General features: G+C 61.9%; 214 protein-coding genes, 2 tRNA genes and 1 riboswitch (1 of these 217 cut by a window edge). Of the genes, 87 read left to right on the top strand and 129 right to left on the bottom strand.

Going from position 1 to position 227,305, the window contains the following annotated elements; translation table 11 throughout:
- Together LCM24_RS01080 and LCM24_RS01075 are read left to right on the top strand one after the other, a co-directional pair.
- On the top strand, nt 1-548 hold the 3' portion of the coding sequence (locus LCM24_RS01080; protein ID WP_224802406.1) for a hypothetical protein. The gene continues 52 nt to the left of window position 1, outside the view; the window shows 548 of its 600 coding nt (coding positions 53-600); its start codon lies off the left edge, out of view; its stop codon occupies nt 546-548.
- 146 nt (nt 549-694) lie between these two features.
- Nucleotides 695-1,471: a hypothetical protein gene (locus tag LCM24_RS01075; protein WP_224802405.1), complete on the top strand. Its 777-nt coding sequence runs from the start codon at nt 695-697 to the stop codon at nt 1,469-1,471.
- Between the two features lie 3 nt (nt 1,472-1,474).
- On the opposite strand, the gene LCM24_RS01070 is transcribed toward LCM24_RS01075, so the two are convergent.
- From LCM24_RS01070 to LCM24_RS01020, 11 genes are all read right to left on the bottom strand, one after another.
- Nucleotides 1,475-2,110: a trimeric intracellular cation channel family protein gene (locus LCM24_RS01070; RefSeq protein ID WP_090478743.1), complete on the bottom strand. Its 636-nt coding sequence runs from the start codon at nt 2,108-2,110 to the stop codon at nt 1,475-1,477.
- Between the two features lie 5 nt (nt 2,111-2,115).
- The gene (locus LCM24_RS01065; protein ID WP_224802404.1) at nt 2,116-2,811 is read right to left on the bottom strand and encodes a PepSY domain-containing protein; all 696 of its coding nucleotides are present in this window, start codon (nt 2,809-2,811) and stop codon (nt 2,116-2,118) included.
- Between the two features lie 43 nt (nt 2,812-2,854).
- Entirely contained in the window at nt 2,855-4,189 is a 1,335-nt protein-coding gene (locus tag LCM24_RS01060; protein WP_224802403.1) for an amidase family protein, read from the bottom strand.
- A 159-nt stretch (nt 4,190-4,348) separates the two neighbouring features.
- Nucleotides 4,349-5,761, bottom strand: coding sequence for a dihydrolipoyl dehydrogenase (gene lpdA, locus LCM24_RS01055; RefSeq protein WP_224802402.1), 1,413 nt, complete (start codon nt 5,759-5,761; stop codon nt 4,349-4,351).
- Between the two features lie 10 nt (nt 5,762-5,771).
- Nucleotides 5,772-7,013 carry a 2-oxoglutarate dehydrogenase complex dihydrolipoyllysine-residue succinyltransferase gene (gene odhB, locus LCM24_RS01050; RefSeq protein WP_224802401.1) on the bottom strand — a complete coding sequence of 414 codons (1,242 nt, stop codon included), beginning with the start codon at nt 7,011-7,013 and terminating at the stop codon, nt 5,772-5,774.
- 28 nt (nt 7,014-7,041) lie between these two features.
- On the bottom strand, nt 7,042-9,873 hold the full coding sequence (locus tag LCM24_RS01045) for a 2-oxoglutarate dehydrogenase E1 component (protein ID WP_224802400.1): 2,832 nt from the start codon (nt 9,871-9,873) through the stop codon (nt 7,042-7,044).
- Between the two features lie 105 nt (nt 9,874-9,978).
- On the bottom strand, nt 9,979-10,869 hold the full coding sequence (gene sucD / locus LCM24_RS01040; RefSeq protein ID WP_090478726.1) for a succinate--CoA ligase subunit alpha: 891 nt from the start codon (nt 10,867-10,869) through the stop codon (nt 9,979-9,981).
- Nucleotides 10,866-11,363 (bottom strand): hypothetical protein, encoded by a 498-nt coding sequence (locus tag LCM24_RS01035; protein WP_224802399.1) that lies wholly within the window; start codon nt 11,361-11,363, stop codon nt 10,866-10,868. The genes sucD and LCM24_RS01035 overlap by 4 nt, the downstream gene beginning before the upstream one ends.
- Nucleotides 11,364-11,392: 29 nt before the next feature.
- Complete coding sequence (mdh, locus tag LCM24_RS01030) at nt 11,393-12,355, bottom strand: malate dehydrogenase (RefSeq protein ID WP_224802398.1); 963 nt, start codon at nt 12,353-12,355, stop codon at nt 11,393-11,395.
- A gap of 291 nt (nt 12,356-12,646) precedes the next feature.
- Nucleotides 12,647-12,979 (bottom strand): hypothetical protein, encoded by a 333-nt coding sequence (locus LCM24_RS01025; RefSeq protein WP_224802397.1) that lies wholly within the window; start codon nt 12,977-12,979, stop codon nt 12,647-12,649.
- 121 nt (nt 12,980-13,100) lie between these two features.
- A complete protein-coding gene (locus LCM24_RS01020) occupies nt 13,101-14,174 on the bottom strand; it encodes a cell wall hydrolase (protein WP_224802396.1) in 1,074 nt (357 codons plus the stop codon).
- A gap of 81 nt (nt 14,175-14,255) precedes the next feature.
- Nucleotides 14,256-14,447: riboswitch (cobalamin riboswitch) on the top strand.
- A gap of 57 nt (nt 14,448-14,504) precedes the next feature.
- Between LCM24_RS01020 and LCM24_RS01015 the strand changes: the two genes are divergently transcribed.
- The 5 genes from LCM24_RS01015 to LCM24_RS00995 are packed head-to-tail and all read left to right on the top strand — an operon-like array spanning nt 14,505 to nt 19,303.
- Nucleotides 14,505-16,484, top strand: a complete 1,980-nt coding sequence (locus LCM24_RS01015; RefSeq protein ID WP_224802395.1) for a TonB-dependent receptor plug domain-containing protein — start codon at nt 14,505-14,507, stop codon at nt 16,482-16,484.
- Complete coding sequence (locus LCM24_RS01010; RefSeq protein WP_224802394.1) at nt 16,481-17,293, top strand: ABC transporter substrate-binding protein; 813 nt, start codon at nt 16,481-16,483, stop codon at nt 17,291-17,293. The genes LCM24_RS01015 and LCM24_RS01010 overlap by 4 nt, the downstream gene beginning before the upstream one ends.
- Before the next feature lie 17 nt (nt 17,294-17,310).
- Nucleotides 17,311-18,243: an iron ABC transporter permease gene (locus LCM24_RS01005; RefSeq protein WP_263617918.1), complete on the top strand. Its 933-nt coding sequence runs from the start codon at nt 17,311-17,313 to the stop codon at nt 18,241-18,243.
- Nucleotides 18,240-18,968: an ABC transporter ATP-binding protein gene (locus tag LCM24_RS01000; RefSeq protein ID WP_224802392.1), complete on the top strand. Its 729-nt coding sequence runs from the start codon at nt 18,240-18,242 to the stop codon at nt 18,966-18,968. Before LCM24_RS01005 ends, LCM24_RS01000 begins: the two co-directional genes overlap by 4 nt.
- A 14-nt stretch (nt 18,969-18,982) precedes the next feature.
- A complete protein-coding gene (locus tag LCM24_RS00995; protein ID WP_224802391.1) occupies nt 18,983-19,303 on the top strand; it encodes a GCN5-related N-acetyltransferase in 321 nt (106 codons plus the stop codon).
- A 19-nt stretch (nt 19,304-19,322) separates the two neighbouring features.
- Here LCM24_RS00995 and LCM24_RS00990 read toward each other — a convergent pair whose 3' ends face one another.
- The 6 genes from LCM24_RS00990 to LCM24_RS00965 all read right to left on the bottom strand — a co-directional run bounded on the left by LCM24_RS00990 (nt 19,323) and on the right by LCM24_RS00965 (nt 26,309).
- On the bottom strand, nt 19,323-21,575 hold the full coding sequence (locus LCM24_RS00990) for a M3 family metallopeptidase (protein WP_224802390.1): 2,253 nt from the start codon (nt 21,573-21,575) through the stop codon (nt 19,323-19,325).
- Between the two features lie 145 nt (nt 21,576-21,720).
- Nucleotides 21,721-22,368 (bottom strand): hypothetical protein, encoded by a 648-nt coding sequence (locus tag LCM24_RS00985; RefSeq protein WP_224802389.1) that lies wholly within the window; start codon nt 22,366-22,368, stop codon nt 21,721-21,723.
- On the bottom strand, nt 22,365-22,904 hold the full coding sequence (gene thpR, locus LCM24_RS00980; RefSeq protein WP_224802388.1) for an RNA 2',3'-cyclic phosphodiesterase: 540 nt from the start codon (nt 22,902-22,904) through the stop codon (nt 22,365-22,367). The genes LCM24_RS00985 and thpR overlap by 4 nt, the downstream gene beginning before the upstream one ends.
- Nucleotides 22,905-22,929: 25 nt before the next feature.
- Nucleotides 22,930-24,099: a GGDEF domain-containing protein gene (locus LCM24_RS13055; protein ID WP_224802387.1), complete on the bottom strand. Its 1,170-nt coding sequence runs from the start codon at nt 24,097-24,099 to the stop codon at nt 22,930-22,932.
- Between the two features lie 126 nt (nt 24,100-24,225).
- Nucleotides 24,226-25,140 carry a lysozyme gene (locus LCM24_RS00970; RefSeq protein WP_224802386.1) on the bottom strand — a complete coding sequence of 305 codons (915 nt, stop codon included), beginning with the start codon at nt 25,138-25,140 and terminating at the stop codon, nt 24,226-24,228.
- A gap of 188 nt (nt 25,141-25,328) precedes the next feature.
- Nucleotides 25,329-26,309: a hypothetical protein gene (locus LCM24_RS00965; RefSeq protein WP_224802385.1), complete on the bottom strand. Its 981-nt coding sequence runs from the start codon at nt 26,307-26,309 to the stop codon at nt 25,329-25,331.
- A 172-nt stretch (nt 26,310-26,481) separates the two neighbouring features.
- Between LCM24_RS00965 and uvrA the strand changes: the two genes are divergently transcribed.
- The gene (uvrA, locus tag LCM24_RS00960) at nt 26,482-29,409 is read left to right on the top strand and encodes an excinuclease ABC subunit UvrA (RefSeq protein ID WP_224802384.1); all 2,928 of its coding nucleotides are present in this window, start codon (nt 26,482-26,484) and stop codon (nt 29,407-29,409) included.
- Here the strand turns inward: uvrA and LCM24_RS00955 are convergent.
- Together LCM24_RS00955 and LCM24_RS00950 are read right to left on the bottom strand one after the other, a co-directional pair.
- Nucleotides 29,369-29,785, bottom strand: a complete 417-nt coding sequence (locus LCM24_RS00955; protein ID WP_224802383.1) for a hypothetical protein — start codon at nt 29,783-29,785, stop codon at nt 29,369-29,371. The genes uvrA and LCM24_RS00955 overlap by 41 nt on opposite strands.
- A gap of 20 nt (nt 29,786-29,805) precedes the next feature.
- A complete protein-coding gene (locus LCM24_RS00950; RefSeq protein WP_224802382.1) occupies nt 29,806-30,201 on the bottom strand; it encodes a hypothetical protein in 396 nt (131 codons plus the stop codon).
- Nucleotides 30,202-30,330: 129 nt separating this feature from the next.
- Here LCM24_RS00950 and LCM24_RS00945 point away from each other — a divergent pair, with 129 nt between their 5' ends.
- Entirely contained in the window at nt 30,331-30,624 is a 294-nt protein-coding gene (locus LCM24_RS00945) for a hypothetical protein (protein WP_224802381.1), read from the top strand.
- Between the two features lie 44 nt (nt 30,625-30,668).
- Here LCM24_RS00945 and LCM24_RS00940 read toward each other — a convergent pair whose 3' ends face one another.
- Entirely contained in the window at nt 30,669-32,999 is a 2,331-nt protein-coding gene (locus LCM24_RS00940) for a P-loop ATPase, Sll1717 family (RefSeq protein ID WP_224802380.1), read from the bottom strand.
- A 287-nt stretch (nt 33,000-33,286) separates the two neighbouring features.
- Between LCM24_RS00940 and LCM24_RS00935 the strand changes: the two genes are divergently transcribed.
- Nucleotides 33,287-34,048, top strand: a complete 762-nt coding sequence (locus LCM24_RS00935; RefSeq protein ID WP_224802379.1) for a hypothetical protein — start codon at nt 33,287-33,289, stop codon at nt 34,046-34,048.
- A gap of 30 nt (nt 34,049-34,078) precedes the next feature.
- On the opposite strand, the gene LCM24_RS00930 is transcribed toward LCM24_RS00935, so the two are convergent.
- Both LCM24_RS00930 and LCM24_RS00925 read right to left on the bottom strand, forming a co-directional pair.
- Complete coding sequence (locus tag LCM24_RS00930; RefSeq protein WP_224802378.1) at nt 34,079-34,591, bottom strand: septal ring lytic transglycosylase RlpA family protein; 513 nt, start codon at nt 34,589-34,591, stop codon at nt 34,079-34,081.
- Between the two features lie 943 nt (nt 34,592-35,534).
- The gene (locus tag LCM24_RS00925) at nt 35,535-36,749 is read right to left on the bottom strand and encodes an argininosuccinate synthase (protein ID WP_224802377.1); all 1,215 of its coding nucleotides are present in this window, start codon (nt 36,747-36,749) and stop codon (nt 35,535-35,537) included.
- A gap of 156 nt (nt 36,750-36,905) precedes the next feature.
- Between LCM24_RS00925 and LCM24_RS00920 the strand changes: the two genes are divergently transcribed.
- Nucleotides 36,906-37,343 (top strand): DUF1801 domain-containing protein, encoded by a 438-nt coding sequence (locus LCM24_RS00920; protein WP_224802376.1) that lies wholly within the window; start codon nt 36,906-36,908, stop codon nt 37,341-37,343.
- Here the strand turns inward: LCM24_RS00920 and LCM24_RS00915 are convergent, their stop codons facing one another.
- From LCM24_RS00915 to rlmN, 7 genes are all read right to left on the bottom strand, one after another.
- Nucleotides 37,344-38,084 (bottom strand): molybdopterin-binding protein, encoded by a 741-nt coding sequence (locus LCM24_RS00915; RefSeq protein WP_224802375.1) that lies wholly within the window; start codon nt 38,082-38,084, stop codon nt 37,344-37,346.
- Complete coding sequence (locus LCM24_RS00910) at nt 38,074-38,745, bottom strand: cytochrome b/b6 domain-containing protein (protein WP_224802374.1); 672 nt, start codon at nt 38,743-38,745, stop codon at nt 38,074-38,076. Before LCM24_RS00910 ends, LCM24_RS00915 begins: the two co-directional genes overlap by 11 nt.
- Nucleotides 38,742-39,509, bottom strand: a complete 768-nt coding sequence (locus tag LCM24_RS00905) for an SDR family oxidoreductase (protein ID WP_224802373.1) — start codon at nt 39,507-39,509, stop codon at nt 38,742-38,744. The genes LCM24_RS00910 and LCM24_RS00905 overlap by 4 nt, the downstream gene beginning before the upstream one ends.
- Nucleotides 39,510-39,652: 143 nt before the next feature.
- Nucleotides 39,653-40,036, bottom strand: a complete 384-nt coding sequence (locus tag LCM24_RS00900; protein WP_160595107.1) for a glycine zipper 2TM domain-containing protein — start codon at nt 40,034-40,036, stop codon at nt 39,653-39,655.
- Nucleotides 40,037-40,156: 120 nt separating this feature from the next.
- The gene (locus tag LCM24_RS00895) at nt 40,157-40,804 is read right to left on the bottom strand and encodes an MOSC domain-containing protein (RefSeq protein ID WP_224802372.1); all 648 of its coding nucleotides are present in this window, start codon (nt 40,802-40,804) and stop codon (nt 40,157-40,159) included.
- A gap of 169 nt (nt 40,805-40,973) precedes the next feature.
- Complete coding sequence (locus LCM24_RS00890; RefSeq protein WP_224802371.1) at nt 40,974-41,585, bottom strand: class I SAM-dependent methyltransferase; 612 nt, start codon at nt 41,583-41,585, stop codon at nt 40,974-40,976.
- Nucleotides 41,582-42,826, bottom strand: coding sequence for a 23S rRNA (adenine(2503)-C(2))-methyltransferase RlmN (gene rlmN, locus LCM24_RS00885; RefSeq protein ID WP_224802370.1), 1,245 nt, complete (start codon nt 42,824-42,826; stop codon nt 41,582-41,584). Before rlmN ends, LCM24_RS00890 begins: the two co-directional genes overlap by 4 nt.
- 281 nt (nt 42,827-43,107) lie before the next feature.
- Between rlmN and LCM24_RS00880 the strand changes: the two genes are divergently transcribed.
- Nucleotides 43,108-43,770 carry an outer membrane protein gene (locus LCM24_RS00880; protein WP_224802369.1) on the top strand — a complete coding sequence of 221 codons (663 nt, stop codon included), beginning with the start codon at nt 43,108-43,110 and terminating at the stop codon, nt 43,768-43,770.
- A gap of 53 nt (nt 43,771-43,823) precedes the next feature.
- Here LCM24_RS00880 and LCM24_RS00875 read toward each other — a convergent pair whose 3' ends face one another.
- The 3 genes from LCM24_RS00875 to LCM24_RS00865 are packed head-to-tail and all read right to left on the bottom strand — an operon-like array spanning nt 43,824 to nt 46,748.
- Nucleotides 43,824-44,312, bottom strand: a complete 489-nt coding sequence (locus LCM24_RS00875; RefSeq protein WP_224802368.1) for an invasion associated locus B family protein — start codon at nt 44,310-44,312, stop codon at nt 43,824-43,826.
- On the bottom strand, nt 44,305-44,784 hold the full coding sequence (locus tag LCM24_RS00870; protein ID WP_160595101.1) for a GreA/GreB family elongation factor: 480 nt from the start codon (nt 44,782-44,784) through the stop codon (nt 44,305-44,307). Before LCM24_RS00870 ends, LCM24_RS00875 begins: the two co-directional genes overlap by 8 nt.
- 23 nt (nt 44,785-44,807) lie before the next feature.
- On the bottom strand, nt 44,808-46,748 hold the full coding sequence (locus LCM24_RS00865; protein ID WP_224802367.1) for a lytic transglycosylase domain-containing protein: 1,941 nt from the start codon (nt 46,746-46,748) through the stop codon (nt 44,808-44,810).
- A 105-nt stretch (nt 46,749-46,853) separates the two neighbouring features.
- On the opposite strand from LCM24_RS00865, the gene dapA reads away from it, so the two are divergent.
- Nucleotides 46,854-47,735: a 4-hydroxy-tetrahydrodipicolinate synthase gene (dapA, locus tag LCM24_RS00860; RefSeq protein WP_224802366.1), complete on the top strand. Its 882-nt coding sequence runs from the start codon at nt 46,854-46,856 to the stop codon at nt 47,733-47,735.
- Nucleotides 47,736-47,753: 18 nt separating this feature from the next.
- Here dapA and LCM24_RS13050 read toward each other — a convergent pair whose 3' ends face one another.
- Entirely contained in the window at nt 47,754-49,679 is a 1,926-nt protein-coding gene (locus LCM24_RS13050) for an alpha/beta hydrolase family protein (protein ID WP_224802365.1), read from the bottom strand.
- A 164-nt stretch (nt 49,680-49,843) separates the two neighbouring features.
- Here LCM24_RS13050 and smpB point away from each other — a divergent pair, with 164 nt between their 5' ends.
- From smpB to alaS, 11 genes are all read left to right on the top strand, one after another.
- Entirely contained in the window at nt 49,844-50,326 is a 483-nt protein-coding gene (gene smpB, locus LCM24_RS00850) for an SsrA-binding protein SmpB (protein WP_224802364.1), read from the top strand.
- Between the two features lie 124 nt (nt 50,327-50,450).
- A complete protein-coding gene (locus LCM24_RS00845; protein WP_224802363.1) occupies nt 50,451-51,035 on the top strand; it encodes a DUF2062 domain-containing protein in 585 nt (194 codons plus the stop codon).
- Nucleotides 51,032-53,515, top strand: coding sequence for a response regulator (locus tag LCM24_RS00840; RefSeq protein WP_224802362.1), 2,484 nt, complete (start codon nt 51,032-51,034; stop codon nt 53,513-53,515). Before LCM24_RS00845 ends, LCM24_RS00840 begins: the two co-directional genes overlap by 4 nt.
- 37 nt (nt 53,516-53,552) lie before the next feature.
- Nucleotides 53,553-55,076, top strand: a complete 1,524-nt coding sequence (locus tag LCM24_RS00835) for a DUF4139 domain-containing protein (protein ID WP_224802361.1) — start codon at nt 53,553-53,555, stop codon at nt 55,074-55,076.
- 13 nt (nt 55,077-55,089) lie between these two features.
- On the top strand, nt 55,090-56,715 hold the full coding sequence (locus LCM24_RS00830) for a DUF4139 domain-containing protein (RefSeq protein ID WP_224802360.1): 1,626 nt from the start codon (nt 55,090-55,092) through the stop codon (nt 56,713-56,715).
- A gap of 110 nt (nt 56,716-56,825) precedes the next feature.
- Nucleotides 56,826-57,887, top strand: coding sequence for a recombinase RecA (gene recA / locus LCM24_RS00825; protein WP_090478629.1), 1,062 nt, complete (start codon nt 56,826-56,828; stop codon nt 57,885-57,887).
- A gap of 204 nt (nt 57,888-58,091) precedes the next feature.
- Nucleotides 58,092-58,718 carry a glutathione S-transferase family protein gene (locus LCM24_RS00820; RefSeq protein ID WP_224802359.1) on the top strand — a complete coding sequence of 209 codons (627 nt, stop codon included), beginning with the start codon at nt 58,092-58,094 and terminating at the stop codon, nt 58,716-58,718.
- Nucleotides 58,719-58,814: 96 nt separating this feature from the next.
- Entirely contained in the window at nt 58,815-59,981 is a 1,167-nt protein-coding gene (locus tag LCM24_RS00815) for a nucleotide sugar dehydrogenase (protein ID WP_224802358.1), read from the top strand.
- Nucleotides 59,981-61,003, top strand: a complete 1,023-nt coding sequence (locus LCM24_RS00810) for an NAD-dependent epimerase/dehydratase family protein (RefSeq protein WP_224802357.1) — start codon at nt 59,981-59,983, stop codon at nt 61,001-61,003. The genes LCM24_RS00815 and LCM24_RS00810 overlap by 1 nt, the downstream gene beginning before the upstream one ends.
- Nucleotides 60,996-61,832 carry a class I SAM-dependent methyltransferase gene (locus LCM24_RS00805; protein WP_224802356.1) on the top strand — a complete coding sequence of 279 codons (837 nt, stop codon included), beginning with the start codon at nt 60,996-60,998 and terminating at the stop codon, nt 61,830-61,832. The genes LCM24_RS00810 and LCM24_RS00805 overlap by 8 nt, the downstream gene beginning before the upstream one ends.
- A 73-nt stretch (nt 61,833-61,905) precedes the next feature.
- Complete coding sequence (alaS, locus tag LCM24_RS00800) at nt 61,906-64,569, top strand: alanine--tRNA ligase (protein WP_224802355.1); 2,664 nt, start codon at nt 61,906-61,908, stop codon at nt 64,567-64,569.
- Nucleotides 64,570-64,610: 41 nt separating this feature from the next.
- Here alaS and LCM24_RS00795 read toward each other — a convergent pair whose 3' ends face one another.
- Both LCM24_RS00795 and LCM24_RS00790 read right to left on the bottom strand, forming a co-directional pair.
- A complete protein-coding gene (locus LCM24_RS00795) occupies nt 64,611-64,790 on the bottom strand; it encodes a hypothetical protein (RefSeq protein WP_090478612.1) in 180 nt (59 codons plus the stop codon).
- Between the two features lie 53 nt (nt 64,791-64,843).
- Nucleotides 64,844-66,604, bottom strand: a complete 1,761-nt coding sequence (locus tag LCM24_RS00790) for a cation:proton antiporter (RefSeq protein ID WP_224802354.1) — start codon at nt 66,602-66,604, stop codon at nt 64,844-64,846.
- A 124-nt stretch (nt 66,605-66,728) separates the two neighbouring features.
- On the opposite strand from LCM24_RS00790, the gene LCM24_RS00785 reads away from it, so the two are divergent.
- Nucleotides 66,729-69,140, top strand: coding sequence for a S8 family peptidase (locus LCM24_RS00785; protein WP_224802353.1), 2,412 nt, complete (start codon nt 66,729-66,731; stop codon nt 69,138-69,140).
- Nucleotides 69,141-69,143: 3 nt separating this feature from the next.
- Here the strand turns inward: LCM24_RS00785 and LCM24_RS00780 are convergent, their stop codons facing one another.
- The 3 genes from LCM24_RS00780 to LCM24_RS00770 all read right to left on the bottom strand — a co-directional run bounded on the left by LCM24_RS00780 (nt 69,144) and on the right by LCM24_RS00770 (nt 73,588).
- Nucleotides 69,144-70,799, bottom strand: a complete 1,656-nt coding sequence (locus LCM24_RS00780) for a bifunctional GNAT family N-acetyltransferase/carbon-nitrogen hydrolase family protein (protein ID WP_224802352.1) — start codon at nt 70,797-70,799, stop codon at nt 69,144-69,146.
- Nucleotides 70,800-70,904: 105 nt separating this feature from the next.
- Entirely contained in the window at nt 70,905-72,125 is a 1,221-nt protein-coding gene (locus LCM24_RS00775; RefSeq protein WP_224802351.1) for an NADP-dependent isocitrate dehydrogenase, read from the bottom strand.
- A gap of 83 nt (nt 72,126-72,208) precedes the next feature.
- Nucleotides 72,209-73,588: an exopolysaccharide biosynthesis polyprenyl glycosylphosphotransferase gene (locus tag LCM24_RS00770; RefSeq protein WP_224802350.1), complete on the bottom strand. Its 1,380-nt coding sequence runs from the start codon at nt 73,586-73,588 to the stop codon at nt 72,209-72,211.
- A gap of 369 nt (nt 73,589-73,957) precedes the next feature.
- Here LCM24_RS00770 and LCM24_RS00765 point away from each other — a divergent pair, with 369 nt between their 5' ends.
- A complete protein-coding gene (locus LCM24_RS00765; protein ID WP_224802349.1) occupies nt 73,958-75,910 on the top strand; it encodes a heparinase II/III family protein in 1,953 nt (650 codons plus the stop codon).
- 23 nt (nt 75,911-75,933) lie between these two features.
- On the opposite strand, the gene LCM24_RS00760 is transcribed toward LCM24_RS00765, so the two are convergent.
- A complete protein-coding gene (locus tag LCM24_RS00760; protein WP_224802348.1) occupies nt 75,934-76,173 on the bottom strand; it encodes a hypothetical protein in 240 nt (79 codons plus the stop codon).
- Between LCM24_RS00760 and LCM24_RS00755 the strand changes: the two genes are divergently transcribed.
- Genes LCM24_RS00755 through LCM24_RS00740 form a run of 4 tightly spaced genes read left to right on the top strand, consistent with a single transcriptional unit; the run spans nt 76,150 to nt 80,017 of the window.
- On the top strand, nt 76,150-77,019 hold the full coding sequence (locus LCM24_RS00755) for a glycosyltransferase family 4 protein (RefSeq protein WP_224802347.1): 870 nt from the start codon (nt 76,150-76,152) through the stop codon (nt 77,017-77,019). The genes LCM24_RS00760 and LCM24_RS00755 overlap by 24 nt on opposite strands.
- A gap of 60 nt (nt 77,020-77,079) precedes the next feature.
- Nucleotides 77,080-78,387: a nucleotide sugar dehydrogenase gene (locus LCM24_RS00750; protein WP_224802346.1), complete on the top strand. Its 1,308-nt coding sequence runs from the start codon at nt 77,080-77,082 to the stop codon at nt 78,385-78,387.
- The gene (locus LCM24_RS00745) at nt 78,368-79,579 is read left to right on the top strand and encodes a glycosyltransferase family 4 protein (RefSeq protein WP_224802345.1); all 1,212 of its coding nucleotides are present in this window, start codon (nt 78,368-78,370) and stop codon (nt 79,577-79,579) included. The genes LCM24_RS00750 and LCM24_RS00745 overlap by 20 nt, the downstream gene beginning before the upstream one ends.
- A 12-nt stretch (nt 79,580-79,591) precedes the next feature.
- Nucleotides 79,592-80,017 (top strand): serine O-acetyltransferase, encoded by a 426-nt coding sequence (locus LCM24_RS00740; protein WP_224802344.1) that lies wholly within the window; start codon nt 79,592-79,594, stop codon nt 80,015-80,017.
- A 57-nt stretch (nt 80,018-80,074) separates the two neighbouring features.
- Here LCM24_RS00740 and LCM24_RS00735 read toward each other — a convergent pair whose 3' ends face one another.
- The 10 genes from LCM24_RS00735 to LCM24_RS00690 all read right to left on the bottom strand — a co-directional run bounded on the left by LCM24_RS00735 (nt 80,075) and on the right by LCM24_RS00690 (nt 92,078).
- Nucleotides 80,075-81,328 (bottom strand): SGNH/GDSL hydrolase family protein, encoded by a 1,254-nt coding sequence (locus LCM24_RS00735; RefSeq protein ID WP_224802343.1) that lies wholly within the window; start codon nt 81,326-81,328, stop codon nt 80,075-80,077.
- 77 nt (nt 81,329-81,405) lie between these two features.
- Nucleotides 81,406-81,834 (bottom strand): hypothetical protein, encoded by a 429-nt coding sequence (locus LCM24_RS00730; RefSeq protein WP_224802342.1) that lies wholly within the window; start codon nt 81,832-81,834, stop codon nt 81,406-81,408.
- 80 nt (nt 81,835-81,914) lie between these two features.
- Nucleotides 81,915-82,601: a glycosyltransferase gene (locus LCM24_RS00725; RefSeq protein WP_224802341.1), complete on the bottom strand. Its 687-nt coding sequence runs from the start codon at nt 82,599-82,601 to the stop codon at nt 81,915-81,917.
- Complete coding sequence (locus tag LCM24_RS00720) at nt 82,598-84,025, bottom strand: hypothetical protein (protein WP_224802340.1); 1,428 nt, start codon at nt 84,023-84,025, stop codon at nt 82,598-82,600. The genes LCM24_RS00725 and LCM24_RS00720 overlap by 4 nt, the downstream gene beginning before the upstream one ends.
- Nucleotides 84,022-85,140: a glycosyltransferase gene (locus LCM24_RS00715; protein WP_224802339.1), complete on the bottom strand. Its 1,119-nt coding sequence runs from the start codon at nt 85,138-85,140 to the stop codon at nt 84,022-84,024. Before LCM24_RS00715 ends, LCM24_RS00720 begins: the two co-directional genes overlap by 4 nt.
- Nucleotides 85,141-85,205: 65 nt before the next feature.
- Nucleotides 85,206-86,558, bottom strand: a complete 1,353-nt coding sequence (locus LCM24_RS00710; RefSeq protein WP_224802338.1) for a polysaccharide biosynthesis C-terminal domain-containing protein — start codon at nt 86,556-86,558, stop codon at nt 85,206-85,208.
- A gap of 7 nt (nt 86,559-86,565) precedes the next feature.
- A complete protein-coding gene (locus LCM24_RS00705) occupies nt 86,566-87,774 on the bottom strand; it encodes a hypothetical protein (protein ID WP_224802337.1) in 1,209 nt (402 codons plus the stop codon).
- Nucleotides 87,774-90,032: a GumC family protein gene (locus LCM24_RS00700; RefSeq protein WP_224802336.1), complete on the bottom strand. Its 2,259-nt coding sequence runs from the start codon at nt 90,030-90,032 to the stop codon at nt 87,774-87,776. The genes LCM24_RS00705 and LCM24_RS00700 overlap by 1 nt, the downstream gene beginning before the upstream one ends.
- A 9-nt stretch (nt 90,033-90,041) precedes the next feature.
- On the bottom strand, nt 90,042-90,755 hold the full coding sequence (locus LCM24_RS00695; protein WP_224802335.1) for a polysaccharide biosynthesis/export family protein: 714 nt from the start codon (nt 90,753-90,755) through the stop codon (nt 90,042-90,044).
- A gap of 6 nt (nt 90,756-90,761) precedes the next feature.
- On the bottom strand, nt 90,762-92,078 hold the full coding sequence (locus LCM24_RS00690) for an O-antigen ligase family protein (RefSeq protein ID WP_224802334.1): 1,317 nt from the start codon (nt 92,076-92,078) through the stop codon (nt 90,762-90,764).
- 487 nt (nt 92,079-92,565) lie between these two features.
- Between LCM24_RS00690 and LCM24_RS00685 the strand changes: the two genes are divergently transcribed.
- Complete coding sequence (locus tag LCM24_RS00685) at nt 92,566-92,829, top strand: hypothetical protein (RefSeq protein WP_224802333.1); 264 nt, start codon at nt 92,566-92,568, stop codon at nt 92,827-92,829.
- 129 nt (nt 92,830-92,958) lie between these two features.
- Here LCM24_RS00685 and LCM24_RS00680 read toward each other — a convergent pair whose 3' ends face one another.
- From LCM24_RS00680 to cpdR, 4 genes are all read right to left on the bottom strand, one after another.
- Nucleotides 92,959-93,909 carry a GDP-L-fucose synthase family protein gene (locus LCM24_RS00680; protein WP_224802332.1) on the bottom strand — a complete coding sequence of 317 codons (951 nt, stop codon included), beginning with the start codon at nt 93,907-93,909 and terminating at the stop codon, nt 92,959-92,961.
- A complete protein-coding gene (gene gmd / locus LCM24_RS00675) occupies nt 93,909-94,967 on the bottom strand; it encodes a GDP-mannose 4,6-dehydratase (protein ID WP_224802331.1) in 1,059 nt (352 codons plus the stop codon). The genes LCM24_RS00680 and gmd overlap by 1 nt, the downstream gene beginning before the upstream one ends.
- A 212-nt stretch (nt 94,968-95,179) precedes the next feature.
- Nucleotides 95,180-95,254: transfer RNA gene (locus LCM24_RS00670), tRNA-Val, on the bottom strand.
- Nucleotides 95,255-95,339: 85 nt separating this feature from the next.
- Nucleotides 95,340-95,732, bottom strand: coding sequence for a cell cycle two-component system response regulator CpdR (gene cpdR, locus LCM24_RS00665; RefSeq protein ID WP_224802330.1), 393 nt, complete (start codon nt 95,730-95,732; stop codon nt 95,340-95,342).
- A gap of 112 nt (nt 95,733-95,844) precedes the next feature.
- Between cpdR and LCM24_RS00660 the strand changes: the two genes are divergently transcribed.
- Nucleotides 95,845-96,777 (top strand): N-formylglutamate amidohydrolase, encoded by a 933-nt coding sequence (locus tag LCM24_RS00660; protein WP_224802329.1) that lies wholly within the window; start codon nt 95,845-95,847, stop codon nt 96,775-96,777.
- A gap of 11 nt (nt 96,778-96,788) precedes the next feature.
- Here the strand turns inward: LCM24_RS00660 and LCM24_RS00655 are convergent, their stop codons facing one another.
- On the bottom strand, nt 96,789-97,571 hold the full coding sequence (locus tag LCM24_RS00655) for a hypothetical protein (RefSeq protein WP_224802328.1): 783 nt from the start codon (nt 97,569-97,571) through the stop codon (nt 96,789-96,791).
- Between LCM24_RS00655 and LCM24_RS00650 the strand changes: the two genes are divergently transcribed.
- Nucleotides 97,554-97,763: a hypothetical protein gene (locus LCM24_RS00650; protein WP_224802327.1), complete on the top strand. Its 210-nt coding sequence runs from the start codon at nt 97,554-97,556 to the stop codon at nt 97,761-97,763. The genes LCM24_RS00655 and LCM24_RS00650 overlap by 18 nt on opposite strands.
- 25 nt (nt 97,764-97,788) lie before the next feature.
- On the opposite strand, the gene LCM24_RS00645 is transcribed toward LCM24_RS00650, so the two are convergent.
- Together LCM24_RS00645 and LCM24_RS00640 are read right to left on the bottom strand one after the other, a co-directional pair.
- Complete coding sequence (locus tag LCM24_RS00645) at nt 97,789-98,577, bottom strand: SapC family protein (protein ID WP_224802326.1); 789 nt, start codon at nt 98,575-98,577, stop codon at nt 97,789-97,791.
- Nucleotides 98,578-98,659: 82 nt separating this feature from the next.
- Nucleotides 98,660-100,111 carry an FAD-binding oxidoreductase gene (locus LCM24_RS00640; RefSeq protein WP_224802325.1) on the bottom strand — a complete coding sequence of 484 codons (1,452 nt, stop codon included), beginning with the start codon at nt 100,109-100,111 and terminating at the stop codon, nt 98,660-98,662.
- Between the two features lie 150 nt (nt 100,112-100,261).
- On the opposite strand from LCM24_RS00640, the gene LCM24_RS00635 reads away from it, so the two are divergent.
- The 3 genes from LCM24_RS00635 to LCM24_RS00625 all read left to right on the top strand — a co-directional run bounded on the left by LCM24_RS00635 (nt 100,262) and on the right by LCM24_RS00625 (nt 103,201).
- A complete protein-coding gene (locus tag LCM24_RS00635) occupies nt 100,262-100,849 on the top strand; it encodes a hypothetical protein (RefSeq protein ID WP_224802324.1) in 588 nt (195 codons plus the stop codon).
- Between the two features lie 110 nt (nt 100,850-100,959).
- On the top strand, nt 100,960-102,330 hold the full coding sequence (locus LCM24_RS00630; RefSeq protein WP_224802323.1) for a DEAD/DEAH box helicase: 1,371 nt from the start codon (nt 100,960-100,962) through the stop codon (nt 102,328-102,330).
- A gap of 43 nt (nt 102,331-102,373) precedes the next feature.
- Nucleotides 102,374-103,201 carry a sterol desaturase family protein gene (locus tag LCM24_RS00625; protein ID WP_224802322.1) on the top strand — a complete coding sequence of 276 codons (828 nt, stop codon included), beginning with the start codon at nt 102,374-102,376 and terminating at the stop codon, nt 103,199-103,201.
- On the opposite strand, the gene LCM24_RS00620 is transcribed toward LCM24_RS00625, so the two are convergent.
- Nucleotides 103,198-105,510, bottom strand: a complete 2,313-nt coding sequence (locus LCM24_RS00620; RefSeq protein ID WP_412093784.1) for an ATP-dependent helicase — start codon at nt 105,508-105,510, stop codon at nt 103,198-103,200. The two genes, LCM24_RS00625 and LCM24_RS00620, sit on opposite strands and share 4 nt — an antisense overlap.
- A gap of 115 nt (nt 105,511-105,625) precedes the next feature.
- On the opposite strand from LCM24_RS00620, the gene LCM24_RS00615 reads away from it, so the two are divergent.
- Nucleotides 105,626-106,219 carry a hypothetical protein gene (locus tag LCM24_RS00615; protein ID WP_224802321.1) on the top strand — a complete coding sequence of 198 codons (594 nt, stop codon included), beginning with the start codon at nt 105,626-105,628 and terminating at the stop codon, nt 106,217-106,219.
- A gap of 91 nt (nt 106,220-106,310) precedes the next feature.
- Here LCM24_RS00615 and rsmD read toward each other — a convergent pair whose 3' ends face one another.
- From rsmD to LCM24_RS00600, 3 genes are read right to left on the bottom strand one after another with little or no spacing between them, the layout of a single operon-like run.
- Nucleotides 106,311-106,856 carry a 16S rRNA (guanine(966)-N(2))-methyltransferase RsmD gene (rsmD, locus tag LCM24_RS00610; protein WP_224802320.1) on the bottom strand — a complete coding sequence of 182 codons (546 nt, stop codon included), beginning with the start codon at nt 106,854-106,856 and terminating at the stop codon, nt 106,311-106,313.
- Nucleotides 106,853-107,617, bottom strand: coding sequence for a pseudouridine synthase (locus LCM24_RS00605; protein ID WP_224802319.1), 765 nt, complete (start codon nt 107,615-107,617; stop codon nt 106,853-106,855). Before LCM24_RS00605 ends, rsmD begins: the two co-directional genes overlap by 4 nt.
- Before the next feature lie 19 nt (nt 107,618-107,636).
- Nucleotides 107,637-108,800 carry an aromatic ring-hydroxylating oxygenase subunit alpha gene (locus LCM24_RS00600; RefSeq protein WP_224802318.1) on the bottom strand — a complete coding sequence of 388 codons (1,164 nt, stop codon included), beginning with the start codon at nt 108,798-108,800 and terminating at the stop codon, nt 107,637-107,639.
- 73 nt (nt 108,801-108,873) lie between these two features.
- Here LCM24_RS00600 and LCM24_RS00595 point away from each other — a divergent pair, with 73 nt between their 5' ends.
- The gene (locus LCM24_RS00595) at nt 108,874-110,628 is read left to right on the top strand and encodes an MFS transporter (protein WP_224802317.1); all 1,755 of its coding nucleotides are present in this window, start codon (nt 108,874-108,876) and stop codon (nt 110,626-110,628) included.
- Nucleotides 110,629-110,684: 56 nt separating this feature from the next.
- The gene (locus LCM24_RS00590; RefSeq protein ID WP_224802316.1) at nt 110,685-111,065 is read left to right on the top strand and encodes a PilZ domain-containing protein; all 381 of its coding nucleotides are present in this window, start codon (nt 110,685-110,687) and stop codon (nt 111,063-111,065) included.
- Here the strand turns inward: LCM24_RS00590 and LCM24_RS00585 are convergent.
- From LCM24_RS00585 to trpB, 5 genes are all read right to left on the bottom strand, one after another.
- Nucleotides 111,062-112,342, bottom strand: a complete 1,281-nt coding sequence (locus LCM24_RS00585) for a bifunctional folylpolyglutamate synthase/dihydrofolate synthase (RefSeq protein ID WP_224802315.1) — start codon at nt 112,340-112,342, stop codon at nt 111,062-111,064. The two genes, LCM24_RS00590 and LCM24_RS00585, sit on opposite strands and share 4 nt — an antisense overlap.
- An 8-nt stretch (nt 112,343-112,350) precedes the next feature.
- Nucleotides 112,351-113,199 carry an acetyl-CoA carboxylase, carboxyltransferase subunit beta gene (gene accD, locus LCM24_RS00580; RefSeq protein ID WP_224802314.1) on the bottom strand — a complete coding sequence of 283 codons (849 nt, stop codon included), beginning with the start codon at nt 113,197-113,199 and terminating at the stop codon, nt 112,351-112,353.
- Nucleotides 113,196-113,996 (bottom strand): tryptophan synthase subunit alpha, encoded by an 801-nt coding sequence (gene trpA / locus LCM24_RS00575; protein ID WP_224802313.1) that lies wholly within the window; start codon nt 113,994-113,996, stop codon nt 113,196-113,198. Before trpA ends, accD begins: the two co-directional genes overlap by 4 nt.
- Before the next feature lie 185 nt (nt 113,997-114,181).
- Nucleotides 114,182-114,319, bottom strand: a complete 138-nt coding sequence (locus LCM24_RS00570) for a hypothetical protein (RefSeq protein WP_224802312.1) — start codon at nt 114,317-114,319, stop codon at nt 114,182-114,184.
- Nucleotides 114,320-114,408: 89 nt separating this feature from the next.
- The gene (trpB, locus tag LCM24_RS00565) at nt 114,409-115,623 is read right to left on the bottom strand and encodes a tryptophan synthase subunit beta (RefSeq protein ID WP_224802311.1); all 1,215 of its coding nucleotides are present in this window, start codon (nt 115,621-115,623) and stop codon (nt 114,409-114,411) included.
- Nucleotides 115,624-115,714: 91 nt separating this feature from the next.
- On the opposite strand from trpB, the gene LCM24_RS00560 reads away from it, so the two are divergent.
- Complete coding sequence (locus LCM24_RS00560) at nt 115,715-116,038, top strand: chorismate mutase (RefSeq protein ID WP_090482919.1); 324 nt, start codon at nt 115,715-115,717, stop codon at nt 116,036-116,038.
- A gap of 15 nt (nt 116,039-116,053) precedes the next feature.
- Here the strand turns inward: LCM24_RS00560 and LCM24_RS00555 are convergent, their stop codons facing one another.
- The 10 genes from LCM24_RS00555 to LCM24_RS00510 all read right to left on the bottom strand — a co-directional run bounded on the left by LCM24_RS00555 (nt 116,054) and on the right by LCM24_RS00510 (nt 124,688).
- Nucleotides 116,054-116,278: a hypothetical protein gene (locus LCM24_RS00555; RefSeq protein WP_224802310.1), complete on the bottom strand. Its 225-nt coding sequence runs from the start codon at nt 116,276-116,278 to the stop codon at nt 116,054-116,056.
- Between the two features lie 73 nt (nt 116,279-116,351).
- Complete coding sequence (locus LCM24_RS00550; protein ID WP_224802309.1) at nt 116,352-117,083, bottom strand: RNA methyltransferase; 732 nt, start codon at nt 117,081-117,083, stop codon at nt 116,352-116,354.
- Entirely contained in the window at nt 117,070-117,540 is a 471-nt protein-coding gene (gene nrdR / locus LCM24_RS00545; RefSeq protein WP_100258923.1) for a transcriptional regulator NrdR, read from the bottom strand. Before nrdR ends, LCM24_RS00550 begins: the two co-directional genes overlap by 14 nt.
- A 1-nt stretch (nt 117,541) precedes the next feature.
- Nucleotides 117,542-117,766 (bottom strand): hypothetical protein, encoded by a 225-nt coding sequence (locus tag LCM24_RS00540; protein ID WP_090482930.1) that lies wholly within the window; start codon nt 117,764-117,766, stop codon nt 117,542-117,544.
- 11 nt (nt 117,767-117,777) lie between these two features.
- Nucleotides 117,778-119,091 (bottom strand): serine hydroxymethyltransferase, encoded by a 1,314-nt coding sequence (gene glyA / locus LCM24_RS00535; protein ID WP_318247350.1) that lies wholly within the window; start codon nt 119,089-119,091, stop codon nt 117,778-117,780.
- Between the two features lie 2 nt (nt 119,092-119,093).
- Nucleotides 119,094-119,531, bottom strand: a complete 438-nt coding sequence (gene rpiB / locus LCM24_RS00530) for a ribose 5-phosphate isomerase B (RefSeq protein ID WP_224802308.1) — start codon at nt 119,529-119,531, stop codon at nt 119,094-119,096.
- 74 nt (nt 119,532-119,605) lie between these two features.
- Nucleotides 119,606-121,612, bottom strand: coding sequence for an RNA polymerase sigma factor RpoD (rpoD, locus tag LCM24_RS00525; RefSeq protein WP_224802307.1), 2,007 nt, complete (start codon nt 121,610-121,612; stop codon nt 119,606-119,608).
- 9 nt (nt 121,613-121,621) lie between these two features.
- Complete coding sequence (dnaG, locus tag LCM24_RS00520) at nt 121,622-123,523, bottom strand: DNA primase (protein ID WP_224802306.1); 1,902 nt, start codon at nt 123,521-123,523, stop codon at nt 121,622-121,624.
- 32 nt (nt 123,524-123,555) lie between these two features.
- Nucleotides 123,556-124,239, bottom strand: a complete 684-nt coding sequence (locus LCM24_RS00515; RefSeq protein WP_224802305.1) for a hypothetical protein — start codon at nt 124,237-124,239, stop codon at nt 123,556-123,558.
- Entirely contained in the window at nt 124,236-124,688 is a 453-nt protein-coding gene (locus LCM24_RS00510; protein ID WP_224802304.1) for a GatB/YqeY domain-containing protein, read from the bottom strand. The genes LCM24_RS00515 and LCM24_RS00510 overlap by 4 nt, the downstream gene beginning before the upstream one ends.
- A 151-nt stretch (nt 124,689-124,839) precedes the next feature.
- Here LCM24_RS00510 and carA point away from each other — a divergent pair, with 151 nt between their 5' ends.
- From carA to greA, 4 genes are all read left to right on the top strand, one after another.
- Entirely contained in the window at nt 124,840-126,024 is a 1,185-nt protein-coding gene (gene carA / locus LCM24_RS00505) for a glutamine-hydrolyzing carbamoyl-phosphate synthase small subunit (RefSeq protein WP_224802303.1), read from the top strand.
- Nucleotides 126,024-126,248 carry a hypothetical protein gene (locus tag LCM24_RS00500; protein WP_221553650.1) on the top strand — a complete coding sequence of 75 codons (225 nt, stop codon included), beginning with the start codon at nt 126,024-126,026 and terminating at the stop codon, nt 126,246-126,248. Before carA ends, LCM24_RS00500 begins: the two co-directional genes overlap by 1 nt.
- Nucleotides 126,248-129,571: a carbamoyl-phosphate synthase large subunit gene (gene carB / locus LCM24_RS00495; RefSeq protein WP_224802302.1), complete on the top strand. Its 3,324-nt coding sequence runs from the start codon at nt 126,248-126,250 to the stop codon at nt 129,569-129,571. The genes LCM24_RS00500 and carB overlap by 1 nt, the downstream gene beginning before the upstream one ends.
- Nucleotides 129,572-129,683: 112 nt before the next feature.
- A complete protein-coding gene (gene greA / locus LCM24_RS00490; RefSeq protein WP_224802301.1) occupies nt 129,684-130,151 on the top strand; it encodes a transcription elongation factor GreA in 468 nt (155 codons plus the stop codon).
- Between the two features lie 12 nt (nt 130,152-130,163).
- Here greA and LCM24_RS00485 read toward each other — a convergent pair whose 3' ends face one another.
- The 6 genes from LCM24_RS00485 to LCM24_RS00460 all read right to left on the bottom strand — a co-directional run bounded on the left by LCM24_RS00485 (nt 130,164) and on the right by LCM24_RS00460 (nt 132,951).
- On the bottom strand, nt 130,164-130,640 hold the full coding sequence (locus tag LCM24_RS00485) for a GNAT family N-acetyltransferase (protein WP_224802300.1): 477 nt from the start codon (nt 130,638-130,640) through the stop codon (nt 130,164-130,166).
- Nucleotides 130,641-130,647: 7 nt separating this feature from the next.
- On the bottom strand, nt 130,648-130,878 hold the full coding sequence (locus LCM24_RS00480) for a DUF4170 domain-containing protein (protein ID WP_100258911.1): 231 nt from the start codon (nt 130,876-130,878) through the stop codon (nt 130,648-130,650).
- 107 nt (nt 130,879-130,985) lie between these two features.
- Nucleotides 130,986-131,495 carry a hypothetical protein gene (locus LCM24_RS00475; protein WP_224802299.1) on the bottom strand — a complete coding sequence of 170 codons (510 nt, stop codon included), beginning with the start codon at nt 131,493-131,495 and terminating at the stop codon, nt 130,986-130,988.
- 60 nt (nt 131,496-131,555) lie between these two features.
- Entirely contained in the window at nt 131,556-131,867 is a 312-nt protein-coding gene (locus LCM24_RS00470; RefSeq protein WP_224802298.1) for a hypothetical protein, read from the bottom strand.
- Nucleotides 131,860-132,291: a phage holin family protein gene (locus tag LCM24_RS00465; RefSeq protein ID WP_224802297.1), complete on the bottom strand. Its 432-nt coding sequence runs from the start codon at nt 132,289-132,291 to the stop codon at nt 131,860-131,862. The genes LCM24_RS00470 and LCM24_RS00465 overlap by 8 nt, the downstream gene beginning before the upstream one ends.
- A gap of 21 nt (nt 132,292-132,312) precedes the next feature.
- Nucleotides 132,313-132,951: a hypothetical protein gene (locus LCM24_RS00460; protein WP_224802296.1), complete on the bottom strand. Its 639-nt coding sequence runs from the start codon at nt 132,949-132,951 to the stop codon at nt 132,313-132,315.
- 172 nt (nt 132,952-133,123) lie between these two features.
- Between LCM24_RS00460 and eno the strand changes: the two genes are divergently transcribed.
- The 4 genes from eno to LCM24_RS00440 are packed head-to-tail and all read left to right on the top strand — an operon-like array spanning nt 133,124 to nt 136,795.
- Complete coding sequence (eno, locus tag LCM24_RS00455) at nt 133,124-134,401, top strand: phosphopyruvate hydratase (RefSeq protein ID WP_224802295.1); 1,278 nt, start codon at nt 133,124-133,126, stop codon at nt 134,399-134,401.
- Between the two features lie 44 nt (nt 134,402-134,445).
- A complete protein-coding gene (locus LCM24_RS00450) occupies nt 134,446-134,601 on the top strand; it encodes a hypothetical protein (RefSeq protein WP_224802294.1) in 156 nt (51 codons plus the stop codon).
- 44 nt (nt 134,602-134,645) lie between these two features.
- Complete coding sequence (locus LCM24_RS00445; RefSeq protein ID WP_224802293.1) at nt 134,646-135,704, top strand: aminoglycoside phosphotransferase family protein; 1,059 nt, start codon at nt 134,646-134,648, stop codon at nt 135,702-135,704.
- On the top strand, nt 135,704-136,795 hold the full coding sequence (locus LCM24_RS00440; RefSeq protein ID WP_224802292.1) for a lipocalin family protein: 1,092 nt from the start codon (nt 135,704-135,706) through the stop codon (nt 136,793-136,795). The genes LCM24_RS00445 and LCM24_RS00440 overlap by 1 nt, the downstream gene beginning before the upstream one ends.
- On the opposite strand, the gene ribH is transcribed toward LCM24_RS00440, so the two are convergent.
- From ribH to LCM24_RS00400, 8 genes are all read right to left on the bottom strand, one after another.
- Nucleotides 136,792-137,214, bottom strand: coding sequence for a 6,7-dimethyl-8-ribityllumazine synthase (gene ribH / locus LCM24_RS00435; RefSeq protein WP_224802291.1), 423 nt, complete (start codon nt 137,212-137,214; stop codon nt 136,792-136,794). The genes LCM24_RS00440 and ribH overlap by 4 nt on opposite strands.
- A 6-nt stretch (nt 137,215-137,220) precedes the next feature.
- The gene (gene ribB / locus LCM24_RS00430; protein ID WP_224802290.1) at nt 137,221-138,459 is read right to left on the bottom strand and encodes a 3,4-dihydroxy-2-butanone-4-phosphate synthase; all 1,239 of its coding nucleotides are present in this window, start codon (nt 138,457-138,459) and stop codon (nt 137,221-137,223) included.
- A 109-nt stretch (nt 138,460-138,568) separates the two neighbouring features.
- Nucleotides 138,569-138,644, bottom strand: a tRNA-Lys gene (locus LCM24_RS00425).
- Nucleotides 138,645-138,751: 107 nt separating this feature from the next.
- Nucleotides 138,752-139,870 carry a rod shape-determining protein RodA gene (rodA, locus tag LCM24_RS00420; protein ID WP_090482992.1) on the bottom strand — a complete coding sequence of 373 codons (1,119 nt, stop codon included), beginning with the start codon at nt 139,868-139,870 and terminating at the stop codon, nt 138,752-138,754.
- Complete coding sequence (mrdA, locus tag LCM24_RS00415; protein ID WP_224802289.1) at nt 139,867-142,017, bottom strand: penicillin-binding protein 2; 2,151 nt, start codon at nt 142,015-142,017, stop codon at nt 139,867-139,869. The genes rodA and mrdA overlap by 4 nt, the downstream gene beginning before the upstream one ends.
- A complete protein-coding gene (locus LCM24_RS00410; protein ID WP_224802288.1) occupies nt 142,017-142,568 on the bottom strand; it encodes a rod shape-determining protein MreD in 552 nt (183 codons plus the stop codon). Before LCM24_RS00410 ends, mrdA begins: the two co-directional genes overlap by 1 nt.
- Nucleotides 142,568-143,458 (bottom strand): rod shape-determining protein MreC, encoded by an 891-nt coding sequence (gene mreC, locus LCM24_RS00405; protein ID WP_224802287.1) that lies wholly within the window; start codon nt 143,456-143,458, stop codon nt 142,568-142,570. The genes LCM24_RS00410 and mreC overlap by 1 nt, the downstream gene beginning before the upstream one ends.
- Before the next feature lie 14 nt (nt 143,459-143,472).
- The gene (locus LCM24_RS00400; RefSeq protein ID WP_090483000.1) at nt 143,473-144,516 is read right to left on the bottom strand and encodes a rod shape-determining protein; all 1,044 of its coding nucleotides are present in this window, start codon (nt 144,514-144,516) and stop codon (nt 143,473-143,475) included.
- Nucleotides 144,517-144,711: 195 nt separating this feature from the next.
- Here LCM24_RS00400 and mutL point away from each other — a divergent pair, with 195 nt between their 5' ends.
- The gene (gene mutL, locus LCM24_RS00395; protein WP_224802286.1) at nt 144,712-146,514 is read left to right on the top strand and encodes a DNA mismatch repair endonuclease MutL; all 1,803 of its coding nucleotides are present in this window, start codon (nt 144,712-144,714) and stop codon (nt 146,512-146,514) included.
- The gene (locus LCM24_RS00390; protein ID WP_224802285.1) at nt 146,514-147,011 is read left to right on the top strand and encodes a hypothetical protein; all 498 of its coding nucleotides are present in this window, start codon (nt 146,514-146,516) and stop codon (nt 147,009-147,011) included. The genes mutL and LCM24_RS00390 overlap by 1 nt, the downstream gene beginning before the upstream one ends.
- A gap of 1 nt (nt 147,012) precedes the next feature.
- Here LCM24_RS00390 and LCM24_RS00385 read toward each other — a convergent pair whose 3' ends face one another.
- From LCM24_RS00385 to ychF, 5 genes are all read right to left on the bottom strand, one after another.
- Complete coding sequence (locus LCM24_RS00385; RefSeq protein WP_224802284.1) at nt 147,013-147,471, bottom strand: MaoC family dehydratase; 459 nt, start codon at nt 147,469-147,471, stop codon at nt 147,013-147,015.
- Between the two features lie 15 nt (nt 147,472-147,486).
- Entirely contained in the window at nt 147,487-148,227 is a 741-nt protein-coding gene (locus LCM24_RS00380; RefSeq protein ID WP_224802283.1) for a MauE/DoxX family redox-associated membrane protein, read from the bottom strand.
- Between the two features lie 36 nt (nt 148,228-148,263).
- Nucleotides 148,264-149,073: a DUF1206 domain-containing protein gene (locus tag LCM24_RS00375; protein ID WP_224802282.1), complete on the bottom strand. Its 810-nt coding sequence runs from the start codon at nt 149,071-149,073 to the stop codon at nt 148,264-148,266.
- A gap of 65 nt (nt 149,074-149,138) precedes the next feature.
- The gene (locus LCM24_RS00370; RefSeq protein ID WP_224802281.1) at nt 149,139-150,419 is read right to left on the bottom strand and encodes an ectonucleotide pyrophosphatase/phosphodiesterase; all 1,281 of its coding nucleotides are present in this window, start codon (nt 150,417-150,419) and stop codon (nt 149,139-149,141) included.
- Between the two features lie 16 nt (nt 150,420-150,435).
- Entirely contained in the window at nt 150,436-151,536 is a 1,101-nt protein-coding gene (ychF, locus tag LCM24_RS00365) for a redox-regulated ATPase YchF (RefSeq protein ID WP_224802280.1), read from the bottom strand.
- A gap of 100 nt (nt 151,537-151,636) precedes the next feature.
- On the opposite strand from ychF, the gene LCM24_RS00360 reads away from it, so the two are divergent.
- Nucleotides 151,637-153,160: a tetratricopeptide repeat protein gene (locus tag LCM24_RS00360; protein WP_224802279.1), complete on the top strand. Its 1,524-nt coding sequence runs from the start codon at nt 151,637-151,639 to the stop codon at nt 153,158-153,160.
- Between the two features lie 69 nt (nt 153,161-153,229).
- On the opposite strand, the gene LCM24_RS00355 is transcribed toward LCM24_RS00360, so the two are convergent.
- The 10 genes from LCM24_RS00355 to LCM24_RS00310 all read right to left on the bottom strand — a co-directional run bounded on the left by LCM24_RS00355 (nt 153,230) and on the right by LCM24_RS00310 (nt 160,115).
- Nucleotides 153,230-153,949 carry a cistern family PEP-CTERM protein gene (locus tag LCM24_RS00355; protein ID WP_224802278.1) on the bottom strand — a complete coding sequence of 240 codons (720 nt, stop codon included), beginning with the start codon at nt 153,947-153,949 and terminating at the stop codon, nt 153,230-153,232.
- A 128-nt stretch (nt 153,950-154,077) separates the two neighbouring features.
- Nucleotides 154,078-154,650 (bottom strand): aminoacyl-tRNA hydrolase, encoded by a 573-nt coding sequence (pth, locus tag LCM24_RS00350; protein ID WP_224802277.1) that lies wholly within the window; start codon nt 154,648-154,650, stop codon nt 154,078-154,080.
- A 45-nt stretch (nt 154,651-154,695) separates the two neighbouring features.
- Nucleotides 154,696-155,691 carry an SDR family oxidoreductase gene (locus LCM24_RS00345; protein WP_224802276.1) on the bottom strand — a complete coding sequence of 332 codons (996 nt, stop codon included), beginning with the start codon at nt 155,689-155,691 and terminating at the stop codon, nt 154,696-154,698.
- Nucleotides 155,692-155,805: 114 nt separating this feature from the next.
- Nucleotides 155,806-156,504 (bottom strand): 50S ribosomal protein L25/general stress protein Ctc, encoded by a 699-nt coding sequence (locus tag LCM24_RS00340; protein ID WP_224802275.1) that lies wholly within the window; start codon nt 156,502-156,504, stop codon nt 155,806-155,808.
- A 114-nt stretch (nt 156,505-156,618) separates the two neighbouring features.
- On the bottom strand, nt 156,619-157,500 hold the full coding sequence (locus LCM24_RS00335) for a TraB/GumN family protein (protein WP_224802274.1): 882 nt from the start codon (nt 157,498-157,500) through the stop codon (nt 156,619-156,621).
- Nucleotides 157,500-158,417 carry a TraB/GumN family protein gene (locus tag LCM24_RS00330; RefSeq protein ID WP_224802273.1) on the bottom strand — a complete coding sequence of 306 codons (918 nt, stop codon included), beginning with the start codon at nt 158,415-158,417 and terminating at the stop codon, nt 157,500-157,502. The genes LCM24_RS00335 and LCM24_RS00330 overlap by 1 nt, the downstream gene beginning before the upstream one ends.
- A 33-nt stretch (nt 158,418-158,450) precedes the next feature.
- Nucleotides 158,451-159,107, bottom strand: a complete 657-nt coding sequence (locus LCM24_RS00325) for a hypothetical protein (protein WP_224802272.1) — start codon at nt 159,105-159,107, stop codon at nt 158,451-158,453.
- The gene (locus LCM24_RS00320) at nt 159,091-159,288 is read right to left on the bottom strand and encodes a helix-turn-helix transcriptional regulator (RefSeq protein ID WP_224802271.1); all 198 of its coding nucleotides are present in this window, start codon (nt 159,286-159,288) and stop codon (nt 159,091-159,093) included. Before LCM24_RS00320 ends, LCM24_RS00325 begins: the two co-directional genes overlap by 17 nt.
- Nucleotides 159,289-159,299: 11 nt before the next feature.
- Nucleotides 159,300-159,725 (bottom strand): hypothetical protein, encoded by a 426-nt coding sequence (locus tag LCM24_RS00315; protein ID WP_224802270.1) that lies wholly within the window; start codon nt 159,723-159,725, stop codon nt 159,300-159,302.
- 69 nt (nt 159,726-159,794) lie between these two features.
- Complete coding sequence (locus LCM24_RS00310; protein WP_224802269.1) at nt 159,795-160,115, bottom strand: UrcA family protein; 321 nt, start codon at nt 160,113-160,115, stop codon at nt 159,795-159,797.
- Nucleotides 160,116-160,307: 192 nt separating this feature from the next.
- Here LCM24_RS00310 and LCM24_RS00305 point away from each other — a divergent pair, with 192 nt between their 5' ends.
- The 3 genes from LCM24_RS00305 (at nt 160,308) to ppdK (ending at nt 166,152) form a co-directional block, all read left to right on the top strand.
- A complete protein-coding gene (locus LCM24_RS00305; protein WP_224802268.1) occupies nt 160,308-161,207 on the top strand; it encodes a glycine--tRNA ligase subunit alpha in 900 nt (299 codons plus the stop codon).
- Entirely contained in the window at nt 161,204-163,369 is a 2,166-nt protein-coding gene (gene glyS / locus LCM24_RS00300; RefSeq protein ID WP_224802267.1) for a glycine--tRNA ligase subunit beta, read from the top strand. The genes LCM24_RS00305 and glyS overlap by 4 nt, the downstream gene beginning before the upstream one ends.
- A 119-nt stretch (nt 163,370-163,488) precedes the next feature.
- A complete protein-coding gene (gene ppdK, locus LCM24_RS00295) occupies nt 163,489-166,152 on the top strand; it encodes a pyruvate, phosphate dikinase (RefSeq protein ID WP_224802266.1) in 2,664 nt (887 codons plus the stop codon).
- Here the strand turns inward: ppdK and LCM24_RS00290 are convergent.
- A complete protein-coding gene (locus tag LCM24_RS00290; RefSeq protein ID WP_224802265.1) occupies nt 166,149-166,907 on the bottom strand; it encodes a methyltransferase domain-containing protein in 759 nt (252 codons plus the stop codon). The genes ppdK and LCM24_RS00290 overlap by 4 nt on opposite strands.
- A 54-nt stretch (nt 166,908-166,961) precedes the next feature.
- Between LCM24_RS00290 and LCM24_RS00285 the strand changes: the two genes are divergently transcribed.
- The 4 genes from LCM24_RS00285 to LCM24_RS00270 all read left to right on the top strand — a co-directional run bounded on the left by LCM24_RS00285 (nt 166,962) and on the right by LCM24_RS00270 (nt 170,820).
- Nucleotides 166,962-167,750, top strand: coding sequence for a ComF family protein (locus tag LCM24_RS00285; RefSeq protein WP_224802264.1), 789 nt, complete (start codon nt 166,962-166,964; stop codon nt 167,748-167,750).
- 345 nt (nt 167,751-168,095) lie between these two features.
- On the top strand, nt 168,096-168,470 hold the full coding sequence (gene hisI, locus LCM24_RS00280) for a phosphoribosyl-AMP cyclohydrolase (RefSeq protein WP_224802263.1): 375 nt from the start codon (nt 168,096-168,098) through the stop codon (nt 168,468-168,470).
- A 32-nt stretch (nt 168,471-168,502) separates the two neighbouring features.
- Nucleotides 168,503-168,958 (top strand): MerR family transcriptional regulator, encoded by a 456-nt coding sequence (locus tag LCM24_RS00275; RefSeq protein WP_100258877.1) that lies wholly within the window; start codon nt 168,503-168,505, stop codon nt 168,956-168,958.
- Between the two features lie 56 nt (nt 168,959-169,014).
- Nucleotides 169,015-170,820 carry an acyl-CoA dehydrogenase C-terminal domain-containing protein gene (locus tag LCM24_RS00270; protein WP_224802262.1) on the top strand — a complete coding sequence of 602 codons (1,806 nt, stop codon included), beginning with the start codon at nt 169,015-169,017 and terminating at the stop codon, nt 170,818-170,820.
- A 63-nt stretch (nt 170,821-170,883) separates the two neighbouring features.
- On the opposite strand, the gene LCM24_RS00265 is transcribed toward LCM24_RS00270, so the two are convergent.
- The 5 genes from LCM24_RS00265 to tyrS form a co-directional block, all read right to left on the bottom strand.
- Nucleotides 170,884-171,339: a PAS domain-containing protein gene (locus LCM24_RS00265; protein ID WP_224802261.1), complete on the bottom strand. Its 456-nt coding sequence runs from the start codon at nt 171,337-171,339 to the stop codon at nt 170,884-170,886.
- Between the two features lie 111 nt (nt 171,340-171,450).
- A complete protein-coding gene (gene cysK / locus LCM24_RS00260) occupies nt 171,451-172,368 on the bottom strand; it encodes a cysteine synthase A (protein WP_224802260.1) in 918 nt (305 codons plus the stop codon).
- Nucleotides 172,365-173,591, bottom strand: a complete 1,227-nt coding sequence (locus LCM24_RS00255; RefSeq protein WP_412093793.1) for an MFS transporter — start codon at nt 173,589-173,591, stop codon at nt 172,365-172,367. The genes cysK and LCM24_RS00255 overlap by 4 nt, the downstream gene beginning before the upstream one ends.
- Before the next feature lie 158 nt (nt 173,592-173,749).
- Nucleotides 173,750-174,088, bottom strand: a complete 339-nt coding sequence (locus LCM24_RS00250) for a PilZ domain-containing protein (protein ID WP_090483034.1) — start codon at nt 174,086-174,088, stop codon at nt 173,750-173,752.
- Nucleotides 174,089-174,183: 95 nt separating this feature from the next.
- Nucleotides 174,184-175,413, bottom strand: coding sequence for a tyrosine--tRNA ligase (tyrS, locus tag LCM24_RS00245; RefSeq protein WP_224802259.1), 1,230 nt, complete (start codon nt 175,411-175,413; stop codon nt 174,184-174,186).
- A gap of 31 nt (nt 175,414-175,444) precedes the next feature.
- On the opposite strand from tyrS, the gene LCM24_RS00240 reads away from it, so the two are divergent.
- Nucleotides 175,445-175,987 carry a DOMON-like domain-containing protein gene (locus tag LCM24_RS00240; RefSeq protein WP_224802258.1) on the top strand — a complete coding sequence of 181 codons (543 nt, stop codon included), beginning with the start codon at nt 175,445-175,447 and terminating at the stop codon, nt 175,985-175,987.
- Entirely contained in the window at nt 175,984-177,186 is a 1,203-nt protein-coding gene (locus LCM24_RS00235; protein ID WP_224802257.1) for an exo-beta-N-acetylmuramidase NamZ domain-containing protein, read from the top strand. The genes LCM24_RS00240 and LCM24_RS00235 overlap by 4 nt, the downstream gene beginning before the upstream one ends.
- A gap of 9 nt (nt 177,187-177,195) precedes the next feature.
- Here the strand turns inward: LCM24_RS00235 and LCM24_RS00230 are convergent, their stop codons facing one another.
- Nucleotides 177,196-178,377 carry a vWA domain-containing protein gene (locus LCM24_RS00230; RefSeq protein ID WP_224802256.1) on the bottom strand — a complete coding sequence of 394 codons (1,182 nt, stop codon included), beginning with the start codon at nt 178,375-178,377 and terminating at the stop codon, nt 177,196-177,198.
- 122 nt (nt 178,378-178,499) lie between these two features.
- Between LCM24_RS00230 and LCM24_RS00225 the strand changes: the two genes are divergently transcribed.
- On the top strand, nt 178,500-179,900 hold the full coding sequence (locus LCM24_RS00225; protein WP_224802255.1) for a methyl-accepting chemotaxis protein: 1,401 nt from the start codon (nt 178,500-178,502) through the stop codon (nt 179,898-179,900).
- Between the two features lie 76 nt (nt 179,901-179,976).
- Here the strand turns inward: LCM24_RS00225 and LCM24_RS00220 are convergent, their stop codons facing one another.
- The gene (locus LCM24_RS00220; RefSeq protein ID WP_090483039.1) at nt 179,977-180,843 is read right to left on the bottom strand and encodes an AAA family ATPase; all 867 of its coding nucleotides are present in this window, start codon (nt 180,841-180,843) and stop codon (nt 179,977-179,979) included.
- Between the two features lie 99 nt (nt 180,844-180,942).
- Between LCM24_RS00220 and LCM24_RS00215 the strand changes: the two genes are divergently transcribed.
- A complete protein-coding gene (locus tag LCM24_RS00215; RefSeq protein WP_224802254.1) occupies nt 180,943-182,172 on the top strand; it encodes a bifunctional alpha/beta hydrolase/OsmC family protein in 1,230 nt (409 codons plus the stop codon).
- Here the strand turns inward: LCM24_RS00215 and LCM24_RS00210 are convergent.
- From LCM24_RS00210 to LCM24_RS00200, 3 genes are all read right to left on the bottom strand, one after another.
- Nucleotides 182,169-182,546: a hypothetical protein gene (locus tag LCM24_RS00210; protein ID WP_224802253.1), complete on the bottom strand. Its 378-nt coding sequence runs from the start codon at nt 182,544-182,546 to the stop codon at nt 182,169-182,171. The two genes, LCM24_RS00215 and LCM24_RS00210, sit on opposite strands and share 4 nt — an antisense overlap.
- Nucleotides 182,539-184,515, bottom strand: coding sequence for a DNA topoisomerase IV subunit B (gene parE / locus LCM24_RS00205; protein WP_224802252.1), 1,977 nt, complete (start codon nt 184,513-184,515; stop codon nt 182,539-182,541). Before parE ends, LCM24_RS00210 begins: the two co-directional genes overlap by 8 nt.
- 62 nt (nt 184,516-184,577) lie before the next feature.
- Nucleotides 184,578-185,720, bottom strand: coding sequence for a penicillin-binding protein activator (locus LCM24_RS00200; protein ID WP_224802251.1), 1,143 nt, complete (start codon nt 185,718-185,720; stop codon nt 184,578-184,580).
- Nucleotides 185,721-185,757: 37 nt separating this feature from the next.
- On the opposite strand from LCM24_RS00200, the gene rsmI reads away from it, so the two are divergent.
- The 3 genes from rsmI to gshB are packed head-to-tail and all read left to right on the top strand — an operon-like array spanning nt 185,758 to nt 187,940.
- Nucleotides 185,758-186,615 carry a 16S rRNA (cytidine(1402)-2'-O)-methyltransferase gene (gene rsmI, locus LCM24_RS00195; protein ID WP_224802250.1) on the top strand — a complete coding sequence of 286 codons (858 nt, stop codon included), beginning with the start codon at nt 185,758-185,760 and terminating at the stop codon, nt 186,613-186,615.
- On the top strand, nt 186,612-186,962 hold the full coding sequence (locus tag LCM24_RS00190; protein WP_221565294.1) for a YraN family protein: 351 nt from the start codon (nt 186,612-186,614) through the stop codon (nt 186,960-186,962). The genes rsmI and LCM24_RS00190 overlap by 4 nt, the downstream gene beginning before the upstream one ends.
- Before the next feature lie 9 nt (nt 186,963-186,971).
- The gene (gene gshB / locus LCM24_RS00185; protein ID WP_224802249.1) at nt 186,972-187,940 is read left to right on the top strand and encodes a glutathione synthase; all 969 of its coding nucleotides are present in this window, start codon (nt 186,972-186,974) and stop codon (nt 187,938-187,940) included.
- Here gshB and LCM24_RS00180 read toward each other — a convergent pair whose 3' ends face one another.
- Both LCM24_RS00180 and hemW read right to left on the bottom strand, forming a co-directional pair.
- Entirely contained in the window at nt 187,941-188,837 is an 897-nt protein-coding gene (locus LCM24_RS00180) for a tyrosine recombinase XerC (protein ID WP_224802248.1), read from the bottom strand.
- On the bottom strand, nt 188,834-189,988 hold the full coding sequence (hemW, locus tag LCM24_RS00175) for a radical SAM family heme chaperone HemW (protein WP_224802247.1): 1,155 nt from the start codon (nt 189,986-189,988) through the stop codon (nt 188,834-188,836). The genes LCM24_RS00180 and hemW overlap by 4 nt, the downstream gene beginning before the upstream one ends.
- Before the next feature lie 47 nt (nt 189,989-190,035).
- On the opposite strand from hemW, the gene LCM24_RS00170 reads away from it, so the two are divergent.
- The gene (locus LCM24_RS00170) at nt 190,036-190,617 is read left to right on the top strand and encodes a CAP domain-containing protein (RefSeq protein ID WP_224802246.1); all 582 of its coding nucleotides are present in this window, start codon (nt 190,036-190,038) and stop codon (nt 190,615-190,617) included.
- On the opposite strand, the gene rdgB is transcribed toward LCM24_RS00170, so the two are convergent.
- Nucleotides 190,614-191,240, bottom strand: coding sequence for an RdgB/HAM1 family non-canonical purine NTP pyrophosphatase (gene rdgB / locus LCM24_RS00165; protein WP_224802245.1), 627 nt, complete (start codon nt 191,238-191,240; stop codon nt 190,614-190,616). The two genes, LCM24_RS00170 and rdgB, sit on opposite strands and share 4 nt — an antisense overlap.
- The gene (gene rph, locus LCM24_RS00160; RefSeq protein WP_090483049.1) at nt 191,237-191,953 is read right to left on the bottom strand and encodes a ribonuclease PH; all 717 of its coding nucleotides are present in this window, start codon (nt 191,951-191,953) and stop codon (nt 191,237-191,239) included. The genes rdgB and rph overlap by 4 nt, the downstream gene beginning before the upstream one ends.
- A gap of 84 nt (nt 191,954-192,037) precedes the next feature.
- Between rph and hrcA the strand changes: the two genes are divergently transcribed.
- From hrcA to LCM24_RS00145, 3 genes are read left to right on the top strand one after another with little or no spacing between them, the layout of a single operon-like run.
- A complete protein-coding gene (gene hrcA / locus LCM24_RS00155; protein WP_160594978.1) occupies nt 192,038-193,081 on the top strand; it encodes a heat-inducible transcriptional repressor HrcA in 1,044 nt (347 codons plus the stop codon).
- A gap of 12 nt (nt 193,082-193,093) precedes the next feature.
- The gene (gene grpE / locus LCM24_RS00150) at nt 193,094-193,693 is read left to right on the top strand and encodes a nucleotide exchange factor GrpE (protein ID WP_224802244.1); all 600 of its coding nucleotides are present in this window, start codon (nt 193,094-193,096) and stop codon (nt 193,691-193,693) included.
- Between the two features lie 20 nt (nt 193,694-193,713).
- Entirely contained in the window at nt 193,714-195,459 is a 1,746-nt protein-coding gene (locus LCM24_RS00145; RefSeq protein ID WP_224802243.1) for a DUF885 domain-containing protein, read from the top strand.
- A gap of 6 nt (nt 195,460-195,465) precedes the next feature.
- Here the strand turns inward: LCM24_RS00145 and LCM24_RS00140 are convergent, their stop codons facing one another.
- From LCM24_RS00140 to LCM24_RS00120, 5 genes are all read right to left on the bottom strand, one after another.
- A complete protein-coding gene (locus LCM24_RS00140; protein ID WP_224802242.1) occupies nt 195,466-196,269 on the bottom strand; it encodes a hypothetical protein in 804 nt (267 codons plus the stop codon).
- A 104-nt stretch (nt 196,270-196,373) separates the two neighbouring features.
- Nucleotides 196,374-197,540 carry an indoleamine 2,3-dioxygenase gene (locus LCM24_RS00135; protein WP_224802241.1) on the bottom strand — a complete coding sequence of 389 codons (1,167 nt, stop codon included), beginning with the start codon at nt 197,538-197,540 and terminating at the stop codon, nt 196,374-196,376.
- Between the two features lie 106 nt (nt 197,541-197,646).
- Entirely contained in the window at nt 197,647-198,132 is a 486-nt protein-coding gene (locus tag LCM24_RS00130) for a GNAT family N-acetyltransferase (RefSeq protein ID WP_224802240.1), read from the bottom strand.
- Nucleotides 198,129-198,602: a vgr related protein gene (locus LCM24_RS00125; protein ID WP_224803430.1), complete on the bottom strand. Its 474-nt coding sequence runs from the start codon at nt 198,600-198,602 to the stop codon at nt 198,129-198,131. The genes LCM24_RS00130 and LCM24_RS00125 overlap by 4 nt, the downstream gene beginning before the upstream one ends.
- Before the next feature lie 62 nt (nt 198,603-198,664).
- Nucleotides 198,665-199,147, bottom strand: coding sequence for a copper chaperone PCu(A)C (locus LCM24_RS00120; protein ID WP_224802239.1), 483 nt, complete (start codon nt 199,145-199,147; stop codon nt 198,665-198,667).
- Between the two features lie 179 nt (nt 199,148-199,326).
- Between LCM24_RS00120 and dnaK the strand changes: the two genes are divergently transcribed.
- Nucleotides 199,327-201,252 carry a molecular chaperone DnaK gene (gene dnaK, locus LCM24_RS00115; protein WP_224802238.1) on the top strand — a complete coding sequence of 642 codons (1,926 nt, stop codon included), beginning with the start codon at nt 199,327-199,329 and terminating at the stop codon, nt 201,250-201,252.
- Between the two features lie 78 nt (nt 201,253-201,330).
- A complete protein-coding gene (gene dnaJ / locus LCM24_RS00110) occupies nt 201,331-202,458 on the top strand; it encodes a molecular chaperone DnaJ (protein WP_224802237.1) in 1,128 nt (375 codons plus the stop codon).
- Here dnaJ and LCM24_RS00105 read toward each other — a convergent pair.
- Entirely contained in the window at nt 202,455-204,770 is a 2,316-nt protein-coding gene (locus LCM24_RS00105) for a patatin-like protein (protein ID WP_224802236.1), read from the bottom strand. The genes dnaJ and LCM24_RS00105 overlap by 4 nt on opposite strands.
- A gap of 72 nt (nt 204,771-204,842) precedes the next feature.
- On the opposite strand from LCM24_RS00105, the gene radA reads away from it, so the two are divergent.
- The 8 genes from radA (at nt 204,843) to rnr (ending at nt 214,436) form a co-directional block, all read left to right on the top strand.
- A complete protein-coding gene (radA, locus tag LCM24_RS00100; RefSeq protein ID WP_224802235.1) occupies nt 204,843-206,207 on the top strand; it encodes a DNA repair protein RadA in 1,365 nt (454 codons plus the stop codon).
- A 17-nt stretch (nt 206,208-206,224) separates the two neighbouring features.
- Nucleotides 206,225-206,764, top strand: a complete 540-nt coding sequence (locus LCM24_RS00095) for a CvpA family protein (protein ID WP_224802234.1) — start codon at nt 206,225-206,227, stop codon at nt 206,762-206,764.
- Nucleotides 206,761-207,189, top strand: a complete 429-nt coding sequence (locus LCM24_RS00090) for an iron-sulfur cluster assembly scaffold protein (RefSeq protein ID WP_224802233.1) — start codon at nt 206,761-206,763, stop codon at nt 207,187-207,189. Before LCM24_RS00095 ends, LCM24_RS00090 begins: the two co-directional genes overlap by 4 nt.
- A 58-nt stretch (nt 207,190-207,247) precedes the next feature.
- On the top strand, nt 207,248-208,849 hold the full coding sequence (locus LCM24_RS00085; RefSeq protein ID WP_224803429.1) for an MFS transporter: 1,602 nt from the start codon (nt 207,248-207,250) through the stop codon (nt 208,847-208,849).
- Complete coding sequence (gene alr, locus LCM24_RS00080; RefSeq protein WP_224802232.1) at nt 208,842-209,885, top strand: alanine racemase; 1,044 nt, start codon at nt 208,842-208,844, stop codon at nt 209,883-209,885. The genes LCM24_RS00085 and alr overlap by 8 nt, the downstream gene beginning before the upstream one ends.
- A 67-nt stretch (nt 209,886-209,952) precedes the next feature.
- Entirely contained in the window at nt 209,953-210,510 is a 558-nt protein-coding gene (phaR, locus tag LCM24_RS00075; RefSeq protein ID WP_221565346.1) for a polyhydroxyalkanoate synthesis repressor PhaR, read from the top strand.
- Nucleotides 210,511-210,554: 44 nt separating this feature from the next.
- Nucleotides 210,555-212,096 carry a proline--tRNA ligase gene (proS, locus tag LCM24_RS00070; protein ID WP_224802231.1) on the top strand — a complete coding sequence of 514 codons (1,542 nt, stop codon included), beginning with the start codon at nt 210,555-210,557 and terminating at the stop codon, nt 212,094-212,096.
- A 42-nt stretch (nt 212,097-212,138) separates the two neighbouring features.
- Nucleotides 212,139-214,436, top strand: coding sequence for a ribonuclease R (gene rnr / locus LCM24_RS00065; RefSeq protein ID WP_224802230.1), 2,298 nt, complete (start codon nt 212,139-212,141; stop codon nt 214,434-214,436).
- On the opposite strand, the gene LCM24_RS00060 is transcribed toward rnr, so the two are convergent.
- Nucleotides 214,433-214,885 carry a universal stress protein gene (locus LCM24_RS00060; protein ID WP_090483070.1) on the bottom strand — a complete coding sequence of 151 codons (453 nt, stop codon included), beginning with the start codon at nt 214,883-214,885 and terminating at the stop codon, nt 214,433-214,435. The two genes, rnr and LCM24_RS00060, sit on opposite strands and share 4 nt — an antisense overlap.
- Nucleotides 214,886-215,015: 130 nt before the next feature.
- Here LCM24_RS00060 and LCM24_RS00055 point away from each other — a divergent pair, with 130 nt between their 5' ends.
- The 8 genes from LCM24_RS00055 (at nt 215,016) to LCM24_RS00020 (ending at nt 222,646) form a co-directional block, all read left to right on the top strand.
- The gene (locus tag LCM24_RS00055; protein WP_224802229.1) at nt 215,016-216,308 is read left to right on the top strand and encodes a pyruvate dehydrogenase complex dihydrolipoamide acetyltransferase; all 1,293 of its coding nucleotides are present in this window, start codon (nt 215,016-215,018) and stop codon (nt 216,306-216,308) included.
- Nucleotides 216,309-216,336: 28 nt separating this feature from the next.
- A complete protein-coding gene (locus LCM24_RS00050) occupies nt 216,337-216,705 on the top strand; it encodes a hypothetical protein (RefSeq protein WP_224802228.1) in 369 nt (122 codons plus the stop codon).
- A 130-nt stretch (nt 216,706-216,835) separates the two neighbouring features.
- Nucleotides 216,836-217,279, top strand: a complete 444-nt coding sequence (locus LCM24_RS00045; RefSeq protein ID WP_224802227.1) for a hypothetical protein — start codon at nt 216,836-216,838, stop codon at nt 217,277-217,279.
- 38 nt (nt 217,280-217,317) lie between these two features.
- Nucleotides 217,318-217,659 carry an acyl-CoA thioesterase gene (locus LCM24_RS00040; protein WP_224803428.1) on the top strand — a complete coding sequence of 114 codons (342 nt, stop codon included), beginning with the start codon at nt 217,318-217,320 and terminating at the stop codon, nt 217,657-217,659.
- Between the two features lie 166 nt (nt 217,660-217,825).
- On the top strand, nt 217,826-219,238 hold the full coding sequence (lpdA, locus tag LCM24_RS00035) for a dihydrolipoyl dehydrogenase (RefSeq protein ID WP_224802226.1): 1,413 nt from the start codon (nt 217,826-217,828) through the stop codon (nt 219,236-219,238).
- A gap of 158 nt (nt 219,239-219,396) precedes the next feature.
- The gene (locus LCM24_RS00030) at nt 219,397-220,491 is read left to right on the top strand and encodes an acyltransferase family protein (protein WP_224802225.1); all 1,095 of its coding nucleotides are present in this window, start codon (nt 219,397-219,399) and stop codon (nt 220,489-220,491) included.
- A gap of 48 nt (nt 220,492-220,539) precedes the next feature.
- On the top strand, nt 220,540-222,396 hold the full coding sequence (locus tag LCM24_RS00025; protein ID WP_224802224.1) for a cation:proton antiporter: 1,857 nt from the start codon (nt 220,540-220,542) through the stop codon (nt 222,394-222,396).
- 64 nt (nt 222,397-222,460) lie between these two features.
- Nucleotides 222,461-222,646, top strand: a complete 186-nt coding sequence (locus tag LCM24_RS00020) for a hypothetical protein (RefSeq protein WP_224802223.1) — start codon at nt 222,461-222,463, stop codon at nt 222,644-222,646.
- 8 nt (nt 222,647-222,654) lie between these two features.
- Here the strand turns inward: LCM24_RS00020 and LCM24_RS00015 are convergent, their stop codons facing one another.
- The 3 genes from LCM24_RS00015 to LCM24_RS00005 all read right to left on the bottom strand — a co-directional run.
- Nucleotides 222,655-223,971 (bottom strand): HlyD family type I secretion periplasmic adaptor subunit, encoded by a 1,317-nt coding sequence (locus LCM24_RS00015; RefSeq protein ID WP_090483080.1) that lies wholly within the window; start codon nt 223,969-223,971, stop codon nt 222,655-222,657.
- On the bottom strand, nt 223,968-225,689 hold the full coding sequence (locus tag LCM24_RS00010) for a type I secretion system permease/ATPase (protein ID WP_224803427.1): 1,722 nt from the start codon (nt 225,687-225,689) through the stop codon (nt 223,968-223,970). Before LCM24_RS00010 ends, LCM24_RS00015 begins: the two co-directional genes overlap by 4 nt.
- Nucleotides 225,690-225,774: 85 nt before the next feature.
- Nucleotides 225,775-227,305, bottom strand: a 1,531-nt coding sequence (locus LCM24_RS00005) for a hypothetical protein (RefSeq protein ID WP_224802222.1), incomplete at its 5' end; no start/stop codon positions are given.

The following is a 227,305-nucleotide window of genomic DNA, read 5'->3' as shown; positions in this document are numbered from 1 at the left end:
TCGGCGCCATGGCGCTGGCCACCGCAACTCCGGCCCAGGCCCGCGACCGCGACGATGGTATCTCCGTCGGCGACGTCATCGCCGGCGCAGTCATCATCGGCGGCATTGCCGCGATTGCCAATTCGGCCAAGCGCGACCGCGATTACTACCGTGACGGCCGCTATTACCGTGACGGTCGCTATTACCGCGACGGCCGTGATTACCGCCGCGACGCTTACCGCAACCGCGGCAATCCGCGCGCCGCAGTGGAGCGCTGTGTTCGCGCCGCGAAGCAGGATGCGCGCCGCTATGGCTATCGCTACGCCCAAGTGACCGACATCCGTGATGTCGACGACACCCGCTATGGCTGGAGGGTGAAGGGCCGCATCGTTGTCGATGGCCAACGTGGCGGCCGCTGGGGCGGCTATGACCGCTACGACCGCTACGACCGCTACGATCGTGACGACCGTCGCCGCTATCGCGGTGAAGATCACGGCAAGTTCACCTGCTATATCGAGCGGGGCCGCGTGAGCCACGTCGACTTCAAGGGCATTCGCGGTCTCCGCTAATCCCCGATCAATCCACCAGCGGCCCGGACCTTGCGGTTCGGGCCGTTTTTTGTGTCCGGTTCAGCCGTGCTAAATCTGGGATATGGCACCGGTCGCATCGTCAATCCTTGCGCCAGGTGGGGGCGCGAAGGCAGAGGAAGTTTTGCATGAAGAAATTGCACACCTGGGCACTCGCGCCTGCCGTTCTCGCGACCGCTTCCATCGGGGTATCGCCCGTCGCCGCGGCATCCATCCCGCAGGTCTCGGCAACGTCGGCAAAACCGGTAGGCGTCACCAGTTACGATCCCGCCGATCAGACTTACGAAAACCATCGGCACCGCCGTTACCGTCACTATCGTCACCACCGTGGCCCGAGCCTGGGCGACGTGCTGACTGGTGTCCTGATTATCGGTGGCATCGCCGCCATCGCCAACAATACGAAGCGCAGCGATGATCGCCGTTATCGCGACCGCGACTATCGGGATTATCGCCGCGACGATGCGCGCTGGGACGATGGCCGCGGTATCGACCGCGCCGTAAGCATGTGCGTCGATGCGGTGGAGCGTGACGAACGCGTCGAGACCGTGGACCGTGCGGATCGCACCGCTCGCGGTTGGCAGATCAGCGGCACCCTTTCGGGCGGCGCAGGCTTCTCCTGCGAAATCGGCAACGACGGCCGCGTCCGGAACGTGGATTTCGGGCAGTCCGGAAATTGGCAGGGCGAAGAAGATCGCGACGATGACGGCTATGCCGCAGTCACCGAGGATAACCAGTGGGACGATGCGCGCTATGCTGCCGAGAGGCAGAAGGCCGATGGTCGGACTGCGATGGTTTCGGATACGGAAGACGCCGTCGTCGAAGGGCCGCAACCGGCCTATCCCGGCGGCCCGATCGAGGGCGAGGACGAAGACAATCGGCCCGTCTATCCCGGCGACCCGGTCTAAAGTCTAGTCCTTGCTAGCGACGCGCTCGTCGTAGGAAGGCAGTGCTAGATTGAACAGGATGGCGGCGAGGCGAAGGCCGAATCCGGCCAGCGCCGCGCCGATCCATACATACCAGTCCTCCAGCCCGACCAGCGCGCCGACCACGGTCAGGCTCGAAGACAGGGCTGCGGCGGTCACGTAAAGCTCTGGCCGCATCAGGATCGAAGGCCGTCCGGCAAGTACATCGCGGATAATGCCACCGACGCACCCGGTAATTACTCCCATCAATGCTGCAGGGACGGGCGGGACTCCGTATTGCAGCGCCTTGGCCGTGCCGAGGACGGCATAGGCGGCGAGGCCCATCCCGTCGGCGATCGACAGGAACCTTCCCTCCCACCAGCGCGTGGGCGTGAACCAGGCGAACAGGGCGATACCGAGGCAGGTAGCGGACACCCAGGGGTCGACCATCCAGAACACTGGCGCGCCGATCAGCAGGTCGCGGATCGTGCCTCCGCCGACCCCGGTGATCAGAGCGAAAAACGTCAGGGTGACCAGGGTCTGCTTTTCCTTGGCCGCGACCAGGGCCCCGGTCAGGGCGAAGATCGCCACTCCGGCGACATCCAGCCAGTCGAGCACAGGCGTGAGGATCTCCTCGTTCACCTTGCCTAGACCTTGCGGGCCTTGCGGCGGCGGAACATCAGGACGAAGCCCAGCAGCGAGGCCAGGACGCCGAGGATCGCAAACAGGATCAGGATCGGGTGGCTGGTGTCTTCGCGGGTCTGGAGGTCCATGATGTGCAGGCCCCAGACGAAATCGAAAGTGCGCCACCATCGCGTGCGGACGGCCTCGATCTCACCGGTATGCTCGCCGACATAGACGTGGGTTCCATCGGTAAGCGCGACTTGCCAGACCGGCATTTCCCGGCGGAAATCGAAGGGGACATTATGGGCATCGTACCGCGCGGTGTCGGCGACCCGGTCGCCGCCCTTGATGCGTTCGGCCACGATCATGCGTGCCTCGACTTCGGAAATCGGCCCCATTTCGGACCCGTCGGCACGAAACCTGTCGCTGGTCCCGTCCATGTAGGTGATCCGCGTTACCGTCTCGCCGCGTTCCACCTGCGTCGTAACGGAGCGGACAGGCCGGGTGCTCTCGGCAGGCAGGGTAACGTATATCTCGGTGTCGCTTGGCAGCGCCCGTTCGGTAACCGCATTGCGCAAATGGTTGCCGCGCACTTCCTCGATCGGCTTGATTACCATGACGAGGCCGGTGACGGTCCACATCAGGATCGGAACCCCAGCCAGCCAGGCCAGCCAGATGTGCCATTTGGCAAAGCGCCGCATCATTTGCTGCTGACCCACAAAATCCTCCGTCTGATCCGCCGACCGGAATGGGCCGTGCGCCTCAGGAGTGCAACACCTGCCCGATGGCTTCTGCGGCCGCGATCGTGGATAGATCGGCATAGCGCGGCCCCATCACCTGCATTCCGCAGGGCAGGTTGCCTGTCGCGCCGATCGGAAGCACGGTCGAGGGCAGGTTGGGGAAGGTCGCCAGTCCGGCCCAGCACAGCCCGGATGCACCGGGGACCGTTTCACCGTTGATCTCGATCTCTCCGTCGAAGACCCTTCCATCGCGATGCGGCACGGCAAGCACGGGGGCTGGCGGGGCGAGGACGAAATCGTAGGTTTCGAACAGCTTCGCCCAGGCCAGCTCGTTGCGATACTGAATGTCGAGGAGGTTGAACCAGTCAGTGGCGGTCGCCCTCTGACCGTTCCTGCCCGGGGCGCCGCGAGCCATCGCCACATTGAGCATGCGCATATAGTCTGCGTGCTGGGCGCGGAGATCGGGCAGCAGTTCGCTGGTCAAATCGACTGACGCCCCCGCTTGGCGAAGCGCCTCGAGGGCTGCTTCCATCGGACCGCGGACTGCGTCGTCGCTCGCGCAATCCGGGTGGTCGACAAGCGCGAGGAAACGCGTTTGCGAAATCGGTTTGCGACGCTGCTCCAGCGGCCGTTCGCTGGTGAGGCGCGTCAGCAGGTCGAGATCGGCAGCATTGCGGGCGAGGGGGCCTGCAATCGAGAGCGCGCCGTCATGCGCGCCGCGCCCTGCCATAAGAGGGTGGTCGTGCCCTTCCTTGCTTATGATGCCCCAGCTGGATTTATGCCCCCACACGCCGCAAAAATGGGCCGGTACGCGCACGGAGCCCCCGATGTCGGTTCCGAACTCGCAGGGCACCATTCCGCTGGCGACGGCTGCTGCCGATCCGCCGGACGAGCCGCCGGGAGAGCGGTCGTGGTCGTGCGGATTGTTGGTCCGCCCGTACACGGGGTTGTTCGACTGCCAGTCGGCCAGATCGGGCGGCACGTTCGTCTTGCCGAGGAAGATCGCCCCGGCCGCCTTCAGCTTGCGGACGACGGCGGAGTCACGCGTCGCGATATTGTCGCGGTGCGCTTCGTGGCCCCAGGTGGTGGGAAGGCCGGCGATGTCGAAGCTTTCCTTGATGGTCATGGGCACGCCGAACAGGGGCGTCGCGTCGGAAGCGGCCGACTTGTCCATGCCCTTCGCGGCATCGCGGGCGCGGTCGAAATCGCAAACCACCACCGCATTGATGTGTGTATCGAGATGTTCGATCCGCGCGATCGCCGCATCGACAGCCTCGAGAGGGGACAACTCCCCTGCGGCAATACTCGCAGCCGTTTCGATGGCTCCGGGCTTCTTGGTCAGTTTCGGATAGGCCATGCAATCTCCCCTCACACTCCAGACTATGTCAGGAGGGGAAAGGGGGGGCAATCGCCTTGCTGGGGGTGTCCGGCCACGAGGCACGCGCGAACCGGAAATGGAAAAGGCCACCACCCGAGCGCTCAAGGGCGCTGGAGTGGTGGCCTTCCAGTTCTTTGATCAGATGTGGATCGGCTTGCCCTGGACGCCCATCGCCGCTTCCTTGATCGCTTCGGAATGCGTCGGGTGGGCATGGCAGGTGTAGGCGATGTCTTCCGACGTCGCGCCGAATTCCATGGCCTGCGTCGCCTGGGCGATCATGGTACCGGCGACGCTGGCGATGGCCCAGACGCCGAGCACGCGGTCGGTTTCGGCTTCCGCGATGACCTTCACGAAACCTTCGGGTTCGTGGTTGGTCTTGGCGCGGCTGTTGGCCATCATCGGGAACTTGCCGACCTTGATGGCTTTCTTGTCGCCGCCCATTTTCTCGATCGCTTCGTCCTGCGTCAGGCCGACACCGGCGAACTCGGGCCAGGTGTAAACCACGCCGGGGATGAGATCGTGGTTCACGATGCCGGTCTGGCCCGCGACGTTCTCTGCACAGGCGATGCCTTCGTCTTCGGCTTTGTGCGCGAGCATGGGCCCGGGAACGACGTCGCCGATAGCCCAGACACCGTCGACCTTGGTGCGGAAGTCGTGATCGACTTCGATCTGGCCGCGCTTGTTGGTCTCGATGCCGATCGCATCGAGGCCGAGGCCATCGGTATTCGGTTTGCGGCCGATGGACACGAGCACGCAATCGGCTTCGAGCGTTTCCGCGTCACCGCCAGCAGACGGCTCCAGCGTCAGCGTAGCCTTCTTGCCCTTCACTGTGCAGCCGGTGACCTTGGTCGACAGGCGCAGTTCCATGCCCTGCTTCTTGAAGATCTTGCCCGCTTCCTTGCGGACATCGTCATCCATGCCCGGCAGAAGCTTGTCGAGATATTCGACCACGATGACTTCGGCACCGAGGCGGCGCCAGACCGAACCGAGTTCAAGGCCGATAACGCCGCCGCCGATGACGACCATCTTCTTGGGCACGGACTTGAGTTCCAGCGCGCCGGTGGAATCGACGACGATCTGCTTGTCGTTGTCGACCTCGACACCGGGCAGCGGAGTGACCGAAGAGCCCGTGGCGATGATGATGTCCTTGGCAGTGACCGTTTCGTCTCCGACCTTGACCGTGTGCGCATCCTGGAAGGTGGCATGGCCCTTCTTCCAGTCGACCTTGTTCTTCTTGAACAGGAACTCGATGCCGCCCGTCAGGCCCTTTACCGCGTCACGCCGCTGGGCGTGCATCGCGTCGAGGTTCAGCTTGGGCGAAACCTCTATACCCATTTCGGCCATTGTACCATTGCTTGCCGCATCGAAATATTCCGACGCGTGCAGCATCGCCTTTGAGGGGATGCAGCCCACATTGAGGCAGGTCCCGCCCAGCGTCTCGCGGCTTTCCGCACAAGCGGTCTTCAGGCCCAGCTGTGCTGCGCGGATCGCGGCGACATAGCCACCCGGGCCAGCGCCGATGACGAGGACGTCGTAGTCGTATTCAGCCATGATTTCTTCCTCAGAGGTCGATCAGCATCCGGGTCGGATCTTCGATCGCTTCCTTGATGATTTTCAGTGCGGTCACGGCCTCGCGGCCGTCGATCAGGCGGTGGTCGTAGGACAGCGCGATATACATCATCGGACGGATGACGATTTCGCCGTCGACGACGACCGGGCGGTCCTCGATGCGGTGAAGGCCGAGGACGGCACTCTGCGGCGGGTTGATGATCGGGGTCGACATGAGCGAACCGAAGACGCCGCCGTTGGAGATGGTGAAGGTGCCGCCCTTCATGTCTTCCATCGTCAGCGTGCCTTCCTTGGCGCGTTTGCCGAAGTCCGCAATGTCTTTCTCGATGCGGGCGAAACCCTTGTCCTGCGCGTCACGGATGACCGGGACGACGAGGCCGTTGGGCGCGGAAACGGCGACAGAGATGTCGACGTAATCGTGATAGACGATCTCGTCGCCCTCGATATAGGCGTTGACCGCAGGCACATCCTTGAGCGCAAGGCACGCGGCCTTGGCGAAGAAGCCCATGAAGCCGAGACGAATGTCGTGCTTCTTGGCGAAGAGGTCCTTGTATTTCGTACGGGCCTCGATGACCGCGGACATATCGACATCGTTGAAGGTGGTGAGCAACGCCGCATTGTCCTGCGCGCCCTTCAGGCGCTTGGCGATGGTCTGGCGCATGCGCGTCATCTTGACGCGTTCCTCGCGGCGCTCGCCCGCCGGAGCCGACGGAGTAGCGGCCTGGGCAGGCACGGCATCTGCGATCGTGCCGCCGTCCTTCTTGGCCTTGGCAGCGGCGATCACATCTTCCTTGGTCAGGCGGCCGTCCTTGCCGGTGCCCTTGATGGTGGAAGGATCGACGCCGTGCTCAAGAACCGCGCGGCGTACGGCCGGTGAAAGCGTCTGCGATGCGTCGGAAGAGGCCGCGGGAGCGCTCGCTTCGGCGCGCTCTTCCTTTCCCTCTTCCCGCTGTTCGGCAGCGCGACCGGCTTCTTCGCCCTTGGCAGCGGGGGCGCCGCCTTCTTCGATCACTGCGAGAACCGCGCCGACTTCGACGGTATCGCCAACCGCGACCTTGAATTCGGTGATCACGCCCGCGACGGGCGAGGGCGCCTCGACGGCGACCTTGTCGGTTTCGAGGCTGACGATCGGTTCGTCCACGGCGACGGCATCGCCGACGTTTTTCAGCAATTCGCCGATGGAGGCTTCGGTAACGCTCTCGCCGAGCGTGGGGACTTTGACTTCGGTGGCCATGGTCAGGTGGTTCCTTTTACGACCTCGATCAGGGGCAATTGCTGGTGGCGGCGGAATTGTCGCCGTTCAGGCCGAGCGCGATGTTGACCAGCGCTTCCTGCTGGACCTTGTGGCGGCTGGCATATCCGGTGGCGGGCGAGGCGGCGACTTCGCGTCCGGCATAGCAGGGGCGCATGCCCTTCTTGCCGGCCTTTTCCGCGGCCTCCTCGATCAGGCGATCGACGAAGAACCAGGCGCCGTTGTTCTTCGGCTCTTCCTGGCACCAGACGATGGTTTCGAGATTTTTCATCCGTTCGATCCGGACCGCCAGCGGTTCGCCGGGGAAGGGATACAGCTGCTCGATGCGCACGATGGACACATCGTCCACCCCGGCTTCGTCGCGGCGCTGCATCAGGTCATAGGCGACCTTGCCAGAACACAGGACGAGGCGCTTCACCTTCTCGTCGGGAATTTCGGTCAGGTCCGACTTGATCCGCATGAAATGCGTTTCGCCCATGAAGCCATCGGCATCGCTCTTGGCCATCGGATGGCGCAGCAGCGACTTGGGCGTCATGATGACGAGCGGCTTGCGGAACGAACGCAGCATCTGGCGGCGCAGGACATGGAAGTAGTTCGCCGGGTCGGTGATGTTGCAGACCTGGATATTGTCGTTCGCGCACAGCTGCAGGAAGCGTTCGAGACGCGCCGAGCTGTGTTCCGGTCCCTGACCTTCGTAGCCGTGCGGCAGCAACAGGACGAGGCCGTTCGCACGCAGCCATTTCACTTCACCGGCCGCGATGAACTGGTCGATCATGATCTGCGCGCCGTTGGCGAAGTCGCCGAACTGCGCTTCCCACATCACGAGGCTCTTCGGATCCGCCATGGCGAACCCGTATTCGAAGCCGAGCACGCCGTATTCGGACAGCGGGCTGTCGTAGACCTCGAACTTGCCGTGGGGCAGGGTGGTGAGCGGGATGTACTTGCGCTCGTCCTTCTGGTCGACCCAGACGGCGTGACGCTGGCTGAAGGTGCCGCGTCCCGAATCCTGGCCCGAAAGGCGGACACCGAAACCTTCGGTGACGAGGCTGCCGAAGGCGAGCGCTTCCGCAGTGGCCCAGTCGAAGCCGGTGCCGCTGTCGAACATTTCCTTCTTGGCCTTGAGCACGCGGCCCAGGGTCTTGTGGATGGTCACGTCTTCGGGGACGGTCGTCAGCGTGCGGCCGAGGCTGTCGAACAGCTTCTTTTCGATCGCGGTTTCGACATTGCGGCGTGCGCCCTCGGGATCGGCAGGCTTGTTCATGCCTGCCCAGCGACCGCCGAACCAGTCGGCCTCGTCGGGCTTGTAATCCTTGGCCGCGGCGAATTCTTCCTCGAGATGGGCGTCGAATTCGCTGCGCAGCTGGTCGGCGTAGCCCTTCTCGATGACGCCTTCTTCTTCCAGGCGCTTGGTGTAAAGCTCGCTCACCCGCGGGTGATTGCGAATGGCATCGTACATCAGCGGCTGCGTGAACTTGGGCTCGTCGCCCTCGTTGTGGCCGAAGCGGCGATAGCACCACATGTCGATCACGATATCGCGGCCGAACTTCTGGCGGTATTCGATCGCCAGCTTGCAAGCGAAGGTCACGGCTTCGGGATCGTCGCCGTTGACGTGGAGGATCGGCGCCTGGACGCCCTTGGCGACATCGCTCGGGTAGGGCGAGCTACGCGCAAATTGCGGGCTGGTGGTGAAACCGATCTGGTTGTTGATGACGAAGTGCAGGCAGCCGCCGGTGTTGTACCCGCGCACGCCGGAAAAGCCGAGGCATTCCCATACGATGCCCTGTCCCGCAAAGGCCGCGTCGCCGTGAAGCAGGACGGGCAGGACCTGTTCGTGCTTCTTGAGGTCGTCACGGATCGCCTGCTGCGCGCGGCTCTTGCCGAGGACCACCGGGTTTACCGCCTCGAGGTGCGAGGGGTTGGGGACCAGGCTCATGTGCACGTCGATATCGTCGAACGAACGGTCGGTGCTGGTGCCGAGGTGATACTTCACGTCGCCCGAACCGCCGACATCGTCGGGGTTGGAAGAGCCGCCCGAGAATTCGTGGAAGATGACCTTATAGGGCTTGCCCATGACGTTCGCGAGGACGTTGAGACGGCCGCGGTGGGCCATGCCGTAAATGATCTCGCGCACGCCGAGCTGGCCGCCGTACTTGATGACCGCTTCGAGTGCCGGAATCATGCTTTCGCCGCCATCGAGGCCGAAGCGCTTGGTGCCGACGTATTTCTTGCCGAGGAACTTCTCGTATTCCTCGCCGCGCACGACCGCTGCCAGGATGGCGCGCTTGCCTTCCTCGGTGAACTGGATCGTGTCTTCGGGCGTCTCGAACTTGTCCTGGAGGAATCGGCGTTCCTCCGTGTCCGAGATGTGCATGTATTCGAGGCCGACATTGCCGCAATAGGTTGCGCGCAGGGCGTCGTAGAGCTCTCGCACGGTCACCCAGTCGAAGCCGAAGACGCCGCCGACGAAGACTTCGCGGTCTTCCTGGCCGGTGAACCCATGCCATTCCAGCGTCAGGTCTTCCGGCACTTCGCGATGGGACAGGCCCAGCGGGTCGAGGTCGGCAGCCAGGTGGCCGCGCACGCGGTAGAGGCGCACGAGCAGCATGGCGCGGATGCTGTCATCGGCCGCCTGTTCGATAGCCTTGGGATCGGTGGCCTTGCCGGCCTTCTCTGCGGCCTGCTTGACCGCAAGGCGCATCTGGGTGGGGTCGAGCGCTGCGGTCAGATCCGCATCACTGTCGACCACTTCGGCCAGCCAGCGCGGGTTGCCCCAGCTCGGCCCCTGCTGCGGACCCTCCTGGTCGCCCATTTCGGGCAGGAAATCGTGGCTCTCGTTACCCATCGGGCTACCTTTCGCGCCGACCCTGTTGTCGGCCTATACTGCCAATGCCTCGGCGGTGCGGAAGGCTCCCGGGGAGGAGAAAACCGTTCCGCATCACTCCGCGGATCAGGCGAGTTCCTTCAGCATCGCGTCGAGCGTGGTGCCAAGCTCGCTGGGCGAGGGCGAAACGCGGATGCCCGCATCTTCCATCGCCGCGATCTTGTCGTCCGCGCCGCCCTGGCCACCCGAAACGATAGCACCGGCATGGCCCATGCGACGGCCCGGAGGCGCCGTGCGGCCTGCGATGAAGCCGACCATGGGCTTCTTGCGGCCCTTGGCAGCTTCCTGCTTGATGAATTCGGCCGCTTCTTCTTCCGCGCTGCCGCCGATTTCGCCGATCATGATGATCGACTTGGTGTCGTCGTCGTCGAGGAAGAGGTCGAGCACGTCGATGAAGTTGGTGCCGTTGACCGGATCGCCGCCGATGCCGACTGCCGTGGTCTGGCCGAGGCCGACCATGGTGGTCTGGTGGACGGCTTCGTAGGTCAGCGTGCCGGAACGCGAGACCACGCCGACGCTGCCCTTCTTGAAGATGGAGCCGGGCATGATGCCGATCTTGCATTCTTCAGGGGTCAGGACGCCGGGGCAGTTCGGGCCGATCAGGCGGCTCTTCGAGCCGGTGAGGGCGGCCTTCACCTTGACCATGTCGAGCACCGGAATGCCTTCGGTGATGGCGACGATCAGTTCCATCTCGGCGTCGATCGCCTCGAGGATGGCGTCTGCTGCGAACGGCGGCGGGACGTAGATGCACGAGGCCGTCGCGCCGGTTTCGGCCTTGGCTTCGCGCACGGTGTTGAACTGCGGCAGGCCGATGTGGTCGGTGCCGCCTTTACCGGGCGTGACGCCTGCGACCATCTTGGTGCCGTAATCGAGCGCCTGCTGGGTGTGGAAGGTGCCGGTGTTGCCGGTCATACCCTGGGTGATGACCTTGGTGTTCTTGTCGACGAGGATGCTCATTCGGCGCTCTCCTGGGCAGTAGCCTTGATTTCAAAACGGGCGATGGGTTTGTCCTTGTCGCCGGTGGGGTCGATACGCATCTTCATGCCGTCGCCCAGCGACCAAAAATAGGTCGGGCCTTCGGCATGGGTCGGCATGCCGACGAATTGCGAAACGGACTGGGCCGTGGGGCCATAATCGGCCGTATTGTCGAGCCGGGCGAAGATGACGCAGGCTTTATCCCGCAGTTCCGCCTTGCTGATGATGATGAGCGCTTCGTTGCCCTGCTTTTCATAGGCGCCGCGAACCACTTGCGCGCGGCGACCGGCGGGCTTGCGGTAAGGCTTCCAGCCGTGCTTGCTGAGATCGTCCAGTTCGATCCACGTGGGCGAGGTAATCGCCTTGCAGGCGTTGATCGCGTCGACGATTTCGGCGGCAGAGGCCGGCTTGTCCTGTGCCGCTGCGGGAGCCGCGGCGGCGAGGGCAAGGAAAGGAAGGAGGCGAAGCGTCTTCATGGTAATACGTCCCTGGCTGGAAGGTCCGCTCAGGCGAGCGAGCTGTCGAGGCCCTTGCAGGCTTCGAGCAGTTCTTCGACCGCGTCGGTCGAGACCTTGAGGTTCTTCTTCTCTTCGTCCGACAGTTCGATCTCGATCACTTCTTCGGTGCCGCCTGCGCCGATCATGGTGGGCACGCCGACATAAAGGCCGTCGAGGCCATACTTGCCTTCGACATAGCTGGCGCAGGGCAGGATGCGCTTCTGGTCGCCGAGATAGGCTTCGGCCATCGCAATCGCGCTGGTCGCGGGGGCGTAATAGGCAGAGCCGTTGCCGAGCAGGCCGACGATCTCGCCGCCGCCCTTGCGCGTGCGATCGACGATCTCGTCGATGCGGCTTTCCGACACGCCCTTGATCTTGGCGTAGTCGTTCACCGGAATGCCGTTGATCGTGGTGTAGCTGGTGACAGGGACCATGGTGTCGCCGTGGCCGCCGAGGACGAATGCATTGACGTCCTTCACCGACACGTCGAATTCCCAGGCGAGGAAGGTAGCGAAACGCGCGCTGTCGAGCACGCCGGCCATGCCGACGACCTTGTTGTGCGGCAGGCCGCTGAATTCGCGCAGCGCCCAGACCATCGCGTCGAGCGGGTTGGTGATGCAGATCACGAAAGCGTCGGGGCAGTTGTTCTTGATGCCTTCGCCTACCGACTTCATCACCTTGAGGTTGATGCCGAGCAGGTCGTCGCGGCTCATGCCGGGCTTGCGGGGCACGCCGGCGGTCACGATGACGACGTCTGCACCGGCGATATCGGTATAGTCGTTCGAACCGGTGATCTTGGCGTCGAAGCCTTCGATCGGGCCGCACTGGCTGAGGTCGAGTGCCTTACCCTGCGGCATGCCTTCGGCGATGTCGAACAGGACGATGTCGCCCATTTCCTTCTTCGCAGCGAGGTGGGCGAGGGTGCCGCCAATCATGCCGGAGCCGATGAGCGCGATCTTCTTGCGTGCCATAGGGTGAGTGCGTCCTTCAAACAGCGCGGGACGAAATTGCCTGGACCGCTATGGCGCGTGGAGTCCCGCGTGGGTACGCGCGCCCGGTGTTCGAAGGGCGACCTAGGCCCCGGAGCATAGGATTGCAACCGGCAAAAGGTCGCATGCGACAACTATCTTTGCAAATAGTTCGCAGTAGCAATAATGCCGGTTTTCGCGGGGAAGTGAAAAAGAAATGGCCGCGCGGCTTTCAGGTTCCGCGCGGCCAGTGCTTTTGCCGTCGCCCCATTCAGGTGAGGCGAAACGACAGGCTCAACCTATCAGCGGCGCATCCTGGAGGATTAGCGCGCGCTCGAACTTGTTGGCTTCCCGGGCATCCAGTGTGCGGCAGATGCCAACCCAGTGCTCGCGATCGTCGACATTGTCAGCCTCGTGCGCGACGAGTGCCAGGCGATGGGCTTCCTTTGCGGCTCCCATCCCGTGCTCGGCGAAATGCATCAATGCATCGCGCAGGCTCTCCATCGGGAAGGGCTCGCCAACCAGATAGTCATTGTCGTTGGCCGCAATCCCCGGCGACTGCTTTGCAAGTATGCGCGCAACGGGCGAGCGCGCGGCTGTGCGCGCGGCGGCAAAATGAACTGGCATGGACCCGATCCTCCTGTGCTGCCGCGGGGCTATCTACCCTCGCGGCCCGGCTTCAGGAGATGGTATAAGCGGCAGCCGCTAAACTTCGGTTCCGCGGTATGCTTGAAAAGAGGTTAAATGCCTATTCCGCTGTCTTTTTTCGCGCGCCGGGTTCCCTGATCCACCGCCCGCTGTTGCGGTATTCCGGCTTCACGTCGCCGGACTGCGGAGAGCCGACGACCGGTGCGGCAGCGCTGGCCTCGCCGACCTTGGGCTCGGGCGCGATGGTCGCCCCGATAACCGGGTCGGCCGGAGGCGGCGGAACGCTGCCCAATGCTGCTTGCGAGGGCAGGGGCGAGGCGCTCGGCGTATTTGGCAAGGCCAGCGGTTCTCCGCCCGCATAGGCTCCCGAAAATGCGGCTGCGCGGCCTGCGCTACCCTTCCAGCGATAGAAACGGTGCGCGCCGATCGAGCCGATCAGGTCGAGGCTGCTCGCCCAGTAAGGATTGACGGCATGGGTGTGATAATGCGTCGCGAGGCCCACCGGCTGGAATACGTGCCCCGATAGCGCGGCAAGGGCCACCGATTGCGCTCTGGCCCAACCGGCGCGCGACGGCTGGCGATTGAGCGATCCGTCACAGGTGAAAGTGAACTGGCAACCGGTCTTGCGCTCCGACCCCTGGAATACCACCCCGCAGATACTTGCCGGATAGGCAGGGTGCGAGACCCGGTTGAGGACCACTTGCGCGACGGCTTCCTGCCCCGCCTGGCTTTCGCTGGCGGCTTCGTAATAGACGGCCATGGAAAGACACCGCAGCGCGCGTGCCTTGTCGATCCCGCTGCCCGCGCTCTGGAATGCCCGTGCGGTGGCAGCCGCTCCGAAGCGTTCCGTAAAGCGTTCGGTATCGAGATTGCCTTCGGATAAGCGAAGCTCGGCAAGGTCGATCACCGGTTCCGGCGGCTGGTCGAGATAATAGAATGCCGAGCCCGGAAAGCTCTGGCCTGCAATCTCGAATGGCATGGGCTGGACCGGCGGCTCGCCCTGCGCGATTCCCATCGCCTTGGCAAAGCCCGGCCATGCCCCCTGCGCAGCAGCCGTGGGCAGGGCGACGGCGAGCACGACCACAGCGACCCGCCGCAACATCTGGCGGCGCGAGCGGGCCTGAGCCTCGCGCGCAGCCCTCCTGCTCGACAATGGTGCTTCCCGATGCTGCATGACGCGCTCCATACCGCAGGATCGCATAGCGGGGAAAGGTTAATAGCAAGGCACTTGCCCGCCCTGCGAACCCACCCTATTGGCGCCCTCATGGGTACGGGTTGTCCGTGAAGGCGGACCTAAGAGGGAACGGGGTGACGAAGCCCCGGCTGCCCCCGCAACTGTGACCGGGGAGCGATCCCGCCAGATGCCACTGCCCCTTGCGGGTGGGAAGGCGGCGGGAAAGCGTCGATCCGGCGAGCCAGGAGACCTGCCTGTACCAGTCGTTCGGCCACGGGCGGGGTGCACCGATGGCAAACGCGGATGGAAGCGATCCTGCTCCCTCCCGTCATGAGCGGCAGTTCGTTCATGATAGGAGGTTTCGTGTATAAATACCTGTTTCTGATTACTGTTTCCGCTCTTCCGGCTACCGCTGCCGCACAATCGGCGAGCGAGGAGGCGCTGGCGGAAATCATCGCTGCGCAAGATGCCGAGCAGGCACAGGAAGTCGATGACCAAGCGCACTACGGCACCCGCATGGAGCGCGAGGCGCCCGAACCGATCGTAATCGCTGACATGCTGGTCCCGCAGATCACGGTCACCGCCAATGGCCTTTCCACCGCCATCGAGAACACGGGCCAGGCAGTCACGATTATCGAGCGCGACGAGATCGAAAGCGTGCAGGGCGGCGACGCAACGCGCGTGCTGCAAAGGACACCCGGCCTCTCCTTCTCGCGCAATGGCGGAGTCGGCGGTTTCACCGGCGTCAACATTCGAGGGGCCAGTGCCGACCAGGTCCTGGTGCTGGTCGACGGCGTAAGGGTGGCCGATCCGGCCGCGCCGGGCGGCGGCTTCGATTTCGGCAACCAGTTGACGGGAATGGCCGGCAAGTTCGACATCCTGAGAGGATCGAACTCGACCATCTGGGGCAGCGAGGCGATCGGCGGCGTCGTGGACATCTCCACCCGCGCCGAGACCGGGATGAAAGGCACGCTGGAATATGGCGCGCGGGAGACCTTCCGGGCGAATGTCGCCACCGGGGTGAGCGGTGAAAAAGCCTATGTCGGGCTCAACGGATCGTGGTTCACGAGCGACGGTTTTTCCGCCGCCGCGAATGGCACCGAAGCCGATGGATTCGAGCAGTTCGCGATAGGCGGGGTCGGCTTCCTCGATCTGACCGACAGCCTCGAAATCTTCACCCACCTCAACTGGAGCGAAGGCAAGCTCGACATAGACGGCTTCCCGCCTCCTTCATTCGCCTTGGCCGATACCCTGGAAACGCAGGAAACGCGCCGCCACTGGGGCGACGTCGGGCTCGCCTATTACGGCAACGACCTGACACTGCGCGCAGCCTACAGCCTCTCGGACACCGAACGCGACAATCTCGGTGAGGACGGCGGTGTCACCTTCGGTAGCAAGGGCAGGTCCGAGCGTGTGCAATTGCGCGGCGAGTATCGCCTTCTGGGCGGGCTCAGCCTCGCGTTCGGCGGCGAGAAGGAATGGACCGAGTTCGAGACGAATTTCGACGCTCCTGCCGAGACGGGCATTGCCGGTTTCTACGGCCAGCTCGGCTGGGTGATGGGCCGCCTCGCAATCCACGTCGGCGGGCGGATCGACGATCATAAGCAATTCGGCACGTCGACCAGCTTTGGCGGCGATATCAGCTATGGTTTCGGCGACGACTGGCGCGTGCGGGCCAGCCTTGGCGAAGGGTTCAAGGCGCCGACGCTCTACCAACTGCTGTCCTTCTACGGGAATACCGGGCTCGAACCGGAGGAGAGCACCAGTTTCGACATCGGCATCGAGCGTGGTCGCCGCGATCTCGGCCTGTACCTTGCGCTGACGGGCTTTCGGCGCGACAGCGATAATCTGATCGGCTTTGCCTTCACTCCCGACCGGCCCTTCGGCGTCTATCAGAACACCGATCGCGCCCGCGCTCAGGGTGTAGAGGCGGAAGCGGGTTTCGATGTAACGAATTCGCTCCGCCTGTCGGGCGTATTTGCGCTGGTGGATGCGGAGGATCGCGGGAGCGGTCTCGATCTCGCGCGCAGGCCGCAACATTTCGGCACACTGTTCGCCGATTGGGAGAGCGGCTTCGGGCTGAAGTTGGGCGCCGACCTGCGCATCTCGGGCTCGTCCTTCGACAACGCGGCGAATACCGTGGAACTCGACGGGTACGAAGTGCTGGATATCAGGGCTGCGTTCGACGTGGGCGATAGCCTGGAACTGTTCGGGCGGGTCGAGAACGTGTTCGATACCGATTACCGCCTCGTATCCGGATATCGGACGGCTGGCAGAGGAGCCTTTGTCGGGCTGAGGGCGCAGATGTGAAGCGCCTTGCGCCCGCCTTGTTCCTGTTCCTGGCCTCCTGTTCGGGTGGCCGGGAGCTAGCGGGTGAGGGCGGCGAAAAGCCCACGATCGTCAGTCTCAATCCCTGCACGGACGCGATCCTTGCGGAGGTCGCCGATCCCGGGCAGCTGCTGGCAATCTCGCATTACAGCAAGGACCCGCGCGCCAGCTCCATGGAGCCGGAGGTCGCGGCGCGATATGCCTCGACGGGCGGCACGGTTGAAGAGATCCTCGCGCTTGAGCCCGACATCGTCGTCGCCTCAACTTTCATCGCCCCTGCAACGCGGGCGGCGCTTCATGATCTGGGGGTGAGGGTCGAAACCTTCGGCAGCGTTGCGAGCGTGCAGGAAAGCATCGAGCAGGTGCGCCAGCTCGCGCGCCTGACAGGCGATCCCGCGAGCGGGGAAGCCCTGGTCGCTTCGATCGAGCGCGCGCTTGCAGATGCAGGAGCTGACGGCAGGCCGGTCGAAGCCGCTCTGTGGCAACCCTCTGGCATTGTCCCGGGGGAAGGCGCGCTCATCAGCGATCTCCTGCGGCGGACGGGCTTCGCTAGCTATAGCTCTGTCAGGGGAATGGCGCAGGCGGACTATCTCGCGCTGGAACAAGTCGTCGCCGACCCTCCGGAAGTGTTGCTGGTAGCCGGTAGCGAGGCGGGGCAGCGTCACCCTGTCCTGTCCGACCTGCCGCAGATGCGCCGCGAGAGTTTTGACACGAGCCTCCTCTATTGCGGCGGGCCGACGATCATCCGTGCGGCAGAACGGCTGGCGCAAATCCGGCAGGACGTGTCGTGAACCGCGCCGTCCTCTTCATGGCCGCACTGCTGGCGATTGCCTTGCCGCTATCGCTGCTTGCCGGACGGGTGTGGATCGACCCGGCAACCACGCCCAACGCGGCCCTCATCCTGGGCGAGCTGCGCCTGCCGCGTGCGGTTCTGGCGATCGTGGTCGGCGCGGGGCTCGGCGCGGCCGGGGCGGCCATGCAGGGTTATCTGCGCAATCCGCTGGCCGATCCGGGCCTGTTTGGCATCGCGCCGGGTGCGGCGCTGGGCGCGGTCACGGCTCTTTTCTTCGGGTACACGGCGAGTGCATGGCTGTTGCCCATTTTCGCTCTAATAGGTGCGGGCGGGGCTATGGCACTTCTAGCCGTGATTGCCGGGCGCACCGGGGGCATCGCCCTGTTCACGCTAGCTGGTCTCATGGTGGCGAGCCTCGCGGGCGCGCTGACTGCTCTGGCCATTTCCATGGCTCCCAATGCCTTCGCGATGAGCGAGATCGTGCTGTGGCTGAACGGGGCGCTGACCGACCGTAGCTGGCGCGAGGTATGGCTTGCCGGTCCGATGGTCCTGCTCGGTATCGTACTGCTCATACGCGCAGGCGCAGGGCTCGATGCGCTGACCCTGGGAGAGCCGGTCGCACGCTCGCTTGGCGTCGATACCAACCGGCTGTTGTGGCTCCTGATCCTTGGCGTCGGCCTTACTGTGGGGGCGGGGGTCGCCGTTGCCGGTATCATCGGCTTCGTCGGGCTGATCGTTCCGCACCTGGTACGGCCCCTGACCGATCGGCGGCCGTCGCAGTTGATCGTGCCGAGCGCGCTGGCGGGCGCCTTGCTGGTGCTTGTCGCTGATAGCGTCGTGCGCATCCTGCCTCTGGTCACCGAGCTACGGCTGGGCATTGCATTGAGCCTGCTCGGGGCGCCGTTTTTCCTGTGGCTGCTGCTGCGGATGCGGAAGGGGCTGGCATGATGCTGGAAGCACGCGACCTCGTGCTTGCCGACAGGCTCGCCCATGTCGGCCTGAGCCTGCGGCCCGGGGAAATCACCGCGATCTGCGGTCCCAACGGGGCGGGCAAGTCGAGCCTTCTCGAAGCGCTGGCGGGACTTCTCGACGTCGATTCCGGCTCTATCAGGCTCGGCGACAGGGATTTGGCGTCCTACCAGCCGCGCGAGCGCGCACAGGCGATCGGCTATCTGCCGCAGGAGCATACCGTATCCTGGGACGTGCCGGTCCGCCGTCTTGTCGAACTGGGCCGAATGCCGCATGGCGACAAGCGCACCGAGCCAGTAGAGGCCGCGTTGCAGGCACTCGACGTAGAGCATCTGGCCGACCGGCGCGCGCAATCGTTGTCCGGCGGCGAGACAGCGCGCGTCCTGCTGGCCCGCGTGCTTGCGGGAGAGCCGCAGTGGATCCTCGCCGACGAACCGCTGGCTGCGCTCGATATCGGGCACCAGCTGGCCCTGCTCAAACACCTGCGGCGCGCCGCCGATAGCGGCATCGGCGTGGTTCTGGTGCTGCACGACCTGTCCCATGCCATGAACCATGCCGACCGCGTTATCGTGCTCGACGAAGGGACACTGGCGGCAGACGATAAACCGCACCGCGCGCTGGCCGCCGAGGTGGTAGAGCGCGTCTGGCAAACGCAGGTCGAATGGATCGAGCGCGGCGGCCGCATGGCACTCATGCCGCTGTGACCCGTTGACCGGCCATGGCTGCCGATCATCTAGTCCAGCGCTGGCTCGCCCTTACGCGCAAGGAACTGCCTGCACTTTCCGGCGCACGCGGATGGCCGGTGCATCTCGACCACTGCTTCCAGCGGATCCTGCTCGATAATGCCACGGGCGGCCCCTGGCGTGAAACCATCGCTTCGCCTGCCTATCGCAATGCGACCGATGCACAGCTAAGGCTGGCGATTGCCCTTGGCGAACAGGCCATTGCCGGGACGCAGGACATGGATCTGCTCAACGACAAGTCACTCGCATGGCGGGGCAAAAGAAAAGGCCGGACCAAACGGCCCGGCCTTTCCTGATTTGCGCTGACTGGCAGCCTTAGTTGACGGCAGAACCCGGAAGCTTGCCGTCCGACACTTCGCTGTCCGCCGCTTCATCACCGGCGACAAGGCCGCGTGCTTCGAGCATCGGGGTCACATCGGGTGCCCGCCCAGCGAAGTTCTGGAACATCTGGAAGTAATCCATCGTCCCGCCCCGGCTGAGCACGGTGGCGCGATAGTGGTCGCCGTTTTCGCGGGTCAGGCCGCCGTTTTCGATGAACCACTTGCGGCTGTCGCGATCGAGCATCTCGGTCCACAGATAGCTGTAATAGCCGGCGGAATATCCCGCGGGCGAGCTGAAGATGTGGCTGAAATAGGTGCTGCGATACCGCGGCGGCACGAGGTCGATCTCGAGGCCCAGTTCTTCGAGCGAGCGACGCTCGAATGCGTCGACCTTCTCCGGCGTGTCGATGGCGGCTGCTTCCGCAGGCGACAATGCGCTCCACTTCATGTCGAGCAGGGCGGCTTCGACGACTTCGCCGAAATCGTAGCCCTGGTTGAACTTGGCCGCGGCTTCGATCTTCTCGATCATCTCGTCGGGAATGGTTTCGCCGGTTTCGTAGTGCTTGGCGTAGTTCGACAGCACGCTCGGCCAGGTAGCCCACATTTCGTGGACCTGGCTGGGGTATTCCACGAAGTCGCGCGCCGTGGCAGTGCCCGACAGGCTTTCATACCGCTGGTCGGCGAAGAAGCCGTGCAGCGCGTGGCCGAATTCGTGGAAGGTGGTGTTCACCCAGTCGAAGCTGACCAGCTGGACTTCGCCTGCCGGTGCCTTCGGGATGTTGAGCACGTTGTAGATCACCGGCTTGGTGCCATACAAATGGCTTTGCTCCACGAAGTTGCTCATCCATGCACCGCCACGCTTGGACGGGCGCTGGAACGGGTCGAAATAGAAGATGCCCAGTTCGCTGCCGTCGCGGTCGAAGACGGTGTAGGTCGTTACGTCCGGGTGATAGACCGGCAGGTCCGTGCGCTTCTGGAAGGTAAGGCCGTAAAGCTTTTCGGCCATGTAGAACACGCCGTCCTCGAGCACCTTGTCGAGCACGAAGTATTCCATCACCGCATCTTCATCGAGGTCGAACTGTTCGGCCTTGATGCGGTTGGCATAGCGATACCAGTCCCACGGCTTCACTTCGTAGTCGCCGCCATCGGCAGCGATTGCGGCGGTCAGCAGGGCAGCTTCACGGCGCTGGGTCGCGGCGAGGGCAGGGACCATCTGCTCCATGAAATCGAGCGCGGTCTTGGGCTTTTCGGCCATGCGGTCCCACATCGCGTAGCTGGCCCAGTCGGCTTCACCGAACAGGGCGGCCTTGTCGGCGCGCAGCTTGGCGATCTTGGCGATCAGCATGCGCGTGTCGACATCGGTCGTCCCGTCGGCGCGGTGGTAGCTCGCCATGAACAGCTTTTCGCGGGCAGCGCGGTTTTCCATGCTCGGCAGCAGCGGCTGCTGCGTCGTGTTCTGCAGCGCGATGGCGTATTTGCCGTCGAAGCCCTTTTCGGTCGCCAGATCGGCAGCGGACTTGATGTCGTTGTCCGACAGACCGGCGAGCTCTTCGCGGGTGTCGAAGATGACCGGCTGGTCGCTCATCGCCGCGCGGGCGGCCTGGCTGAACTCGGTCGTCAGCGTCGACAGCTGCGAGTTGATCGCCTTGACCTGCTCGCGCTCGGCATCGCTCAGCAGCGCGCCGGCATGCACCATGGCATCGTAGGTGGTCTCGAGCAGCTTGGCGTCTTCCACCGTCATCGTCATCGCGGCGCGATTGTCATAGACGGCCTTGACGCGGGCGAAGAGTGCGGGGTCGAGCGTGATCGAGTCATAATGCTCGGTCAGCTTGGGGCTGATTTCGGTGTTGATCTCGTCGAGGCGATCGGTCGTGTTCGAACCGGTGAGGGCGAAGAAGACCGTGTTGATGCGGCCCAGCATGCTGCCGGCCTTTTCGATCGCGACGATGGTGTTTTCAAAATTGGGGGCGGCCGGGTTGTTCTTGATCGCCTCGATCTCGGCCTTGTGGATCATCATCGCCTGCTCGTAAGCGGGCAGGTAATCGTCTTCCGAAATCTTGGTGAAGTCCGGCGCGTAAAGCGGCAGGTCGCTGCGATCGGCGAAATAGCCGGTGCCAGCGGGAATATCGGGGTTGTACGCCTGGGCTTCTTGCAGGTCTGCCAAGGGGTCACCTTCTTCGGTGTTGATGGTTGCGCAGCCGCCAAGCAGGGCTGCGGCGGCGGTGGTGGCCAAAATCTGGGCCTTCATGGTCTCTCCAATAATTGGCGAAAAGCGAATGGACGGTTGTGCATCCGCAATATGGTTTCGTTTGCGACAATGGCGCATGAACAGGAATTGCAGGCGAAGTGCAAGTTTCGCGCGTCGAACCGTCGACGGTGGTCTGCAAGGGCGATCAGTCCAGCGTTTTACCCTGACCGCGTTCGGCCTGCTCCTTCGCTGCCTCTGCCGCTTCGTCCAGCGCCTGGCGGTTCACCGTGACAATCCGTGGCTTGCCCCCGGTGTCGTCGACCACCAGCCATAGCGAGCCGAGTTCGAAATACGCGCCCTGGTCCTTGTCGACCGTCATTTGCGACAGGTCGAGATCGCGCAGGACCGCGACCATGCGCTGGTCGAACACTTCGTCGAAGAGGGTGTCGATCTGGTCTTCGGTCAGCTCGCGCCGCTCGCCCTCGGCGTCGATATAAAGAAACGGCAGTCCAACCTGTTCGAGCAGGCGCGCCTTGTCGCCGCTTTGCGCGGCTTCGCGCAGGGTCTCGATGGCGGCCTCGAATTGGCTTGGACTGGTGCCGGTGGCGCAGGAAATCGCACCGCCGTTGACGGCATCGTTGGCGCGGTCGAATTCGACATCGGGATCTTCCTGCTCGGACCAAACCAGCAGGAGGCAGTTTTCGGCTGGATCGTTACGGGCTTCCTCTTCGACTACCTGCATGAGGGGCTCGCGCTGGTCGTCCGGCACCAGGATGTCGGAAGGCGCGGGGGAGCAGGCTGCCAGGGCCGTCGTCAGGCCGAGCGCGGGCAAGAAGTGGGCTTTCAGGTTCATTTGCGTGCAGGATAGCGGACAATGGGGGTGTAGATCGACCCCTCCGGATGCAATTCGCTCTCGTACAGGACGAATTCCTGCACGGTCCACGGCTCGAGCCGAAGGCGGCTGGTGGCGGACAGGAAGGCCTGGGCGGGACCGCTCGCGGAATTCAGGCGGGCGAGGCTGATGTGGGGGAGGAACTTGCGCCCTTCCGCTTCGAGGCCGACCGCCTGGCAGGCCCTTTCGACCTTGCTTTGTAGTCGGAGAAGCGCCTCGCTTTGCTCGACCCCTGCCCACAGGGCGCGGATGTGGCCTTTTCTTTCGAAAAAACCGGTACTTGTAATCACAAGATCGAATGGTTCGAAGTCGATAGAGCCCAGCTTTTCGGCAAGGTCGTCGGCTTGGTGAGTCTCGACATCCCCAACATAGCGCAGCGTCAGGTGGAGTTGGTCGTCATCCTGCCAGCGCGCCTCGTCCACACCTTGCATGAGATCGATGAGATGGTCCCGGTGTGCGGGCGGCGGACGCAATCCGACGAACAGGCGACGACTCATTGAGGCGGTCCCGTTTCGCGCGATGTCAGCGATCGACCTGCCGCACGCGATTGCGGCCTTCGGTCTTGGCATCGTACATCGCGGCATCAGCGCGTCTGAGGCTCTCATCGATAGTGCTGCCGCGAGCATGCGGACCGATGCCGATCGAGGCGCTGGTCGCGCCGCTGGGCAAGCCGATGACCTCGTGAAGCATCGCGAGGCCTTCGCGCAAATCCTCTGCAAAGACCAGCGCGTTCTGGGGATCGGGTTCGTCGAGGAATACACAGAACTCTTCGCCACCCAGGCGAGCGGCAAAATGATATCCCTCGCCATATGCGCGCAAGGCATCGCGCATGAGTTTGCTAGCCTCGATCAAAGCCTTGTCGCCCATGTCGTGGCCATAGGTGTCGTTGATCTTCTTGAAGTGATCGAGATCGACCAGAAGCAGATGCGCCGTGTCCTGCGTCTGTCCATCCACGAGCCTGTATTCGAACAGGGCGCGGCGGTTGTAGAGACCCGTGAGCGGATCGTGCTTGGCAAGAAATTCCGCCTGCGCAAGCGCGTCGGCAAGGTCTTCATTAAGGCGGCGGTTCTCCACCAGCATATCGGCGGAAACGCTGCGCTGCTGTGCGGAAGCGAAGGCGAACATCGAAACGCCGATTACCAGTCCGGTGGTACCGATCCCATAAGGTATCAGGGCTTCCCCGGCGAAGAGGTAAAGGCCGACAAACAGTGTCAGCAGGAAACCGACCATGAACGCGAAAGTCTGCTCCCGCAGTGGCGCGGTCATGGTCACGATCAGCCCGACTCCGGTGATGGTGCCCGCAGCGATTACGAGGCGCAGCGGTTCGTTCAGCGGCTGCGCAAGGGATGGAAGAAGCAGGTAGGCCCAGCTCATCCCCCCGAAGAAAAGCATGATCGACAGGATCCTCAGCGCCGGTTCGAGCGAGCGTCCGCTATCGATATGACGCCTGAGATGATTGTAGGACATGTGCGCGCCGACCAGAGCCAGGACCCGCATCATCAGCGGAAGGACGTAGGCGTCAGGCTTGGCGAGAAAAAATGCAGCCGCCGCGATGGCTACTACCCCGAGCACGTTGGCCGAAAATGCACGTTGTTCCGTGATGAGGACGGACCGTACGGTCTCGCGCCAACTTTCGCGCAGCCAATCCGCGTCCCGTTCGGGTGCGACCGTAAACCCTGCTGCCGTCTTCACGCGGCTTTCCCCTTTTTCCTCACCTTCGACCCATGGTGGGTGAGGCCTCATGAATGCCTTATGACAAAAGTGTGAAACTTACAATATTGCGCGCGAACAGGCAGTTTCTGTTACGAATAGAAAGGCCTAGGTGTCTCGCGGGTTCTCATAGCTCGCGTCCAGGAACATTTGCGCCCTGCGTTCGGACCTGAATTCCAGACCGCGTGCAACCTTGCCCGCCGCATGGGTGTAGTCGAGTTCAGCGGCGATCTGCTCGTAATCGCCGGCTTCGATCGCAGCATTGAGTCTCGGGCTTTTGCTTTCGGAGACGTTCCCCAGGCCTACATTGTAAACGAGGTCGAGCAGCGCATCGAATTCGTGCTGGTAAAGGGGAAGGTCGCCCACAAGGATACGGACGCCGCGTTCGGCGGTTTGCAAATCCCTTTCCAGAAGGGACAATACGCGTTCTTCCGATATCCGGTCGCCGACCCGCAGATTGTCTTCCGGCGTAATCAAATGGCCCACACCGACGGTGGGATAGCCCGCGACATCACGATAGACAGTGTAGCGGACACCTTCTTCTTCGATCAGCGCCTGCTTGAAGTTGTCGCTGGCCTTCATCAAAGCCGCAGGCTTGCGAACGTCCTGGTCTTCGGCGCTCATCACATAGGTTGCAGCAGACTGAGGCTTGCTGCGCGAATTCTGTGTAGGCGGTCCTGTAAAGGCTGCAAGTCCGACCGCACCAGCACCCATCATCAGCGTCGCCCGCTTGCGCGAAGACATCCTGGGTTTGACATTGAAAACTTGTTGCGCGGTCTTGCGTGCACGCTTGAGGTCACGGCGGTGACGGCGATGCTGCTTTATACGCTCGAGGAACTTGCGTGCGCGCTTCTGCTCACCCGCATGGGGCGTCGCGGTCCAGTTCTCGCTGTCGAGGGGGCGATCGAGCTCGCGCATGATCGCGCGAATGCGTTCGTCCTGGAGCGAACCGGATATGGGCGCAGGCCGCAAGCGGTCGGATGACGGTGCGACCCGATCCTTTTGCTCGACTTCCTGCTTCATTGTTGTTTCTATTCCCGTGAATTCTGTATCTGAAATCCTCCGCTCGAGGGCGGAGGGAAGGGCCGATCTTCAGCCCGTCTTACCCAATCAACGGATCGACCCGCCGATTGGGTCCACGCTTCACCGCGCCTGGCACTCGCTTGGAAGAGTGGCCCCTATTGGGTAGCCGAATGGCAAAGCGCCATCTTTCAGTTACTTACGGACAAAGGCGGTGGGGGAGGCGGTTCGGCCTCTCCGGGCGGCACTGGTGGCGGTTCAGGCGGGTTCAGGACGCTTTCCAGCGTTTGCAAGTCGAGCCTCCGCCCCTTTTGCCCCGTGCCGACGAGCAGGGTTATCTGGTCTTTCCCGGTCCTGATAACAGCGGGGCTGGCCGACAGTAGGCCCATTACGAGGCTTCGGCCGTTGTCGGTGCTGCGTGTCAGGGTCTCGCACCGGATGCTTGAGCCGTTCCTGTTCTTCAGGCGTCCGTCTTGGGTCCATTCGATGTCGATCGAGGTGCCGGGGCATTCCGACCAATCGATGCTGTTCGCACCGATCGTAACGACACCTGCATTTTCGCCGATGCCGAAACCCGAATGGCCCCATCCGTCGTAGTTGGAGGCCATCCTCGGGACCCATTTGCCGGTCACAAACTCGCGCTCCGGAATGTTGGCGAGGCGCCAGGCTTCGGGCTCGACAAGAACGAGTTCGGTCTCCCCGCTCTTCAAAACCAAGCGGGCGTCGCCAAGCCGGTTTACCGTCGGGTTCGAACCGAAGAAGCCGAAGAACCTTCCATCACGGCCTTCCCATTCCGGGGGGCACCCGATCAGTGTCTGCAGGCGCGACCCGTTGCCGGTATCGCGCAGGGTTCCATCTCTACCCAGCGAGGCCGGGTTGCCGGAGTGGTTGCAACCGATCGAGTAGGCAAGCCTATCGCTCCCCACCTGCACATAGGCGCGCCGCCAATCGATGTTTTCGCGCCAGCTCGGGGAAAACTCGTTGAACCGCTCGACCAGCCAGAAGCCTTCGATCTCGTCGAGCGAGGTCACGGCAGGGCCGATTTCGAGCGTTGGCGTCGCTGTTTCGGATGCGACGATTTCCTGTTCGGAGGGCGACGCATCGCTACACCCGGCGAGGCAAGTGACTGAAAGCAAAGCGCCGATTGGAATGAGCGGGTGCATCGTGACCATGCAAAGGAAACTCGCTAGGCGCCAATCCGGGTCCCGGCTTGTATTCGCCAAGGGCAAAACCCACATTTGCGGAACCCCCGCGCTTCTCGTCCGCTGCCCTCAATGAAGGGCTGGACCTCCCATAATCGCGGCCCCTTGACCAAAGCGAACAATTCGGGAACACGCTTCCTTCATGGCACTTACGAAAATCTCCGTACGCGGCGCGCGCGAACACAATTTGAAGGGCGTGGATATCGACCTGCCGCGCGACAGCCTGATCGTGATCACGGGCCTGTCCGGCTCGGGTAAATCGAGCCTGGCGTTCGATACGATCTACGCTGAAGGGCAGCGGCGTTACGTTGAGTCGCTGAGCGCCTATGCACGCCAGTTCCTGGAGATGATGCAGAAGCCGGACGTCGAGCACATCGACGGGCTTTCGCCTGCCATCTCGATCGAGCAGAAGACCACCAGCCGCAACCCGCGCTCGACCGTGGCGACGGTTACCGAGATATACGACTACATGCGCCTGCTGTGGGCGAGGGTGGGCGTGCCTTACTCTCCGACCACCGGCCTGCCGATCGAGGCGCAGACCGTTTCCAACATGGTCGACCGGGTGATGGAATTGCCCGAAGGCACGCGGCTCTACCTGCTCGCGCCGGTCGTACGCGGGCGCAAGGGCGAATACCGCAAAGAACTGGCCGAATGGCAGAAGGCGGGCTTCACCCGCGTGCGCGTGGATGGTGAGATGTATCCGATCGAGGAAGCGCCAGCGCTCGACAAGAAGTTCAAGCACGACATCGAAGTCGTGGTCGATCGCCTCGCGGTGAAGGAGGGGTTGGAAACGCGCCTCGCCGACAGTTTCGAGACGGCGCTCAAGCTGGCCGATGGTCTGGCCTATGTCGACCTCGCCGATGGCGTGGTGCCGGGGCGTGAGGATGAGGCTGCCAGTGGTTCGGGGGCTGGCGGCGCGATGAAGGGCGCGGGTCTACCCGCCAACCGCATCGTGTTTTCGGAGCGCTTCTCCTGCCCGGTCTCGGGCTTCACTATCGAGGAAGTCGAACCGCGCCTGTTCTCCTTCAACGCGCCCCAGGGCGCCTGCCCGACCTGTGACGGGATCGGCGAAAAGCAGCTGTTCGACCCGCAGCTGGTCGTTCCGAACGAGGCTCTGAGCCTCAAGAAAGGGGCGGTAGTGCCGTGGGCGAAGAGCAATCCGCCGAGCCCCTATTACATGCAGGTGCTCGCCAGCCTCGCGAAGGAATACGAGTTCGATCTCACCACCCCCTGGGAAGATTTCGACAAGGAAATCCGCGACATCATCCTTTACGGCACCCGCGGCCGGGCGATCCCGCTGACCTTCAAGGACGGGCGCAAGCAGTACACGGTGAAGAAGCCGTTCGAGGGTGTCATCGGCAACCTCAACCGCCGCATGCTCCAGACCGAGAGCGCGTGGATGCGCGAGGAGCTGTCGAAATTCCAGACCGCGCAGCCGTGCGAGACCTGCCACGGCAAGCGTCTAAACGAGAAGGCGCTGGCGGTGAAAATCGCGGGCACCGACATCGCCACCCCCACCAAGATGAGCGTGGCGGATGCGAAGGACTATTTCCTCAAGCTGCCCGAGGATCTCAACGACACGCAAAGCCAGATTGCCAAGGCCATCCTCAAGGAAATCAACGAGCGGCTGGGCTTTCTCGACAATGTCGGCCTCGACTACCTCAACCTCGACCGGACCAGCGGCACACTGAGCGGCGGGGAGAGCCAGCGCATCCGTCTCGCCAGCCAGATCGGCAGTGGGCTTTCGGGCGTGCTCTACGTGCTCGACGAGCCCAGCATCGGCCTCCACCAGCGCGACAACGACCGGCTGCTGGAAACGCTCAAGCGCTTGCGCGATCTCGGCAATACGGTGATCGTGGTCGAGCATGACGAGGACGCGATCCGTCAGGCAGACCACGTGGTCGACCTCGGCCCCGGCGCGGGTGTGCGCGGTGGCGAAGTCGTGGCGCAGGGCACGCTGAAGCAGGTGCTGCGGAGCAAGAAGTCGCTCACCGCGGACTATCTCACCGGTCGCCGCGAGATCAGCGTCCCGGCCACGCGCCGTAAGGGCAACGGGCACGAGCTTACCGTCCATGGCGCGCGGGCGAACAACCTCAACGACGTCACCGCCTCCATCCCCCTCGGCACCTTCACCTGCATCACGGGCGTCTCGGGCAGCGGCAAGTCGTCCTTCACCATCGACACGCTCTACGCCTCCGCCGCGCGCCAGCTGAACGGCGCACGCGTGGTCGCTGGCGCGCACGACAAGGTCACCGGCCTCGAATATTGCGACAAGGTGATCGAGATCGACCAGTCGCCCATCGGCCGCACCCCGCGCTCCAACCCGGCGACCTACACCGGCGCCTTCACCCAGATCCGCGACTGGTTCGCCGGCCTCCCCGAAGCGCAGGCGCGCGGCTACAAACCGGGGCGCTTCAGCTTCAACGTCAAGGGCGGCCGCTGCGAGGCGTGCCAGGGCGACGGCCTGATCAAGATCGAGATGCACTTCCTGCCCGACGTCTACGTCACCTGCGAGGAATGCGGCGGCAAGCGCTACAACCGCGAAACGCTGGAGGTGAAGTTCAAGGGCCACTCCATCGCCGACGTGCTCGACATGACGATCGAGGATGCGGAGGTCTTCTTCAAGGCCGTCCCCCCGATCCGCGACAAGATGCATATGCTGAACGAGGTGGGGCTGGGCTACGTCAAGGTCGGCCAGCAGGCGACCACGCTGTCGGGCGGCGAGGCGCAGCGCGTGAAACTCGCCAAGGAACTGTCGAAGCGCAGCACCGGCCAGACGCTCTACATCCTCGACGAGCCCACCACGGGCCTCCATTTCGAGGATGTGAGGAAGCTCCTCGAAGTGCTCCACCGGCTTGTGGACCAGGGCAATTCGGTGGTGGTGATCGAGCACAATCTCGACGTCATCAAGACCGCCGACCACATCCTGGACCTGGGCCCCGGCGGCGGCGTGCGCGGCGGCGAGATCGTCGCACAAGGCACGCCGGAAGACGTGGCCGAGGTGCCGGAAAGCTATACGGGCCAGTACCTCAAGCCGATGCTGGAGCGGCAGCGGGAGGCGGCGGAGTAGGCGCCGCCGGCTTCGCCTCGCCTCCATTGTCCAGGAAAGCGGCGACCACGATCAGCGCAACGCCAATAATAAAGGCGAGCATCTGCCCGCCCCAGAAGATGCTAAGCCATCCATCCTTGATCTTGGGATCGGTAAACCTCGCGTCCTCGAGCAGGATCCCTGCAAGTCGGTTGCCGGCAAACAGGCCAAGCAGGATGCTGAACACCGTGAGACCGAGCCCGGCCACGAGCACGAAGCCCCCGCCGATCTGGACACCTGCCACGTCCTGGTTGTCGAAGATGAGGATGGTGGCGCCGACTACGGCCGTCGCCAGCGTGACAAGCTGCTTAATCGCCGCATCAGCGTAATCGAACGCTTTTTCCTGTCTGTTTTGCATAGCTCCTGAGCCGCCTTTCGTCAGCAGAAGGGAGGAAAGCCGGGGCACAGCCCGGACAGGATGCGAGCCATATCCTCAGTATCGATGGACGCCCCGGCTTCGACTTCGTCGAGCATGCGCTGCATCCCGCTCTCGAACTGACGCCTGCGCGTTTCCGCGTTGCTGCGTCGGGCCCGCGTGAAGCGCGCCATCCTTTGGGTATATTTGATCTCGCGCCTGGTGAGCAGCGCGACCGCCCCCGCACTCAACGTAATGTCCGCCTTCCTGAGGCGATCGACAACGTCATCGGTTGCCTTGCGTTTGGGTAGCCTCTTCAAATGCAGGGGCTTGCGCTCGAGCTTCCTTCCGTCCCCCGAAGATGCACTTTCGTCCGACATTCGTGTTTGGTCCCACTCCTGTTGAGCGGATGAATACATGTGCGCCGCCCCGAATTGTCAACGCGCAATTGGGAAAGATCCGGGGTGAAGTGCGATCTCGACTTCGATCTGCTAAGTACAGGGTGTCACGCATTGCATTGCGCGATGTCGGGCTAGGGAGTGTGGGATATGAAATGGCTTGCCTTTATCGTCGCCGCGGTGGTCGGCTTCCTGGTCGCTTTCGGCTGGTCGAACAGCGATGAGATCGGGGCGGAAGTGGACCGCAGGCTGGACGAGGACTTCGTCGAGCAATGCGTCGCTCGCGCGCGCTTCCCGGCGGAATTCCAGTCCAAGGCCCCGCAAATCTGCGGCTGCATGAAACGCGAATTCGACCGCCGCGGCTTCAAACTGACCGACGCCTTCGGCGAGGACAATGCGGAGATGCGCACAGTCGTGCAGGGGTGTGCGCGGAATGCGATGTAGACTAATCCGAAACGCTCATGGCAAAAAGTACATTAGTCATTGCCCTAGAGACGTTGTTCAAGCGCCCGATAAATGGCCGGATTGAACAGAAATTCATTCTGCTGAGCGTTAATACGAATCTCTGCGTTCAACCTCTTCTGGTTGTAACCGACATCATAGATATAGACTGCTTCTTCACCTCGTTTAACCCCGATTAGTCCGTACCAAAGCATTAATCGAATCGCTTCTTGTGATTCATCCGGATTGAGGCCGCCCTTTAGCAAGTATTCTGCAAGTTTCTCCATCGACAATGTTTGTGGACAACCAACAAAATAGTAGAGTATTTCGGCGTCTAGACCCGAAACATCGCGCAACTCGAAGCCGAAGTCATCAAGAAGGGCGTATGAGTTCTGGCGTACAGCTTCTAGGCAATCTTCAGCGCTGACGCGATCATGTCCGCGATTGACCGCATTCCCGACTGCTAATTCAATCAATTGAATAAGAAATCGAGGTCTCATAAAGCAGTGATCGGTGAAAAATTGGAATGATGGCTTACCATCTACAGTGGCGCAAAACCGCGAACTCCAAAGCGTTTCGAAATCCAACTCTCCGCCAAGAGATGATTGGAGTCTTTTCAGAACCACTTGACGCAGTTTTTCACTATCTGTCCAGTCAATGTTTACTCGCCCCGATTTTCCGCGATCGGGGGTGTCGTCCAATAGTATCTCGAATATATCGTTACGCAAAAATACAGTGGACCGAAACTCTCGCTTCTTAGCAGATAGATCTTGAGACAACTTATTTAAAGCATCGAGTAAGTATCGAACGAGTCTGATATCGAAACTGGAAACGCCTGCAGAGGACCAGCCTTTATCGATATTGTCGAATAGCACCGTGAAAGTTGTCGCAATTTTAGAATTCCTGACGATGAAATCTCGCGCAGCCGGTATTGCTGAGCTATACATCGCCTCCGTGAGAGATTTTAGACGTTCTTCTTTGCTGTGACTCTCTCTCGAATTCATCTCCGACAAAAGAAAACGAGTTGTCGAATTCAGGCGGGTCGTAAAATCGCCTTCAAAGTCAATTTTGTGATCTCCTATAACGTCATTTGCTTCATCGATTATTCTCAATGCATCTGGGTCTGCAATTTTCCGCTGTTCAGCCTCTCGTTTGATCAGAAGCACAATTTCGGAGACGACAATGAAGTACCAGAATGCGACGATGCTGTGGCTAACAGCACCCAAATTTTCTATTTGCTCGAGTTCATCGCGTAGCTCAACGAGTTGATGGGACTCCGGTTTCAAGTCTAAGACGAGGTGATCCTTCTTCGAACGAAGGACATCTCTCACTCGGAAGAAGATCGCACTTTTTCCTGAGCCTTTGCGACCCGTAACGATCTTCACTTCTCCGCGTTGAACACGATTGAATTCGGCTGTTTCTACAAAATACTGCGAGAGCGTACGGAACTCGTTCTCGGCGGCTGCTGCGCCCATCGAAATTGCGCGGAGAGCCTGAGACTTATCTGCCTTTGGCATGTCGATCGTCTGAGCGTATTGCAGTGTTTCCTGCGCGAAATCGTGCACAATATTTTCAACCGACCTATCGTCTACGGCGCTTCTAACTTTGTCCCGAAAATCAGCAGGTGGTTCCTCAAACCCCGTCTGCAATCTTATGAGAAGAACTTTACGCCTCAAGCCTGCAGCTAAACCCGCGACGAAGGCGGCTCGCAGGTTATGCTCTTCATGTCCTACTGTATGACTTTCCAGCAAGGGGATGATCACACCTGCACTTGCTGAGACATCGGCAATAATTGTCGGCGTCGAGAAACGAGGTGTCTCTACAGGGTCAAAGCTTCGATAAAAAACCTTCGCCTTTTTTATTGAGGATACGATCGCATTCCGGAAATCAGTTTTTATTACAGTGTCGAGTAGATATAGCGGTTGTCGGAAGTCTACTTCCTTTTGATAGACGTTCAGAAGTCTATGACCAGGCCTTGATTTCAACCGGTTAGCTAACTCCCTTGAATTGGCGTATTGAAGGTAACCAAGATTATCGAAAATACCTAACTTTTGGACTTTCTTCGCGGCATCGACGATACCCTTATTCAGAAGAGGTCCAACAGCCTTCCCGTGTCCTATCGCATATCCCAACTCATAGTATACATTCGGATTAGGGTAGGTGATATCAAAGAACGCGTATGTCGCGCGACGAATTGATTTTCGCACTTGATCCGGAATGAACCCCCCGAAAACATCCATCTGTGGCCAAGCTAAAACGGTAGTCTTAGCACCCTCCATATGCGGCAACGATTTCTGAATCGTGTTGAATACTTCCGGCGGGGATGACGGGTAAGCAAAAAATGCTTGGCGATCATTCTTTGTGGAGCGGGCGTTCATTTTGGGCAATTTAGTCTGACCGTTTCGTTTTGGAAGTGCGTTCCGTGCAAATTTCTTATGAATCCCCAGATGACTAGGTTTCCTAACTGTAGTGCCTGCAATAACTAACCCAGTTCACTCGAACCCATAAGGTGAACCATGAACTTCGTTTTTTGTTTGCGCCCGCAAACGTCGGGCGGAGCGCGATCGCGCTCCTTGACTTCCTCGCATAAGCTCGGGCGGCCGGTCGGCTTTGTCTCGCCTTGCGGCTCGGTTCTTTCGCCAATCGTTGGCGTGGGAGGTGTCGCTTGACCCCCATCGTCCCGATCGAACCCGCTCCCACTCACGGTCCGCATGGGGAGGGGCGGTCGGTGTTGACGCCTTCGCTCCAGGCGGAGTTCCTCAAAAGCCTCCAGCTGTTCGGCAATGTCCGGCTCGCGTGCCGGGCGGCCTCGTGCTCGGCGCAGACGGCCTATCGCGCGCGGCGGCGGTCTTCCGGCTTTGCGCGGGCGTGGGATGCGGCTCTGCTCGCGGCGCGGGCTGCGGCAGAGGCGACGCTCGCCGATCGCGCGATCAACGGGGTGGAGGAGGCGGTCTTCTATCACGGCGAGGAGGTGGCGCGGCGCAGGCGCTATTCCGACCGCCTGCTGCTCGCGCACCTGGCGCGGCTCGACCGGCTCGAGAAAAAGCCCGAAATCGCGGCCGAGCTGGATATGCTCGACGAGCGGATCGAGGCGCTGGAGCGGGGCGAGGAACTGGCAGCGGCGCACTCGCCCGAAGAATTGGCCCAGGAGTGTGTTCCACCCGTTCCACTCTGTAGGGAATGCGGGGAGCAATCCGACACGCTGGACGAAGAGGACCTGTGCGCGTGCTGCGTCACCTGGGTCGAGCGCGTGCTGGCGATGCACGATGCGCGGCCTGCCGATGCGCCAAGCATCGAGGAACAGGCGCAGGCGCTGGGGATGGAGCCTCTCGCGCTGGAGGAGCTGCAGCTATCCGCCTACGAGGGGCGCATGCAGGAGTGGTGGCTCTTCACCGGTAAGGACGGGAAGGGCGCGTTCGTGTGGTAGTGGCGAAGGGCTGGCGCTGTGGCGCGGTGCCTACCTCACCAGTTCCAGCTCTACCGAGCCGTGACCGCGCTGGACCAGCCCGATCTGCTGGGCCGCGGCGCGGCTGAGGTCGATGGTGCGGCCATGTGCGTAGGGACCGCGGTCGTTGATGCGCACGATGACCGAAGCCCCCGTGCGCGGGTTGGTGACCTGGACCAGGCTTCCGAAGGGCAGCGTCTTGTGCGCAGCTGTCATGGCGTTCATGTCGAACCGCTCGCCATTGGCGGTGCGGCGGCCGTGGAACCGGCGGCCGTAATAGGAGGCAACCCCGCTGCCGAGCGAGGTCGTGGCAGGCTCCACCTCGATCGGGGGATCGAAGGTGTCGAGATCCACCGCCTCCGGACCCGGCGCAGGCGCATCGGGCAGGGGGGCGTACTCGGCGAAGCTCGCCTGGAAATGGGTGTCGGTTACTGGGGTAAGCTCGCGCTCTTCCGAATGACCGGCAGTGCCGGGCAGCACCAGTGCTGCAACGAAGAGTGCGCTGCGTAGCGCGCGTTTGGCCATGAATGGACCTCCCGTTCGGTTCGGGAGGATATAGGCGATGCGCCGCGCGGAGTCGTTAACGTGGACGGAAACTGCCCCGTTTTGGCCACGTTTCAACGCGCCGATACGGAGGGCCTGCGCTTTCCTACTGCATTTGGGGTGTGCCAGGTGGTGCGCATACCACAGAGCGATTCGGTGTCTTTGACGGCAGTGGCTGCCGGATCGCGAGGGAAGGGTGCCGCATAGCAAATGGGGCCGGCATTGCTGCCGACCCCACTCTCACCGATGCGTGGCCGTGTTCCTTCAACCGAAGTTCAAGGGACGCAGACTTGGCATCCGATGTTTTCCCTTCCGTTCCGTCCGAAGACTTCCCTTCCGGTTCTGTCACCGGCGCTCGCACCGGCATCCGGCTCCACCCTCCAATCAGCCCGGTCCAGTCGCGTCGCGGCCGAAGCCGTTCGCTTACTTTCCCCAGCCGACCTTCAACAGGCAGCTCCGCAGCCCGACCTTCCGTTGATGGCCGGAGCCTCGAACGGTTGCATCGCCATCCGGTCCGAAGACCTTGTTGCGACGCCTCCTTCGGCATCCGACCGGGTTGGCCCGGCTCGTAATGGAACGTTACGCGTCTTCGTCATCGACCCGCCTTGCGTCCGGCGTGAGCCTTCGGCACGAGGGTCTCGTAAGTCGCGCGGACAGGTTCCGCTACGTCTTTCCGGTTCCGAATTTCCTAAGTCTTTCAGGTCGTTAGACCGTCGAGACCGGAAGCTTTCTTCGCCGTTCCGATGACTTGAAGCTGCGCCCGATCGCCCGATTCTTCAAGCGCACAAGAGGCGAGTTATCCACTTTCCACATAATTCGCTGTGGAGGGAGGTGGATAAGTCAACCGTTCGTCGCAAAGATTCGAACCCTAGCGCCGCTAAGCGCGCAATTTTACGGCCCTACGGGCAAGCTGGCCGGTAATTCTCTACCGGTCACGCTTGGCCAGCAGGCGAAGTCGCAAGGCATTCAACTTGATGAAGCCCTCGGCATCTTTCTGATCGTAAGCGCCTGCGTCATCTTCGAATGTGACGTGGGCTTCGGAATAGAGCGACTGATCGGACTTCCGCCCGACGACCATTGCGTTGCCCTTGTAGAGCTTCAGCCTGACGGTCCCGCTGACCTTCTCCTGGCTGAGATCGATGGCCGCCTGCAGCATCTCGCGCTCGGGGCTGAACCACAGGCCGTTGTACACCAGTTCCGCATAGCGCGGCATGAGCTCGTCCTTGAGATGTGCTGCTCCCCGGTCGAGCGTGATCTGCTCGATACCGCGGTGCGCACGGGCATAGATCTCGCCGCCCGGAGTTTCGTACATCCCGCGGCTCTTCATCCCGACGAAGCGGTTTTCGACCAGGTCGAGGCGCCCGATGCCATGCTTGCGTCCCAGCTCGTTGAGGGCGGTCAGCAGGGTAGCGGGGCTCATGGCCTCGCCATTCAGCGAAACACCGTCGCCCTTCTCGAAGCCGATCTCGATGTATTCAGGCGTGTCGGGCGCGTCTTCCGGGTGATCGGTGCGCGAATAGACGTAGTCGGGTGTCTCTTCCCACGGATCTTCCAGCACCTTGCCCTCGCTGGAGGTGTGCAGGAGGTTGGCATCGGTCGAGAACGGGCTTTCCCCGCGCTTGTCCTTCGGAACGGCAATCTGGTGCTCCTCGGCCCATGCGATGAGCGCCGTGCGGCTCGTGAGGTCCCACTCGCGCCAGGGGGCGATGACCTTGATATCCGGATCGAGCGCGTAGGCGGACAATTCGAAGCGCACCTGGTCGTTGCCCTTGCCGGTCGCTCCGTGCGCGATCGCATCGGCGCCGGTTTCGTGAGCGATCTCCACGAGGCGCTTGGAAATGAGCGGCCGGGCAATCGAGGTGCCGAGGAGATAATCCCCCTCGTACCGCGCGTTGGCCCGCATCATCGCGAAGACGAAATCGCGCACGAATTCCTCGCGCAAATCCTCGATGAAGATGTGCTTGTCGGGAATGCCCATAGCTCGCGCTTTCTCGCGCGCAGGCTCGATCTCCTCGCCCTGACCGAGGTCGGCCGTGAACGTGACCACTTCCAGCCCACGCTCGACTTCGAGCCATTTGGCGATGACGGAGGTATCGAGGCCACCGGAATAGGCGAGGACGACGCGTTTGATTTCGGACATGGAGTGCACCTTGGTTAGCTTGGCCGCGCGGCTAGCAGGAGCGCGAGGCAGTAGGCAATCAAGAAGCGCTAGGCGGGCCGAAAGCGGCGGGTTCTCGCGGAAGGCCGAAGTCGCCCGAATTTTGGTTGGAAAGGTCAGGCGTGCTAATCGTCAGCTATGGCAGAAGCTAAGACGCAAATCACCGATCGCGATCCCGCGGACTTCATTGCTGCAGTCGAGCCGCAACGCAAACGCGAGGAAGCTGGCCGTCTCGACGAGCTGTTCCGCAAGGTGACAGGTGAAGCACCGAAGATGTGGGGACCATCCATCATCGGCTACGGCGAATACCGCACGACCTACGAAAGCGGGCGTGAAGTACACTGGATGCGCAGCGGCTTTAGCCCCCGCAAGGCCAAGCATTCGCTCTATCTCATGGGTGGATACTGCGACCCGGAAACCGGCAGGCGGCGCGACGAACTGCTGGCCAAACTCGGTAAGTATGCGACGGGGAAGAGCTGCCTCTACATAAACAAGCTTGCCGACGTCGACATGGATGTGCTCGAGCAATTGGTGCGCAACGACTGGGAAGGCATGGCGCGCAAATACCCCGATTGATCAGATACCGGCGTACCACTGGTAGCCGGCGCGGTCTTCCCAGTAGCCGCCTTTCCCGCCTGCAATATCATCGAGGCTCGCGACCGCTTCGATGGTAGTGAGATACTTGGCGTGCTTGTAGCCCAGCTGACGTTCGATGCGCATTCGTAGCGGGGCACCGTTGCGAATGGGGAGCGGTTCGCCGTTCAGCTCGTGCGCGACGATCGTCTGGGGGTGGTAAGCGTCGATGAGGTCGACGCTTTCGTAATAGTCCTGCCCGTTGAGGTTATCCGCGCAGCGGAACACGATGTATTTCGCCTCGGGCCTCAGCTTTGCTGCGTCGAGCAGCAGGGAAAGCTGCGGTCCGGTCCATTCGCCGATTGCGCTCCAGCCCTCGACGCAATCATGGCGCGTAACCTGCGTGCGCTGGGGCAGCTTGCGAATGTTCTCGAGACTGAGCGAGAGCGGGTGTTCGACGAGGCCGCGCACTTCCAGCCGCCAGTCCGCAAAACCTGCTTCGGCGTGGGCCGGGTAGTCACCGTTTTGCGGATCGACCGAACCGTTGCCCCGGAAGAAGGGGGAGATGGCGCTGCGCGGGAACTCGGGGGCGAGCGCTTTCCTGTCAGTCAGGAACTCGTGTGCATTCTTGTGCCACTTTTCCGCGGCGCCCAGCAGTTTCGATCCAGCGTCGCTATCGGCGAACTTGTTGCACCCGGCGACGAACCCGGCGCCGAGCACTGCGAGAAACCCCCTACGCTTCATCGATGCGTCCTCCGGTGATCATGTCCCGGATTTGCCGGTAAGGGCCTGCCAGGACGACCAGGGCCAGATGTACGATGAAGAAGCCCAAGATGGCGAAAGCGAAGATGAAGTGCAGGCTGCGTGCCGATTGCCTGCCGCCAAGGAGGTCGACCATCCATCCGAGCAGCGGCTCCAGCCCCGGACTGATCGCCATTCCGGTGAAGACCATCATCGGCAGGAATACTCCCAGCACCAGCCCGTAGGCCACCTTCTGGAGGAAATTGTACTTACCGTCCCCGTGGTCGAAATCGAGCTTCAGGTGATGGACGATGTCGCGCTTTATGTTGGACCAGCGCCATTCGCGTCTGCTGGTGGCGATGTCGCGCTTGAAATGCCTGTTGAGGAGCATCGCAGCCCACATGAAAAGCAGGCCTAGCGCAAACGGCCAGGCGACGAGGATATGCCAGTCGCGTGCAACCGCGAGGCTGTAATAGCCGGGGATCGTCATCCAGTCGGGGAAACGGGGAACTTCGAGCCAGGCCTGCTGGCGGGAAAAGCCCCAGTCGCCCCAGTAGAGCAGGCGATGGGCATTGGAGATCGTCAGTCCCGACATGAACAGGACGACCACGCAGAACAGGTTCAGCCAATGCCACAAGCGCGTAGAAAGGGCGTGACGTTTCAAGCCCCGGCTCCCTCTTCCCGGGCGAGGTAGATGACATCCCGGTCCTGCTGCAACAGGTGCTGGCCGCTGTCGATGAAGAGCGTCTGGCCGCTTGCGAGGTCGCCTTGCGCCAAGAACACGGCGGCATCGGCAATCTCGTCTGCCCCGGTGCGTCGCCGGAGCAGGTTCATCCGGTGCGATCGCTCGGCCTCCTCTTCCGTCTGATCGTGGCTCGGCAGTATCGCTCCGGGAGCGAGACCATACACCCGGTCGCCATCGCGGGTTGCGCCCATGGAAAGCATTGCGATGGTGGCGTCGAGCGCATGCTTGCTCATCGTATAGCTGAAGAAGTCGGGATTGGGGTTGCGCAACTTCTGGTCGGTGACTTGGATTACGCAGCGCCCGTCCTCTGACCTTGCCCCCTTAAGGAAGGACTGTGCCATGCGGGCGGGGGAGCGGGCATTGATCTGCATCGCCCTCTGGTTCGTGTCGGGATCGAGCCCGGTTACATCGTCAGGAGAGAAAGCGGAGGCGGAGTTTACCAGCACCCGCCAATCCTCGTGGCGCTGCGCAAGCTCTTCGATCATTTGAACCGCAGCATCGCCATCGCGCAGATCGCAGCAGACCGTCTCCGCACTTGGCAGGCTGTCAGCCAGTTCCTGAGCCGCGCCATCGGAGCTGTGGTAGTGGATGATGGCGTGCCAGCCCTTCGCAGCGAAGGCCTTCACGATGGCGGCCCCGAGCCGCTTTGCGCCACCGGTCACCAGTACGGCGGGCCGGGTCATCGGGAAAGCTCGTCGGATCGATCCATGGTGCCGGTCTGGACCAGCAATGCGTGTGCGATCAAGCCCTTTGCGCCGATGAGGTGCGGACAAGCAAAACGCCGCGAGCCAAGGGGCCCGCGGCGCTTGCTGTCATCTCAGGTCTATCAGCGGCAGCGTAGGCTGCCCCGGTCGATCTCGCGTCCGACGATTGCGCCCACGGCGCCGCCGAGGATCGCGCCCAGCGTGCGGTCGCCGCGACCGGCCAGCTCGTGGCCTGCCAAAGCGCCGACACCTGCACCGATGACGAGACCGGTCGTGCCGTTGTCACGCTTGCAGTAATAGCGGCCGTCGCGGCCACGCCACATGTAGCTGTCGCGCGTGATGCGGCGCGGCGTGACGTAGTAGCCCTGGTTGTTGTACATCCGGTCCTTGGCGCGCTTGCCGTGAGCCGGTGCCCAGCTGGGCGGGTCGGCGGCTGCCGGAGCGGCGGTTCCGAGGCCGGTCACGGCCATCGTGCCGGCGGCAAAAGCGAGTGCGATCTTCTTCATTATGCGTCCCCTAATGAGAGTGATTTGTCGCCAGTTTGCGGCGGGGATTACAACCGCGGATGAACAAACGCCTTTAACTCGAAATTAGCGATAAACCGACCGGCGGCCTGCGACGAAATGCTATGATTTCAATCTCCCACGTGCCTTCTCGCGCCACTTTGTGGTGAGCCGGTCGAGCCCGGCAATCGCGCGCAACTCGTCCTGATTCGGAGTTGCCTCAGGGTCGTAGAGAGCCGCGAACACGCGGGCGACGCTCCAGTCGGCATGGCCATCCTCGACCTTGCGCAATTCGTCGCCCGCCTCGGCCTCGCCTTCCTCGACGACACGGTAGTACCAGCCGCAATTGTGCGCGCCGAGGATGTGCGCGACCATGCCCTTGCGGCCGAAGCGATGCTCTATCTTCCAGCATGGCTGGCGAGGCTGGCTGACTTCGAGCAAGGCAGTTCCAAGGCGGAAACGATCGCCGATGAGGACCTTGTCCTCTTTCAGGCCGGCGACCATCAGGTTTTCGCCGAAAGGGGCAGGGCCAGCCAAGAGAGGATGTCCGCCCAGTACCTCGTTCCAGGCGCGATAATGGTCGGTCGGATAATGGTGCACCGCCATGTCGATCCCGCCGTGGTGCTTCGTATCGGCGACCATATCCCCTTCGATGCCGAAACTGCGGAAGGTCGCCTTTCCTTCCAGCGGGCGTTTGTCGATGGCGCTGAGTTCCGCGCCATTGAAGGGCTTGGGCAGGCCGATGCAGATGGCGTCGATGCGAATAGTCATGACAGGCCTGGAAATCCTACAGAATGGAACGGGTGGAACACGGTCCAGGTGAGTAAATTCTGCCCACCTTGCAAGTGGCGGCTTCCGGTCGTTTTACAGGGCGTCAGCACAGTCATCCGCCCCTTTCCAGCACAAGGCGCCAAAGTAGGAAAGGGTTGGCCCGTCGCGGTCAATCGTCAGCGCGCCGGACGGTCAGGGCATACCAGTCGCGCTGAATGCCGTCGGCCCCTTCGCCGCGGTAGCGCACGGCATCGAGGATGGTGAAACCCGCTTCACCGTAACGCTCCTCGAGCCATTCGGGCGAAGGGAGATTGGTCCAGCGACCCAGCGGATCGCGGCCTTCGTCCGGATGCGCCTCGTCGCCCAGCTTGTAATTGGCAAAATGCAGCCCGCCGGGACGCAGGGCGGCGTGGATCGATCGCAGGACGGGCGGAAGATCGACGCGGGGCAGGTGCAGCAGGCATGCGTGTGCCCAGATCGCATCATAGGCACTCTGCGCATCGAGTTCGGAAAACAGCAGCTTGCGTGCCGGAAGGTCGAAGCGTTCACGTGCCTTGCGGGCCATGGCCTCGGTCCCGTCGGTCGGATCGACCCCAAACCCGCGTTCGACCATGCGCGCGGCATCCCGGCCACTCCCGCAGCCGAGCTCCAGGATCTCGGCCCCGGCATCCAGCCGGTCGAGGAAAGCGTCGAGAAAGCGGCTCGGCCCTTGGCCGAATGACAGGGTGTAGCGCGGCGCGTTCGCCTCGTAATAGGCGATCGTATCCGCGTCCGCGCTCACTCCTGCGCGGCTCCGGCCTCTGCCGCTTCTCGATCACGCTGGGCGCGCGATTTCTTTTCGGCAGTGGTCTTCAGCTGGCCGCAAGCCGCATCGATGTCGCGGCCGCGCGGGGTACGGACGGGCGCGGAAATGCCGTTTTCAAAGACGATGTTCGAAAAAGCGCGCACGCGCTCGGGCGTGGAGCATTCATAGGGCGCGCCGGGCCAGGGGTTGAACGGGATCAGGTTCACCTTGGCGGGAAGGTCGTATTCCTTGATCAGGCGCACCAGTTCTCGCGCATCGTCGTCGGAATCGTTCTTGTCCTTCAGCATCACGTATTCGAAGGTGATGCGCCGGGCGTTGCTGGCACCCGGATAGGCGGCGCACGCCGCAAGCAGTTCCTCGATGCCGTACTTCTTGTTGATCGGGACGATCTCGTCGCGGACTTCCTTGGTCACTGCGTGGAGCGACACGGCGAGGTTCACGCCGATTTCCTCGCCGCAGCGTTCCATTGCCGGAACGACGCCGCTGGTCGACAGCGTAATGCGGCGCTTGGAAAGGGCCAGGCCTTCGCCATCCATCACCAGCTTCAGCGCGTCGCGGACGTTCTCGAAATTGTAGAGCGGTTCGCCCATGCCCATCATGACGATATTCGTCAGCAGGCGGCCGTCTGCGCGGTATTCGGTTTCGTCCGCTTCCTCGGCGAAATCCATCTTGCCCTTCGGCCATTCGCCCAGCGCGTCGCGCGCCAGCATGACCTGACCCACGATTTCGCCCGGCGTCAGGTTGCGCACGAGGCGCATGGTGCCGGTGTGGCAGAAGCGGCAGTTGAGCGTGCACCCCACCTGGCTCGACACGCACAGCGTTCCACGATCGGCATCGGGGATGAAGACCATTTCGAACTCGTGCCCGTCGGCCGTCTTCAGCAGCCACTTGCGGGTGCCGTCGTTCGAATGCTGGGCTTCGACCACTTCGGGACGGCCGATGACGAAACGCTCGGTCAGCCAGGGGCGCATGGTCTTGGCGATGTCCGTCATCGCTTCGAAATCGGTGACGCCGCGATGATAGAGCCAGTGGAACACCTGCTTGGAGCGCAGCTTCGCCTGCTTCGCTTCCAGCCCTGCGGTTTCGAACAGTTCGCGGATGCGCGCCTTGGGCAGGCCCATCAGATCCACGCGCCCGTCGGGACGCGGCGTGATGTCACGCGCGACGGGAACCGGGCCAACCTGCCCGGGGATGCTCATCAAAGTCGTATCGGCCATGGGAGCGGCGCATATAGGCGCGTGCGGGGTGAAAGGAAAGGGGCGTGCACAATGCGGGACCTTGCATTCGGTTTCCGGCAAATCGCCGGTTTCCCGCACCGTTCGTCGAAATTTTCGCCCGCTGCATTTGGTCGACGGCAGGATGCATTTCGTCGCTAATTTTGTTGCGCACTTGCAACACTTTCTTGTTGTGCGAGGTTAATGAAACGCAAGTGGGAAACTGCCGTTGATTGGGTCCACGCGCCGCACATGGCGCGTCGAAAACAACAATGGAGTTTACTATGAAAAAGGTCGCAACACTTCTGGTCGCCGGTTCGGCAATCGCCATGGCAGCCCCTGCCGCCGCCCAGGACAACTCGCCGTTCACCGGCCCGCGCGTCGAAGTCGTCGGCGGTTACGACGTCAGCAAGGCTGGCAGCTCGATCGATGACGATGTGAACGAAGATAACGACCAGTCGATCGAAGGCGTCGTTTATGGCGTTGGTCTCGGTTACGACTTCAATGCCGGCGGCGTGGTCCTCGGCCTTGAAGGTGAACTGACGGATTCCACGGCAGACGTCGAATTCGATAACGGCGATTTCGAAGGCTTCGGTCTCGGCGATGTGAACGCCGGCCGCGACCTCTATGTCGGCGCGCGCGTGGGTGTACTCGCACAGCCGGACCTGCTCATCTACGCCAAGGGCGGCTACACGAACGGCCGTTACAACATCAACAGCTCGTTCGACGGTGAAGAATACGCCGCGAAGCTCGACACCGATGGTTATCGCCTGGGTGCCGGCATCGAATACGCGCTGGATGCGAACACCTTCGCCAAGGTCGAATATCGCTATTCGAACTACAGCGATGCGGAACTCGACTTCGAAGGCGACATTGCCGACGTCGATGTCGGTGAAATCGACACCGACCGTCACCAGGTCATGGTCGGCTTCGGCTACCGTTTCTAATCGAACCTGAGTGAAGTGAAGGGCCGGTGGCAGCGATGCCATCGGCCCTCTCTTTATCTGAAGCGTCGACAGCCCAGGGTGGCCGCGTCGATCGCCGTTGCGGCGCCTGCAAGTTCGTAGGTGTCGGTGAAGCGGCGGCCATTGGTTGCGATTGCCGTGATGCGCATCGACGGTGCCGACCGCATGGCGGCGATGATCGCGGCGTCCATGGCTTTGTCCCGCGCCCAGGCCTTCTTCCCATCGACGGTCAGGGAATAGCTTTGCCGGCCGATGCGCAAATTGGCCTGTTTGGCGCGCAGGGGTTGCGATAGGCGCAGGTGGACCTGACCGCGTATGCTCCGTTTCGGCCAGTGTCCGACGGTCGCATAGCCGCTCGATGAGGTGCCGTCGCGTGCAGGTTCGGCTGCGGCGATTGCATAGCAACGCGGCACATTGGCGTCGCGAAAGGCGGCCCAGCCAGAAAACACGCCGAGGCTGTCCTTGGCCGCAAGCGGAGTGGCTGCGGCGATCATCACGGCAAGGGCGGCGGCAATCCTAGTCATAATCGATGGCGACGACTTCCCATTCCTTCACGCCGGATGGAAGCCTGACCGTGCGCAAATCCCCGACGCTTGCACCCCTCAATGCGCGGGCGAGGGGGCTGGACCAGCCGATCCGGCCCTTGCCTGCGTCCTGCTCGTCGTCGCCGACGAGAGTGACGGTCTTCTCGTTGTCGTCCTCGTCGGCCATCGTGACGCGCGCGCCGAAGAAGGCCTTGCTCTTGTCGGGCTGATCGGTCGGAGCGATGACCTGCGCAGCCTTCATGCGCCGGGCGAGATGGGCGAGCTCGCGGTCGATCTCGCGCATTTTCTTGCGGCCATACAGGTAATCGCCGTTCTCGCTCCGGTCGCCATTGCCCGCAGCCCAACTCACGATTTCGACGATCTCCGGGCGTTCCTTGCCCAGGAGATGGTCGTATCGCGCTTTCATTGCGGCATAGCCGGCCGGTGTAATCGGGTTGCTGCGGGTCTGCATAAGGCGGCGAGCCCTAGCGCAGATCAGCGCCCGACGTAATGGCGGATATCGCGCTCGTAGGAGGCGGACTTGTCGGGGTGGAGATTGGCGTAGGTTACCGCATTCCCGATCACGCGCATGACGTAATAGCGCGTTTCGAAATTGGCGGGGATCTGCTCGATCCAGGACACCCAGTCGACCGCGCCGGTGCGCGGGTCGCCGTTCAGGCGCAGCCACTGGTTCACCCGGCCCGGGCCCGCGTTATATGCCGCAATGGCCAGCGGATAGGCGCCGTTATAGCGGTCCATGAGCCGTGCGAAATGCGCGTCGCCGAGGCGGATGTTGTAGCTAGGATCGCCCGTCAGGCTGGCGGACATGTACTGGACGCCGATCTTGCCCGCTTCCTCGCGCGCGGTGCCGGGCATCAGCTGCATCATGCCGCGGGCCCCTGCATGGCTGACGCGTGTACGGTCGAACTCGCTTTCCTGCCGCGCGATGGCGTGGACCATGGTCCAGTTCGCGCCCGAATGCGTGGGTACGGTCGGGAAGCCCAGCCATTCGAAGTCCGCGAAGTCACGCTCTCCGGCCACCATTCCGGCAACGACCGCCATTTCCTCGAGCCCGGTGTCGCGGGCGAGTTCGGCGACGAGAGCCATTTCGGCAGGCGTATCGGCATTCTCCGCGATAGCCTCGAAGAAGGCCCGCTCGGTCTGCCATGCGCGCCGATTGCGCGCCATCTCGCGCAGGGCGAGCGTCAGCGGCTCGGCATTGAATGCGGCGCGCTGTTCAGCGGTGGGCTGTACGGGAGCGGCCTTGGCGAAATCCTTTACCGGACGACCGAGTTCGCTGAGCGCCAGCTGGCCATAGTAATACTCGGGGTGGCTCGAGGCCATTTCCCAATACCGGCGCGCTTCATCGCGATCGCCGGCCTTGGCGGCTGCTCGACCCGCCCAGTAAAAGCCCTTCGCGCGGGTCAGCTGCGTCTTGGCAGCGGCGCCATAGCGATAGAACAGCGGGGCGGCCTTGGCTCCGTCACCCATCGACCATAGCGCCTTCGTGCCGCCGAGCCACATCAGGTCGGTGTACTTGTCGCGCAGCTGGAAAGAGCCTTCGGAGATATCGGTCCCGGGCGCGAAGAGGTCGTCCACCTTGCTGGCGATGGCGACCGCCTGGGCGGTTCCGGCGCCCTGCGCGGCGCGCAGTGCCTCGGTAACAAAGTCGGCCCCGTCGAACGCCGGGCTGGAGGCAGGCGCACGCGTTGCCAGCAGGTTGATCGCCTGCGGCAGGCGGCCGTTGCTGCGGTAATAGCGCGCAAGATTGTAGACATAGCCGCTATCGTTCATCGCGCCCGAAGGCACGGTGAGGCCGATGCTCGCCGGATCGGTGCCCTGGAGCAGCGCAAGGCGCGCCTGGGCCATGTCGCGATAGGCGGGCGAGACGCGCACGATCTGACGTGCAGCAGCTTCCTGCTGGCCCTGCCACAAGAGCGCGTCCATGCGCGCATCGTGATCTTCGGGCGACAGGCGCTGGCCGAACAGGCCCTGCATATAGGCTTCTGCCGGTCCGCTCATCGAACCGCCACGCCACGCTTCACGCGCAAGGTCGAATGCCTCGGGACGGTTCATCGCCGCCAGCGCCAATGCATAACGCGCCTTGGCACCATTGGAGAGGGGAGGGTTCTTCTCGAAAAAGGCGACCAGCGATTGCGGCGAGATCGCCTCGTTATCGAGAGCGGCCTCGGCCCTGCGCTGGATCAGCGCGGCCTTGGGAAACTCGGGATAGGTCGACAGGAAGCCTGCGTATTGCGAGAAGGAGAGATCGTCTTCCTTCGTCAGATATTCCCACTGCGACAGCGCCTGCGTCATGCGGGTGGGTTGCTGTGCCACCATGCTGCGTTCGGGTACGGTGATCGTCTGGGCGATTGCGGGGCTCGCCATTGCAGTAGCGGCGAGAAATGCGAACGAAGCGAAAGTTTTATTGGCCATGCTGGACATAGTGCCCGGCCCCTCCTTATCAGGCGCTGAATGAATTGCGGCATGGGTCGCCACAAAGCGTCCCATTTTCATACCTCTAACGCAGGACTCGCGTAAATGTTCTCTGGCTCAATTCCCGCTCTTGCGACTCCTTTTCGCGACGGATCGTTCGATGAGGCTGCGTTTCGCAAGCTGGTCGACTGGCAGATCGAGAATGGCAGCAAGGGGCTGGTCCCCTGCGGCACGACCGGAGAGGCCTCCACGATCTCGAATGCGGAGCACCACCGGGTGATCGAGGTCTGCATCGAACAGGCCGCCGGACGCGTGCCCGTGATTGCCGGTTGCGGGTCGAACGACACGCGCAACGCGCTGCTCCACATGCAGTTCGCGAAGAAGGCGGGGGCAGCGGCGGGCCTATGCGTTGCGCCCTATTACAACCGGCCGAGCCAGGCCGGCCTGATCGCCCATTTCAGCTTCCTTGCAGAGAACAGCGACCTGCCGATCGTGCTCTATAATGTGCCCGGTCGAACGGTGACGGATATCGAGGACGACACGGTCTGCGAACTGGTGAACAAATATCCCGACCGCATTGTCGCCATCAAGGATGCGAGCGGCGACTTGTCGCGCGTTGCCGATCACCGCATGGGTATCGGCCGCGATTTCTGCCAGCTTTCCGGAAACGACGAACTGTGGCTGCCGCACAGCGCCGCGGGCGGATCGGGCTGCATTTCGGTGACGGCGAATGTCGCGCCTGCCCTATGTGCCGAATTCCACGAAGCGATTGCCGCTGCCGACCTGATCAAGGCGCGCGAGATCAACGATCGCCTCTTCCCGTTGCACTATGCGATGTTCTCGGACGCCAGCCCGGCACCGGTGAAATATGCTCTGAGCCGTGTGCACGACTGGTTCCCGGACGATGTGCGCCTGCCGATCTGCAAGGCCAGCGACGCCAGCCGCAAGGCCGTGGAGGAAGCGCTGGAGCACGCCGGATTGATCTGACCCGGCGTGCCCCTGGCGTCAGTCGGCAGGGTTATGTTTCTCGACGAAGCCGACTGCCGCTTTCAGCATCTGCTTGCGGGTAGAGGATAGCGACAGCCAATGGTCTTCGCCTTCGAGCGGGACCAGTTCGTAGGGTTTCTTCGCATCCTTGAGCGCATCCGCCATCCGGTGCGAGTGCACGTAAGGTACGACCGTGTCGTCGCGTCCGTGGATCAGCATGACGGGCGCGGAGGCTTTTTCCGCATTCTTCAGCGGCGAGACTTCGTCCCAGCGATCTTTGGGACCGAGTTGCAGCAGCAGGCTATTGCGCGTTGTCCGCACGCGGCCGTCGTTGCGAACGTCCTCGTTGAACATATTGCGGATATCGCTGACAGGCGCAACGGCGACTGCGCATTTGTATATGTCCTGCTGGAGCGTCACGCCGGCTAGGGCTGCGAAACCGCCATAGCTTGCACCTACGATGCAGGCGCGGTCCGGATCGACGATGCCCTTATCGGCCAACACCGCGAGGCCGTCGGAAATATCGGTCTGCATGGCACGGCCCCATTCGCCATATCCTGCCTGGCGGAATGCCTGGCTGCGATTGGTCGAGCCGCGGAAATTGGGCTGGAACACCGCGTATCCGCGCGAAGCGAAAGCCTGCGCCCACCAGTCGAAGCTCGCGCTGTCGTAGGAGTGCGGGCCGCCATGCGGGAGCATGATGACGGGCAAGTTCTTTGCCTCGCGGCCCGGCGGGAGCGTCAGGATGCCATCCATCTCGAGACCGTCCGATGCCTTGTAGTCGACCACCGAAATCGCGCCGACTTCGTCCGGGCCTATCGCTAGGCGCTCGTAAGCGAAGGCGTCGGCTCTGCCTGCGCCGAGATTGACCTTGTACCAGGTGCCGCTGTCCAGATTGCCGGACGTCCTCACCAGCACGGTGTCGAACGGGCTGGTCCAGTCCGCCATGCGCATTTGAAGATTGGGGAAGGCCGCCTTTAAGTTTTTTGCCGAGGCGCTGCGTTTCGGATCATGGAACACCGCACGCTTTTCGCCTTCGCCTTCCAGGTAGCCTGTCAGATGACCGGTGGTTCCATCGAAATAGAGACGGTCCACGTCGACATCGTCGAGAAACAGCTTGGATTCGCCGGTGGCAAGGTCGACGTCATGCCACTTGGTCAGACCTTCGTCGTCGCGCTCCCAATAGATCACGCTGGTTCCGTCGTACCCAAGTCCGACGAGGCCGGCGCGCCCCTCGCGCTGGCGTCCCTTCAGGATTGTCTTCTGGCCGTCTCCGTAGAGGCGCCAGTCGCCGCTTTCGTTATCGATCTCGAAGGTTGCGGCGACCTCACCATCGGCACCGATGAGCCAGTCGCGGTCCTCTCCCTGCTGGGCGGAAGCCGCGATTTTCCTGACCGACATGTCCTCTACGTCGACGCGGTAAAGGAAGGGACGGCCGTGGTTGAAGGAATGGCCCAACCGGGTGCCGGGCCCGGAGATTTTCTCGAGGACTACTGCTCCGAAGTACGCATACCAGCGGCCATCGACCTTGCGCTTGCCATAGTAACCGAAAATGCGGTCTACGAGTTCGCGGCGGTTGGCAAAGACGATCTCGCCGGTGGAGCCGGTTCCAACCGGCACGATGTGCGCGACAGTGAATTCGTGAAGATTTGTCGTGAAGCCAGGACCCAGCTTTTCGGTCTGGCTTGTAATAAGCAGCACGTGATCTTCGCCGACCCAATCGAGGTTCCGTAGCTTGAGCAGGCCGATATTCAGGGATCCGATAACGCTGGAATCCGGGCCGATGAAGGTCAGGATGCGGGTATCTTCCATCTTCATGACGAGAGCGATCCGATCGCCCGACGGTGACAGGGCCACCTCTTCTACGCCTGGTAATTCTCCATATTCGGAAAGCGCCACTTCTTTCGGATGCGATTGAGCCTGCGCCGGATATTGCGCGCTCACAGTAATGGCCAGTGCGCACACTAGCCTTCCAAAAATATTCACGGTTGCGAACCCCTGGAAAATAACCTCGTTATTCGGTGTATAAAGTATACCCACCTTGCGCAACCGCAGTGCCGAGCTTTCCCTTCACCTTTCGATCCCAAGCGCCTACATGCACCGCCGATATGGCACGACCCAAACCCGCTACCTTCGACAAGCAGAAAACCGTCGCCGACAACCGGCGTGTGCGGTTCGACTATCATGTCGATGAAACTTTCGAGGCCGGACTTGCGCTGCAGGGGACCGAGGTGAAGGCGCTGCGCGCGGGCGAGGCGAGCATCAAGGAAAGCTATGCCGAAGTGCGGGACGGGCAGGTCTGGCTCATCAATGCCAACATCCCGGAATATTCGCACGGCAATCGCCTGAATCATGAACCGCGCCGCCCGCGCAAGCTGCTGCTGCATGAGCGCGAGATCGAGAAGCTGTTCGGAGCGGTGGAGCGCAAGGGCATGACGCTTGTCCCGCTGTCGATCTACTTCAACTCTACCGGACGGGCGAAAGTCGAGCTGGCGCTGGCCAAGGGCAAGCAGGCGCATGACAAGCGCCAGACCATCAAGGACCGCGATTGGAAGCGCGACAAGGCCCGCCTGATGCGCGAGAAGGGATGACGCTTCACAGGACGGAAACGTCGAATGTGCTAGGCATATCTCTCGTCATGGTCTCTTCATCGCAGAAAACTGGTTCCAGCCGCTTGTGCAGTGCACGGGCCGACGCCATGTCGGATGCATGGCGATGAGCGATAAGAGGTCGAAAACCTGGGCAGCGGATCTGATCCGCAAATACATGCCCACGCGCGAAGAAATGGCGCGCAACAAGTACCTCAAGCCCATCGCGCACCGCTTCCTGACGCCCGAGCTTTGGCGCTTCACCCGCCGCAGCGTGCCGCGCGGAGTGGCGCTTGGCCTGTTTGCGGCATTTATCGTGCCGATCGGGCAGATTTTCCTCGCGGCATTCTTGGCGCTGCCGGCACGGGCGAATGTGCCGCTGTCGGCGCTCGTCACTTTCGTGACCAACCCGTTCACCCTGCCGTTCTGGCTGCTTGTCGCCAACAAGACCGGTAAGACCATGCTGAATATCGATGCCAGCCTCGGTGGCAGCGCAGGCCCGCTTGCCGAGGATGGCGGCGCGCTCGCCCGATGGCTCGAGGTCGGCGGCGTGACGGCTTTCGGTTTCCTCGTCCTTGCGCTCTTCAGTGCGGGAATGGGATATCTGATCGCCAGTTTCAGCTGGCGCTACATCGTTGCTCGCAAGCGGAGGAAGCGGTTGATCCGCGTGGAGCAGCGGCTGAGCGAGCGCCTGAAGGAGCGCGGCCAGTGAACGGGTCCGATCAGGTCGAGGCGCAGGCCCTCCCGCCGATTCCGCTGCTGTTTGGGATCGTCTTCGCCCTCGTGACATCGGTGGTGCTGGTGTGGCTGGTTGCGGGATCGTCGCTGGTGGCGCTAGCCTATGGCGGCGGCTTGCTGACGGTTCTCCTGACGCTATTGCTCGCAGCACGCCTCAAGGCGCCCGAAGAAGCCGGTCAGCTGGCGCAACCCGATTGGGCCGTGACTGCTGCAGCCATCGAGAACCGCCGCCGGGCGGTGGCGATTATCGACCGTGCCAATCGCCTGGTTTGTGCGAATGCAACTTATGAGGACTGGTTCGGCGGTCAGGTTTCCCCTCACGAAATCACCTTGTCCGAACAAGGCAGGAAACGGCTCGCCGACGCCGCCCGCCAAGCCTGGCGCGAAGGCGAGGCGCAGAGCGAAGAGCTCGAAACGCCGTCCGCCGAGCGTAAGTTCAGCCTGCATATCGAGCGCGTTGGGCGGGGCGAGGACTACCTTGTCTGGCGCTTCGGTGAACGGATCGAGGAAGACGGCCACGACACGCTCGCCGAAAGGGTCTCCGGACCGTTCGGCGCAATCCTGTCCAGCGCGGGCATCGAGCTGGCGCTGGTCGCGCCCGACGGCATCGTCCAGTCGGCGACGCCCGGCCTGGCGGAACGCGCAGCCGGCAACCCGAACGACAGCCTTGCAGGGCAGGAATTCGTCCAGCTGCTGCGATCCGACGACCGCGACCGCATCTTCTTCGCTCAGGAAGGGCAGCAGGGCACGCCGCAAACGCTGGTGCACATTCCGCTGACCCAGCCGCAGGCGGACAAGAAGAAGGCCGCCGACCAGTCGCCATCGCTCATGTTGCTGGTCGATAGCAACGTCGGTATCGGTGGCGGCTGGCAGGGTAGCGGCAAGGCTGCCGTCCCGCAGCTTGAGGCCTTGCTGTCCGCATTGCCGCTTGGACTTGCGCTGACCGACCGCGACGGGCGCTTCCTTTATGCCAACAAGGCGTTCCTGCGCGCAGTCGAGCGCGAGGAAAAGGGCTTGCCGCAATTCCCCTCCGATCTCGTGGTGCGCGAAGACAAGCCGGCCATTTCCGACACCGTCCGCCGCTTCGCAAGAGGTGCGACGTCGAGCGGGGATATGGCGGTCCGCCTGTCGGGCGACAAGGAAGAGCCGGTATCGATCGGCCTTGCCGGTGTGCGCGGCCTCGGCGATGCGGCCGTCCTCCTGTCGATCTCCGATTCCACCGAGGAAAAGCGCCTGCGCCGCCAGGTTGCGCAGGCGACCAAGATGCAGGCCGTGGGCCAGCTGGCAGGCGGTGTCGCGCACGATTTCAACAACGTGCTGACCGCGATCATCGGCTATTGCGATCTCATGCTGCTGCGCCACACGCCGGGCGACAGCGACTACGACGATATCCAGCAGATCAAGGCAAACTCCAACCGCGCGGCCAGCCTGACGCGGCAACTGCTCGCCTTCAGTCGCCAGCAGACGCTGCGCCCCGTGGTCCTCCAGCTTCCCGACGTTGTCAGCGAGGTCAGCCAGCTTCTGAAGCGCCTGATGGGCGACAAGATCGAGTTCGCCGTGCGCCACGACCGCGAGCTGGGGCCGGTCCGCGCCGACCCCCAGCAGCTGGAGCAGGTCATCATCAACCTCGCGGTGAATGCGCGCGATGCGATGCAGGCCCATGCGGCCAAGTCCGGCAAGGAAAACTGGAAAGGTCGCCTGACGCTCGCCACGCGCCGCGTGTCGGCGCGCGATGTGCGCAAGATGGGCATCGATATCATGCCCGCCGACGATTACACGGTCCTCATCGTACAGGACACGGGCGGCGGCATCCCGGGCGAACATCTCAGCAAGATTTTTGAGCCGTTCTTCACGACCAAGGAGCAGGGGAAGGGCACCGGCCTCGGCCTCTCCACTGTCTACGGTATTGTTAAGCAGTCGAATGGCTTTATCTTCGCCGACAATATCGGCGGCCCGGATGGGCGGCCGGCTGGTGCCCGCTTCACGATCTACCTGCCGGTCCACAAGGGCGAGATGCCCGCCGTGACCCGTCCGGAGGATACGGAAGAGACCAAGGCCAGCGAATGGTCGGGCGGCGGCAAGCTGCTGCTGGTGGAAGACGAGGATATGGTCCGCGCAGTCGCCGAACGTGCGCTTACCCGCGCCGGCTACCAGGTGACCACCGCACGCGATGGCGAGGAAGGCCTTGCCGCGATCGCCAATGGCAAGACCGAATTCGACCTTATCGTGTCCGACGTGGTCATGCCCGCAATGGACGGTCCGGCGATGGCGCGCGCCATTCGCAAGGTAAAACCGAAAATCCCCATCCTTTTCATGTCGGGATATGCAGAAGAACAGTTGCGCAACGATATCGACATCGACAACATGCACTTTATTCCCAAGCCGTTCAGCGTACAGCAAATAAACGGCAAGGTATCAGAGGTACTTGGAGAACAGGCCAAGACGGACGCCTAAGTAATCGGGCGCCCCTGGCTGCGGTAAGGGGACTGCAATGAAGGCGTATTCAATTTCGGCACTGGCGGGGCTGGCAATTCTCGGTGGTGCTCCGCTGCTGGCCCAGACCGCGGAACAGGCGCTGGCGGACCCCGACGCGACCGCACAGGGCGATGTTTCGGTCACCATCTACAACAACGGGCAGGCGCTGGTGCAGGATGTGCGCCAGCTATCCATCGCTGCCGGACGCAGCCGGATCGAGTTTCCCGATGTCTCCGCCCGCATCCGGCCCGAAACGCTCAGCTTCGCCGCTGCGGGTGCCGGCATCGTCGAGCAGAATTTCGACTTCGACCTGCTGACGCCGACCAAGCTGATGGAAAAGGCCATCGGCCAGACCATCACCCTTATCCGCACCAATCCGGCAACCGGCGCCGAAACGCGCGAGCGTGCAACCGTCCTCTCCACATCGGGCGGCGTCGTGGTCAAGATCGGCGACCGTATCGAAGTGCTGCGCGACGATGGGCTTCCGGTGAGAGCTATCTTCGACCGCGTGCCGACCAATTTGCGCGCACGCCCGACCTTGTCGGTGACCGTGGACAGCACCCGCGCCGGAACGCGGCCCGCATCGATCCGCTACCTCACCCCGAGCCTCGGCTGGAGCGCCGACTACGTTGCCTTGTTCGATGAGGAGAAAGGGACGGTCGACATGCAGGGCTGGGTGACGCTGACCAACCAGACCGGCACGACCTTCCACAATGCGGACACGTTGCTCGTTGCCGGATCTCCCGGTTCGAACGGCTATGATCGCGGGCGTCGTTCCCCGCCTCCGCCTCCGGGGCGCAACAGCTCGATGGTGCCGGGTACTCAAACCGCAGATCGCGAGCGTCTCGGCGATTTCTATCTCTATCCGCTCTCCGAGCGCACCACGATTGCTAACAATCAGACCAAGCAGGTCAGCTTCCTCGATGTGCAGAGCGTTCCTGCACGCAGGCGTTATCAGCGCACCGTCGACTGGCTGACCAATGACGACCGCTCGATCAACGTCGCAAGCCAGGTCCAGTTCGGCACCAGCCGCGAGCAGGGGCTGGGAGATGCCCTGCCTGCCGGGGCGGTCCGCTTCTACCAGCGCGATGCCGAAGGAAATCCGCAGTTCATCGGCGAAAACAGCATCGGCCACACGCCGATGGGCAGCGAACTGACGCTGCGCACGGGTGACGCCTTCGACGTGCTGGTCCTCGCGGAGGTTGTCGACCGCGAAAAGATCACCGCCAGCGAATACGAGAAGAGCGCCCGCTATCGCGTCATCGAGAACGGCGAAGTTACGCGCGAGATCGAGGTGGAGGAGGCCAAGACCTTCTGGCGCACCACGATGCGCTACACGATCACCAATGCAAAGCCTACGCCGGTGGAGGTCGAACTGGTCCAAGGCGGCCTCTATCGCGGCTGGTGGTCGCGCGATTACCGCGTGATCAGCGAAGACGTTACCGGGCGCAGCGTGGGCCTCGACCGGCGCGAATGGACGGTGCCCGTGGCTGCGAACAGCAAGCGCGAAGTCACCGTGACTTTCGAAACGCGCTACTGATTTCCGCACCGGCGTGATCCGTCCTCTTCTCCTCGTTGCGGCGCTCGCGGCCATTGTTCCGGCTGGCGACCTGCTGGCACGCGAAACCGTCGATGCGTCTGCGCCGAACGAGCTTGCGGTGACCGTCTATCGCGATCCGCAGCGGGGCGAGGGCGAGCGGATGGACCGCCGCTGGCCCGAAGGCTTCGCCATGATCAGCGAGGTCAGGACCGTTACTCTTCCACCGGGCGAATCGAAGATCCGCTTTACCGGTGTGGCAGAGGGCATGGTCGCGGTGAGCGCCATCGTCACCGGCCTGCCAGGCGGCACGATCGAAAAGAACCGCAACGCCGATTTGCTCAGTCCTGCAGCGCTTGTCGATCGTACGCTCGGCAATCGCGTCACGATAACGCGTACCGACCCGGCAAGCGGTGCGGCGCGTTCGGAACAGGCAATTGTCAGGACCCGTGCCGACGGGGGTCTGGTGCTGGAAACGCAGGATGGCTTCGAAGCCGTGCGATGCTCGGGCCTGCCTGAAAAACTGACCTTCGACCAGGTGCCTTCGGGCCTGTCGCCCCAGCCTGTATTCTCGATCGATACGCGTAGCGATACTGGCGGGACTTACACCGTGACGCTGTCCTACCTTGCATCGGGTTTCGACTGGGAAGCCAATTACGTCGCCCGTTTGCACGAGGCGAGGGCGGATGGCAGCTTGCGGATGGAATTGTTGTCCTGGCTCACCATCCTCAACGACAACAATCAGAGCTTTCCGGATGCCACCCTAATGGCAGTGGCCGGCACGCTCAGCGTGGAGTCCGATTTCGAGGAACTGGCGGACGAGCCCGAGGCGCGCCCGCTTCGCCTTACCTGCTATCCCTTCGGCAGCACGGCCGCCGGATCGCCGCTGCTGTATCCGCCGCCGCCACCGCCTCCTCCGCCGCCTCCTGCCATGGCCGCGATGGCCATGGACGCAGAATCGATCGTGGTGACCGGCAGCAGGATCCAGAAAGTCATGGCCGAAGCCGCCGCGCCGCTCTCCGTGATCGCGGCCGAGGAAGCACTTGGCGATTTGAAGCTCTATCGCATTCCGGAGCCTGTCACCGTCGCCGCTCAAGGACAGAAGCAGGTTGCCTTTCTCGACAAGGATGAGGTCGAGGCTCGGTTCATCTATGTCGTCGGTTGCGATTACGGCGAGGTCGATGAAGCGGACGAGGTCGAGTACTTCGATCCCGCCCGCCTGATCCTCGCGACCGCGAACGAAAAATCCAAGGGCCTGGGGCAGTCCCTGCCGATGGGCGGTATCGCCATTTACGAACCGACTTCGTTTGGCGATTTGCTGGTGGCCGAAACGCGGCTGCGGGATTTCGCGCTGTCGGAAGACATCGAACTCGACCTTCCGCAAAGCACGCAGGTTTTCGCCCAATGCGGACACGTGGATGAAGAGGACCTCGAGAAAGAACGCCGCTGGGTCCGCAAGCGTGCGCAGATTTCCAACGCCAACGATAGCGCGATCACGGTTCGCCTCGACCTGGGAACGGCAGGCTATACCAAGATTCGCGGGCTGAAGGGGACGCGGATCAAGGACGGCCGGCTGATCTACGAGACTGAAATCCCCGCCAATTCCCGCCGAATCGTGCGGTTCCGGGAGCGGGACGACTAGCTTTCCAACAAAAAATTCGTTCCACTCTTGTTCTTGTGGAACAAACGCGGTACACCCTGTTGTGTTGAAGAGTCGAAAACGGCTCTGGAAAAGCGAAAGGGGTATGTGTCATGGCGGCCAGTCTGAAGCTCGTGAAGGATAAAGAAATGTCTGCAGACCGTCAGAAGGCGCTCGATGCCGCCCTCGCACAGATCGACCGCGCGTTCGGTAAAGGCTCGGCCATGAAGCTGGGCAGCAAGGAAGCGATGAACGTGGAGTCGATTTCCACCGGATCGCTCGGCCTCGATATCGCGCTGGGAATTGGCGGCCTGCCCAAAGGCCGCGTCATCGAAGTTTACGGTCCGGAAAGCTCGGGCAAGACCACGCTGGCGCTGCACTGCATCGCCGAAGCGCAAAAGGCGGGCGGCACCGCGGCATTCGTCGATGCCGAACACGCGCTCGACCCGGTCTATGCCAAGAAGCTGGGCGTCGATATCGACGAACTGATCGTGTCGCAGCCTGACACGGGCGAACAGGCGCTGGAAATCACCGATACGCTGGTGCGTTCGAACGCGATCGACATCCTCGTGGTCGACTCCGTCGCCGCGCTGGTTCCGCGCGCTGAAATCGAAGGCGAGATGGGCGACAGCCACGTCGGCCTCCAGGCACGCCTCATGTCGCAGTCGCTGCGCAAGCTGACCGGTTCGATCAACCGCTCGAAGTGCATGGTGATCTTCATCAACCAGCTGCGCATGAAGATCGGCGTGATGTACGGTAACCCCGAAACCACGACCGGCGGTAACGCGCTCAAGTTCTATGCTTCGGTCCGCCTCGACATCCGCCGCACCGGCCAGATCAAGGACCGTGACGAAGTGGTCGGCAACTCGACCCGCGTGAAGGTCGTGAAGAACAAGGTCGCTCCGCCGTTCAAGCAGGTCGAATTCGACATCATGTACGGCGAAGGCATCTCCAAGATCGGCGAAATCCTCGATCTTGGCGTGAAGGCCGGCATCGTCGAAAAATCGGGCAGCTGGTTCAGCTACGACAGCGTCCGCATCGGCCAGGGCCGCGAGAATGCGAAGACCTTCCTGAAAGAAAATCCAGAGATGTGTGCCAAGTTGGAAGCCGCCATTCGCGGCAAAACCGACGAGGTCGCCGAGGAGATGATGACCGGTCCGGACGCGGACGACTGATCACAGACCCTCGAAGCGGGAGCGTGGGTGGCACTTCAACCCCTGCCACTTGCAAGCCGGACTGTCCCCCGGTGCTCCCGATGAAACGGAAAGCCGGTGCGCGCACTCCCTTTGGATGTTGCCGCACCGGCTTTTCCGTATCCGCTACTGGCAATACGTTTCCGGTGCGACTAGGCAGTTCCGGCTATCAATCGGGAGCCCGGAATGACCGTAATCGTCCATCACCTGAACAACAGTCGTTCGCAGCGCATCCTCTGGCTGCTGGAAGAACTGGGGGCCGATTACGAGATCCGTTCCTATCAGCGTAACGCCGAAAGCAATCTCGCACCGCCGGAACTCAAGCAGGTTCACCCCCTCGGCAAGTCCCCGGTCATCGAAGATGACGGACGCATAATCAGCGAAAGTGGCGCGATCATCGAATATCTGTGCGAACGGCACGGCGGCAAGGACTGGCTGCCCGATCGCGCCAGCGATGCCTGGATCGACCATCTCGAATGGATGCAGTTCGGGGAGAGCTCCTTTTTCGTCCCCGTCATGCTCAAGATCTATGCCGGCCGGCTCGGTGATGCCGCCGCCCCGCTGATGCCGCGGGTGGACGAGCAATTGACCGCTCACATCGCCTTTGCCGAAGAGAAGATCGGCGATGATCTCCATTTCGTCGGAAACGACTGGAGTGCCGCAGACGTAATGATGAGCTTTCCGGCGGAGATTGCGGTCATGCAGGGTTACGGCGAGAAGGCACCCAAGCTCGCCCGCTTCGTCGAAGCCATTCATGCAAGACCCGCGTGGCAGCGCGCGCGCGAGAAGGGTGGAGCCTATTTCGTTTGGTAGGTCCGGCATTGCGGTTGGCCGGTGCGCCAACCATCTATCATGCGGCGCGTCTTCGCGTGCGGACGCCCACACACAAGAGGCAAGACAGGTAATTCCATGAAGATCGCTGTTTTCGGGCTTGGATATGTCGGATTGTCCAATGCCATCATGCTGTCGCAGCATAATAGCGTCGTCGGGGTGGACGTCTCCGCAGAGCGGATTGCCATGCTCCGCGAACGCAAATCGCCCATCCAGGACGAGCTGGTCGAGGAATACCTGCTGAGAGACGATCTCGACCTCGAGTTCACAACCGCTTTCGACGCAGCGGTAGAGGGCGCGGAATTCGCGGTTGTCGCAGTGCCCACCAATTACGACCCCGAGACCAATTTCTTCGACACCTCGGCCGTCGATTCCGTCACGCAGAGGGTCCTGTCCGCAAACGCGGACGTCACCGTCGTCATCAAGTCGACGATCCCGGTCGGATATGTCGCGTCGGCGCGGGAGCGCTTCGGCAGCGATCGCATAATTTTCAGCCCCGAGTTCCTGCGCGAAGGCAAGGCGCTTTACGACAATCTCCACCCTTCGCGCATCATCGTCGGAGAACGTTCGGACAGGGCCCGGAAATTTGCCGATCTGTTGCTCGAACCGGCGCTGGATGATGACATACCGGTCCTACTGACCGATGCCGACGAGGCGGAAGCAATCAAGCTTTTCGCCAATACCTACCTCGCCATGAGGGTGGCTTTCTTCAACGAACTGGACAGCTACGCCCTGTCGCGCGGCCTCGACACGCGGCAGATTATCGAGGGCATCGGACACGATCCGCGCATCGGCTCGCACTACAACAATCCATCATTCGGATATGGCGGGTACTGCCTGCCGAAAGATACCAAGCAGCTGCTCGCGAATTACAGCGAGGTGCCGCAGAACCTGATCCGCGCGATCGTCGATGCCAACCGGACCCGTAAGGACTACCTGGCCGACCGCATCATCGCGAAAGAGCCCAAGACCGTGGGCGTGTTTCGCCTCGTGATGAAGGCAGGTTCGGACAATTTCAGGCAGTCTTCGATCCAGGGGATCATGAAGCGGATCAAGGCCAAGGGCATCGAGGTCATCGTCTACGAACCCGTCATGGAGGAGGACAGCTTCTTCGGTTCGCGGGTCGAACGCGACCTCGAGGCGTTCAAGCGTTCGTCCGATGTCATCGTGGCGAACCGTTTGACCGATGAGCTTGCCGACGTGCGCGACAAGGTCTTCACGCGCGACCTCTTCGGGGCGGATTGATGCAGGAAAACCGCACGGCGCTCGTCACCGGGGCGGCCGGTTTTATCGGGTATTTCACGTGCAAGCGCCTGTTGGCAGACGGCTTTCGGGTCATCGGCGTCGACTCGCTCAGCGATTATTACGATCCGGGCCTGAAACGGCGCCGGCAGGCCGATTTGCTCCAGAATCCGGGTTTCCGCATCGTCAACGAGCCTATCGAACAGTCCGGCCTGCTGATGGACCTTTTCGAGGCTGAAAAGCCCGATATCGTCGTGCACCTCGCCGCGCAGGCGGGTGTGCGATATTCGATCGAGAACCCGCGCTCTTACCTGGAGAGCAATCTAGTCGGGACCTTCGAACTGCTCGAAGCGGCGCGGGCGCATCCGCCAGAACATATGCTGTTGGCCTCCACGTCCTCCGCCTACGGCGCCAACACCGAAATGCCGTATCGAGAGACGATGAAGGCGGATCACCAGATGTCGTTTTATGCGGCAACGAAGAAGGCGAACGAGGCGATGGCGCATTCCTACGCGCACCTCTTCGACCTGCCGATCACGATGTTCCGCTTTTTCACGGTCTATGGCCCGTGGGGGCGGCCTGACATGGCGCTATTCAAATTTACCCGCGCCATGCTCTCGGGCGAACCGATCGATGTCTACAACCATGGCGAGATGTCGCGCGATTTCACTTACGTGGAAGATCTCGTCGAAGCTGTTCGCCGCCTGATCGATGTGCCGCCGGTGCGACCGGACGGACCTGAGGACGTGGCAGAGGGGGACAGCCTGTCACCCGTCGCGCCGTGGAGGATCGTCAATATCGGCAACTCCAAACCCGTGCAGCTGGGCGACATGATCGCGGCCATCGAGGCGGCGCTTGGCGTGACGGCCAAACGCAACCTGATGCCCATGCAACCTGGCGACGTGCCCGCGACCTGGGCGGATGCAGAGCTCCTGCGAAGTCTCACTGGCTACGTACCCTCTACCGATATCGAGGACGGGGTCGCTCGCTTCACGCAGTGGTACAGGGATTATTACGATGTCTGATGCGAGCGTGTCGGGTTCCGAATGGACCGGAAGGACAGGCAAGAGCTGGGCGCATGAATGGCAACGGACCGATCGCAGCTTCGGACCGCTGACAGAGCGGCTCGTGGCCGCGGCGACTGCCGAACCCTTCGATCATGCGCTGGACATCGGATGCGGGGCCGGGGAGATTTCGATAAGCCTCGCCCGAATGTCTCCCGGTTCGCAGGTGTCCGGTGTCGATATCAGCGAGGAATTGCTCGCGGTGGCGAGGCAGCGCGCCGCCGACCTTCCCAATGCCGACTTCGAACTGGCAGATGCCTCGCAATGGAATGCGCCGGACAGACGGCCGGACCTCGTCGTCTCGCGACATGGAGTGATGTTCTTCGATGATCCGGTCGCTGCATTTGCTCATATTTCGCGTCAGGTTTCACCCGATGCCCGCATGGTATTTTCCTGTTTTCGCGAGCGCTCCGAAAATCTCTGGGCGCAGGAATTGTCATCGATCCTCGACGTCTCGCCTGCACCTGCCGATCCGCGCACGCCCGGGCCGTTTGCCTTCGGCGAACGTGACTACGTGACGGCAATTCTTGAAGAAGCCGGTTGGGGAGCGCTTGGCTTCGACGCCATCGATTACGGTATGGTCGCGGGCGAGGGGCCGGATGCGCTCGACGATGCGACCTCCTATTTCCTGAGGATTGGTCCGGCCGCCCGGGCAATCGCGGCGATGTCGGGTGAAGAGCGGGACAGGGCGATCTCGAGATTGCGCACGATGCTCGATAGCCATCGCAAGGGCGTCCGTATCGAATTGCCCGCCAGCTGCTGGATCGTAAGCGCCACATTGGCCCGATAATCGGGGAATCTGCACACTTTCAGCGGTCTTTCGCGCTTGTCGGTTGCGCGTCGATTGCTTACTTGCGCAAGCCATGACGTCGACCAACGAAATCCGCCGCTCCTTCCTCGATTACTTCGCCTCCAACGGGCACGAGGAAGTACCGAGCGCACCCCTGGTGCCTTTCAGCGATCCCACGCTGATGTTCGTCAATGCGGGCATGGTGCCGTTCAAAAACGCTTTCACAGGCCTTGAAACGCCGCCGGCGCCGCGCGCGACAAGTTCACAGAAGTGTGTTCGCGCAGGCGGCAAACACAACGATCTCGACAATGTGGGCTACACGGCGCGCCACCATACGTTTTTCGAAATGCTCGGCAATTTCAGCTTTGGCGACTATTTCAAGGAACAGGCGATCGACCATGCGTGGACGCTGCTGACCAAGGAGTGGGGCCTTGATCCCGAAAAGCTGCTGGTCACCGTCTACCACACGGACGACGAAGCTTTCGACCTGTGGAAGAAGCGCACCGGTTTTGCCGATGACAAGATCATCCGCATCCCGACCAAGGACAATTTCTGGGCGATGGGCTCGGACGGTCCGTGTGGCCCGTGTTCGGAAATCTTTTACGACCACGGCGATCACATCTGGGGCGGCCCTCCGGGTAGCCCGGAGGAAGACGGAGACCGCTTCGTCGAAATCTGGAACCTCGTCTTCATGCAGTTCACGCAGGAAGCGGACGAGATCGTCGGCGACCTGCCCAAGCCCAGCATCGACACCGGCATGGGCATCGAACGTGTCGCAGCGGTCATGCAGGGCGTGCACGACAATTACGACACCGACACCTTCAAAGCCCTGATCGGCGCCAGCGAAGCGCTGACCGGCGTTAAGGCCGAAGGCGACCAGACCGCCAGCCACCGCGTCATCGCCGACCATTTACGCTCGACCAGCTTCCTGCTCGCCGACGGTGTGCTGCCGAGTAACGAAGGCCGCGGCTACGTCCTTCGCCGCATCATGCGCCGCGCCATGCGTCACGCGCACCTGCTGGGTGCAAGCGAACCGCTGATGCATCGCCTCGTGCCCGAACTGGTCAGCGAAATGGGCGCTGCCTATCCGGAGCTGGTGCGCGGCCAGCCGCTGATCCAGGAAGTGCTGGAGCGCGAGGAAACCCAGTTCCGCCGCACGCTCGACAAGGGTCTTAAGCTCCTCGACGAAGCCACCGGCGACATGGGCGAGGGCGGCACGCTGGACGGCGAGACCGCGTTCAAGCTCTATGACACTTATGGTTTTCCCTACGACCTTACCGAAGACGCGCTACGCAATCGCGGTATCGGCGTGGACAAGGACGGCTTCGATGCCGCCATGGCGCAGCAGAAGGCTGCCGCGCGCGCAGCGTGGAAAGGCTCGGGCGAGGCAGCCAGCGAGGAAGTCTGGTTCGACATTGCGGAACGCGAAGGGTCGACCGAGTTTACCGGTTACAGCTCCGACACGGGCGAGGCCGAAGTCGTCGCTCTGGTAAAGGACGGCAAGGAAATCGATAGCGCGTCCGAAGGCGACGACGTGATCGTGCTGACCAACCAGACGCCGTTCTACGGTGAAAGCGGCGGCCAGACCGGCGATGCCGGACGTATCTGGACGCCCGAGGGGCTGGAGATCGCCGTTTCCACGACGAACAAGCCGCTTGGGCGTTTGCATACGCACGTGGCCAAGGTCGCCAAGGGAACGATCAAGGTCGGCGATGCGGTGCATCTCGAAATCGATGCCGGACGCCGTGATCGCATTCGCGCGAACCACTCGGCGACGCACCTTGTGCACGCAGCGCTGCGCAATCGCCTTGGCGGCCACGTGACCCAGAAGGGCTCGCTGGTTTCAGACGATCGCTTCCGCTTCGACTTCTCGCATCCCAAGCCGCTTTCGGACGAGGATATCGCGGCGATCGAAGCAGAGGTGAACGAGGAAATTCGCGCCAACGAAACCGTCGGCACGCGCTTGATGACGCCCGACGATGCAGTGGCTGCGGGCGCGCTGGCGTTGTTCGGCGAGAAATACGGCGACGAAGTCCGTGTCCTGTCGATGGGCCGCAAGGGCGACGAGGGCAAAAATTACTCGGTCGAGCTGTGCGGCGGCACCCATGTCGAAGCGACGGGCGATATCGGCCTATTCAAGATCGTCAGCGAGAGCGCGGTCAGCTCCGGCGTGCGCCGTATCGAAGCGCTCACGGGCGAAGCGGCACGCCAGTGGCTGCTGTCGCGCGACGAAGCCGTGCGGGCAATTGCAGGTGCGCTGAAGACCTCCCCAGACGAAGCGGCTGCGCGTGTGTCGGCGCTGGTGGAAGAGCGCAAGCGCCTCGAAAAGGAACTCGCCGAAGCCAAGCGCGCGCTCGCGCTCGGTGGTGGTGGTTCGGGAGATGCTGCAACTGCCGACGAAGACATCGGTGGTATCACGTTCTCCGGCCAGGTGATCGAGGGCCTCAACCCCAAGGAACTGCGCCCGCTTCTCGACGAGGCGAAAAAGCGCATGGGATCGGGTGTTGCCGCGATCTGCGCCGTCAATGACGGAAAAGGCGCCTTTGCCGTTGCCGTGACGGACGACCTCACCGACCGCGTGAGTGCGGTCGACCTCGTCCGCGCCGGTGTCGAAGCGCTTGGCGGCAAGGGCGGCGGCGGCCGTCCCGACATGGCGCAGGGTGGCGGTCCCGACGGGGCCAAGGCTGACGAAGCGCTTGCCGCCGTGCGCACCGTGCTCGAACGCGAAAACGCCTGACGAACCGGAGTCCGTCAGGCGCTTTCAAATCTTGCCGTAGATCAGGCGCTGGGCGTTTTCTTCGTCACGCCGCTGGAGCCTTGCTCGATATCATAGCCCTCGGTGTCACCGGGCTTACCGCGCAACTGATCGGGGGCCTGGTCCTTCAACGGATCGGCCACGTTCTGCGGCTTGAACTTTTCGTCGTTCGGGATCGGCTTGGTCGGATCTATGTCGCTCATTTGTGTCTCCTTTGCTTAACCAACGCATCGGAAACGCAAGAGTTCACATAAAATCAGCCGTCTACCGTGCCTGAGCGTAGCTTCGGCTTGTAGGTGAGCGCGCCTTCTTCCTCAATGCGGGCGCGAAACTCGTCACGCTTCTCGTGAATGGAGGCGATGACCGGCCCCATGGCGACGCCGATATCCACCAGTACCGCTTCGGACAATTGGAGGGTGGCCTCCAGCGTTTCGGGGACGGCGTGGCTCGCTCCGGCGCGATAGAGCGCGGATGCATGCGCAATGTCCCGTGCGCGCGCCACGATCAGGAGATCGGGATAGCTGCCGCGCAATTTGGCGACCAGCCGCTGTGCCAGGATCGGCTCGTCCATGGTGAGCACAACCGCCAGCGCATCCTCGATGCCGAGGTGTTGCAGCGCATCGCCCCGAGCGGCATCGCCGAATACCGCGCGATAGCCCTTGCGCTTGGCGCTTTCGATCATGTCCGCGTCGGAATCGATCGCGATATAGGGTTTGTCGTGTTCGTCGAGCATTTGCGCGATCAACCGGCCGACGCGGCCCGCACCGATGATGATGACGCGCGGTTCGCCTTCGTCCTCTTCCGGAAGTTCGGGAGCAGGCTCGACGCGGCGGCCGACAACCCGCCCCAGGCGAGCCAGCAGCGGGGTGAAGGTGAGGCCGATGGCAGTAACGATCTGCCAGAACTGGGCCGTGCCAGGCTGAATCAGCATCGCGCTGCTGGCAGCGGCGAGGACGATAAGGGTCGTCTCGGACGGGCTGGCCATCAAGATGCCCGTTTCGGCTGCGGTACTCCTGCGCGCTCCCATGAGGCGCAGAAGCGTTCCGGTGAGCAAGGCCTTGAAGACCAGCACACCAAGGACTGCGACGGCGATGGTGCCGAGATTGTCCCAGATCGTGCGCAAGTCGATGCTCATGCCTACCGTGATCAGGAAGATACCGAGGGCAAGGCCCTTGAACGGTTCCATGATGCTTTCGACTTCGCCGTGATATTCGGTTTCGGCGATCAGCAGGCCGGCGATCAGCGCGCCGACGATCGGCGACAGGCCGACGGCGGCCGTTGCAAGGCTGGCGCCGATGACGACGAGCAGGGCGGCGGCGAGGAACAATTCCGGGCTCTTGGTGCGCGCGGCCTGTGCGAACAGGCGGGGAAGGGCGATCCTGCCCGCGATCATCATGACCGCGATGACCAGTGCGCCCTGCCACAGCGTGTCGAGTAGGCCACTCCAGCCCTCGGCCTGGGCATTAGGTGCCATTGCGCCAAGGATGAAGATGATCGGGACGATCATGATGTCTTCGAACAGCAGCATGGATAACGCTGCACGTCCGACCGGGCTGGTGCTGCCCGAAATCGGCAGGACGATGGCTGTCGAGGAAAAGGCGAGGGCAAAGCCCAGCGCCAATGCGCCGGTCCAGTACTGACCCATCATGGCAAGCACTGCGGCCAGGCACAGGCCGCCGATCATCAGTTCCATGGCGCCCAGTCCGAACACCAGCCTGCGTAGCTGCCACAGGCGGTTGAACGACAATTCGAGGCCGATTGCGAAGAGGAGCAGGATGATCCCGAATTCCGCAAACGGTTCGAGCGCCTCGGGATCGGATATGGTTATATGTTCCAGCAGCGGTCTCTCGTAGACCAGCTGCCCGAGGCCATAGGGGCCCACGAGGATGCCGATCAGGATGAACCCGATGACCGGTGTGATACGGAACCGCGTAAAGACCGGGATGACCAGACCCGCCGCACCAAGAATGACGAGCGCGTCGGAAATTGCGGGGGATGCGAGGTCGCCAGATGCCATGGGAATTCCTTATGGTCTTCGAGACACCTTGTCATCCGGCTTTGGACGCTGAATGCACGGATGGATTCAATGGTTCAGGAATCGCTAACCCAGGATAGATAAACGGGTGAGGAAAGGTCGCGCTTTGAAAAACCAGTCCATCCGTTCGAACCTGCTTCGCGCTTGCGCCGCTTTGAGCCTGGTGCCGCTTGTCTATGCCTGCGGAGGTGGGGGGAGTAGCGATCGCCCGATATCGACGCCGCGACCGGCCCCTTCGCCCACGCCGAGCCCGTCGCCGACCCCCAGCCCATCGCCGACCCCGAGCCCGACGCCGACACCTTCCAGCTTTCAAACGAGCGAATTCAGGGAATCCGACGGCCCTGAATTCCACGGTGCCATCACCGCGTGGGAAAACGGCGCGACGGGTTCCGGTTCGATCATCGCGGTTATCGATTCCGGTATCGATCTCGACAGTCCCGAGTTCGCCAATCGCATCCATCCCCAGTCGCAGGATGTTGCGGGCAACCGTTCGGTCGAGGGCGAGGACGACCACGGCACGAACGTCAGCCTCGTCGCGGCGGCCGCGCGTAACGACAGCGGTATACTCGGCATGGCTTTCGACGCAGAGATCCTGGCCCTTCGGGCTGATGCTCCGGGCAGTTGCGCCACCGATACGCCCGACGATCCGTCGCTGGGATGCAGTTTCTTCGACCGGGACATCGCCCGTGGCATCGACGTGGCGGTCGATGCGGGGGCGACCGTCGTCAATCTGAGCCTCGGAGGACAGTCACCGGGAAGGGCCGTGCTCGATGCGGTCAGACGCGCATCGGCGGCGGGCGTGGTAATTGTCGTATCCTCGGGCAATTACGGCGACGGCAGCGATCCCGATTTCGACCAGTTCCAGCCGACCCCCTTCGCGAGCGACATCAGGGCCGCAGGCGGCGACAATGTGATTATCGTGGGTTCGGTCGACGCGAACGGCCAGTTCTCCGACTTCGCCAATCCGGCAGGTGACGATTCGCAATTCTATCTCGCCGCCCGCGGCGAACGCATCTGCTGCGTCTACGAGAATGGCGAGATTTACGTCGAAGAGACCCCGCAGGGGCAGTTCGTGATCCTGTTCTCCGGCACCAGCTTTGCCGCTCCCCAGGTTGCGGGCGCTGTGGCCCTTATTCGGCAGGCTTTTCCGAACCTCACTGGCGCGGAAATCGTCTCGCTACTCCTCGAAAGCGCAAGGGATGGCGGTGCAGCCGGAACGGATGCGATTTTCGGCCGCGGTATTCTCGACGTCGCCCAAGCCTTCCGACCCGCCGGAGCGATGTCGATCCCCGGCACGTCCGCTCCCTTGGCGGGCAGCCAGCCGACCGCAATCGGGTCCCCGGCAATGGGCGATGCGCTTACTTCGCAAGGCACTTTGGCCGTTGTCGCCACGGACAAGTACGACCGCGCTTTCGCGGTCGATCTCGGTGTCGGGATGAAGGACGCAAGGCCCGACAACGACAAGCTCAGAGCAGCGCTCGCACCCGGTTCGCGGCGCCATTCGGCCCAGCAAGGGCCGCTGTCCATGGCCTTCAGTGTGACCGACAGGTTCGCGGCGCGTGGCGGCGTTGAAGAACCGCAGGAACTGCTTCTCTCCAACAGGGAGACCGACACCGCGAGACTGCTGGCCGGCAGGGTGATCGCGCGTCTTTCCCCAAAGCTCGACTTCGCATTCTCCGTGAACGAAGGGGCTCACGGCCTTTCTGCGCAATTGGCAGGGGCGGCCGAGCCGGCATTTCTGATTGCCGGATCCGGCGCCAGCGCCTCGCCCTTCCAGAGCAGGGACCAACGCGCCTTTGCCGCGGGATACGACCTTGCCCCCGGCGTCCGTGCTGTGGCGACTTTCGAGCGGGGACGCGTCGGCTTTGTAGGCGACACATTCCTCCTCGATCGTCAGCCGCAACTCTTCGACCGCCTCGGCTTCACCCGGTCCGGTATCGAATTCTCCGCCCAGGGGCTGCCGATCGACAGTTCGATATCTTTCGACTGGATGCGGGAAGACAGGACGCTGCTCGGCGGCTGGTTCGGGGGCGCCCTCGGCGGCTCCGGTTCGCAGAGCCTGAGCATGACCGCCTGGTTTGCTCGATCTTTTGCCAATCACTGGAGGCTGGCAGGCGCATGGCAAAGCGGCTGGTCGTTTGCCGACGAAGCAGGCCTCGTCGCGAATTCCAACGGATTGACGACATCGGGATGGTCAGTCGACCTCCAGAGGCAAGGTGTCCTTGGCCGCGCGGACAGCGTGGCGTTCCGCCTCTCCCAGCCGCTGCGCGTAGAGCGGGGCGGCCTCAATCTCCGGGTCCCGACGAGCTACGACTATCTGACGGAAACTGCGAGTTTTTCGAACCGGCGCCTGTCGCTCACGCCGACCGGACGGGAAATGGTCGGAGAATTGAGGTGGGCTGGACCGGTATCCTTCGGATGGGGCGGCGCATCACTGTTCTACCGACACGAGCCGGATCATATCGCCGATAGCCCGGCCGAGGTCGGGGCGGCGGCGAGTTTCAACGCCCGCTTCTAAGTCTCAGCCGCCTCCGGGACCGGTCGGACCAAGCGGTTCGCGGCGCGGTCGCGGCTTGCCGGGGTGCTTCCCATCCTCGTCCCACTCGATGCGGTAGAGATCGAAACGCCGGTCGGCGAGATTGCGCACGGTACCTTCGGCGCGGGCCCATTGCAGGTCGGCCAGGTTCACATCGCTGATGGTGAGCGTTTCGACATTCTCTGTGGATTCGGCGGCGATACCGTCGCGCGCGAAGGGAAAGTCGCAGGGCGTCAGGATGCAGCTTTGGGCATACTGGATGTCCATATTGCCGACGTTCGGCAAGTTCCCGACATTGCCCGAGAGGACGACGAAGCACTGGTTTTCGATCGCCCGCGCCTGTCCGCAATAGCGCACGCGCAGGTATCCCTGGCGGCTGTCGGTGCAGAAAGGCACGAAGATGATGCGTGCGCCTTCATCGGCGAGGCGGCGGCTGAGTTCGGGGAATTCGCTGTCGTAGCAGATCTGCACGCCGATCGGGCCGCAGTCGGTCTGGATCACCTCGACCTTGTCGCCGCCCTTGATGTTCCACCAATACCGCTCGTTGGGCGTGGGGTGGATCTTCTCCTGCGCATGGACCGAGCCGTCGCGCAGGCAGACATAGGCGACATTGTGAATGTCCCCGTCGTCCATCCGCGTGGGATGGCTGCCGGCGATGATGTTGATGTTGTAGCGCATCGCCATTTCGGAAATATCATCGCGCAGGCGAGGGGTGTATTCGGATAGGCGCTCGATTGCCTCGACGGGCGAGAGTTCCTTCTCTTCGAAACTCAGCAGCATTAGCGTGAAGAGTTCCGGAAATACGATGAAGTCTGCCTCGTAATCGCTTGCAACGTCTACGAAATATGTGACGTGGCGCATGAACTCGTCATAGTCCGCTACCTGACGCGCCTGCAGCTGGCAGGTGGCGACGCGCACGGCTTCCACCCCGCGAGGGATGCGCTTTTTGACCGGCTGATCGCGCTCAACGTAGGGATTGCGCCAGACCATCATCACGGCGTTCGCCATGCTGGCCTTGTCTTCTGGCAAATAGCCCTCGATGATCCGTTCCGGCTCGAAGCCGTTGGCGAGCTGGAAGCGCAGCACTGGGTCGTGCAGCTTTCCTTCGACGACTTTCTCGAGGTAATCCTTTGGCCCTTCGACCTTGCGGCGCAGGCGGCGGTAGTTCGGCATGCGGCCAGCAAAGACGATACCGGTCAGGTCGTTCTCTTCGGCGAGAGCGCGGCGTTCTTCGTAGAGGCGGCGTCCGATGCGCACACCGCGGACCTTGGGGTCCACGCACATCTCGTAACCGTAGAGCCAGTCGCCGGTCGGATCGTGGCGGCTGCCGTAACCGTTACCCGTAATCTCGTCCCAGTCATGGTCCTGGAAGGCGAGGGCCTCTGCAACCTGCATGGTGGCGCAATAGCCCACCACCTCGTCATCGAGCAGGGCGACGAAGCAGCCTTCCTTGAAGTTGTTGATCTGGCCGCGGATTTCGCCGTGCGTATAGGCGGGCATGTCCTCGTAGACCCGGCGCACGAGGTTCGCGATGCCGGGAATATCCTTGATCATCGCATTGCGGACGTCGAGCCGCTTCTGCCCGAATCTTTCGCTGCCCTTGCGGCGAGTGGTGCGCTTTTTTGCCGGCTGCTTGGCCATTCCTACCCCGTCTATTTCAATCGACCCCAAACGAAAACGGGGCCGGCATGACGCCGACCCCGATGATCTGGCTTATCCGGGTAACGACCCGGATGCGCTGAAGTTTCAGCCCCAGTTCGCCATTTCTGCTTCGAGGCCTTCGACGATGGCTTCGAAGAACTGTTCGGTCGTCATCCAGCTCTGTTCCGGGCCGATGAGCAGCGCGAGGTCCTTGGTCATCTTGCCGCTCTCGACGGTCTTGATGCAGACCTGTTCGAGCGTTTCGGCGAACTTCACGACGTCGGGCGTGTTGTCGAACTTGCCGCGATACATGAGGCCGCGCGTCCAGGCGAAGATGCTGGCGATCGGATTGGTCGAAGTCGCCTTGCCCTGCTGGTGCTGGCGATAGTGGCGGGTGACGGTGCCGTGGGCTGCTTCCGCTTCGACGGTCTTGCCGTCGGGCGTCATCAGGACCGAGGTCATCAGGCCGAGCGAGCCGAAGCCCTGTGCAACGATGTCCGACTGCACGTCGCCGTCGTAGTTCTTGCAGGCCCAGACGAACTTGCCGTTCCACTTGAGGGCGGCAGCGACCATGTCGTCGATCAGGCGGTGTTCGTAAGTGAGGCCGTGCTTTTCGAAGTCGGCCTTGTATTCCGCGTCGAACACTTCCTGGAACAGGTCCTTGAAGCGGCCATCGTACTTCTTGAGGATGGTGTTCTTGGTCGACAGGTACACCGGCCACTTGCGGTCGAGGCCGTAAGCGAAGCTGGCGCGCGCGAAGTCGCGGATGCTGTCGTCGAGGTTGTACATCGCCATGGCGACGCCGGGGCTCTGGAATTCGAACACGTCGAGATCGATGTTCTCGCCATTCTCGCCTTCGAAGACGAGGCGCAGCTTGCCGGCGCCCGGGATCAGCGTGTCGGTGGCGCGATACTGGTCACCGAATGCGTGACGGCCGACCACAATGGGGTCGGTCCAGCCGGGGACGAGGCGCGGAACATTGTCGATGACGATCGGCTCGCGGAAGACCACGCCGCCGAGGATGTTGCGGATCGTGCCGTTGGGCGAGCGCCACATCTTCTTGAGATCGAATTCCTCGACGCGTGCTTCGTCGGGGGTGATGGTAGCGCACTTGACGCCGACACCGTGTTCCTTGATCGCATTGGCAGCGTCGACGGTGATCTGGTCGTCGGTCTCGTCGCGCTTCTCGATCGAGAGGTCGTAATATTTCAGGTCGACGTCGAGATAGGGAAGGATCAGCCGTTCGCGGATCCACTTCCAGATGATCTTCGTCATTTCGTCGCCGTCGAGTTCGACGACCGGGTTGGCTACCTTGATCTTGGCCATGGGTTTCCTGTCAGTTCGAATAGAGTTGCGCGCGCTTTAGCAGAGGAACGGGCAAGGGCAAGGTGGTCGCCCGTTTTGCCGCGTCAGAACGCGTTGCGATGGATCATCACGAATGCTGTCCGCGCAAGGATTTGCAGGTCCAGGAGCGGATTCCAGTTCGACACATATTCCAGGTCGCTGAAGAGCCGGTTGAGGAGATCCTCTTCCTTTTCGGTCGCGCCCCTGTAGCCGCGGACTTGCGCGAGGCCGGTCATCCCGGGCTTGAGAGCGTGGCGAAGCCAGTAGCTGCGATCGATTTCCCAGAAGAGCTTCTCGCCGGCGGTCGATCCAGTGGCGTGCGGGCGCGGGCCGACAAGGCTCATCGACCCGCCGAGGACGTTGAGGAGCTGCGGCAATTCGTCGATGCTCGTCTTGCGCAGGATCGCACCTACGCGGGTAATACGGTTATCTTGGCGCGAGGCGGACACGGTGCCGTCGAGATCGGATTCCTCGATCTTCATCGTGCGGAACTTGATGATCGGGAAGAACCTGTTCCCCCTGCCGACACGATCCTGCTTGAACAGGAGCGGGCCGCCATCGTCGAGCTTGATAGCAATGGCGACGACAAGGAAAAGCGGGCTGAGCAGGATGAGGGCAATGCCTGCAATCACCAGATCCATCGCGCGTTTGACCGCTCTTTGGGGGAGAGTGAGGGGGCCCTTAGAAACCTCCAGCGAGATGAAGGCCTCTTCGATGCGGATCCGGGATACGCCGAGCTCCTGGAGGCCGTGCGAGACGACCTCTCCGTTTACGCCGGCAGCGCGCAGGACAGGCGCCCAAAGCTGACGGTGATGCACCGGGCAACTCACGATCACACGGTCCGTATTGCGAAGCAGCGCGCCGATATGATCGAGGGTGAGCGGGCCGGGATTTTCGAGATCGATGTTCATTTCGGCGGCGCTGATCCAGCGGGCACCTTCAAGCGCGATAGGGGGCCCGCCATCATCGATGATGAGAATGCTTTCCAGGTCCTTGCGCCCGGACGAACGCAGCCAGCGGGCAAACAGCACCCTGACGAGTGCCAGCGGCGGGAATACGAGCAGCATCCCGAGACCGAAGCTGACACGCGAGAAATCTTCGGCCGATTTGGTGAAGAAGATTGCTGCGGTAAGGAGCAGCGCAGAGATGATCTGCGTAGTCGCGAGCTTCGAAATTGCCTGCCAGTCCTGCGTCATAGAGCGGGTCGAATAAAGTCCCGAATACTGGCCGATAACGATGAAAAGGCATGAAAACGCCAAGGCGTTCGCAGTCGTCGTCTCGGACTGGAATTCACCGAAATACAACTGGCCGGTGAGCGCGAACATCGCGAAAATCAGGCCGATGTCGGCCAATATCAGGCATAAACGATAAAACAGCCGCCGCCGCTCCATCGAGTGGGCGAAGGGGGTGCGCCTTTCCGTGATATCGTGACTAAATTTATTCATTCTTTGTATATCTAGTTTCGTTTCAACCGCTTGGCTATCTTGTGATAGGGGTTAAACGACGATCTCGTGTCTGATCCCGTGCAGAAATTGCCGCGGGGCGCGATTCCGAAGGTGATTGATCAGCCCAATAGGGAAAGTCGCGCCGAAAGCCCATAGCTTGCGCGACGAGTTGATTGACGCATTCGATTTCCCGATCCCGCTTCCCTTGGGCAAGGGGTCGAAAAATACGATTTCACCCGATGATTTCATTGAAATCGTGTCACGAGCCTTTCGGTTTTCCGGTTTTTTTCTTATGCAGTTTGTATACAAGGCTCGGCAATCCGACGCTCCTTCTTTCCCCCCGCTTCAAGGTATGGCTCGAAAGGCCAAATGGCTGACTTAGTTTGGAAATTGCGGCGACTGGCATTGATGTCGCCCGCGGAAATCGCGCACCGGGTACATGAAAATGTGCAGGACCGGCTGGATTCGCGTTTTCGCCTCGATCCCGCAGTGCCGCAGCCTTCGCTGTCGCAATCGGGCCAATCATTGCTGGCAACGCTCGACGAACGGATCAAAGCCTCGATCTATCTGGAAGCGGCAGACGCACTCCTGAGCGGCAAAATGCGCGTTTTCGCGAAAGACGACGCACCTTTCCCGCCGATCTGGAACCGCGACCCGAAGACCGGCCGCGATGCCCCTACCAGCTTCGGGCGCGGCATCAACTATCGCCACGAAACGGTGGTTGGCGACATCAAGTATCTGTGGGAACCCAACCGGCACCAGGAGATGGTCACGCTCGCCCAGGCATGGCGGCTGTCGAATGACGAGAAATACCTGGAAGCCGTGGGTGCGCTGATCAGCAGCTGGCTGGATGAATGCCCGTTTCCTTATGGCGTCAATTGGACCAGCTCGCTTGAGCTTGCACTCAGGCTAGTGAACTGGTCGATGACCTGGGATCTCATCGGCGGGTTGTCCTCGGCGCTGTTCGCATCCGAAAAGGGGCAGGAACTGCGATCACGATGGCTTGAGACCATCTACCTCCACCAGGACTTCATTGCCCGGCATCTGTCGTACCACTCCTCGGCCAACAACCACATCCTGGGCGAGTATCTGGGGCTGTATGTGGCGGCTACGCGCTGGCCGTACTGGGAGAAATCCGCCGGCTGGAAGAAGATAGGCCGAGAAGGTTTCGAGCGAGAAGCCCTGCTGCAGACTTGCGAAGATGGCGTGAACCGTGAGCAGGCGGTCTATTACCAGCACGAAGTCATGGACATGATGCTGGTTGCCGGACTGCTGGCAAGGGCGGAGGGGAACGACTTCTCGCCGGCTTACTGGCGCCTTTTCGAGGAAATGTGCGAGTTCCTCGCAGCTGTCATGGACAAGGGCGGCAATGTCCCGATGATCGGAGATGCCGACGACGCACGCATCGCCCGGCTCGATCCCGATCACCATGCCGATCCCTACGCCCCGCTGCTTGCTGCCGGGGCGATCATCTTCGATCGCGGTGATTTCGCGTCGAAGGCACAGCAGCTCGACCCGAAAACCTTCTGGTTGATGCCCGGAGCGCAATTGCCTGCAACCGAACCGATGTCTCCGAAGACTTCCTTCAAGCAAGGTGGGTATTACGTCCTTGGGGACCGGCTCGAAGAGGCAGACGAGATCCGCATGGTCTGCGATTGCGGCCCGCTGGGGTATCTCTCCATTGCGGCACACGGCCACGCAGACGCGCTTGCCTTCACCCTTTCCGAAGGCGGGATCGAATGGATCGTCGATCCGGGCACCTTCGCTTACCATACCGAGAAGAAATGGCGTGATCACTTCCGGTCGACGCTGGCGCACAACACCGTAAGCGTCGACGGAGAAGACCAGTCCGTTATCGGCGGCAACTTCATGTGGATGCGCAAGGCGAATGCCGCTTTGACCGCATTCGACTTCGACGCGGGTGTCTTTTCGGGCAGTCACGACGGTTACACGCGCCTCGCCGATCCCGTTCGCCATCATCGCAAGATCATGCTCGACCGGGCAACACGGACCATCAGCATCGAAGACACCTTCGAATGCGAAGATGAGCACCACCTTGCTGTCAGTTTCCAACTGGCCGAGGCTTGTAAGGCGTCCGTCGAGGACGGCGCGATCATAGCAAGGCAGGGTGGGCGGGCCATCCGTATTTCGTGCGATCACCCCGATCTTCTGCCTTCGCTCCACTTCGGTGAAGAGTCGCCACCAGCGGGCTGGGTCTCGCGGCGTTTCGACGAGAAGGTCCCTGCGTATATGGCGCGTTTCTCCGGCAAAGCCGGTGCGGGCACTGTCCGCACGGAAATAGAACTCGCGAGGCCAGAATGATGTCTGCGTCCAGCAGCACCGCTTCAGCGAAGCCGATAAACGTTCTGATTACGACGCCCTTGGGTGAAGGTGGCAAGGGCGGGATCGATCGCCTGATGGATTCCCTGCGCCCGCGAGTTGACCAGGCCCGAGACGAAGGCGCCATCATCAGGTTCGCGACGACCCGAGGCGCGGGTTCGATTCTTCTTTCGCCGTTCTATCTGGCGGCTTTCGCGTTCAGATTGATTGCCCTGAAAACCGTGGGCAAAGTCGATCTGCTCCATCTCAACGTTTCGAAATCTTCCAGCTTCTGGCGCAAGTTCCTTATCTCCCGTCTGGCACTGGTCTTGCGTGTGCCATACGTAGTCCAGCTCCATTCCGGCAATTTTGCCGAATTCTATCACGAAGGTTCCGCAGTTCGCCGCAGATGTATCGAAAGCCTCTTCCAGGATGCCGGGATGGGCATCGTCCTGGGGAAATACTGGCGGACATTGGTCGGAGAGATCGCACCATCCTTGCCCGTTTCAATACTCTACAATGCGACCGCTGCCATCCCGAAGGTCGATCGGCGCGATGACATCGTAGAAATCCTGTTCCTGGGGCTCCTGGGCAAGGGGAAGGGCGTGCCGGATCTCGTCGATGCAGCCAGTCTCCTTCCCCCCGATCTTCCTTGGCGCCTTACGATTGCGGGCAATGGCGAGATCTCGGAAACGAAAGCGAAAGTGGACCAGCTTTCCCTTTCCGATCGGGTGGCGATACCCGGCTGGGTCGGCCCGGAAGAAGGATCGGCCTTACTCGGCAAGGCCGACATCGTCGTATTGCCGTCCTATGCCGAAAATCTCCCGATGTCGGTCATCGAGGGCATGGGTGCCGAAGCAGCAGTAGTGGCGACGCCTGTAGGCGCTGTGCCCGATATCATGACGGATGGCGAAAACGGCCTGCTGATCCAGCCCGGCGACGTCGACGGCCTCGCAACTGCCTTGCGGCGTCTCGTGGAGGATGAGGAACTGCGCTCTACTTTGGGTAGGAATGCACGCTCGACACACCGTGAGATGCTGGATATTAGGACCTATCTCCCTCGTCTTGTTCACTTATGGAAGGCCGCCTTGCAGGGCGTGCCGGACCGGTGACTGACGTAATTTTTCAATTCAAATGAAGACGGCAGGCCTGCCCTGCCGCAAGGAAAATCAATGAAGCTTAGTGTTTTCGGATTGGGTTATGTCGGTGTGGTCGCCGCAGGATGTCTTGCGGCCGACGGGCACGAGACTATCGGCGTCGATCCGAACCGGGAGAAGGTCGATCTCGTGAATGACGGCAACTCGCCGATCATCGAGAAAGACATCGGCGAGATGGTCGAAGCGGCTGTTCGCGAAGGAACGCTGCGCGCCACGACCGACGCGGGCGAGGCAGTCATGGCGTCCGACATGGCGCTCATTTGCGTAGGCACTCCGAGCCAGCGCAACGGATCGCTCGACCTGACCTACGTGCGCCGCGTGTGCGAGGAAATCGGCCAGGCCATAGCGAAGAAGGACGATTACTTCGTCGTCGTCATTCGCTCCACGATCCTGCCCGGCACCATGAAGGGCTTGATCGTCCCCGTTCTGGAAGAGGCATCGGGGAAGAAAGCCGGCGTCGATTTCGGCGTGTGCAACAATCCCGAATTCCTGCGTGAAGGCACGGCGGTTTACGACTATCGCAACCCGCCCAAGACCGTCATCGGCGAACTGGACGAGCGCAGCGGTGCCATGCTGGCGGAACTGTACGCCGATCTCGACGCGCCGCTCATTCGCACCTCGGTCGAAGTTGCCGAAACGGTCAAATATATCGACAACGTCTGGCACGCGACCAAGGTGGCCTTCGCAAACGAAGTCGGGGCCGTCTGCAAGTCGCTCGATATCGACAGCCACAAGGTGATGGACATCTTCTGCCTCGATACGAAGCTGAACCTGTCGAGCTATTACATGCGACCGGGCTTCGCTTTCGGCGGATCGTGCCTTCCGAAGGATGTCAGGGCGTTCAACTACCGTGCGAACTCCCTCGATCTCGACCTTCCGCTGATCGGTTCGATCATGGGCAGCAACGAACGCCATATCGACCGCGGTTTCGAACTGGTAACGCGCAATGGCAAGAAGAAGGTCGGCGTCCTCGGCTTCAGCTTCAAGGCCGGTACCGACGACTTGCGGGAAAGCCCGATCGTGGAACTGATCGAACGCCTGCTCGGCAAGGGCTACGAGCTCGACCTCTACGACCGCAACGTCAGCATCGCGGCGCTGAAGGGCGGAAATCGCGATTACATCCTCAACCACATCCCGCATATCAGCCGGTTGATGCGCGATAGCGCCGAAGAGGTGATTGGGAATTGCGACACGATCATCATCGGCAATTCCGATCCTGCATTTGCCGACCTTACCTTCCGCGACGACCAGACGATCGTCGACCTGGTCCGGATCGGCGGCGGCGCTTCCGCTGTCGAAGGCTATGAAGGCATCTGCTGGTAACGTGACCCGCCGTGTCCTGATCATCGTCGAGAACCTGCCCGTACCCTTCGACCGAAGGGTATGGCAGGAGGCCACGACCCTGCGCGATGCCGGTTACGAGGTGAGCATCATCTGTCCGGCTACCAAGGACTATCCCAAGAGGCGGGAGACCATCGACGGTATCGAAGTCTATCGCCACCCGCTTCCCCACGAAGCGGAAGGCGCGCTGGGCTATGCGCTGGAGTATGGCAGTGCGCTTTTCTGGGAATTGTACCTGGCGACGAAGATCGCGTTCACGCGCGGCTTCGATGTCATTCACGCCTGCAATCCGCCGGATCTGATCTTCATGGTGGCCGCATTCTTCAAGCCTTTCGGCAAGAAGTTCGTCTTCGACCACCACGACATCAATCCCGAATTGTACGAGGCAAAGTTCGGTCGCCGGGATTTCTTCTACAAGCTCATGTGCTGGGCAGAGCGCATGACATTCCGCATGGCGGACATGTCCATCGCCACCAACAAGAGCTATCGCAAGATCGCTATCGAACGTGGCGGAATGGACCCGAACAAGGTCCACGTAGTGCGGTCCGGACCCAAGCTCGATCGTCTCAAGATCCTGCCGCCGAAAGCGGGCCTCAAGCAGGGTCGCAAATATCTCGTCGGGTATGTCGGCGTGATGGGCAAGCAGGAAGGGATCGACCTCCTGCTCGAGACCGTGAAGCACCTCGTCTACTCGAAGGGGCGCACGGACATCCACTTCGGCCTCGTGGGCGGCGGAACGTCGCTTGAAGAGATGAAGGAAATGGCACGCGAACTCGGCGTCGCCGACTATGTAACCTTCACGGGCAGGGTGAGCGATCAGGACCTTCTCGACATGCTCAACACGGCTGACGTGTGCGTGAACCCCGACGTGGCAAACGCGATGAACGATGCCTCAACCATGAACAAGATCATGGAGTACATGGCGCTCGGCAAGCCGATCGTTCAGTTCGACCTTACCGAGGGGCGGTATTCGGCACAGGACGCCTCTCTCTATGCTCGGCACAATGATCCGGAAGACATGGCTGACAAGATCGTCGAACTGCTCGACGATCCCGCGCGGCGCCAGGAAATGGGCGAGTTCGGCCGCAACCGGGTTATCAACGAGCTCGAATGGCAATATGAAGCACCGAAGCTTCTGGCCGCTTATGAGAGCCTCTGGGCCGCGGAAAGGTAGGACTGTCTCGCCATGCAGATGATCATGCGCCTGCACCGGATTTCAGCTGCCTTCTATCGCTGGCGCCTGCCAATTGTCGGGCGTTTGGTCGAAGGCATCATCCGTGTGGTGTTCGGTGCCGTCATCCCGGGCCGCGCGAAGATTTCTCCCACCGCCTTTTTCGAACATAGCGGGGTCGGCGTCGTCCTGAACGAATTGTCGGTCATCGGCGACGGTTGCCGGATCGGCGTGCATGTCGTCTTGGGCGGAAAGGCTCCCATCAAGGGTGCGCCGCATCTTGAAGAGGGTGTGATCGTCCATTCTGGAGCGAAGCTTATCGGCCCGATCCGCATCGGTCGCGACACGGTCATAGCCGCCAACGCCGTGGTGATCGACGACCTTGCGCCGAAAGTCCTCGCGGCGGGCGTGCCCGCAGTGGTCAAGAAATCGCTTCCCTGAACACTGCGAAAAGGTGCGGCGACGGCACTCGCTGTTACCTGCCGTCGCCGCTAGAGATCATCCCATAACCCGCGCGAGACGTGGTCTTCCGATACGCAGGCTGGCCGCAGCTCCGTCTTTTCCGGCAATGCCGAAGGACAGCACGAAATCGAGGGCAACCGCGCTGCCGACAGTCATCGGCTCGGTACGCAGGACGCCTTTCCAGCCAATGTCCGGATACAGGAATTTGGAGCCATTCAGGGTGCGAACCTGAAAGCCGAGGACTCGCGAATATTCGCCCGACGCGTCGTTAACCTGCAACTGCAATTCGTTCAGGCAGCTTGCTGCGATGTCGGAGACTTCGACCTCGACAATGCCTTCCACAACTTCGCCGATCTCGAAACCCGAATAGATCTGGCGGTAGAAACGAGCCCTGGCTTCGCCATCTTGCGACGTCGTCGAAAAATCCAGGCGATAACGCTGGCGGGATTCGCCGTTCTCCAGCGTTTCCCCTTCGAAGCTTCCCGAGACGGTGCCGCCGGGGGACAGCTGCTGCAACACCCATCCTGAAGGGGCAACACCTTGGGCGCCGCCAGTGACGCTGCCGCCTCCATTTCCGAGAGAGAGTGCAGAACCGATCTTCGATCCGGTGGGATTGCTGGCTGCATCGAATGCATCGTTATCGCCGTCGTGGAGATTGGGTTGGCCTCCCAGGCGCGTGGCCAGGGCAGATGCAATCGCTCGGCCCGTCCAGAATGCGCCCCTGACAGCAGGGTGCAGGCCATCATAGGTGACTGCAGCAGGTATGATCGAACCGCTCGGTACGCCGCCCAGCGGAAGCCCGTCGCCCGTGCCATGTGCGATGAGCATGTCGGTCGCATCGGCGACGACCAAGCCTCCCGAACTGAGAGAATGCGACCGGATCAGGCGGCGCAGCTGGCTCAATTGCCGTTGTTCGGCGACCGACAGCGCTGTTCCTGCGAGAATTCCAGCAGGCAGCGGCGGGACGGCAACCGGAAGAATCCCCGATGCCAGCAAGGTCTCGTAGATCCGCTCGAGATTGCCCATCGACTGTTCTGCGGTCAGCGATCGCAGGTCGTTGACGCCTCCCATCACGACACAGGCATCCGGCCTTGCCGCGATGACATCGCCCACCCGGGCTAGCATCTGGTCGGTCCGGTTGCCGCCGATGCCGAAGTTCAGGGCGCTCGGAAAGCGCGCTGCCCCACCGGAAAGGATTTCGGCCCAGGTCTGGTAGCCATATGGGCGTTTCCACTGGGGAACGCCGTCGTTGAACTGGTAGGTTATGCTGTCGCCGAGGGATGCGATCATCGAGACTGGTCGGGCAATCCGGCTCCGCTTGAGAGCCGAGCTCGACAATGCTGCGGATTGCAGCGAGAGGGCCGCGCTCATTGTGCGAACCGATAGGTTAGCGTTCCGGCAGACAGCGTCGCGACGAGATAGAGCGAGACGTTTGCTTCGGTCTCGACCCAGACGACTTCGTTGAGGCTTCGCCACCAGCACAATTCCTCTCCGCCGAGAGTTGCCGGGGCCGTGGTTGCGCCTCCGTCGACCGAGCGATGAAGCCGCACTTCTCCTTGCCAGTCGCCGCCCAGCGTCAGGACGATTTCCCGCCCGATTTCGGGATTGAAAGGGCCGACGGTACCTGAAGTGGCGGTTTCGCCCGACAAGGGCAGGCTGCCGGATGCGCGATGCACCGTTTGTACCGGCATCGGTGTGGCAGCAGTAATCGGCTGCGGTTCTCCGTCGATTTCGCCGAGGGTAATGGCGACCGCGGGTACGAAGCCGCCGGGAACGTCAATTGGGGTCTTGGACATGGGCACTCCTGTTTTCGAGGAGAAGTCCAGTAGTTCTCTACATGTTCTGTAGGAAAGTGGATTCCTGTATCACGTCGCGACTAGCGGTTCGGCAGGCTCTTCCACGCGTGCTTGGCAACGGATTTCAGGTACTGGCCCCAGGTGCGCGGTCGAACCCATGACGCGCTCCAATGATGGATGGCATAGGTCTGGTCGGTGATGTCCGAAAACAGCAACTGCTTGACCGGCTGATCGGGATCGTACGGGTTATAGGGATAGAAATACTCGGGCGGAAAAATCGTCAGCTCGTAATCGCCCGCGTCGTAGACTTCCTGCATGATGTTGGGGATCGGCGTAAATGCCGGCTTACCGTTGGCCGCGTCCCGATCCATCCAGGCGAGGCAGTCTTTCAGAAACGCTGACTGTGGCCGAGCGGCGATCACTCCGGCGCTCATGCGGCCCGGTTTCTCATCTGCCACGAAGTCGGAATTTCCCATCAGGGGGTCGAAGCTTTTTACGACTTCCATGTCCGTGTCGAAATAGATCCCGCCGTGTTCGACGAGCACGAGAAAACGGGCATAGTCTGCCACGAAAGCCCACATGCCTTTCTCATACGCGAGACGCATATAGGCATGGTCTGCGATCGGAATATTGCTCTCGTCCCAACGCACGATTTCCAGCGAGCTGCAGTGCTCTCGCCAGCTCGATAGACAAGCCTCGGCAAGCGGGGTCAGGGGCTTACCACCAAACCAGCAATAGTGGATCTTGCGGGGAAGGGGGTCGGTCAAGTGCGCCTCGGTCTCAGGTCGGGTTGGGGCAGAGCAATAGCTGGACCGGTCACGAGACGATCCTGTCTCGTTACATGGTCGCGATGCACCTGCGCTTGCCGTTTCAGGCCGCAAATCATTCCAAAGGTCAGCGCAACGAGAAACTGGATCGTGGGACCATCGACCAGCGAACGATTATAAATCAGCAATGGAAGGAAGATGAATGCGATACTGGCGAGAAGATCGGCGCGAGCACGGATTATCTTGGATGTGGATCTTCGCGCAATCTTCATGGATTCGATGATGGCGGCCGAAAGCATTGCCACATAAATTAATAGGCCGATGATCCCTGTATCCCACAGCAATTGGGCGATGGTGGTCGAGTTTACCGCCAATGGGGCATACTTTTGGGCGATTTCTCCGTTGGCGAGGGTCGCGGACAGTCGGCTTGCACCAAGGCCATATCCGACAAGGCGTGAGGCCGAAGTGCCGCCATCTTCATACCAGATTGCAACTGAAGCGCCCCGGGAAACCTCTCCGGTTTTAATGTCGGCAAAGCGGCTGTCGAAGAAATACTCGAACGAGCGCTCGATGCGCGCGTTGCGGCCGACAGAGTCATCGCCCAGTGCGGTGTCGTAAAACCCGATGGCTCCATAGATGCCGACCCCTACGAGCAACATGAGCAGGGCGCTTTGGCCAGGTGCGCGAAAAATGAGGCGACGCAGCAGGACGGCCATTGCGAGCGGGAGGATGATGAAGAAGCCCTTCAGTTCCGCCGGAAGTACGATGAGAAAGGCGAGGCCGATCGCGACACCTGCGAGCCAGAGTGAAAGTCGTCCCTGCTGCCACCAGGAAACTGCCACCAGAACGCCCACTGCCAGAAACACCAGAAGCGTGCCGCTGTTACCGCTCGTCTCGGGGTCGCCCCCATAAGTGCCTACGATGGCGTCCCAGTTGTCGGTGCTGAGTGCCTGCTGGATGACGAACGGCACTTGCAGTAGTAGCAGCAGCACAAGGAAGCGTTCGATATTCAGGAAATTCTTCTCGCTGGAGGCCAGATAAGCGCAGGGCACCACCAGCAGCCACATCATGTAATAATTCTTGATCGCCAGAATTGCCTGAGCTTGCGGGATCACATTCAATACGGATGTGAACGTGGCCCAGGCCAGGAAGAATAACATCAGCTTGAAGTGAAGGCCGTCGGTGCTGACCCGCAGGGACTTGTTCAGGCGGGCTGCCAGGAAGAAATGCACGCCCACGACGGCGGCGAATGCCGGCGCAAGCCAGTAGACGCGCTCCTCACCAAGATAGAAGTGCCCAAGGCCCATAATGACGGTGGTGTACGCGAAGGCGAGCACGAAAAGCTGGCGCGTCGGCATGACCAAGAAGACTACGCCGCCGATCAGCGCCGTCGTTGCGAGCAGCAGAAGGATTGAAGCAGTCATGTGAAGATCTTCCGGTACACTTTCCGGCACTGGTCGGCCAGAAGTGCATATTCCCTTTGCGAAGCCAGCCAGTCAAACGACCTGCGTTGTTCCGGTTCCGAAGGCCGCCCTTGGCTGAGCGCTTCCTCGATGCCTTCCTCATAACCCTCTATCGAAAATTCGACGGGTTTGGCCAGCGGCGAGTGCGCTGCGATGAAATCGTGGTCTGGCATATGATTGATTACGGCCCGACTCCCGCAAGCGATATATTCGACGAGCTTGGTTGGAGTGGCTGTGTCTAGAAGTGGGCCATTAGGGAATGACGAGAGGCACACGTCGGCCCTGCGAACGACTTCCGCAAGCTTGAGAGGCTCGAAGCGTCCAAGAAAATGGCAGCGATGATCCACGCCGTGAAGCTCGAAAACCTTGAGAACATCGCTTTTTTCGGAGTCCGATGCGTTGCCCGCGATGGCGACGTGCAAATCTTCCCGCCGCTTCATCAATCGGGCGGCGGCTTCAAAAGGAACGTCCAGTTTTCGCTCTCTGTCGAGCGTTCCGACGTAAAGGATCAGCTTGCTGTTCGGCGGTAGAACGCTGATCGACGCTTGGCTCTGATCGGGGTTGTAGGTGGATGGATCGAAGCCCATCGGCACGGCCAGCATCCGGTCCGGATTGATGCCGAGCTCAGCCACGCGCTCTGCCATCAGGTCGCTCTGTACGAATACAAACCGCGCGCGACGCAGAGTGTAGTGCTTCAAGAGGAAGCGACCGAGATGACCGAGCGCAAGACGTGCGAGACGGCCAAAGGAGTAGCGAGGATATCGTTTCGCCAGTTCGAGATATCCGAGCTCCATCTGGAAGGACATCCAGTAGATGAAGGGCACTTTCGCCAATCTTGCGATCAAAGCATACCAAGCTGAAAACACGATCAGATCGCGGCATTGCACTCCATCGTAGCGCCCTGCCAGAATTTCCTTGGTCGCCCTGAAAAACATGGCGAAAAAGGCCGGCCAGCTCGTCGAAACTCGTACCGTACCGACGTCGTCTTCATGAACTCCGCCATGCTCGCCTGAACCACGAACACACCAGGTCACGTCGAGATCGCTTGAAAGATGTTTCCCGAACAGCACAGCCACATCGGCCCGGTGCAGGGGATATCGATCACGTGCGAAACAGATCAGGCGTGGTCGCTTAGTCGCCATCAGTGCCGAAGCCTTTTCTCGACCATGTTGGCGACAGGAATCAGGGACGCGAAAAAACTCATGTCGATGCCAAGCTTGCGCTTTGCCTGGAACCAGATTTGGGCCGATTGAAAAGCGAGCGCGGAGGAAGTTGCAGCTGCCGCACCGATCCCGCCGAAGATCGGGATGAGGGTGAGATTCAAAGCAAGATTGACCAGAACAGACAGTGTGGTCAGGCGACTGACCACTTTCTCGTGGCCTGTCATCACCAGCGCGTTGGTTGCACTTCCGATCATCAGGAGAGAGACCTGGCCGACAGAGAGGATTGCGAGAATCCAGTACGCTTCCGCGAATTCAGGGCCGAAAACGAAATCAAGAATTTGCGAACCAAACAGGCCATAGGCTGCAGCCAGCGGCAACCCGACTGCCGCCGCGACAACGCAGCCGAGAGCCGCCCTGGTCCTGAAAGCCGTCATGTCCTGTTCGACCCAGGCTGCGGCCAATCGCTCGTTGAAAATGCCCCGCATCGCGAGCGCACCGATGGCAATGAAACCTGCGACAAGGAAGGCCACCCGGTAAAGCCCCACTTGCGTGGGCGGGGCGATGGCACCGAGGATCAGGATGTCCATCTGGGCCAGAACAGTCCATTGCCCGCTGATGAGCAGAAATGCCCTCGAAGTCTTGCGCCAATCACTCGTGTCTTCAGGAACTGATGCATCGGCGGCGACCGTTTCCGCGTGAATGCGCAGGATCTGGGCAATCACGACGAGCGAAGCAAGTACATGGGCCAGCAATTGCGCTAGCATGGCACTGAAAGGGTCGAGACCGCTGGTCCAGGCCCATATCGAAATGACCACGGCGATGAATGCCAGCGGACGCAGGTAATAGCCCGCGAACAGGCCCGCGGACGTATGGCCCGTGCCCAGAAGTGCGGACTCTCCAAGATTGATGATCGCTGCGAACGGTATGAGCGCAACAGCAATCAGAAATACCGGCCAGTCCAGTGAACTCCATGTCCCTTGCGTGAAATAGACCAGCGCAAGAAGCAGTGCGATTGAAACGAAGGTCGCGACAGCCGTGGTTTTGAGGGCCCAGATCCACAGGGATTTAAGCAAGGCAGGGTCACTTTGAGAGGTCGCTCTGGCTCCCTCTTTCATCAGCAGGGTGCTCGTGCCGAATTGGGCGGGAATGACCATCAGGGCGCTGATGGCCAGAGCCCATGAATAAATGCCGAGGTCCGCTGCACCTAGCGATCGGGCCAGGATCAGACCTGTGCCGACCTGCAGGATCACCCTTACGGCATTAGCGAAAAGGCTCGAAAATACTCGCCGAGCGAGGGGCAAGCTCGCCAATCGGTGCAACCATACGATCATGACTGACTTACCTGGCCTCGTCGGCCGGCTTCAGCACGAAATTGTCCAGCCAGAATTCGGTCTGCTGGCCGCTTGATATCGAGGAGATCGAAAGAATTTGGCCGATGCAATCTTCACCCGGTGGAGAAACGTCCAACTCACGCTTTGTCGAACTGGCGCTGGCGCTCACTTCGGCGACCATCTTGGCAGTGAGCCTGCGGCCATTCGTCGCGCATTCGATCGCCACGGAATAATCCGCTCCGGGCGTCGTTGCGAACTCTTCCCATTGCAAGATGTAACCGGCGTTATCGAGGACGATTGCGCGCCGCGCCGCAAGCTTTTCGCCCGGAGAATTGTCCGTGACATGCAACGCTGTGCCGTCCAGCTGGGCCGGTGCGGTTTCGATGGCCGCCTGGATGTCGCCATTCTGTTCGAGGTTCCAGCGGAGCAGGGTCGTCGCTTCGGTGTTGCTCCCGCGTTCCTCGAATCCGCCGGCGTCAGGGCCAAGGTTCGTGGCAGATTCCTCGCCGCAACCGAGGCTTTGCCAGAGATTGGCCGAGCTGGAAATATTGCCGCTTTCGATCAACTTCTGGCTGGCCCAGCCAATGGAGCGGCAATTAAGCCGCATACCGCGTGCCCGCCCTTCGGCAAGCATACCTACACGCCTTTCCAGAGCACGGCCGGTCATTCCTCCTGCATCGATGATGTAATCGCTCAGCCAAGGCGGCGATGACGCCAGGCGAGAGGGAAAGGCGGTAAAGTCCACATCAAAGGTCTCGGCTTGTCGCACGAGGTCCGACATTCGATCGTAGGGCGTACCGAGCCTGAGGATGGCATCGATCCGCTGCGCCAGAACAAGCGCATCGCGGGTCTGGATGGCCTGCTCGAGTATGTAGCCCTGGGTTGCAAGGTCGCGCCAGCCAAGGGCACCGGCCGCGCGAAAGCTTTGCTGCGCTCCTTCGGCCTCGCCATTGTCGAAATGGATTGCCCCGAGAATCGACAGGGGCCCCTGATCCATCGGGCTTCGTGCAATTGCGCGCCGTGCCGTGGACTTCGCCTGCTCGATGTCGCCATTTTCGGCTTGGCTTACCGCTGCGACCTGCAGCCGCTTGGAACCGATCGCATATTCTTCCGGGAGAACCGAAATGCCGAATGCAGCCGCGCGTTCGTCGAAGCTCGCGACGGCGGCGCAGCTTGCTAGCACCAAGAAACCTATCAGGATGGCGCGCTTTATCATCACAGGCCGAGCTTTTGCCTCAGGCCACCCTTGCTCGACGGGGCTTCCGTTTCATAGTTGTAGTAATCCTGCTGGTAATAATACCCATAGCTTGATCCCAGGCGCCGGGAATCGATCTTCGTCAGGATACCGCCAATCAAATTCACATTGGCTTGGCGCAGGCGGCGCAGGGCCGACTTTGTACGACCACGCGAGCCGCGGTTGGATTCGACTACGAACAATACGCCGTCGGCGATCTGGCCGAGGATGAGCGCATCTGCGAGACCGAGGACCGGCGGCCCGTCGATCAGTACGAGGTCGAATTCCTCGCGCAGGGAATCAATCACTTCTCGGATACGCGTACCGCCGAGCAAGTCGGTCGGATTGGGCGGAGTGGGGCCGGCCGGGAGCAGCGAGACGTTCTCGTGCGCCGTCTTTACCACGAATTCATGCGGGGGCCGTTCGGAGACGAGGAGGTCGGTAAGGCCCTGGTCGTTGTCGACATCGAGCAGCTTGTGGATCGATGGACGACGGATATCGGCGCCAACGATAACCACCGACTTGCCTAGGCGGCCGAAAGCCTTTGCCAGCGCATAGCTGCAGGTCGTCTTGCCTTCTCCGGCTTCGGAACTGGTGACCGAAAGACAATCCGGAAGGCCATGGCTCGTGGAGTACAGCAGCGCCGTCCGGATTGAACTGAAAGCTTCCGCTACGTGGGACTTGGCGTCTTCCAGCGCTTCTTCGATCGTTTCATCGCCATCGTAGACAGGCACGGCGCCAATCGGCGAGAGACCAAGCTTGAATTCCAGGTCCTCGGTGACGCGGATCGTGTCGTCGAGCTGCTCGCGCATCAGAACAAGTCCGCCCGCAAGGATGATGCCGCCGACCAGTGAAAGGGCAAGGTTGATCAGGAGGTTCGGTGACGATGGGAAAACAGGGGGCGTGGCGTCGTCGACCATGGACACATTGTTGGTCGCGATGCCGGCTGCCGCGCTGATATCCTTGTAGCGCTGGAGCAGGCCTTCGTAGAGGACCCGGTTGGTCTCCGTCTCACGGGCAAGAATACCGTATTGGACGCCGAGATCCTGTTCGCGCTCGTTGACGTTGCGGAACTGATCGACCTGGTTCTGAATCTCGTTCTCGCGCCGCTGAGCCGACTGGTACTGCAGGAAGATCGAACGCTTGATCTGCGAGGCAAGGGCATCAACCTGCTGGTCGAGTTCGGCGACCTGTTCCCGAAGCATCACGACATTCGGATGCTCATCGAGGTGGCGGCTCTGTTCCTGGCGCAAGGCCGCCTGCGCAGCAGCGCGCTCCTTGACCAGGTCCTGCACGGCGGGGTTTGCGAGGACTTCGGGAATGCTGAGAGGAGCGACGTTGCGGACAGCCTGCCAGCGTGCCTCAGCTTCGGCGCGGTCGGTTGCAGCGTCCACCAGGGCGCTGTTCGTCAGCACGAGGCTTGATGAATTCAACGACTGGCTGCGTCCCGCGTCTGCGCCTTGGTCGCCGGGCGTGTCGGTAATTATGAGCCCGGCCGAGCGTGCGTAGCCATTGAGTGCCTCCTCGCTTGCCTCCAAGCGGGTCTTTGCCTCTGACAGCTGATCCGACAGGAATTCGCGCGCATATTCCGAGCTGTTGTATTTCCGCTGCAAATTATAGGCGATGTAATTCTCGGCGTATGCATTCGCCAGGCGAGCAGACAGTTCGCTGGAGGGACTTTCGAACGAGATGCTGACGACACGCGAATTGCGAGGGAGCGCGATCGAAAGGTTGTCCTTGATCAGCTTGATCGTCGCTTCGGTAAGCGACTTGTTATAATCCATCGCCGTCGTTTGTTCCGGCAACTCGGTGTTCATTTCCGAGAAGAATTCCTCATTGCCGATCAGGTTCAGCGAGCGGGCTACACGAAGAGCCATGGTGCGGCTGTTGAGGACATCAATCTGTGTCTGCAGGAAACGGTCCGCATCCTGGATCGCAACATCGGGCTGGACCGATTCGCTTTCACCGAGCACGCGGTCCGCCGACTGATCGATCTGGAGCTGCGCTGTGGCGACATATTTCGGCGTCATCAGCAGCGAGACGGCCAGGCCGAGAAGTAGGGCGACGACGATCGCGCCGACGATCATCAGCAGGTTACGCCTGACCATGAAAAGCAGGTCGCGCAGGTCGATATTCAGCGCGGCTTCGCTCTCTTCGGATGGATAGTCGCGAGTGGTTGCGACGTTCAGGTTATCCGACCCGTATCCAGCGGGAAGCGTAGTTGTATTTTCGTAGCTCACCGTTCGATCCTAGTTACGCGCGAGGACAGCGAAGACGTTGAAGAATGGGGCAGCCTGCAGAATGTCGCGGAAGCCACCCTTGAGCGAATCGAAGCCGACCACAACGACGTCACCGCCGAGGATTTGCGGATCAGGGTCGAGCCCGACGCGGATGCGCCGCAGGTCGAACCGTGCCCCCATCCTCTGGCCATCGACAGTACGGAAGACGACGATCTCATCGAGTTCGGCGACCTGGGTCGGACTTTTTGCCCGCGCCAGGGCCCCGATAAGCGTTGTCGGACCGGAAATCTCGTAGACGCCGGGGCTTTCCACCTGTCCCTCGACAGTTACTTGTTGCGAGCGCGCGAGGACGACTGACACGGCGACCTGGGGATCCCGCAGGAATCGCGCCCCGAGCCGCTTTTCGAGTTCTTCGGAGAGCTCGCTAGCGGTCATGCCGGCTGCAGGCACGTCCCCGATCAGAGGGAACTGCAGGCTACCACCGGCGTCTACCGTTACCTCGTCGAAACTGAGGTCGGGTTCCTGGAACACACGGATATTCAGGACATCCAGCGGGCCGACGCGATAGTCGACGACGCTCTCGGACGTTTCTACCGCCGGGAATTGTTCGTACGCTGCGGCGCCCTTGGGCAAGGGCGACGGCGTCGATGCGCAAGCCCCGAGCAGCGTCAGCGTACCTAGGGCCAGTGCAGTGCGCACAGCGGTTTTCGAATAGTGCATCATTAATCTCTACTCAGAAGCCTTCGAACGCGGAACCACACGGGTTCCATCGTCGCGCGAGTTTGACAACAGGGATATAGCGAAGGCTGCGACCATCGACAGGGTTATCGAGCGCAACGGATAGTCGACGATCGAATGCAATGCAATAATTGCAAGCAGTCCCAATGCCAAGAAACCGGCCATTTTTTGATCATGATCGCGACTGAAGAGCAGCGATTTCAGCCGGACCGCTGCGATCAGGGCAAAACCAACAAGAAGAGCTGCAGCGAGCCAACCGGCTTCGAGGAAGAATTCCATGTAATCATTGTGGACTCGGTTGGGGTAGGGCGGGTCGAGGCTGTCGAGGTTCTCGGCCCACTTCATCATGATATCTCCGGTGCCCATGCCGGACCCCCAGGGCAAAACCTGGCCAATCGCGTAGCGGGCGTCTTCCCACAGCGAATAGCGCCCCTCCTGCACCAAGCCGAAGCGCGCAATCGTGCGTTCTATCATGGGTATCTGGGACGCCAGCAGCATGACTGCGATAGCGCCCAGGGCAAGGATGCCGGACGCTACCAGGATCTGTCGACGCGAAAGTGCGGTATAGTTGAGAAGAAGGAACAGGCCTGCAGGAACGAGGAGCAGGACCGTGCCAGTTCTCGATCCCGTCAGGATCGTCGCCAGTGCCAGCAGGATGCCGAATGCAGCGAATGGTAGTGCTATCTTGGCATGACGTCGGCGTGCCTTCACATGCGAATAACCCACGGCGAGGATGCATAGGCCGATCAGGTAGAAGTCGGCAGAGGAGTTCCGGTTGGCAAGCAAGCCGGACGCATAGCCGAAATGCGTGTCGTAGATGTGACCGATCGAACCTCCACTCGCGACTTGAACGGCCGCGACCAATGCCGAACAAAGAACCGCCAGGAGGACGATCGCGCCGAACGCAAGCCGGTCGCGCAGGGTCTGCGTTCTCAGCATCCACCAGAGAATGAGCGGCGGCAGGATCGACAGGAGGGCTGCGACGGTTCTTCCCTGGTCGATGGTGAGCGGGCGCATCGAGCCTGAGGCGTCGGCGACCGCCAGCGATCCGGAAATCGTCGCCTCCACGTCCCGCATGTCGAGCAGGAACTGCGGCAGGGGGATAAGGTGGAGTATCGGCAGAGAGACGAAGATCGCTGCAACGGCAGTCATCAGAGGGTCCGACGCTACCTTTTCCTCGCGAACAAGGATTACCCAGATCGCCGCTATCGCGAGCGAAAGTAATATTGCTATCGTTTCAGAAACGAATGCCGGTCGACCTCCTCCGCCAAGTAACAGAGTCATGAATAGGAATGCGCCGATCAGCACGGGCGCGAGGTCCGAGCGGCCTCCCGTGCGCGCTTCAGGCTTCTCACTCAGCAAAGAACGCTCTCCGTCCATGGTCCTCCACGCGGATATTTACGGTTAGAAATCAAGGGTTAATGCCGAAGGTTGTCGGGCCCCCGAAGCCACCACGACTGCGGTACTATCCGAGGGATTTATGTAACCGGTCTGCAATCTATTCCCGGTAAGGTCAAGGGTATCGGGAGGCCTGTCGGGCCGCCATGCTTACATCTTTGAAAGTTCTGTGAATTTGGCCAAAATGCAACAGTCTGTGGGGGTGTTTACTTTTTTTATATGCTCTTCTTGCACTTATCGGTGATAGTTCGATAAACAGGTCCAGCGACAGTTCAGCGTGGTCATCTACCGCCCGCACTTGCCTATGGCACGTTCTGTCGCTGACTCGGTGGACTTAGGATTGGTCGAGTGGTAGGGCGGCACGAATCTGTTTGAATACTGATCAGGAGAATACTCAATGAAGAAGATCGCAATGACTGCTGCGGCCATCTCGCTGGCAATGGCAGGCTCGGCTAACGCAGCTGAGCCCGTTCGCGCCGCGAACTCGATGCCCGTCGCAGCCAAGGCTGTCGCAGCTGCTCCGGTTGCTCGCACCTCGGAAGCTTCGAAGAAGAAGTCGGAAATGGGCGGCGCAAGCGTGATCGTTGCTGTTGTCGCAGCTGCTGCTGTGATCGCTGGCATCGTTATCGCTGCTGACGACGACGGCGACAGCGACGGCTAAGCCGTTTGCTTCCGGATCCGTCCGGAACAAGAATTAAGGCCATCGCTCGAAAGAGCGGTGGCCTTTTTTGTTGCCAGGGTCCGGGGTCCTTTCGACATCTCGCGTAGTTGCAGGCTTTTCCGGCTTGCCTCAGGCGGGCCTGTCGAATTCTATCCGCGCATCTCGGTAGGTCGCCGCAAGACCTTCGGCCAAGCCGATGCTCGGTTTCCAACCCATTGCGCGTATCTTTGCGGAGTCCAGCAGCTTGCGCGGAGTCCCGTCAGGCTGGGACGGATCGAAACGCACTTCGCCCTCAAAATCGACGATCTTGGCAATGAGCTTGGCGAGTTCCGCTATGGATTTCTCTTCGCCTGACCCGATGTTGATCGGTTCTTCCGCAGAGTAGGATTTCAACAAGTGAATGCAGGCATCGGCCAGGTCATCGACGTGCAGAAACTCCCTTAGGGGCGTCCCTGAGCCAAGTACGACGAACTGGTCCTGCCCGGTCGATTTGGCTTCGTGTGCCTTGGAGAGCAGAGCCGGGATGACGTGGCCCTTTGAACGATCGTAGTTGTCGCCGGGGCCGTAAAGATTGGTCGGCATGGCGCTGATGAAGTCACAACCGTACTCGCGCCGGTAAGCCTGGCAGAGCTTTACGCCGGCAATTTTTGCGAGCGCATACCATTCATTGGTCGGCTCCAGCGCGCCCGTAAGGAGGCTGTCTTCGCTGATCGGTTGTGCGGCAAGGCGCGGGTAGATGCAGGACGAGCCCAGAAACAGCAGCTTTTCGGTCCCGGCCTTGCGCGCTGCTTCGATCGTATTCGCCGCGATCATCAGATTGTCGTAGATGAACTGCGCCGGATGGGCCGTGTTCGCGAGAATGCCGCCGACCCTGGCTGCAGCAATGATTGCAGCGTCGGGGCGATGCTCCAGGAACCAGTCTTCCACAGCTTGCTGCTCTCGCAGGTCGAGAGACCGATCGGCCGTTACTGGTTCGCATGGCTCGACGGAGAGCCGGCGCAAGAGTGCAGAGCCAACCATACCCAGATGACCGGCGACATAGATTCGCTTTCCATCGAGACTGAAGGTTCCGGTACTCATCAGGTCTCTGCAGCCGGTCCTGCCCTCATCAACTTGAGATCTGCTGCCACCATCTCTCGTGCAAGCTCTCGCGCCTCGATGCTCGCTTCCCAGCCAAGAGCCCGCTTGGCTTTGCTGGCATCGCCCTTGAGAGCTTCAACCTCGGTCGGACGGAAATAGCGCTCGTCGATCTCGACCAGTACCCGGCCATCGGACTTGGCGATCGCTTTCTCGTCCAAGCCTTCCCCGACGAATGCGATTGGTATGCCGGCGTCCTCGAATGCCCAGCGGACAAATTCGCGTACTTCTGTAGTCCTGCCGGTTGCCAGGACGTAGTCGTCCGGTTCGTCCTGCTGCAGCATGAGCCACATCGCTTCGACGAATTCGCGGGCGTGGCCCCAGTCCCGCCGCGCATTCAGGTTTCCGAGAAACAGCTTTTCCTGTTTTCCCAAAGCTATGGCAGCCGCTGCGCGGGTGATTTTCCGGGTCACGAAAGTTTCGCCGCGCAAGGGGCTTTCGTGATTGAAGGCGATCGCGTTGGAGGCGTGGATTCCGTATGCTTCGCGATAGTTCACCGTTATCCAGTACGCGTAGAGCTTGGCCACAGCATACGGGCTACGAGGCCTGAACGGGGTGTCTTCATTTTGCGGGCAGTGAGGTGCATCGCCATAGAGTTCGCTGGTCGATGCCTGGAAGAACCTGCTTTTCTGTTCCAGCCCAAGAATCCGGATCGCTTCCAGCAAGCGCAAGGCGCCGGTCGCGTCCGCATTCGCGGTGTATTCCGGAGTTTCGAAACTGACACGAACGTGGCTCTGCGCGGCCAGATTATAGATTTCGTCCGGCTGGACTTCCTGCATCAACCGGATGAGGTTTGTCGCGTCCGTCATATCTCCATAGTGGAGGAACAGGCTGCGATCGGGGGAATGAGGGTCCTCGTAGATGTCCTCGATACGCGAAGTGTTGAACGAGGATGATCTGCGCTTCACCCCGTGGACTTCATATCCCTTCGAGAGGAGAAGCCGTGCCAGATAGGCGCCGTCCTGACCGGTGATGCCGGTTATGAGAGCCCGTTTGGTCAAGACCCGATACCTCTGGTTTGCGACACCGACAGGAACCGTCCGGGATATTTCCCGGCACATCGCATTCATGGAAACCTATCGCTCTGAAGGCAACCTCCGCCGCCCAAAGAGCGCGGGATTTCCAGATGTTTCTACAGGTCTTCGGGATGGACCGATCCGCAGGCGGCGCAGGCGCCGTTATGGTTGGAATGTGCGGGTGTCGGGAGGTTCGATGGTGGGCGTACCAAGGTTCGAACTTGGGACCCCTACGATGTCAACATAGTGCTCTACCACTGAGCTATACGCCCACGCTATCGAACGTGCCGGTTTAGTCGGCAGGCGCGCCCATTAGCGGGGCAGCACTTGCCGCGCAAGGGGCAAAACGGTCCCGCTTTATAAAAGTTGTGCGCTGACCTGGCTGCCCAGAACGCGTTCCACTTCAAGAACCAGATCGCGCAGGTGGAACGGTTTCGAAAGCACCTTGGCATTCGGCTGTTCGGCACTGGCCTTGAGCGTTACCGCGGCAAAGCCGGTGATGAACATGACTTTGGTGCCGGGGCTGATCTCGTTGCACTTCTGGGCCAGCTCGATGCCGTCCATTTCAGGCATTACGATGTCCGAAAGGAGGAGGTCGTATTCCTTGCTTTCCAGCAGTGGCACTGCAGCCGTGCCCCGGTCCACCGAATCGACGACATACCCGGCGTTGTCGAGCGCACGTTCGAGATAGCTGCGCATGGCATCGTCGTCTTCTGCAAGCAGGATTCGCTGGTGGTTCGGCTCACTCATGCTGATCTTCCTAACCGAAACCGCTTAACAAATCTTGATAGGATTTGATCAGTGTCCCTCTTTGGCGCAATCGATTTTGACTTGCCTAATCCGGTGCGCCATCACTGACGCCATGACTTCACGAAAAGACCAGGGAGGCGGGGGCGCTCCTCTCCAAGATATCGGCAATGGTACCCCTTTCGAGCTTACCCTTGAGGCGTCACAGTCGATACCGATCCTCATTGCCGCCCCCCATGGCGGAAGAAGTTACTCCGAAGCGGTCGAGCAATCCTTTCGCGATCCGGCGTGCAAGACCCGTCTGGAAGACCGCTATGTCGACCTCCTTGCGGCGGAAGTCGCGCGCGCAAGCGGCGCAGCACTCCTGGTCGCCAAGGCTCCCCGTGCGGAGATCGACCTGAACCGCGCACCGGACGATGTGGACTGGGGCATGATTTCGGGCGAAGGCGAGGGCAGGACTTCCCATTCACTGGCAAATCGCCGCGCGCGCAGCGGTCTTGGGCTGGTTCCTCGCCGCCTTCCCGGGCTCGGCGAAATATGGCGGGGGCCGATAGAGAGAACGGAGCTGGATCGCCGCATCGAGACGATCCATCATCCCTATCATAGCGCGCTTGGCAGGGCGCTGGAGACGCTGCGCGATCGCTGGGGGGCGGTGTTGCTGGTGGACCTGCATTCCATGCCGCCGCTCAACCCGAAAGCCTTCGGCGGCGCGCGGCCCGAATTCGTCATCGGGGACAGGTTCGGGACGAGTTGCAGCGGAACTCTTTCGGCCGGCGCGCTGAGCTACCTTTCACTCAATGGACGGCTTGCGACGCATAACCGACCGTACTCGGGCGGCTATGTCCTCGACAGGCATGGAATGCCGAAACGAGGCCTCCATGCGATTCAGATCGAGGTGTGCCGTTCCCTCTACCTAGACCGCCACCTCGACCAGCCGAGCGCGCGATTGGGCGGCGTCGGCCGCCTCCTTGGTGGTTTGGTGAAGATGCTGGGAAGCGAAGTCGCGAATTTGGGATCGGGCGGTCAGTTTGCAGAGGCTGCCGAGTAGCGCGAGTAGCCTCAACCCTCTTCTTTAAGCATCGCGACGAAATGTATCCGCCAATCGGCCTTGCCGTCTGTGGCGACAGCTTCGATCAGTGGCAGTTCGGCCTCGATCAGGTCTACCCTTTCGTCCCACCCGTCGTGAGTTCGCTTGCGAAGAATGCCGCCGCCATGTCTGGGGCCCCATTCGCGCATGAACTCGACGGCCGCCTGAGGGTCGTACCCCGCGTTGTAGAGCAGCCAGGGCATTAACCGGTCGGCATCACGTTCGCTATTGCGCACCCGGCCACCACGACGACCGTATTTCTCGAAGTGATCGAGATGTCCGAGGAGGTTGTGCGCCATCTCATGGGCGAGTGCGGCAGCGAATTGCGGGGTCGGATACGCAAATGCGGGAAAGGAATCCCCGACCAGCACGCGCTCCCCGTCGGCAGCCGCCTTCGAGTTGCCGCTTTGCAGTTCAAACCGCGAAGCGCACAATTCGACCGGTTCGAGCTCGAATGATGTTGTCAGGCCTTGGTCGTCCGCGCGAGCAATGCGCACAAGACCTTCCGGGCCCGGTTCTGCCAGCATTCTGTTGATGCGGGCTGCCCGCTCCCAGCTCTTTTCGCCGGAGTTCGCAAGAGCCTCGACATCAATCCCCATGACCGAGGCGAGTGTATCATTCTGCCGGATCCCGACATCGTAGGCCGGCGAACCTTCAGCCACCGACTGTATCGCTACGTCACCGCGAAGCGAGAAATGGGCGCGGACCACGTCCGGTCGCCGGTAGGAAGCGGCATCGTGGATCAGGATCCCCACACCGTGGGTGCGGCGCTGGCAGAAAGGCGCATTCGCCAGGGCCAGACGGTAACCGGTCTGGAAGAGACGGTCTTCCTGTTGCTGGAAAACGTCGAGTGGGGACTTGGAAGGGGGCTGTTTCGTCTCTGCGAGGATCGAAACAGGCAAGCTCGCCGCCAAGGCGAGGGCAATGGCGTGACCGAGCGCGCATAAGCGGCCCGGCCACGCCGGATGTCGATTAGACGTTTGCAGCACCGTTCTCTGCAATCGCTTCAGGTTTCCAGCCCTGCTGGACCTGCCGCGAGAATACGACACGCATGTTGTCGAGCGAGAACAGATGAGCGTGGATCAGCATCATCAGACCGTTCTTGTTGAATTCCTCGACCTTGGCAGCCGGAAGTTCACGGACCTTGTCCTGATCGACCATCTTGAAGCCGCGATAGAGGAAAGGCTTGTCGTTGCCGTCAGCCTGGATCGAGACTTCACCGTCCATCAGCAGGTCGTTTTCGATAAGCTGGGCGATGAATGCCTGCGTACGCTGGGCAGCGCCTTCGAAGTTCTGGCAGAAATCGAGGATCTGCTTGGTCGCTTCGGCCGCTTCACCATTTTCGAAGAGCGGACGACCCTCGTCGAATTCGCCGACAGCATCGCTGGTCGGGTCGAAGCAGAGCGAAAGCTGGTCGCTATCGCGCTGCAGCTTGGCGAGCATGAAGGGATAGCGGCGGATGTAAGCCGGGATGTAGACCGGGTCGGTGACCTTGCCGTTCTCGTCGACGAAGGTGTTCACGCCTTCGTTGAGGCCCATGAGCGCCAGCGGCAGCGGGGCTTCGCCGGTCGAGAAAACGATCGGGAAATTGCGCTGGGCCTGGACGAATTCTTCCACGGTCAGCGGGATCGCGTGGGCTTTCGACAGCCAGGGGGCCGAGTCCAGCGAACGCGACTTGTAGTTCGCGTGATCCTTGCTGTTCAGCGGCATGAGATCGTTAAAGAAAAGGGGCAGTTGAGGCTGCTGCGGCGCGCTCGCCATGAAATTTCTCCGAAGTCGTTATGATATGATTGGGATGAGACGCGGATCCATGGTGAACCCGCATGCGCCCTCGATTGGGGCTTTAGGCGTTCAAATCGCCTTTCGCAAGCGGGACCAACTTGCCCGGATTGAGCAATCCCCGGGGGTCTAATGCGTCCTTGATCGCCCTCATCACCGACAGCGAAACCGGATCGCCGAGCCGGCCCAATTCGTCCCGCTTCATCTGGCCGATCCCGTGCTCTGCACTGATCGACCCATCCCATTGGGTTACAAGGTCATGGACGAAGGCGCTTATCTCCTTGCCTTGTCCTTCTGCCCATTCTCCCCTGACCGCCTGCGGAGGGGCAAGAACGTGGAAGTGGACATTCCCGTCACCCAGATGCCCGAAGGCGACGGCCCGTGTGCCCGGAAACCGCTCCTCGATGAGCGGGGACGCATGCTCCACGAATTGCGCCATCGTCGCCACGGGGACCGAGATGTCGTGCTGCATCGCCGGTCCGATCGCGCGCTCGGCTGGCGAGATCGAATCGCGGATCAGCCAGAATGCCTCCGCTTGCGTCTCATTCGCGGCAATGACCGCGTCTTCGAGGAGGCCCTGTCCCATGGCGGAGGAGAGCATGTCCTCGGCAAGCGGCTGGAGGGCGCCGACTTGTCCCGCTTCAGCGACGAGTTCGATCAAGGCATGCCATGCGTGATGCCCCGCCAGGGGATTGCGCGCATCGGGCAGGTGATCGAGGACAGCCTCCAGGCAATGCGATGGGATAACCTCGAACCCTTCGAGTTCTTCCGCCGCCATATCCTCGCAATGGAGCAATAGCTGGCGCGCTTGTGAAAGGGATTCCAGCCCGGCCCAGATGACGCATCGCCCCCCGATTTCAGGCAGCAACCGCAAGGTGGCGGCAGTCACGATCCCGAGCGTTCCCTCCGATCCGATCAGCACCTGTTTCAGATCGAAACCGCGATTGTCCTTTTTCAGCGGGGTAAGAGTGTCGAGGACCTGGCCGTCCGCCATTACGGCTTCGAGGCCGAGGACCTGGGCCCGCATCGTCCCATGGCGGAGGACCTGCGTCCCGCCGGCATTGGTCGAGATTAGGCCGCCAATGGTCGCCGATCCCTTCCCGCCAAGGGTCAGCGGGAAACGTAGGCGGTGTCGTGCTGCCTCATCATGGAGTGTCTGCAGCACTACGCCAGCTTCGCACGTAACTTGCTTTGCTTGCGCATCGATATGCCTGATTGCATTCATGCGCCTTAGCGAGAGGATGATCGAGTTCCCCGCTTCGTCCGGCGTAGCGCCCCCCGACATGCCGCTATTGCCGCCTTGTGGCACGATCGGCACTCCGTGCTCGGCGCACAGGGCCACCAGCTGGGCGACTTCGCGCGTATCGGCGGGCGATGCGAGGCCCGATGCTTTGCCGGTATAACGGCCGCGCCAATCGGTGAGCCAAGGTGTTACGAGATCGGAATCCTGTGTGAACCCGCGTGGACCAAGGAGCTCCGCGGCCTGCTCAACGAAAGATCGGGATGTCTCTGTCATTGATGCGCTCATGCCACACTGGATAGGCAAGTCACTACCTATTGCCATTGGTGACGATGTAATTAAGCCGTTATTCAAACGTCGGGGGGCAGGGCGTCCGGAACGCGCCGTAGCTCCCGCCGCGCGGACACGAGGATATTGATCGCCCCGATGCCCAGCTTGTTTTCCCTGACTGCGCCCTTGGCGTTGTTGCTCGCACCCGGTGCGGCGCAGGACGATGTCGGCGCAAAGGGAACGTGCGAAGCGCCTACATGGCAGCAAGCGCGCGACGGGACTGGCCGGGCTTCACCGCTGCCCCTGTCTGCACGCACCGACGCGTGGAATTCCATCTTCGATGCACCCAAGCCCGCCCAGGCCAACCAGGTCAGGATCGAGGGCAGGGTGATCCTGCGCATCTCGCCGGCCCGCGGCCCTGCTCGACAGAGCTTAATGGCCGAAAATGTCGAGCCGCAGCGCAGGCAACTTGTCGAACGGCCGTTCGGCAAATGTATCGATGCCAAGCGGATCGGCGGTGTGGCGGATCAGGGAAGCAGGCTGTTGCTGTTCCTTCGGGACCGCAGGACCCTGTCGGCGCAACTCGAGAAGGGCTGCAGCCCGCTCGAATTCTACCAGGGCTTCTACATGGAGCCATCCGATGACGGCCAGCTATGCGTTAACCGCGATCGCCTGATGAGTCGGTCCGGAGCCAAGTGCAAGGTTGCAAGCTTGCATCAGATGGTGCTGGAAACGGTCGAATAACCGCGCTTTTCCTTGACTGTTCAGGGTAAAACGTCAAAGGGCGCAATCGAAAGAAGCTGCATCTTGCGGCGCTTTCCTCTTTCCGCATCTCTGGGGCATCCGACACTCGCATGAATTTCGCCGATCTCGGCCTTTCACCTGACTTGCTCAAAGCCGTCTCCGACGCCGGCTATACCGAGCCGACGCCGATCCAGGCCCAGGCCATCCCGCCCGTCCTGATGATGAAGGATATCATCGGTATCGCGCAGACCGGAACCGGCAAGACGGCGAGCTTCGTCCTGCCCATGATCGATGTCATGGCCAGTGGTCGCCGCCGTGCCCTGATGCCTCGCTCGCTGATCCTCGCGCCGACACGCGAACTGGCAGCGCAGGTGGCCGAGAATTTCGAGAAATACGGCAAGAACCATGACCTCAAGCTCGCGCTGCTGATCGGCGGCGTGCAGATGGGCGACCAGGTCAAGGCCCTGAACGAGGGCGTCGACGTGCTGATTGCCACGCCGGGCCGCCTCATGGACCTGTTCGAGCGTGGGAAGATCCTGCTCAACGGCTGCGAACTGCTGGTCATCGACGAAGCCGACCGGATGCTCGACATGGGGTTCATCCCCGACATCGAATTCATCTGCGACAAGCTGCCCGAAAGCCGCCAGACGATGCTGTTCTCGGCGACGATGCCGCCGCCGATAGAAAAGCTCGCGAAGAAATTCCTCAAAAATCCCAAGCGTATCGAAGTCAGCCGTGCGGCGACGACGAACAAGGACATCACCGCCTTCAAGATCCCGGTGCAGCAGCGCCAGAAGCGCGAGACCCTGCGCTGGCTGCTTCGCCACGACCAGGTCGAAACGGCGATCATCTTCGCCAACCGCAAGACCACCGTGCGCGAGCTCAACAAGAGCTTGCAGAGCCATGGTTTTGCCAGCGGCGAAATTCACGGCGACATGGACCAGTCGAGCCGGATCAAGGAGCTGGATCGCTTCAAATCCGGCGATATCAACATCCTAGTGGCCAGTGACGTCGCAGCCCGCGGGCTCGACATCAAGGGCGTCAGCCACGTCTTCAACTTCGACACCCCCTGGCATCCGGACGATTACGTCCACCGTATCGGCCGCACCGGCCGCGCCGGAGCCAAGGGCCGCGCCTTTACCTTCGTGGCAGGCGACGATGCCGAGGCGATCGCCAATGTGGAGAAGCTGACCAAGTCGGAAATCCCGGTCTTCGGCAAGAAAGACGTCCGCGTAGAGCTGGTCGAACCGGCTGCGAAACCGGAAGCGAAGTCCAAGCGGGACGATTCCGGCGAGAAGCCAGAGTCCAAGAAGCGCGCCGAGAAACCGAAAGCCAAGTCGGACAAGCAGGACAAGAAGGCCGATCGGTCTGAAAAACCTGCCAAATCCAGAGCGCCGAAGGCAAAGCCTGAAACTGCCGCAGACGATGCCGGCGATTGGAACGGCCCGGTCCCGGGTTTCCTCGACGTTTCGGCAAGTTGACTTAACGTCTCTCTAACTACAATCTTGTAGTGATGGGGACGTGATGGAAATCTTCGAAGAACACTTCCGGTATACGGTCAGCCTGCTCTTTTTGGCGGGGCTGTTCTTCGGCTCGCTCGCGCTGATCATGAAGCGTGGCGCTATCTTCGCCGCTATGAACCGTGGGCGCAAGGAATTCACCACCAACCTTGCGTTGACCTTCATAAATCTGGTCATCCTCGCGCCGTTTCTCGCTCTTCCCTCCGGGGCGGTGCGCGATTTCATCGGCATGTCAGAAAACTTCGCGGGCTTCTGGGACAGCATACCCGGCTGGCTGACTGTAGTGATCGCCTTTCTGGTGTTCGATTTCGTGATCTACTGGCGCCACAGGTTCGAACATTCGCCGCTCTTGTGGCGCATCCATGCCACCCACCATGCCGATACCGCCCTGTCGTGGCTGTCGGTGCAAAGGAAACATCCTTTCAGTAAGCTGCTGAGCGTGTGCGTCGACCTCAGCCTGTTGCTGCTTATGGGTATCCCTGAATGGGCGATCGGGACTGCGGGCCTTGGAATTACCTTCTGGGGGTTCCTGGTGCACTGCGACGTGAACTGGACATTCGGTCCGCTGCGCCACTGGCTTATCTCGCCTGCTGCGCACCGGCTGCATCATATCCGCGACGAACGCCTGATGGGCACGAACTTTGGCAATACGCTGACCGCCTGGGACCGGATGTTCGGCACGTTTTGCGATCCGACGCCTTATGTCGGTTGTGAAACCGGTATCGAGGAAGGAACACGCGGCATTGCAGGCGAACTCGCGCGCCCGTTCGAGAAGCGGTACTGGCGTCGCAAGCCTGTGGCGGTCGAAGACGATAGCGAAGCTGTCGCCTAGTCGGAGACCGGCTTGACGAAGCTGTCGAGCACCCGCTTTTCGCCGGACGTTTCGAATTCGATGGTCAGCTTGTTGCCTTCCTGATCCATCACATATCCATAGCCGAACTTGTCGTGGAATACGCGGGCTCCGACCGCAATGTCGGTGCGTGGCTTCGCGGCGAAGCTCGCGGCACTCTTGCCCGGCTCGGCGAGCCGCTTGGGCGTGGTGTCGTAGCCCGAAGCAAGCGCGCGCTGCCAACCGGGACCGCGCGCTGAAGATCGCCCGGGACGGTTACTGGAGACATGGGCGAACGGATCCTCGTTCTCAGTCCAGTTCGCACGCCAGAGCGAAGCACCGCCGCTCATCGTCGTTTCGCTCTCGACGTAGTCGTCGGGCAATTCCTCGATGAAGCGGCTCGGTATCGAACTAGTCCACTGCCCGTAAATGCGGCGGTTGGCCGCGTGGTAGATGGTGCAACGCCGTTTCGCGCGGGTGATCGCCACGTAGGCGAGACGGCGTTCTTCCTCGAGACTGGCGAGACCGCCCTCGTCGATTGCGCGCTGGCTCGGGAAGACACCTTCCTCCCACCCGGGCAGGAAGACGTGGTCGAACTCGAGACCCTTCGCCGCGTGCATGGTCATGATGGTGATCTTCTCGCCGTCATTGGCACGGTCGTTGTCCATCACGAGCCCGACGTGCTCCAGGAAGTCCCCGAGTGTCTCGTAGTCCTCCATAGCTCGGGCAAGCTCGGTCAGGTTCTCCAACCGCCCGGCGCTTTCGGCACTACGATCCTTCTGCAGCATCTCCTCATAGCCGCTTTCCGCCACGACAATGCGCAGGAGTTCGGATGGGGTGAGCTTTTCGGATTGTTCGCGCCAGTGCACGAACTGCGAGAGCAATCCGACCAGCGTATTGCGCGCGCGGGCAGGAAGCTCGTCCGTTTCGGCGAGGTCCAGCGATGCAGCGGCCAAGGGCGCCTGTGTCCGGCGCGCATGGCGCTGCATCACCTCCAGCGTCTTTGCGCCAAGTCCGCGCTTCGGCTGGTTATAGATGCGTTCGAATGCAAGATCGTCTGCAGGCTGGGAAATGACCCTCAGATAGGCGAGCATATCGCGGATTTCGGCGCGTTCGTAGAAGCGGAAGCCGCCGACGATCCGGTAGTTCAGCCCGATCTGGATGAAGCGATCTTCGAACTCGCGCGTCTGGTATTGGGCGCGCACGAGGATGGCGATTTCGTCGAGCGGGGCGCCTTCGGATTCGAGGCGTTCGATCGCTTCGCCGACACGGCGCGCCTCTTCCGGGCCATCCCATACGCCGACGACGCGGACTTTTTCTCCGGCAGGCAGTTCGGTCCAGAGGGTCTTGCCGAGCCGTTCGCTATTGGCGTTGATGAGACCCGAAGCCGCAGCAAGGATTTGCGGGGTCGACCGGTAGTTCTGCTCCAGCTTTACAACCGCAGCGCCCGGAAAGTCCTTTTCGAATTTCAGGATGTTGGCGACCTCTGCCCCGCGCCAGGAATAGATCGACTGATCGTCATCCCCGACGACGCAGATGTTCTTGCGCTCCTGCGCCAGCAGGCGCAGCCACAGATACTGGACCTGGTTGGTGTCCTGGTATTCGTCCACGAGGATATATTTGAAGCGCTTCTGGTATTGCGCGAGCACATCGTGATGCTGGCGGAATATGTTCAGCATATGCAGCAGAAGATCGCCGAAATCGCACGCGTTGAGCGCCTTCAGACGGTCCTGGTACAATTTGTAAAATTGCGTCCCGCGCCCGTTTGCATAGGCCTCGTTCTCGACCGCATCGAGATCACCCGGATTGAGACCGCGGTTTTTCCAGCGATCGATGAGCGCGGCGAGCTGACGGGCAGGCCAGCGTTTCTCATCAAGCTCCTGATCGCGGATCAACTGCTTCAACAGGCGAAGTTGGTCGTCGGTGTCGAGAATGGTGTAGTTCGACTTCAATCCGACCAGTTCGGCATGGCGGCGCAGCATTTTCGCACCGATGGAGTGGAATGTTCCGAGCCAAGGCATCCCTTCGACCGCGTCACCGATATGACGACCGACCCGCTCGCGCATTTCGCGCGCTGCCTTGTTGGTGAAGGTGACGCACAGGATTTCCGACGGCCAGGCTCTGCGTGTGGCAATCAGGTGAGCCAGCCGGGCAGTGAGCGTGGCAGTCTTTCCCGTGCCCGCACCCGCAAGCATCAGCACCGGTCCTTCGGTGGTCAGGACGGCCTGGCGCTGCGGCTCGTTTAACATCACGGCATAGGCCGGAATGTCGCGGTTTTCCGTCAAATCTTGCGGGGAAGGGGGCGTAGTCATCTGCCAGAACAGCTAGGGAACGCGGGGCTTCAGCACAAGGGGGCTGATGACTGTTTCGGAACCTTGCGCACGGGCTTTGCGTAGTGTCGGCAATGAAGACAAAAGGAGAAGCCCCTTGAAAAGGTTGATTTTTGCCAGCGCCGCAGCGCTCGCTTTTACCGCCACGCCCGCGATGGCCGATCATCACATGGAAGGTGAAACCAAGACCTACGTCCTGACGACCGATCAGCAGTCGACCTACGATAGCTGGCCGGGCGACCGCCGCAGCATCTATGATGCATGGCCGGCAGGCGCGCAGGAATATTACTGGACCCTCGAACCGGAACAGGAAGCCGGTTGGTGGGTGCTCAATGACCAGCAGCGCGTGCGCATCTATGAAATGAACACGGAACAGCGCGCACAGGCCTGGACTGCAATCGCAGCACAGATGCAAAATGCGAACGCCACGTCGACCGCAGCGCGAACCGCATCGAGCTCGGCAACCACGGGTCCGCGTTTCGTGCGCAGCGAAGTGGTACAGACGACGCCTGCCGATGCCGGTCCGCCGGACGGTGAACTGCCGATCTGCTCCAGCGATGCCCAGGACAACTGCATCAACGCTTGGGAAGCAGGCAAGCGCGGCCCGGGTGTGAACCGTCCGCTCGAATACTGGCCCGGACGTCCGGCCAGCGAGATCGACGAACCGCTTCCGGCCACGCGTGACGACTAAGTTACGATAATTTCGTCCCTGCCGTTTTAACCGGCGGAGACGCTTGGAGGGGGCAAGGTTGCCATGGTGACCTTGCCCCTTTCCTATGCGTTCAATCGGCGAGGCGCAGGATCGTAAGCTTGGCCTTGCCGACCACGCGCTCCGCCTCGATCGTAAGCCCGCGCAGCTTTATCTCTTCGCGCTTGTGCGTTTCGAGAGCGATCCACGTGGCAGGGCCGATCCAGCCCAGCCTCAGCATCCGGTCGAGCGCGACCTGTCCCGCACCAGTGTCGTACGGCGGATCGAGCAGGATGAGGTCATGGGTCGCCTTGGCAGGGCCAAGGCTCATCACCGAACCCGCCTGCACGGTTGAACGACTGCGGGCATCGAGAGCCGCGATGTTCGCCTTGATCGCCTTTACCGCATCCGGGTCCTGTTCGACGAATAGGCAGTGTTCTGCGCCGCGCGACAGGGCTTCTATGCCGAGCGCGCCGGATCCTGCGAAAAGATCGAGGACGGAGAGACCTTCGAAGCCTCCCAGCCGGCTATTCAGCATATTGAACAGCGTTTCGCGGGTCCGGTCGGCGGTCGGGCGCGTTTCTTCGCCCTTCGGTGCGACCAGTTTGCGGCCACGCCAATCCCCGGCAATGATCCTCACTTGATGTCTCGCAGCAATTGCTTGCGGAATTGCTCGACCGCCTCGCGATTGATCTCGGCTGCCTGGCCGCGCGGGAGATCGGCCAGCTCGAACGGACCGTAGGAAATGCGCATCAGGCGGTTCACCTGCAGGCCGAGGTGCTCGAGCACACGGCGCACTTCGCGGTTCTTACCTTCGGTCAGCGTCATCTGGATCCAGCGGTTCATGCCGCTGCCCCGTTCGAGATCGGCCTCGATGCGCCCGTAGCGAATGCCGTCGATCTCGACGCCTTCGATCAGGTCGTCGAGCATGGCCTGCGTGACATCCCCGAATGCGCGCGCACGGTAGCTGCGCGGCACACCGGAAGAGGGCAGTTCCATCGCCCGTTTGAGCTCGCCGTCATTGGTGAGCAGCAGCAGGCCTTCTGTATTGAAGTCCAGCCTGCCCACAGGCATCACCCGTCCGGCCGATTTCGGCAGTGCATTGCGCAGCGCTGCATAGATTGTAGGCCTGCCCGCGGGATCGCGTTCCGCCGTGATGAGGCCCGAAGGCTTGTGGAAGGCGAACAGGCGGGTGGCTTCGGCCTTGCCGACCGGCTTGCCATCGACACTGACACCTTTCAGCGAGGTCAGTTTAACTGCTGGCGTGTCGAGCACCTTCCCTTCGAGCGAGACACGGCCGTCCGCGATCATGCGTTCGACCTCGCGACGGCTGGCGACACCAGCCCGTGCGAGTAGCTTGGCGATACGGTCGCCTTCTTCCGGAAGTCGATTGTCGGACATAACCCGCGCGGTTAGGCGCTCAGTTGGCGGCGCGCAAGGCTTCCTCGACCGTCTCGTGATAGCGGCGTATCCCGCCCTCCATCGTGCCAAGTGTCAGTTCGGGGACCGCACCGGTCTCCAGCCCCTGCTGGCCGAGCTCCGCAGCGCGGAAATCCTCGCTCGCGAAAACGCCTCCGTCCAGCAATGCCCAGCTACGCTCCCAGTGATCGCGCGCCTTGTCGGTGCTCGGATGTTCGGGGATCAGCATGAAGTCCTCGACGAGCGTGCGGTTATGCGCCTGCGGCATCATCACCATCACGTTGATATAGTCCGGACTGGGGATGACTAGGGCTCCCGGCAGCAGTTGGTATGCGAAGGTGACGACGCGCCGCATCTGGTCCATGTCTTCCAGGTCTACGCCTTCCATCTCTTCCAACCTGCCGACGGCGCTGCGAGCGAAGGGACCGATCATATCGCCGCTGGTGACCCCGTCCTTGAAGAAGGGGCCGATGGTCTGCGCATGGAGACGCGTGACGTGGTAGCTCTCGAGGAAAGCATCCATGATGAGCTTCCAGTTGCCGGCCACATCGTGGGTCTTGCGGCGGAAGAGCACGTGTTCACCCATGCCGAGCGCGTCGAAATCCTCGCCGATCTTGTCGGCATGACCGAAATCGGCGGTCGCTTCCTGCGGGCTGAACCAGATAAGACCGCCGGTCTCTTTCGATGGAAGTTCGACCAGTCCCATCTCGCCCTTGTCGAGCTCGGGGAAAGAATCGGGTCGCGGTAGCGCGAGGAGGCGTCCGTCCACCGAGTAGGTCCATGCGTGATAGGGGCAGACGAGCTTCTTAGTGCACGCCACGTCAGCGCCCTCTACCAGCCTGGTCCCACGATGGCGGCAGACGTTGATAAAGACATGGGCCTTCCCGTCGGCATCGCGGGTGATGAGCAGGGGACTGCCGGTCGCGTCATGGGGGAGGGCCATTCCGGGGTCGGGCAGGACCGCGCTGGGGCACAGGATCTGCGGGAGGCGGTCGTAAATCGCCGCCTTCTCGCGCTGCCAGTGGTCGGGATCGGTATAGACGCTTGCCGGCACGCTCGATTGGCGCAGGTTTTCCTGCTTGCGATTCTCGGCGATATCGCGCGCCAGTCGCAGCATTCCGTCGGTTGGTCGCCGACCTGTAGCCAGTGTATTCGGAACACCCATCGGACCTGTTCCTTTCTCCTTCTCTCGCGGCTAATGTCGCAAAAAACAGACCATAACAAAAGGACGCTAGGGAATGGCCGAAGCGGTTGCCGACGAAAAGAAAAAGAAAATATCGACCTGGCGTGCACTTGGCCTGGCACTCTCGAACCGGAAAAGCGGCTTTATGGCGCTGTTCGGTTTCGCCCAGGGCCTCCCGCCGGCACTGTTTCTCGGCACCCTCTATGCGTGGTTGAGCGAGGCGGAAGTCGATCTCGAAACTATGGGGGTCTTCTCGCTCGTCGGCCTGGCCTATGCCTTCCAGTTCCTGTGGTCCCCGCTGCTCGACAAGGTCGATATCCCGGGGCTGCGCAGGCTCGGCAAGCGCAAGCAATGGATCGCGCCGATGCAGTTGATCGTCGGCATTGCGCTGTTGATCATGAGCTTCCTCGATCCCAAGAGCGCGCTCGGCTGGTTCAGCCTGCTCGCCGCGATCGGGGCCTTTGCCAGCGCGACGCAGGATATCGCCATCAACGCATGGCGCATCGACGTGGCCGATGAAACGGCAACCCTCGATATCCTCTCGACCATCACGCAGATGGGCTTCCGTCTCGCTGCGCTGATCGGCGGCGCGCTTGGCCTCATCATCGCGGAACGGATCGGCTGGCCGCAGACCTATGTCATCATGGGTGCGATCATGCTGGGCATCGGGATCGCTGGGCTGTTCGCGCCCGACGCCAGCGTAGAAAAGCGCTCTGCCGCGACGGTTGCTGCCAGCGAAGACGAAGTTGCCGAGCTCTACAATGCGGGCGAAGTAACCGAGAAGGTCCGCAATCGCGCCCTCCTTGCCGTTGGCCTCCTGTGGGGTTGGGCAATCGCCACCGTCGTGGTCTTCATGGTCCGATCAATGACCGCCACTCCTGAAAACCGTCCTGACGTGACGGAATTCACGACGACATTCGGCCCCCTGATCGTGATCGCCACCGTCGTGCTCCCGGCATTCATCGCGGCCTGGATCGCCAAGCAGAAGCAAGTCGGCAGAAACGTGATCGTGTCTGCCCCTGGTGTTGGCGCAGGGCATAGCGTGAAGTTCACGGATCACCTCTACCGCGCACTCGTCCTGCCGCTGGTCGAGTTCGTGGGCCGCATGGGCTGGTCGCTGGTGCTGATCCTGGCGCTGGTACTGACCTATCGCATTTGCGACTCGATTTGGGGCGTGTTTGCTTATCCGTTCTACCTGGGCGAGCTGAATTACTCGGGCGATCAGGTTGCCTTCGCCTCCAAGTTCTTCGGCGTGTTCGCGATCATCCTGGGCCTGGCGCTTGGCGGCTGGATCATCACCCAGTTCGGGCGGATGTTCACCCTGACACTGGGCGCCGCGCTGGCTGCGGCAACGAACCTGCTTTACGCCGATCTCGCCATTGGCGGCCAGCTGATGCAGGCCGGAAGCGACGCCATCGGGTTTACTGCCCTCGTCAATTTCATCGCGGGCGTGTTCCAGATGTCCGAGATCGAAGGATTGGCGCGCCTGACCTTCACGATCTTCTGGGAAAATCTCGCAATCGGTATCGCAGGCGCGGCCTACATCGCCTGGCTCTCCAGCATCGTCGCAAAGAAATATGCGGCGGTCCAATACGCGCTTCTCGCATCGCTGACTCTGCTGGTCGGCACGCTCGGACGCGGCGCGCTTGGCCAGATGATCGAGGAGCGGGGGTATTACTTCGTATTCATCTTCACCACGCTGATCGGTGTCATCGCGGTGATCCTGTGCCTGGCCGAATGGTATCGTGAAAGCCGCGGCAAGGCCGCAGCGGGCGTAGTGGCACCGGAGCTGGGAGAGCAGGCCGCCTGACAAGTGCGCCCCAGTGGTTAGCGAATGCGCAACTATTCCGCTGTACGCGACGCATTATGACAGTTGTGCGACAATCATCGAGCGAGGAGGGACGCAGGGATTACCTGCGCCTCGAACTCGGCGTGCTCGCGCATATCGAGACTCTGGAAGGCCGCAAAAAGGTCGAGATAATCGACTTGTCGCAAGGCGGGGCGCGCGTGAAGCTTCTTGCGCCTGTCGAAAATATCAAGGACTGCGTCCTCGTCTGGCTGGGCTTCGATACCTACGCCACGATAGGGCGCCGTGATGGTGACGAGCTGGGCCTTGTATTCGATGTTCCACTGCGTCCAGCGGTCATCAAGAAAACGCGGGAGATGGCCCCGCGTATCTGGCGCAACGACAGCGTCTACCTAAGCGCCATGGCTCGGGATTTCGTCGAAGGCGGCCATAGCGTCTAATCCGGGACCTCGTTGTTGAGGCGCAACACATCTCCGGCGAGATAGAGCGATCCAGCGATAAGAACCGGTAGACCATCTGCTGCCAGACCCCGCAGCGCCTCTTTCACATCGGCAGCGCTAGTCACTCTAGTTCCGAAAGCTTCGACAGGATGCGCCTCGTGTCCGGGGACCGGAACTACCGTTACAGAGCTGAGCCTGTCTCCAAGCGGCTCGATCAGTGCGCGTGGGTCCTTGTTGTCGAGCATTCCCAAGACCAGATGCAGCTGGCCCGTCAGTGCCTTGGCGACGGCTTCACCGGCATTGGGATTGTGCCCGCCGTCCAGCCAGACCTGCCGCTTGCCGGCCAGGTCGGTCAGCGGGCCTTTCCGCAAGAGCTGCATCCGGGCAGGCCAGCTGGCTGCTTCGATGCCCTTTCGGATCGCGGTTTCGTCTACGGAAATACGGTTCTGGCTGCGCAGCATCGCGTGGGCGAGGGCGGCGTTGCGCTCCTGGTGCGGCCCGCGGATACCCGGGTGGGGGTAATCCTTCGCCGACGCGTCGATGGCGCCGTTTCCGAATGAGGTCGCCATTGTCAGCTTCGCGCCAACCTTGGCGGCGACGCTGCCGATCATGGCTTCGGCTTCAGGCGGATTGCTCCCAGCTATGACCGCGAGCGGCACGCCCATCTTCGCGATGCCTGCCTTTTCGAACGCGATGCGCTCAATCGGCTCCGATGGTACTCCCACTTCGGGGGCGAGCAGGAAGCGTTCGTGGTCAATGCCGAGGGCCGCGATACCGCAAGCTGCCAACACCTCTGGTTCCAGCACATTTGTTGCATCGAACCGTCCGCCGAGGCCAACCTCAACGATACAGGCATCGGCAGGGACCCGGGCAAACTCCGTAAAGGCGGCGGCGATCGTGGTTTCGAAGAAGCTGGGGTTCAGATCCTCACCCGCATCCAGCACTTCGGCCAGCAGTACTGCCAGACGCTCATCGGAGATCAACTCGCCCGCTACCCGAATGCGCTCATTATAGCGGACCAGATGGGGGCTGGTCGTCATGTGGACCGAGTAACCTTGCGCCTCCAGCATCGCGCGCAGGAACGCGCAGGTCGAACCTTTGCCGTTGGTCCCTGCGACATGGAAAACAGGCGGCAGCTGGCGGTGCGGATTGCCCAACCGGTCGAGCAGTGCGCGGATTGTGTCCAGCCCGAGCCGTCCATCGGGCACGCTGAGCTGCGCCAACCGATCCAGCTGGGCTTGCACGGCAGCGCTTTCGGAGCGGGCGAAGTCCCGCATGGAAGGGATCAGGCCGCCTCGGCGGGTGCCAGGTAATCCAGCAGCGTCGCGATCGTATCCTTCAGGTCATGGCGGTGGACGACCATGTCGACCATGCCGTGCTTGTGAAGGTATTCGGCCCGCTGGAACCCGTCGGGAAGCTGTTCGCGGATTGTGTCCTGGATCACGCGCTGGCCTGCAAAGCCGATCAATGCGCCCGGTTCCGCGATGTGGACATCGCCGAGCATGGCGTAGCTGGCGGTAACGCCGCCCGTGGTCGGGTCGGTGAGGACGACGATATAGGGCAGTCCGGCCTCTTTCAGGCGGCGCGTCATTACGGTCGCCTTGGGCATCTGCATGAGGCTGAGAATGCCTTCTTGCATGCGCGCGCCGCCAGCTGCGGTCACCACGATATAGGGCGCGCGGCGGGTGAGGGCGCGCTCTGCCCCCTGGCAGAATGCCGTGCCGACAGCCATGCCCATCGAACCGCCCATGAAAGTGAAGTCCTGCACGCCAACGACGGCAGGCTTGCCCTCGATCGCGCCCGATCCGACGATGAACGCATCGCGATGCGGGCTTTTGGCGCGGGCCTTTTTCAGGCGTTCCGTATACTTTTGCGAATCCTTGAATTTAAGCGGGTCTTCGCGAACCTCCGGCACGGGCAGGGTTTCGAAGCCTTCATCGAGCAACTGGCGCAGACGCACGTTCGCACCGATTCGACCGTGATGTTCGCAGCGCGGACAGACGTAGGCGTTTTCTTCGTATTCCTGCGCGAAAACCATCTGCTGGCAACTGGGGCATTTTACCCACAGGTTTTCGTCGGTGCTGCGCTTGGGCAGCCAGGAAATCGAATTGCGGACGCGTGTAAACCAGCTCATGCAGCGCCCTTTGCCGCCGAATGGACTGCCTTGGCAAGCCCTGCGGTAAGCTCGCGCAGCTTGGCGGGAGCATCTGCGCCGTGTTCGCCGACCAGTTCGACAAGCGCCGAACCCACGACGACGCCATCGGCGACCTCGGCAATCTCTGCCGCCTGTTCCGGCGTACGCACGCCGAAACCGACGGCGACCGGGATATCGGTCGATTGCTTGATACGGCTGACATTCGCTTCGATGGATTCGATGGCGGCTTGCTGCATGCCGGTGATCCCGGCGACAGCGACATAGTAGAGAAAGCCCGACGATCCTTCGAGGACCTGCGGCAGGCGCTTCGCATCGGTTGTTGGCGTCGCGAGGCGGATTGGGGAGATGTCCGCATCGCGCAGCTGCGGACCGAGCGCATCGTCCTCCTCGGGCGGAATATCGACGCATATCACGCCGTCGACGCCTGCTTGCTTCGCCGCATTGGCGAACCAGTCCGGCCCGCGCCTGATCATCGGGTTGGCATAGCCCATGAGGACCAGCGGAACCTCGGGGTGCCGCTCGCGGAATTTGCGTGCGATACGCAGCACATCGGCGGTTGTGGTCCCTGCGTTGAGCGAACGGATATTCGCCGCCTGGATCGCCGGACCGTCGGCCATGGGATCGGTGAAGGGCATGCCCAATTCGATCACATCCGCGCCGCCCTCGACCAGCGCGTCGAGATTGGCCGCTGTATCGCCATCGCCTGCCGTTATGAAGCAGACGAGGGCGGGATGGGGCTTGTTGAAGGCGTTGGAGAGGCGGTCTGAAACGCTCATGGGATCGTCGGCAATCCTACAGCTTGGAACGGATGGAACACGGTCTTGGCAAGAAAAACTCGTGGGGCGAAAAAGCGCGCAAATACGGGTGTCGTCGAAGGTGTGTGCCCGAACATTTGGCCCTTATGGCAGAGGTGGTGGCCAGTAGGACACAGGCTTTTCTAGATTGGCGACTGCCTTTTGGATCATCGTTTCGGCCTGAGCCAGATCCACCCAAGGACAACGAAGGTGAATGCGCCGCATGCCAAGGCGGCGAAAAACACCGCCATTTCCTGCATGCCCGGCATGTAGTTGTTGACGAAGTCGGCATCCGCGCGCCTCATCCTGGCAGAAGCCAGCCGGTACCAGACTACAGCGCAAATCCACATCAGCGCTTGCAATGCGGCGGTAAGCAGGAGCCGCCAATCACGCCTCACATCTCCACTCCCAACTTTTCAGCGACGGTGAAGATGTCCTTGTCGCCGCGTCCGCACAGGTTTGCGAGGATCACGCTGTCCTTCGGCATCTCCTTTGCCCGCTTGGCCACCGCCGCGATGGCGTGGCTGGGCTCCAGCGCCGGGATGATGCCCTCGGTGCGGCAGAGCAGCTGGAACGCCTCGAGCGCCTCTTCGTCGGTGACGGCGGTGTATTCGACGCGGCCCGTGTCCTTGAGCCAGGCGTGTTCGGGACCGATGCCCGGATAGTCGAGACCGGCGCTGATCGAGTGGCCTTCGGTGATCTGGCCGTCCTCGTCCTGCAGCAGGTAGGTCTTGTTGCCGTGGAGCACGCCCGGGAAGCCGCCAAGGAGGCTTGCCGCGTGTTCGTCACCGTCTAGACCGTGGCCTGCCGCTTCGACACCCAGCAGCTTGACCTCGCGATCGTCGAGGAAGGGGTGGAACAGGCCGAGCGCATTCGAACCGCCGCCGATGCAGGCCACGGCGAGATCGGGCAGGCGTCCGATCCGGTCGAGCATCTGCGCGCGCGCTTCCTTGCCGATGATGCTCTGGAAGTCACGGACCATTTCCGGATAGGGGTGGGGACCGGCTGCAGTGCCGATGATGTAGAAGGTGTCTTCCACATTCGCGACCCAGTCGCGCAGGCCTTCGTTCATGGCATCCTTCAGCGTGCCGCGCCCGCTGGTGACAGGTACGATCTCCGCACCGAGCAACTTCATCCGGAAGACGTTGGGCGACTGCCGCCGCACGTCTTCGGCACCCATGTAGATGACGCAGGGCAGGCCGAAGCGCGCGCACACGGTTGCCGTTGCAACGCCATGCTGGCCCGCGCCGGTTTCCGCGATGATGCGGGTCTTGCCCATGCGGATCGCGAGCAGGATCTGCCCGATGCAATTGTTGATCTTGTGCGCGCCGGTGTGATTGAGCTCGTCGCGCTTGAACCAGACCTGCGCGCCGCCCAGCGCCTCGGTCAGACGTTCCGCATGATAAAGCGGGGAGGGACGGCCGACGTAATGTTCCAGCAGGTCGTCGAACTCGCGCTGGAATTCCGGATCGGCCTGCGCCTTGCGATATTCGCGCTCGAGATCGAGGACGAGCGGCATGAGCGTTTCCGCCACGTAGCGGCCGCCGTAATCGCCGAAATGCCCGCGTTCGTCGGGCTGGTTGCGGAAGGTATTTGCACTGCTTGCCATGGCGCCTCCATGACGGGGAGAATTGCCAATGTCGAGAGAGGGTTTGGTTTGCGCTCGACAAGTGCGTCTGGCTTCGCCATTCGGCGCGGCCATGGACACCTCAAAGCCTGCCGATTTCAAGCTGCCCGAAGACTGCCAAGATATGCGCGAAGTGCGCATCGGCGTCGATACGACCGATCGCGAACTCATGGAATTGCTCGACCGCCGCTTTGGCTACATGCGGGCGGCAGCGCGCATCAAGACCGACCGCAATGTGGTCCGGGACGAGGCGCGCAAGACCGAAGTCATCGAAAACGCGCGCGCCGATGCAGAAAAGCGCGACCTTCCGGCCGGGAAGATCGCGCAAATCTGGGACGATCTGGTCGAAACCTCGATCGCTTACGAATTGGGTGAGTGGGACCGCCTCAAGGGCTGATCCCATTTCCGCGGATCAGTTGCCGCGGTTGAATTCGATCCATTCCGCTTCGGTCATGCAGACCTTCTGCTTGCGGCGGCTGCTCATGTCGGCGCGAATATATTTGCAGATTTTCTCTGCGTCCTTCTTCGCCTCTGCCTTGGGAGCATCCGCACGGGTTTCGGCAGGTACGTCCGGCTGGCCCGCGAAAGCGGGAGCGGCGAGGATGGTGAGGCCGGCGACGATCGCGGCTAAACGCATAGTAATTCCTTGAGTTGAATGGATTTCGCGCTGCGCCTAATCGCTTGCCGTTGCAGTGTCGACAGGCTTGCGATCAATCCCCGCGCGGTTTTCGCTGAAGCGATGATAGCACTCCACGAAGGGTGCGAACCTCCAGGTGGTTCCAGCCCGGTTTCGTGAGCACTCCGCGCAAGGTACGGCGCGTGGAATCGGCACGTGCTTCCGGCAGGAAATATCCGTTCGGTTCAAGCATGCTTTCGAGATGACCGATTAGCCCTTCCAGTTCCTCCTGCGGGGCAGGGGGCAAGAGATCTTCCTGCGTCGGCTGTGCAAGCGTCTCGTGCTTGCTCCATTCGTATGCGCAAAGGATCACGGCCTGGGCGAGGTTGAGAGATCCGAATTCCGGGTTAATCGGAACGGTCAGGATCGCGCGCGCCAGCGCCACGTCCTCGGTCTCCAGTCCCGAGCGTTCGGGCCCGAAGAGGATCGCACTACGACCTGAAGCAACCGCCATCTCAGAGGCAGCTTCCTCCGGCGTCACGACCGGCTTCGTCACTCCGCGCTTGCGCACGGTGGTAGCGTAGACATGCGCGCAATCGGCCACGGCTTCTGCGGTGGTCGCATAGACCTGCGCATTCTCGAGCACGACATCGGCACCCGAGGCGGCGGGCCCTGCCGAAGGATTAGGCCAACCGTCGCGCGGTTCGACGAGACGCAGCTCGCTGAGCCCGAAATTCAGCATGGCGCGCGCCGCCTTGCCGATATTCTCGCCGAGCTGGGGCCGGACCAGAACGATGACCGGTTTGCGCAGGTCAGCCACGCTCATTGGCTGCGGCTTCCTGCACCGTGCTGGCGAATTCCTCGAAATCGCGTGCCTCGCTGAAGTCGCGATAGACCGAGGCGAAGCGGATATAGGCAACCGAATCCAGCTGGCGCAGACCGTCCATGACCATCTCGCCGATACGCTGCGATGCGATTTCGGCTTCGCCGGCGGTTTCGACCTGGCGCTGGATGCCGGAAACCAGCTGGTCGATCCGTTCTGGCGACACATCACGTTTGCGGCAGGCGAGCGAGATGGATTGTTCGAGCTTCGCGCGTTCGAACGCTTCGCGCCGGTCCCCGGATTTGACCACGGTGACTTCGCGCAATTGCACACGTTCGAAAGTAGTGAAGCGCGCGCCGCAGCTGGAACACTGGCGGCGACGGCGGATCGAGGTCGAATCCTCGGTCGGACGACTGTCCTTTACCTGGGTGTCGTCGAAAGCGCAGAAAGGGCAGCGCATCTTACGGTCTCAGTCGCTTGTAAAGCATCAAGCCGGCACCGGCGACGCCGCCGATCACCGGTCCGACCACGGGCAGGACCCATCCCGCAACGGCACCAATGGCCGCCCCGGTCAGGACGGGCGCGGTCGAAGGATGATCGACCCCTTCCTTCATCATTGCCTTAAGCTCGTCCCGCGCGTCGGGGAGCAGGTCATGGTCCTGGTGCTTGGGTTCCTTGTCGTCCATCGTCTTATTCCTCAGCGGCCCGGGTAAACCGGGAATTGCGCACACAGTTCGGATACGCGGGCGCGCACGCTTTCCTCGACTTGGCCATCGCCTTCCGGGCCATTGCGCGAAAGGCCGTCGACGACTTCGCAGATCAGCTTGCCGATGGTTTCGAATTCCGCCGGTCCGAAGCCGCGCGTGGTGCCTGCCGGTGTGCCGAGGCGGATGCCGCTGGTCACGAAGGGGCTGCGCGTGTCGTAGGGAATGCCGTTCTTGTTGCAGGTGAGCCAGGCGCGGTCGAGACCGGCTTCGGCTGCCTTGCCGGTGACGTCCTTGGCGGTGAGGTCGACCAGCATGGAGTGGTTGTCCGTGCCGCCGGAAACGACACGCAGGCCGTTCGCCTCGATGCCGCGGGCAAGGGCACGGGCGTTTTCGACCACACGGTGCGCATAATCCTTGAAATCGGGGCGCAGGGCTTCGCCGAACGCGACCGCTTTGGCTGCGACCACATGCATCAGCGGACCGCCCTGCATCCCCGGGAACACGGCCATGTTGAGCGGCTTGGTCAGCTCCTCGTTGTTCCACAGGATGACGCCGGAGCGCGGGCCGCGCAGGCTCTTGTGCGTGGTTGTGGTGACGACATCGGCATGGGGGAAGGGCGAGGGGTGCGCGCCGCCGGCGACGAGGCCGGAAATGTGGCTCATGTCGACCATCAGGATCGCGCCGACTTCATCGGCGACCTTGCGGAACGCTTCCCAGTCCCAGACGCGCGAGTATGCGGTACCGCCTGCGATGATGAGCTTGGGCTTGTGCTCCCTGGCCGTCGCCATCACCTCGTCCATGTCGATCAGTTCGTCGTCCTTGCGAACGCCGTAGCTGACCGGATTGAACCACTTGCCGCTCATGTTGACCGGCGAGCCGTGGGTGAGGTGACCGCCCGAGTTCAGGTCGAGACCCATGAAAGTATCGCCGGGCTGCAGCAGGGCCAGGAAAACGGCCTGGTTCATCTGGCTGCCGGAATTGGGCTGAACATTGGCAAAGTTGCAGCCGAACAGTTGCTTGGCCCGCTCTATTGCCAGCGTTTCCACGACATCGGCATAGTCGCACCCGCCGTAATAGCGCTTGCCCGGGTAGCCTTCCGCATACTTGTTGGTGAAGACACTGCCGGTAGCCTCGAGCACGGCCGTCGAGGCGATGTTCTCGCTTGCGATCAGCTCGATCTTGTCCTGCTGGCGGGCCAGTTCGTTGCGGATCGCTGCGTGAACCTGAGGATCCGCCTGTTCCAGCGTGTCGTGCCAGAAACGGTCCATCGGGTCGCGTTGGGTGTGTGCTGCCTGGGTTGCCATGATCAGTTTTCCGGGTTGGAGAGCTTGTCGACGCGGCGCTGGTGGCGCCCGCCTGCGAATTCGGTTTCGAGAAATGCGGTAACGCAAGCCTTTGCCATATCGCTACCTGTTAGGCGCGCGCCCATCGCGATGCAGTTCGCGTCATTGTGTTCGCGGCACAGCGATGCCGAGAGAGGCTCGGACACAAGCGCGCAGCGCACGGCGGGATTGCGATTGACGGACATCGAAATCCCGATGCCCGATCCGCACAGGGCAATGCCGCGCTCTGCCGTGCCATCGGCTACGACACTCGCCAGCTTATAGCCGAAGTCGGGGTAATCGACGCTGTCGGTCGTGTCCGGGCCAAGGTCGGCGACCTCGTGTCCCTGTTCGATGAGCCAATCGCGCAGTTCGGCCTTGAGGTCGATCGCGGCGTGGTCGGAGGCAATGGCGATACGCATGGCCATCCCCTTACGGAAACGGCCCGCTGATTGCCAGCGGGCCGAACCTGAAATCACCGATTGAGCGGCAAATTTTATTGGTCGAGGAAGGAGCGCATCTTGCGGCTGCGGCTCGGGTGCTTGAGCTTGCGCAGGGCCTTGGCCTCGATCTGGCGGATACGCTCGCGGGTCACCGAGAACTGCTGGCCGACCTCTTCCAGCGTGTGGTCGGTGTTCATGCCGATGCCGAAGCGCATGCGCAGCACGCGCTCTTCACGCGGCGTAAGGCTGGCAAGAACGCGGGTGACCGTTTCCTTGAGGTTGGCCTGGATCGCCGCGTCGACCGGGATGATCGCGTTCTTGTCCTCGATGAAATCGCCGAGATGCGAATCTTCCTCGTCGCCGATGGGCGTCTCGAGGCTGATCGGTTCCTTGGCGATCTTCATCACCTTGCGCACCTTCTCGAGCGGCATGGAGAGCTTCTCCGCCATCTCTTCGGGTGTCGGTTCGCGGCCCTGGTCGTGCAGGAACTGGCGCGAACAGCGGACCAGCTTGTTGATCGTCTCGATCATGTGGACCGGGATGCGGATCGTGCGGGCCTGGTCGGCGATCGAGCGGGTGATAGCCTGCCTGATCCACCAGGTCGCGTAAGTGCTGAACTTGTAGCCGCGGCGGTATTCGAATTTGTCGACCGCCTTCATCAGGCCGATGTTGCCTTCCTGGATCAGGTCCAGGAACTGCAGGCCGCGGTTGGTGTACTTTTTCGCGATCGAGATCACGAGGCGCAGGTTCGCCTCGACCATTTCCTTCTTGGCGATACGCGCTTCGCGCTCGCCCTTCTGGACCATGTTCACGATGCGGCGGAATTCGGGCAGGGCCATGCCGGTTGCGCTGGCAATGTCGGCGATTTCCGCGCGGATACGGTCGATCGCGTCGGCTTCCTTCTCGGCGAAGGCGGCCCACTTCTTGTCCTTCTTGACCTTGTCTTCCATCCAAGTGTCATCGAGCTCGTTCCCGATATAGGAATCGAGGAAGTCGACACGCTTGACCTTGTGGCGTTCTGCCAGGCGGAGCATCTGGCCGCCGAGAGCGGTCAGGCGGCGGTTGAAGGCATAAAGGTTGTCGACCAGGAATTCGATCTTGGTCGCGTGGAACTGGACGCTCTCCACCTCGGCAGTGAGCTGTTCCGAAAGCGCTTCGTACTTCTTTTCCTTGGCAGCCGGGAAGTCGTCACCACGGCCGAGAACTTCGACGCGTTCGGCCTGCAGCTTTTCGAACTTGCCGAACAGGTCCGCGATACGGGCGAAGCGTTCGATGGCGTCCGGCTTGAGAGCGGCTTCCATCTGAGCAAGGGACATGGTGTTGTCCTCTTCCTCTTCGTCGTCCTTCTTCGAACCTTCTTCGCCGTCTTCCTCGTCCGATTCCTCGGAGTCGTCCTCGTCTTCGTCGCGAATGGTCGGGCCGGCGGTTTCTTCGGAGATTTCGCCGTCGTCGTCATCGTCTTCGGCGTCGTCGTTCAGCTTGTCAGCCGGCGGTTCCTTGGACAGCATGGCGTCGAGATCGAGGATCTCGCGCAGCTGCATTTCCTCGGCATTGAGCGCTTCGGACCACTGGATGATGGCATGGAAGGTGATCGGGCTCTGGCACAGGCCCATGATCATCATGTCGCGACCGGATTCGATGCGCTTGGCAATGGCGATTTCGCCTTCGCGGCTGAGCAGCTCGACCGCGCCCATTTCGCGCAGGTACATGCGGACCGGATCGTCGGTACGCTCGCCCGCGGCCAGTTTCTTCGGCCCGGTCGGCTTCTTGGCAGGCTCTTTCTCGCCGGAAGAGGGCGCAGGAGCGATTTCCTCGACTTCGTCTTCCTGCTCCGCATCCTCGTCGTTCTCGACGATCTGCACGCCCATTTCGGAAAGGGCAGACTGGATGTCTTCGATCTGGTCGGAGCTCATCTCGCCCTGGGGCAAGGCGTCGTTGAGCTCGTCATAGGTGACGTAGCCCTTCTTCTTCGCCTTGGTGAGAAGCTTTTTGACCGACGCTTCGTTGAGATCGATCAGCGGTGCGTCGTCTTTGTCGCCCGACTTGGTCTTGGTGGCCATAAAGAGCAATCAGTCCGTGCTTGCGCCGCTGCCAGGTCCCGTGTCCTGAGCGGCATCTGAATCTTTTGCGGTCGCCGAAGCGGCCTTGCGGCTTGCCATTTGCCCGAGTCGCGCCTCGAATTCCAGCTTCCGTTTCAGCAATTGCTGCTGTTCGACGAAAGCCCCTTCGGGGTCGCTCTCGAAACGCGCGGTCGCTGCTGCCAACGCGGCTTCGAGTGCCGGCCTTTCGACCAGCAGAGACACGGCTTCGGCCAGTTCCTCGCGCGCATCTACCGGGTCGGTGCCTTCATCGAGAAAGGCGAAGCGGATGTTTGCCGGTGGGGCGGGTAGGCCTTCGGGTAGCGATATGGGCGATTGCGCGTGCGAATCAAGCGTTTCCGCTGCGGCAAGAAGCGAATCTATCGCCGAACCGACATTTCGGTCACTCTGCGCGACGCGGGCAAGCGCGGCCTCGTGGCGGGCGATCTCGCCCGGATGGCGCAGCATTCCGTGGATTACAGCACTCGCCAGCGTATCGCGCGACCCGCCTTCGATCGCTCTTTTCAAGCGCCGCTCGGCATCGGCCGAAAGTTGGGGAGAAGGTGCTTTGAAGCTTCCCTTTTTCCATTCGCCGCGCGGTTTGAATTCGCGCTGGGGGCGGGGCGGAAAGGCGAAGTCGGAGAAGCGTTGGGTCAGTTCGCGCTTGTAGAGCGCCCGGATGTCGGGATGTTCAATGGCCTCGACGTGGTGCATCAGGCGCGCTTTCAACCCGGCTTTCTCTTCCGGTGAAGTCAGGGGCGCGGCGGCTTTTTCGAACTCCCACAAGGTGTCGAGGAGGCTCGCGGGGCTGGAGAGCAACTCTTCGATGGCCGACACGCCCTTTTCGCGGATCAGGTCATCGGGGTCCATTCCGGCAGGCAACCTGACGATTGAGAGCGAATGCCCGGGACGCAGCATGGGGAGGGCACGTTCGATGGCGCGCATTGCGGCACGTTGCCCCGCATTGTCGCCGTCGAAACACAGGATGGGGCGCTCGACCTGTCGCCAGAGTAGCTCGATCTGGTTCTCGGTCAGGGCCGTGCCGAGCGGTGCGACGGCTTCCGCGATACCGGCGTTCGCCAGTGCGATCGCGTCCATGTACCCTTCGACAACGATAATCCGCCCGGTCTGGCGAGACGCGGGCGCGGCGCGGTGCAAGTTGTAAAGCGTGCGACCCTTGTCGAAGAGCGGGGTGTCGGGCGAGTTGAGGTATTTCGGCGCGTTGGGATTGCTGTCGCTGTCGAGAATGCGTCCGCCGAAAGCGATGACACGGCCGCGCGCATCGTGGATCGGGAGCATGAGTCGCGCGCGAAAGCGGTCGTAGGGATCCTTGCCCTCGACCTCGATCCGCATACCGGCTTCGATCAGCATTTGTTCGTCGAAGCGCGACAAGGCCGCTTTCGAGGCCTGCCTGTCCTGTGGAGCGTATCCGAAACCGAATTCGCGCACCGTTTTCTCGGAGAAACCCCTGCGCGAGAGGTAGGCACGTGCTGCTGCCCCGTCTGCACCCCTGAGATTGCTTTCGAACCAGTCCTGCGCGGCTGCCGTGACGTCGTGCAGGCTGGCGCGCTTTTCGGCGCGCTTGGCGGCCTGGGGATCGGGGGCAGGGACTTCCATGCCCGCTTCCGCCGCCAGTTCCTTGACCGCATCCATAAAGGGCATCCCGCGCTGGTCAGTCAGCCAGCGGATGGCATCGCCATGCGCCTCGCACCCGAAGCAGTGATAGAACCCCTTCTCGTCATTGACGTAGAAGCTGGGCGTCTTCTCGTTATGGAACGGGCAGCACGCCTTGAACTCACGCCCAGCCTTGGTGAGGCGCACGGTGCGGCCGATCACGGCGGACAGCGTGGTCCGCATGCGCAATTCATCCAGCCATTGGGGTGAGAGGGCCATCTCCTCTCCCTACTGCCTGAAGGCGAATGCCGCTAGTTGGCGGGCGTTTCCGTTGCCGGTTTTTCCTCTGCCGGGAACGGCCCCCGCGCGACAGCCTGATTGCCCAGGACTTCCAGCAAGAACGCATCGGAAGGACCGGCGGGAGGCTCAGTCGACTGCCACCAAACGGTGACGGTGGCGTTTTCCCGCCAGTTCTGCCCGTCGATAACTCTCCAGATGAGCCGGCCGTCGTCGATCGTCACGCCGATTGCATCCTCGCTTCCGAAAGCGGCCTGCGCCTGGCTGCGCGAATAGCCCAGCGAACCGTTGAAGCCGTGGGCGCGCTCGGTGGTCCTGAACAGGGTAGGCGGCGCTTCGACCACTTCGGGACCTGCTTCAGGTTGAGCAGTGCTTACGCCGTCGAGGGTCACCTGGTGGACGTACGTATAGATCGTATCTTCCGGCATCTGGCCCGGCTCGCAGGTCTCGACGCCTTCGGGGCACGCGACGAAGCTGACCATGGTGCCGATCTGTGCGCTGCCTGCGCTCAGGACCGTTTCGACCTCGGGCCCTTGCGGACCGACGATCTTGGCACCCAGCGTCGACAGGTCGAGATCTGCGGCGACCAGCGTGCGCGGCTGCGCAGGCGTTGGCGTGGGCGTCGGCGCGGGTTCGGGCTCGCTCGACCCGCAGGCGGCGAGGGCAAGCGGCGCGGCAATAAGCAGGAGGCGCTTCACGACAGCGCCTCCTTCACGAGGCCGCTGGCCTTGCTCATGTCGAGCGTCGCACCGTGGCGGGCTTTCAACTCGGCCATGACCTTACCCATATCCTTCATGCCCTCGGCACCGGTATCGGCCTTGATCTGGGCAATGGCGGCGCGGGTTTCCTCCTCGCTCATCTGCTTGGGTAGAAATTCCTCGATTACGACCAGTTCGGCCTTTTCCTTGTCGGCCAATTCCTGCCGGCCGCCGTCTTCGTACATGGCGATCGATTCGCGGCGCTGCTTGGCCATCTTCATCAGCACGTCGGTGACGAGCTCGTCATCCTCCGGCTTCTTGTCCGAAGTGCGCAATTCGATATCGCGATCCTTGATCTTCGCACCGATCAGGCGGAGCGCGGCGGTGCGCTCCTTGTCCTTGGCCTTCATGGCGGTGACGGTTTCGGTCTGGATCTTTTCGCGGAGCATGAGGCCTCTTGACGCTAAACTGTGGATGGTTCGGGTCCCATGTAAGGCAAGCTGACGCAAAGCCAAGTGTTCCGCTTGACGGGGAGGCGCAGCACCTATAGCGGCCATGGCTTAGCGACATCGCCGGAAACCCCTGACTCGGAGAGCCCCCATGGCCCTGCCCGCATTCTCGCACGCGCAACCCAAAGGCGCGACGGGAGTCCTCGTCTTCGCGGACGGAACCTGCATCTGGGGCAAGGGCTTCGGCGCTTCCGGATCGGCCGTCGGCGAAGTGTGCTTCAATACGGCGATGACCGGCTACCAGGAGGTGATGACCGATCCCTCCTACGACAGCCAGATCGTCACCTTCACTTTCCCGCATATCGGCAATGTCGGCGCGAACGAGGAAGACCACGAGAGCCGCGGCCTCGGTGCCGTCGGCTGCATCGTGCGGCAGGAAGTGACGCCGCAGTCCAATTTCCGCGCACAGCAGGAATTCGTCGACTGGATGACCGCCCACGGCAAGATCGGCCTGTCGGGCGTGGACACCCGCGCGCTTACCCGCCGCATTCGCCTCAACGGCGCGCCGAACGCGGTCATCGCGCACAATCCACGCGGTGAGTTCGACATGAAAGCGCTTAAGAAGCAGGCCGCCGAATGGAGCGGGCTGGAAGGCCTCGACCTCGTCCCCGGTGTGACCCGCGATGGGCAGGAAGACTGGAAGGGCGGTCACTGGCAGCTCGGCTTCGGTTACACCGAGGGGACTGCGGCCAAACCGCACGTCGTCGCCATCGATTATGGCGCGAAGGACAATATCTTCCGCAATCTCGTGAAGGCAGGGGCCAAAGTCACCGTCGTACCGGCGCGCACCTCGCTGGAAGAGGTGATGGCGCTGAAGCCAGATGGCGTGTTCCTCTCGAACGGCCCGGGCGATCCGGCGGCCACGGGTGAATATGCGGTGCCGGTCATCAAGGGGCTGCTGGATGCCGACGTGCCGCTGTTCGGCATCTGCCTCGGCCACCAGATGCTCGGCCTCGCGGCTGGCGCAAGGACCGCCAAGATGTTCCAGGGCCACCGCGGCGCCAATCACCCCGTCCAGCGCGTCGGCGGCGAATGGGGTGAGAGCGAAGGCCTCGTCGAGATTACCAGCATGAACCACGGTTTCGCGGTTGATGTCGATACCTTGCCGGACGGCGTGGAGCAGACCCACGTCTCGCTGTTCGACGGCACCAATTGCGGTATCTCGATCAAGGGCAAGAAAGCCTTCGGCGTGCAGTACCACCCCGAGGCAAGCCCCGGCCCGCAGGACAGCTTCTACCTGTTCGAGAAATTCGTGGGAGGTCTTGGAGAAAGCTAATGGCGATAATTCGGAATTTCGAAGAGCTGGAACTCAAAGCAAACGCTCGTCATTCGGAAACCTACGGAGGTTGGTCCATCCAAGGTCAAGACGGAGAAAAGTTTCTTCAAATCAACACCATGGGTTCAGCGGACCGTGAAATTCCTGGAAAAGTCTCGCAGACACTCCGCTTGAGTAAAGAAGCTGTCGAACAGCTTGCAGAGCTGGCCAGAAAGCACCTTTAATGCCCAAAAGAACCGACATCTCCTCGATCCTCGTCATTGGCGCTGGCCCGATCATCATCGGCCAGGCGTGCGAGTTCGACTATTCCGGAACGCAGGCAATCAAGGCGCTGAAGGAGGAGGGCTACCGGGTCATCCTGGTCAACTCCAACCCCGCCACGATCATGACCGATCCGGAAATGGCCGATGCGACCTATGTCGAGCCGATCACGCCGGAAATCGTTGCCAAGATCATCGAGAAGGAGCGGCCCGACGCGGTCTTGCCGACGATGGGCGGGCAGACGGCGTTGAATTGCGCGCTCAAGCTCGACGAGCTTGGGGTGCTGGAGAAGTACGGCGTCCAGATGATCGGCGCCAAGGCCGACGCCATCGACAAGGCGGAAAACCGCCAGCGTTTCCGCGAGGCGATGGACAAGATCGGCCTCGAAAGCGCACGTAGCGGCATCGCGAACACGGTAGACGAGGCCTTTGCGGTACTCGAGCGTACCGGTCTGCCCTCGATCATCCGACCAAGCTTCACGCTCGGCGGGACGGGCGGGGGCATCGCCTATAACAAGGCCGAGTTCGAGCGCATCGTGCGCGAAGGTCTCGATGCGTCGCCCACGACCGAAGTCCTGATCGAGGAATCGCTCCTCGGCTGGAAAGAATACGAGATGGAGGTGGTGCGCGACCGCAAGGACAATTGCATCATCATCTGCTCGATCGAGAACGTCGATCCGATGGGCGTGCACACGGGCGATTCCATCACCGTCGCACCGGCGCTGACGCTGACCGACAAGGAATACCAGATCATGCGCACTGCCTCGATCGAGGTATTGCGTGAAATCGGTGTGGAAACAGGCGGTTCGAACGTACAGTTCGCAGTCAATCCCAGGGATGGCCGCCTGATCGTGATCGAGATGAACCCGCGCGTCTCGCGCTCCTCGGCGCTGGCATCCAAGGCGACCGGCTTCCCCATCGCGCGCGTCGCGGCAAAGCTGGCGGTCGGCTACACGCTCGACGAAATCCAGAACGAGATTACCGGCGCGACGCCTGCCTCGTTCGAACCGACCATCGACTATGTCGTCACCAAAATCCCGCGCTTCGCCTTTGAGAAGTTCAAAGGTTCGAAGCCGGAACTCGCCACGGCGATGAAGTCGGTGGGCGAGGTCATGGCGATCGGTCGCTGCTTTGCCGAGAGCATGCAGAAGGCACTGCGCGGCCTTGAAACCGGCCTGGACGGGTTCAACCGCGTCCCCGAACTGGAAGGCGTGAGCCGCGACAAGATCACCGCGGCGCTCTCGCAGCGCACGCCTGATCGTATCCTCAAGATCGCGCAGGCCTTCCGCGAAGGCCTCACCGTCGACGAAATCCAGCCGATCACCGGCTTCGACCCGTGGTTCCTGCGCCAGATCGAAGCGATCATCTACGAAGAGCAGATGCTCGGCCATAACGGCCTGCCGCGCGATGCCGAAGAAATGCGCCGCCTCAAGGCGATGGGCTTTTCCGACAAGCGCCTCGCCACGCTGGCGGTCCGTTCGGTCGGCGTTGCCGGCGGCATGGCGGAAACGCAAGCCCGCCGCTCCGGTCTCCTGCACGACGCCCTGCGCGCCATGGCCGGCGCCACCAGCGAGCAGGAAGTGCGAAAGCTGCGCCAGAAGCTCGGCGTGAACCCTGTCTTCAAGCGGATCGACAGCTGCGCGGCCGAGTTCGAGGCCGTCACGCCCTATATGTATTCGACCTACGAAGCGCCCAGCTTCGGGGAGCCCGAGGACGAGGCGAAGCCGAGCGATCGCAAGAAGATCGTGATCCTCGGCGGCGGACCGAACCGGATCGGGCAGGGCATCGAGTTCGACTATTGCTGCGTCCACGCCTGCTTCGCGCTTGCCGAGGCAGGGTTCGAGACCATCATGGTCAATTGCAACCCCGAGACCGTTTCGACCGACTACGACACATCCGACCGCCTCTATTTCGAGCCGCTGACGGAAGAGGACGTGCTGGAAATCCTGCGCGTCGAAATGTCCAGGGGCGAAGTCGTGGGCGTGATCGTCCAGTTCGGCGGACAGACCCCGCTCAAGCTGGCAGCAGCGCTCGAACGCGAAGGCATCCCGATCCTCGGCACATCGCCCGATGCGATCGACCTTGCCGAAGATCGCGAACGTTTCGCCAAGCTGGTGTCGAAGCTCGATCTCATGCAGCCGGACAATGGCATCGCCAAGAGCCGGGACGAGGCGGCGGCAGTCGCCGCGCGGATCGGCTACCCGGTCCTGCTTCGCCCGAGCTACGTCCTCGGCGGCCGCGCGATGGAGATCGTGGACAGCGAAGCGCAGCTCGATGACTACATCAATACGGCGGTGAACGTGTCCGGCGACAGCCCTGTGCTGGTCGACCAGTACCTGCGCGATGCGGTCGAATGCGACGTCGATGTAATTGCCGATGGCAATGAGGTACGCATCGCGGGCGTCATGCAGCACATCGAGGAAGCCGGCGTGCACTCGGGCGACAGCGCCTGCACCCTGCCGCCTTATAGCCTGCCCGACGACATCGTCGAAGAGATGGAACGCCAGGCGACCGCCCTGGCAGAAGCTCTCGACGTGCGCGGCCTGATGAATGTGCAGTTCGCCGTGAAGAACGGCGAGGTCTACCTAATCGAAGTCAATCCGCGCGCCAGCCGCACCGTGCCCTTCGTGGCGAAGGCCATCGGCCAGCCCGTGGCCAAAGTCGCCGCGCGCGTCATGGCGGGCGAACCGCTTTCGAATTTCGAACCGTTCAACCTGCGGCCCGACCACATGGCGGTGAAGGAAGCCGTATTCCCCTTCAGCCGTTTCCCCGGCTCCGATCCGGTCCTTTCGCCCGAGATGAAGAGCACCGGCGAAGTGATGGGGATCGACCGCGATTTCCCGGCAGCGTTCCTGAAGTCGCAGCTGGGGGCGGGGATGATCCTTCCCGAAGGCGGCACGCTCTTCGTGTCGGTCAAGGACAGCGACAAGGAAGTCATCCTCCCCGCGGTCGCGACCGTGCTGGAGCAGGGCTTCCGCGTCATCGCGACAGGCGGGACGCAGCGGTTCCTCGCAGAGCAGGGCCTGAACGTCGAACCGGTTAACAAGGTGGCCGAAGGTCGCCCGCACATCGTCGATGCGATCATCGACGGTGAAGTGGACTTGATCTTCAACACCACCGAGGGTTGGCAGTCGCTTCTGGACAGCCAGTCGATCCGTGTGGCGGCGCTGGAAAAGAAGGTTCCGTATTACACCACGGCTGCGGCCAGCCTGGCTACGGCACGTGCGATTGCGGAGGTTTCGACCGAGCAGCTTGAAGTGCGTTCATTGCAAGACTATTATAGCTGACAAGAACACACGCCCACCTTCCCGACAGTCGAACATTCCACGATCCGCTTTTCCTGCGGGTGGGTTCGAATTGTCCCGGGGGGCAGGGCAAGCAGGAAGGATTTGGGGTTCCATGGATAAAGTGCCGATGCTGGCCGAGGGCTACGAGAAGCTCACTGCCGATCTGAAGGTGCTGCGTGCCGAAAGGCCGAGGATCGTCGACGCGATCGAGGAAGCTCGCGCGCACGGCGACCTTTCGGAAAACGCCGAATACCACGCCGCGAAGGAGCGTCAGGGCCAGGTGGAAGCCATGATCGGCGACCTGGAAGACAAGATCAGCCGCGCCCAGATCATCGATCCGAGCACGCTTTCGGGCGACAAGATCGTCTTCGGCGCGACCGTGACCCTGCTCGACGAAGACGACAAGCCGGTGAAATACCAGATCGTCGGCCAGACCGAAGCGGATGCCGCCAAGGGCCGGATTTCCTATACCTCGCCGATCGCTCGCGCGTTGATCGGCAAGCAGGTAGAGGAAGAGGTCGAGGTGACCGTACCCTCGGGCGACAAGTTCTACCTGATCGACAAGATCGAATTCATCTGAGGCGACACGCCGTCAGTCGATGGCTTTTTCCATCGCCCAGTTGTGAATCGGCACTCCGTCGATTTCGAATTCGCGCTTTTCCGTAGCCACGTAACCCGCCTCCTCGAAAGAGGGGCGGGCGAGGTCACTCGCCTCTGTGTAGAGGCGGGTGATGCCGTGGTGCTTGGCGAAGAGCGATGCAGTCGCCAGCAGGTTTAGCGCCAAACCGTTCCGGGTATGCGCCGGATCGTTGTAGAGATGATCCAGATGACCGTCCGGCTCCAGCAGCGCATAGGCGACCGGGGCGTCATCCTCGTCGGCGGCGACAAAAATCGTCGCGCCATTGCTCACGCGTTCGCGATAGAGGGCCGCGCCCGGGTGCCTCGATAGCCACACATCGACCTGTTCGTCCGAATAGGCTTGCGGCCCGATGCCCTTGATCGCGGCCCTGCAGACCGAGGCCAAGGCCTCGGCATCCGAATCCTGATATGGCCGGATCGAATAGGCCACCTGGGTGTCAGGCTTCCGGATCGAGCAGCTTGTGGAGGTGCACAATGACGTATTTCATCTCGGCATCGTCGACCGTGCGCTGGGCATTGCCGCGCCAGGCGCTTTCGGCGTCTTCATACGTCGAATAGACGCCCGCGACGTGGATGCTTTCGGGATCGCTGAAGGTCACGCTGCGCGGGTCGGTCACGCGGCCGCCCATGACGAGGTAGAGCGTCTGCTTGCTCTCTTTTTCTTCCATGATGTCTGTTTTCCGATCTTGGGGAGGAGATTTGCGACGCCCATAGCGAAAGCGACGCGACAGGAAAACCCGTCGCGCCGCTTTGGCATCGAACTGCTACTTATGTCTTAGCGACCGACGCGCGCCTTCAGGTCGCGCACAGTACGCGAAGACTTACGGCTCGCCTTACGGCCGCTGGACCTCAGCGCATCGCCAAGCGAATCGGCGCGGTAGGCCGCGTCACGCTTGAGCCTGCGGGCCTGCGTGCCGGCGGCATCGCTGTAATCTTCGAACTTGTCGCCGACTTCATCGATGATCGAGAGGCCGTAGGCGAGGGCTGCGTCCGCTGCATAGGATGCGAGCGAGCCGCCGCGGCGACCGAGTTCGCGGCCCCTGCGCGTCATCGCGCCGATGGCGAGCCCGACTACGACTGCACCGGCGACGGTTGCGACGGGGTGCTTCTTGGCGAAGTCGACCGCACTGTCTGCAACGTCCTTCGCCTGGTCGGCGAAGCTGCGTTCTTCATTGCGCTTTTCGCCGGCTTCGATCCGCTTGCGAAGACGTTCACGCTTCTGCTCGTCGCTGAGCTGGCTGTCGGCGCTGATCGGGGTGACGTTCGTGGTGGCGTTGTCTGCCATGTTCTTTCTCCGGAATTTGTGTTCGTGGAGTCAACGATTTGAGGGGGGCGGACGTTCCGCCTACTCGTCGTCCTGCGCTGTCTCTTCGTCGTCTTCTGGCTCTAGGCCGAAGATTGAAAGGATCGGATTACGCGCAAACCAGACCACGACAGCCGCGAGAAGTGCCGCCAGCGCTCCCTTGTTGTTCTCGGCAACTTCCACGGCCTCTTCGTAAACGTCGACTGCGCCTTCGCGGACACGATCCATTGCGCGTTCGCCAAGCGACTTTCCGCTGAAGGTCGTCTTCAAATTTTCGACGTCGGCATCGACAAGCGCGCGAGCGGAATTGCGCAAGTGCCGATCTGCCAGCATCCTTGCCTTGCGATCAGTCATTTCCATCCTCCGAAAATGCATCGCGGATCTCGTCAATCCGCGCTTTCAGGAGGCTGAGGAAGACTATGCCGAGAGCGACTAGGGCAATCGTGACGATCGCCGTTGCTATCCATGGTCCGACCAGCGGTGCCAGTGCGATCACCAGTCCGACCGTCATAGCAATCAAAGCGAGGTGAAGAACGCCAAAGGCGCCAAGCCCGAAGGCAATGGCGCCCTTGATCCTGTTTGCTGCAAAGCCCGCGCGGCTTTTCTGATAGGCCATTTCGGCCTCGGCATAGGTCTTGCCGTCTTCAAGCAGCGCGAGGACATCGTCTGCGAGCGAGGGGCCGAGTGCCTCGGCCTCCTCTTCTTCGGGCTCATACTCATCCGGCAAATCGACCGGACCTTCATACGGCGCGTTGTCGCGCTCTTCTTCTTCGAGCATCGAGCCCCCCTTGCTCACCTATCAGCGACGGAAAATGCGCGAGAGCACGAAGCCCGCGGCAGCCGCAATACCGATCGCGAGGCCGGGGCTCTTGCGGACGAATTCGCGGCCGTCTTCGACCAGGTCGTCGACGTTCTTTTCGTCGAGCTTGCCGGCGTAGTCTTCAAGCGCGGTCGAAGCCGAACGGGCATATTCGCCGTACTTGGCGCCAAGCTTCTCATCGACCTGATAGGCGTTGTCGCTGATCGTACGGCTGAGGGCGCGCAGACCTTCGCTGGTTTTCACCTTGCCTTCGGTGGCGAGTTCCTTGCCCTTCACGCGTGCTTCCGCGCCATAGGCCTTGGCTTCACCGACCCAGTCCTCGCGCTTGCCAGCTGCCTGGCCGCGCACTGCCGTGGCGCGTTCCTTGCCTTCGGCACGAAGCGCGGCTGCACCGGCCTTGGCTTCTTCGAGCGCGGCATTGAAGCGGCTCTTGGCTTCGGCGCGGTGCGGATTGGTGGTTTCGGTGGTGTTGCTGGTCGCTGTGTTGGTCACTGGAGCTTTCTCCTTGGCTGCACCCTTTTTCGCCACGGTTTTCTTGGGCGCCTTGCGGGTGGTGGATTTCTTGGGGGCGGTAGTGGCTCGCTTCTTCGAGCCTGTAGATGTGTTTTCTTCGGCCATAGCCTCGTCCTTCCCGTCAATTCGTATTCATCCGGGACTACAGACGAGGCCCGGTATTCCTTTTTGCAACGTCGCTTGCGCCGACATGTTCCGGCGAATAGAGCGCTGCTCGTACACCGATTTAGTGGTGTCCTATACCATTACAACACCCCGCCGAGGAGTTTGTTCCGAAATGACCGCCATTATCGACATCCATGCCCGCGAAATTCTTGACAGCCGTGGCAACCCCACGGTCGAGGTGGATGTGCTGCTTGAAGACGGCAGTTTCGGCCGCGCGGCCGTGCCTTCGGGCGCATCGACCGGCGCTCACGAAGCGGTCGAACTGCGCGATGGCGACAAGGACCGTTACCTCGGCAAAGGCGTGCTCAAGGCCGTGGACGCCACCAATGGCGAGATCAGCGACCTGCTGATCGGCAATTTCGATGCCGAAGACCAGCGCGACATCGACCTCGCCATGATCGCGCTGGACGATACACCCAACAAGGGCCGCCTCGGCGCGAATGCCATCCTCGGCACCAGCATGGCGGTGGCCAAGGCAGCCGCCAATGCCCGCGGCCTGCCACTCTACTCCTACATCGGCGGTGTTTCGGCCCACGTCCTGCCCGTCCCGATGATGAACATCATCAATGGCGGCGAACACGCCGACAATCCGATCGACATTCAGGAATTCATGGTCATGCCGGTCGGCGCCGACAGCCTTGCCGAAGCAGTGCGCTGGGGTGCGGAGATCTTCCACACGCTGAAGAAGAACCTGTCGCAGAAGGGCCTCGCGACCGCGGTGGGCGACGAAGGCGGGTTCGCACCCGATCTCGCGAGCACGCGCGATGCGCTCGATTTCATCATGGGATCGATCCAGCAGGCAGGCTTCACGCCGGGCGACGACGTGGTCCTCGCACTCGACTGCGCCTCGACCGAATTCTTCAAGGACGGCAAATACATGATCTCGGGTGAGAACCTGGCGCTGTCCGGCGAGGAAATGGCCGAGTACCTAGCCAAGCTGTGCGCCGATTACCCGATCCGCTCGATCGAAGACGGAATGGGCGAAGACGACTTTGCAGGCTGGAAGGCCCTGACCGACCTCGTCGGCGACAAGGTCCAGCTGGTCGGCGACGATCTTTTCGTGACCAACCCCCAGCGCCTGACCGATGGCATTGAGCAGGGCCTGGCAAATTCGCTGCTGGTCAAAGTCAATCAGATCGGCACGCTTTCCGAAACGCTCGATGCAGTCAGCATCGCCAATCGCGCCGGCTACACTGCTGTCATGTCGCACCGTTCCGGCGAAACGGAAGACGCGACGATCGCGGATCTGGCGGTCGCCACCAACTGCGGACAGATCAAGACCGGCTCGCTCGCCCGTTCGGACAGGCTCGCCAAGTACAACCAGCTCATCCGGATCGAGGAAGAGCTGGGCGACAGCGCAGTCTACGCCGGGCGTTCCTGCTTCGGCTGAGGCCCAAGCTTGCGCCGCCTGGCGCTACGCAGCTCTTCGATAGCGTGATCGAGCCGCAGGGCCGCGCCGCGCTCCTGCAATGCGTCGAGCTGGATCAAGCAGTGTTCAAGCTGTTCTATGATCGCGGCGAGCCGGGCGTCGTGTGTCGTGTTGTGCATTTCGGTGGACGGGAATGCACGATGCAGATTGCCATGCGGTGATGGGCTGGCTAGCCTTTCCTACCTAGGGAGAGGGCAGTTTTCGCATGGATCATATTCCGGGTCACCCGGACGACATTACTGCGGCCTGGCTCGGTGAGTTGCTCGGGGCGGAAGTAACCGAAATTAGCTGGACACCGATCGGCACCGGACAAGTCGGCGACAGCGTCCGGATGGCGCTGCAAGGGCCGGAGGTCGGCAAGCGCGTTCCTGCGACACTCGCCGCCAAGTTTCCTGCAGCAGACGACACCAGCCGCGCCACGGCTGCGTTGTTCGGGCTCTATCGCAAGGAAGTCCACTTTTATCGCGAAGCGGCACCCGAGCTGGAAGTCAGGGTGCCCAAGGTCCATTTCGCAGACGTTTGCGACAACGGGCAAAGGTTTTGCCTGATCTTCGAAGACCTTGGACCGGCCCGGCAGGGCGACCAGATCCGGGGATGCTCGCTTGACGACGCGAAGGCGGCGATCAGGCAGGCGGCTGCCATTCACGCGCCAAGCTGGGGCAACAAGGACCTGCTTTCCGCCGAATGGATTCAGCCCGCACCCGATCTGGGAGAAAAGATCGCGGCGATGTACCCGCAGGCGCAGGCGGTGTTTCGCGAAAGGTATGCCTCTCAGCTCGAACCGGAATACATGGCGGTCTGCGACGAACTGGCAGAACTGACGTCGCAATATCACCAGAGGAATGGCGATCCCCAGTGCCTGGTGCATGGGGATTTCCGGCTCGATAACATGTTGTTCGATATCCACGGCGGAGCGGAGCCGATTGCGATCCTGGACTGGCAGACCGTCACGATCGGCAAGGCGATGACGGACATCGGGTATTTCATGGGCTGCGGCATCGGCGACCTCGGCCTCGAGCACGAAGACGAACTGCTCGATCTCTACCTTTATGACATGAAGGCTCGCGGCGTGGATCTGAGCCGCGCGGACATTGCCACCGACTTTCGCACAGGGATACTGCACGGTGTTTCGACCGCAGTCTTCAGCGCGGCATTCGTCGAACGGACCGAACGGGGCGACGCCAATTTCCTGTCGATGGCGCGCGGCGCTTGCGCCATGGCCCTGCGGCATGACAGCATAGGCGCACTGAAGGAGGAGAGCTGATGGTTTTATCGCGTGGTGACGACTATCCGATCCATCAGACGGCCGAACCGATCGCCTATTCCGGCACCGACCGGAATTTCTACGACCGCTATTTCTTCAACGGCTATGCCCCCGATGGCAGCGGCTTCTTCGCGCTGGCATTTGGCGTCTATCCGCAACTCGATATCGTCGACGCGCATTTCAGTTTCGTCAGGGAAGACACGCAGCACTGCATCCATGCTTCGGCCGAAATGGGCATGGAGCGCATGGACTTGCGTTGCGGGCCGATATCCATCGAAATCGTCGAACCGCTGCACGCGCTGAAGGTCACCGTCGAAGAGACCGATGGGATTGCTGCCGAGTTTGTTTTCACGGGCCGGGCATTCCCCATCGAAGAGCCGCGCTTCACCCACCGGCTCGGCCCGCGCGCTTTCATGGACTACACGCGCATGACGCAGAACGGCCATTTGACTGGGTGGATTTCGCTCGATGGAGAGCGTCATTCGCTGGCGCAGGGAACGGCGGGAACGCGCGACCGCAGCTGGGGTATCCGTCCGATCGGGGCCAAGGACCCTCAACCCATTCCCGGACACCAGCTGCCCGGTTTCTTCTGGCAATGGACGCCGATCAATTTTGACGACGGCAGCCTGTTCTTCCACGTGAACAACGACGAACACGGGGAGGCCTGGAACACGCGCGCGGCATGGGCACCGGACGGGGCCGATGCGCGCGATATCGGTGAAGGGGTGGGGAGCATGCGCACCCGCCTCGCGCCGGACACGCGCTGGCCCTCGGGAGGCACCCTATCGCTGGCCGTGAAGGGCGCACCGGAGCAGGTGACGTTCGAACCGCTGGGCCGCTTCCAGATGCGCGGGATCGGCTATACGCACCCCGAATGGAGCCACGGCATGCACCATGGCCCCTTGCGCGTATCGCGCGAGGATATCGACCTAGCCGGGCTCGATCCGCTCAAGCCGGAAAACGTGCACGTCCAGATACCCGTCAGGGTCACGGGGAGCGACGGCAGGAGCGGGATCGGCGTGTTCGAGCAGCTGATAATGGGACCGTTTGCCCCGCTCGGATTGACCGAGATGCTCGACGGGGCTGCTTAGCCCGCGAACCGGCCCTGCAGTGCGAGCAGGGCGATTGCGGCCTTCGCGGCCTCGCCGCCCTTGTCCTTGCGGTTCGCATCGGCCCGCGCGAGCGCCTGTTCCTCGTTCTCGACCGTGATGATGCCATTGCCGATGGCGATCCCGTCCATGGTCAGAGCCATGATGCCGCGCGCGCTTTCGCCGGCAACGATCTCGAAGTGATATGTCTCGCCGCGAATGACTACGCCGATGGCAACGAAACCATCGTAGCGTGCGCTGTCGGCCGCCATGGAAATCGCGCCGGGAATTTCGAGAGCGCCGGGGACGGTCAGCACTTCGACCGAATGGCCCGCAGCTTCGAGCGCCGCAGTCGCACCCGCAACCAGCATGTCGTTCAGATGGTCGTAGAAACGCGCTTCGACGATAAGGAAATTGGCCATCTGTGCTTACTCCGGAATGGGACGGTGATCGACGATGTTGAGGCCATAGCCTTCGATTGCGACGACATTGGGTTGTGAATTGCTGAGCAGGATCATGTCCTCGACACCCAGGTCGGCGAGGATTTGCGACCCGATACCGACATTGCGCTGGGCTTCGTTTTCGCCGTAGCCGCTTGCGGGTCTGCCGGTAATGATGACGATGATGCCCGAACCGTGCTCGCCGACGGCCTGCATGGCACGCTGCAAGGTGCGTTTGCGCGGACCCGGCTTGCCCAGCACATCGTCGAAGATCGAGATGGGGTGGACGCGGGTGAGGGTGGCTTCGCCTTCCTTCACGTCGCCCTTTTGCAGGACATAGGATTCGCTGCCGTCGACCGTGTTGCGATAGGTCAGCATCTTCCAGTCGCCGCCATAATCGGATTCGAAGGTGTCCTCGGCGATCCGCTCGACCAGATGGTCGTGACGCATGCGGTATTCGATCAGGTCGCGGATCGTGCCGATCTTCATGTCATGCTTTCGCGCGAAGGTCACCAGGTCGTCCAGCCGCGACATGGTGCCATCCTCGTTCATGATCTCGCAGATTACGCCCGAGGGGTTGAGGCCGGCGAGGCGGGAGATGTCGACGGCTGCTTCGGTGTGACCGGCGCGAACCAGCACCCCGCCATCACGTGCAGTGAGCGGGAAGACGTGACCCGGGGTCACGATGTCGTCGGGGCCCTTAGTAGCGTCGATGGCAACCGAAACCGTGCGCGAGCGGTCGGCCGCGCTGATGCCGGTGGTGACGCCGGTCTTCGCTTCGATCGAGGTGGTGAAGGCCGTCTGCATGCTCTCGCGGTTGTCGCGGCTCATGGGTTCAAGACCGAGTTCCTCCACGCGCTTGCGATCCAGCGAAAGGCAGATGAGGCCGCGACCATGGGTGGCCATGAAGTTGATGGCATTGGGCGTCGCCATCTGGGCGGGAATGATGAGATCGCCTTCGTTTTCGCGATCTTCGTCATCGACCAGGATGAACATCCGGCCGTTGCGTGCTTCGTCGATGATCTCTTCCGCCCCGACGATGACAGGGGTCTCGTCGTTCGCCTCGAGGAATGCCTCCAGCTTTGCCAGGGTGTCGGCAGTTGGGTTCCAGCTGTCTTCGGTGCAATCGCGCAAGGTATTGGCGTGCAAACCTGCTGCGCGGGCCAGACCGGCGCGGGTCATCAGGCCTTGGGATACGAGGGTGCGGACTTTCTCGATAGTGTTCATGCAGCCCGCCTAATCACATTCAAATGTGATGTCAAATGTGCAGCGCACACGTCAATGGTCTCCGCGGGCGAGCGCGATGATCAATTCGCTATGTCGAGGAGGTGGGAAATGGTGGACGCACTAGGGCTCGAACCTAGGACCCGCTGATTAAGAGTCAGCTGCTCTACCAACTGAGCTATGCGTCCACTCTCACGGTTTGACCGCGCTCCGGCCCGGTGGTGCGGGCGGCCCCCGACTCGGGGGAGGCGCTCATATAGCGGGTGTCGTTCGGAATAAAAGACCTAAATCGCAATCAGGCCATCAACCCGCGTTTCGGCGCGTTCAGGTTCCAGCGGTGAACCATCATGAGGATGCCGATACAGATCATGTTCGTCATCATGGAACTGCCACCATGACTGACGAAGGGAAGCGGGATCCCGACGACAGGGGCAAGCCCCATGACCATCATCAGGTTGATTGCGACGTAGAAGAAAATCGTCGCGGTCATGCCTGCCGCCAGCAGCTTGCCAAAGCGGTCTGCACTGTTTCGCGCGACTTTGAAGCCCCATCCTAGGATGATCGCAAAGGCGCCGATAACGAACAGGCCGCCGGCAAAGCCCCATTCTTCGGCCATCGTCGCGAAAACGAAGTCCGTATGCGGTTCCGGCAGGTAGTTGAGGTGGCTTTGCGAGCCCTCGTTGAAACCCTTGCCGAACAGGCCGCCGGATCCGATCGCGATCTTCGACTGGGTAATCTGGTAGCCCTCGCCAAGAGGGTCGCTTTCGGGATCGAGAAATGTCGTTACGCGATCCTGCTGGTAGGGCTTGAGCGCGAAGAAAAAGGCAAGGGGGATCGCAGCCAGCCCCGCCGCGCCAGCCATTATGAACCATCTGAGCGGCAAGCCGGCAAACAGCATCACGAGCCCCCCGCCAAATGCAATGGCGAGCGAGGTGCCGAGATCGGGCTGCAAGAGGACGAACGCCATCGGTAAGGCGATGATGGCACCTGCCGGAATGAGCGCGCGCCAGGTCGGGATCATCCCGACAGGCAGGCTTTCGTAGAACCGGGCAAGTGCCACGACGACCGCCGGCTTCATCAGTTCGGAGGGCTGGATGCGTATGGGTCCGACTTCCAGCCAGCGTTGGCTACCTCCGCCCAGCGTCCCCATGATCTCCACGGCCATGAGCAACAGCAGGACGACGACATATCCCGGATATGCGAAGAACTTCACCAGGTCCTTGGAAAACCGCGAGATGACGATCGCTGCTACGAAGAAAATCCCGAACCTGACGAGGTGGGATTCGGCATAGCGCGAAAAATCGCCAGCCGCCGCCGAGGTTAGCACGAGGGCGCCGAAGGCGATCAGGCCGAACAGCGGGAAAAGCATCTGCCAGGGCTGGCGCGCTACGGGGGCAGGGACGATCCCGCTCATTCCGGCACAGCACCGCTGGCAGGGGTGGCGGTTGCAGAAGGAGTTTGCGCAGGCGCAGGCGCAGGAGCGGCCTGCGGAGGCGGCGAGGCGTCACGCACCTCTTGCGCAGTGCGCGTGTCCACGCGGGGCTGGATTGCTTCTTCGGCGAGCTGTTCGGGCTGGCGCGCTGCAACCCGCGCTTCCGCTTCGACCTGGTCGAAAATGTCTTCGTCGCGTGTGGGGACGGGCGGCACGGCTTCCCCGTTGGCAGCTGCATAGGCGCGATATTTGCGATCGAGCCGCTCCTGCGCGGTGCCTCCCCATTGCTCCTCCAGCGCGCGGAGCGCCTCCATTCCCTTCGCGGGATCGAACAGGAAGGTCATGACATCGCGCGCGATCGGGTAGGCGGCGCCCGATCCCCCGCCATGTTCGATGACGACCGCACCCGCATATTTCGGTTTGTCGAAGGGTGCGAAGAACACGAACAGGCCGTGGTCGCGGTATTTCCACGGCCCGCTCCGGCCGTCGGATACGCTTAGCGACACGACCTGAGCCGTACCGGTCTTGCCCGCCATCAGGATGTCGTCGAACGGCAGGCGCGCGCGTCCCGCCGTACCCGGGCCGTTGACCGTATCGCTCATCGCCTGGCGGACGTAGTCGATTTCCGCCGGGGTGAAGGCGAAATGTTCGAATTTCGGCTGGTCATCGGTCAGGCGCAGGCGAGGCAGGACGCGGTCGCCCGTGGCCAAGCGAGCTGCCATCACCGCCAGCTGCAGCGGATTGGTGAGATAGTAGCCCTGTCCGATGGAGGAGTTCACCGTGTCGAACGGCTGCCATTCGCGCTCGAACTTGCGCTCTTTCCAGGCGGGCGACGGGACGGTGCCGTAGAACTGGCTCGTCACCGGGAGGTCGAATTCCTCGCCGAGACCCATCTTTTTCGCCCATTCCGCGACTTTCGCGAAACCGACCTGCTGGGCGAAGTGGTAGAAATAGCTGTCGCAGCTCTGGTAGATCGCCTTGGCCATGTCGACCCGGCCGTGATTGCTCCAGCAGTTAAAGAAACGGTTGCCGATACGCCGTCCGCCATTGCACATGATGGCTTCTTCCGGCTTCACGCCCGCGTCGAGAAACGCCATGCAATGCATTGGTTTCACAGTGGAACCCGGCGGGTAAAGGCCCTTGAGAACCTTGTTGCGCAAGGGAACCCGTTCGTCATCGCGAAGCATGGAATATTCGACCCGGCCGATCCCTGCCGAGAAGCTGTTAGGATCGAAACTGGGCATGGATGCCATGCACAGGAGATCGCCGGTCTCGCAGTCCATGACCACGCAGGACCCGCTTTCCAGTCCGATGCGACGGGCGGCGTAATCCTGCAAGGGACCGTCGATGGTCAGGCGGACCGGATCGCCCTGGATATCTTCGCGCGTTTCGAGGTCGCGCACGATCCTGCCGGAGGCTGTCACCTCGACACGGCGCGCCCCCGGTTCTCCGCGAAGATCCTGCTCGAACTGCTTTTCAAGCGCATCCTTGCCGATCTTGTAGCCGGGAGTGATCAGGATGGGATCGGGATTTTCCTCGTATTCCTCCGCAGAGGCAGGCCCCACGTATCCGATCAGATGCCCCACGCTGGGGCCAGTCGGGTAAAAGCGGGAGAAACCCCGCTGCGGAACCACGCCCGGCAAATCGGGAAGGCGAACGCTGATGGCCGCGAACTGATCGTAGTCGAGGCCGGTCGCGACCTCGATCGGTTGGAAGCCGCGCGCATCATCAATCCGCTTGGTGATATCGGCGATCGTGGTCGCTTCGAGATCGAGGATTTTGGCGAGTTCCTCGATGGTCTTTTCGGGATCGTTCATCCGGTCCGGGATCACATCGACCCGGAAATCCGCGCGGTTCGATGCCAGCGGGGCGCCGTTGCGATCGAGGATCCAGCCCCTGCGCGGCGGGATCAGCGAGAGGTTTACGCGGTTGCTTTCGGATTCCAGGACCCAGCGCTCGTTCTCCGCGATGGCGATATAGGCCATGCGCGCCGCCAGGATCGTGCCGAGGCCACCCATTCCGGCAGCGATCACGAAGGTGCGGCGGTCGAACGCGTTTTCGAGAGTGGTCTGGCTGACCAGATCCTTCGTGCGACGGCTGATACCGCTCCGGCGGGAGAAAAAGCCCATCAGACCCGCTTCCAGCGCATCAGCCGCAGCCTGTCGAGACGGGCCACGATGCGGGCGACAATGGGGAACATCAGGATGGACATCAGCAACTGCGGGATCAGGGCAACAAGAGCCGGCAAGGTCGGCGTCGCACCGCTCAGGAGCCAGCCGCCGAGGAGGTACATGACGACCAGTAAACCGGCTGTGAACCAGTCCTGCCAGAACGCCCTCCAGGGAAGGCGGAGCTCGACGAACTCGATCACGAGCATGGTCATCGACCACAGCAGGATTGCGAAGCCGAATGGCTGGCCGCTGAAGAGATCATCGAAGAGGCCGAGAGGAAAACCGGCCCACACCGGCAGGAGGCCCGGCCGGACAAGGCGCCAGGCCAACAGGGTCAGGAATCCGAGCGGTGGGACCATTGGAAGGGCGGCCGCAATCGCAAAGACAGGCAGCAGCGAACCCAGCAGGATCGAAAGCCACGGGATCACATTGGCGAGCAGGGGGGAATGCGAGCGATTTATGCGGCTGCCATAGGCATCGCTACGGGCGCGCGGCTCCATCCGCTCCATCAGTCGGTCAACTCCTCTTCGACCGGAGTCGTCGCACCGCTGGCTGCATCAGGTTCGAAGATCGGTTCGATGGCAACGAAATCCGTCGCCGCGGGATCGCTGACGATGCGGGCGACCCCGCCATCGTCGGTCAGTTCGGTCACGATGGCGACCGCGATGCCGGGAGGATAATAGCCGCCAGCGCCGGAGGTGACGAACAGATCGCCAACTTCGAGAGGATTGATACCAAGGTTGATGAGCTTGATCCGCAGAAGGCTGTCACCGCGACCTTCTGCGAAGGCGACGACCTCGTCCCCTGCGCGGCGCACAGGCAATACGCTTTCGCTGTCTGTCAGCAGGAGCACGCGGGAAGAATCGCTGCCGGTCTCGAGGATGCGTCCGACCACGCCGCGCGGCGAACGGACGGGCATGCCCACCTCCACGCCGTCATCCTCGCCTGCGCCGACATAGGCGAAGCGGCGAGTGCTCGAAGCGGTCGAGCCGATCAGGCGGGCGACTGCCACGGGCGTACGTTCCTGGTCCTGCAGGTCGAGCAAGCCTTTCAGGCGAACGTTTTCCTGGCGAACCGCTTCCGCTTCTTCCAGCCGGATGCGGGCCAGTTCCATCTCGCGCTTGAGCTCGGCATTCTTGGATCCGGCACGATAGTAACCGCTGATGGAATCCCACAGCGACTTGCTGCTCGTCCGCACGGTTGCCGCGGTTTCGCTAGCCGGGCTGACCGCGTCCTGCGCCGCCGAGCGCGGTCCGCCGAAAAAGCTGGGCTGGAAGAACGACAGGCCCAGCAATACGGCGCCGATGAGGGCACCGATCCCGGCGATAATGTAGCCGGTGAAAAGATTGTACTGCGCCCGCCGCGAATAGCTCGAGCGCCGTGTGCCGCTCGGCGCCATATCCTAAGCCTTTCTCAAGCCGTCATCAGGACGCCGCGATAGATCGGGTCCTCCATTGCGCGGCCGGTGCCGATGGCCACGCAGGAAAGCGGATCTTCGGCGATGGTTACCGGCAGGCCGGTTTCGTCGCGAAGGTATTCGTCGAGGCCCTGGATAAGCGCGCCGCCGCCGGTCAGAACGATGCCCTGGTCGACGATGTCGGCTGCCAGTTCGGGAGCGGTATTCTCGAGTGCGATACGCACGCCTTCGACGATAGCGCCGATCGGTTCGTTGAGCGCTTCTGCAATGTGGCCCTGGTTGATCGTGATTTCCTTCGGCACGCCGTTCACAAGATCGCGGCCCTTGATCGTGATCTGTTCGCCGATGCCGTCTTCGGGGGCGCGGGCGATGCCGTAATCCTTCTTGATACGCTCTGCCGTGGAATCGCCGATCAGCAGGTTGTGGTGTCGTCGGACGTAGGACACGATAGCTTCGTCCATCTTGTCGCCGCCGGTGCGGACCGAGGTGGTGTAAGCAAGGCCGCGCAGCGAGAGGACCGCGACTTCCGTCGTACCGCCGCCGATGTCGACGACCATGCTACCGACCGGTTCGGTGACCGGCATATCGGCACCGATAGCGGCCGCCATCGGTTCGAGGATGAGGTAGACCTGCGATGCGCCGGCATTCGATGCCGCATCGCGGATCGCGCGGCGTTCGACCGAGGTCGAGCCCGAGGGCACACAGATCGTGATTTCCGGATAGCGCATCAGGCTCTTGCGGCCGTTCACCTTGCGGATGAAGTGCTTGATCATCTCTTCGGCAACGTCGAGGTCGGCGATCACGCCGTCGCGCAGCGGGCGGATGGCTTCGATGGAATCGGGCGTCTTGCCCATCATCATCTTCGCGTCGTCGCCAACGGCCTTCACGCGCTTCATGCCGTTGATGGTTTCCAGCGCGACCACGCTCGGCTCGTTCAGGACAATGCCCTGATCCTGGACGTAGACCAGCGTATTGGCGGTGCCGAGGTCGATCGCCATGTTCTGCACGCCGAATTTGAAGATGTTGTTCCAGAAGCCCATTTTGACGCGATTTTCCGTTAGAATTTGAAGAGGCGAGGGGCGGTCGGGGCCGCTCGCACCTGTTCCGGGGGGAAATGGTGCGGGCTCCTTAGCGATATTACGCTCCGAATGCCAAAAATTTCCGAGCCTTTGGCGTGGATTACCCACACGTGCCGTCTCGGATTTCCGGCGATTCGTCGCTAGGTTGGGATTTCCATGCCAACAATCCGCCGCCTGCCCGACAATCTGGTCAATCGCATCGCCGCTGGCGAGGTGGTCGAACGGCCATCTTCCGCACTCAAGGAACTGGTCGAAAATGCTATCGACGCAGGGGCGACGCGGATCGCGGTCAAGCTGGTCGAGGGCGGTTTGACCAGCCTCGAAGTAACGGACGACGGTTGCGGCATGACGCCCGACGAAATGGCGCTCGCGCTGGAGCGGCACGCGACGTCCAAATTGCCCGACGAGGCGATCGAGCAGGTCGCCACTCTCGGCTTTCGCGGAGAGGCCTTGCCGAGCATAGCCAGCGTGGCACGCTTCAGCCTGGAAAGCCGCCCGTCGGGCGCAGAACAGGGCTGGAAGCGCGTGGTGGACCACGGGGCAGTCGTTTCGGAAGGGCCCGCTGCGCTTCCGCCAGGCACGCGCGTCAGGGTCGAGAACCTGTTTGCGAAAATCCCGGCACGGCGAAAATTCCTGCGCACCACGCGCAGTGAATATGCGGCCTGCCTCGACGTCGTGCGCCGCCTCGCCATGGCGCGCCCCGACGTGGCGATTACGCTCGATCACGGGGACCGCCGTATCCTCGGGCTGCAAGGAGGCGAGGGGCTGGCCAACCGCGTTGCGCAGGTCATCGCGCGCGAATTGAAGGACAATGGCGTCGCCATCGACCTCGACCGGGGGACCATGCGCCTCACCGGCATCGCGGGCCTGCCGACCTACAACCGCGGCATCGCGGACCATCAGTACCTCTTCGTAAACGGCAGGCCGGTGAAGGACCGCTTGCTGACAGGCGCGGTACGCGGTGCCTATGCCGATATGCTCGCGCGCGACCGTCATGCGGTGCTCGCGCTGTTCCTCGATCTTCCGGCGGAGGATGTGGATGTGAACGTCCACCCGGCCAAGACCGAAGTACGCTTTCGCGATGCGCAGGCGGTGCGCGGATTTATCGTCTCCGGCCTGCGCCAGGCTCTGGCGACCGGCGACAAGCGCAGCGCGCAATCGCCCGATGCGGGTGCAATGTCGCGCTGGCAGCAGGAGCCGGTACGCGACGAGCCGTCGCCCGCGCTACGCTCGATCTTCGAAGGACGCGACTGGTCGGCACCGCAATCGCGCGTTTCCGAAGCGAACGCTGCATGGCGGGGCGCCGAGGCGGATATCATGGCGGCACCGCGAGGCAGGGCGGAGGAAGCGGCTCCGGTCAGCGCTCAGGAGCAGGACTTTCCCCTCGGTATTGCGCGCGGACAGGTGGCCAAAACGTACATCGTGGCGGAGGCGAAGGACGGGCTCGTGCTCGTCGACCAGCACGCTGCGCATGAAAGGCTGGTGCTTGAAAGGCTCAAGGCCGCCGGGGCTGAAGAGGCCGTCGCGCGCAGCCAGGCGCTGCTCATCCCCGAAGTGGTCGAACTGGACGAGGTGTCCTGTGACCGCCTTGAAAGCGCGGCCGATGCGCTGGCATCCCATGGCCTCACCATCGAACGGTTCGGGCCGTCCGCCATGCTGGTTCGCAGCCTGCCGCACGCCATCGCCCGGACCGATCCGGAAAAGCTTTTGCGCGATATCGACGACGATCTGGCGCTGAACGGTGAAGCGCTGCTGCTTGGCGAGAAACTCGACCTCGTGCTGGCGACGATGGCGTGCCACGGGTCGGTCAGGGCAGGGCGAACGCTGCGGGTGGACGAAATGAACTCGCTCCTGCGCGAAATGGAACGCACGCCGCGTTCGGGACAATGCAACCATGGACGCCCCACGTGGGTTAAGCTTTCCATGGAAGACGTCGAGAAACTGTTCGGGAGGCATTGATGCGCTGGATTATCGCGATTGCGCCACTGGCGCTTGCAGCCTGCGGCCCGACGCCGGAAGAAAAGGCGGCGGCTGATGCCCGCGCCGTTGCGGAGGTGGAGGCGAACCAGGAGCCGCCGCCCGAAGAGCTTGCCCCTGGTGTGCTCACCTTCGCGGACGTCGAAAACGCCGACATGTTCGGTGCTGGGTGCAATGTCCTGCCGAACTCGGGCAGCGCGGGCGGGATTGCCATTGCCGTGGCCCAGTCCGACGCCGGTTACTTCAAACGGGAAAACGAAATCATCCGCATGGCCGCGGATGCCGGTAGCAGGGAACTGCCTTATCTCGCCCGCGAGAAATACAGCGGGTTGGCCTATTCCATGCGGATCGAGATCGACGAGGACGCCGGGAAGCAGTCGGGTGACGAGACGATCGACTACCCATCCGTACTCACCATCAGGGATGCGCAGGACCGCGTGGTCTACCGCGAGAGCGGCACAACGCAGTGCGGGGCGTGATCTAGTCTGATCCGCCGGGCTCGCGGGTCGCGATCAGGGCGTTGGACACCATCTCCAGAACCATATCGCCATCCTGGTTGAAGGTGCGAATTCGGCTTTGGAAGATCCCCATCTCGGGACGTGACGCACTGCGGCGTTTCTCGATAATCTCGGTCTCGCAGCGCAATGTGTCGCCCGGATAGACCGGCTTCTTCCAGCGCAGCTGGTCGACGCCGGGAGAGCCGAGACCGGCCGATTTCTCGGTCTTCATGTTCTCGACCATCATGGCCATCGTCATGCTGCAGGTGTGCCAGCCGCTGGCCGAAAGCCGCCCGAAATGCGTTGCCGCGGCCGCATCGTCATCGAGATGGAACGGCTGCGGATCGTACTTGCGGGCGAAGTCGGTGACTTCTTCGCGGGTGACTTCGTAATGGCCGAATTCGCGCCGGTCGCCGACCTGGATGTCTTCGTAGAATTTCATGCCGCAATCTCTGGATCACAGGGCGGCGCGAAGCAACATCCAAATGCCCATGCCCACCATGGCGAGGTTTTCGGTGAGCGAAACGAAGCCGAGAGGTACGTTACCGCTGCCGCCGACGCAGGCGCATTTGATCTCGCGCTTCTGGATGTAGACCGCATAAAACACGCTCACCGCACCGACCGTGCCGATGAAAAGGGCAATCGGGACCGACAGCGCCGGGAGAAGTCGCCCGGCCATGAGGATCGCGGTCAGCGCTTCCAGGAATGGGTAGGCATATGCGTAGGGCACCCAACGCCGTCCGAGCAGGTCGTACCCGACGAACATGCTCGAAAACTGCTCGACATCCTGCAGCTTGAGCATGGCCAGCATCGCCATCGAGAATGCGACGAACCATTCGGCACCGCGCACGGTGACGGGCGATCCGTAGACGAACATGCTGAGCGCGAAAGCGAGACCCGCAGCGACTGCAAAGACTGCAATCACGGGCTGGTAGCTCGTCTCGGCCTTGTCCTTGACCTTGCGATTGAAGAAACGGCGCAGGTCCTCATGACCGCCTATCCGTTTTCCATCGATGAAGGTCTGCGGGGTCGTCTGGACCCCGTGCTCAGCCTTGAATGCGTCGGTCTCTTCGCGGGTGGTGAGGTGGTGGTCCCCCACCTCATACCCTTCGCTTTCGAGCAGGTATTTCGACTTGATGCCGTAGGGACAGACATGCTTGTCCATCACCATCCGATATAATTTCGCCGTCTTGGTCATAGCTGGCAAATATACCCCCTAGGGGTATGTTTCAAGTCAGGCCCTGAACTTCGGCACTCCTGCGCTGGAATCGAGTTCCGGGATGATGCGATAGCGGGCAAGGATCAGGCTGAAGAGCCCGAACAGCATCAGGCCGATCGCGGTGAGGGTGAAGACGAAACCTTCGCCGGCAAGGCTGGCCACCGCGTCGCCGAGCGTCTTGATCTGCTCTGCACCGCCCGACATGAAGCCGGCCTGGATCAGCGACCAGCCGATCACAAGATAGACGACCGCACGGGCAAGGAAGCCTGCTCCGCCGAGCCAGCGCGTGGCATCGGGGGCCTGTGCGCTGATACGGTTCATGAAGCTACCGGTAAGACCTTTCTTCGCCTGGTGCACCGCTGCGATGAAGAGTGCGATGCCAAGTGCACCGAGCACGAAACCGCCGAGTTCGAAGGACAGCACGCCCGAGGCGGCTTCCTGCGCTCCGCCACTGTCGGATCCGCCGCCCGAGCCTTCGCTACTTGCGAACTTGTAAGCCGAGTACGCCAGCGCAAGGTGGGCTACGCCGCTACCGGCATGTCCGATGCGCTTGCCCCAGCCCTTGGCGTCGGAGCCATTGTTCTCGATATCGAAGAGCAGCGAGCAGAAGCGGAAGAGGGCGTAGGCGATCAGTCCGATGACCATGATCCAGAGGATAACGGTCCCGGCGGGATATTCTTCGATCGCGCGGAAAATGCCGTTCGTGCCTTCCGCGATCTTGCTGGAGCTCGTGAGAGCGATCAGTCCCAGGACAAAATACAGGATTGCGCGGCTGAAATAGCCGACGCGCACCAACCAGTTGAATTTCTCGGACTTGTCTACCACGCGCAAAGCTCCCTGTGTTTTGCATGCCTAACGGCAGGAGGGGGCGATGCGTTCCGTAGCTGCGCTTAATTAGCTTGTGGTAGAATCGGCACGAACGGTTCCAGCGTACCATCCGCGCGATCGGCCTGCGGTAGTCCGACCAGATGGCGCAGTAGCGGCGCGATACTGGTGTTCTGGAAGCTGGCGAGTTCGCGGCCCGCGGGGAAGGAGGGCCCGTTGGCGATAAACAGCGCGGCCATTTCCGGCGCGTACATGTCGAAGCCGTGGTTCCCGCCTGTCCATGCATTGTTCGGGCGCGAGCGAGTGATTGTCCATCCCGTGTCCGGCAGGCAGAAGATCGGCGGAATGCGGCCGTGCGTTCCGTACTGGTACTTTGCCGGGATGGCGCTCTTCTCCCAGCATTCCATGTTGGCGTGATCGGTATCTACCAGCGCCTTTACCAGTGCTTCTTTATTGCCTGTGGTCGGTTCGAAAGTCGCGTATGCGCCTGCTTCGACGAGGCGGTAGAGGCTTTCGTCGAGTACCTCGTCGAGCGCGATGACGCGTTCGGAACTGGTCGCCGCCATGCCGTGATCCGAAACGATGACGAGATCGGCCGGCTGTCCGAGCTTGCGCAATTCGGCCGTCAGGCGGGCGATGTGACTGTCCACGTCGCGCAGCGCCGCGTTCACTTCTTCGCTGTCGGGGCCGCCATCATGTCCGGCGGTGTCGACCGTATCGAAATATAGTGTCACGAATTCGGGGCGGATATCGGCAGGGCGCCTCGCCCAGTCGAGCACTGCGTTCACGCGCTGGGTGTTCGATATCTGCATCGAGAATTGCTGCCAGTCGCTCGGCAAAACGCCGTCGGAGACCGGGCCCCATCCTTGCGCCGTGCCGCCCCATGGAACGGCAGAGCCCGGCCAGAACATGGCCGCGCTGCGAATGCCGGCTTCTTCCGCCTCGACCCAGACCGGCTTGGCCTCGTTCCACCAATAGGGATCGACCGTCGCCATGGTGAAGGGCTCTTCAGGGCGACCCTGATCTTCCATTCGGTTGGCCGTGATCCCGTGATGATCGGGAACGAGGCCGGTCACCAGCGTCCAGTGGTTCGGGAAAGTCTTGGTCGGGAAGGACGGACGCATCGAAGCGGTGACACCGCCCGCTGCAAGCGCGGACAGGGTGGGGGTCAGTCCGCGGTCCAGATAGTCGGGATGAAACCCGTCGATCGACACGAGTATCGTCATGCGCTCGCGCTGCTCCGCGACAGCCACCGGAGCGGAGGCGATGGTTTCGACCTGCTGTGCGCAGCCTGCCGCGAGCGGGAGGATGGCAAGGGCGAGGGAGGTCGGCAGCGAGCGCTTCATTCCGGGTACTCCGGTATCAGACGTTGAACTTGAACAGCATGACATCGCCGTCCTGAACCAGGTATTCCTTGCCCTCCTGACGCAGCTTGCCTGCCTCGCGGGCACCGCTTTCGCCATTGAGCGCGACGTAATCGTCATAGGCAATGGTTTCGGCGCGAATGAAGCCCTTCTCGAAATCGGTATGGATCTCGCCCGCAGCCTGCGGAGCCTTGGCACCTTCGGGGAAGGTCCAGGCGCGTGCTTCCTTGGGGCCAGCGGTGAAGAAGGTGTTGAGACCCAGCAGTCGGTATCCGGCACGGATAACGCGGCTGAGCCCGCTTTCCTCAAGACCCAGTTCGGCGAGGTATTCGGCGCGATCTTCGGGGTCCATCGCCACCAGTTCGCTTTCGATGGCGGCGGAAACCACCACGGCTTGCGCGCCCTCCGCTTCGGCCTTGGCGAATACCAGCGCGGACAGATCGTTGCCCTTGGCGGCGTCCTCTTCACCGACATTGCAGACGTAAAGGACGGGCTTGGCGGTCAGGAGCTGCGCCTGTTCGAAGACGCGGGCTTCTTCCTCGTCCTTGGGTTCGGTCAGGCGTGCAGGCTTGCCGTCGCGCAGCAGGGCCAGGGCCTGGCCGAGCACGTTAGCGATCAGCTTGGCTTCCTTGTCGCCTGCGGTGGCGCGCTTTTCCGCATTGGGGACGCGCTTTTCGAGGCTTTCGAGATCGGCCAGCATGAGTTCGGTTTCGACCACTTCGGCATCGGCGATCGGATCGACCTTGTTGGCGACGTGCTGGATGTCGTCGTCTTCGAAGCAGCGCAGGACGTGTACGACCGCATCGACTTCGCGGATGTTGCCGAGGAACTGGTTGCCGAGGCCTTCGCCCTTGCTGGCGCCTTTCACGAGGCCGGCGATATCCACGAACGCAAGCTGCGTCGGGATGATCTTGGCCGAACCCGCGATGGCGGCGATCTTGTCGAGCCGCTCGTCCGGGACTGCGACCTGGCCGACATTCGGTTCGATCGTGCAGAACGGATAGTTCGCAGCCTGAGCGGCCTGCGTTTCGGTCAGTGCATTGAAAAGGGTAGACTTGCCTACATTGGGCAGGCCGACGATCCCGCAACGGAAACCCATCGAAAACTCCGGAAATAGTGATATGCCGCTGCCCTTAGCCGTGAGGTCACTCGATTGCCAGCTTCACGATCGGTTTAACCTTGTTTGGTAAGCGCGAAGAATGACCAGATCGAAGTCCGTACTGTCTCTTCTTGCCATTGCCGCCTCGCTGGCAGCCTGCTCGCCCGATCCGGAAAGCAGCTTTGCCCGCGGGCAGGAGGCATTTGCCCAGCATGACTACCGCACAGCGCGTGTGGCGCTGATCGCCGGCCTGCGGGAACGCCCGGAGAATGGCGATATGCTCGCCATGCTGGCGCAGACCCAGATTGCCCTTGGCGATGGGGAGGGCGCCGTAGTGTCGCTGGATCGGCTGTCCGCGCTCGGGGATGATCGGCCGGAACACGCTATCCTGCGCGGCGAAGCGGAAATCCTGCGCGGTCGCTACGAAGAGGCCACGAACGCAGTCGAAGGCCTCGATCTGGCCGGAGCGGACCGGATCAGGGCGCTGTCACTGCTAGCCGCCGGAGACATCGACGCCGCTGCCGAAGCATTCGCCACCGGTGAAAGCCGCAGTACGCCGGATGCGCGACTGCTTGCCTCATACTCACGATTCGAACTGGCACGCGGCGACAAGGAAAGGGCGGCCAACCTTGCCGCAAAGGCCTTGAGGGCTGAGGATACATCGATCGATGCGTACCTGGCGAGCGCGCTTGTGTCGCGATCCCGAAGCAAGCTGCCCGCAGCACTGCGCTCGTATGAGAAGGCCCTCGGCCTGCACCCGGCAAACTTCGAGGCGCGGCTCGGCAAGGCACAGGTCCTTGTCGAGATGGAGGATTTCCAGTCTGCGAAGCCGCTCGTCGGGGAATTGGCGAAGGAAGCCCCCGAGAACCGATCGATCGAATTGTTGCGCGCCAAGCTGGCCGCTCGTGACGGGGATTGGGCACAAGTGCGCGACATTCTGCAGCGGTACGAGCCGGAAATGGATGAAAGTCCCGGGTTGAGACTGGCTTACGGTGAGGCGCAACTGGAGCTCGGATATCCGGTGCAGGCTCTCGCCTTGCTGCAGCCGATGCTGAATGCGAACCAGTCCCAGCGTGAGCTGCGCATGCTGGTCGCGCGCGCGCACCTGGCGTCGGGTAATGCGAGAGAGGCGCTCGATACGATCGAGTTCGTGGCCATCCGGCCCGATGCGCGCGCCGAAGAACTCTCACTCGCGTCGGAAGCGGCCAAGGCCCTCGGTAGCCCGAAGGCCGCCGAATATCGTAGCCGCGCAGGAGAGATTACGCCTCAATGGGTAGGCGGTGAACTTGCAAAGGCAGACCAGGCCTTGCGCAACCGGCAGTGGGAAAGTGCGGAGGCGAGTTACGAAGCGATCCTCGATCGCGGCAGAGCGCGCAATGCCATGGTGCTGAACAATCTCGCCTATGCGAAGTCTCGACTGGGCAAGAAGGAGGAAGCGCTCAAACTGGCGCTGGAAGCCGTCAAAGCATCGCCAGAGAATGCGTCAATCCTCGATACGGCCGGAACCTTGCTGGTCGAGACAGGCTCGCGCGAGCGCGGGGTCTCGATGCTGGAGAAGGCCGCGGCGTTGGAGCCGGACAATGCACGCATTGCAAGGCGGCTTGCGGCAGCGCGCAAACCCTGATCGGGAGGGCCCAAAAGCAAACGGCACACCAACCGGAGTTGGCGTGCCGCTTACCCTCAATGAACTGGTTTAGCTGTAAGTGACAGTCGCAAGCGCCGGCTTCGCTTCGCGGCGGCGGCGCGTGCCGGCGAAAATCATCAGTGCAGCAAGGCCGAAGAGCAGCATCATGTTCGGTTCGGGAACTTCATTGCCCGAGCTGGTGCTGGTCGTGACCTGCCGGCCGCTGGCAGAAGTGATGTCGCCAGCGCCGGATACCGACTGATAGCGGACGAAGAAGTCGTCGAGAGTGAGGCTGCTGAGCGCGCTGTCGAACGAAAGCGCGAGCGTGCCGGTGCCGGTCTCGCCACCGAAGACGCCGCCCCTGTTACCTGCGCAGGAGCCGGTCTTCGCGGCCTGGAAGCAGACATCGACAGTGCCGATCTGGTTCGGATAATTGCTGTCGGTGTTGGTGAAGTTGTAGGTGCCGGTGCTGGTTGCGCCGCTGATCTGCGGATCGGTATTGAAGGCGAAGCTGGACACGCGGGCATCGACGCCCGAGCCGGTGTCGCTCGTGTTGGTCATCGAATAGTCGAAATTGTAGACGTTGCCGACGATCGAAGTAAGCGTGAGGATGAGCTGCGAGCTCAGGCCGGGCACGGTAACATCACCGTTCACGAAACCGTCGAAATCGATGGTGAAGCTTTCGCCGACTTCGTTTGCGTCGAGCAGGATCGGTTCTGCCGCTGCGGGAGTCGAGGCGAGGAGGCCGAGACCTGCAACTGCCGAAAACACAAGATTACGCGTATTCATCAAACCGTCCCCACCGAAAGGTAAACCTGCCTTTAGCCAAGTTCGTCGGCCCTGTCATCAAAATTGCATTTCGTGAAACGGTATAAAAACGCTGTTTCATTTGGAGACACGTTTCGTCCCGGGAGCTGTCAGCCCCCCTGCTGACGAAGCGCGATTTCGCTCATGAATCGGGCGTCATCGCCCTTCGCGAGCCAGTCGGCCTCAGCGGAAATAGCGCCCAGCATGTCGGTCAGATCGTCCATTTCCGCTTTCGCATAATTGCCCAGCACGTGACCGGTCACCCGATCCTTGCTGCCGGGATGGCCGATACCGATTCGCACGCGGCGGAAATCGGGGCCGAGATGCTGGTTGATGGAGCGCAGGCCGTTGTGCCCGGCGAGGCCTCCACCACGGCGGACCTTGATCTTGAAGGGCGCCAGGTCGAGCTCGTCGTGGAAGACGGTCAGGTCTTCAACGCCAAGCTTGTAGAACCTCAGCGCCTCACCGACCGAGCGCCCGCTTTCATTCATATAGGTCGCAGGTTTCAGCAGCAGGACCTTTTCGGTCCCGATGCGGCCTTCCTGCACCCAGCCGGAGAACTTCTTCTGCACCGGTCCGAAACCGTGCATTTCCGCGATCACATCGCATACCATGAACCCGATATTGTGCCGGTGAAGGGCGTATTTGGGTCCGGGATTTCCTAGGCCAGTCCAGATCTGCATGGGCGAGGGCCATAAAGCCTGCGCGCGTCAGGGCAAGTCGCAGCGTCAGTCGTGCACGGCCTTCACCAGGGGGCCGAGGAAGGGCGAGCCGCCGAGCCAGTCGACCTGTGTCTTCGCGCTGATCTCGTTGATAGCGGTCTGCGGGATGCTTCCTCCGCTGACGGGCTGGCGGACGGGCCGCGTTCCTGGCGGCATACCAAGGATTTTTGCCATCACGCGGGGGATATCCATCGGATCGGCGGACCTTCCGGAACCGTCTTCCTCGCCCATGCGGGCAACTACCTGCGGATACCCGTCCGTATGCCGCGCGTCCGCCCGGGCAGCGAGGTCCCCGGAATAGCGATTGCGATTGACCCAGACCTTTGTGGGATAGCCGCCCGGTTCGATCACGGTCACCTCGATATTGTGCGGCACCAGTTCGTAAGCGAGCTGTTCGCCCATCGCTTCGACGGCAAACTTGGTCGCGGAATAATGCCCGCCGAATGGGATGATAACCCGGCCAAGCTGGCTGGAGATGCTGAAGATATGGCCGCTCTTGCGCGAGCGCATCCCGGGCAGAACCGCGCGGACCAGCCGGTGATAGCCGAAAACATTTGTATCGAAGGCGAGCTTCGTCGCCTCCATGTCCTGCACTTCGACCGGGCCGGTAATCCCGATGCCCGCGTTGTTGACCAGCACGTCCATGGGGCCACCATTGATGCGCTCCGCTTTGGCAACCGCAGCAAGGACCATGGCGTCATCGAGCACGTCGAGTTCGATGACATGGAGGTCGAGGCCCTTTTCCGAGGCGATCTGGCGCAGTTCGTCACCTTCGGCTCGCGGCAGGTTGCGCATGGTCGCGAAGACCTTTGCGCCGAGCTCTGCGAAATGGATGGCGCTGAGGCGGCCGAACCCGCTCGAGCAGCCGGTTATAAGGATGGCCTGGCCGGACAGGTCGGGCGTCTCGCTCACGGTTTCACCTTGGGCGCGCGCTGCAGCGGCGGCGAGGGCACCGGTGGCGGCGGCACCTGCAAGAAGAGTGCGACGGTTGATCGATGGCATGGGCTTGGCTCCTTGTTCGCCGGCCAGCCTATCGCATCATCTGCATAAACGAAAACGCCGGACTTCGATGTGAAGCCCGGCGTTTCGATTTTTCCGGATCGGAAAGAGAAGCGATTACTCGCTCTTGTCTTCCTGTTCCTCGGCAGCGTCGGCGTCCGGACCCTGCTCGGTAGCGGCGGTTTCGCCAGCTTCCATGTCTTCGCCGGTCTGGTCTTCGTCTTCGCCTTCGGTTTCCGACTTCTTCAGAGCCGACGGAGCAACGAGGGTGGCGATGGTGAAGTCGCGGTCGGTGATCGCGCTTTCCGAACCTTCAGGCAGCGTGACTTCGCTGATGTGGATCGAATCGCCGACTTCCTTGCCGGTGACGTCGATTTCGATTTCGCCCGGGATCTTGTCGTTTTCGCAGACCAGTTCCAGTTCGTGACGGACAACGTTGAGAACGCCGCCCTTCTTGAGGCCCGGCGAAGCTTCTTCGTTCGCGAAGACCACGGGGACCGAAACTTCGATCTTGCCGCCCTTGGCGAGACGGAAGAAATCGACGTGCTCGGGACGGTCGGTGACCGGGTGAAGCGACACGTCCTTGGGGAGCGTCTTGACCTTCTTGCCGCCGAGTTCGATTTCGACGATCGAGTTCATGAAGTGGCCGGTGTCGAGCTGCTTTACCAGCGCCTTGGCCTCAACGTGAATCAGGGTGGGTTCTTCCTTGCCGCCATAGATCACGGCGGGGACGCGGCCTTCACGACGCAGTGCACGGGAGGCTCCCTTGCCAGCCCGTTCGCGCGCCTCGGCCGGAAGTGTCAGAGCATCGCTCATGTCGCTTACCTTTCGAATGCATTTGAGTACTTCGGTCCGCCACGCCTCCAGGGATGACCATGACGCCGAAGGGCGCGCGTATAGCGGCATCGCCCGCAAAAGCAAGCGCGAAGCCTACTGGATGCGCCGTATCGCGAACCCGCGCTGTTCAAGTAGCGACTGGACGCTTCCTTCGCCCAGTAAATGTCCGGCGCCCACCGCTATCAGCGGCCTGTCCGATGCGCTGAGCAGGTTTTCGATTTGCGCCGCCCAGGCAGAGTTTCGGCGGACCAGCAAGGCCTCCTTGAGCTCCGGATCTGCCAATAGCCCTTGCAGTGTAGTGCGCTCCAGCGCCGCAAGGTCGCCACGGGACCAGATCGACGCAAGATCGACGCGGTCGCCGGGCTGTTTTGCGACCTCTTCGATGATCGCCGCCAGGAGATCGCGTTGTTCCTGCTCGGGAAGCTGGTCGAATATCGAGAGCTGCAGCCGTGCGCCTTCCAGCTCGACGATCTCGCGATTTGCGAATTCGGCCAGCAGGATCTTGTCCGCTCCGAATTCGCTCGAATGCGCGCGCCCGAATTCCGCCAGTGCAAGCGCGGCGCCCCATGTCTCCATCGCATCGAATGTGCCGGATTCAATCTCCTGCTCACTTTCGATGGCACGCAACCGGTCACGCGAGGGCGGGTCGAGGCGCGAATAGAGCGGCGCGGAAGGCGGAGCGTCATAGGCGAGTGCGCGGAACAGTTCTTCCAGGCCGCGGCGATCGTCGAGGCCCGAGACTTCTACCACCAGCATATCGGCCGTTTCGACCACCTGTTCCAGTTCGGCCGATTGCCACTCCAGGTCGCGGGGCAGGGCGTGCACTGTACCGAAGAGCCAGCCTTCGGTATGGCCTTCTGCCCCGGTGATTTCCCAAAGGGCAGGATAGTCCCGGTTCTGGCCGTCCTGCTCCGCTTCGCCCCGGCACGACGCCAGCGCGATCGAGGCAAGCAGCAGGAGGGCCCAGCGCGCCATCAACGCAGTCGATTGACGGGAATACCGCGCATTTCGAGATAGGACTGCACGCTCTTCTCGCCCGCAAGGTGCCCAGCGCCGACCGCCACGAAGACGGTGCCGGGCTGGTCCATACGGTCATCGATCCACTCCGCCCAATTGGCGTTGCGATCGTAGAGTAGCGCGCTCGCCAGCGTTTCATCGGCAAGGCCTGCATTCATGATCTCGGCGAGTTCGTCCACGTCGCCTTCCATCCACTGCGCAACCATCTCATCCACCATTTCGATCATGGCGTTGGGATTGCGCGCGGAGGTCATCAGGAACTCGATCTGCGCATCTTGCGGGAGATTGTCGAAAATGGCGATCTGGCCGGCTAGCGTCTCGAACGCCTCTCGTTTGCGTTCAGTCCCGGCATTGGTGTCGATGATTTTCTCTACGCCGCTTTCCGGATCATAGCCCTGCTTCAGCAGGGGCAGGACGGCCATGGTCATCCCGGCAAACCAGGGTTCGAAGCGGTCGAAGGCGCCTGGAGGCATACCAAGAGTGCCCAGTGCGTTCTCGTAGGCCGTGCGGTCTTCTTCGTTCAGCAGGTCACGCAGAGATTGGTCGGCCGGAAGCATGGCGTTCCTGGCAATCGCCATCTGGCTGGCAGGGTCGCTCATTTCCTCCGGCAGGATTTCCATGACGACCGTGTCCGACGCTGCAAGCGCGCTCGAAATCTCTTCGTCGTACCATTCCACACCTTCGGGCAAGGCGTGCACGGTGCCAAACAGGTAGATCGTCGTGTCGGCGTCCGACACGCTCCAGATAGCCGGACCTTTGGAAGTTTCCTCCACCGGCACAGCCGCCGTTTCCGCCGGCGCGCTGTAGGCGCATGCCGAAAAGCTAAGAAGGCCAAGTACCGAGGCCGCAGTGGTGAATGTCTTGCGAAGTGTCATTTCGGTTTCGTCCAATTCTATTCGGGCAAATACTCAATCGCTCCGGCGGATCTGCCAGACCACGCCCCATACGGTCATGACAAGCAGAAAAACGATCATGGGCTCTTGTTCCGGCACCAGGTCCGCACGCTCGAGCAACCACCAGGCAGGTGCCACCACACTGTAGACGTACATTCCCATCAATGCGCCGCGCCCCGATGCTTCCTGTTCGAATTCGTCGGCATTGCGGTGCCAGTAATACGTGGCAATCGGCGTCAGGACTGCAAATGCGATCACTATGATGAGGGCCGTGGTTGCGGGGATGGGGTCATTGCTGAAAACACCGCCGGACCCTCCGTCAAGCATGGGGATGGTGAGGGCAATGCCGATCGCTACCCCCAGGCCAAGGGCTGCGATCATCGACCAACGCGTCCGCTCGACCTTGGGCGAGACAGGCTCGTCCTTGTCCCGTCGGGGCCACAGGCGATAGAAGCCGTACCCACTAAGGGCGAGGATCGCGACGCAGCCAAGGACAAGGCCGACGGTTTTCGCGGTAAGGCGACCATTGTCGAATGCAGCGGCCGAAACCCCGACCAGGAAGCCGAGTGCATAAACAAACACCAGGCCCAATGCGATCATGGCTGCAAAGCGGATGATCTTGCTCATGAGCCCGGGAGGCGATTGTTCGATCATGTCATTCGTGCCCGTCATCGAAAATCTCCTCGATAGGCATGTTGAAAAGGCGGGCGATACGGAAGGCCAGCGGCAGGGAAGGGTCGTGTTTCCCCGTCTCGATGGCGTTGACGGCCTGGCGCGACACGTCGAGCCGGGCCGCCAGTTCGGCCTGGCTCCAGTCGTTCATCGCGCGCAGGACCTTGAGGCGATTATTCAAGCGTCATCTCCTCAATACGTGCCGCGCAAGCGGGCCCAAAGGTTGGCGATATAGAAGGAAGCGATCGCGACCGGCGCGAGGAGTTCTGCATAGGGCAGGTCGGGTCCGGTCGGCTGTTCGGTTAGGGATTCCGTGATGCCGTCAATGAAGCCTTCGAGCGCGGGAGCGAAGAACATCACCGCAACCGTGGCGACGAAGGCCACGCTGGTGCCGGAGCGCCAGATGGCTGCAATATACTCGTCCGCATTGCGGGTCCGGTACATCACGATGACGCCCACGAAGAGGATCGGCAGTGCGATGAGGCGCGCCGCAGACGGAACCGTAATGCCGGGCAAGACCCCCGCCGCATAAACTGCGAACGCAGCAGCCGACAGAACAGTGGAAATATTGTGCCGGCGAACCGACTTCTCTCTTTGGGTCAATGGCTTGTCGGTCATAGTGCGTCTTTCATGCGAGAAGTGTCGGGTGCCGGGACGCCGTGTCGCGCGCCGTCCCGGCAAAATGGCTCAGCCCTGGATGTCGAGATCGAGGGAGGCGAAGCGTTCGGCGCGGGCATTGGCGATCGCCAGCGCGACCTTGGGCGCAGCGTCGGCCTTCGCAGCGAGGCGGCAGTTGCGCTCGAGCTTGCGGGCCTTGGCGTCGAAGGCATCGACGCGGCACATGCGGCGCACGCTGAGGTCGATACGGCGATCGAGTTTGTCCTGGTCCAAGCGCTTGGTCAGGTCGAGGTCGGCGACGGGGATGCTGGCTGCGGGGGTCTCGACCTTCGCAGCAGCGGGGGCGGCGATGGCGAAGGACAGGGCGGCCAATACAAAGGTCAGTTTCATGTCAGATCTCCAGCTAGGATGTAGGGTCCAGTGGTAGGTAAACCTTCCGTTATGTCAGGTTGTCCTGACTATATGTAACGATTCGCTGACTGTGTCAACACTACCTGACATCTTGTCTGGATAAGCTGTCATTTTCCGCCGAAATCACGGCGCCCATTGACCGCATTTCGCCCTTGCGCCATTGCGCCGCGCATGGACCGCAATCCCCAAAAATCCTTCCAGGATATGATCCTTGCACTGCACGATTTCTGGAGCGCGCATGGCTGCCTGATTCTCCAGCCCTATGACATGCGCATGGGTGCGGGCACCTTCCACACTGCCACCACGCTTCGCGCGCTTGGGCCCGAACCGTGGAATGCGGCGTTCGTGCAGCCTTGCCGCCGCCCTACGGATGGTCGCTACGGCGAGAACCCGAACCGGCTGCAGCATTATTACCAGTACCAGGTGATCCTGAAGCCGAGCCCGCCGGACATCCAGGACCTTTACCTCGAAAGCCTGCGTGTGATCGGCATCGATCCCTTGAAGCACGATATCCGCTTCGTAGAAGACGACTGGGAAAGCCCGACGCTGGGCGCGTGGGGCCTTGGATGGGAAGTCTGGTGCGACGGGATGGAAGTCACCCAGTTTACCTATTTCCAGCAAATGGGCGGTTTCGACTGCAAGCCGGTCGCGGGCGAGCTGACCTACGGCCTCGAACGCTTGGCGATGTATATCCAGGGCGTCGACAACGTCTACGATCTCGATTTCAACGGGCAGGGCGTCACTTATGGCGACGTCTTCCTCGAGAACGAAAAGCAGATGTCGAAGTGGAACTTCGAGGTCGCCGAGACCGACGCACTGTTCGACCTGTTCAACAAGGCCGAGGCCGAGTGCAGGAATGCGCTTGGCGCCAACGTCCCCATCGCCGCGTACGAGCAGGCGGTGGAAGCCAGCCACATCTTCAACCTGCTGCAGGCTCGCGGCGTGATCAGCGTGCAGGAACGCGCCAGCTACATGGGCCGCGTCCGCGACCTCGCGCGCGGCAGCTGTGAAGCGTATATGGAAAAGGAAGCGCCCGTGTGGGCCGAGAAATATCCGGAGTGGTCGAAATGAGCGGCTCCGACTTCCTCCTCGAACTGCGCAGCGAAGAAATCCCTGCCCGTATGCAGGCCGGTGCGCGCGCCGAACTCGAAAAGCTGTTCCGCCGCGAGATGGAAGCAGCGGGCGTCACGGTCGGCGATATCACCGTCTGGTCGACCCCGCGCCGCCTCGCACTGATTGCGCGCGGTCTTCCCGAGGCGACCGAGGCGGTCAGCGAAGAACTGAAGGGGCCGCCTGTCGGTGCTCCCGACCAGGCGCTCGACGGTTTCTGCCGCAAGGCGGGTGTCGAGAAGGGCGATCTCGAAACCCGCGATGTGAAGGGAAGGGCGACCTATTTCGCGGTCAAGAACGTCCCCGGCCGCGCGACCAGGGACCTGCTCGCCGAAGCGATCCCCGCGATCATCCGCGACTTCAGCTGGCCCAAGTCGATGCGCTGGGGTGCTGCCTCGATCAGCACCGAGAGCCTACGCTGGGTGCGCCCGCTGTCGGGCATCGTCGCGCTGCTAGGCGACGACGTGATCGAGTGCGAGGTGCACGGCGTCACTTCCGGCGCGGTCACGCTGGGGCATCGCTTCCACCATTCGGGCGACATCACCATCGGCAATGCCGACGACTATGCGATGAAGCTGCGTGCCGGCCATGTCATCGTCGATCATGAAGAGCGTCAGGACCTGATCCGTTCGGGTGCGGCCAAGGTTGCCTCGGAGGCCGGTCTCAAGCTGGTCGAGGACGAGGGGCTGGTGATCGAGAACGCAGGGCTAACCGAGTGGCCGGTCCCGCTGCTCGGCCGGTTCGAGGAAGACTTCCTCGAGGTGCCGCCCGAGACGATCCAGCTCACCGCGCGCGTGAACCAGAAGTATTTCGTCTGCGAGGACAACGACGGCAACCTTGCCAACGCCTTCATCTGTACCGCCAATATCGAGGCGGAAGACGGCGGCGCGCGCGTAGTCGACGGCAACCGCAAGGTCCTCGCCGCACGCCTGTCCGACGCACGCTTCTTCTGGGACGTCGATCGCAAGAAGACCCTCGCCGAACACGCCAAGGGGCTGGAGCGCATCACCTTCCACGAAAAGCTGGGCACCGTCGCCGACAAGGTCGAGCGCGTAGCCAAGCTGGCTGACTGGCTCGTCTTCGACGCCAAGGCGCCCAATGGCGATCACAAGCTGGCGCGACAGGCTGCCGAATTGAGCAAGGCCGATCTCGTGACCGAAATGGTCGGAGAATTTCCCGAGCTTCAGGGGCTGATGGGCGGCTATTACGCCAAGGCCGAGGGGCTCCCCGTAGAAGTCGCAGAAGCGATCCGCGATCACTACAAGCCCGTGGGCGCAAATGACGAAGTGCCCACAGCACCGACCACGGTGGCCGTGAGCCTGGCAGACAAGCTCGACAATCTGCTCAGCTTCTTCAAGATCGACATCCTGCCGACCGGATCGAAGGATCCCTTCGCGCTGCGGCGCGCGGCGCTGGGGTATCTCCGTCTCGTGCAAGCAAACGATCTTAAGCTCTCGCTTGACGAGGTTGCTCATGCTTGGGCGAGCAAGCCGATGCCCAACCTCGCCGAAAAGCTTGCCGATTTCCTGCTCGACCGTCTCGCCGTGCAATTGCGCGACGAAGGTGTGCGCCACGATTATGTGCAAGCCTCGCGCAGCTGGCAGGGTCGCCCCGACCAGCGTATCGACCGTGTCGAAGGTCGCGCGAGGGCGCTCGCCGCGTTCCTCGGAACCGAAGACGGCGCGAACCTGCTCGCAGGCTACAAGCGCGCCGCCAACATCCTCAAGAAGGAAGACTGGCACGGCGCGGAAGGCGAAATCGCGCGCACCGGCGAGGAAGACCCGCTGGCGCTGGTCGACGATCCGGACATGAAGGCGGTGATCGACGCCAAGATGAACGAGCGTCACGCATCGGAGCTTTCCTACACACCCGAACCGGCCGAAAAGGCGCTGATGGATGCCTTGGCGACTTCGGAACCGGCGGCGGCGAAGGCCATTGAGGCGGAAGACTTCTCCGGCGCGATGGCTGCTCTTGCCTCCCTGCGCGCACCCATCGACCGCTTCTTCGATGAAGTGACGGTAAATGCGGATGAAGAAAACAAGCGGGCACATCGCCTGGACCTGCTTGCAGCCTTCCGTGCTGCAGTGCACAAAGTCGCCGACTTCTCTCGGATCGAGGGCTAATCCCCTCGACACGAGTGTCACCTTCGGCAAACCGCCGCCAAGCCGCGGAATTCCGCGGGTTCGGCGGCAGAAAATACAGGTGACACACTGTCGCCTTTGTAAACTTTGAGGGATATTACGTGACGGATACAGTCTTCACCTTCGGCGGCGATGCTCCGCATACGAATGCCCGGCAGAAGGACAAGACAGTCACCGGCGGCAAGGGCGCGAATCTTGCCGAAATGGCCAGTATCGGCCTGCCGGTCCCTCCCGGCTTTACCATCGCGACCGAGGAATGCCTCAAATACCTCGAGCATGGCGGCGAATTCGCACCCGAATTGCGCAAGGCGATCGAAGACGCGCTGACCCACATCGAACGCACGGTGGGCAAGGGGTTCGGCGATGCGTCCGATCCGCTGCTCGTCTCGGTCCGCTCGGGTGCGGCCGTTTCGATGCCCGGCATGATGGACACGGTCCTCAACCTCGGCCTTAACGACGAGACGGTGGAAGGCCTTGCCAAGACGTCGGGCGATGAACGCTTCGCCTGGGACAGCTACCGCCGCTTCATCCAGATGTATTCCGACGTGGTGCTTGGTCTCGATCACGGCCTTTTCGAAGAAGCGCTGGAGATCACCAAGGAAGACAACGGCTTCTACGCCGACACGGAAATGTCGGCCGATGACTGGAAGGTGCTGGTCGCCGAATACAAGCGTATCGTCGCCGAAGAGCACGATGCGCCGTTCCCGCAGGACCCGACCGAGCAGCTCTGGGGTGCGATCCGCGCCGTGTTCGACAGCTGGGATAGCGAACGCGCCAAGGTTTACCGCCGCCTCAACGATATCCCCCACGACATGGGCACTGCCGTCAACGTGCAGGCCATGGTGTTCGGCAACATGGGCGATACCAGCGCGACCGGCGTCGCCTTCACCCGCGATCCTTCGACCGGCGAAAAGGCCTATTACGGCGAATGGCTGGTCAATGCGCAGGGCGAGGACGTGGTCGCCGGTATCCGCACGCCACAATACCTGACCAAGGCAGCGCGCGAAGCGGCAGGGGCCAAGCCGCTGAGCATGGAAGAGGCGATGCCCGAAGCCTATGCCGAACTGGCCCGCCTGTTCGACCTGCTGGAACGGCATTACACCGACATGCAGGACATCGAATTTACGGTGCAGCAGGGCAAGCTGTGGCTGCTGCAGACCCGCAATGGCAAGCGCACGGCCAAGGCAGCGCTGAAGCTGGCGGTGGACATGGTCGGCGAAGGGCTGATCGACGAGAAGACCGCGATCCTGCGGGTCGATCCCATGGCATTGGACCAGCTGCTTCATCCGACGCTCGACCCCGAGGCGCCGCGCGATGTGCTGACCACCGGCCTGCCTGCCTCGCCCGGTGCGGCAAGCGGCAAGATCGTACTCGATGCCGATACCGCGGAACTGTGGGCCAATCGCGGCGAGAAGGTCATCCTCGTGCGCGTCGAAACCAGCCCGGAAGACATTCACGGAATGCACGCGGCGACGGGCATCCTGACTGCGCGCGGCGGTATGACGAGCCATGCCGCAGTTGTCGCGCGCGGCATGGGCCGTCCGTGCGTGTCCGGCGCTTCGCAGGTGGCGATTGCGCGGGAAGGGCGCACGCTCACCATCGGCAATCGCGAGTTGAAGGAAGGCGACACGATCACGATCGACGGCGCCAACGGCCAGGTCATGGCGGGCGAAGTCGCGACGATCGAGCCCGAGCTTGCCGGTGACTTCGGCACGCTGATGGAGTGGGCCGACAAGCACCGCCGGATGCGTGTTCGCACCAATGCGGAGACTGAAACCGAATGCCGCATGGCGCGCCAGTTCGGCGCGGAAGGAATCGGCCTGTGCCGGACCGAGCACATGTTCTTCGACGCGGACCGCATCAGCCTGGTTCGCCAGATGATCCTGGCCGAAAACGAGGCCGGACGCCGCGCGGCGCTTGACCAGCTGCTGCCCGAACAGCGCAGCGATTTCGTCAAGATTTTCGAGGTCATGGCAGGGCTTCCCTGCACGATCCGCCTGCTCGATCCGCCGCTCCACGAATTCCTGCCGCATGGCGATGCGGAGTTCGAGGAACTGGCGAGGGCCACCGGTCTCGACATCGAAAAGCTGCGCCGCCGCGCGGGCGAATTGCACGAATTCAACCCGATGCTGGGCCATCGTGGCTGCCGTCTCGGGATCACCTATCCCGAAATTTACGAGATGCAGGCGCGCGCCATTTTCGAGGCGGCGTGCGAAGTCGCCAAGGCTAGCGGCGAAGCTCCCGTGCCGGAAATCATGATCCCGCTGGTGGCCACCCGCCGCGAGCTGGAACTGCTCAAGGACGTCGTCGACAAGGCGGCCCAGTCGGTCTTCGAAACCTCCGGCTGCACGGTCGATTACCTCGTCGGGACAATGATCGAACTGCCGCGTGCGGCGCTGATGGCGGGCGAAATTGCCGAAGTCGGTGAGTTCTTCAGCTTCGGGACGAACGACCTCACGCAGACCACCCTCGGCGTCAGCCGCGACGATGCTGGCCGCTTCCTCACGACCTATGTCGACAAGGGCATTTTCGCGCGCGATCCCTTCGTCAGCCTCGATGTCGATGGCGTGGGCCAGCTGGTCGAACTGGCGGCAGAGCGGGGCAGGGCGACGCGCGGCGATATCAAGCTTGGTATCTGCGGCGAACACGGCGGCGATCCGGCCAGCATCGCGTTCTGCGAAGCTACCGGGTTGGATTACGTCAGCGCCTCGCCATACCGCGTGCCGATCGCAAGGCTGGCAGCGGCGCAGGCGAACCTGCGCTAGTCTTTCCAGCCGGTTAGGGTCAGAATCTCGAAAGTTTCGATGACCCGGCCCTGATCGTTCGCACCGGCGAGGAACGCCTCGCGCGCTCTTTCCAGAGCTGCCTTGCCGAGCGGCGGGGGCGCAGAAGCAAGGCTCGATCCTAGGCCCTGGTCGCGAAGGTCCTGCACCAGGCGATCGAGCGAGGAGAAGGCGACTTCCACGCTGCGGCTGTCGACCACTTGGCGGCGGAACAGAGCTCTTTGCATGAGCCCCGATGCCGAAGCGTTATCGACCAGCGGATGCATCCGTGCCGAGGGGCGCTCCGGTTCGGCAGCGATCATGGCACGGCGCAGGTTCGCAAGGCTTCCCGCGCCGATCATGCTGGCGAGCAGGATGCCATCCTCGGCGAGCGCGGCGCGCAGGTGGAGCAGGGCGCCCGGCAGGTCGTTCACCCGGCCGAGCGAGGCCAGGCTGACGATAAGGTCGAACTGTCCGCTGGGTAACGGTGCCTCTTCATCGAGGCTGCGCACGTCCGTTTCTTCGACCGCTGCGCCGTTGCCCCTTAGCGAAAGGGCCAGCGTCCCGGTCCAGTCCCCGATGACCAGCACGCGCTTCGGGGCGAGCCGCATGAATTCGAGGCGTTCGAGCACGTCCTCGACCATGTCGTCCATGACGTAGCGGGCGGCGTCGCGCTGGGACTGGCGTACCAGCAGCCGGCGCAGGCCGGCGATCCGGCGTTGGCGCGAGAAAATGCGGGGAGGCGACCGTGTTTCCATGCTGGGCGCACTGCCGCTCTTGCCAGCGCGATGCAAGCGCGGCACGACAACGGCATGGGGAGATTAGCCATAATCGGGAAGCATCTGCGCGACGGCGCGGCACCGGTTGTCGATCTCGTCTATCCCCCGCGCTGCCCAGCTTGCGGTGATGCGATCGGCGAACATGGCGGCCTGTGCCAGGAATGCTGGAGCGGGCTGGCCATACCGGGCGATCCGAGTTGCAGTCTGTGCCAGCGGCCATTCGGCGAAGGTGCGAGCGAGCAGGAGCGGATATGCGCACCATGCCTCGGCAAGAAGCCCATCCATGACGGTATCGCTGCCGGAACGCTGTACACGGACGTATCGCGCAAGCTCGTCCTCGGCTTCAAGCACGGTCGCAAGATCGGCCTCGCGCCTTTGCTGGCGCGTCTAATGGCGGCACGCGTCCCGCCGGGGTCGGAAGGACGGCTGATCGTCCCCGTTCCCCTGCATCGCTGGCGCCTGTGGACACGCGGCTTCAACCAGGCGGCATTGCTCGGGCGGGAATTGGAACGGGCAGGGCGCGGCAGGCTGGTGGTCGACGCGCTGGAGCGCACAAGGGCGACCCCAAGCCTGGGAGGGATGGGCGCTAAAGCCCGTGCGAAGGTCCTCGGCGGTGCGATAAAGGTTCGCGCGACCATGGTGGCTCAGCTCAAAGGTCGAGACATTCTCCTGGTCGACGATGTGCTGACCAGCGGCGCGACAAGCGAGGCCTGCGTCCGCGCCTTAAAGCGAGCCGGTGCGAAGTCGGTCGTGATCTGCTGTTTCTCGCGGGTCCTCGACGAGGCACTCGTCAGCGCCAAGCAACAGAAGCCTTCCCAATAACCGAAACGCCCGGGACCTTTCGGTCCCGGGCGCCACGTGACGAAATACACCGGACCCGTCTTGCGACAAGATGCAAACCCCCCAGTATGCATCGGGTCCTATCCCTCATCGTTACCGGGTGCGCCGCATTAGTACCCCCATGCGGCAGCGGACCCGGGACCCCCTGAACCTGAGCTATCTCGCGATACCCGTGATCCGGTTGGCAGACCTCACATTGCCTGCGAGAAGGAACATCACTCAAACACGGCCTTCGTTGAATAGGCATTCGCGATTTGGGTCGATTTTGAAACACCCTTGTGGTTATCGTGCAACAAGCTGTCGTATTTTTACAAAACGGACCATTCCATGAGCATTTCCAAGACCGAACGCGAGCAGGGCAAGGTCTTTGCACCCAAGTTCGATGCCAACGGATTACTCACCGCAGTCATCGTGAACGCTGCGAATCGCGAGGTGTTGATGGTCGCATTCATGGACGCAGAAGCGCTGGACAAGACGCTCGAGACCGGGCTCGCGCACTTTCATTCCCGGTCTCGCGGCAAGCTTTGGCTGAAAGGCGAGACGTCGGGCAATGTCCTGCGGGTCGAGGAGATCATGGTCGACTGTGACCAGGATGCTCTGGTCATCGCCTGCAGTCCGGCGGGACCGACCTGTCACACAGGCGCGCCACGCTGTTTCTATCGCAAGCTCGAAGACGGCGTTCTCCAACCCGTCAACACTTGACGCTTACGTAAACGTTGCGTTAGAAGAGGGGCATGTCTCAGCCTCTCAGAAACCCTTCCGCGAACGAAGATTCCGATCGCCGTCATGCTGGCGCCCATCTTGAGCGTCCGGACAAGCTCGAGCGTGAGCAGTATTCGATTTCCGATCTCACCAGCGAGTTCGAATGCACGGCTAGGGCGCTTCGCTTTTACGAGGACGAGGGGCTGATCGCTCCCTCGCGTGTCGGGCTGACCCGCATTTATTCGAAGCGTGATCGCGCGCGCCTTGCGTGGATCATGCGCGCGAAAAACGTGGGCTTCTCGCTCACGGAAATCCGCGAGATGATCGATCTCTATGACCTCGACGACGGGCGTGCCGAACAGCGGCGTGTCACTCTCGAAAAGTGCCGCCGGCACGTGGCCAAGTTGAAAGCGCAGCGCGCAGACATCGACAGCTCGATCAAGGAACTGACCGAGTTCATCAGCCTGGTTGAAGACCAGCTCGACTAATTTCCCTCCCCGGCGAGACCTCGCCAAAAGCATAAAATTCTCTCCAAGGACCAACCATGCCAATCTATACCGCACCTACCCGTGACACCCGCTTCGTAGTCAACGAGCTGCTGGAGCTCGGAAGCTACGGAAACCTGCCCGGTTTCGAGATGGTCAGCGAAGACGTGACCGAAGCGGTCATCAACGAAGGCGGAAAGTTCTGCGCCGAGGTACTCGCCCCGCTCAACCGGATCGGCGATGAACACGGCTGCGTGCGCAACGAAGACGGATCGGTCACCACGCCTCCGGGCTTCAAGGAAGCATTCGACCAGTTCCGCGAGGCGGGTTGGGGAACGATCGCTGCGCCGGAAGAATTCGGCGGGCAGGGTATGCCGCACGTTCTCGGCTTCGTGATGGAAGAATACATTGCCAGCGCCAACCAGGCATTCGGCATGTACCCGGGCCTGACCAATGGCGCGATTTCGGCGCTGATCGCCAAGGGTTCGCAGGAGCAGAAGGAGAAGTATCTCCCGAAGATGATCTCCAACGAATGGACCGGCACCATGAACCTGACCGAGCCGCATTGTGGCACGGATCTGGGCATGATCCGCACCAAGGCCGTGCCGAACGGAGACGGTTCCTATGCAATCACCGGCACCAAGATTTTCATCTCCGCCGGCGAACACGACATGGCGGAAAACATCATCCACCTCGTGCTGGCAAAGACACCGGGTGCACCGGATTCGACCAAGGGCATTTCGCTTTTCGTCGTTCCTAAGTTCATCGTGAACGATGACGGCACTCCGGGCGAGCGCAATGGCGTCTCCTGTGGTTCCATCGAAGAGAAGATGGGCATCCACGGCAACTCGACCTGCGTTCTCAACTACGACGGCGCCACGGGCTGGATGGTCGGCGAAGAGAACAAGGGCCTCGCCGCCATGTTCATCATGATGAACGCAGCGCGCCTCGGCGTCGGCATCCAGGGCCTGAGCCAGGCGGAAGCCGCTTACCAGAACGCAGTCGCATACGCGCTCGACCGCCGTCAGGGCCGCGCGCTCAGCGGACCGGCAGAGCCGGAAGCGCAGGCCGACCCGATCTTCGTCCACCCCGACGTTCGCCGCATGCTGATGGACGCAAAGGCCTTCACCGAAGGCATGCGTGCCCTGTGCCTGTGGGGCGCACTCCTCGTGGACCTCACGCACAAGGCGCAGACTGAAGAAGAGCGCGAGCAGGCGGACCTGCTGATCGGGCTCATGACGCCGGTCATCAAGGGCTATGGCACCGACAAGGGCTATGAAGTCGCCACCAACATGCAGCAGGTCTTCGGCGGCCACGGCTACATTGAGGAATGGGGCATGAGCCAGTTCGTCCGCGATGCGCGTATCGCGCAAATCTACGAAGGCACGAACGGCGTGCAGGCGATGGACCTTTGCGGACGCAAGCTTGCCCAGAAGGGCGGCGCGGCCGTGCAGGCATTCTTCAAGGTCGTAGGCGAGGAAATCGCTGCGGCGAAGGAAGTCGAAGCGACCAAGGATATGGCAGAGCAGCTCGAGAAAGCTCTGGGCCAGCAGCAGGCTGCCACGATGTGGTTCATGAACAATGCCATGCAGAACCCCAATCACCTGGGTGCAGGCGCGCATCATTACATGCACATCATGGGCATCGTAACGCTCGGCCTGATGTGGCTCAAGATGGCCAAGATCGCTGCGGCCAAGGTTGACGGCGCAGGCGACGACAAGGCGTTCTACGAACAGAAGCTCGCTACCGCGCGCTACTACATGGACCGCTATCTTCCCGATGCCGGTGCCCTGCGCCGCAAGCTGGAAGCAGGTGCCGACAGCATGATGGCACTGGGCGAAGAAGCCTTCCAGACCGCTGCGTGATCCAGCACGACAATAAATTTGGGGAGGGGCGGCCATCGAGCCGCCCCTTTTCGTTTGCGGCCTCTATGCAGCCAGTTGCGCTATTCCGGTGATATCCCGGGATGTGCACAGGACTGCCACGACGGGTCCTGCAGGTGCGACGAGGGGCTTGAGATGAACGCTCCACCGGCGCGGTGTCCCTGCCGCCGTTGGGCAGTCGGCGGTGAAATGGCGTTCATGGCCGGAGACGGCTCGATTGAAGCTTTCGCGCACCAGGTCGCGGTGTTCTTGAGGCCACAAGGACCACCATGGCTGGCCTTTGACCTCTCCGAAGTCGGAGATTTCCATCGCCCTCAACCCGCCGCAATTCATGTAGTCCAGTTCACCCTGCAGCGTGAGCAGCTTGATGCAATCCTCGCTCTGTTCGAGCAGGGCCAGGGCGAGATTGCCGCCGGTGAGCCCGGCGGCACACGCCATGCGCATGGCTTCGACTTCCGGTGAGAGCAGAGGTTCTGCCGATATGTTCGTTTCCTGTAGCACTCGTTCTTCCCGTCATTGATCATGGCTCAATGCGGGTGAGTGTCGGTCTGGCTGCGAAAGATAGTCTGGACCGTGCCCTAGGCAAAAACCCCTAGGGCACAGTCCACGGGGCTATTCCGGAAGGAAGTCGGGCACCGAGAGATACCGTTCGCCGGTATCGTAATTGAATCCCATGATCCGCGCGCCGCTGTCCAGCTCGGGCAGCTTCTTGGCGATTGCCGCCAGCGTTGCGCCGCTGGAAATACCGACGAGGATGCCTTCCGTGGTCGCGCATTTGCGGGCCCATTCCTTGGCATCTTCGGGATCGACCTGGATCGCGCCGTCGATAGCCTGCGTGTGGAGGTTCTCCGGCACGAAGCCTGCGCCGATACCCTGGATTGGGTGCGGGCCCGGCTGTCCGCCGCTGATCACCGGCGATGCCGCAGGCTCGACCGCGAATGCCTTCATCGCGGGCCATTTTTCCTTCAGCACCTCGGCACAGCCAGTCAGGTGACCGCCGGTCCCGACGCCGGTAATCATCACGTCGATCGGCTCGTCGGCGAAGTCGGCGAGGATTTCCTGCGCGGTCGTGCGCTTGTGCACTTCGTAATTCGACGGGTTGTCGAACTGGCTCGGCATCCATGCGCCTTCGGTCTGTTCGACCAGCTCGTGCGCGCGGGCGATGGCGCCCTTCATGCCGCCTTCCTTGGGCGTAAGATCGAATTTCGCGCCATAGGCGAGCATCAAACGACGCCGCTCAATGCTCATGCTTTCAGGCATGACCAGGATTAGCGTGTAACCTTTGACCGCTGCCGCCATGGCAAGACCGATGCCGGTGTTGCCGCTGGTCGGCTCGATGATCGTGCCGCCAGGCTTGAGCTTTCCTGCCTCCTCCGCGTCTTCGACCATGGCGAGGCCAATGCGGTCCTTGATCGAACCGCCGGGATTGGTGCGCTCGCTCTTCACCCAGACTTCGTGGTCGGGAAACAGGCGGGCGAGGCGGATATGCGGAGTTCCACCGATGGTTTCGAGGACGGACTGGGCTTTCATTGGGTCTGCTCCTGCAGCTTATTATCGGGTGTCTCTTGGTTCAATTCATCAGGCGGGTCGAAGGTCCGCGTCGTGCGCAGGACCGGGAAGATTTTCGACCATAGGGCAACCGTCAGAATAGCGCCTCCACCGCCGCCGACAACCGCCGCGACCGGACCGACGGCATAGGCAAGGCTGCCGGAGAAAAAATCGCCGAATTCGTTCGATGCGCTGATCGTCAGCAGGCTCACCGAGGAGACGCGGCCGCGCTTGTCGTCGGGTGTGTGCAGCTGGATGAGCGACTGGCGGATGTAGACGCTGAACATATCCGCTGCCCCGACGATGAAGAGCATGGCAAGGCTGAGCGGCATGGAGGTGGAGAGGCCGAAAACGATGGTCGCGGCGCCGAATATCGCGACGGCCCACAGCATCTTCGGCCCGACATTGTTCTTGAGGGGGCGGAAGGAGAACCACAGAGCGGTGATTGCCGCGCCGACGGCAGGCGCCATGGCTAGCTGGGCGAGGCCTGTCTCGCCGACCTCCAGAATATCGCGGGCGTAGACGGGGAACAGCGCAGTCGCACCCGCAAGGAAGACCGCGAAAAGGTCGAGGGTGATCGCACCGAGCACCATCTTGTTGCGCACGACATAGCGCAGGCCCTCCACCATGGAATGGATCGGGCGCTGGTTCACGGCGCGCGGTGGTTGGGGCACTTTGCCGATCATGGACAGCGCGGTGATCGACACCAGGAATAGCCCGCCCGCCACGGCATAGGGTAGGAAGGGCTGGACGGCGTAGAAATACCCTCCGACCGCCGGACCCACGATCATGCCGACCTGCCAGGATATGCTCGACAGGGCGATCGCATTAGGCAGGATGGCCTTGGGCACGAGATTGGGCGCAAGGGCCGAAAGGGCCGGCCCTGCAAACGCGCGGGCAATGCCGAGCAGGATAGCGACGCCGAAGATCCAGGCGAGGGATAGCGTTCCGCTCCACGTCAGCCACGCGAGCAGAGAAGCGCAAACGAGCTGGAGAAGGACCGTCAGCCTGCCGAGATTGCGGCGATCGAAATGATCCGCGGCCCAGCCGGAAAAAGGCGTCAACAGGAACAGCGGCACGAATTGCAGCAGGCCGATCAGCGCCAGCTGGCCCGATGCCTCGGCAACGCCCATCCCCCCGTCGCGCGCGATGTTATAGGTCTGCCACCCGATGATCAGCATCATCGCGTATTGCGCCAGTGTCATCGACAGGCGCGAAATCCAGTAATAGCGGAAGTTGGCGATCCGCAGCGGGGACCGGTCGGGGGAGGGTGTTTCTTCCAGCGTCACCCCAGACGCATGACAGGCGCCCCTTCGCTTGTGAAGAGACGCCTGCTTGCGCGTTTAAAAATGATTGTTGCGGCTCAGCGCAGTTTGCGCAGGCGCGGGTTCGGTTGAACCGTGTCGATCAGCGACAGGAAGTCGTCCACGCGGATGATACGCTCGAACTGGAAACCGGCGCGGTTGTCGCGGCACCAGATGCAATAGGCTTCGATACGGCCGATGACCGGAAGGCGAACAACCACGCGATCTCCGCGCGATACGTCTTCGGCGTCGTCGATCATGAAGCCATTGGCCGAGATATTGGCGATATGCATGCGCATGTCGCCTTTGCCGTGGTGTTCGGCAATGACCGGGTGGTCGACCGGGTGACGCGCCATGCGGCGCTGGTCGGTGACGCTGAGTTGTGCTCCGGCACTCATGCGATACGATCCCTTGTTTAATTACGCTGGCGATAAAGATGCACCGGAAAGGCAAATATCCGGTTAACCGCTGCTCTTATTCAATTCGGGAGGCTTCAGCGCCGCAGGATTGCGTGCTTTTTCTTGCCCAGCGACAGCTTCGATTCCGCTCCTTCAGCTACCTCGACCAGATATCCGGGATCGCTGACGGTCTCTCCGTCGATCTTCACCGCGCCCTCTGCCAGCTTGCGTTTCGCTTCGCCGTTGGACGCAGTGAAGCCCAGTGCGGTGAGGGCCGCGCCGATGCGCATGCCTTCAGCGCCGACTTCGAGAGTAGGCAGGTCTGCACCGGCACCACCGCCGGCAAACGTCTCCGCAGCGGTCTTCTCGGCAAGCTTGGCCGCGTCTTCGCCGCGCACCAGCCTTGTCACCTCGTTGGCGAGGACGGTCTTTGCATGGTTGATTTCGGCGCCTTCAAGCTGTTCGAGACGCGCGATCTCGTCCAGCGGCAAGTCCGTGAACAAGCGCAGGAAACGGCCCACGTCACGGTCGTCCGCATTGCGCCAGTATTGCCAAAAGTCGTAATTCGGCAGCTGCTCTTCGTTGAGCCAAATCGCACCCGATGCGGTCTTGCCCATCTTCGCGCCGTCGGCGGTGGTCAGTAGCGGCGTGGTCAGGCCGTAAAGGTCGGTGCCGTCCATGCGGCGGGCGAGTTCCATGCCGTTGACGATATTGCCCCACTGGTCGCTGCCGCCCATCTGGAGGCGGCAATTGTACCGCTGTGCCAGCTCGCGGTAATCGTAGGCCTGCAGGATCATGTAATTGAATTCGAGGAAGGTCAGCGGCTGTTCCCGGTCGAGGCGCAGCTTCACCGAATCGAACGTCAGCATCCGGTTGATGGTGAAGTGTGGGCCGACATCGCGCAGCAATTCGATGTAGCCGAGCTGGCTTAGCCATTCGTCATTGTTGACCATCACGGCATCGGTGGGGCCATCGCCGAAGGTCAGCAGGCGTTCGAAGACCTTGCGGATGCCTGCGATGTTCGCATCGATATCCGCATCGGTCAGCATCTTGCGGCTTTCGTCCTTGCCGGACGGATCGCCCACCTTGGTGGTGCCGCCGCCCATGACCACGATCGGCTTGTGGCCGGATTGCTGCAGACGGCGCAGCATCATGATCTGCACAAGGCTGCCGACATGGAGGCTTGGCGCGGTAGCATCGAAGCCGATATAGCCCGGCACGACGCCCTTGGTCGCGAGGCTGTCCAGCCCCTCGGCATCGGTGACCTGGTGGATATAGCCGCGCTCTTCGAGCACGCGCAGGAGATCGGATTGATAGCTACTCATGACACGTCGCCGCTAGCAGGAAGATGCTCGCATGCAAACGCATGAACTGATTGCCCATCCAGCATTTCCACCTTTGGCGGTGTCATCGGTCGAGGCGCGGGTCCTCCAGCGCGATTCGCAGTGGCTGCGGGTGAGGTGGCGGATCGAAAATGCCGGCCGGCTTGTCCTGCCACCATTCGTCGGGCGCAAGCGCCGCGACGAGCTCTGGAAAACGTCCTGTTTCGAGATTTTCCTGAAAGAGCCCGGTGCGCAGTCCTACACCGAGTGGAACTTGTCACCCTCGGAAGGGTGGAACGCCTATGATTTCGAGGATTATCGTGAAGGTATGAGGAAGAGGCACGTGTCCCGTTTCCCCGACTGTACCATGCGGCCCGGGAAGGCTTTCGCCGTGTTTGATGGCGCGATCCCGGCGAGTACGATTTCCGACGACGAGCAGGAAATGGGGATCACCTGTGTTCTGGAAGAAGAGGGCGGCGTCAAAAGTTTCTGGGCGATGAAACATGCGAAAGATCAGCCGGATTTCCATGATCCGGCTTGCTTCGCGGCAAGGCTTGCGGCACCCAGCGCGGCATGAAATTCGGCATCGATCGTCTCCTTACGGAGTCCGACCTTCGCGCGCAGCTCGACGGCAAGCGCGTTTCTCTCGTGGCGCATCCTGCCTCGGTCACTGCGCAGCTCGAGCATTCGCTCGATGCGCTGATCGCCAAGGGGGTCAATGTAACCTCTGCCTTCGGGCCCCAGCATGGTCTGAAGGGCGACAAGCAGGACAATATGGTCGAAACTGCGGACGAGACCGATCCGCGTCACGGCATCCCGATCTTCAGCCTTTACGGCGAAGTGCGCCGCCCGACCGGCCAGATGATGAGCACGGCGGATGTATTCCTGTTCGACCTCCAGGATCTCGGCTGCCGGATCTATACTTTCGTGACGACGCTGCTCTACCTGCTGGAAGAGGCTGCCAAGGCCGGCAAGGAAGTCTGGGTCCTCGATCGTCCGAATCCTGCCGGCGGACCCGTCGAAGGAACTTTGTTGGTCCCGGGCCAGGAAAGCTTCGTCGGTGCGGCCCCGATGCCGATGCGGCACGGCCTCACGATGGGTGAAATGGGGCGTTGGTTCGTCGATCACTTCAAGCTCGACGTCGAATATCGCGTTATCGAAATGGAAGGGTGGAAGCCGGGCAGGGGGCCTGGCTTCGGTTGGCCGGAAGACCGGATCTGGATCAATCCCAGTCCGAATGCAGCCAATGTGAACATGGCGCGCGCCTATGCTGGTACTGTCATGCTCGAAGGGACCACCTTGAGCGAGGGCAGGGGCACGACGCGCCCGCTCGAAATATTGTTCGGGGCACCCGATGTAGATGCCGCGGCGGTGCTATCGACCATGCAGGAAATGGCGCCGAGCTGGCTGAGGGGCTGTCGTCTGCGCGAGTGCTGGTTCGAACCAACCTTTCACAAGCACTCGGGTTCGTTGTGTAATGCGCTGATGATTCACGCAGAAGGCCCGTTTTACGACCACCATGAGTTCAAGCCATGGCGATTGCAGGCGCTCGCTTTCAAGGCCATCCGCAACCTCTATCCGGACTACGAATTGTGGCGTGACTTCCCTTACGAATACGAGTTCGACAGGTTGGCGATCGACGTGATCAACGGCGGTCCGTCGCTGCGCAAATGGGTCGACGACAGTGAGGCCGAGCCGGGCGATCTCGATGCTTTGGCAAATACCGACGAGGCGGCGTGGCGCGAAACCATCGCGGCGCACCTGATCTACAGCTAGGTTAGCCGCTCAGCCCTGCTTGCGGCTCAACTCGCGCATGGCATCGTCCAGCCCGTCGAGGGTGAGGGGATACATGCGGTCGTTGACCAGCTGCTTGATGATCTTCGTCGACTGCGAATAGCCCCACTGCTTTTCGGGCACGGGATTAAGCCAGACGGTCGCCGGGTAGGTGTTCACCACGCGCTGCATCCACGTGGCGCCGGCTTCCTCGTTCATATGCTCCACGCTGCCGCCCGGATGGGTGATTTCGTAGGGGCTCATCGCCGCATCGCCCACGAACACGATCTTGTAATCGTGCCCGTATTTGTGGAGCACGTCCCAGGTTTTGGTACGCTCCTGCCAGCGACGGCGGTTATCCTTCCAGACGCCTTCGTAAAGGCAGTTGTGGAAGTAGAAGAATTCCAGGTTCTTGAACTCGCTCGTCGCGGCGCTGAACAGTTCCTCCGTCACCTTGATGAAGGGGTCCATCGATCCGCCCACGTCCAAGAACAGCAGCAGTTTGACAGCATTGTGCCTCTCCGGGCGCATCCGGATGTCCAGCCAGCCCTGCTTGGCCGTGCCGTCGATGGTCGCGTCGAGATCCAGTTCGTCGGCCGCGCCTTCGCGGGCAAAGCGGCGCAGTCGGCGTAGCGCCATCTTGATGTTGCGCGTGCCCAGTTCCTTGGTGTTGTCGAGGTTCTTGAACTCGCGCTTGTCCCAGACCTTGATCGCGCGCTTGTGCTTGCTTTCGCCGCCGATGCGCACGCCTTCCGGGTTGTAGCCCGAGTTACCGAAGGGCGAGGTGCCGCCGGTACCGATCCACTTGTTGCCGCCCTGGTGGCGCTTTTCCTGCTCTTCGAGGCGCTTCTTCAGCGTCTCCATGATCTCATCCCAGTCACCCAAAGACTTGATCTTCTCCATCTCTTCTTCGGACAGGAATTTCTCGGCCACCGCTTTCAGCCAGTCTTCCGGGACATCGACCGGGTTCTGGCCGTAGTCGGTAAGGATACCCTTGAAGACCTTCGAGAAAACCTGGTCGAAACGGTCGATCAGCCCTTCGTCTTTCACGAAGGTCGCGCGGCTGAGGTAATAGAACGCCTCGGGCGATTGCTCGATAACGTCCTTGTCCAGGGCCTCCAGCAGGGTGAGGTGTTCCTTGAAGCTCGCGGGAATGCCCGCAGCGCGAAGCTCGTCGACGAAATTGAAGAACATGGCATTCTCCTACCTGTCCTGCCGCGCCGCGCAAACGGGAAAGTGGCGTTTTGCCTTAACCCGCTGATAACCACTTCCGTTTAGACCCCTCCCGCAGAACGGGGACAAAGGGATCGTATCTAATGGAACTTAGCGTTGTTGATGCTTCGAAAGCGGCGAGCATCGAGTCGATTCCGGAGGCGTGCGGCAAGGTCACGGTCGGGTGTTCCGATGTGGCCGGCATCGTGCAGGCGGTTATCGACAGCTCGGGCATCCTTCGCGCCGAGCACGCCGAACTCCAAGGCACGGTCAGCGAACTCGAAAAGGATCAGCGCAAGGTTGCAGAGGCATCCGACGAAGCGCGTCTCCTGTCCGCTCGCGCGATCGAGCGGCTGGGGCAGGGCACCACGCAGATCCAGTCGTCCCTGAGCCAGATCACCAACCTTCTCGACCTGGTCGAAACGCTGGCGACCCACGTCACCGGTTTCGCAGCGGCAATGGACCAGGTGAAGCGTTGCTCGCAGGACATCGAGCAGATCGCCGAGACCACCAATATCCTCGCCCTCAACGCGACCATCGAGGCCATGCGCGCTGGCGAAGCCGGTCGCACCTTCGCTGTGGTCGCCAATGAAGTGAAATCCCTCGCCGGCGAAACGCGCAAGGCGACGGATGAAATCTCCGACGTGATCGAGACCCTCGGCACCGAGGCCGCGACCGTGATCGAACGTATCGAAGCGGGCGCCAAGGCATCGAACGAGGCCAAGAGTTCGGTCGCGAGCATCGACGCGACGATCTCTGGCGTTTCTCAGCTGGTCGAGGAAGTCGACCAGCAGAACGACCAGATCGCGCGTGCAACCGGCATGATGACCGAACACGTAGACCGTGTTTCGGCCGTCATCGAAAGCTTCGACCGCGCCGCGAGCGAGAACGAAAACAAGTTGGCGACCGCACACGATCGTATGGAAGAGCTCGAACTGACCGCGAGCGATATGTTCGACAAGCTGGTGAAGGCGGGCCTCTCGCCGCAGGACAGCCAGCTGGTCGAGCGCGCCATCGATCACGCGAAGAACCTCGCCCGCATTGCCGAAGAGGCAATCGAGAAGGGCGAGCTCACGATGGAGCAGTTCTTCGATACGGATTACAGGGAAGTGCCCGGCACGAACCCTCAGCTCTTCCGCAACAAGCTCAGCGACTGGGCCGACCGCAACTGGCGCCCCGTGATCGATTCGGTGGTAGCGGAAGGCGGCCCGATCATGATGTGCTCGCCTGCCGACATGAACGGCTTCCTGCCCACGCATGTTTCCGACCGCTCGCGCAAGCCTACCGGCGACCTGACGCACGACACCAAATACTGCCGCAACGGCCGCATCATGCTCGAAGGCGTGGATGTCGCCGCCAAGAAGAGCACCGACCCTTACATGATGGCGGTCTATCGCCAGGAAGGCGACGGGAAGAACTATGTGGTCGTTCGCAACGTCTATGTGCCGCTGATTATCAACGGCCGACGCTGGGGCGACAGCGAACTGGCCTACTCGCTCGACTAAACGAGATTTCCCCAAGGAAAAGGGCGCGCTCCGATACGGAACGCGCCCTTTTCGCTGTTCGGTGTAGCCCCGTAAATTAGGGCTGGCGGCGCGCCATGAATGCGAGCCGTTCGAACATCATCACGTCCTGTTCGTTCTTCAGCAGCGCTCCGTGAAGCGGCGGGATCGCGCTGTTCGGATTGCTGTCCTGCAGCACGTCGAGCGGCATGTCCTCGTTGAGAAGAAGCTTCAGCCAGTCCAGCAGTTCGCTGGTGCTCGGCTTCTTCTTCAGGCCCGGCACTTCGCGCAATTCGTAGAAGATCTCCATCGCCTTGGAGACGAGGTTCTTCTGGATGCCCGGATAGTGCACCTCGATGATTTCGCGCATCGTGTCGCGATCGGGGAACTTGATGTAGTGGAAGAAACAGCGGCGCAGGAACGCGTCGGGCAGTTCCTTCTCGTTGTTCGAGGTGATGACGACGATCGGGCGTTCCTTGGCCTCGATCCGCTCATGAGTCTCGTAGACGTCGAAGCTCATGCGATCGAGTTCCTGCAGGAGATCGTTCGGAAACTCGATGTCGGCCTTGTCGATCTCGTCGATCAGCAGGACGGGAAGTTCGGGCGAGGTGAACGCTTCCCACAACTTGCCCTTCTTGATGTAGTTCGAGATGTCGTGGACGCGCTCGTCGCCGAGTTGGCCGTCGCGCAGGCGAGCGACTGCGTCATACTCGTAAAGGCCCTGCTGCGCCTTTGTCGTCGACTTGACGTTCCATTCGATCATCGGAGCGCCGAGCGCCTTGGAGATTTCGTGCGCCAGCACGGTCTTGCCGGTGCCGGGCTCGCCCTTGACGAGCAGCGGGCGGCGCAGCGTCACCGCAGCATTCACCGCGACCTTGAGGTCCTCGGTGGCGATATAGGAGCTGGTACCTTCGAAACGGGTCTGGTCGGTCGAATTATCGGACATGGGTTTTCCCTTGCAACTTGTGCGATGCGTTAGGGCTAGGGCACGCTTAGGGCAAGGGGGCGTTGTAACACTTGCATCCCCAAGGACGAAGGAGGGTTCATGCCGACCGAAAACCTGACGATTGCTACCGACGCCGGGCATGACCTGACCGGCTCGCTCGAAATGCCGACCGGGCTTGTGCGCGGTGCGGCGCTGTTTGCCCATTGCTTCACCTGCACGAAGCAGAGCCGGGCTGCGGTGGCGGTCGCACGTGCTTTGGCCCGCGAGGGCATCGCGACGCTGCGGTTCGATTTTACCGGCCTCGGCGGAAGCGGAGGTGAATTCGGCAGGGCCGGCTTCGCCGCGGACGTTGCCGATCTTGTCGCAGCCGGGAGCTATATGGTCGAGCGGTTCCAGCAACCGATCCTGCTGGTCGGGCATAGCCTGGGCGGCGCGGCCGTGCTTGCGGCAGCCGACGAAATCGGCGCCGAGCATGTTGCGGCCATCGCCACCATCGGGGCTCCTTCGGATGTGCCGCACGTGCTGCGCAATATCGACGGGGACATCGAGGCTATCAGGAGCAAGGGCGAAGGCGAGGTAAGGATCGGCGGCCAGGAGTTCTGCCTCGGCAGGGAATTCCTGGAGCGGGTCGAGAATATCGATCTGCTCGACGAGGTGAAGCGTCTCAGAAAGCCGCTCCTGTTCCTGCACTCGCCGATCGATACCATCGTCGGGGTGGAACACGCGAGCGCGCTTTTCCAGGCCGCCAAGCATCCCAAGAGCTTTATCAGCCTCGAGGGCGCCGATCACCTCCTGTTGCAGGAACAGGACGCCGATTTCGCGGCGCGGGTAATCGCTGGCTGGGCCCACCGATACCTGCCGCTGCGGGAGGACTGGCCGATGCCGGAAGAGGGCATTGTCGCCTGTACCGGGCACGGCAAGTTCGGCACCGAGGTCCACACGGTCGCACACCAGTTCATCGCCGACGAGCCCAAAAGCTATGGCGGTGATGACAGCGGGCCGACGCCCTATGACCTACTCAACGCTGCGCTCGGCACCTGCACGGCAATGACGATGAAGATGTATGCCGATCGCAAGAAGTGGCCACTGGAAGGCGTCAGCGTCCATGTCACGCATGAGCGCAAGCACGAGGAGGAATGCGACCATGTCGAAGCGATGGAGGAGGGTAAGCAGATGCAGGCCCTCAACCGCGTCATTTCGATCCGCGGGGACGCGCTGGACGATGACCAAAGGGCGCGCCTGCTCGAAATAGCCGACAAGTGTCCCGTGCATCGCACGCTCGAAGGCGAATTGCATGTGCACACTCGCATGGGCGAGGTGGCCGACTAGCCGAGCATCGAGAGGGCGGTGATCCCGAAGAAAAATGCGAGCATCACTCCGGTCGACCACTGCCAAGGCCTGGGCGCGCCGTGCATTCCGCGATCCCAGGTGAACTGCCAGATCATCCCGCTGGCGAGTAGGGCGACTGCTACGACGACCAGTCGCGGAAGTCCGATCCAGCCCCACAACAGCATGACGATAGCTGGCTGGCTTATGACCTGCAGTACGAGCGCACCTGCGAACCAAGCGATGGGGATCGGCCGGTAAGCGGCGTCCGATGCGTACCAGTACGGAAGTGCCGTATCGGTCCGGGCGATGCGGCGGTCACCCGCCATCACATCGCCTTCGTTCGCTTCTTCCGGATGATCCCTGTCGTCAGGCATCGATCATTTCGCGGTCGAATTCCCCGGCATTGTTCTGGATGAAATTGAAGCGATGCTCGGGATTGCGGCCCATGAGCTGGTCCACCAGTTCCTTGACCTTCGCGCGGTCCTCGAATTCCGGGGGCAGTGTGATCCGGATCAGCGAGCGCGTGTCCGGGTTCATGGTCGTTTCGCGCAGCTGCTGGGGGTTCATTTCGCCGAGGCCCTTGAAGCGGCCGACCTCGACCTTCTTGCCCTTGAAAACCGTCTCTTCCAGCTCCTTGCGATGCTCGTCGTCACGCGCATAGCGGCTCTCCTTGCCCGCCGTCAGACGATAGAGCGGTGGCTGGGCAAGGTAGAGGTGGCCGTTGCGCACCACGTCCGTCATTTCCTGGAAGAAAAACGTCATCAGGAGCGTGGCGATATGCGCGCCGTCGACATCGGCGTCGGTCATGATGATGATGCGGTCGTAGCGCAGGTTTTCCGCGTCGCAATCCTTGCGGGTGCCGCAGCCCATGGCCAGGCTGAGATCCGCGATCTCGCTGTTGGCGCGGATCTTGTCGGCAGTCGCGCTGGCGACGTTCAGGATCTTGCCGCGAATGGGAAGGATCGCCTGCGTCTTGCGATTACGGGCTTGCTTGGCGCTGCCGCCTGCCGAATCCCCTTCGACGATGAAAAGTTCGGTCTCGCCATCGCCTTCGCCGCTGCAATCGGTCAGCTTGCCGGGCAGGCGCAGCTTCTTCGCATTGGTAGCGGTCTTGCGCTTGATCTCGCGTTCCTGCTTGCGGCGCAGGCGTTCGTCCATCCGCTCCATGACCTGGCCGAGCAGCGCCTTGCCGCGGTCCATATTGTCGGAAAGGAAATGGTCGAAATGATCGCGGACCGCGTTCTCGACCAGGCGCACCGCCTCAGGTGAAGTGAGGCGATCCTTCGTCTGGCTCTGGAATTGCGGATCGCGGATGAAGACCGACAGCATGACTTCGGCACCGTTCATCACGTCGTCGGCAGTGATGTCCTTGGCCTTCTTCGTCCCGGTTAGCTCACCGAAAGCTCGTAGCCCCTTGGTCAGGGCCGCGCGCAGGCCCTGTTCATGCGTGCCGCCGTCGGGAGTGGGGACGGTGTTGCAGTACCAGCTGGTCGACCCGTCGGAGAATAGCGGCCACGCAATGGCCCATTCGACGCGGCCCTGCTCATCGGGGAAATCCTGATTGCCGGCGAAGGGCTGCGCGGTGACGCATTCGCGCCCGCCCAGCTGTTCTGCAAGATGATCTGCAAGTCCTCCCGGAAACTTGAATACGGCTTCTGCCGGAACATCGTCGCTCGCCAGAGCCTCGGCACATTTCCAGCGTATCTCAACCCCTGCGAAAAGATACGCCTTCGAACGTGCGAGCTTGAACAGCCGTTTCGGCTTGAAGGCGCGATCACCGAAAATTTCGGCATCCGGGGTGAAGGTAACGGTGGTGCCGCGCCGGTTCGGCGTCGCTCCAAGCTCCTGCAGCTTGCCGGTAGGATGCCCCTTGGAGAATTCCTGTGCGAAAAGCTGCTTGTCGCGGGCCACCTCGACGCGGGTGTAATCCGATAGCGCGTTGACCACCGAAACACCTACACCGTGCAGGCCGCCGCTGGTCGCATAAGCCTTGCCCGAGAACTTGCCGCCGGAGTGCAGGGTCGTGAGGATGACTTCCAGCGTGGATTTGCCGGGGTATTTCGGATGCTCTGCAACCGGGATGCCGCGACCGTTGTCGCTGATGGTGACCTTGTTGCCTTCTTCAAGCCGGATTTCGATCCTGCTGGCATGGCCCGCAACCGCTTCGTCCATCGCGTTGTCGAGCACTTCGGCCACGAGGTGGTGCAGGGCGCGATCGTCGGTCCCGCCGATATACATGCCCGGGCGACGGCGGACCGGTTCGAGGCCTTCGAGGACCTCGATGGAAGATGCGTCGTAATCGCCGCTCGATGTGGGCGTATTCTCGAAAAGATCGTCGGACATGGTCAGTGCTATATCGCGCGCGAATCCGCGCACACAAGCGCCACCTGAATGTTATCCGCCTGTCAGAAGCCGGACGGCGCCCTGGAGACGGTGATTATCCCGCCATTGCTGACCGAGCGCACCTCCAGCGCTCGCTCCACGACACCGTTGCGCTGGAAGCGAAATGGACCGTCCATCCCGTCGAACCCGCCCGCCTGGAACAGCACGTTGGTCGGGAAATCACGCCCGACTTCCCAATCGCGGGCAGCGCGCAGCGTCAGCAGGACTGCGTCATAGCCGAGGGTGGCCACCCGGTAGGGCTGACTGCCGAAGCGCGCCTCATAACTGGTGACGAAGCCGCCATAGCGACCGTCCGTCACAGCAGAGAACAGCGCGCCTTCCAGCGCCTCTACCCTCAGAAGCGCGCTTTCGCCGGCCCACCGCTCCGTCCCGAGGATACGCAGGGACGGGGACGCAATGGCTTGTGCCCCGCGGATCGAAGGAGTTCCTCCATCGGCGATCAGGACCGTGTCGAACCCGCCCATTGTCTTTAGCCTTCCGGCGGCGCTTACCACCGATGTATTCGTGCGGGTGTAGCGTTCGGTGCCAATCAATCGTCCGCCGTATGAAGAGAGAGCGGATTGCAGGGCCGCCTCCGCGCGCCTGCCATACTCGGATTCCGGGGAAAGGGCGGCGAATGTGTTCGCGCCCTGTTCGCGCGCATATTCGACGCTGCGGGCGATGGACTGCTCGGGGATGTGTCCCATGATGAAGACGCCCGGCCCGGCAACCGTGGTGTCGTTCGAGAAACTGATGATGGGCACATTTGCCGCTGCTGCGGTCGAGCGCACGGCTGCCACATTGCTGCCCAGCAGGGGGCCGAGGATGAGGCGGTTACCGTCGGCAAGCGCTTCGTTGGTCGCTGACTGGGCGCCGCGCGCTGTGTCGTAGGTCGTGATCCGGATGTTGTCCGCGTTGGTATCGAGGAGGGCCATCGTGGTAGCATTCGCGATGGACTGACCGACCGCACCATTATCTCCGGACATGGGAACCAGCAGCGCCACACGGTGCCGTTCCCCGTCCTGCGGCAGGCTCGTCGCACTGGGTTCCGGCGTCGGCGTTGGCGGAGCGGGCTCGGCCGTCTTGGGAATGATCGCGCATCCCGAAAGGGCTACGGCTCCGAAAGCTGCGATTGCACCGCGCCGGTTCATAAATGCCTGCTTCATCCTTGCCGCTTCCCTTTTTGCTGGTCATGGAAGGCATGTGAGCGAACCCGCATCCCCTGCGCCTGACGAAAGTCTTACACCCGGTCTCTATCTCGTTGCCACCCCAATCGGCAATCTGGGCGACATAACGATGCGCGCGGTCGATATCCTGCGCCGCTGCGACGGGGTCGCCTGCGAGGATACGCGCGTGACGGGCAAGCTGCTCAAGCATCTCGGGATTTCGAAGCCGATGTGGCGCTATGACGACCATAGCGAGCATCGGGACCGGTCGAGGCTTGTCGACTCCATGCAGACGAGAGCGGTCGCCCTGGTGAGCGATGCAGGAACACCGATGGTGAGCGATCCCGGCTATCGGCTGGTCAACGATTGCAGGGAGCAAGGCATAGCTGTCACCAGCCTTCCGGGTCCTTGCGCGGCCGTGGTCGGGCTGACCCTTTCCGGACTGCCGAACGACCGCTTCCTGTTCGCAGGGTTTCTGCCGTCGAAGGAAAAGGGACGCAGGGAAACCCTGGAAGAGTTGGTCGCGATCGACGCCACGCTGGTGTTCTACGAGACCGCACCGCGCCTGCTTAAAACGCTGGCCACGATTGAGGACGTTTTGCCCAAGAGGGAAATCGCCGTCGCGCGCGAATTGACCAAGCTGCACGAGGAATGCCGCCGCGGCTTCGCCTCCGGTCTCATGGCCTATTATGACGCCAATCCTCCGCGCGGCGAGATCGTGCTGCTTATCGGCCCGCCCGAGGCGGTGCAGGCGAACGAGGCGGATGCCGACGATATGTTGCGCGAGGCCCTGATGACGATGAAGCCTTCGCAGGCTGCCGGCCATGTGGCGAAAGCGACAGGTCTCGACCGCAAGGCGCTCTATACCCGTGCCATGGATCTCAAGGCCGGATGAAACGGCAAGTTGCCGAACGAAACGGCAGAGACGGCGAGGCGAGGGCGGCCTTCTGGCTGCGCGCGAAGGGCTGGCACATCCTCGACCAGCGGGTGAAGACCAAGGCTGGCGAAATCGATCTTGTCGCGAAACGCGGCAATATCGTCGCCTTCATCGAGGTGAAGTGGCGCAGCAAGCGCGCGGAACTCGATAATGCAATCGACGAGCGGCGGCTGGCGCGTGTCGCGGCGGCAACGGAATCGGTCGCCCATCGCTATGCAACCAATGGAGAGGACATCCGTGTGGACGTGATCCTGCTTGCACCCGGGGCATTCCCCCGCCACATCGCCAACGCCTGGCAACCTTAGGAGATCGCAATGGGCCTGCGTGTCGCCGTCCAGATGGACCCGCTCGAAAGCATCAATATCGCCGGCGACAGCAGCTTCGCGCTGATGCTCGCCGCACAGGCGAGGGGGCACGAGGTCTGGCATTACGACGTCACCTCGCTCGCTTATGAAAGCGACGGCACGCCTGCAGGGCGGATCACGGCCCATGCCGCGCCGGTCACCGTCAAGCGCGTGGAAGGCGATCATTTTTCCGCTGGCGAAAGGCGCAGGATCGACCTTGCCCAGGATATCGATGTCGTCCTGATGCGGCAGGATCCGCCGTTCCACCTCGGCTACATAAGCTCTGCGCTTCTGCTGGATCGCCTTAAAGGCACGACGCTCGTAATCAACGATCCCCGCGAAGTCGTGAATGCGCCGGAGAAGATGTTCGTCCTCGATTACGCGCGGTTCATGCCGCCGACGATGATCGCGAGGCATCTCGACGATTTGCGGGCCTTCCAGCAAAAGCACGGATCGGTCGTTATCAAGCCGCTCCACGGCAACGGAGGCAAGGCAATTTTCCGCCTCGACGAGACGGGTACGAACCTGTCCGCGCTGAGCGAGGTGTTCGACCTTACCTGGCCCGAGCCGCACATGATCCAGCCCTTCCTCCCCGAAGTGAGCGAAGGCGACAAGCGGATCGTCCTGGTCGACGGGGAGTTTGCAGGTGCAATCAATCGCTTCCCGGGCGAAGGTGAGTTTCGTTCGAACCTTGCCCAGGGCGGCCATGCCGAAGCCGCTGGTCTCTCCGAAAGGGAAGAGGAAATCTGCGCGGCGATGGGCCCCGAGCTCAAAAAGAGGGGGCTGGTATTCGTCGGCATCGATGTGATCGGCGGCAAGTACCTGACCGAGATCAACGTGACCTCGCCCACCGGCATCGTCGCGATCGACAAGTTCAACGGGACCGATACACCCGCGCTGATCTGGGACGCGATCGAGCGACGTCACGCCGCTATGTGATCAATCGCGGTCACGTGGATGGGCGTTGCGATAGGTGTCGAGCAGACTGGCGGCATCGACCTTCGTATAGATTTGCGTGGAGCCGAGGCTGGCATGGCCGAGCAGTTCCTGCAGGCTGCGCAGATCGGCACCCGCTCCGAGCAGGTGGGTCGCAAAGCTGTGCCTCAGCGCGTGCGGTGTCGCGGTGTCCGGCAGCCCAAGCGCCTTGCGGGCGCGTGCTGTCGCTTTCTGGACAACGCCTTGCGAAAGCGCGCCGCCTTTTACCCCACGGAACAGGGGATCGCGCGGTCCAAGCGGCCAGGGATTGAGCGTGCAATATTCGGCGATTGCATCGCGGACCAGCGGCAGGATGGGCACGGTCCTTTGCTTGCCGCCTTTGCCCGTAACGGTGAGTGTTTCGCCAAGGGGGACGTCCGAACCCGTCAGCGACAAGGCTTCGGCAATTCGCAGGCCCGCACCGTAGAGCAGAAGCAGGACCGCCCGATCGCGCGCGCCGACCCAATCCTCCATCGCCATCGCGTCGACCGTTTCAGCTAATCCCATCGCATCATCGGGCGACACGGGCCGTGGGAGGCCCTTCTTGATACGCGGTCCCCTCAGGCGCGGAGCCTGTGTGACGTCGTGACCCGCCTGCGCCTTGGCAAAGGACACGAAGCTCTTGAGCGCGGATAGTTCGCGTGCGGTCGAAGCGTTGGACAGGCCATCGCTGCGGCGTGACGCCAGATGGCTACGCAACTCGGCTGCGGTCAGAGCCGCAACCTGTTCGAATGTCTCGAACTCGCCGCGCGCCATGAGCCGCTCTGCAGCCTTCGAATAGGCACGCACCGTGTGATCGGAGCGCCGCTGCGCCAGCGAGAGGTGGTCGTGCCAGGCTTGAAGGCAATCCGCCTTGGTCATCCCGCGACCAGGTCCTCTGACACAAGTTCACCGAGCAGGGCGTCCAGCAAGGGCATGCCTGCCTCGGTGACGCCAATCCTGTCCGCCTTCTTCCAGACCAGGCCGAGGTCGCGATAGAGGCGCAGCTTGGCGTCATCGAGCATGGTGACGGAGGTGACGTCGAAACGGCGGGTGAGGGCAGTCCTGTCGATCCCTTCCGCGAGGCGCAGTCCCATCAGCAGCGCTTCCGAAGCCTGTTCGTGCTTTGTGAGCGTGCGGTTCTCAGAGATGCCCGAGCCCTGGCGTTCTACCGCGGCAAGGTAGTTTTCGGGCTTCTTGTGTCGCAACGTCGCAATGCCGTCACGGCGCCCGTGTGCGCCTGGGCCGATCCCGAGATAGTCCTCGTATCGCCAGTAGGTCAGATTATGCCGGCTTTCCTGACCAGGCCGCGCATGATTGCTGATCTCATAGGCTGGCAGTCCGGCAGCGGCGGTCATTTCCCGCGTCATTGCGAAAAGGTCGGCTGCCGGGTCATTGTCGAGCGGCGTGAATACGCCGCGCCGGACATCGGTTGCAAAACGCGTCGTCGGTTCGATCGTCAGCTGGTAAAGCGACAGGTGATCGGTGCCGAGTGCCAACGCCTCGCCCAATTCCTGCCGCCAGTCGGCCTCCGTCTGGTCGGGGCGGGCGTAGATCAGGTCGATCGACACGCGGCCAAAATGGCTTTGCGCGGTCGCGAGGGCGCGGATAGCTTCCCCGGTGCCATGCAGCCTGCCCAAAAACCGGAGCGTTTCGTCCCGTAAAGACTGAACGCCAAGCGAGACACGGTTCACCCCGGCGCTCGCTAGCGCCGCGAAATTGGCGGCTTCGACCGAGGATGGATTGCCTTCCAGGGTGATCTCGATGCCATCCTCGAAGCCCCAGATTTCCTCTGCTTCATGCAGGAGTTTTTCAACGAGGGTAGGTGGCATCAATGACGGAGTTCCTCCGCCAAAAAAGATACTTGCGAGCTTTTCCTGAGATTTGTTCTGGCCTGCTTCGGCACGCATGTCGCTCAGCAAGGCGCGTTCCCAGACTTCCATATCCGTCCGCTCGCGGACGTGGCTGTTGAAGTCGCAATAGGGACATTTTGCGAGGCAGAAGGGCCAGTGAATGTAGAGGGCTTTGGCCAAGGGGCGCTTTCATTGAAAATTAAGCCAGCTCCAGTCTAACCGGAGGTATGGAAGGCATGAAACTCTACGCGACCGCTATCGCCGCATTGGGACTGCTATGTGCCACGGGTGTCGGTGTCGCTGCAAGCGCTGGCGGCGCTGCTGCCTCGTCAGCCACGGTGCGAGAGCATCGGGCGCAGGATGCCTCGACTGATCGCCATGCTGGGCGCATTCTCCACCTCCACAATCGGGAGCGCGCGCAATTGGGCCTTCCGATGCTGCAGTGGAGCCCGCAGCTCGCGCGTGAAGCCAGGGAATGGGGTCACACGCTCGCCCGCAAGGGACGTCTCGAGCACGCCGATGCATCTACGCGCAGCGGAACCGGCGAGAACCTCTGGATGGGGACCGCCAATGCGTGGCCGGTCGATACCATGGTCGGCATGTTCATCGACGAAAAGCGGCATTACCGTCATGGGCGCTTTCCGGAGATTTCCCGGACGGGCCAATGGGCGGACGTGGCGCATTACACGCAGGTAATCTGGCGCGATACTCAGGAAGTCGGCTGCGCGGTGGTCACGGACCGGGGCTGGGACGTCCTGGTCTGTCGGTATTACCCGGCGGGTAATGTCTGGGGCCGCACGGCCTATTAGGCGAACTGCTCCGCCACCAGTTTCGCAAACGCATCGGCACGGTGGCTGATGGCGTGCTTTTCCTCCGGCGCTATTTCCGCAAACGTCAGGTCGCGGCCCTTGGGGACGAATACCGGATCATAGCCGAAACCCATCTCTCCTCGCGGCGGCCATGTCAGCGTGCCGGGAGCCTTTCCCTCGTAGACCGCCTGCTCACCGTCGGGCCAGGCAAGTGCCAGGACGCAGTGGAAGGCGCAGGAGCGGTCGACGTCCGCCCCCTTTTCCTGGAGCATGCCTTCGACCTTGCCCATCGCCATGTACCAGTCGCGGCCGGGTTCGCCTTCGAAATGCTGGCGCTCGGCCCAGTCCGCCGTGTAGACGCCGGGGCGTCCGCCGAGCGCATCGACCGAGAGTCCGCTGTCGTCAGCGAGGGCGGGCAGGCCCGATGCTTCCGCAGCGGCGCGTGCCTTTAGCAGCGCGTTCTGCACGAAGGTTGTGCCTGTCTCGGGCGGTTCGGGCAGGCCCAGCGATCCCGCAGAGATGCACTTCACGCCGTAAGGCGCGAGCAAAGCCGAGATTTCCTTGAGCTTGCCGGCATTATGCGTCGCGATCACGAGGCTGCCCGAACCGAGCCGACGGGTCATTTGCGGGTTGCCTCGTCCTGTGCCTTGAACACTTGTGCACAGCCCATCTGTGCAAGTCGGAGCAAGCGAAGGAAGGCTTCCTCGTCATATGGCGCGCCTTCCGCCGTAGCCTGTGCCTCGGCGATCTTGCCGCCTTCGATCAGGACGAAGTTGGCATCGGCATCCGCATTGCTGTCCTCGGGGTAATCGAGGTCGAGCACAGGCGTGCCCTTGTAGACACCGCAGGAAATGGCAGCGACCTTGGCGGTGATCGGATCTTCCACGATGTCGCCCGATTTCATCAGGCCATCGACGGCCAGTCGCAGCGCGACCCACGCGCCCGAAATCGAAGCGGTACGCGTCCCGCCATCGGCCTGGATGACATCGCAATCGAGAGTGATCTGGCGCTCGCCAAGCTTCTTCATATCTACGACTGCACGTAAGCTACGCCCGATAAGTCGCTGGATTTCCTGCGTTCGTCCGCTCTGCTTGCCCTTGGCCGCTTCGCGCTGACCGCGCGTGTGCGTGGCGCGCGGCAGCATGGAGTATTCGCCGGTGACCCAGCCTTCTCCCTTGCCGCGAAGCCACGGCGGAATCCGTTCTTCGACCGATGCGGTGCACAGAACCCGCGTCTCGCCGAAGCTGATCAGGCAGCTGCCTTCTGCATGCTTGGTGTAACCGGTCTCGATAGTGATGGCGCGCATTTCGTCGGGCGCGCGTCCTGAAGGTCGCATTCCGTTCTCCAATTCAGTCGAATCTCGGTGGAGGCTTTGGCGGATGGGCCTTGAGGCCGCAAGTGGAGTGGTTAGATAGAAGGCATGAACGGCCCTCCGCTTTCCGATCTGTCCGACCGCGCGCGGGAGATATTCCGCCTCGTGGTGGAAGGTTATCTCGATACCGGCACTCCTGTCGGTTCGAAGGCGCTGGCGGGCGAGGGCGGTGTCGGCCTTTCGCCAGCGTCCATCCGCTCTGTCCTCGCAGAACTGGAACAACGCGGCCTGCTCGCCGCCCCTCACACCAGTGCGGGCCGGATGCCGACGGAAAGCGGCCTGCGCCTCTTCGTCGATGCGATGATGCAGGTTGCCGAACCGACTGCTCAGGAGCGGGCGGCCATCGAGAAGCGCCTGGCCGAACCCGGCCCGATCGAGCGCGCCCTGGAAGAGACAAGCGCGCTCCTGTCGGACCTGTCCGGCGCCGCGGGCATGGTCATGGTGCCCCGAAGGGAGCCACGCCTATCGCAGGTGTCGCTCACCGCGCTCGACGCGAACCGCGTTCTGGCAGTACTCGTCGGAGAGGACGGCCATGTCGAAAATCGGATACTTTCCGTGCCTACTGCCGTGCTTGGCGTGTCGCTGGAACAGGCAAGCAATTACCTAACGGCGCGCTCGTCCGGGCGGACACTCGCCGAGGCGGCCGCTGTAGTCGAACAGGAGATTTCCGGCGGACGCAGCGCGCTGGATGAGGCCAGTCGCGATCTGGTGTCGCGCGGCATCGCGACATGGACTACCGACACTGCCGAGCGCCCGGTCCTGATCGTGCGCGGCCAGGCCAATCTGCTGGACGAGAGCGCGCTTAGCGACATCGAACGCGTGCGCTCCTTACTGGACGATCTCGAAAACAAGCAATCGGTGGCAACGCTTCTCGAAAACGCCCGCGATGCCGACGCCATGCGAATTTTCATCGGTAGCGAGAACCGGCTGTTCTCGCTGTCCGGATCATCGGTCATCGCCTCGCCCTACCGCGATCGCGAGGGAAAGGTGGTCGGGGTGCTGGGGGTCATCGGGCCAACTCGGTTGAATTACGCCCGTGTCGTCCCCATGGTTGATTTCACGGCCCGTTCCTTGGGCAAAAGATTAGGCTGACAGGGTTTACAAGTGAGCAACGAGAACACGAACGAACCGCAGGACAAGGCGGTCGACGAAGAAGTAGCGCGCGAGATGGAAGGCGTGCCGGAACACCTGCGTGACAAGGGCGGCGAAGAAGACGCTGCCGACGAAGCCCTCGATGAAGCGCTCGCCAGCCTGCGCGGCGATCTGGAAGCGGCCAAGCAGGACGCGCTTTATGCCCGCGCGGAAACGCAGAATGTGCGCCGCCGGATGGAAAAGGATGTCCAGGACGCCCGCAATTACGCGGCGACCGGGTTTGCCCGCGATATCCTGAGCGTGGCAGACAACCTTGCTCGGGCGCTCGATGCCATTCCTGCGGAGCAGCGCGAGGACGAGAAGCTCAAGGGCTTCATCGCCGGTATCGAAGCCACCCAGCGCGAGCTTGAGAAGGTGTTCAACCAGAACGGCATCACGCGCATCGCCGCCAAGGGCATGCCGCTCGATCCGAACCAGCACCAGGCCATGATGGAAATCCCGACCGACGAGGTTGATGCCGGAACCATCGTGCAGGAAATGCAGGCTGGCTACATGATCAAGGATCGTCTGCTGCGTCCCGCAATGGTCGGCGTCGCGAAGAAACCAGACTGATATTTGGAAGTGGATCTGTGATGAGAACTGCAATGCTTGGAGCGGCGGTTCTCATCGCTGCCATTTCGCCGGCCTCGGCTCAGGATAGCGCGGACGAGCGTCTGGCGGCGTTGACTGACGCATTTTACGATTACCAGCTCGACACGTACGAACTCCTCGAAACAGAGAGCGGCCGGACCCGGCAGGGGAACCGCCTGCCGGCGGTTACACCTGTCGCACAACGTGACCGCGCTACTCGATATGCCGAATTGCTGCAGCAGCTGCAGGCGCTTGAAAGCCAGCGTCTAGGCAACGAGGCACGGACCAACGCGCTGGTCCTTAGGACCCTGCTTGAAGCGGAGATCGGGGATGCCCGGTTCGCCGAATGGGAAATGCCCCTCAACAGCGATTCCAACTTCTGGTCGTACCTCGCCGGAAGCACTCCTTTCACCTCGGTGGAAGAATACGAAAACTATATCGGTCGGATGAGGGATCTGCCGCGATATTTCGCGGAGCACACCGCCAATGCGCGCGCCGGACTGGATCGCGGTTTCAGCGTTCCCGCAATCACTCTGGAAGGCCGCGACGCGTCTATCGAGGCATTCGTGGTGGAGGAACCGGAAACAAGCCCGTTCTGGAAACCGTTCGAGGCGATGCCTGCCTTGATCCCCGAAGCCGAGCAGGAGCGGCTTCGCGCGGAGGGGCGGGAGGCAATCGGCGACCAGGTCACTCCGGCTTATGCGGCGCTGTTGCAGTTCTTCCGTGATGAATATCTGACGCGCGCCAGATCGACGATCGGCGCCAGCGAGTTCCCCGAGGGACGTGCCTATTACGCGCAGCAGATCCGCCAGTACACCACTCTCGATCTGACCGCTGAGCAAATCCATGCCATCGGCCTTGAGGAGGTTGCCCGGATCAAGGCGGAAATGGAGCAGGTCAAGGATGAGGCCGGCTTCGACGGCACACTTGAACAATTCATCACCTTCCTGAGGACCGATCCGCAATTCGTCGCTGATACCCCAGACGAGCTGATGGGGGTTGCCGCCTACACCGCAAAGCGCGTCGATGACCGGCTGAGCGATTATTTCGGCTTCCTGCCGCGGTATCGCCATGGGATCCGGCCGGTCGATCCGGCCATTGCCCCTTTCTACACAGCCGGACGAGGCGGGCTGGAATATTGCCAGATCAACACGCACGACCTGCCTTCGCGGCCCGTCTACAATATCCCCGCACTCACGATGCACGAATGCGCCCCGGGCCACAGCTTCCAGGCGGCAATTGCGCTGGAGCGCGACGATGCGCCGCGCTTCCGGCGCCAGACATATTTCTCGGGCTTCGGCGAGGGGTGGGGTCTCTACACCGAGTATCTCGGCGAAGAGATGGGCATCTACCGCACGCCTTACGAGCGGTTCGGCAAGCTCAGCTACGAGATGTGGCGCGCTGCGCGGCTAGTGATCGATACCGGCATCCACCACTACGGTTGGACCCGCGATCAGGCGATCGACTATCTCGCCAGTCACACCGCGCTTTCCGATCGTGAGGTCGAGACCGAGATCGATCGTTACATCAGCTGGCCGGGTCAGGCGCTGGCGTACAAGCTGGGTGAAATGACGATACGCAGGGTCCGAGCAAAGGCCGAGGAAGCGCTTGGAGACCGCTTCGATATTCGCAAGTTTCACGATGTCGTGCTGTCGCTGGGTTCCGTCCCGCTTCCGGCCCTCGAAGCCCGGATCGATGCGTTCATTGCCGACGGGGGTCAGGGGCTGGAAGGCGTCACTTACGATTGAGGTGCATCAGCGGCACAGCGAAACGTCGTTGAGATAGGACTGCAGTGCTTGTCGCCGGTCATCCGCCCATAGGCCCACCATCCGGTCGTCCGGGCGCGGGCTGGTGGAAAATTCCACTGCCCTTGCAAGGAACGTGCGTCCGTCAGCAGGACAGAAATCCTGCGCTCTCGAGAGCATCAGGAAATCGGTGACGGATTGGTAGCGGGCCTGGACTTCGCGTTCCTCGCGCCGGCGTTCTTGCAGTCTTTCCTGCATCCGCTCGTCGGTCGCCTCGCTGCGGCGTGCCCGGTCACGAAGATCGTCGACCCGCGACACCTCTGCACGGAAAGTGTCCGAGTTGCGCGGGTAAAAGCGTGCGAGGGGAGGGTTCGGTTCGCTCGGTGTTTCGCTGTAATAGCGCTCCACTCGCTTGGCATCGGTATCGCCGTCTAGGCCAGCCCCGATTGCCGCTGCCCCGATGGCGGCTGCACTCTCGGCCAGGGAGGGGTCGCCTTTCGGGCGATCCACCGCTTCGGTGACAGGCTCCACGAGCAGCAGGTTGACGAGCATCGCCGCATCGAAACGGTCCTGGACCAGCTCGTTCATCATGCATGGATAATAGAGGCGATCCGCTTCGATCCAGGCAATCATGCGCTGGTCGGAAGTGCATCCGAATGAGGTGATCTCAATCTCTGGGGAGGCTTCTCTCGCTTCGTCCAGCGCCTGCGAAACGAGTTCAGCACCTGCTGAAGCGTCGTCGGCAAGCGCCGGCCCGGCTGTTAGGGAAAGCAGGGCCCCTGCCGCCACCAGAACCGAGCCGGACCAATTCATTTCCATCTCCCACCTTGCGTGCGGCACACCATGAGCGTGCGACCTTGCATCATGCTGAACGGCCCGGCGAGGAATTGCCATCCCCGCCGGGCCGCAAAGCAGCTTCAGCCGACCAGTTGGGCGCGGTTCTCGTCGCGGTGCTTCTTGAGGTACTTCATGAAGGGCGTTCCTCCCGTACCCACATCGGGATCGTTACCGGCAATGCTGCCCGCCTGCTTGTTGATGTAGCTCGCCGCATATTCGAGGTGGCGGGTGCGAAAGCGGGCGGATTGCTCGAGGCAGGCGTTGAAGGCCGCCTTGAGTTCGGCATTGTCGCTTGCGGACACGAAGTCCCGCAGTGTCGACTGCGCCGCCAGATCCTCGATGAAGCGGCGGTGTTCGACCGGGCGGTAATGATGCAGCTCGTCGAGGAAGCTCTTGAGCGGGTCATCGCTGTGGCCGACCTGGAAGAGCGCATCCATCGCCGGAACGATAGAGGACTGCGATCCGGTCTGGCCGCGAAGGGCCTGCGGTTTACCCTCGAAACGCTCGATCCCTTCATAGACCAAGCCGCCGTCCTTCAAGGCAGGATTGTTCGCCCAGCCGTGGATATAGGGCCGTACGCGGTGGAAATAGATGTAGGGATCGCATTGCTCGGGCATGCGCGCGAAATGGCCGTAAATCCGCTCCCAGGCATCGTCCATCTCCCTGAGCAGGCGGGTGGCTTCTTCCTCGTCGCCTTCCTTGGCGACGGTCACTAGCCGCGCCGCATTGTCGAGCAGGACGCCTGCTTCCGCTTCGATCGCCACATGGACGAGGACGAACCAGTTCTCGTCGGCGCCGCACAGGAAGTTCTGGTGCATGGCGATGTTGTCGAGCGTGATCGGTCCGGATTTGTCGAGCCGGTACCAATTGTCGAGCACATAGCCGGAATAGGGGAGGAGCGGCGCCTGGCCGAGGCGTTCGGACAAAGCGCACATCGGGCGGGCGAGATTGGCGGGCAGGTGCGTGGGTGGCTCCGCTTCGCCCCAGACATAGGCCTGAACCAGGAAGGAATAGTGCACCATGGCGGTGCGGACCTCTTCCTCCGGAGCGCTCTTCACCCATTCGGAAATATCGGGATCGGGCAGGGCGTCGAGGAAATGTCGAACGCGTCCCGAGGTGAGCAATGCCGACAATATGCCGGCCGCTTTCAGGGTTGCGTCGAATTGTGGGGGAAGCGTGATCTCGTCGATCTCGTAATGCGAAAGGTAGCCGCGCTCGCGGCTCATACCGTAGTCTTTAAGCTCCATTGTGATGACTCATCGCCGAGCGCGGGTTGGGCCGCTCGGTCAATGCGTGCATTCGTATCCATTGAAACCGGTTTGCTCAAGCAGGGGTGTGGATAGTCCCACCCGCTCAGAGATCGCGAACCATCTGCAGATTGCAACGCGCGTACGGGGTGTGGCGCAGTTCGTGCGTTTCGAGCGCGCGAAACCCTTTGCGGCGGTATAGGCGGGTAGCCGCGTCGAGGCGGGAATTGGTCTCCAGCCAGAGAGCGTTCGCGCCGCGCCCTCTGGCTATCTCGATGAGACGATCGAGGATGGCGGACCCAAGCCCGGATCCCTGCGCCGAGGGGTCAGTCGCCATTTTGACGACCTCCAGCCACTTTCGCCCGTCGGATGCTGCTTCATGCGGCACGGCAAGCGCCCCGCAACCGACCACACGGCCGTCCACTTCGGCAAGAACGATGGCTCCGCCGGGGTCGAGTAGCGAGGTGACCGGATTTTCAAGCTGGCGCCGGTCGCTCTCCTCGACGCCGAAATACTCTTCAATCCAGCGCAGATTGAGCGCCGCGAAGGCAGCTTCGTCGCCCGCCCTGAAGTCGCGGATCAGGAAGGTCATGCCGCAGCACCCGGGAAGTTTACCAGCAGGTCATAGGCTGACTTGTCGCTGACACCCGCGATCTTCATGCCGTTACGCAGCCAGAAGGCGTGTTTGACGATCTCTGCCTGCTGTTCGATCCCGTATCGTTCAAGCGGCCATCCCGGCTTCAGCGAATAGTCGTATCGCGCCCACGGCATGCGCCTGGTCACCAGATACCATTCACCGCGGGTCTGGGTCTGCCAGACGTGGACCATCTCGTGAATGAAGAGGCCCTGCCGCCTGAGGCTGGCGGTCGAAAAATCGTCGCAATAATTCTCCGAAGCCGGGTGGAAATGGACATGGCCCCTGGGCGCCATCGTCACGCGGCGGGGCTGGAAAGGAAACCACTTGCGCCGCCGGATCGTGACGCGCGCATAGTCGATTGCCGTCCCGAAAACACTTTTCGCAAGCGTTATTTCCCCATCGGTAAGGGGCCGCTGGCCGCCGATCTCGCAGGTCGCGGGAACGGCGGCATCGTGGCTTTCGATTTCAAGCGTATCGCGAGGGTCGCTCAGCGATCTTCCCCGGCTGCCTGGATCGGAACCGTGAAAGTGGCCGATTTGCCGCCTGCAACGGTGAGGGTCATTGCGGTTTCGCTACCGGCGACAAGATCGGGCGAAAGGTCGAAGACCATGACGTGAAGGCCGCCCGGCTCGAATTTCAGGGTGGCACCGGCTTGCACCGCCTGCGGGCCGGTCTCGCTCATTTCCATCTTGCCGTCCCATTCCATCGTGCCGTGGACTTCAGTCTTGCCCGCACCGTCGACCTCGGCCTTACGCACGGCCACGCCGCGATCGCCATTGTTGGTGAGATCGAAATAGATTGCGGCCGGATTTCCGGCGACCGCCGGCAGGACCATGCGTGCGTTTGCGATCTCCAGACCGGCCGCGTCGCTCGTAGCCGAGGACCGCGCTTCTTCTTCCGCGCCTCCGCAAGCGGCGAGGGCAAGGCTGGAGCCCGCGAGAAGTGCGGCGGCGAAAACGGGTTTGATCATCGTGGAAATTCCCTCCTGTTGATGCCGCAAAAAACTAGCGGGGGACCTCCCTTGTGCCAAGAAAAACCGCACCTATATCGCTCGGGTAACACACCACTCGAATGAGCCGCCGACCGGTTCTGCCTCTCGTGGGGGACCAGACGCGCGGTGTCCAACAATGTGAAACTTATGGGGAAACCATGGCTAAAGTAATCGGTATCGACCTCGGCACCACCAACAGCTGCGTCGCCGTGATGGACGGCGGCAAGCCGAAGGTCATCGAAAATTCCGAAGGCGCGCGTACCACGCCTTCCATCGTCGCCTTCACCAAGGACGGTGAACGCCTCATCGGTCAGCCGGCCAAGCGCCAGGCAGTGACCAATCCGGACAACACGGTTTTCGCGGTGAAGCGCCTCATCGGCCGCCGTTTCGATGACCCGGTGACCAAGAAGGACACCGAGCTGGTCCCCTATGACATCGTCAAGGGCAAGAACGGCGACGCGTGGGTCAAGGCCGGCGGCGAAGAATATTCGCCCAGCCAGATTTCCGCTTTCATCCTGCAGAAGATGAAGGAAACCGCCGAGAGCTATCTTGGCGAGACAGTCGAACAGGCCGTCATCACCGTTCCCGCGTACTTCAACGACGCGCAGCGCCAGGCAACCAAGGATGCCGGCCAGATCGCGGGTCTCGAAGTGCTGCGCATCATCAACGAGCCGACTGCCGCCGCGCTCGCCTACGGTCTCGACAAGGAAGACGGCAAGACCATCGCAGTCTACGACCTTGGCGGCGGTACCTTCGACGTTTCCATCCTGGAAATCGGCGACGGCGTCTTCGAAGTGAAGTCGACCAACGGCGACACCTTCCTGGGCGGTGAAGATTTCGACAGTGCAATTGTCGAATGGCTGGCCGACCAGTTCAAGAAGAGGGAAAACATGGACCTGCGGACCGACAAGCTCGCTCTGCAGCGCCTCAAGGAAGCGGCGGAAAAGGCCAAAATCGAGCTGAGCTCGGCCCAGACCACCGAAGTGAACCTGCCGTTCATCACGGCGCGCATGGAAGGTGGTTCGTCCACCCCGCTGCACCTTGTCGAAACGATCAGCCGTTCGGACCTCGAAAAGATGGTCGGCGACCTCATCCAGCGCACGCTCGAGCCGTGTAAGAAGGCACTGGCTGATGCCGGCGTTTCCAAGGACGAGATCGACGAAGTCATCATGGTCGGCGGTATGACCCGCATGCCCAAGGTGCGCGAAGTGGTCGAAGGCTTCTTCGGTTCCAAGCCGCACACCGGCGTGAACCCCGATGAAGTCGTGGCCATGGGTGCGGCCATCCAGGCGGGCGTCCTCCAGGGCGACGTGAAGGACGTGCTGCTGCTCGACGTGACCCCGCTTTCGCTGGGTATCGAAACGCTCGGCGGCGTGTTCACCCGCATGATCGATCGCAACACGACGATCCCGACCAAGAAGACGCAGACCTACTCGACCGCTGAAGACAACCAGCAGGCCGTGACGATCCGCGTGTTCCAGGGCGAACGTGAGATGGCTGCCGACAACAAGTTGCTCGGCCAGTTCGACCTCGTCGGCATTCCCGCTGCACCGCGCGGCGTGCCGCAGATCGAGGTTACCTTCGACATCGACGCCAATGGCATCGTGAATGTCAGTGCGAAGGACAAGGGCACGGGCAAGGAACAGCAGATCCGGATCCAGGCATCCGGCGGTCTGACCGACGCCGATATCGAGCAGATGGTCCAGGACGCGGAAAAGTTCGCGGACGAAGACAAGAAGCGCAAGGAAGGTGCCGAGGCCCGCAACCAGGCCGACAGCCTCGTCCACGCCACCGAAAAGCAGCTCGAAGAGCATGGCGACAAGATCGACGCTTCGCTGAAGACCGAAGTCGAAGAGAAGGTCGCGGCGCTCAAGACCGCTCTCGAAGGTGACGATGCAGCAGACATCAACGCCAAGGCTCAGGATCTGTCGCAGAGCGCGATGAAGATGGGTCAGTCGATCTACGAGCAGGAGCAGGCCAAGGCTTCGGCCGATGCTCCGAGCGAAGACGGCGGCGATGCAGGCAATGACGAGGAAGTCGTCGATGCCGAATTCTCCGAAGTCGACGAAGACGCGAAGAACTAAGGCTCCTGATGAAAACCCCGACCGCCATCGGTGCGAAATGCGCCGGTGGCGGTTGGATTTTCAGCAGGCGGGATCATCATGTCAGCTACTGAAATCGACTTTTACGAACTGCTCGGCGTCAGCCGGGACGCGGATGGCGCGACGATCAAGTCCGCCTATCGCAAGCTCGCGATGAAGCATCATCCGGATCGCAATCCGGGATGCGCGGAGAGCGAGAACACATTCAAGGCGGTCAGCGCCGCCTACGAGTGCCTCAAGGACCCTCAGAAGCGCGCGGCTTACGACCGCTTCGGTCACGAGGCCTTCACGCAGGGAATGCAGGGCGGGGGCGGCCACGGCCATCCGGGCGCCGACTTCGGCGACATCGGCGATATCTTCGAAACCATCTTTGGCAGCGCCTTCGGTGGCGGCGGCCGGGCACAGCCGCGTCGAGGGGCGGACCTGCGCTACGACATGGAAGTCACCCTCGAAGAGGCTTTCGACGGCAAATCGACCGAGATCGAAATCGAAGTCAGCCGTTCGTGCGAAACCTGTCACGGCAGCGGTGCGACGCCGGGCACCCAGAAGCGGACCTGCAACCTGTGCTCCGGCCAGGGCAAGGTGCGTGCGAAGCAGGGCTTCTTCGTCGTCGAACGCCCCTGTCCCAATTGCCACGGCGATGGCGAGATCATCACCAGTCCGTGCAGGGATTGCCGCGGCGAAGGCCAGGTCGACGTACCGCAGAAGATCGAGATCGACATACCACCGGGCGTCGATACCGGCACGCGCATCCGCCTGTCGGGCAAGGGCGAAGCCGGACCGCGCGGTGCGGCACCGGGCGATCTATACATCTTTGTCCACGTAAAGCAGCATCCGATCTTCGTGCGCGAAGGAACGACGCTGGCGACGCGGGTGCCGATCAGCTTTACCAAGGCTGCCCTGGGCGGTTCGATCGATATTCCCGGCCTTGATGGCGAGGAAATCACCCTCGAAATCCCCGCCGGTATCCAGTCCGGCAAACAGCTGCGCCAGCGCGGCGCGGGGATGCCCATCCTACAGGGCCGCGGTCGCGGAGACATGGTGGTGGAAATTGCCGTCGAAACCCCGACCAAGCTGAGCAAGCAGCAGCGCGAAATTCTCGAGCAATTCCGCGATACGGAGACTGGTGACGAATGCCCCGAAAGCCGGGGTTTCTTCAACAAGATCAAGGATGTGTTCGGCGGTTAGACCAACCGCTCTAGGACTTCGGACCTTATCTGATCGAGGAGGCCGCGGGCACATCGCCCTGCGGCCTCTTCTTCGTCCAGGATGGCAAGAAACGCCTTCTTCTTGAAACGCCTTACCACCAGCTCGCCGGGAGCATGGTCTACGGTCGAGCACACGAGATCGATCATCCGCTCCGCCCCATGCAGGCGCCCCCACAGGTAATCGTTTTCGCGATAGGACCGGCTGAAGAACGCACCGAAATTGTAGAACTCGATCCCGCGCAATGTGGCCCGTGTTCCGCCCTCGCGAATGCTGCGCGCGTCGTCCGGGCTGATGCGGTCTACCTTCACCGGATCGAACTCCGTGAAGCCTTCGTTTCGCAGCAGCGGCAATGTGGCGACGTCGTAAAACGGGAAACCGAGATAGGCGAACAGCATCCGCCGTTTCAGATTGGCAGGCATGGCTTGCAACGCCTCAGCCAGCATCTCCTCCGCCTTGTCGTCGGTATCGATCAGCAAGCGCTTGCTTTCGATGGTGTCGAGCACCGTGCCCGGATCGCCCAGCACACTCTGCGCCACGTCATGGAAATCATCGCCAAGCGAGGCGAGGCCTTCTTTCTCGAAATAGAGCGAGAGGATGGAATAGATCGCATCCCGGCCGTGTTCGAGAGCATCGTCGGAGATCTCGGGATCGGCTTCCCAATCGCGTGCCAGCCTGCGGGCGAGCAGCCGCAAACGCCTGATGCGAAAACCGATATCGTGTTCGCGGAAGAAGCCGATCGCTTCGCTGGTCGCCCCGCCATTTCCGCTCGACAGCGTCGTGAGCCCGCGGCGCCGCAATTCCTCGCGCAGGACTTCCTCGACCGCGAGATGATCGGGCAGATGGAGAGAGGGCGCCGCGTCATACGCAAGCTTCGCCAATCGAGAGACGATACCGCTGAGCTTGGCCTGCGCGTAAGAATGGAAGGCGTACCCCGCCTGCTCCGCCGCAGCCTGCTGTGCTTTCTGGCGCCAGGCTTTCAGGCGCTTGGGCGTCGGCCGGTCGAGGAACAGCGTGCGGCCGAACAGCCGCTCGACAGTGGCGTCGACTTCGGGACGCAGCGCAGCGACGATCCGCTGCAATCGCTCCGCCTCGCGGCTCTGTTCGTCCAATTGTTCGAGGTTGTCCCGGATGGGCTGTTCGCGCGGGATCGTGGAGAGCGACCCGAAGATGGCCGAAAAGAACCCCACGTCGCGCGATGCACGCTCGTCGCGCGAACCAAACCTGTCGGGCCGGGGATCGACATAGACGAACCGGCGGTCGACCTCGCGCTGGGCCGGTCTTCCGCGCAGGGCTGCCATGGCTCCGCCGAAAGGCTTGTTCACGAGAACCGAACCATCGATCAGCGACACCGTATCGGTATCGCCGCGCATCACATGGATCGGCATGATGGTGTCGAGAAAATCCTCTCGGCTAGACCAATCGCGGCCACTGTCCTTTGCCAGCCGGTCGATCTCTTCAACCTTGAGGGGCGGGAAGGCGCCCGGAAAACTAGCCGTAGCCCGCGCGGCAAAGACCAGCTCCAGCGGATTGGCGAGATCTTTCCCGCCAGTGTCGGGCACTCTGCTGCGCATCGAGATGGGCAGGCGGTGTTCGGTGTCCTCGACGACAGGCGGACTGTTGAGGCGAAGGAGTTCGAGATAGCCGTGAAAATCGGTCGTCGTGACGAACAGGTCGAGCGGGTGGCCCGGAGGTAGCAGGGGGGCCTCGACCGGCGCATCTGCCATGGCGCTGAAAGCGCGCTCGAGCAGTTTCGAGAAGCCGAGGCCGGAAAACGGCGGCTCGAACCATCTCCCACGGATCAGGTGCGATACCTTGCGCCTCACTTCCGCCCGGGTTTCCGGCGCGACTTCTTCCGCAATTTCGGTGCCCGGACGGCTCAGGATGAAAGTCGCGAGCGGTTGCGCCCAGAACTTGCCCCCGCGCCACCGCAGGCGCGCATCGGGATCGGTCAGTTCATCGACATCGGCCACCTCCAGCCAGAGGTCCGTCAGCGGTTCGAGGCTTTGCCCGGAATGGATCGCCTGTGCGAGGAAGACGGCGTTGATCCCGCCCGCGCTCGCACCGCTCATGATGTCGGGGATGATCCGCAGGCGGAGTTCGTGATCCTCCTCGATTGCGGCGAGCATCTCGCGATAGACCGCATCGACACCGGAGGAAGAGGGAGCACCGGAATGATAATCGCGACTAGCCCGCGCAAGGTGCCACAATTCGCGTGTGACCCCGTGCATGTAAACCGCCAGGCTGACCCCGCCGTAGCAGACAAGCGCGATCCGTAGTTCTTTTTGCCGCATCGCCGAGGCTTGTGCACACTCCACGGCGCATTGGCAATTGCGTTCCGCAAATGTTCCGTCTAGCCAGCACCCATGGCCAAACCGAAGAAACGCTATGTCTGTCAGGCGTGTGGCGGTGTTTCGCACCGCTGGCAGGGACAGTGCGCCGACTGCGCGGAATGGAACACGCTGGTGGAAGATACGCCGGCTACGGTGTTCTCGCTGAAGCATGACCTCTCCAGCGGGGGCAGGGCGGTCGAATTCGTAGACCTCGACAAGCCGGGCGAAATGCCGGTGCGGCAAAAGACCGGTCTGGCCGAATTCGACCGTGCACTCGGAGGAGGCCTCGTTCCGGGCAGCGCGATCCTGATGGGCGGCGATCCCGGTATCGGGAAGTCGACACTGCTTTTGCAGGCCGCGGCCAAGGTGGCGCGGGAAGGGCACGGCGTCGTCTATGTCAGCGGCGAGGAAGCGGCAGGCCAGGTCCGTATGCGCGCGGCACGTCTTGGCCTCTCCGATGCGCCGGTCAAACTTGCGGCAGCGACCGGTGTGCGCGACATCCTGACGACGCTCGGCACGATGGAGCCGCCCAAGTTCCTCGTGATCGATTCCATCCAGACCATGCATTCAGACACGATCGAAGGCGCGCCGGGAACGGTCAGCCAGGTTCGCGGCTGTGCCTTTGAATTGATCCGCTATGCCAAGGAGAACGGTGTCGCACTGGTGCTGGTCGGTCATGTGACCAAGGACGGAAATATCGCCGGTCCGCGCGTGCTCGAACACATGGTCGATGTGGTCATGAGCTTCGAAGGCGAGCGCAGCCACCAGTATCGCATCCTGCGTGCGCTCAAGAACCGGTTCGGCGCAGTCGACGAGATCGGCGTGTTCGCCATGGCGGGGGAAGGGCTGGAAGAGGTCGAGAACCCTTCGATGCTGTTTCTTTCCGGCCGCGACCAGCAAATGGCCGGAAGCGCGGTTTTCCCCGCGATGGAAGGTACGCGGCCCGTGCTCGTGGAAATCCAGGCGCTGATCGTGCGATTGCAGTCGGGTGCAACGCCTCGCCGTGCGGTGGTGGGTTGGGACAATGGCCGCCTAGCCATGTTGTTGGCGGTGCTGGAATCGCGCTGTGGCCTCAATTTCAGCTCCGCCGAGGTCTATCTCAACGTTGCAGGGGGATATCGCCTGTCGGATCCCGCCGCCGACCTTGCCGTTGCAGCAGCCTTGGTAAGCGCCCTTGCGGACAAGCCCTTGCCTGACCGAAGCGTGTGGCTCGGCGAAGTAAGCCTTTCGGGCGAAGTCCGTCCAGTCGCCCATGGCGGTATCCGGATGCGCGAAGCGGCCAAGCTCGGGTTCAAGGCCGGTTTCGGTCCAGCCGATGAAAAGACCGCTTCGTCAGACTTGGATTACAAGGGTTTGGGACAACTCGCCAACCTCGTTGACCGTGTCATGGCGACATAATAAACCTCCCGCCGTCTATGACGGGATTTGATTACATCGTTCTGCTTATCGTCGGGCTTGCGGCCATCGGCGGTTTTTCGCGTGGTTTCATGCAGGAAGTCCTGTCGCTTGCGGCCTGGGTACTTGCCGCGTTCGCGATACGCTTCCTCCACACGCCGCTCACGCTGGCGATGCAGGAAGTCCTCGGTACGGGCATTGCGGTCGCAGTCCTCGCCTTCGCCTTACTCCTCCTCATCCCGTATGCCGCGATGAAGGTCATTGCGAACAATGTCGGGGAAGCGTCCCGCAATTCCATCCTCGGCCCGATCGACCGCGTCCTTGGCTTCGGCTTCGGGGCTATCAAAGGGTTCGTGATCGTCGTCATCGCCTTCTCGCTGCTCGTGCTCGGTTATGACAGCGTGTGGGATTATCGCGGGCGGCCCGCATGGATTACCACGGCATCGACCTATGAGTTTGTAGACGGCGGTTCGCGCACCATGGTCGAAGTGCTGGCCGAACGCCGTGCTCGCCTGCTGGGCGAGGAACAGGCCGCAGAAGAAGCGGCTGAAGAAGAGTGAGCCGCCCGCCGGGAGGCGCGCTCTATTCGCCCGCATTCCTGTCGCTGGCAGTCGAGCTATCCCGGTATCCCTTCGATGAGGATGCGCTGCATCAGGGTCAGGCTGTTTCGCGCACCTGCGGCAGTTCGATCCGCATATCTTTCGAAGAGGGCTTCGGGTCAGTCGGCCTCCAAGTTACGGCCTGTGCGGTCGGGCAGGCCGCGGCTGCCATTTTCGCCCGTCACTGCAAGGGCAAGGACCCTGCCGACATGATGTCTATGCCGGACGCGATAGGACGCTGGCTGGAGGGCACCTCCGACATGCCCCAATGGCAGGACCTCGAACTGCTTGAGCCAGCAATCGCCTATCCGGGGCGTCATGGGGCCATTCTCCTGCCGTGGAGAGCGGCGGTCGATGCGCTAGGCAAGGCAGGCGGCACTCGCTAAACCTCCGCGCATAACAAGACATTTGGGGAGTAGGGCATTGTCTTCAGGCGAAGAGATCATGCAGCGAGAGCCGACCGAGAAGGAAATCCGGCTCGTCATCGCGGCCAGCAGTGCGGGCACGATCTTCGAATGGTACGATTTCTTCATCTACGGAACGCTGGCGGGCCTGATCGGAGCGGCGTTCTTCCCAAGCGATAACGAGACCCTGCAGGTCCTCCTCGTATGGGCCGGTTTCGCAGTCGGCTTCGGCTTCCGTCCCTTGGGGGCTATCCTGTTCGGATTCCTGGGCGACAGGCTGGGGCGCAAATATACCTTCCTCGTCACCGTCACCCTCATGGGGATAGCGACGGCGGGCGTCGGCCTGATCCCCAGCGCCGCGAGTATCGGCCTTGCCGCACCGATCATCGTGATCGGCTTGCGCATCCTGCAAGGCCTTGCCCTTGGCGGGGAATACGGCGGCGCGGCGATCTACGTGGCAGAGCATGCTCCGCCCGAAAAGCGCGGCTTCTACACCAGCTTCATCCAGGCCAGCGTGGTCGGCGGCTTCGTCCTCTCGATCATCGTGGTCATCGCCTGCCGCGCACTGATCCCGGCGGACGATTTCTCAGCCTGGGGCTGGCGTATCCCTTTCCTGCTGTCGATCGTCCTGCTCGGCATCTCCCTGTGGATGCGGCTCAAGCTGTCGGAAAGCCCGGTCTTCCAGGCGATGAAGGCAGCGGGAGAAACCTCGGCCAACCCGTTCAAGGAAAGCCTGACCTACCCCGGCAATCCCAAGCGAATTTTCGTCGCGCTGTTCGGGATTACTGGCATCCTGACGACCATCTGGTACACCGCCTTCTTCTCCGGCCTCTCGTTCCTGCGCGGTCCGATGCGCGTGGAAGAGGGCATCGTGGAATGGATGCTGCTGATCGCGGGCACAATTTCGATGAGCTTTTACATCGTGGTCGGGAAATGGTCCGACAGGGTGGGACGCAAGAAACCGATCATCATCGGCGCAATCGCATCGCTCGTCCTGCTGTTCCCGATCTTCTGGGGCATGGGCGCGCTTGCCAATCCGGGCCTCAACCAGAGCGCCGCCGCTGCACCTGTGACCGTCAGCGGAGCGGCCTGCGAATATGATCCCTTCGCGGAAGTCCAGGCCAGCGCCTGTGGCCGCGTGTTGCAGGACCTGACTGCGCTGGGCGTGCCCTATGCCATCGACGGGAATTCATCGGTTACGACCGTCTCCGTAGGCGGGACGGCCAACGACTACGGAGCGCTCGCCGATACGGATCGCCGCGCGTCGATCCAGGGATGGCTCGAAGGCGCGGGTTACAGTTTTGAGCGCCAGACGCCGCCGCTCACGAGCATCCTCGGGATCATCGGTCTGTTGCTGGTGTGCGGGATGCTGTCGGCACTGACCTATGGCTCAGTCGCGGCGCTGCTGTGCGAGATGTTCCCGGCGCGCATCCGCTATTCCTCTATGTCCATCCCCTATCACATCGGTGCGGGCTATCTCGGCGGGTTCCTTCCGCTGATCGCGGGATACATCGTCGCGATGACGGGTAACGTCTATTCGGGCCTGTGGTACACCATCGCGATCGTCGCCTTCGGTCTGGTCGTTGCGTGGTGGGGCATCCCCGATGGACCGCCGAAGGATTTCGAAGACGCGCATGGTTGAAGCACCTCCGCCGACGCTAAGGCTCGATATAGACCGCGAGGCGTTGGCACATAACTGGCGCAAGCTCGACAGGCTTAGCGGCGCGGCTCGTGCCGGCGCAGCGGTAAAGGCCGATTGCTACGGGCTTGGCGTGGAGAATTGCGTTTCGACGCTCGTCGAGGTCGGCTGCCGCGATTTCTTCGTCGCTCACTGGAGCGAGGTGGCACCGCTCCTGCCCATGGTCCCGGCGGAACAGATCGCGGTCCTGCATGGCCCTCTGACGGTGGAGGAGGCCTCATATGCCAGACAGACCGGCGTGCGCCCTGTCATCGACAGCCTCAGGCAAGCGAAGCTGTGGACCGAGAGTGGTGGAGGGCCCTGCCACCTGATGGTGGATACCGGAATCAACCGGCTCGGCATCAGCGTATCGGAAGTGTCGGAACCGGAAGTGCAGTCTCTCGAGGTTGAAGTCCTCCTGAGCCACCTTGCCTGTGCCGACGAAGACAGTCCCATGAACGCGCGCCAGCTGGCCGATTTCCGGGCGATTGCATCCTCCATCGACCACACGGCGCTAAGCCTTGCCAACAGTGCCGGAATAGCGCTCGGATCGGACTATCATTTTGATCTCACGCGGCCGGGCCTGTCGCTCTACGGCGGCGTCCCGCGCGAGGAACTGGCGGATCATATCCGGCAGGTCGCATACCCCAAGGCAGCGATCATCCAGACGCGGAACCTGAAGGCGGGTCAGGCTGTCGGATACAACGCGACCTTCAGCGCTCCTTCCGATATGCGCATCGGGGTCCTCTCCCTCGGCTATGCCGACGGCATCCTTCGCGCATGGGGCGGGGCGAGCTTCCGGCATGGCGATGTGGAGCTGCCGATCCTTGGCAAGGTCTCGATGGACATGATCGTCATCGACCTGTCCAAGGCACTCGATCTGGGCGAAGGCGACTGGGTCGAACTGCCCTATCACCTGCCCAATGCTGCGCGGCAAACCTCTGTTTCCCAATATGAATTACTTACCGTTTTGGGACAGCGCTTCGATCGTTCGGCCTAACGTGTTGCGCTGCACATTGTGCGCCTGCTAAGCATGGCTGCAACGCACAATAGGGAAGAGGCAATTCATGGCGAAACGCACCGCAGAGGGCGAACCCATCATCATCAAGAAGTACGCCAACCGGCGGCTCTACAATACCGACACCAGCAGCTACATCACGCTGGACGATCTGGCGAAGATGGTACGCGAGAATGTCGACTTCCAGGTGGTCGATGCGAAGAGCGGTGACGACATCACGCATACGATCCTCACCCAGATTATCGTCGAGGAAGAAAGCCAGGGCGGCCAGCAGATGCTCCCAGTCAGCTTCCTGCGCGATCTTATCTCCATGTACGGCAATTCGATGCAGGCGATGATGCCCAGCTATCTCGAAGCCAGCATGGCGAATTTCCGCAAGAACCGCGAACAGATCCAAGCCGCATTTGCCAAGGGCATCGAGGCGAACCCGCTGGCCAAGATGGCCGAGGCCAATTTCAAGATGATGCAGAACGCCGCCGAGGCCTTCATCCCGGGCTCGCTCAAGACGGGTTCCAAATCCGCCAAGCCCGACCAGTCTGCAGAGCTTGCCCAGATGCGTACCCAGATGGCTGAAATGCAGAAGAAGCTGGACGAACTGAGCAAATAATTGCATCGGCCCGCGCCGAAACCCACCAGATACAGGAATTACCCGTGGCCCAGATCCGCCATGCCTTGAACACCACGCGCGCCGACGATTTCGCAGCCTGGTATCAGGACGTCATCTCCTCCGCCGAAATGGCCGAGGAATCGGGCGTTCGCGGGTGCATGGTCATTCGCCCTTGGGGTTACGGCATCTGGGAGCGCATGCAGCGCCTGCTCGACGACCGGATCAAGGCGACGGGCCATTCCAACGCCTATTTCCCGATCTTCATCCCGCTCTCTAATTTCGAGCGCGAGGCGGAACACGTCGAAGGTTTCGCCAAGGAAATGGCGGTCGTCACCCATCACCGCCTGATCGCTGGCAAGGATGGCGGTCTCGTGCCCGATCCCGAAGCCAAGCTCGAAGAGCCGCTGGTGGTCCGCCCGACCTCGGAAACGATCATCGGCGATGCCATGGCGCGCTGGGTGCAGAGCTGGCGCGACCTGCCGCTTAAGCTCAACCAGTGGGCCAATGTCGTGCGCTGGGAAATGCGCACCCGCATGTTCCTGCGCACCAGCGAATTCCTTTGGCAGGAAGGCCATACCGCCCATGCCGACGAGGCCGAGGCGAAAGACCACACGCTCACTATGCTCGAAGTTTATCGCGCTTTCGCGGACGAAGATCTGGCGCTGGCCGTGATCCCGGGCGAGAAGCCGGAGAACGAACGTTTTCCCGGTGCGGTCGAGACCTGGTCGATCGAAGCCATGATGCAGGACGGCAAGGCGCTGCAGGCAGGCACAAGCCATTATCTCGGCACTAATTTCGCCGAAGCCAGTGGGATCAAATACCAAAACAAGGACGGCGGCGAGAGCCTCTGCCACACCACCAGCTGGGGCGTTTCGACGCGGATGGTTGGCGGCGTCATCATGACGCATGGTGACGATGACGGGCTGCGCCTGCCCCCGAAGATCGCTCCGCAGCAGGTGGTCATCCTGCCCATGTTGCGTGACAAGCCCGAAGACGAGGCACTGATCGACTATTGCGAGGCTCTGCGCGCCACGCTCGCATCGCAGCACGTTCTGGGCGAGCCGCTGCGCGTGCTCCTCGATACGCGCCCGGGCAAGGCTGCCGCCAAGCGCTGGGACTATGTGCGCAAGGGTGCGCCGATCATCATCGAGGTCGGTGGCCGCGACATGGAGAACGGCGTCGTCAGCCTGCTTCGCCGCGACAGGCTGTGGAACGAGGAAAACGGCAAGCCCGCATTCCAGACCCCCACGCGCGAAATTGCCGGCCAGACAGTGCCCGACATCCTTGCCGATATGCAATCCAGCCTGCTGACCGAAGCGCAGGAGCGCCGCGAGGCCAACATCACCCGCGGAGTCACCGATTTTGGCGAGGTCGAGAAGTTCTTCTCCGCCTCGCGCTATCCGGGATGGGTCGAGGTCCAGTGGTCCAAGCCGACCGGAGCCGAACTCGAAGAAGTGGTCGAGCGACTGAAGGCGTTGAAGCTCACCATGCGCAACGTCCCGATCGGCGCGGCACCGGTGGACGGCGAGTGCATCTTCACCGGCAGACCGGCCACCGAACGGGTCCTGCTCGCCAAGGCGTACTGACGCCCCGTGACATGGGGACCATGCGTCCCCATATGGCGTATCATGAAAAAACATAATCGAACCGGGCGGCCACAGGGTCTCCCGAGCAAAGAACAGATACTCGAATTCATCCAGGGCTCGCCGACCCCCGCCGGCAAACGCGAGATCGCGAAGGCGTTCGGCCTGAAGGGCCAGGAAAAGATCGCGCTGAAGAAGCGCCTCAAGGACATGGCCGAAGAAGGCCTGATCGACGGCAAGCGCACCGCCTATCACCGCATGGGCGGCGTGCCGAAGGTAACGGTGCTGAAGGTCCTCGAAATCGAGGACGGCGAACCGATTGCCGTTCCCGAGAACTGGGATCCGGACAGCAAGGAAAAAGCCCCGCGCCTTACGGTCAAGGAAAGCAAGAAGGTCGCTGCCCTCAAGCGCGGCGATCGCTTCCTTGCGCGAACCGAAGAAAAGCCCCGTGGGTGGATTGCCCATCCGATGAAGAAGCTGCCCGCGCGCACCGAAGGCCTGATGGGCGTCGTCGAGATCGACGGCGGCGGAAAGGCATGGCTCGCGCCGGTGGACAAGCGCGTGCGCAATTCCTCTCCGATTTCGGACCTTGGCGGGGCGGAAGAGGGCGACCTCGTGCTCGCGGAAAAGGCCGGCAAGTCGGCCCGTTCCGCGGTCAAGGTCGTGGAAGTGATTGGCGATCCGCTCGCACCGAAGAGTTTCAGCCTGATTGCCATCGCAAAGCACGGCATCCCGCACATCTTCCCTGAAGAGGCGCTGGAGGAAGCGCAGCAGGTGGCACAGCTCCCATTGAGCGAGGACAAGCGCGAAGACCTGCGGGACGTACCCATCATCGCCATCGACCCTGCCGATGCGCGCGACCATGACGATGCCATCTGGGCCGAACCCGACGGAAAGGGCGGCTACCGCGCCATCGTCGCGATTGCCGACGTCAGTTTCTACGTACGGCCGGGCGGTGCGCTCGACCGCGAGGCGCGCAAGCGCGGAAATTCGGTCTATTTCCCAGACCGCGTCGTACCGATGCTGCCGGAAATCCTCAGCGCCAACGTCTGCTCGCTGGTCGAAGGTGAAGACCGGGCGGCAATGGCCTGCCACATCTCTATTTCGCCCGAAGGCAAGGTGACCGATTGGCGCTTTACCCGCGCCATCGTGAGGCTTGCCTCGAACACGGCCTATGAGGACGCGCAGAAGGCCATCGACGATGGCAGCGCGGACGATACCCTCAAGCATCTCTGGGGCGCGTGGGAATTGCTGCACAAGGCACGGGAGGCCCGCGATCCGCTGGACCTCGAACTGCCAGAACGTCAGGTCCGCCTCAATGACGAGGGTGTGATCGAGGAAATCGCTGTGCGCGAACGCCTCGACGCGCACCGCGTGGTGGAAGATTTCATGATCGCGGCCAATGTCGCGGCGGCCAAGGCGCTGGAAGCAAAGAAGGCCCCGGTCGTCTACCGGGTCCATGAAACGCCGAGCCGCGAGAAGCTGGTCGCCTTCAAGGAATATCTCGCCACGCAGGGCCGCAATTTCGCACTCGGGCAGGTCATCACGCCCGGCCTCTTCAACCGGATGCTGAAGGACATCGGCGATCCGGCGGAAAAGGCGCTGATCATGGAAGCGGTGCTGCGCAGCCAGACGCAGGCCTATTACGGTCCAGCGAATGCCGGGCATTTCGGCCTCGCGCTCGGCAGCTATGCGCATTTCACCTCGCCCATTCGCCGCTATGCCGACCTCCTGGTCCACCGCGCGCTGGTCGATGCCTACCATCTCGAACAGCCCGAGCCCAAGGGCGACATCCCCCCTGCCTCGGGTCTGTCGGACCGCGACAAGACAGCGCTTAGCCAGATCACCGATGCCATCAGCCAGACCGAACGCCGCGCGATGGAGGCAGAGCGCGACACCATCGACCGCTATGTCGCCGCATGGCTTTCCGGCCGGGTCGGGGAGATTTTCGACACGCGGATCACCGGTGTGCAGGGTTTCGGCTTCTTCGCCACCATCGAGAACCTCGGCGGTGACGGGCTGGTACCGGTGTCCACCTTGGGCCGCGAATATTTCCGCTATGACGAGGCTGCCCGCCAGCTTGTGGGCGAAAACAGCGGCAAGACCTATGCCGTGGGCGACCGGCTCAAGCTCAAGCTGGCGGAATCGAACCCGCTCACAGGCGCGATGAAATTCGAAGTGCCCGAAAGCGACGGCTCGCCCATCGAAAAGCGCGGGGACCGCCCGCCGCCCCGCAAGAAGAAGCCGCTGGCGAAAGGCAAGGGTGCCCCGCGCCAGAAACACCAGACCGGCCAGCGCGGACGCCCGAAGAATATCCGGCACCAGGGTAGGAAAAAGCGCTAGGCAAGTGCGTCCAACTGCTCGCGCGTGAGTTTACCCGGCACGATATAGAGCGGGCAGGGCAGCTCGCTGGCGCGGGCCGAGAAATGCTGGACCAGCGGGTCCTTCCCACCATCGCTCGTCGTGCCCAGTACCAGGGCCGCGATCTCTCCATGGTCTTCCAGATAGGTCTTGATCACGTCGGCAGGCGAGCCCGGGCGGACTGCAATAACGGGCATCTTGCCCATTTCGCCGAAGATGTTGCCCGCCGCGCTATTGGCGAGCACTTCGGCACGCTCTCGCGCCTCCTGCTCGATCGTCGCCTGCACGCCGCCGAAAGCGTTGAAGGTCTGCTGCGGCACCAGCGCAAGTATGTGCACCGAGCCATTCGTCTTCATTGCGCGCAGCGAGGCAAACCGCAGCGCCTGCTTCGATTCTTCCGTTTCGTCCATGACGACCAGGTAAGTACGCATGACCCGTTCCCCTCTTCTGGACGCAGGCCTATCCGGTAATTCGTATTCTGCGCAAGGACCTTGCGGCGACGGCGCATTTTGGCCAGAGGTCCCAACAACAGTATTTCCAGCGAGGACGTAACGTCAGCACATGCCCACGCCGATCAAGATGCCCGCCCTATCCCCGACCATGGAAGAAGGCACGCTCGCCAAATGGCGCGTAAAGCCGGGAGACAAGGTCGAAGCCGGCGACATCATGGCGGAAATCGAAACCGACAAGGCGACGATGGAATTCGAAGCCGTGGACGAAGGCACCATCGCCTCGATCGCGGTTGAAGAGGGCACCGAGGGCGTGAAGGTTGGCACCGTGATCGCCATGCTTGCCGAAGAGGGCGAGGATCTGGACGAGGCCGCAGCGGCTGCTCCTAGCGGCGGCGAGGACAAGGCCGAAGAAGCGCGCGAGGAAAAGGTCGAGCAGGAAGAGAAGCAGACCGAGGCGCCCACTTCCTCTCCCGCACCCGCGCCTGCCGCGAAGAAGTCCGACGATGGCGGCCGCATCAAGGCATCGCCGCTCGCACGACGGATTGCAGAGGACAAAGGTCTGGACCTGTCGACCATAAAGGGCTCCGGACCCAATGGCCGCATCGTGAAGGCCGACGTCGAGGATGCGAAACCCGGTGCGGCGCCTGCCAAGGAAGCAGCCGCTCCCGCGCCTGCACCGGCCAAGCCGGCGACACAGGGCGGCGATCTCGACGCACCTTACGAAGCGCAGAAGCTCAACAATGTCCGCAAGGTCATTGCCCGTCGCCTGACCGAGGCGAAGCAGACCATCCCGCACATCTATCTCACCGTGGACGTGCGGCTCGACGCGCTGCTCAAGCTGCGCAGCGAGCTCAACAAGAGCCTCGAAGCGGACGGCATCAAGCTGTCGGTGAACGACCTGCTCATCAAGGCGCAGGCCCGCGCGCTGCAGCGCGTGCCGCTGTGCAATGTCAGCTTCCAGGGCGACGAGCTCTACCAATACACGCGCGAGGACATCTCTGTCGCCGTGGCCGCGCCTTCGGGCCTCATCACGCCGATCATCCGCGACGCGGGCCGCAAGGGCCTCGCACAGATCAGCACCGAGATGAAGGAGCTTGCGGGCAAGGCGCGCGACGGCAAGCTGCAGCCGCATGAATTCCAGGGCGGCACCGCCTCGCTCTCCAACCTCGGCATGTTCGGCACCAAGCAGTTCGACGCGGTGATCAACCCGCCGCAGGCGATGATCCTCGCGGTCGGCGCGGGCGAGCAGCGCCCGCACGTCATCGACGGCGCACTCGGCGTCGCCACCGTGATGAGCGCCACCGGCAGCTTCGATCACCGCGCCATCGACGGCGCGGACGGCGCGCAGTTCATGCAGGCCTTCCAACAGCTGGTGGAGAACCCGATGGGGCTGGTGGTTTGATCGGGACAGAGTATCGAGTTGCCAAGCCATGACGTTCAAGGTCGTTATTTATGCGGTGACCGTGGCGGTAATTTTTTCAGTCTGGATCGCGGGTAATGATCACGTTGCGAAGATACTTGTCGGCGTCTCTCTGGCGATTGGCGCAGTGGGCGCCCTCGCAGGGCTCACTTCCTACAATAGCAGCGACCACTTTGCTGGAGTCGCTATCGTGGGTTTCGCATTGCTCATCATAGCATTGGCATTGTCGAATTACGTCGAATACGCGCGCTGGTTAATAACGGCAGTCTTGGTAACGGGCCTTATTGCATACGCCATACCCATGTCTGCTTGGCGCGCTGTGGGTCTTGCGGATTCGGAAAGCACAGCAGATGCACACGCGGAAAGTTCCGATGAATAGCGGTTCGGTTCAGTCATGCTTCGCTTTTGGTGTCAGAACCACGCATCCTTTCCTGGACACAAATCCCCGTCCGCACGGTTCGTTAAAAAGAGGGCAGGCACACCGTCCGCCTGAATAGAGGAGAAACATCATGATCCGCACTGCAATCGCCATTCCGGCGCTCGCGCTGGCGCTCGCAGCCTGTTCGCAGGAAGCCGAAGAAGCGCCCGCCAACGACGGAGTGGTAACCGCACCTGCCGATGCGACCATCGCTGCTCGTCCCGTCATGTATGGCGGTGAAGCGAACATGGATGCATGCGGCGGCGCCGGAACCGTGGGCGCGCTCGACACGCTGGAAGGTCAGGTCCTCACCGTGCACTCCGCCCCCGATGCTGCGGCCGATCAAACCGACCTGCTGCAGCCCGGACAAATGGTTTCGATCTGCGAAAACGAAGGCGACTGGGTTGGTGTAGTCTACTCCAAGAATGCGGCCGATTGCGGCACCGGAACGCCGGTTGCGGATCGCCGCGCCTACGACGGGCAATGCCAGTCGGGGTGGATCAACGGCACCTATCTCACCAACCAGGCGGGTTGATCCGCTTGGGACGTGATCCCCTCATCCGCGTCACGGCCATGCCCGCCGACACGAACCCTTACGGGGGCGTGTTCGGCGGGTGGCTGATGAGCCAGATGGCGCTCGGAGCAGGCTCGCTTGCAAGCCGCGAGGGGCAGGGCAAGGCGGTGGTCGTTTCGGCCACCGACTTCGCCTTCCCCGGCGCGATGCAGGTGGGTGACGAATTGTCGGTCTACTGCGAGATTTCCACCACCGGCAACACCTCGCTCACCATCACTGCCGAGGCGATCGCCCGCGAGCGCAACGGGGTTGCAGAAACGAAGGTGGCGCAGGGAACGTTCAAATTCGTCCTGCTCGACGAAAACGACCGTCCGCGCGCCGTGGCGGAGCGGTGGGCATGACACCTGTCCTACTTATTCCGTTCGGCGTTAGGATGCCTGCATGAACGCGCCGATGACCCCCACGAATACCTATTTCGCTTCCCCTGACGCGTCCTTCGCGGTTTTTACCGCCAGGACCGTGTTCCATGTGTTCCACTCTGTCGGACAGACCGAAGGCTAAATCCAAATGGCTACCCAATACGACGTCATCGTTCTCGGCTCCGGACCCGGCGGCTATGTCGCAGCGATCCGCTGCGCACAGCTGGGCCTGAAGACCGCCATCGTCGAACGCGAGTTGTTGGGGGGCATCTGTCTCAACTGGGGGTGCATTCCGACCAAGGCGCTGCTGCGCTCTGCCGAGATCCTGCATTATGCCCAGCACGCGAGCGACTATGGCCTGAAGATCGCCGGCAAGATCGAGGCGGACCTGGAAGCTGTGGTGAAACGCAGCCGCGGCGTGGCCAAGCAGTTGAACCAGGGCGTCACGCACCTGATGAAGAAGAACAAGATCACGGTTCACATGGGCGAGGGGCAGCTGACCGGCCCGACCAGCCTTACCGTGAAAGGGGAAAAGGGCGAAGAGAAGCTCACCGCCAAGCACGTCATCGTCGCCACCGGCGCACGTGCCCGCGACCTGCCGTTCGCCAAGGCCGACGGCAAGCGCGTGTGGACCTATCGCCACGCCATGACCCCGCCGGAAATGCCCAAGAAGCTGCTTGTCATCGGATCGGGCGCGATCGGGATCGAGTTTGCCAGCTTCTACAACGACATGGGCTGCGATGTGACCGTGGTCGAGATGCTCGACCGGATCGTGCCGGTGGAAGACAAGGACGTCTCCGCTTTCCTCGAGAAGAGCCTCACCAAGCAGGGCATGACGATCATGACCGGCGCAGGTGTCGAGGACCTCAAGGTCACCGGCAGCGGCGTGAAGGCCAAGATCAAGGACAGCAAGGGCAAGGTCTCGGAAACCGAGTTCACCCACTGCATCACCGCCATCGGCATCGTGCCGAACACCGAAAACATCGGGCTCGAAAAGCTGGCTGAGATGGACCGCGGCTTCATCCAGATCGACGATTATGGTCGCACGAAATCGAAGGGCCTGTGGGCGATCGGCGACTGCACGCCCGGCCCTTGGCTGGCGCACAAGGCAAGCCACGAAGGCGTTACCACTGCGGAAGCGATTGCCAAGGAACTGGGCAACAAGGACGTCCACCCGCACCCGCTCGACCGCAACAACATCCCAGGCTGCACCTATTGCCACCCGCAGATCGCCAGCGTCGGCCTGACCGAAGCGAAAGCCAAGGAAGCGGGCTATTCGGTGAAGGCGGGCACCTTCCCCTTCATCGGCAACGGGAAGGCGATCGCACTGGGCGAAGCGGAAGGCTTCGTGAAAACCGTCTTCGATGCGAAAACCGGCGAATTGCTCGGCGCGCACATGGTTGGCGCAGAAGTGACCGAGATGATCCAGGGCTTCGTCGTCGGCAAGACGCTGGAGACGACAGAGGCGGAACTGATGAACACCGTCTTCCCGCACCCGACTATCAGCGAAAGCATGCATGAAAGCGTGTTGGCAAGTTATGGACGGGCCTTGCACATCTGAAGATTGTTATTGGGGCGATGGTTGGCCTTGTTCTATGGCAGGACTTGTCTAAGGCACGCAGCCTTCAATAACGCGAAACCAGAGTTTCCATGTCAGATGTGACACCTTCCGGCGCCTTCGGACGCTTCCGATCCTGGCTGAGGGAACCGGCGCCTGAATTGCAGGCCGACGTAGCGAACACGAAACGCTATATCCCGAGCCTCGACGGGATGCGGGCAATCAGCGTGCTGATCGTGATGTTCTCGCATTTCGTGACGAACATGATCCCGGGCGGCTTCGGCGTCTACGTCTTCTTCGTCATCAGCGGCTTCCTGATCGCGCGCCAGTTTTTCGTCGAACACGAAGCCACGTCGTCCATCGGCATGAAGAACTTCTATCTCAGGCGTTTCTACCGGCTTTATCCGGTGGCCCTCGTCTTCACCGCGACGGTGGTCGGGCTGTTCTTGCTCCAGGGTAAAGCGGTGGATTGGTGGCAACCCGCATCGGCCCTGTTCTACTTCTCGAACTACTACTTTGCGAGTTTCATCGATCCTTCCAAGGAAGTCATGCCGCTCGTGATCTTCTGGTCGTTGAGCGTCGAGGAACACTTCTACCTCCTGTTCCCGGCGGCATTCGTGCTCGCCAGCGGAGCGCCGAGGAAACTGGGCTTCGTGGTCTTGGGAGTGATCGTCGCATCGCTGCTGCTGCGATTGTTTACGGCGTCACAGAATCCGGAGCTTATCGGAAGCTACTACTTCTATTACCGGACCGAATTCCGGATGGACTCCATCGCATACGGTGTCGCAATCGCCGTCCTCTGCGCAAGCGAGTGGGGTCGTGATCTTCTCATCCGTTTGGCAAGGCCGGCCACGCTCTTCGTGGCGGGAGCGCTCGTTCTGTTCTGCCTGCTGTATCGCGATCCGTTTTTCCGCGAGACACTGCGCTATTCCCTCCTGGGTATCGCGATCGCGATGGCGCTCGTCAGCGTATTGTTTTCAGACAGGTTGGGCTGGCTCCAGCGCCTGCTCAACACGCGCCTGCCGGTCTATATCGGGAAGCTCAGCTATTCGCTTTATCTCTGGCATTTCCTGATGCTGTATCTGACCGGGCCTCTTGTTGACGACCTTCCTCGCCCTGCATTGATCGTCCTGAATTTTGCCCTCAGCTTCCTGTTCTCGGCGGCCTCTTACCACTGGTTGGAAGTCCCCTTCCTCAATCTCAGGAAACGGTTGCATTCAGGTCGCAAGACAAGCCCGCCTGCGCGTGTTAGGTGAGTAGGAACCCGGCGGTCCACAGGGTATCATGATGGAGGCTAAGCCGAAGTGACGTCGTTCCTTATCCTCGCCTTCCTGATCCTTGCTGCGGGCGTGATCGCCGTTCCCCTGGCGACACGTTTCGGACTGGGCTCGGTGCTCGGGTACCTTCTTGCAGGCATGGCAATCAGTCCACTGCTTGCGGCCGGGAACGTCGACGTCGAGGCGCTGCAGGTCTTTGCCGAGTTCGGGGTCGTGATGATGCTCTTCATCATCGGCCTGGAGATGGAGCCGCAACGACTTTGGGCAATGCGGGGCAAGCTCCTCGGCCTAGGGGGCGGGCAAGTTCTCCTGACGACGCTTGCACTGATGGGGATCGCCCTGCTCGACGGCAATCCATGGCAGACGGCGCTCGCGATCGGGATGGTCCTGGCGCTCTCGTCGACCGCCATCATCGTCCAGACGCTGACCGAGAAGAATCTCATGAAGAGCGAGGGAGGGGAGGCGAGTTTCTCCGTCCTCCTCGTGCAGGACGTCGCGGTGATCCCGATCCTGGCTTTGCTGCCGCTTCTCGCGATGCCCGAACTCTATGGTGCAGGAGCAGCCCACGGCGGGGAGGGCGGCCATGGAGGGATCGACCTCACAGCTTCCATGCCAGTATGGCTCGCGGCGCTTTGCAGACTTGCGGCAGTGGCCGTGGTCATCGGTATCGGGATTTTCGCTGTCCGTCCGCTGTTTCGCTACATCGCGGCCGCCAATTTGCGCGAGCTCTTCACCGCTGCCGCATTGGGTGTGGTGATCGGGATCGCCCTGCTGATGTCGCTTGTAGGCCTGTCTCCCGCCCTTGGCGCATTCGTGGCGGGAGTCGTCCTCGCAACCAGCGAGTACCGGCACGAACTCGAAAGCGACATCAACCCCTTCAAGGGACTGCTCCTTGGGCTGTTCTTCATTACCGTGGGTGCAGGGATCGACTTCGTCCTGGCGAGTCAGATGTGGCAGTCGGTGCTGTTCTGGGCGGCCGTGACAATCTCAGCGAAGTTCGCGGTGCTCTTCGCAGTAGGCTGGTTCTACGGGTTGAGAAGGCAAGCCCTGTGGCTGTTCGCCCTCAGCCTTCCGCAAGCTGGCGAGTTTGCATTCGTCCTGATCTCCTTTGCCGTCGCCAATGCGGTGTTCGGCCAGGCCCAGGCAGACCTGTTGCTGCTGGTCGTGGCGCTCACCATGCTAGCCACGCCGCTCCTGTTCATCTTCTACGACAAGGGTGTCGCGAGGTTCTATTGCAAGGGTCAGGAACGTGAGCCCGACGCGATCGACGAGGAGAACCCCGTCATCATCGCAGGACGCGGCCGCGTAGGAGGCATCGTCGATCGCATGCTCCAGCTTGCGGGCTATTCGACCACGGTGATCGACTATGACAGCGCCCAATTGGAGATCGTGCGCAAGTTTGGCTTTCGCACATATTTCGGGGATGCGACCCGCCCGGACCTGCTTGTGTCGGCGGGTATCGAAAATGCGAAGCTGCTCGTCGTCGCGCTGGATGAGAGGGAGCAGATCGACAAGCTCGTGAAGCACGTCATCCAGAACTACCCGGATGTGCACATCACCGCCCGGGCAATTGATCGCAATCATGTATACGACCTGTGGGCATTCGGTTGCCGGGACATCATTCGCGAGACTTACGATTCAAGTCTGAGGATCGGCCGCTCGGCCTACGAGGCGCTCGGGATGAACCGGGAACAGGCCCAGGCCGCTACTGATGCGTTCGAGAAGAACGACCGCGCCGCCATGCCCGAAGTTGCCAGCCTCTACCGCGTCGGTGTTCCGTTCCACGAAAACGAGGAGCTCATGGCCCGCGTCCGCGAGTTGCGAGAGGAGTGGGATCCGATCCTGCGAGAGCAGATGGACGAAATCCTCAACCGGGAAAAATAAGCTTATCACTCGGAAGGAACCGTGCGCTGGCAAGCTTCGTTCTTTGGGGAAAGGAGCTTCCAGAATGGAATACGAAATCGACGACGATCCGCAGGATGCCTCGACCGATAACGACGAGGGTGCCTCACGCGACGGTGGTATAGTGGAAGACCATATCGCCCTTAAAAACCAGTCGAGCGTCTCTCCCGAGGATTATCCGCAGGATGAGCGTCAGGCACAGTCTCTGGTGAGGCCAAAGAAGCGCGACTGACCGGTCAGCTATTCGCGGAACGCCCGCTCCTTCAGCCAGGTGATCGGAGTGAAGAGGTAAGACAGGATCGAGCGTTCTTCGCCTAGCAGGCTGACATTCGCTACCATTCCTGGCCCGATCTCCAACGGGTTCCCATCCTGATCTTTCAGGACGTCGGTTGTCTGTACCTCGACCGTATAGAAGCTCTCTCCGGTGTCCTCGTTCACGACCGCGTCTGGCGAAATGGATGTGACCGTTCCCGCCATCTTGCCGAAGATTGCCGGGTTGTAAGCGGTAATCTCCACGAAGGCGTTCTGCGACAAACCGACGTTCGCAATATCCTGCGGCCGCACCATCGCTTCGACATAAAGCGCATCGTCGGTCGGGACGATCTCCACGATCGGTTCGCCCGACGCAACCGTGCCGCCGACGGTGGTGACGAACACGCGATTGACCAAGCCGCTCATCGGTGCGCGGATGACCGTGCGGTCGACCCGGTCCTCGAGACCGGGCAGCGTCATTTGCTGGACGGAAAGGTCAGCCTGCGCCTGGGAGAGCTCCATGCCTGCCCGGCTTCGCCAATCGCTCACTTGTTGGGCGAGGGCGGCTTGTGCTTCCGCGATGCTGGATTGCGCCCGAGCGAGGGACGCTTCGGCCGCAGAGACTTCGCTCGCGGCCACCTGCGCTGCGTTTTCGGCCTGGATCAGCTCGATTTGCGGGACGATCTTTTGCTCTGCCAACGGCCTCAGCATCGTGAGCTCGCGTTCTGCCGTGACGAGATTAGAGCGTCGCGCAGTCAGGATCGACTGGGCTTCCGCGACGGACCTGCGGGCCTGGACAATGCGTGCTTCGCCAGCTGACCGCAGACTGCTCAGTTCGGCTGATCGAGCGCTGTGAAGCGACCTTTCGATGGCAATTTGGTCAGAGGGTAGGGACCCATAGTCAGGAGCGCCGCCACTGACTTCGGCGCGTAGGCGAGCAATGCGCGCTTCGAGTGCGCTGACACCTGCTTCCGAACTGTCGAGGGCCGAGCCTGTGATCGCGGGGTTGAGCCGCACCAGGATTTGACCGCGCCGGACTTCCTTGCCTGCCGTCACCATGATTTCCTGGACGACGCCGCCTTCCAGGTTGGAGACAACCTGCAATTTGGAGCTCGGAACAACCCGCCCTGCAGCGCGGACTGTTCGCTCCACAGTGGTGAATGCCGCCCAGATCACCGCAAGCACGGTAAACGCGGCAATCGACCACAGGATGATGTTCGAGGATTTTCTGGCCTTGATCTCCTGGGCTTCGAATTCGCCATCTTCGCCAAGGAGTTGGCTGGTGATTTTTGAGAAAGCGTTCATCGTGCTGCTATCCTCGTTACCTTGCGCGTTATGTCTTCAGGCGTGCCATCCATCGCCACCCGTCCGCGCGACATCAGGATGACCCTGTCCACGAGCGCGAGAAGGGAAGGGCGATGGGTAATCAGGACCAGGGTCCTTCCTGCAAATTCCTTGCGCAGATTGTTGATGAGCTTGGCTTCCGTCTCCGTATCGACGGCCGAGGTCGGCTCGTCGAAAACGAGGATAGGTGGCTGGCCGACCAGGGCACGCGCCATCGCGATGGATTGCCTTTGCCCGCCCGACAGGCCGGATCCACGGTCGGCGAGCTTCAGATCATACCCGTTCGGCATCCGCGAAATGAAGTCGTGCGCCATGCTGATCTTCGCCGCGCGGATCATTTCCTCGTCATCGGCATCCGGTCGGCCGAGCATGATATTTTCCCGAATGCTGCCGGTCAGAAGGGCGTTGTCCTGAAGCAGGGCGCCAGCCTTCGCGCGGAGGGATTTGGGTGTCAGCTGCCGAATATCGGTGCCATCGATCATGACGAGACCGCTGGTCGGCGGATACAGACCGATCATCAGCCGGGCGATGGTAGACTTGCCGGAACCGATCGGCCCGATCAGCGCCACGTTTTCGCCGGGCTCGATGCGGAAATTTACCCCGCTCAGCGCCAGCTCGGCCGCACCCGGATAGCGAAAATCGACATCGCGGAACTCGATTGCGCCTTCCAGGATGTTGGGCGCCAGGCCCAGGCCTTCGGGACCTTCGGCAGGCATCTCCATCATCGTATTGATGCGCCGGTAGGCCGTGCGTGCGGCATGGATCCTAGTCAGCAACGTGGCTATCGCGCCAAGCGGCGCGACGGCGCGGCCTGCGAGGATAGAGCACGCGATCAGCCCGCCCATCGTCAGGTTCTGCTCGGCAATCGCGAAGACGCCGAAGATGACCATGCCGGTATAGGCCATGGTCTGCGCGCTACCGGCAATTGTTGTCGCAAGGTTGGCAGTCAGGCGCTGGCGCAGGGAGACGTTGGCGTGCCCCTTCATCGCTTCTTCCCAGCGATGGCTGAGCATATCGCCGGCATTTGAAGATTTGACCGTCTCGAGGCTTCCGATGGTCTCGACAAGGACCGCCTGCTTTCCGAGCGCCTCGTCCAGCGATTGCGAGGAAAGGCGGCGCATTGCCGGCTGCGTGGCGATGGCGGACAGGATCACCAGCGGGATCATCACGATCGGCACCAGGACCAGCCAGCCACCGACCATCGCGATTACGGCAAGCGTGATGATCGTGAAAGGTACGTCGACAAGCGCAGTAATAGTGGCCGACGCAAAAAAGTCTCTCAGGGTCTCGATCTCCCTGACAAGGCCGGCCAGTCCGCCGGTCGTGTGCCGGCTCAGGTCCAGCCTCAAGGCCAGGATGCGCTCGAATATCGCCTTGCCGATATCGCGATCGACACGGGCCCCGGCGATATCGACGAAATAGGCGCGTAAGAGTTTGAGGACGAAATCGAAGATGAGCACGATGCCAAGGCCAACAGCGAGGCCGATCAGTGATTCCGTGGCATTGTTGGGGACGATGCGGTCGTACACCGTCATCGTGAACAGCGCGGTGACAAGCGCAAAGCAATTGATCAGGAAGGCCGCGACGAGGACCCTCATGTAGAGTGGTCGGCTCTTCTTCAACGGCTCCGAAAGCCAAGGTGCTATTCGCGTCTTGGTGTCGTATTCCTCGTGTTCCAAATCAGCCAATTGCCTTTACCTCCCCCCGGAATAGGCTTGGCACCGCCGTCTCATCCGACAGCGGTGCCGAGCTGGTCATGTTGCGTCACGCTATCGCGATATATTGGGTATCCGCGATATCGAGCGCGCCATCGCCGATGATGCCGGCGTTGAGCGATGTCTCGTAGACAGTGTTCTCAAGCTCGCTACGGAAGGTCGTGCTGCTCGTGTCTTCGAACAGTCCTTCCGACAGTGCATCTGCCAGGGCATTCTGGAATGCCAGGCTGTCCGCATCGCCTGCCACGAACACACCGTTGACGGTTCCGCCCTCGTTATATTCGGCCAGAGCATTGTGGATTTCCCCGCCCGAATGATCGAGGCCATCGGGGTTCTTCCAATCGCTGCTGTTGGTCTTGATGCGGCCAGTCGGAGCGAAGGTGTCGAACGTCTCGTCGAGACCGCCCTTGTCTGCGCCGGCATAAGTTTGCAGCCAGTCGATCGCATCGTCGAGATAGTGCTTGGCGGTGTTTTCCGAGCCATCGCCGATGTCGTTTCCGGAAAGGAAATTGAGCCAGGTTGCAACGGTGTCGCGGCCGAGTTTGAAGACAACGTCGTTGCCCTTCTTGCTCGATGCGTTGACCACTTCCTGGGCATCCTCCAGCGAGATGAAGAGAGTGTCTTCACCCGCTCCGGTCAGACCATCGCCGTCATAGTCACCGATCAGGAGACCGACTTCGTCATCGCCATCGATCACCCCGTCATTGTTGCTGTCGACAGCATACAGAAGGTCCTGGTTGCCATCGGTGCCGGGATCCCCATCCGGGAAGTCCGGACCGTCATGCGCCTGGTTATCCGCAATGCCGTCCCAGAAGGTGCCGCCATTGTTCGGGTTCTGCCAGAAGCCTGGCGTCCGCACGCCCGGAGCCGGATCGTTTAGACCGAAGTAATGCGCTGCATCGCTGTCCGATACACCCTGGTCGGTCGATACAGTGACAGTGTTGATGTGCTGTCCAGCTTCGAACGGCATGGTGTAGTAGACGCTGAGGCTCTCGCCTGGTGCCAATGCTTCTGAATCGAGCACTCCGTCGACGGATCCATCGGCGCCGTCGACCGTCGCCCAATCCTCTCCGGCATCGCGGAAGCCATCACCGTCGAGATCCACCCAGGCGTCGATGGCGGGATCGCTATAATCCAGCTCTCCTGCGAAGACCGAACCTGCCGGTGAGCTCAAAATATCGCTGAAGTCGAAGCCCGTCAGCGTGACGTTTCCATCGTTCGCAACCGTGACCAGGAAATAGATCGGGTTGTTGGCCGAAGTAGCCTGCGGCCCCGTCGGACTGTCGTGGTCGTCCAGTAGCGGATCGAACACGTTGTCATTGATCGAGACATATTTTTCGACGTCGATCGATGGCTCGTAGCAGACGTCGATCGATTCAGTGTCGGTCGCCTGCAGAGCTGCCGTGCCGGTTGCGACCGAGTTCGCATCTGCAGTGACAAAATTCACGATCGGCGCATTTGCATCCACGTCGGCCTGGGTCACGACATAGCTGTCGGTATAGATCCAGGTCTCGTCGACATCGAGGTAGCCGTCGCCATCGGTATCGCCGCCCACGAAGTCGGGGTTGCCGAGCTGGTCG

It is taken from the genome of Qipengyuania aquimaris (assembly GCF_020171965.1).
In the GTDB taxonomy this organism is placed as follows: domain Bacteria; phylum Pseudomonadota; class Alphaproteobacteria; order Sphingomonadales; family Sphingomonadaceae; genus Qipengyuania; species Qipengyuania aquimaris_A.
Note: the sequence above shows the minus strand (reverse complement) of the source record. Positions and strands in the feature narration are given on the sequence as shown.

What these genes read in the sequence shown, in the direction of transcription:
- LCM24_RS00845 (WP_224802363.1), top strand. Translation starts at nt 50,451, where the DNA reads ATGAGCGATAAGAGGTCGAAAACCTGGGCAGCGGATCTGATCCGCAAA.
- LCM24_RS00330 (WP_224802273.1), bottom strand. Translation starts at nt 158,417, where the DNA reads ATGACACTTCGCAAGACATTCACCACTGCGGCCTCGGTACTTGGCCTT.
- ribB (WP_224802290.1), bottom strand. Translation starts at nt 138,459, where the DNA reads ATGAACACTATCGAGAAAGTCCGCACCCTCGTATCCCAAGGCCTGATG.
- LCM24_RS00660 (WP_224802329.1), top strand. Translation starts at nt 95,845, where the DNA reads ATGACTTCACGAAAAGACCAGGGAGGCGGGGGCGCTCCTCTCCAAGAT.
- LCM24_RS00410 (WP_224802288.1), bottom strand. Translation starts at nt 142,568, where the DNA reads ATGGAGCGGATGGAGCCGCGCGCCCGTAGCGATGCCTATGGCAGCCGC.
- nrdR (WP_100258923.1), bottom strand. Translation starts at nt 117,540, where the DNA reads ATGCGCTGCCCTTTCTGCGCTTTCGACGACACCCAGGTAAAGGACAGT.
- LCM24_RS00445 (WP_224802293.1), top strand. Translation starts at nt 134,646, where the DNA reads ATGGATCATATTCCGGGTCACCCGGACGACATTACTGCGGCCTGGCTC.
- LCM24_RS00880 (WP_224802369.1), top strand. Translation starts at nt 43,108, where the DNA reads ATGAAAAAGGTCGCAACACTTCTGGTCGCCGGTTCGGCAATCGCCATG.
- LCM24_RS00925 (WP_224802377.1), bottom strand. Translation starts at nt 36,749, where the DNA reads ATGTCCGAAATCAAACGCGTCGTCCTCGCCTATTCCGGTGGCCTCGAT.
- LCM24_RS00600 (WP_224802318.1), bottom strand. Translation starts at nt 108,800, where the DNA reads ATGGGTGTTCCGAATACACTGGCTACAGGTCGGCGACCAACCGACGGA.
- LCM24_RS00475 (WP_224802299.1), bottom strand. Translation starts at nt 131,495, where the DNA reads ATGGCAGACAACGCCACCACGAACGTCACCCCGATCAGCGCCGACAGC.
- LCM24_RS00985 (WP_224802389.1), bottom strand. Translation starts at nt 22,368, where the DNA reads ATGAACCTGAAAGCCCACTTCTTGCCCGCGCTCGGCCTGACGACGGCC.
- LCM24_RS00215 (WP_224802254.1), top strand. Translation starts at nt 180,943, where the DNA reads ATGCCGACCGAAAACCTGACGATTGCTACCGACGCCGGGCATGACCTG.
- LCM24_RS00955 (WP_224802383.1), bottom strand. Translation starts at nt 29,785, where the DNA reads ATGCAAAACAGACAGGAAAAAGCGTTCGATTACGCTGATGCGGCGATT.
- dnaG (WP_224802306.1), bottom strand. Translation starts at nt 123,523, where the DNA reads ATGGCCCTCTCACCCCAATGGCTGGATGAATTGCGCATGCGGACCACG.
- LCM24_RS00780 (WP_224802352.1), bottom strand. Translation starts at nt 70,799, where the DNA reads ATGGCCAAGCAGCCGGCAAAAAAGCGCACCACTCGCCGCAAGGGCAGC.
- LCM24_RS00540 (WP_090482930.1), bottom strand. Translation starts at nt 117,766, where the DNA reads ATGGACGACAAGGAACCCAAGCACCAGGACCATGACCTGCTCCCCGAC.
- LCM24_RS00255 (WP_412093793.1), bottom strand. Translation starts at nt 173,591, where the DNA reads ATGACACTGGCGCAATACGCGATGATGCTGATCATCGGGTGGCAGACC.
- lpdA (WP_224802226.1), top strand. Translation starts at nt 217,826, where the DNA reads ATGGCTACCCAATACGACGTCATCGTTCTCGGCTCCGGACCCGGCGGC.
- rodA (WP_090482992.1), bottom strand. Translation starts at nt 139,870, where the DNA reads ATGAGCGGGATCGTCCCTGCCCCCGTAGCGCGCCAGCCCTGGCAGATG.
- LCM24_RS00645 (WP_224802326.1), bottom strand. Translation starts at nt 98,577, where the DNA reads ATGGCGAGCGCGCCGCAGCAGCCTCAACTGCCCCTTTTCTTTAACGAT.
- LCM24_RS00480 (WP_100258911.1), bottom strand. Translation starts at nt 130,878, where the DNA reads ATGGAAGAAAAAGAGAGCAAGCAGACGCTCTACCTCGTCATGGGCGGC.
- parE (WP_224802252.1), bottom strand. Translation starts at nt 184,515, where the DNA reads ATGTCCGACGATCTTTTCGAGAATACGCCCACATCGAGCGGCGATTAC.
- LCM24_RS00400 (WP_090483000.1), bottom strand. Translation starts at nt 144,516, where the DNA reads ATGGGCTTCTGGAACAACATCTTCAAATTCGGCGTGCAGAACATGGCG.
- uvrA (WP_224802384.1), top strand. Translation starts at nt 26,482, where the DNA reads ATGGCACTTACGAAAATCTCCGTACGCGGCGCGCGCGAACACAATTTG.
- LCM24_RS00945 (WP_224802381.1), top strand. Translation starts at nt 30,331, where the DNA reads ATGAAATGGCTTGCCTTTATCGTCGCCGCGGTGGTCGGCTTCCTGGTC.
- LCM24_RS00240 (WP_224802258.1), top strand. Translation starts at nt 175,445, where the DNA reads ATGCAAACGCATGAACTGATTGCCCATCCAGCATTTCCACCTTTGGCG.
- LCM24_RS00380 (WP_224802283.1), bottom strand. Translation starts at nt 148,227, where the DNA reads ATGACCAAGACGGCGAAATTATATCGGATGGTGATGGACAAGCATGTC.
- LCM24_RS00620 (WP_412093784.1), bottom strand. Translation starts at nt 105,510, where the DNA reads ATGACTACGCCCCCTTCCCCGCAAGATTTGACGGAAAACCGCGACATT.
- LCM24_RS00020 (WP_224802223.1), top strand. Translation starts at nt 222,461, where the DNA reads ATGGAATACGAAATCGACGACGATCCGCAGGATGCCTCGACCGATAAC.
- odhB (WP_224802401.1), bottom strand. Translation starts at nt 7,013, where the DNA reads ATGGCCACCGAAGTCAAAGTCCCCACGCTCGGCGAGAGCGTTACCGAA.
- greA (WP_224802301.1), top strand. Translation starts at nt 129,684, where the DNA reads ATGGATAAAGTGCCGATGCTGGCCGAGGGCTACGAGAAGCTCACTGCC.
- LCM24_RS00135 (WP_224802241.1), bottom strand. Translation starts at nt 197,540, where the DNA reads ATGGAGCTTAAAGACTACGGTATGAGCCGCGAGCGCGGCTACCTTTCG.
- LCM24_RS00915 (WP_224802375.1), bottom strand. Translation starts at nt 38,084, where the DNA reads ATGAAGCGTAGGGGGTTTCTCGCAGTGCTCGGCGCCGGGTTCGTCGCC.
- LCM24_RS00630 (WP_224802323.1), top strand. Translation starts at nt 100,960, where the DNA reads ATGAATTTCGCCGATCTCGGCCTTTCACCTGACTTGCTCAAAGCCGTC.
- rph (WP_090483049.1), bottom strand. Translation starts at nt 191,953, where the DNA reads ATGCGACCTTCAGGACGCGCGCCCGACGAAATGCGCGCCATCACTATC.
- LCM24_RS00200 (WP_224802251.1), bottom strand. Translation starts at nt 185,720, where the DNA reads ATGAAGCAGGCATTTATGAACCGGCGCGGTGCAATCGCAGCTTTCGGA.
- LCM24_RS00835 (WP_224802361.1), top strand. Translation starts at nt 53,553, where the DNA reads ATGAAGGCGTATTCAATTTCGGCACTGGCGGGGCTGGCAATTCTCGGT.
- LCM24_RS01000 (WP_224802392.1), top strand. Translation starts at nt 18,240, where the DNA reads ATGATGCTGGAAGCACGCGACCTCGTGCTTGCCGACAGGCTCGCCCAT.
- LCM24_RS00705 (WP_224802337.1), bottom strand. Translation starts at nt 87,774, where the DNA reads ATGATAAAGCGCGCCATCCTGATAGGTTTCTTGGTGCTAGCAAGCTGC.
- LCM24_RS00895 (WP_224802372.1), bottom strand. Translation starts at nt 40,804, where the DNA reads ATGACTATTCGCATCGACGCCATCTGCATCGGCCTGCCCAAGCCCTTC.
- alaS (WP_224802355.1), top strand. Translation starts at nt 61,906, where the DNA reads ATGACGTCGACCAACGAAATCCGCCGCTCCTTCCTCGATTACTTCGCC.
- LCM24_RS00500 (WP_221553650.1), top strand. Translation starts at nt 126,024, where the DNA reads ATGGCGATAATTCGGAATTTCGAAGAGCTGGAACTCAAAGCAAACGCT.
- carB (WP_224802302.1), top strand. Translation starts at nt 126,248, where the DNA reads ATGCCCAAAAGAACCGACATCTCCTCGATCCTCGTCATTGGCGCTGGC.
- LCM24_RS01060 (WP_224802403.1), bottom strand. Translation starts at nt 4,189, where the DNA reads ATGGCCTATCCGAAACTGACCAAGAAGCCCGGAGCCATCGAAACGGCT.
- LCM24_RS00710 (WP_224802338.1), bottom strand. Translation starts at nt 86,558, where the DNA reads ATGATCGTATGGTTGCACCGATTGGCGAGCTTGCCCCTCGCTCGGCGA.
- radA (WP_224802235.1), top strand. Translation starts at nt 204,843, where the DNA reads ATGGCCAAACCGAAGAAACGCTATGTCTGTCAGGCGTGTGGCGGTGTT.
- trpB (WP_224802311.1), bottom strand. Translation starts at nt 115,623, where the DNA reads ATGGCAAGCAGTGCAAATACCTTCCGCAACCAGCCCGACGAACGCGGG.
- LCM24_RS00360 (WP_224802279.1), top strand. Translation starts at nt 151,637, where the DNA reads ATGACCAGATCGAAGTCCGTACTGTCTCTTCTTGCCATTGCCGCCTCG.
- LCM24_RS00770 (WP_224802350.1), bottom strand. Translation starts at nt 73,588, where the DNA reads ATGAATAAATTTAGTCACGATATCACGGAAAGGCGCACCCCCTTCGCC.
- LCM24_RS01075 (WP_224802405.1), top strand. Translation starts at nt 695, where the DNA reads ATGAAGAAATTGCACACCTGGGCACTCGCGCCTGCCGTTCTCGCGACC.
- cysK (WP_224802260.1), bottom strand. Translation starts at nt 172,368, where the DNA reads ATGAAAGCCCAGTCCGTCCTCGAAACCATCGGTGGAACTCCGCATATC.
- LCM24_RS00995 (WP_224802391.1), top strand. Translation starts at nt 18,983, where the DNA reads ATGGCTGCCGATCATCTAGTCCAGCGCTGGCTCGCCCTTACGCGCAAG.
- LCM24_RS00140 (WP_224802242.1), bottom strand. Translation starts at nt 196,269, where the DNA reads ATGAATTGGTCCGGCTCGGTTCTGGTGGCGGCAGGGGCCCTGCTTTCC.
- smpB (WP_224802364.1), top strand. Translation starts at nt 49,844, where the DNA reads ATGGCACGACCCAAACCCGCTACCTTCGACAAGCAGAAAACCGTCGCC.
- LCM24_RS00920 (WP_224802376.1), top strand. Translation starts at nt 36,906, where the DNA reads ATGGCAGAAGCTAAGACGCAAATCACCGATCGCGATCCCGCGGACTTC.
- LCM24_RS00720 (WP_224802340.1), bottom strand. Translation starts at nt 84,025, where the DNA reads ATGACTGCTTCAATCCTTCTGCTGCTCGCAACGACGGCGCTGATCGGC.
- LCM24_RS00795 (WP_090478612.1), bottom strand. Translation starts at nt 64,790, where the DNA reads ATGAGCGACATAGATCCGACCAAGCCGATCCCGAACGACGAAAAGTTC.
- rpoD (WP_224802307.1), bottom strand. Translation starts at nt 121,612, where the DNA reads ATGGCCACCAAGACCAAGTCGGGCGACAAAGACGACGCACCGCTGATC.
- mrdA (WP_224802289.1), bottom strand. Translation starts at nt 142,017, where the DNA reads ATGGGCTTTTTCTCCCGCCGGAGCGGTATCAGCCGTCGCACGAAGGAT.
- phaR (WP_221565346.1), top strand. Translation starts at nt 209,953, where the DNA reads ATGGCGAAACGCACCGCAGAGGGCGAACCCATCATCATCAAGAAGTAC.
- LCM24_RS00120 (WP_224802239.1), bottom strand. Translation starts at nt 199,147, where the DNA reads ATGATCAAACCCGTTTTCGCCGCCGCACTTCTCGCGGGCTCCAGCCTT.
- LCM24_RS00735 (WP_224802343.1), bottom strand. Translation starts at nt 81,328, where the DNA reads ATGATCGCATCCCTCGGCGACAGCATAACCTACCAGTTCAACGACGGC.
- carA (WP_224802303.1), top strand. Translation starts at nt 124,840, where the DNA reads ATGGCCCTGCCCGCATTCTCGCACGCGCAACCCAAAGGCGCGACGGGA.
- LCM24_RS00270 (WP_224802262.1), top strand. Translation starts at nt 169,015, where the DNA reads ATGCCAATCTATACCGCACCTACCCGTGACACCCGCTTCGTAGTCAAC.
- LCM24_RS00765 (WP_224802349.1), top strand. Translation starts at nt 73,958, where the DNA reads ATGGCTGACTTAGTTTGGAAATTGCGGCGACTGGCATTGATGTCGCCC.
- LCM24_RS00440 (WP_224802292.1), top strand. Translation starts at nt 135,704, where the DNA reads ATGGTTTTATCGCGTGGTGACGACTATCCGATCCATCAGACGGCCGAA.
- sucD (WP_090478726.1), bottom strand. Translation starts at nt 10,869, where the DNA reads ATGAGCATCCTCGTCGACAAGAACACCAAGGTCATCACCCAGGGTATG.
- LCM24_RS00625 (WP_224802322.1), top strand. Translation starts at nt 102,374, where the DNA reads ATGGAAATCTTCGAAGAACACTTCCGGTATACGGTCAGCCTGCTCTTT.
- LCM24_RS00745 (WP_224802345.1), top strand. Translation starts at nt 78,368, where the DNA reads ATGAAGGCATCTGCTGGTAACGTGACCCGCCGTGTCCTGATCATCGTC.
- dnaK (WP_224802238.1), top strand. Translation starts at nt 199,327, where the DNA reads ATGGCTAAAGTAATCGGTATCGACCTCGGCACCACCAACAGCTGCGTC.
- LCM24_RS00680 (WP_224802332.1), bottom strand. Translation starts at nt 93,909, where the DNA reads ATGAGTACCGGAACCTTCAGTCTCGATGGAAAGCGAATCTATGTCGCC.
- LCM24_RS00310 (WP_224802269.1), bottom strand. Translation starts at nt 160,115, where the DNA reads ATGAAACTGACCTTTGTATTGGCCGCCCTGTCCTTCGCCATCGCCGCC.
- LCM24_RS00970 (WP_224802386.1), bottom strand. Translation starts at nt 25,140, where the DNA reads ATGAAGCAGGAAGTCGAGCAAAAGGATCGGGTCGCACCGTCATCCGAC.
- hrcA (WP_160594978.1), top strand. Translation starts at nt 192,038, where the DNA reads ATGAACGGCCCTCCGCTTTCCGATCTGTCCGACCGCGCGCGGGAGATA.
- rdgB (WP_224802245.1), bottom strand. Translation starts at nt 191,240, where the DNA reads ATGACCCGTCGGCTCGGTTCGGGCAGCCTCGTGATCGCGACGCATAAT.
- LCM24_RS00590 (WP_224802316.1), top strand. Translation starts at nt 110,685, where the DNA reads ATGACAGTTGTGCGACAATCATCGAGCGAGGAGGGACGCAGGGATTAC.
- LCM24_RS00225 (WP_224802255.1), top strand. Translation starts at nt 178,500, where the DNA reads ATGGAACTTAGCGTTGTTGATGCTTCGAAAGCGGCGAGCATCGAGTCG.
- LCM24_RS01025 (WP_224802397.1), bottom strand. Translation starts at nt 12,979, where the DNA reads ATGCCAGTTCATTTTGCCGCCGCGCGCACAGCCGCGCGCTCGCCCGTT.
- LCM24_RS00335 (WP_224802274.1), bottom strand. Translation starts at nt 157,500, where the DNA reads ATGGCGCGCTGGGCCCTCCTGCTGCTTGCCTCGATCGCGCTGGCGTCG.
- LCM24_RS00870 (WP_160595101.1), bottom strand. Translation starts at nt 44,784, where the DNA reads ATGCAGACCCGCAGCAACCCGATTACACCGGCCGGCTATGCCGCAATG.
- LCM24_RS00170 (WP_224802246.1), top strand. Translation starts at nt 190,036, where the DNA reads ATGGAAGGCATGAAACTCTACGCGACCGCTATCGCCGCATTGGGACTG.
- LCM24_RS00595 (WP_224802317.1), top strand. Translation starts at nt 108,874, where the DNA reads ATGGCCGAAGCGGTTGCCGACGAAAAGAAAAAGAAAATATCGACCTGG.
- LCM24_RS00250 (WP_090483034.1), bottom strand. Translation starts at nt 174,088, where the DNA reads ATGAGTGCCGGAGCACAACTCAGCGTCACCGACCAGCGCCGCATGGCG.
- mreC (WP_224802287.1), bottom strand. Translation starts at nt 143,458, where the DNA reads ATGGCGCCGAGCGGCACACGGCGCTCGAGCTATTCGCGGCGGGCGCAG.
- glyS (WP_224802267.1), top strand. Translation starts at nt 161,204, where the DNA reads ATGAGCGGCTCCGACTTCCTCCTCGAACTGCGCAGCGAAGAAATCCCT.
- LCM24_RS00810 (WP_224802357.1), top strand. Translation starts at nt 59,981, where the DNA reads ATGCAGGAAAACCGCACGGCGCTCGTCACCGGGGCGGCCGGTTTTATC.
- LCM24_RS00465 (WP_224802297.1), bottom strand. Translation starts at nt 132,291, where the DNA reads ATGCTCGAAGAAGAAGAGCGCGACAACGCGCCGTATGAAGGTCCGGTC.
- LCM24_RS00560 (WP_090482919.1), top strand. Translation starts at nt 115,715, where the DNA reads ATGGACACCTCAAAGCCTGCCGATTTCAAGCTGCCCGAAGACTGCCAA.
- LCM24_RS00965 (WP_224802385.1), bottom strand. Translation starts at nt 26,309, where the DNA reads ATGGTCACGATGCACCCGCTCATTCCAATCGGCGCTTTGCTTTCAGTC.
- LCM24_RS00220 (WP_090483039.1), bottom strand. Translation starts at nt 180,843, where the DNA reads ATGTCCGATAATTCGACCGACCAGACCCGTTTCGAAGGTACCAGCTCC.
- LCM24_RS00815 (WP_224802358.1), top strand. Translation starts at nt 58,815, where the DNA reads ATGAAGATCGCTGTTTTCGGGCTTGGATATGTCGGATTGTCCAATGCC.
- trpA (WP_224802313.1), bottom strand. Translation starts at nt 113,996, where the DNA reads ATGAGCGTTTCAGACCGCCTCTCCAACGCCTTCAACAAGCCCCATCCC.
- pth (WP_224802277.1), bottom strand. Translation starts at nt 154,650, where the DNA reads ATGCAGATCTGGACTGGCCTAGGAAATCCCGGACCCAAATACGCCCTT.
- LCM24_RS00305 (WP_224802268.1), top strand. Translation starts at nt 160,308, where the DNA reads ATGGACCGCAATCCCCAAAAATCCTTCCAGGATATGATCCTTGCACTG.
- gshB (WP_224802249.1), top strand. Translation starts at nt 186,972, where the DNA reads ATGGGCCTGCGTGTCGCCGTCCAGATGGACCCGCTCGAAAGCATCAAT.
- LCM24_RS00695 (WP_224802335.1), bottom strand. Translation starts at nt 90,755, where the DNA reads ATGATGCACTATTCGAAAACCGCTGTGCGCACTGCACTGGCCCTAGGT.
- LCM24_RS00210 (WP_224802253.1), bottom strand. Translation starts at nt 182,546, where the DNA reads ATGCCTGACGACAGGGATCATCCGGAAGAAGCGAACGAAGGCGATGTG.
- recA (WP_090478629.1), top strand. Translation starts at nt 56,826, where the DNA reads ATGGCGGCCAGTCTGAAGCTCGTGAAGGATAAAGAAATGTCTGCAGAC.
- LCM24_RS00865 (WP_224802367.1), bottom strand. Translation starts at nt 46,748, where the DNA reads ATGGCCAATAAAACTTTCGCTTCGTTCGCATTTCTCGCCGCTACTGCA.
- rlmN (WP_224802370.1), bottom strand. Translation starts at nt 42,826, where the DNA reads ATGGCCGATACGACTTTGATGAGCATCCCCGGGCAGGTTGGCCCGGTT.
- LCM24_RS01020 (WP_224802396.1), bottom strand. Translation starts at nt 14,174, where the DNA reads ATGCAGCATCGGGAAGCACCATTGTCGAGCAGGAGGGCTGCGCGCGAG.
- hisI (WP_224802263.1), top strand. Translation starts at nt 168,096, where the DNA reads ATGAGCATTTCCAAGACCGAACGCGAGCAGGGCAAGGTCTTTGCACCC.
- LCM24_RS00015 (WP_090483080.1), bottom strand. Translation starts at nt 223,971, where the DNA reads ATGAACGCTTTCTCAAAAATCACCAGCCAACTCCTTGGCGAAGATGGC.
- LCM24_RS00730 (WP_224802342.1), bottom strand. Translation starts at nt 81,834, where the DNA reads ATGTCCAAGACCCCAATTGACGTTCCCGGCGGCTTCGTACCCGCGGTC.
- LCM24_RS00370 (WP_224802281.1), bottom strand. Translation starts at nt 150,419, where the DNA reads ATGAAGCGCTCGCTGCCGACCTCCCTCGCCCTTGCCATCCTCCCGCTC.
- LCM24_RS00750 (WP_224802346.1), top strand. Translation starts at nt 77,080, where the DNA reads ATGAAGCTTAGTGTTTTCGGATTGGGTTATGTCGGTGTGGTCGCCGCA.
- LCM24_RS00640 (WP_224802325.1), bottom strand. Translation starts at nt 100,111, where the DNA reads ATGACAGAGACATCCCGATCTTTCGTTGAGCAGGCCGCGGAGCTCCTT.
- LCM24_RS00820 (WP_224802359.1), top strand. Translation starts at nt 58,092, where the DNA reads ATGACCGTAATCGTCCATCACCTGAACAACAGTCGTTCGCAGCGCATC.
- thpR (WP_224802388.1), bottom strand. Translation starts at nt 22,904, where the DNA reads ATGAGTCGTCGCCTGTTCGTCGGATTGCGTCCGCCGCCCGCACACCGG.
- LCM24_RS00050 (WP_224802228.1), top strand. Translation starts at nt 216,337, where the DNA reads ATGACGTTCAAGGTCGTTATTTATGCGGTGACCGTGGCGGTAATTTTT.
- LCM24_RS00510 (WP_224802304.1), bottom strand. Translation starts at nt 124,688, where the DNA reads ATGCTCCGCGAAAAGATCCAGACCGAAACCGTCACCGCCATGAAGGCC.
- eno (WP_224802295.1), top strand. Translation starts at nt 133,124, where the DNA reads ATGACCGCCATTATCGACATCCATGCCCGCGAAATTCTTGACAGCCGT.
- LCM24_RS00085 (WP_224803429.1), top strand. Translation starts at nt 207,248, where the DNA reads ATGCAGCGAGAGCCGACCGAGAAGGAAATCCGGCTCGTCATCGCGGCC.
- LCM24_RS00235 (WP_224802257.1), top strand. Translation starts at nt 175,984, where the DNA reads ATGAAATTCGGCATCGATCGTCTCCTTACGGAGTCCGACCTTCGCGCG.
- accD (WP_224802314.1), bottom strand. Translation starts at nt 113,199, where the DNA reads ATGAGCTGGTTTACACGCGTCCGCAATTCGATTTCCTGGCTGCCCAAG.
- rpiB (WP_224802308.1), bottom strand. Translation starts at nt 119,531, where the DNA reads ATGCGTATCGCCATTGCCTCCGACCACGCCGCGATCGACCTCAAGGCC.
- LCM24_RS01005 (WP_263617918.1), top strand. Translation starts at nt 17,311, where the DNA reads ATGGCCGCACTGCTGGCGATTGCCTTGCCGCTATCGCTGCTTGCCGGA.
- LCM24_RS00570 (WP_224802312.1), bottom strand. Translation starts at nt 114,319, where the DNA reads ATGAGGCGCGCGGATGCCGACTTCGTCAACAACTACATGCCGGGCATG.
- tyrS (WP_224802259.1), bottom strand. Translation starts at nt 175,413, where the DNA reads ATGAGTAGCTATCAATCCGATCTCCTGCGCGTGCTCGAAGAGCGCGGC.
- LCM24_RS00905 (WP_224802373.1), bottom strand. Translation starts at nt 39,509, where the DNA reads ATGACCCGGCCCGCCGTACTGGTGACCGGTGGCGCAAAGCGGCTCGGG.
- LCM24_RS00285 (WP_224802264.1), top strand. Translation starts at nt 166,962, where the DNA reads ATGGGGAGATTAGCCATAATCGGGAAGCATCTGCGCGACGGCGCGGCA.
- LCM24_RS00290 (WP_224802265.1), bottom strand. Translation starts at nt 166,907, where the DNA reads ATGGAAACACGGTCGCCTCCCCGCATTTTCTCGCGCCAACGCCGGATC.
- LCM24_RS00555 (WP_224802310.1), bottom strand. Translation starts at nt 116,278, where the DNA reads ATGCGTTTAGCCGCGATCGTCGCCGGCCTCACCATCCTCGCCGCTCCC.
- ychF (WP_224802280.1), bottom strand. Translation starts at nt 151,536, where the DNA reads ATGGGTTTCCGTTGCGGGATCGTCGGCCTGCCCAATGTAGGCAAGTCT.
- LCM24_RS00325 (WP_224802272.1), bottom strand. Translation starts at nt 159,107, where the DNA reads ATGACGGGCACGAATGACATGATCGAACAATCGCCTCCCGGGCTCATG.
- LCM24_RS00055 (WP_224802229.1), top strand. Translation starts at nt 215,016, where the DNA reads ATGCCCACGCCGATCAAGATGCCCGCCCTATCCCCGACCATGGAAGAA.
- LCM24_RS00805 (WP_224802356.1), top strand. Translation starts at nt 60,996, where the DNA reads ATGTCTGATGCGAGCGTGTCGGGTTCCGAATGGACCGGAAGGACAGGC.
- glyA (WP_318247350.1), bottom strand. Translation starts at nt 119,091, where the DNA reads ATGGCAACCCAGGCAGCACACACCCAACGCGACCCGATGGACCGTTTC.
- LCM24_RS00340 (WP_224802275.1), bottom strand. Translation starts at nt 156,504, where the DNA reads ATGAGCGATGCTCTGACACTTCCGGCCGAGGCGCGCGAACGGGCTGGC.
- LCM24_RS01045 (WP_224802400.1), bottom strand. Translation starts at nt 9,873, where the DNA reads ATGGGTAACGAGAGCCACGATTTCCTGCCCGAAATGGGCGACCAGGAG.
- LCM24_RS00230 (WP_224802256.1), bottom strand. Translation starts at nt 178,377, where the DNA reads ATGTTCTTCAATTTCGTCGACGAGCTTCGCGCTGCGGGCATTCCCGCG.
- alr (WP_224802232.1), top strand. Translation starts at nt 208,842, where the DNA reads ATGGTTGAAGCACCTCCGCCGACGCTAAGGCTCGATATAGACCGCGAG.
- LCM24_RS00470 (WP_224802298.1), bottom strand. Translation starts at nt 131,867, where the DNA reads ATGACTGATCGCAAGGCAAGGATGCTGGCAGATCGGCACTTGCGCAAT.
- LCM24_RS00105 (WP_224802236.1), bottom strand. Translation starts at nt 204,770, where the DNA reads ATGCGGCAAAAAGAACTACGGATCGCGCTTGTCTGCTACGGCGGGGTC.
- LCM24_RS00875 (WP_224802368.1), bottom strand. Translation starts at nt 44,312, where the DNA reads ATGACTAGGATTGCCGCCGCCCTTGCCGTGATGATCGCCGCAGCCACT.
- LCM24_RS00605 (WP_224802319.1), bottom strand. Translation starts at nt 107,617, where the DNA reads ATGTCCGACAATCGACTTCCGGAAGAAGGCGACCGTATCGCCAAGCTA.
- LCM24_RS00315 (WP_224802270.1), bottom strand. Translation starts at nt 159,725, where the DNA reads ATGACCGACAAGCCATTGACCCAAAGAGAGAAGTCGGTTCGCCGGCAC.
- LCM24_RS00045 (WP_224802227.1), top strand. Translation starts at nt 216,836, where the DNA reads ATGATCCGCACTGCAATCGCCATTCCGGCGCTCGCGCTGGCGCTCGCA.
- LCM24_RS00790 (WP_224802354.1), bottom strand. Translation starts at nt 66,604, where the DNA reads ATGGCATCTGGCGACCTCGCATCCCCCGCAATTTCCGACGCGCTCGTC.
- LCM24_RS00635 (WP_224802324.1), top strand. Translation starts at nt 100,262, where the DNA reads ATGCCCAGCTTGTTTTCCCTGACTGCGCCCTTGGCGTTGTTGCTCGCA.
- cpdR (WP_224802330.1), bottom strand. Translation starts at nt 95,732, where the DNA reads ATGAGTGAGCCGAACCACCAGCGAATCCTGCTTGCAGAAGACGACGAT.
- LCM24_RS00990 (WP_224802390.1), bottom strand. Translation starts at nt 21,575, where the DNA reads ATGAAGGCCCAGATTTTGGCCACCACCGCCGCCGCAGCCCTGCTTGGC.
- LCM24_RS00740 (WP_224802344.1), top strand. Translation starts at nt 79,592, where the DNA reads ATGCAGATGATCATGCGCCTGCACCGGATTTCAGCTGCCTTCTATCGC.
- LCM24_RS00390 (WP_224802285.1), top strand. Translation starts at nt 146,514, where the DNA reads ATGCGCTGGATTATCGCGATTGCGCCACTGGCGCTTGCAGCCTGCGGC.
- LCM24_RS01035 (WP_224802399.1), bottom strand. Translation starts at nt 11,363, where the DNA reads ATGAAGACGCTTCGCCTCCTTCCTTTCCTTGCCCTCGCCGCCGCGGCT.
- LCM24_RS00940 (WP_224802380.1), bottom strand. Translation starts at nt 32,999, where the DNA reads ATGAACGCCCGCTCCACAAAGAATGATCGCCAAGCATTTTTTGCTTAC.
- mdh (WP_224802398.1), bottom strand. Translation starts at nt 12,355, where the DNA reads ATGGCACGCAAGAAGATCGCGCTCATCGGCTCCGGCATGATTGGCGGC.
- rnr (WP_224802230.1), top strand. Translation starts at nt 212,139, where the DNA reads ATGAAAAAACATAATCGAACCGGGCGGCCACAGGGTCTCCCGAGCAAA.
- LCM24_RS00130 (WP_224802240.1), bottom strand. Translation starts at nt 198,132, where the DNA reads ATGACCTTCCTGATCCGCGACTTCAGGGCGGGCGACGAAGCTGCCTTC.
- LCM24_RS00900 (WP_160595107.1), bottom strand. Translation starts at nt 40,036, where the DNA reads ATGAAGAAGATCGCACTCGCTTTTGCCGCCGGCACGATGGCCGTGACC.
- LCM24_RS00145 (WP_224802243.1), top strand. Translation starts at nt 193,714, where the DNA reads ATGAGAACTGCAATGCTTGGAGCGGCGGTTCTCATCGCTGCCATTTCG.
- LCM24_RS00095 (WP_224802234.1), top strand. Translation starts at nt 206,225, where the DNA reads ATGACGGGATTTGATTACATCGTTCTGCTTATCGTCGGGCTTGCGGCC.
- LCM24_RS00385 (WP_224802284.1), bottom strand. Translation starts at nt 147,471, where the DNA reads ATGAAATTCTACGAAGACATCCAGGTCGGCGACCGGCGCGAATTCGGC.
- LCM24_RS00685 (WP_224802333.1), top strand. Translation starts at nt 92,566, where the DNA reads ATGAAGAAGATCGCAATGACTGCTGCGGCCATCTCGCTGGCAATGGCA.
- LCM24_RS00275 (WP_100258877.1), top strand. Translation starts at nt 168,503, where the DNA reads ATGTCTCAGCCTCTCAGAAACCCTTCCGCGAACGAAGATTCCGATCGC.
- LCM24_RS00060 (WP_090483070.1), bottom strand. Translation starts at nt 214,885, where the DNA reads ATGCGTACTTACCTGGTCGTCATGGACGAAACGGAAGAATCGAAGCAG.
- ribH (WP_224802291.1), bottom strand. Translation starts at nt 137,214, where the DNA reads ATGGCCAATTTCCTTATCGTCGAAGCGCGTTTCTACGACCATCTGAAC.
- LCM24_RS00550 (WP_224802309.1), bottom strand. Translation starts at nt 117,083, where the DNA reads ATGAGCGTGGCTGACCTGCGCAAACCGGTCATCGTTCTGGTCCGGCCC.
- LCM24_RS00950 (WP_224802382.1), bottom strand. Translation starts at nt 30,201, where the DNA reads ATGTATTCATCCGCTCAACAGGAGTGGGACCAAACACGAATGTCGGAC.
- LCM24_RS00190 (WP_221565294.1), top strand. Translation starts at nt 186,612, where the DNA reads ATGAAACGGCAAGTTGCCGAACGAAACGGCAGAGACGGCGAGGCGAGG.
- LCM24_RS00040 (WP_224803428.1), top strand. Translation starts at nt 217,318, where the DNA reads ATGCCCGCCGACACGAACCCTTACGGGGGCGTGTTCGGCGGGTGGCTG.
- LCM24_RS00345 (WP_224802276.1), bottom strand. Translation starts at nt 155,691, where the DNA reads ATGCCATCGATCAACCGTCGCACTCTTCTTGCAGGTGCCGCCGCCACC.
- LCM24_RS00355 (WP_224802278.1), bottom strand. Translation starts at nt 153,949, where the DNA reads ATGAATACGCGTAATCTTGTGTTTTCGGCAGTTGCAGGTCTCGGCCTC.
- LCM24_RS00930 (WP_224802378.1), bottom strand. Translation starts at nt 34,591, where the DNA reads ATGGCCAAACGCGCGCTACGCAGCGCACTCTTCGTTGCAGCACTGGTG.
- LCM24_RS00760 (WP_224802348.1), bottom strand. Translation starts at nt 76,173, where the DNA reads ATGGAGCAGATCGACTTTGCCCACGGTTTTCAGGGCAATCAATCTGAA.
- lpdA (WP_224802402.1), bottom strand. Translation starts at nt 5,761, where the DNA reads ATGGCTGAATACGACTACGACGTCCTCGTCATCGGCGCTGGCCCGGGT.
- LCM24_RS00180 (WP_224802248.1), bottom strand. Translation starts at nt 188,837, where the DNA reads ATGACCAAGGCGGATTGCCTTCAAGCCTGGCACGACCACCTCTCGCTG.
- LCM24_RS00460 (WP_224802296.1), bottom strand. Translation starts at nt 132,951, where the DNA reads ATGGCCGAAGAAAACACATCTACAGGCTCGAAGAAGCGAGCCACTACC.
- LCM24_RS00585 (WP_224802315.1), bottom strand. Translation starts at nt 112,342, where the DNA reads ATGCGGGACTTCGCCCGCTCCGAAAGCGCTGCCGTGCAAGCCCAGCTG.
- LCM24_RS00775 (WP_224802351.1), bottom strand. Translation starts at nt 72,125, where the DNA reads ATGGCCAAGATCAAGGTAGCCAACCCGGTCGTCGAACTCGACGGCGAC.
- LCM24_RS01015 (WP_224802395.1), top strand. Translation starts at nt 14,505, where the DNA reads ATGAGCGGCAGTTCGTTCATGATAGGAGGTTTCGTGTATAAATACCTG.
- mutL (WP_224802286.1), top strand. Translation starts at nt 144,712, where the DNA reads ATGCCAACAATCCGCCGCCTGCCCGACAATCTGGTCAATCGCATCGCC.
- dnaJ (WP_224802237.1), top strand. Translation starts at nt 201,331, where the DNA reads ATGTCAGCTACTGAAATCGACTTTTACGAACTGCTCGGCGTCAGCCGG.
- dapA (WP_224802366.1), top strand. Translation starts at nt 46,854, where the DNA reads ATGTTCTCTGGCTCAATTCCCGCTCTTGCGACTCCTTTTCGCGACGGA.